The organism is Streptomyces sp. NPDC046985 (assembly GCF_040644415.1).
In the GTDB taxonomy this organism is placed as follows: Bacteria; Actinomycetota; Actinomycetes; order Streptomycetales; family Streptomycetaceae; genus Streptomyces.
In genome coordinates, this window is record NZ_JBEYWK010000003.1 from 1 (window position 1) to 228,991 (window position 228,991).

Consider the following 228,991-nt stretch of genomic DNA (forward strand, 5'->3'; position numbering starts at 1 on the left):
GTTGATAGGCCGGATCTGGAAGCACCGTGAGGTGTGGAGGTGACCGGTACTAATAGGCCGAGGGCTTGTCCTCAGTTGCTCGCGTCCACTGTGTCGGTTCTGAAACCACGAACGACCGCCGCACCCCCCAGGGGGGTGTGGTGCTGGTCGTCTGTTTCATCGTGTTTCGGTGGTCATAGCGTGAGGGAAACGCCCGGTCACATTCCGAACCCGGAAGCTAAGCCTCACAGCGCCGATGGTACTGCAGGGGGGACCCTGTGGGAGAGTAGGACACCGCCGAACAATTCTTGAGAGAACCCCGCACCCTTCGGTGCGGGGTTCTCTGCGTTTCACCGCCTTTTCAGCACTGTGCAATGCGCGGTACTGAGGGGGCAGAGGGCCGGCCTCTCGGGAGGGGATCCGGTCTCAAAGACGGCCGGCTGCTTTCAAGGCGAGGTATGCGTCCGCCAGCGCCGGAGGCAGCTCGTCCGGGGTCGCGTCCACCACGGTGACGCCTTGGCGGCGGAGATGTTCCGCCGTGCGGTGACGCTCGGCCTGGGACTGTGCCGCCGCCGCGGCCTCGTAGACCGCTTCGGCAGTGCCGCGTACCGACGCCATACGGGCGATCTGGGGATCGGCCACGGAGGCGACGAGGACTGTGTGGCGCTGGGTGAGCTGCGGAAGCACCGGTAGCAGTCCCTCCTCGACGGGAGCGGCGTCCAGGCTGGTGAGCAGCACGATCAGGGAGCGACGCGGCGCCGTGCGCAGAGCGGCGGCGGCGAGCCCTCGGGCATCGGTCTCGATGAGTTCGGGCTCCAGTGAGGCCATGGCGCTGACCAGGGACGGCAGCAGGTCGCGTGCCGCGCGTCCCTGTACGGAGGCCCGGGTCCGGCGGTCGTAGGCGAGCAGGTCGACGCGGTCGCCGGCGCGGGAGGCGAGGACCGCGAGGAGCAGGGCCGCGTCCATGGCGGCGTCCAGGCGTGGGGCGTCGCCCACCCGGCCGGCGGAGGTGCGGCCGGTGTCGAGGACGATCAGGATGTGGCGGTCGCGTTCGGGGCGCCAAGTGCGGACGGCGACCGTGGACTGGCGGGCGGTGGCGCGCCAGTCGATGGAGCGGGTGTCGTCGCCCGGTACGTACTCGCGCAGGCTGTCGAACTCGGTGCCCTGGCCGCGGGTGAGCACGCTGGTGCGGCCGTCGAGTTCCCGCAGCCGGGCGAGTTTGGAGGGCAGGTGCTTGCGGCTGGTGAACGGGGGCAGCACCCGCACGGTCCAGGGGACGTGGTGGGCGCCTTGGCGGGAGAACAGGCCGAGGGGGCCGTAGGAGCGGATCGTGACGCGGTCGGCGCTGCGGTCGCCGCGGCGGGTGGGGCGCAGCACGGTCGTGACGCGGCGGCGTTCGCCGGGCGGGACCGTCAGCCGGTGGCGGGAGGCCGTCGTCTCGGCGCCGGGCTGCCAACTGCTGGGCGGCCAGGCGTCGCGGAGCCCGGCGCGCAGGGTGCGCCGCGAGGGGTTGGCGACGGTGAGGGTGACGTCGGCGGTCTCGCCGAGGCGTGCGGAGGCGTCGCCGGAGCGGGACAGCCGGAGGCGGCGTACGGGGGCGGCGAGGGCGTAGTCGCAGGCGCAGGCGACGGCCAGCGGCGCGTTGACGGCGAGGAGGCCCGTCCAGCCGGCGTCCCAGAGGCCGACGGGCAGGGCGCCGAGGGCCGCGAGGAGCGCGGCGCGTCCGGTGAGAGCCATCAGCGGGGCACCGGGACGTGCTGGAGAACGGCGGTGATGACCGAGTCGGCGGTCACGCCCTCCATCTCGGCCTCGGGACGCAGTTGCACGCGGTGGCGCAGGGTGGGCAGCGCGAGCGCTTTGACGTCGTCGGGGATGACGTAGTCGCGGCCGGTCAGCCAGGCCCATGCACGGGAGGTGGACAGCAGGGCCGTGGCGCCGCGGGGGGAGGCGCCGAGGGAGAGGGACGGCGATTCGCGGGTGGCCCGGCAGACGTCGACGACGTAGGCGGCGATCTCGGGGGAGACGGTGGTCTTGGCGATCGCGGCGCGGGCGGCGTCGAGGTCGGCGGGGCCGGCGACGGGGCGTACGCCGGCGGCGCGCAGGTCGCGCGGGTCGAACCCGGCGGCGTGCCGGGTGAGGACGTCGATCTCGTCCTGGCGGGAGGGCAGCGGGACGGTCAGCTTGAGGAGGAAGCGGTCGAGCTGGGCCTCGGGCAGGGGGTAGGTGCCCTCGTACTCGACCGGGTTCTGGGTGGCGATGACGAGGAACGGGTCGGGCAGCGGGCGCGGGGCGCCGTCGACGGTGATCTGGCGTTCCTCCATGGCCTCCAGCAGCGAGGACTGGGTCTTCGGCGGGGTGCGGTTGATCTCGTCGGCGAGGAGGAGGTTGGTGAAGGCCGGGCCGGGCTGGAAGGAGAACTCGGCGGTGCGGGCGTCGTAGACCAGGGAGCCGGTGACGTCGCTGGGCATCAGGTCGGGGGTGAACTGGACGCGCTTGGTCTCGAGTGCGAGCGCGGCGGCGAGGGTGCGGACCAGCAGGGTCTTGGCGACGCCGGGGACGCCTTCGAGCAGGACGTGCCCGCGGCACAGCAGGGCTACGACGAGGCCGGTCACGGCGGGGTCCTGGCCGACCACGGCCTTGGCGATCTCGGCGCGCAGGGCTTCCAGGGAGGACCGTGCGGCGGTCGCGTCCCCGGTGTTCCCGGCGTTGTCAGTGGTCGGGTCCATCATGGACGGCGTACCTCACTTTCGAGGGCGTCGAGTCGGTCGGCGAGGGAGACGAGGGCCGCGTCGTCGCCGGGCGGCGGGCCGAAGAGGAGGTCGTGCAGGGCCTGTCCGTCGCGCTGGAGCCGGGCGGACAGGGCGGGGAGCAGCGTCTCGGGCGTGTGCGCCTGGGCGGCGGGGACGCCTACGAGGGGGGCGAGGCGGGTGCGTGCGGTGGAGCGGAGAGCGGCGGCGGCGCGGTCGCGGGCGTTGACCTTGCGGTAGAGGCGGGCGCGGCCTTCGGCGGTCTCGGAGGCGCGGATCACGACGGGCAGCCGCTCGTAGACGAGGGGGCCGAATCGGCGTGCCCGCCACAGGGCGGCCAGGACGGCGGCGAGGAAGAGTTGCAGGGTGGCTTGGAGCCAGGCGGAGGGGAGCAGGTCGAAGAAGTCGCGTTGGCCGCTGTCGGCGGCCGCCGAGTCGTCGGCGAGCGAGGGGAGGTACCAGACCAGATGGGGCCGGGAACCGAGGAGTTGCAGGGCGAGCGAGGCGTTGCCCTGCTGGTCGAGGCGGTCGTCGAAGAGGACGTCGGGTGCGCCGAGGACGACGGTGTCGCCGTTCTGGGCGGTGTGCGGGATGCGCAGCAGGGTGGGCAGGCCGTCGCTGGGGTAGCAGGCGTCTGCGGCTCGGCCGGTAGTGGAATAGCGGACGCCGTCGCCCAGTTCGGCGGCGCCCGCGCGGCGGGCGTCGGGCAGGGCGCAGTCGGGGGCGAGCACGGTGTCGAAGCCGGGCGCGGGGTCGGCGGTGACGCCGGGGGCGAGACGGCCGACGGACGGTGCGCCGGGGGCGACGAGGACGGTGCGTCCGCCGGAGGCGGCGGTCGCGGTGCGCAGTCGGGACTGCTGGTCGTCCGTCAGCAGGTCGGGGACGGCGACCAGGAGGGTGGTGTCGTCGCGGCCGGTCGCGGCGCGTGCCTGACCGAGGGTGGTGACCACGCGTGTGTCGACGCCGCGGTCGGCGAGCAGGGCGGCGACGGCGCGGCTGCCCTGGGGGTCGGCGGAGCGCGGGTCGAGGCGGCCGTGCTGGTCGCCGGAGCGGAGAGCGGCGAGGGCGACGGCCGCGGCGAGGATCAGCACGAGTGCGAGCAGGACGCCGCGCGAGCGGGTCCACCCCTGACGGGCGGTGGGCGCGGCGGCGGTGGGCGAGGGCGTGACCGGAGCGGGGGCCTCGGTGGTCATCCGGCGGCTCCCTGGCGGGCGCCGGGGGCTGGGCCGGGGGCGCCGTCGGCGAGTCGGGGCCGGGCAGTCACCAGGTCGCGGTCTAGGTCGGCGACGCGCCGGTACGTCTGCTCGGCGGCCTGGCGTCCGCCGTACGTCACGACGTCGAAGTCGCGGGCCGCGGCGCGCAGCCGGTCGGTGTGCGCGGGCAGGGTGAGACCGGCCTCCGCGGCGGCCTCGTCGGCGGTGCGGCCGGGCCTGCGGTCGAGCAGGGCGCGTTCCTCCAGGGAGCGGACCAGGGCACGCATGCGTTCCTGGACGGCCTGGTTCCAGTGGCCCTGGGCGGCGTGCGCCTCGGCGGCGGCGCGGTGTTCGGCGGCGCTGCGGGGGCGGTCGTCGAACAGGGCCGGAGCGGAGGCGGCTTCGCGGCGCGGTGCGCCGAGCCGCCACCACAGGGCGCCGAGCATCGCGAGGACGGCCGCGACGATGACGACGAGGCCGACGGCGCCGCCGGGCGTCGCGGTCGAGGCGGCGCCGAAGAGGCGGTCGATCCACTCCCAGAAGTGGTTCAGGACGCGTCGGAGCAGGCCGGGGTCGTTCTCGTGGTATATCCGCTTGGCCAGTTCACGCCGGGCGGCTTCCCGGGCGGGGCCGCGCGGGACGGTAACCGGCGGTTCGCCGCCGGGGCCAGGGGCCGCGGCGGCGAAGTGCGTTCCGCCGCGCGGCAGGGCCCGTGCGGCGGCGCGTGCCGTGCGCGCGAGCGCGGACGGCACGCTGAGAACTCCCCCCGGCAGGCTCACGGCCTCAGCTCCCCGCAGGGGGTGCGCTGGGGTCGTCCGCCCTGACGCCGGCGGCGCGGACCAGTTCGAGGTCGAGAGCCTCGCGGCGGATGCGCTGGTCGATGTAGAGGAGCACGGTGACACCGGCCGTGACCGGGAACTTGATCATCGAGCCGATCACCGCTCCGACCCCGTTGATGGCCAGGTAGGTCCAGCCGGGGTGGCCGCTGGCGTTGAGCAGCCCGGAGACGCCGTCGCCGGTGACCGCGTCGGCGACGATGCTGAACGGGATCACGATGAGCCCCGAGACGATGGCCATGACGATCGCGGCCAGCAACTGGACGCCGAAGATCCGCCACCAGGCGCCGCGCACGAGCTTGGCCGAGCGGCTCAGCGCCTTCTTCACGCCCTGTCTCTCCAGCATGAGCGCGGGCGAGGCGAGGGAGAAGCGGACGAGCAGCCACACGGCGACCACCGTGGCGGCCAGGAAGCCCAGCGCGGCGAGGCCGATGCCGCCGCCGGGGTGCCCGGAGACCGTGACGAGGACGGCGGGCACGGCGGCTGCGGTGAACACGCCGAGCACGATGAGCAGGAGCAAGAGGAACAGACCGGCCAGCTTCAGCATCCGGGGTCGTGCGTCGCCCCAGGCCTCGCGGAGGGTGACCGGTGTGCCGAGTACCGCGCGGCTGGTGATCATCGCGAGCAGTGCGGGGGCCGCGACGGTGCTGATCAAGGCGATCAGGAGGAGGGCCGCCCAGGAGCCGACCAGGGGGCCGCGCAGCGCGTGGAACACGTCGCGGGGGGTGGCGTTCGGGTTGCCGATCACGCTGCCGTCGGCCATGCCGTTGAGCGCCAGGCGCTGCATCAGGACCACGGCGATCTGGGTGAGGACCGCGAGGCCCAGGGAGATGCCGAGCGCGGAGCGCCAGCAGGCGCGCATCATGGACACCGCGCCGTCGAGGATCTCGCCCACGCCCAGCGGGCGCAGCGGGATCACCCCGGGCCTGGCCGCGGGCGGCGGACCGCCCCAGCTCGCTCCCCAGGCGCCGTATCCGCCGCCGGGGCCTCCGTACCCGCCGTACCCGCCGCCAGGGGCACTGTATCCGCCGTGTCCGGCGCCTGGGCCGCCGGAGGGCGGGGGGCCCCAGCCGGGGCCGGAGGGAGGCGGCGGGGTCTGCCCGGAGGGCGGGGCGTCGGGGGCGCCGGCGGGGGCGGACCACTGGCCGGGAGGCGGCTGGTCCTCGGACCACTTCGCGCCGGGGGCCTGCGGCCGCGAGTCCTGCGGCTGCGAGCCCTGCTGGTCCGCGGGCTGCTCGGGCTGCTCGGGCCGGGTCGGGCGCGCGGCGTCGGCAGGTCCGGACGCGCCGGATCCCTGTCCGTCGGACGGGGCGGATCCGGGCGATGCCCAGCCCGGAGTGTCGTTCATCGTCGCTCCTTCACGGTGCCCCTCCGCGGTCGCGGCGGCAGGTTGGCAGACATCGTGCCACGGGGCGGTGTTCGAATGACGGGCCGAGGTAGGGGCCTGCCTTCTTTCATTGTCGGCGGTATAAGGGGAACACTGACGGCATGGCTGATCAGTACGCGCAGACCCTTGGTGAGAACCGGCCGGCGGGGATCCCCGCCATCCGCTGGGAGGAGCCGCCCGAGGGCCCGGTCCTCGTCCTCCTCGACCAGACGCGGTTGCCCGCCGAAGAGGTCGAGTTGGTGTGTACGGACGCGCCCGCCCTGGTGGACGCGATCCGCTCGCTTGCCGTGCGCGGGGCGCCGCTGCTCGGCATCGCCGGCGCGTACGGCGTCGCGCTCGCCGCCGCGCGCGGCTTCGACGTGGACGACGCGGCGGACGCGCTCGCCGGCGCCCGGCCCACCGCGGTGAACCTCTCGGTCGGCGCGCATCGGGCCCGGTCCGCCTACCAGGCGGCGCTCGCCGAGACCGGCGACCCCGGGCAGGCGGCCGCGGCGGCGCTGACCGCCGCCCGGAAAGTTCACGAGGAGGACGCCGAAGCCAGCGGCCGGCTGGCCGAGCACGGGCTGTCGCTGCTGGACGAGCTGCTGCCCGGCGGCGGCCACCGTATCCTCACCCACTGCAACACTGGGGCGCTGGTGTCGGGCGCGGAGGGCACGGCGTTCGCCGTGGCGCTCGCAGCGCACCGGGTAGGGCGGCTGCGGCGGCTTTGGGTGGACGAGACGCGGCCGCTGCTCCAGGGCGCCCGGCTCACCGCCTACGAGGCCGCCCGCAACGACATGGCCTACACCCTGCTCACCGACAGCGCGGCGGGTTCGCTGTTCGCGGCCGGCGAGGTGGACGCGGTGCTGGTCGGCGCGGACCGGATCGCGGCCGACGGGTCGCTGGCGAACAAGGTGGGCACGTACCCGCTCGCGGTGCTCGCCCGCTACCACCACGTGCCGTTCATCGTGGTGGCCCCGTTGACGACGGTGGATCTGGAGACCGCAGACGCGTCCGCCATCGAGGTCGAGCAGCGCCCGAGCTACGAGGTGACCGAGCTGATCGCCCCCCAGATGCCGGTCACGGGCGCGGGCGGCGGGATCCCGGTCGCGCCCCTGGGCACCCAGGCGTACAACCCGGCGTTCGACGTGACCCCGCCCGAGCTGGTGACCGCGATCGTCACGGAGGAGGGCACCCTCTCGCCGGTCACCGGGGAGGGTCTCGCCGAGCTGTGCGGGCGCGGGCGTAAGGCGAAGGAGGGGTAGGGGCAGGGGGACGAGGAGGGACAGGCGCGGTCGCAGGGCTTCCGTGGGCCTGCGGAGGGCGACGGGTTTCTCCGGGCCCGGCGGAGACGAAAGGGTTCCGCTGGGCCCGGCGCACAACGCCGGTCGGCTCCGGGGTGCCCGGCCTGCCCCGGCCTGCGGAACCGGGCAGTCCGGGTGCCGTGTGGCCCCGCAGGGCTGGGAACCGTGCCTTGCCCCGCCTCGTCGCGCCTCTCCCCGCCACGTCTCATCGCGCCGCGCGTCGTCTCGTCGTGCCGCGCCGTGCCTCGCCCTGTCATGCCGCGCGTTGCCGCGCCGCGCTGGGCCGTGGGCGGAGCAAGTGCGGCGGGTGCGGGAGGGGAGTCGGCATCGGGGCTGGCATCGACTCCGGCGGACCCAGGCAGACAGTGACGCCCTCGTACGACTATCGTCACAGGCCGGTGAGCTGCCTCACCTGGATCTTCGCAGACGTTACGAGAATGGGATGATGTCGTTTATGAAGGGACGAGTCCTTGTCGTCGACGACGACACCGCACTGGCCGAGATGCTCGGGATCGTGCTGCGAGGCGAGGGTTTCGAGCCGTCTTTCGTAGCCGACGGCGACAAGGCGCTGGCCGCTTTCCGCGAGGCCAAGCCGGATCTGGTGCTGCTGGATCTGATGCTGCCCGGCCGGGACGGCATCGAGGTGTGCCGGCTGATCCGGGCGGAGTCCGGAGTGCCGATCGTGATGCTGACGGCCAAGAGCGACACCGTCGACGTCGTCGTGGGCCTGGAGTCGGGCGCGGACGACTACATCGTGAAGCCGTTCAAGCCAAAGGAGCTGGTGGCCCGGATACGGGCCCGGCTGCGCAGGTCGGAAGAGCCCGCGCCGGAGCAGCTCACCATCGGCGACCTGGTGATCGACGTGGCCGGGCACTCGGTGAAGCGGGACGGGCAGTCGATCGCGCTGACCCCGCTGGAGTTCGACCTGCTGGTCGCGCTCGCCCGCAAGCCGTGGCAGGTGTTCACCCGCGAGGTGCTGCTGGAGCAGGTGTGGGGCTACCGCCACGCCGCCGACACTCGCCTGGTGAACGTGCACGTCCAGCGACTGCGCTCGAAGGTGGAGAAGGACCCGGAGAGGCCCGAGATCGTGGTGACCGTCCGGGGCGTCGGGTACAAGGCCGGACCGAGCTGACGTGACTGGAGACAGTGCCGCTTCGGCGCCCGGCCGACCCGGGGCCCGCGCCCAGCGGCCTGTCGGCCGCGAGGACGCGGGCTCCCGCTGGGGACGCCTCCTGGAGGGCGGGCTGCTGCACGGCGGCGTGCAGGGCAGCCCCGTCCTGCGCCTGCTGCTGCGCTGGGTCCGCCGCCCGCTGCTGCCCGTGATGCGGCTGTGGCGGCGCAACATCCAGCTCAAGGTCGTCGCCACCACGCTGCTGATGTCGCTGGGCGTGGTGCTGCTGCTGGGCTTCGTCGTCATCGGCCAGGTCCGCAACGGCCTGCTGGAGGCGAAGGTCAAGGCGTCGCAGAGCCAGGCCACCGGCGGGTTCGCGGTCGCCAAGCAGAAGGCCGACGAGGCGGCGGCCGGCACGTCCGACGACGGGACCGCCGGAGACGGCCACTCGTCCCAGAACGTCATCTCCTGGATGAGCGAGCTGGTGCTGTCCCTCTCCAGCGGCGGCCAGGGCGCCTTCGACGTGGTCACCCTGCCCGCGGGCGACGACAGCGGCGGCGGACGCGGCCCGCGCGCCTCCGGCGGGGTCGATCCGACGGTGAGCGTCCCCGAGGACCTGCGCGCGCGGATCAACACGAGCATGACCGCCGCGCAGCGCTACACCCGGATCATCTACAAGGACACCGACAAGAAGCCCCAGCCCGCCCTCGTCATCGGCAAGCAGCTCAACGACCCCAACGGCGACCCGTACGAGCTGTACTACCTCTTCCCGCTCACCCAGGAGGAGAAGTCGCTGAGCCTGGTCAAGGGCACCCTGGCCACGGCGGGCCTGTTCGTCGTCGTCCTGCTCGGGGCCATCGCCTGGCTGGTGGTGCGCCAGGTGGTCACGCCGGTGCGGATGGCCGCCGGGATCGCCGAGCGGCTGTCCACCGGACGGCTCCAGGAGCGGATGAAGGTCACCGGCGAGGACGACATCGCGCGTCTGGGCCTGGCCTTCAACAAGATGGCGCAGAACCTCCAACTGAAGATCAACCAACTGGAGGACCTGTCGCGGATGCAGCGCCGGTTCGTCTCCGACGTCTCGCACGAGCTGCGCACGCCGCTGACGACCGTGCGCATGGCCGCCGACGTCATCCACGAGGCGCGCGAGGACTTCGACCCGGTCACCGCCCGCTCGGCGGAACTGCTCGCCGACCAGTTGGACCGTTTCGAGTCGCTGCTCGCGGACCTGCTGGAGATCAGCCGGTTCGACGCGGGGGCGGCCGCCTTGGAGGCCGAGCCGATCGACCTGCGCGAGGTCGTCCGCAGGGTGGTCAGCGGCGCCGAGCCGCTCGCGGAGCGCAAGGGCACGCGCATCCGCGTGGCCGGCGACCAGCAGCCGGTGGTCGCCGAGGCGGACGCGCGGCGGCTGGAGCGCGTGCTGCGCAACCTCGTCGTCAACGCCGTCGAGCACGGCGAGGGACGGGACGTCGTCGTCCGGCTCGCCGCGGCGGGCGGCGCGGTGGCGGTCGCGGTGCGGGACTACGGCGTCGGGCTCAAACCCGGCGAGGCCACCCGGGTCTTCAGCCGCTTCTGGCGGGCCGACCCGGCCCGCGCCCGGACCACCGGCGGCACGGGGCTCGGGCTGTCGATCGCGCTGGAGGACGCCCGGCTGCACGGCGGCTGGCTCCAGGCGTGGGGCGAACCGGGCGGCGGCTCGCAGTTCCGCCTGACCCTGCCCAGGACCGCGGACGAGCCGCTGCGGGGCTCGCCGATCCCCCTGGAGCCCAGGGACTCGCGCCGCAATCGCGAGTCCGCCGAGGCCGGGGCGCGGTGCGACGACGGCAAGAAGGCCACCGTGCCCGCGCAGGCGACGGCGGAGCGGACGGCGGCGCCGGGCCGGGACCCGATGGCGGGCCGGGCGCCCGGGGCGGCCACGGCGGCCGATCCGACGGCGCTGCCCGGCAGCGGGGCGCGCGTGGTGCCCCGGCCCGCCTCGGGCGCGCGCCGGGCGGACGCCGCGCCCAGGACCGGCGTACGGCCGGCGGACGAGGAGAGCACGGCGTCCGCGGACCTGGAGGGTGCCGGGGAGCGGGAGTCGACGCGGCAAGGGGAGGCATTTCGTGGACGTTGACCGCGAGAGGGGCGCGCGGTGGCGTTCGATGCGCGCGATGGCGTACGCCGTCTGCGGGGCGATCCTGCTCGCGGGGTGCGCGTCGATGCCCGACGCGGGCGACCTGCGGGACGTGGAGTCCACGCCCCGCCAGGACTCCGAGGTGCGGGTGTTCGCCATGCCGCCCAGGGAGAACGCTCCGCCCGCGGAGATCGTGCAGGGCTTCCTGGAGGCGCTGACCAGCGACGATCCCACGTATGCGACGGCCCGCCAGTATCTGACCGACGACGCCGCGCGGCGGTGGCGGCCGGAGCGGTCCACGACCGTGCTGGCCACCGGGCCGTACATCCAGGTCGACCGCACCACGGGGCACGCGGACTCCGACGACTTCGCGTTCACGCTGGGCGGCAGCAGGATGGCCCGGGTGGACGAGCGCCAGTCCTACGCGCCGACGAGCGGTGACTACAGCCAGCCGGTGCACCTGACGCGGCAGAAGAAGAGCGGGCAGTGGCGCATCGACGTGGCGCCCCAGGGCGTCGTCATGGGCCAGTCGGACTTCCAGCGCAACTACATGTCCGTCAACAAGTACTACTTCGCCTCCAACACGCGGACCGGGACGCCGGTGACGGCCGTCGCCGACCCGGTCTTCGTGCGCCGTCGGGTGGACGCGATGACGCAGATGGTGCGGTCCGTGCTGAGCGGGCCCACGAGCTGGCTGGACCGGGTGGTCCGGTCGAGCTTCCCGACCGGTACGGCGCTGCGGGCCGGCGTCTCGATGCTGGCCCCCGACGACCAGGGCAAGCTGACGCTGCCGCTGAACGAGAGGGCGGCGCGGGCCGGGCGGCGCCAGTGCTCCGAGATGGCGACGCAGATGCTGTTCACGCTGCGCAACCTCACGCCCACCGTGGACACGGTGGCGTTGCAGGGGCCCGACGGCAGGACGCTGTGCACGCTCGACGAGGGCCGCGCCGAGACCGTCGCCGCCCGCGGCTCGATGAAGCGGCCCGACTACCTGTACTTCCTCGACGACAAGCGCCGGCTGGTGCGCATGGCCGCGGGCGACGCGGGGACGCACGCGGACCCGGTCCCGGGCGCCCTGGGCGAGGGCGCCCAGAAGTTCGGCTCGGCGGCCGTGTCCTGGGACGAGCGGACCGCCGCGGGGGTCGGCTACGACAACCGGTCGCTGTTCGTCGGGTCGATGGCGCCCGGGGCACAGCTCGGCGCACCGGTGGCGCAGAGCCGGGGCGGAACCGAGGACGAGCGGCTGACGCCGCCGAGCTGGGACGGGCGCGGCGACCTGTGGGTGGCCGACCGGGACCCGGCCCGGCCCCGCCTGATGGTCCTGGAACGCGGTGCGGGCCGGCCGCTGGACGTCCAGGTGCCGGGTCTCGACGGCCGTGTCGAGGCGGTGCGGGTGGCCGCCGACGGGGTGCGGATCGCGCTGGTGGTGCGGCACAAGGACGCCAAGAGTTCGCTGCTCATCGGGCGGATCGAGCGAGACGGCAGCGGGGACCAGCCGGAGGTGTCGGTGCTCGAACTGCGCTCCGCGGCACCCGAGCTGGAGGACGTGACCGCCATGTCGTGGGCGGGCGACAGCCGGCTCGTGGTGGCCGGGCGCGAGCAGGGGGGCGTGCAGACGCTGCGGTACGTGCAGGTCGACGGCTCCACTCCGGAGGGGCCTGCGCCCGCCGCGCTGACGGGGGTGGAGTCGATCGCCGCCTCCGCGGACGACCGGTCGCCGCTGGTCGCGGACTCGGTGGACGGGATCGTCCGGATGCCGTCCGGGTCGCAGTGGCAGAAGGTGGTCAAGGACGGGGCGGCGCCGGTCTATCCGGGGTGAGGGTGTCTGGGCCGGGCGTCCGGGGCGAGCGTCCTGGGGCGGACGGGCTCGTGCGAGCGTTCCGGGCGGACTCCTGGGATGGACGGCCTGGGTGGCCGCGGAGCGATGACCGCGTGACGTGTCGCGGTGGCGCGTCCCGGGCGGGGCGTTCGGGTGGCGTGGCGCGGTGGGGCGTTTCGGGCGGTGGCGCGTCCGGGCAGCGCGTCATCGGCTACGCGTCTTCGGTGACGGGACTCCCGGCTCTCCTCGGCGCTTGTCGGCCCCCTCGCCTTCCCCTCCTCCCCCTTCCCTCTTCACTCGTGTGAGTGAGGCTTTGCGCGGTCTTCGGGGAGTTGTCCACAGGCTGCCGTGCCGCGTCGTCCACAGGGCTGGTCGGGGCGGCGCCGGATCGGCACAGTGGAGCCATGCGCGGATGGTGGCAGGACTTCACCGACCTGCTGCTGCCAGCCGAGTGCGCGGGCTGCGGCAGGTCCCGCACGGTGCTCTGCCCCCGGTGCCGTGCCGTCCTCGGGGGGAGCGCGCCGCTGCGGGTGCGGCCGCGGCCGGCGCCCGCCGGTCTGCCTCCGGTGCACGCGGCGGCGCCGTACGGGGACGAGGTGCGAGCGGCCCTCCTCGCCCACAAGGAACGGGGCGCGCTGGCGCTCGCGGGTCCGCTGGGCGCGGCGCTGGCGGGCGCGGTGCGGGCGGCGCTGCGCGCGGCTGGAGCCGACGGCCGCGCGGGGCCCGTGCTGCTCGTGCCCGTGCCCTCCGCGCGCCGCGCCGTGCGGGCACGAGGCCATGATCCGGCGCGGCGGATCGCGCTCGCGGCCGCGGGCGAGCTGCGCCGCACCGGGACGGGTGCCCGGGTGCTCGCCGTGCTGCGCCAGCGGCGCGCGGTGGCCGACCAGTCGGGACTGGACGCCCGGGAGCGGCTGGCGAACCTCGCCGGGGCCCTGGAGGTGGTCGCGGGCGGCGCGCGACTGCTGCGCGCCGGGCCGATCGTGCTGGTGGACGACCTGATGACCACGGGCGCCACGCTGGGCGAGGCGGCGCGGGCGGTGAGGTCGGCCGTGTACGCGGCGCGGGTCTGGGAAGAGACAGGTGGACAGGCTGCGGGACGGCAGGGAAGGGACGGGAACCCGGTGCACTGCACGGCGCGAGGCATGGGTGCGCGCGAAGCCGGAGACGTGCTCTGTGCGGCGGTCGTCGCTTCCTCGCCGGACTCTTTCGAAATAAACCGGAACTGACGTCCCACGTGCGTCGTCGCAGCAAAAGAGGGGAGTAATTCACCTGAACGGAGGTACGTCGCAGTAGAGGGTGACGTCATCCCACCGGGCGAGATATGTTCGGGATATGAGGGAAGGCGCAGGTTGTTCCCCCTCTACCCGATCTAGCAGATCCATCCGATTGCCGAGCCGATGGTCGGCGGGTCGTCAGCACTCGCAGCGCGCGTCTGCTATACCCGTGACCGCGCACACCGGCAGGGTGGAGATCTCGCCCGCGGGGGAGGAGGAGGTGGACGTCACCGAGTCCAAGGCTCCGGGGCCGACCGGAGCCTGGTGCAAAAGGAAATGCTCCGCCGTCGAAGCGGAGCGATCCGGGAACGGAGTTCTGCGTGGACATCGTCGTCAAGGGCCGCAAGACCGAGGTGCCCGATCGGTTCCGTAAGCACGTGGCCGAGAAGCTGAATCTGGAGAAGATCCAGAAGCTCGACGGCAAGGTGATCAGCCTCGACGTCGAGGTGTCCAAGGAGCCCAACCCCCGACAGGCCGACCGATGCGACCGAGTGGAGATCACGCTCCGCTCTCGCGGGCCGGTGATCCGGGCGGAGGCGGCGGCCAGCGATCCGTACGCGGCACTCGACCTGGCGGCCGACAAGCTGGGGGCCCGGCTGCGCAAGCAGCACGACAAGCGTTTCTCGCGCCGTGGCGCGCGGCGGATCTCGGCGGCCGAGGTTCCCGACCACGTCCCGGGCGTCGCCACGCTCGACGGAAACGGGCTGACCACTGCCCAGCAGGAAGAGGACCAGGCGTCCACCACGAAGGTCGGCTCGCTGGAGGTCCAGGGCGACGGACCCCTCATCGTCCGCGAGAAGACGCACGTCGCCGCGCCGATGACGCTCGACCAAGCTCTCTACGAGATGGAGCTGGTCGGACACGACTTCTATCTGTTCGTCGACTCCGAGACCAAGGAACCCAGCGTCGTCTACCGGCGGCACGCCTACGACTACGGCGTGATCCACCTCACGACGGACACGATGGTCACTGTGGAGAACCCTCCCGAGGCGGGCGGCCCGCTCGGCGGCTGACCCTCCCGGCCGACGGTTGAGCCGGTGCCCCTGGAGCGCGTGCGCGCCCCCAGGGGCACCGGCGTGCGCCCTCTTCGCACGCCGCTTGGTCACCGCAGTGGCGGCCGGACATGGAATCATGGCCGGCAACGGCCCAACCGCTGGGCCGTTGCCTTGGGTTGGCTCCCGCATGCAGGCCGGGCCACAGCCTCAGGGGGAGGAACAACGATGACGGACAGCTTCGGACCGATGCGGGACGAGGATGCCGACGACCGCGGCGCCGGCGACGACCAGGACACGGACGTGTCCGGCAGGGAGCCGATCAGAGTCCTGGTCGTGGACGACCACGCCCTCTTCCGGCGCGGCCTGGAGATCGTGCTCGCCGCCGAGGAGGACATCCAGGTCGTGGGCGAGGCGGGCGACGGCGCCGAGGCCGTCGACAAGGCCGCCGACCTGCTGCCCGACATCGTGCTGATGGACGTGCGGATGCCCCGGCGCGGCGGGATCGAGGCGTGCACCTCCATCAAGGAGGTGGCCCCCAGCGCGAAGATCATCATGCTGACCATCAGCGACGAGGAGGCCGACCTCTACGACGCCATCAAGGCGGGCGCGACCGGTTACCTGCTCAAGGAGATCTCCACGGACGAGGTGGCCACCGCCATCCGGGCGGTCGCGGACGGTCAGTCGCAGATCAGCCCGTCGATGGCCTCGAAGCTGCTCACCGAGTTCAAGTCGATGATCCAGCGCACCGACGAGCGCCGCCTCGTGCCCGTGCCCCGGCTCACCGATCGGGAGCTGGAGGTGCTCAAGCTCGTGGCCACCGGGATGAACAACCGGGACATCGCCAAAGAGCTGTTCATCTCCGAGAACACCGTGAAGAACCACGTGCGCAACATCCTGGAGAAGCTGCAACTGCACTCCAGGATGGAGGCGGTGGTGTACGCGATGCGGGAGAAGATCCTGGAGATCCGATAGGGGCGCCTCCCGGCGGGGCGCCCCGGAACAGACCGGATCAGAGCGCCGCGAGCGCGTGGACGAGGGGTGCGCGCAGTTCCGGAGCGTCCACCCGCTCCACCCGTATGTCCGTGCAGCCCACCCAGCTCGCCGCCTCCATGAGCGCCTGGGCGACGGCGGGCGCCGACCGGGCGCCGTCCAGGGTGACCTGCCGGGCCACGAGCGTACGGCCCTCGCGGGCGGGGTCCACGCGGCCGACGAGGCGGCCCCCGGCGAGCACCGGCATGGTGAAGTAGCCGTACACCCGCTTGGGCTTGGGGACGTACGCCTCCAGGCGGTGGGTGAAGCCGAAGATCCGCTCGGTGCGCGCCCGCTCCCAGACCAGGGAGTCGAACGGGGACAGCAGCGTGGTGCGGTGGCGGCCGCGCGGCGGCGCCGCCAGCGCCTCCGGGTCCGCCCAGGCCGGCTTGGACCAGCCCTCCACCGTGACCGGGACCAGGCCCGAGTCGGCGATCACCGCGTCGACCTGCTCGCCCTTGAGGCGGTGGTAGTCGGCGAGGTCCGCGCGGGTGCCCACGCCCAGGGACCGGCCGGCCAGCCGGACCAGGCGGCGCAGGCACTCCGCGTCGTCCAGCCGGTCGTGCAGCAGCTCGGGCGGGACGGCGCGCTCGGCGAGGTCGTACACCCGCTTCCAGCCGCGGCGCTCGACGCAGACCACCTCGCCGTACATCAGGGCGCGTTCTGCTGCGACCTTGGACCCGGACCAGTCCCACCACTCGGCGGTCTTCTTGGCGCCCCCCAACTCCGTGGCGGTCAGCGGGCCTTCGACGGTGAGCTGCTTGACGACCCGCTCGTAGGCGCCCTCGGGCAGCTCGTGGTTCCAGTGCGGCCGGCCGCGGTAGGCGCGGCGGCGGAAGGCGAAGTGGGGCCACTCCTCGATGGGGAGGATGCAGGCGGCGTGCGACCAGTACTCGAAGGCGTGCGTCTGCGTCCAGTAGGCGGCGTCGACGGTCGCGCGGCCGACGGCGCCCAGGCGGGCGTAGGGGATCAGCTCGTGGGAGCGGGCGAGGACGGAGATGGTGTCGAGCTGGACCGCGCCGAGGTCGCGCAGCACGCCGCGCACGCCGGCCCGCCGGTCGGGGGCGCCGAGGAACCCCTGGGCGCGCAGGACGATCCGGCGGGCTTCGTCCGCCGACAACTCGGTGCTGGGGCGCGGGAGGGACGTCATGGACCGCACGATAGAGGGTGGCGCCGACAACGCGGCCTGAGCTGCGCTTTCGCATCGCCCGGCGCCGCTCACGCCCTCACGGCGGCGCGGGCGTGAAGGGCGTCCAAGGAGCGGCCGGAAGCCGCTGGACGCTCACCCGCGCGCGGGCAGGTACGGCGCCGTCGACGGCAGCCCCAGGTCCGAGGGCAGCAGGGAGCCCACCCAGCAGTCCCGTCGCACCCCCTTGTTGTTGAGCCCGGAGCGCAGCACGCCCTCCACCGTGAAGCCCGCCCGTTCGGCCACCGCGCGGGAGGCCGCGTTGCCGACCTCGGCGCGCCACTCCAGCCGGTCCACGGCGACCTCGGTGAAGGCCCAGCGGGCGACGGCGCGGGCGGCCTCGCTGACATAGCCGTTGCCCCGGTGCTCCCGGGCGCCCCAGTAGCCGATCTCCGCCGAGCCCAGCGACCGCATCGTCAACCCCAGCATGCCCGCCAGCTCCCCGCCCGGACCGGGCAGGAAGAGGCCGAAGGTGAACATCGAGCCGTTCGCCCAGCCGTCGGGGACCATCTGCTCGGTGAAGGCCCGCGCGTGCTCGGGCAGGTAGGGGGAGGGGACCAGCGTCCAGCGCTGGATCTCGGAGTCCTGGGCGGCGGCGTGCACCGCGGCGGTGTCCTCGGGCCCGACAGTGCGCAGGACGAGGCGGTCGGTGGTGAGAATGACGGGTTCCACGAGCCGATTCTGCTCACCGGGCCCAGGATGCGCCACGCGTTTCGCCGCGTGAGGAACCGGTCACTTTTCGCGCAATTCGTCACCGGAACGCGGCACCATCCGCGCCCCCCGGCCGTTGTCACATGTGAGGGCGGCGACCAGGCGGCGAACAGTGGACCGCCGCCCTCACGGCAGGCCCTCCCGGCCTGGCGGGGTCCTCGCATACGATGGCCGTCGCTCAGTCATTCACTTGGAAACCGACCGTCCCAGGCCCGACCGGCAAGGAGACCAACCCCCGTGTCCGTCCTCTCGAAGATCATGCGTGCAGGCGAAGGCAAGATCCTGCGCAAGCTGCACCGCATCGCGGACCAGGTCAACTCCATCGAAGAGGACTTCGTCGACCTCTCCGACGCCGAGCTGCGGGCCCTTACCGATGAGTACAAGCAGCGCTACGCCGACGGCGAGTCCTTGGACGACCTGATGCCGGAGGCGTTCGCGACGGTGCGCGAGGCGGCCAAGCGCGTCCTCGGCCAGCGGCACTACGACGTCCAGATCATGGGCGGCGCCGCTCTGCACGCCGGGTTCGTCGCCGAGATGAAGACCGGCGAGGGCAAGACGCTGGTCGGCACCCTGCCGGCGTACCTGAACGCGCTGTCCGGCGACGGCGTGCACATCGTCACGGTCAACGACTACCTGGCCGAGCGCGACTCCGAGATGATGGGCCGCGTCCACAAGTTCCTGGGCCTGGACGTCGGCTGCATCCTGGCCAACATGACGCCGGCCCAGCGCCGCGAGCAGTACGGCTGCGACATCACCTACGGCACGAACAACGAGTTCGGCTTCGACTACCTCCGCGACAACATGGCCTGGGCGCAGGACGAACTGGTCCAGCGCGGCCACAACTTCGCCATCGTCGACGAGGTCGACTCCATCCTGGTCGACGAGGCCCGTACGCCGCTGATCATCTCCGGCCCCGCCGACCAGGCCACCAAGTGGTACGGCGACTTCGCCAAGCTGGTCGTCCGCCTGAAGAAGGGCGAGGCGGGCAACCCGCTCAAGGGCGTCGAGGAGACCGGCGACTACGACGTCGACGAGAAGAAGCGCACGGTCGCCATCCACGAGCCCGGCGTCGCCAAGGTCGAGGACTGGCTGGGCATCGACAACCTCTACGAGTCGGTGAACACCCCCCTCGTCGGCTACCTGAACAACGCCATCAAGGCGAAGGAACTGTTCAAGAAGGACAAGGACTACGTCGTCATCGACGGCGAGGTCATGATCGTCGACGAGCACACCGGCCGCATCCTCGCCGGCCGCCGCTACAACGAGGGCATGCACCAGGCGATCGAGGCGAAGGAAGGGGTGGACATCAAGGACGAGAACCAGACGCTCGCCACGATCACCCTGCAGAACTTCTTCCGCCTGTACGGCAAGCTCTCCGGCATGACCGGCACGGCGATGACCGAGGCCGCCGAGTTCCACCAGATCTACAAGCTCGGCGTGGTCCCGATCCCGACCAACAGGCCGATGGTCCGCAAGGACCAGTCGGACCTGATCTACCGCACCGAGGTCGCCAAGTTCGAGGCGGTCGTCGACGACATCGCGGAGAAGCACGAGAAGGGCCAGCCGATCCTGGTCGGCACCACGTCCGTCGAGAAGTCGGAGTACCTCTCGCAGCAGCTCAGCAAGCGCGGCGTCCAGCACGAGGTGCTCAACGCCAAGCAGCACGAGCGGGAGGCGTCGATCGTCGCCCAGGCCGGCCGCAAGGGCGCCGTGACGGTGGCGACGAACATGGCGGGCCGCGGCACCGACATCAAGCTCGGCGGCAACCCCGAGGACCTCGCGGAGGCGGAGCTGCGCCAGCGCGGCCTGGACCCCGAGGAGCACATCGAGGAGTGGGCCGCCGCCCTGCCCGCCGCCATGGAGAAGGCCGAGCAGGCCGTCAAGGCGGAGAAGGACGAGGTCGAGAGTCTCGGCGGCCTCTACGTCCTCGGCACCGAGCGGCACGAGTCGCGCCGGATCGACAACCAGCTCCGCGGCCGCTCCGGCCGCCAGGGCGACCCGGGCGAGTCCCGCTTCTACCTCTCCCTCGGCGACGACCTGATGCGCCTGTTCAAGGCCCAGATGGTCGAGCGCGTGATGTCGATGGCGAACGTCCCGGACGACGTGCCGATCGAGAACAAGATGGTCACCCGCGCCATCGCCTCCGCCCAGTCGCAGGTCGAGCAGCAGAACTTCGAGACCCGTAAGAACGTCCTGAAGTACGACGAGGTGCTCAACCGGCAGCGCGAGGTCATCTACGGCGAGCGCCGCCGCGTCCTGGAGGGCGAGGACCTGCACGAGCAGGTGCAGCACTTCACGGACGACACCATCGACGCGTACGTCCAGGCGGAGACCTCCGAGGGCTTCCCGGAGGACTGGGACCTCGACCGCCTGTGGGGCGCCTTCAAGCAGCTCTACCCGGTGAAGGTCACCGTGGACGAGCTGGAAGAGGCGGCGGGCGACCGGGCCGGGCTGACGGCCGAGTTCATCGGCGACTCCATCAAGGACGACGTCCACGAGCAGTACGAGGCGCGCGAGACGCAGCTCGGCTCCGAGATCATGCGCGAGCTGGAGCGCCGGGTCGTGCTGTCGGTCCTGGACCGCAAGTGGCGCGAGCACCTCTACGAGATGGACTACCTCCAGGAGGGCATCGGCCTGCGCGCGATGGCGCAGAAGGACCCGCTGGTCGAGTACCAGCGCGAGGGCTTCGACATGTTCTCGGCGATGATGGACGGCATCAAGGAGGAGTCCGTCGGCTACCTGTTCAACCTGGAGGTCCAGGTCGAGCAGCAGGTCGAGGAGGTTGAGGTCCAGGACGCCGAGCCGTCCCTGAACACCGCGCCGCAGGAGGCCGTCCCGGCCCAGGCGGGCGCGCGTCCGGAGATCCGGGCCAAGGGACTGGACGCGCCGCAGCGGCGTGACCTGCACTTCTCCGCGCCGACGGTGGACGGCGAGGGCGGTGTCGTGGAGGGCGAGTTCGCCAGCGACGACGAGCCCGTCCGCTCCGAGTCCGACGGGCTCACCCGCGCGGAGCGCCGCAAGCAGGCGAAGACGGGCCGGCGCCGCAAGAAGTGACGGAACGCGCTCCTTCGGGAGCGCGGCCGGGCAGGCAGGGAAGGGCCGGGGCCGACGAGGCGCCCGGCCCTTCGGGCTGCCGGGTCAGTCCGCGTGCGGGCGGCGGGGGCCGCCCAGTTCCACCGCGGTGCAGCGCCAGCGCAGGTCCCGGCCCCGTTCCAGCCGGAAGGCCAGGGCCCGCAGCCGGTCGCCGGCGCCGATGCGGGCGAATACCTCCACGGCGCCGGGGCGGGCCTCGTAGTAACCGACGTCGCGCACGACGGGGCGGGCCCCGCGGGTGCGCAGCGGGCCGCGTTCGGCGAGGTAGGCCAGTTCGTCGTAGGCGCGGCCCGCGGTGTGACGGAGCATCCAGTGGACCGGCCGCTGCCCGCTGAGCACGGCCAGCAGCCGCTCGGCGAAGACGTCGGTGGTCGAATGAGCGAAGGCGCCTCGGGCGGCGGCGAGGTCCGCGGTGTCCTCGGCGGTCGCGTGGCTCGATGCGCTTCCGGGGGTCGTGTGGCTCGGGGTGCTTCCGGCTGTCGTGCGGCTTGGGGTGCTCCCGGGGGCTGTGTGGCTCGGGGTGCTTCCGGCTGTCGTATGGCTTGGAGTGCCCCCAGAAGCCGTGCGGCTCGGAGTGCTCCCGGGGGCCGTCCGGCTTGGGATGCCCCCAGGGGCCGTGCGGCTCGCGCTTCCCGTAGCGGTGAGCCCCGTGACGGTTCCTGTACCCGTGAGCCCCGCGGCGCCCCTCGTGGTGCGGAGAGGCGTAGCCCCTCCGACGCCCGTGAGGCCCCCGGCGGCTCCGGCGGACGGGGTCGGCGCGGGGGCGGACGTGCGGACGTGGCCGGGGGAGGCCGGTGGGCGGTTGTCGGCCGGGCCGGCGCCGGACGCGGCGCCGCCGCGCGGGGTCCCCGGCGGCCGGGCGCCGCCCGCGGTGCGGGCGGGGCTTCCGCCCGGGGTGCGCGGCGGGGCGCCGCTGGGGCGGACCGCGTCGCGACGGTTCGGCGGGCGGCTGGCCGGACGGCGCTGTGCCCTGGTCATGACCTTGTTCATCAGTCCCCGTTCTGCGATGTCGTCGTGAGGGCGAGGGGATGCACTACCGAGCGGTAACCTCGCGCAGGGATCTTGTACGGGACCGGCTTCGGCGCGGGCAAGGAAGACGCCGTCCGGGTCGGGGCGGCCACGGGATTCACTTATCCGAGTGACGGCGGCCCGTGAAAGCCGTGCGGGAAATGGGGCGCACCGGGTGAGACGCGAGGCGCCGAGTGGACGCGGCGAGGGGCGGCGCCGGGGACACGAAAGGGGACCCCGCACGTATCCTGAAGGCCGCACGGACGGCCCCTCACCCCGCCTTCCGGCGCCCGCGAAGCCCTCCCGACCACGAAAGCGGCCAGCCATGCGCGTCTACGTCCCCCTCACCCTTCCCGGCCTGGCCGCCGCGCACCGGACGGGGACGCTGGGGGCGGAGCGGCTCGCCGTCTACGCGGTCACGCCCGCCCTGCGCGCCTGGTGCCTCACCGACGACCTCGAGGAACTGGAGTACGCCGCGCTGAACCGGGCCGCGCTGGCCTCGCTGCGGCTGCTGGCCGCCGACCCCGGCGCGCCGCGCCGCCGCGTGGTCGTCGCCGTGGACGTCCCCGACGACGCGGTGAGCGCCGACGCCGACCGCGAGGGCGATCCCGCTGCGCTAGGCGAGGTCTGGACGGCCGGACCGGTGGCCCTGGCCAAGGCGGCCGCGGTGCACGTAGACGCGGACGAGGCGGAGGCGGACGTGGCCGCGGCGGCGGGCGCGCTGGCGACGGCAGACGCCGAAGACGCTGCGGACCCGGGGGACTCACGGAACGCTGCGGACGCGGGGGAGGACGACGCGCAGGCCCTCGTGGACGCGACCGACGACCACGAGCTGCTGTGGTTCGCCACCCAGGAGGTGCCGAACCTGGTCGGCGACGGCGGCCGTAGCTGAGTGTCAGTGGCCGCGGGTACGGTCTCGGGCATGGGGAAGCAGTCGGGTGCGCACATCGTCTGGGACTGGAACGGCACGCTGTTCCACGACAACGACGCGATCGTCGGAGCGACGAACGCGGCCTTCGCCGAGCTGGGCCTGGCACCGATCACGCTGGAGAGCTACCGCGCGCTGTACTGCGTGCCGGTGCCGAAGTTCTACGAGCGGCTGATGGGGCGGCTGCCCACGCCGGACGAGTGGGAGCTGATGGACGGCGTCTTCCACCGGTACTACGCCGACCACCGGCTGCGCTGCGGGCTCGCCGAGGGCGCCGTGGACCTGCTCACGCAGTGGACGTCGGCCGGGCACAGCCAGTCGATCCTGAGCATGTACGGGCATGAGGATCTCGTGCCGCTGGTGCAGGGGTTCGGCATCGAGCCCTGGTTCCTGCGGATCGACGGGCGCACCGGACCGTCCGGCGGCAGCAAGGCGGAGCACATGGTGCGGCACCTCGGCGCGCTCGGCGAGCTGGTGAACCCGGCGCGCACGGTGGTGATCGGGGACGCCGCCGACGACGCGCTGGCCGCGCGGCACGCGGGGGCGCGGGCGGTGCTGTACACCGGCGGCTCGCACGGCCGGGCCAGCCTGGAGGGCGCGGGGGCCCCGGTGGTGGACACGCTCCAGGAGGCCGTCGAGGAGGCCCACCGCCTCGCGGTGTGAAACAGCCGGGCCCGCACCCGGCGTCCGACGGCACGTACCCCCAGGCCCCCAGGCGCACCCGCCGCGAAACCACCGGACCCCGGTGTGCGCCCGGCGCGCGGCGGCCGGGACTTGGGGCGCGCTCGCCGCGAAACCGCCGGGCCCCCAGATGCACCCAGCGTGAAGCGGCCGGACCCCTGTGCGCACCCGGCGTGAAGCGGCCGGCACCCGAGGCGCATCCGGCCTGAACCGCCGGGACCCGGGATCGCACCCCGGCCGACCCGCAAGAAGCGCGCCCGGCCGACCCGCAAGAAGCGCGCCCGGCCGCCCGCAAGAAGCGCGCCCGGTCGACCCGCAAGAGGCGCACCCCGCCGACCCACAGGAGGCGCGCCGCCGGATACGCGCCCCGCGGCGCCCGCATACGCCGCCCGCGCCGCCCCCGCTCCTGTGCGAAACGTCAAAGTTCCACCCCCGGATTTGTACGCATACGGCTCATGACGGGTTACCCGTGAAGGGCGATAGCCTGGTGGCGTGATCAGCGCGATAGCTCGCGGGGGCGCCGTCGCCTCTGCTCTGCGCCCGGAGCGCACGGGAGACACCCGTGACCGGGCGGCGGCCGCTGGTCCTCGCGGGCGGGGACGAGCCTTCCGGGCCCCCCGGGCCCCTGTGTCATCCCCGGGCGGCGGCGCGGCCGAGAGAAGTGTCACACCCCTCGGGCGCGTCCCAGATGGCCGATTTCCCCCCGCTCGTCACACCTCGGGGCATAGCGTCGGAATGGACCGGACACCCCGGGCCGACGCGTGTCGCCGAGAGGGACGAGACCGTACTTCCTTCAACGTCACGCAACGGCGCGCGACAGGAGCCAGAGGACAATGCAGACCAAGCTGGACGAAGCCAAGGCCGAGCTGCTCGAACGGGCCGCTCGGGTAGCTGAGAACAGTCCGTCCGGGGGCCAGCTTCCGGCCGGGACGACGGACGAGGGCGCCCCGGACCGGGACTCCGCGCACTCGTTCCTCCAGCGCTACTACCTGCACACGGCACCCGAGGACCTGGTCAACCGCGACCCGGTCGACGTCTTCGGCACTGCCTTCTCCCACCACCGGCTGGCCGAGAACCGCCCCCAGGGCACGGCCAACGTGCGCGTGCACACCCCGACCGTCGAGGAGAACGGCTGGACCTCCAGCCACTCCGTGGTCGAGGTCGTCACCGACGACATGCCCTTCCTCGTCGACTCGGTCACCAACGAGCTGACCCGGCAGGGACGCGGCATCCACGTCGTCGTCCACCCGCAGTTCGCGGTGCGCCGCGACCTCACCGGCAAGCTGCTGGAGGTTCTGCCGGGCGTCCCGGCAGACGAGCAGCTCCCGCACGACGCGCACGTCGAGTCCTGGATCCACGTCGAGATCGACCGCGAGACCGACCGCGCCGACCTCAAGCAGATCGCCGCCGACCTGCTGCGCGTGCTCTCCGACGTCCGCGAGGCCGTCGAGGACTGGGAGAAGATGCGCGACACGGCGGCGCGGGTCGCCGACGCCCTCGGCGACGAGCCCGTCCCCGCCGATCTGCCCGGCCCGCAGGTCGACGAGGCCCGCGAGCTGCTGCGCTGGCTGACCGACGACCACTTCACCTTCCTCGGCTACCGCGAGTACCGGCTGCTCGAGGACGACTCGCTGGCCGCGGTGCCCGGCACCGGGCTGGGCATACTGCGCGCGGACCCGCCGCACGGCGGCGAGGACGGCCACCCGGTCAGCCCGTCCTTCGAGCGGCTGCCCGCCGACGCCCGCGCCAAGGCCCGCGAGCACAAGCTGCTCGTCCTGACCAAGGCCAACAGCCGGGCCACCGTGCACCGGCCGTCGTACCTGGACTACATCGGCGTCAAGAAGTTCGGCGAGAACGGCGAGGTGGTCGGCGAGCGCCGCTTCCTCGGCCTGTTCTCCTCGGCCGCCTACACCGAGTCCGTGCGCCGGGTGCCGGTGGTCCGGCGCAAGGTCGAGGAGGTCCTGGAGCGCGCCGGGTTCTCGCCGCACAGCCACGACGGGCGCGACCTGCTCCAGATCATGGAGACCTACCCGCGCGACGAGCTGTTCCAGACCTCGGCCGCGGAGCTCCAGACGACCGTCACCTCCGTGATGTACCTCCAGGAGCGCCGCCGGCTGCGGCTGTACCTGCGTCAGGACGAGTACGGGCGCTACTACTCGGCGCTCGTCTACCTCCCGCGCGACCGCTACACCACGGGCGTGCGGCTGCGGATCATCGACATCCTGAAGGAGGAACTGGGCGGCACCAGCGTCGACTTCACGGCCTGGAACACCGAGTCGATTCTCTCCCGGCTGCACTTCGTGGTGCGCGTCCCGCAGGGCACCGAGCTGTCGGCGCTGTCGGACGGCGACCGGGAGCGCATCGAGGCCCGGCTGGCGGAGGCCGCCCGGTCCTGGACCGACGCCTTCTCCGAGGCGCTGACCGCCGAACTCGGCGAGGAGCGCGCCGCCGAGCTGCTGCGCCGCTACGGCAGCGCCTTCCCCGAGGGCTACAAGGCCGACCACACCCCCCGCGCGGCGGTCGCCGACCTGGTCAACCTGGAGCAGCTCGGCCGGCACAAGAAGTTCGCGCTGAGCCTGTACGAGCCGGTGGCCGCCGGTCCCGAGGAGCGCCGCTTCAAGATCTACCAGAAGGGTGGCTCGGTCTCCCTCTCGCAGGTCCTGCCGGTGCTCAGCCGGCTCGGCGTGGAGGTCACCGACGAGCGGCCCTACGAGCTGCGCTGCGCGGACCGCTCCACGGCGTGGATCTACGACTTCGGTCTGCGCGTGCCCGCCGCGACCACCGGCGGCGACTACCTCGGCGACGACGCCCGTGAGCGGTTCCAGGACGCCTTCGCCGCCGCCTGGACCGGCAAGGCGGAGAACGACGGGTTCAACGCGCTGGTGCTGAGCGCCGGGCTGGGCTGGCGCCAGGCGATGGTGCTGCGCGCCTACGCCAAGTACCTGCGTCAGGCGGGCTCCACCTTCAGCCAGGACTACATGGAGGACACCCTCCGCGACAACGTCCACACCACCCGCCTGCTCGTCTCCCTGTTCGAGGCGCGGATGTCGCCGGAGCGTCAGCGCGCCGGGCACGAACTGGTGGACGCCCTGCTCGAAGAGGTGGACGCGGCGCTGGACCAGGTGGCCTCGCTCGACGAGGACCGCATCCTGCGGTCCTTCCTCACCGTCATCAAGGCGACCCTGCGCACCAACTTCTTCCAGACCGCGCAGGACGACGCCCCGCACGACTACGTGTCCATGAAGTTCGACCCGCGGGCGATCCCGGACCTGCCGGCGCCGCGCCCGGCGTACGAGATCTGGGTGTACTCGCCGCGGGTGGAGGGCGTGCACCTGCGCTTCGGCAAGGTCGCCCGCGGCGGTCTGCGCTGGTCCGACCGGCGCGAGGACTTCCGCACCGAGATCCTGGGCCTGGTCAAGGCGCAGATGGTGAAGAACACCGTGATCGTGCCGGTGGGCGCCAAGGGCGGCTTCGTCGCCAAGCAGTTGCCCGACCCGGCGGCGGACCGCGACGCCTGGCTGGCGGAGGGCGTCGCCAGCTACCGCACCTTCATCTCGGCGCTGCTCGACATCACCGACAACATGATCGCCGGCGAGGTCGTGCCGCCGCGGGACGTGGTCCGCCACGACGGCGACGACACCTACCTGGTGGTCGCCGCCGACAAGGGCACGGCGACGTTCTCCGACATCGCCAACGAGGTCGCCGGGTCCTACGACTTCTGGCTGGGCGACGCCTTCGCCTCCGGCGGCTCCGCGGGATACGACCACAAGGGCATGGGCATCACCGCCCGCGGCGCCTGGGAGTCGGTCAAGCGGCACTTCCAGGAGCTGGGCGTGGACACCCAGTCGCAGGACTTCACGGTCGTCGGCATCGGCGACATGTCCGGCGACGTGTTCGGCAACGGCATGCTGCTGAGCGAGCACATCCGCCTGGTCGCCGCCTTCGACCACCGGCACATCTTCGTCGACCCCACGCCGGACGCGGCCGCCGGCTACGCCGAGCGCCGCCGCCTGTTCGACCTGCCGCGCTCGAGCTGGGCCGACTACGACACCGCGCTGCTGTCGCCGGGCGGCGGGGTCTTCCCGCGCAGCCTGAAGTCCATCCCGGTCAACGCGCACATCCGTCAGGCCCTGGGCATCGAGCCCGGCGTCGCCAAGATGACTCCGGCCGACCTGATGCGGGCGATCCTGAAGGCCCCGGTGGACCTGCTGTGGAACGGCGGCATCGGGACGTACGTCAAGGCGTCGACGGAGTCCCATGCGGACGTCGGCGACAAGGCCAACGACGCCATCCGGGTGGACGGCAGCGACCTGCGGGTCGCCGTGGTCGGCGAGGGCGGCAACCTGGGCAGCACCCAGCTCGGCCGGATCGAGTTCGCGCACAGCGGCGGCAAGGTCAACACCGACGCCATCGACAACAGCGCGGGCGTGGACACCTCCGACCACGAGGTGAACATCAAGATCCTGCTCAACGGCCTGGTGACGGACGGCGACATGACCGTCAAGCAGCGCAACAAGCTGCTCGCCGAGATGACCGACGAGGTCGGCTCGCTGGTGCTGCGCAACAACTACGCGCAGAACACGGCCATCGCCAACGCGCTCGCCCAGTCCAGCGACATGCTCAACGCCCAGCAGCGCTTCATGAAGCACCTGGTGCGCGAGGGCCACCTCGACCGGGCGCTGGAGTTCCTGCCCACCGACCGCCAGATCCGCGAGCGGCTCGCCGCCGGGCTCGGCCTGACCGGTCCGGAGACGGCAGTCCTGCTGGCGTACACGAAGATCACGGTCGCCGAGGAGCTGCTGCACACCTCCCTGCCGGACGACCCCTACCTGCGCACGCTGCTGCACGCCTACTTCCCCACCCAGTTGCGCGAGCGGTTCGGCACGGAGATCGACGGCCACCCGCTCCAGCGCGAGATCACCACGACCGTCCTGGTCAACGACACGGTGAACACCGGCGGGACGACCTATCTGCACCGGCTGCGCGAGGAGACCGGGGCGTCCCTGGAGGAGATCGTCCGGGCGCAGACCGCGGCCCGCGCGATCTTCCGCTCCGCGCCGGTGTGGGACGCGGTGGAGGAGCTGGACAACAGGGTCGAGGCAGACGTCCAGACCCGTATCCGGCTGCACTCGCGCCGCCTGGTCGAGCGCGGCACGCGCTGGCTGCTGAACAACCGGCCGCAGCCGCTGGAACTGGGCGAGACGGTGGAGTTCTTCGCCGAGCGGGTGGAGCAGGTGTGGGCCGAGCTGCCCAAGCTGCTGCGCGGCGCCGACCTGGACTGGTACCAGCGGGTCTACGACGAGCTGTCCGCGGCGGGCGTCCCGGACGAGGCGGCCACGCGGGTGGCCGGGTTCTCCTCCGCCTTCCCGGCGCTGGACATCGTCTCGGTGGCCGACCGCATGGGCAAGGACCCGATGGAGGTCGCCGAGGTGTACTACGACCTCGCCGACCGGCTGAGCATCACCCAGCTCATGGACCGCATCAGCGAGCTGCCGCGGGCCGACCGCTGGCAGTCCATGGCCCGTGCGGCGATCCGTGAGGACCTGTTCGCGGCGCACGCGGCGCTGACCGCGGACGTGCTGGCCGCGGGCGACGGCGGCGCCACGCCGCAGCAGCGGTTCGAGGTGTGGGAGCAGAAGATCGCGCCGATCCTGTCGCGGGCCCGCGCCACCCTGGAGGAGATCCGCGGGTCGGACGCGTTCGACCTGGCCAACCTGTCGGTGGCCATGCGGACGATGCGCACCCTGCTGCGTACGCACGCGTAAGGACGCGTCGACGCACGCGTGGCGACCGCGGGGAGCACCCGCGACGAGAGCGCCCCGGGCCGTACAGGCCCGGGGCGCTCTCGCACCGTTTTCCGCACCCCTCCTTACCCCCGCGGCTCCTCGCGCCCTCGTATGCTGCGGCTGCCCGCGGGCGTCCGCACCCGTGCCTCTCCGGTCGGGCCGGGTCGGGTCGGATCGGGGCGCCGCCGTCTCCGTCGTCGTCGACCGGATCCCACGGCATGCCGAATTTCCCTTTTTGCACCTAATTCAGATGATTTAGATACAGTGACACGCGTGACTTCCCACCCCTTGGTCCCGCTGCGCGATGCGCGTCGCGCCGTCTGAGGCGCGCCCCGCCGGCCGAGCCGCCCCGCGGCCGCCGGCCGCCGCGAAGCGCCGCGTCGTCCCCTGGGCCGCCGCCGCGCTCGTCCTGGTCCTGCTGCTCCTCGTCATCGTGCGGCTGCCCTGGGCCGGCGACCTCGGCATGCACGCCGCCACCCTCCAGCGCCTGCGCCGCGACCTGACGCACCCCGGCAACCCGCTCGTGGACGCCGACACCCCGAGCCCGTACTACTCGCCCTGGACGGTGCTGCTGGGCGCGGTCGCGCGGCTGAGCGGCTGGTCGGTGTTCGTGGTCCTGCGGCTGGCCGCGCTCGTCTCGCTGACGCTGCTGGCCACGGGCGTGCGGCGGTACGTGCGGACGCTGAGCGCGCACCGGGCGGCGCCCGCCCTGGCTGTCCTGAGCCTGGTCCTGCTGTGGGGGACCGTCCTGATCAACTGGAGCGGCTTCCCCTCCCTCAACTCCCTGGCGCTGACGGTGGCGTATCCGAGCGCGTTCGCCCTCGGCCTCGCCTTCCACTGCTGGGCGCGGCTCAGCCGGGCGCTGCGCGAGCCGTCGGGCTGGGGGGTGTGGGTCGGGCTAGGGCTGCTGTGGGCGCTGATCCTGCTCTGCCACCAGTTCACCGGCGTCGTCGCCACGCTCGGCGCGCTGGCCACCGTGATCGCGGCCCGGCCCGCCCCGCCGCTGCCGGCGAGGCTCGCGGCCGGGGCGGCGGCGGGGCTGCTGGTGCTGTGGCTGTGGCCGTACTACGACTTCTTCGCGCTGTTCTCGGCCGGCGGCGACCTGGAGAGCGTGCACCGGGCGCTCTACGAGCACTTCGCCGGCCGCTACTGGCTGGCGCTGCTCGGCGTGGCCGCGCTGGTCCCGCGGTGGCGGCGCGACCACCGGGACCCGCTGGCGGTCTTCTTCGCGCTGGGGGCGCTGGTGTGCGCGGCGGGCTTCGCCAGCGGTCACTACTCCTGGGGCCGCGCGCTGCCCGCCGCGCTGATCCCGGCCCAGCTCGCCGCCGCGCTGGCGCCGGTGGGGCCGGCCACGCGCGCGATGCGCGTCCGCTGGGCCTGGGCGCTGGCCGCGGCGCTCGCGGCAGGCGCCTGGGCCCAGTCGGGCGTGCTCGGCTACGTCGTGGGCCGGGCCGCGCTGCCCGCCCCGGTCGCCGCCCGCGCCACGCCCGCGTGGGCGGGCTACCAGTGGATCACCGCGCACGTGCGGTACGGGGACGTCGTGATGGCCCGGGACGAGCCGTCGCGGATGATCCCGGCGTACGGCCCGTACACCGTGGCCGCGGGCTATCCGCAGTTCTTCCTGCCGGACGAGTCCCGCCGCGAGCGCGCGGTGAAGCTCTACTACACGCGCCGCACCCCGCCGGGCGTCCGGCGGGACATCCTGCGCCGGTACGGCGTGCGCTGGGTGCTGGACGCCGCCGCCGGGCCGGAACAGGGCCCGCGCCTGCGCCCGGTGTCCCACGGGCCGGACCACCAGGTTCTGTACGCGGTGATGCCCTGACCGGGGCCTGCGGCGGCCCCGGTCAGGGCATCGGGTCCGGGACCCGGACTCCGGCTTCGGAGTCCGGGCTTCGGGTTCCAGAGTCCGGGCTTCGGGATCGAAGTCCGGGTCTCGGAGTCCGGAGTGTGGAGTCCGGGCTGTGGAGTCCGGGCTGTGGAGTCCGGGGCTAGGACTTGCCCCCGGTGAAGGACTCGTAGGCCTCCAGGACCTCTTCGGTGGGGCCGTCCATGCGCAGCACGCCGCGCTCCAGCCACAGCACGCGCTCGCAGGTGTCGCGGATGGAGTTGTTGTTGTGGCTGACCAGGAACACCGTGCCCGCGTGCTGGCGCAGCTCGCGGATGCGCTGCTCGGAGCGCTTCTGGAAGGCGCGGTCGCCGGTGGCCAGCGCCTCGTCGATGAGCAGCACGTCGTGGTCCTTGGCGGCGGCGATGGAGAACCGCAGCCGGGCCGCCATGCCGGAGGAGTAAGTGCGCATCGGCAGGGAGATGAAGTCGCCCTTGTCGTTGATGCCGGAGAAGTCGACGATGCCGTCGTAGCGCTCCCTGACCTGCTCCCGGGACATGCCCATGGCGAGGCCGCCGAGGTGCACGTTGCGCTCGCCGGTCAGGTCGTTCATCAGCGCCGCGTTGACGCCGAGCAGGGAGGGCTGGCCGTCGGTGTAGATCTTGCCGTTCTCCACCGGCAACAGGCCCGCCACCGCCTTGAGCAGCGTGGACTTGCCGGAGCCGTTGGTGCCGATCAGGCCGACGGCCTCGCCCTTGTAGGCGACGAACGACACGTTCTTCACCGCGTGCACCTTGCGCACGCCCGCGGCCTTCTCGGCCGTCTTGGGGCGCAGCATGCGGTTCAGGGCGGCGGTCGCGGAACCGCGTCCCGCGCCGGTGCCGTACACCCGGTAGACGATGTCGACGCCGTCGGCGACGACGGTGGGGATCTGCTCGGTGCTGTGCTCAGCCACGGCCGTACCTCTCCTCAGCCTTCCAGAAGTAGATGAAGCCGCCGACCCCGGCGAGCAGCGCCCAGCCCAGCGCGAAGGCCCACACGTGGTGCGGGAGCATCTTGGCGTGGAAGCTGTCGATCAGGGCGAAGCGCATCAGGTCGATGTAGACGGCGGCCGGGTTGGCCTCCAGCAGCACCTGCACCGTGTGCGGCAGCGTCGTGTTCTTGAGCGTCTTGTCGATGCTGAACATGACGCCCGAGACGTACATCCAGGTACGCAGGATGAACGGCATGAGCTGCGCGATGTCCGGCGTCTTGGCGCCCATCCGGGCCATGATCATGGAGACGCCGGCGTTGAAGACGGACTGGAGGAGCAGCACGGGGATCGTCAGCAGCCAGGACAGGCCGATCGGCACGCCGAAGCAGAACAGGATGACGATCAGGGCGGCCATCGAGAACAGGAGCTGCTGGAGCTGCTGGAGGGCGAAGGAGACCGGCAGCGCGGCGCGCGGGAAGTGCAGCGCCCGCACCAGGCCCAGGTTGCCGGAGATGGCCCGGGTGCCCGCCATGATCGAGTTCTGCGTGAACGTCCACACGAACACGCCGGTGACCAGGAACGGGATGTAGTCCGCCACGCCGTGCTTGGTGCCGAGCAGCACGCCGAAGATGAAGTAGTAGACCGCCGCGTTCAGCAGCGGTGTGGCCACCTGCCACACCTGGCCCAGCTTCGCCTGGCTGTACTGTGCGGTCAGCTTGGCGGTGGCGAAGGCGGTGATGAAGTGGCGCCGCGCCCAGAGCTGGCGGACGTAGTCCGGCAGGGACGGGCGGGCGCCGCTGACGGTCAGGCCGTGCCGGGCGGCGAGCGCCGAGAGGTCGTCTTCGGGCTGCGCCGGGGTGGGGGGCGGTGTGTGGAGGACCTGGCTCACATCCGCTGCTTTCGTCGGGGGTGGGGAGGTGCGGACATCCGCTTCCGCGTCCGTCACCCGTTTCCTGGCGATTCTCTTCACGATCTCTCACGTCGGGACGGGACCGTATCGTCGCCACGTGAGACTAGGCCCAAGTGACGTCGGGACGCAACCGTATCGTCGTCACGCCCTATGCTGGTCGGCATGACGACGAACGCCGGCGAGGCCCAGACGCGTCCGCGCCGCGCCCCAGCGGGCGCGGCGGTACTCCGCGAGGACGTGACGGAGGCCATCCAGGCCGCCGTCTTCGCGGAACTCGCGTCCGTCGGCTACGCGCGGATGTCCATCGAGGGCATCGCGCGGCGCGCGGGCGTCGGCAAGACGGCGGTGTACCGCCGCTGGCGCTCCAAGCTGCACCTGGTGCTCGATCTCGTCTCCGCGCTCGCGGTCCAAGGCCTGCCCGCGCCCGACAGCGGCTCCCTGGAGGGCGACCTGCGGCTGCTGTACGGGGTGACCTCCCGCGCGCTGCGCCACCCGGTGGCCTCGCAGGTCATCCCGGACCTCCAGGCCGAGGCGGCCCGCAACCCCGACATCGCCGAGGCCATGCACCGGGCGCTGCGCGACGGCCAGGAGAGCGTCGCCAGCAGCATCCTCGCCGCCGCCGAGAACCGCGGCGAGATCCGCCCCGGCCTCGACCGCGAACTGGCCCTGGACCTGATCTCGGGCCCGCTGTACTGGCGCGCGGTGGTCATCCGCGCCCCCAAGCTCCCCAAGGGCTACCTGGACGCCCTGGCCCGCGGCACGGCAGGCGCCCTCAAGGCGCTGTGACGGCGACCGGGGCGCGGGACGGCAGGCTACGGCCGCCCCGCTTTCGGAGGAGCGGCCCGGCGACGCCACGGCCGCCTCGCGCGGGGCGAGCGGGCTGAGGACGCTTCGGCCGCCGTGCCCCGGGACGAGCGGGCTGAAGCCGCTTCGGCGCGCACGCCCCGCGCCGGGCCTGCGCGCCAAGCCACTCGCGTGGGGCCCCGGCGGCCGGGCGTATGACCGGGTGCGGGTGCGGGCCCGGAGCGGTCCGGGTCCCGCGTCAGCGCAGCAGGCGGCGCATCCGGCCGCGCAGGACGGACACGGCGCCGCTCGCACCGGTCGCCAGGCGCAGCGCCAGGGCGCTGGAGTGCGTGGCGTAGGGCTGGGCGAGCAGGACTCCGGAGCGCAGGCTCGGCACGGCGGTGCGGCGCAGCGGACCCGCGCCCGGGTGCGCGCGGGCCGTCGTCTCGCGCACCGTGCCGTCGGCGAAGCGCACCCGCAGCCACAGGTCCCAGACGCCCGCGCCGAGCGCCGCCAGTTTCACGGGCGTGGTCGCCGACCAGCCGCCGTCCGCGTCCGGGGTGAGGGGCACGGTGATGCGCCGGGCGGGCCTGGCGCCCTCCCGGTGGCGCCACTCCGCCTCCAGCGTCCGCGGGCCCGCTTCGGCTACCCGGCCGTACATCTCGTGCAGGCGCAGCCGCAGCACGCTCGCCCCCGCGCGCGGGCGCAGCACCGCGTCCACGGCGAGGGGCAGCAGGTGCGCCGCCGAGGACGCGTACGGCTCCAGGGCGACCTCGGGCAGGTCCTCCGCCCAGACGGGGGCGCCGTCGCCGCCGCGTGCGTAGGGCGGGCACAGCCGGGCCGGGCGGGCGGCCAGCTCCCGCAGCCGGGACAGGTCGCGCGGGCGGGGCGAGGCGAGAATCACCCGCGCGAGAAGCGTTCCGGGCGCCGTCGGGTTGACGGCCCAGTCCGAGGCGTCGTACTCGCCGAGGAACTCGCGCGTGTGCGCCCACCACGCGCTGCGGTACTCCGCGTCCCGCAGCGCCAGCTCGCGCGCGTACATCCGCAGCTCGTGGTCGAGGAACTTGGCCCGCGCCGCCCGCGCCAGCTCCTTGCGCCCGGCGCCCAGCAGGATCTCGTACGCCTGCCGGTTCGCCGCGGTGCGCGCACGCCAGTTGTCGACGTGCGCGCGGTCCAGCGAGATCGACAGCCGCTCGGCGGAGCGCCGCACATGCCAGACGTAGACCCGGTCCGGGACGAGCGCCATGCGCGGCTCGGCGGCCAGCAGCCGCGCGCTGAACACGATGTCCTCGTACGGGAAGCGGCCCTCGGGGAACCGGATGGCGTGCTCGCGCAGGAAGTCGACGCGATAGAGCTTGTTGACGCAGAGGGTGTCGTGCACCAGCTCCCGCAGCCGGACGGACTGCCCGACCACGGCGGCGCGCGCGTACAGCTCCTCCTGCCAGGGCACGTCGTGCCCGGAGGGCAGCTCGCGGCGCACGCACAGGCCCGCCGCGACCTCGGCGCGCTCCCGCTCGGCGGCCCCCAGCAGCGCGTCCACAGCGCCGGGCGGCAGCACGTCGTCGCTGTCGAGGAACATCACGTACGGCGAGGTCACCGCGTCAATGCCGTCGTTGCGCGGGGTGCCGCAGCCGCCGCTGTTCGTCTCGCGCCGGATCATCCGCACGCGGGAGTCCGCCGCGGCGAGCCGGCCCAGCAGCTCGGGCGTGCCGTCCGCCGAGCAGTCGTCGACGGCGACGACCTCGCGGACGGCCGGCCCCTGCGCGAGCGCGGAGCGCACCGCGTCGGCGACGTGATCGGCGTCTTCGTAGCCGATCACCACGACGCTCACGGCGCCGGCGTGCGGACTGCGGGGGTGGTGGGGCTGGTGTGGGTGCATGGGGTCCACGGGCGGGAATCGTAGGTACGGGAATCGTGGGTACGGACGGCTTCTCCCGTCACGAGGGACTGAGCGTCCCTCGCTGAAGACGGTGCGGGTCCGGCTCGGGTTGCCTCGCGGACGCCGCTGATTTCGTAGAGCGCCACAGCCGGGCGAACGAGAGTACCGCGGCGGCGCCCAGCAGGCCGTTGCGCACCAGCATCAGCACGCAGCCGGTCCACGTGCAGCCCGCCACCTGACCGTAGAGCGTGGGGTAGGCGATCACGCTGACCGCGCTCGCCAGCGCGACCAGCCTGGCCACCGGGCCCTGCACGGTGTGCCGGGAGGTCAGGCACACCGCGCCCAGCCCGAGCAGCCAGATCATGTACTGCGGGCTGATCACCCTGCTGGTCACGGTGAACAGCAGCGCCGCGCACAGCGCCGCGTCGTACGGCGTCGCGGGCGTCCACCGCCGGGCCCGCACCCGCCACAGCAGAAGCAGGCCGAAGGCCGCGGCGGACAGGACCAGCGCGAGGCGCGCCACCGCGGTCACGTGCGGGCCGGTGAACTCAAGGGCCCCGTACTGGTAGCGCACCTTGCCGGGCCACCCCGCGTGCGTCGCCCAGGCCAGCGCCGTGCCGCCGAACGACTCGATCTGCACGCCCCGGCCGCCCTGCTGGCGGACGAAGGCCAGCGGGTTGCGGAACGCGCCCATGAGCACCGCCCCGGCCGCGGCGCCCGCGAGGGCCGCCCACGTCCACGCCGAGCGGGTGGGGCCGCCCCGGGGGACGCCGACGAGCACCAGGGCCGGCCACACCTTCGCCAGGGCGCCCAGCGCGGCCAGCGCCCCGCAGACGCGCGGGAAACGGGGCAGCGCCAGCAGGGCGAGCACGGCCAGGGCGGTGACCTGGACGTCGTAGCGGGCGAGCGGGACGTGCAGCAGCAGCGGCAGGCCCAGCGTCCAGTAGACGGCGCCGCGCAGACTGCGGCCGGGGCGGCCGCCCGCGCGGGCCAGCGCCAGCGTGATCAGCGCGTCCGACGCGAGGGTGAGCGCGACGAACGCCTGGAAGTACGTCAGCCCCGGCAGCAGCGCCGGCGACAGCAGCACCGGGCCGGCGCCGGGCGGGTACTGCCACAGCGTGTCGTGCGCCGGGAAGGCGCCGCGGGAGAGGACCAGGTACCAGTGCCCGTACAGCTTCCACACCTCGCGCGCCACGGCGCCGTGGCCCAGCAGGCGCAGCGTGTTGTGGGCGAGCAGCCACAGCATCAGCGCGCGGCTGAGCAGCCAGGCGGCCGTCAGGGCGAGCAGGCGGTGTCTCGTCGACGCACGCGTGAGGGCGCGCGGCACGCTCGGGAAGGCGCTCATCACATCGGATCGTAGGCCCGGCGAATGTCGTGTCTCTGTCGATACGCCGTCACTATGGTGAAAATGTGAAGAATGGCCGCAAACTGCACCCGTCTGGGGGGCGGGGGTCAGCGGCAGGCCGGGGGCTCCACGGACTTCATGGACCTCGCAGGCTCTATGGACCTCGCAGGCTCTACGGACCCCACAGGCTCTACGAACGCTACGGGCTCGTCGGGCTGATCGGACTCTTCTATGAGTGCCGTGTCGAGCGCCTCCGTGAGCCGGTCCAGGCGGGCGCGCAGTTCGCTCAGCTCGTCGAGGTCGAAGCCGGTCGCCGCCTTGATCCGGCGCGGCACCCGGGCGGCGCGCTCGCGCAGCGCGGCGCCCTCCGCGCTCACCCGCACCTCGACCGACCGCTCGTCGCGCGCACTGCGCTCCCGGCGCACCAGGCCGGCCGCCTCCAGGCGCTTGAGCAGCGGCGACAGCGTGCCGGAGTCCAGGCGCAGACGCTCGCCGAGCCGCTTCACGGGCGTCGGGCCGTCCTCCCACAGCACCAGCATCACCAGATACTGCGGATACGTCAGCCCCAGGTCCTTCAGCAGCGTGCGGTAGACGCCGGTGAAGGCGCGCGCGGCGGCGTGCAGCGAGAAGCAGATCTGGCGGTCCAGGAGCAGCCAGTCCTCGTCCGGCACGGCACTGGGCGGAACCTCGGTCGTCATGGGCTCAGCATAACTCGGGACGTGATTGAGTTGCGCACAATCTAATTGTGTGATCTATTTTTATCAGGACGCGCGACGCCCGAAGGGGCCCGCGAAGGTCCGCCGGACTTTCCGAGATCTGTGAGAGGGATGGTTTCCATGGACGCGCTCTACACCGCCGTCGCCACCGCCACCCACGGCCGTGACGGCCGCGCCTTCAGCTCCGACGGCAAGCTGGACGTGCGCCTCGCCCCGCCGGCGGAGCTGGGCGGCAGCGGGGAGGGCACCAACCCCGAGCAGCTTTTCGCCGCCGGTTACGCCGCCTGCTTCGCCAGCGCCCTCGCCCTCGTCGGCCGTCAGGCCAAGGTGGACCTCAGCGACGCCGCCGTCACCGGCGAGGTGGGCCTCGGCAAGCAGGGCGAGGGCTTCGCGCTCGCCGTCACGCTGCGCGTCGAGCTGCCCGAGACCGTGGACCAGGCCACCGGCGGCAAGCTGGTCGAGCAGGCCCACCAGGTGTGCCCGTACTCCAACGCCACCCGCGGCAACATCCCGGTCGAGCTGGTCGTCGAGTAGGTCCCGCGGGCCGCGTGCGCGCAGGCCGCGGCAGCGGCAGGCGCGGATTCGGCGCAGGAGCCAAGGGGGCACGTCCCGTACGAGGTGCGGGGGACGCACGGCCCACGCGAAGGGGCGGACCGCGACCGGTCCGCCCCTTCTAGTTCCTTCTGGTTCTTTCCGAGTGCGCCCCTCACAAGTCCGCGCCGAACGCGCCTGTCCGCGCGGGCTACTTGACCGCGCCCGCCATCACCCCGGACACGAACTGCCGCTGGAAGGCGAAGAACACCGCCAGCGGGATCACCATCGAGAGGAACGCGCCGGGCGCCAGCACGTCGACGTTGTTGCCGAACTGCCGTACCTGCGTCTGGAGCGCCACCGTGATCGGCTGGCTGCCGGACTTGGTGAACACCAGCGCGACCAGCATGTCGTTCCACACCCATAGGAACTGGAAGATGCCCAGGCTGGCGATGGCCGGACCGCCCAGCGGCAGCACGACCCGGGCGAACAGGCGCAGTTCGCCGGCGCCGTCGAGCCGGGCGGCCTCCAGCAGTTCGCGCGGGATCTCCGCGAAGAAGTTGCGCAGCAGGAACACCGCGAACGGCAGGCCGAAGCCGGTGTGGAACAGCACCACCCCGAAGATGGACCCGAACAGGCCGATCTTCCCGAAGAGTTCAGCGATCGGGATGAGCGCCACCTGCACCGGCACCACCAGCAGCCCGACCACGGCCAGGAACCACCAGTCGCGGCCCGGGAACTCCATCCACGCGAACGCGTAGCCCGCGAGCGAGCCGACCACGACCACCAGGAGCGTCGCCGGGACGGTGATCAGGACGGTGTTCAGCAGCGAGTCGGTGATCTCGCCGTGCTCCAGCAGCTTCTGGTAGCTGTCGAACGTGAGCTGCGAGGGCCTGGTGAACACGGTCCACCAGCCGCCCGCGCTCATGTCCTCCGGGGAGCGCAGCGACGCCAGCAGCAGACCGATCGTCGGGACCAGCCAGAACAGGCCCACGACGATCAGGAACACCCGGACCGCCCCACCGCTGACGGCCTCGGCGAGACGGGCGCCGGCCGACCGCCTGGCGCCCACGGCAGGGGCGGGGACGGCCTTCGTGACGGCCTCCGTGGTCATCGCCGCACCTCCCGCCGCAAGCGCCGCATGTTGAACAGCATCACCGGGATCACCAGGAGCAGCAGGAACACCGCGATGGCGCTGGCCACGCCCGGCCGGCCTTCGGAGAAGCCCTTGCGGTACAGCTCCAGGGCGAGCACGTTGGCGTCGTCCTGGGAGGAGCCGGGGGCGATGATGAAGACCAGGTCGAAGATCTTGAGCACATTGATCATCAGCGTGACGGCGACGACCGCCAGCACCGGCGCCAGCAGCGGGACGGTGACCCGGCGGAACACCTGCCACTCGTTGGCGCCGTCCACGCGGGCGGCCTCCAGCAGCTCCCGCGGCACGCCCGCGAGCCCCGCCGCGATCAGCACCATCGCGAACCCGGCCCACATCCACACGTACGCGCCGATGATGGACGGCGTCACGAGCGACGGGCCCAGCCAGTCCGCACCGTTGTACGGCTCCTTGAAGTTGTCCGCCGGGAGCCGCAGCCGTGCGCCGTCGGCCCGCGCGGGCAGGCTGAACGTGCCGTCGTCGGCGGCCTTCGCCGTCGCCACCACCGCGCCGTCCTTGACCGCCTCGATCCGCATGCCGGCGTAGCCCTGCTCGGAGGGGTCGACCGCGCCCAGCTTCCCGACGCCCTTGCCGCGGGTGAAGTCCTGCCAGGCGGTTCCGGTGATCCGGTCCGGCTTCGCCTCGGCCCGGCGGGCCTTCCCGGCGCCGTGGGGCATCTGGTCGGGGGCGACGCCGACGAGCGGCAGCGCCACCGACTGGCCGGTGTGGACCGGGCTGGTCGTGAGGAAGCCGCCGTGGTCGGGCCGCAGCGGCGAGTCGCGGCCCGGATGCGCCCGGGGGAACGCCGACGCCTGCGCGAAGGTGTCGTGCACCCCCACCCACACCGCGTTGGCGACGCCCTTGTCCGGGTCCTGGTCGTACACCAGCCGGAAGATGATCCCGGCGGCCAGCATGGAGATCGCCATCGGCATGAAGACGACCAGCTTGAACGCCGTTCCCCAGCGCACCCGTTCGGTCAGCACCGCGAAGACGAGCCCGAGCGCGGTGGCGACCGCCGGGGCGAACACGATCCAGATGACGTTGTTCTTCAGCGCCGTGCGGATGCCGTCGTCGGTGAACAGCGCCTTGTAGTTGTCGGCCCCGGCGAAGTGGTCGCCGGAGGAGTCGTAGAAGCTGCGGACGATCGAGTACCCGATCGGGTAGACCACGAGCGCGCCGAGCAGCACCAGGGCGGGCAGCAGGAACAGCGCCGCCGCGGTCCTGCGGGTGCCGGTGACGCTCCTGCGGCCGCGGGGCGCGGAGGGCGCCGCCGCCGGGGCGGCGCCCGGGGCGGCTGCCGACGTCATCGGCGCCCCCGTCGTCGGCGGGTGCGGGCGGCCATCGGCGCTCAGCTCCCGTTGCCGTACGCCGCCGCCGCGTCCTTCTCCAGCTTCGCCTGCGCGCCCGCGACGTCCGAGGGGTTCTTCAGGAAGTCCTGGAGGTCCTTCCACTCGCCCTTGCCCGGCGTGCCGCCGAAGGCCTGCGGGGCCTGGTCGGACATGTCGAAGCGGAAGTCGTCGCCGGAGGCGATCAGGGCCTTGGCGATGGTGCGCTGCACCTGGTTCGGATACGCCGAGTTCGGCACGTTCTTGTTCGGCGAGAGGTATCCGCCGAGCTTCGCCTGGATGGTCGCCGCGTCCGGCGAGGCCAGGAACGTCACCAGCGCCTGCGCCGCCTTGGAGTCCTTCAGGATCACCGCCGCGTCGCCGCCGGAGACCACCGGCGCGGCGGCGCCCACCGCCGGGAACGGGAACACCTTCGCGTCCGTGCCCACCTTGGCCTTGGTCTCGCCGATGTTGACCTGGGCGAAGTCGCCCTCGTAGACCATGGCGGCCTTCGGCTGGTCGCCGCCGGTGAAGGTCTGGGTGACCGAGGCGGGGAACTCCGTCTGGAGCGCGCCGTCCGGGCCGCCCGCCAGGTAGTCCTTCTTGGACCAGACCTGCGCGAGGGTGGTCAGGGCCTGCTTGACGGACGGATCCGTCCACTTGATCTTGTGCTGGGCGAGCTGGTCGTACTTCTCGGGGCCCGCCTGGGAGAGGTAGACGTTCTCGAACCAGTCGGTGAGCGTCCAGCCGTCGGCGCCGCCCACGGAGAACGGCGTGACGCCGGAGTCGTCCACCTTCTGCGCGGCGCCCAGCAGGTCCTTCCACGTCTTGGGCTCGCTCGCCCCCGCGTTCTCCAGGACCTTTGCGTTGTACCAGATCAGCGACTTGTTCGCGGCCTTGTAGTAGGCGCCGTACTGCTTGCCGTCGACCTTTCCGATGTCCTGCCAGCCCTGCGAGTAGTTCTTCGCGAGCTGCGCCAGCGCCTCGGGGCCGAGCGGCTTGGCCCACTTCTTCTCCGCGGCCTGCTTGATGGCGCCCGGCTGCGGCAGCATCGCCACGTCCGGGGGCTGGCCGCCCGCGATCTTGGATCCGAGGAAGTTGACGATCGGGTCCTGGGCCGGCACGAAGGTCACCTTGGCGCCCGTGCGTTTGCCGAACTCCGCGAGCACCTGCTTGAAGTTCGCCTGCTCGGCGCCGGTCCAGACGGCGGCGACCTCCAGGTTCGCGCCGTCCAGCTTGGGCAGGGCGAGGCCCGAGCCCCCGCTCGGCGCGCCGCTGCTCTGCTCGCCGCCGCTCTTCTTGTCGTCGTGGGAGCCGCAGGCGGTGAGGGAGAGGGCCAGCGCCCCCGCGGCGACGGCCGCGGCGGTCCGCGTCGCCCTCGCCGTCTTCGTCGGCCCCGCCGGCCGTGCGGCCCCGTGCGTCCCGATGGTGCTGCTCGTGCTGTGCATCCACTGCCCCGTTCTTCGACGTCGTCGAACGTCCCAGCGCTGTCCAGTGCGCTCTGGTCTACGCCGGGGCCCCGGACTCGGCAAGAGCGCCCACAGTGTCAAGCGGAAGATCGTGACCTTGTCGTGACGGTCAGTCAGGGAGGTTGGGGGCGAGGGAAAGAGGCGGAGCGGAGGGGGAGGCGGCAGAGGCGGGACGGGGACGGGGGCGGACGGGCGGGACGGGAGCGGAGTGGCGGTGCGGGAGCGGAGGGGCGGGGCGGTCTGGCGTGGCGCGCCGGGGCGGCGGTCACCACCGCGCCGGGCTGCGGTCACAGCAGGACCGGGGCTGCGGTCACAGCAGGGACGGCACCTCGGCGGCCGACACCTCCCGCGCGGCCCGCTGCAACGCGCTGGCCAGCAGGGCGAGATCGGTCGGCCCGTTGCCCAGCTCGCGGACCGAGCGGCGGGCGGGCGGATCGCCCATGCGCTGCCACTCCAGGGGCACGACCGTGGGGCGCTGGGTCGCCGTCCGCGGGATGCGGCCGGTGACGCGGCCGCCCTGGAACGGGGTGACCCCGCCGTCTGGCCCGGTCAACCGCCCGCGTCCCGGGGCCGGTTCGCCCCCCGGCTCGGCGGTCCCGGCCGCGGAGGCGCCCCCGCGGCCGGAGGCCGGCGCGTCCAGGACGACCCGGAGAGCGGCCCGGCGGCCCGGTTCCGTCTGCGCCGTACGGCCCCCGGGCGCGGCGGCCGCCACCAAGTGCACGCCGAGCCGCCCGCCGTCGCGGGCCACCGCCTCCAGGGCGCGCATCACCGAGCCGGCCGCGGGCCGCCCCGGGGAACCGAGCGCGGGGGAGACCAGGGCGTCCAGGTCGTCGACGACCACCACCAGCCGGGGCAGCGCAGGCGGCGTCTCGTCCTGCGCTCGCGCCGCCGGGAGCCGCAGCCGCAGCGTCGAACTGGGCGAGGCGTCGAGATCGGCCGCGCCCGCTCCAGCCGGAGCCTCCGCGCCCGCTCCGGCCGGCGCGTGGCCCTGACCGGGCGCCGGGGCGCGGCCGGAGGCGGTGCGCTGGGAGACGATACGGCCGGACAGCGCGCGCCGGGTGTGCCACGCGGCGAAGTCGTCCCGCCCCAGCAACTCGCCGCGCCGCTTCAGCTCGGCGCTCAGCGACTGGGCGAACTCCCGCATCCGCACCGGGTCGTTGGCGATCAGGTGGGTGGTGACGTGCGGCACGTCGGTGCAGACCCGCAGCCCCTCGCCGTGGCCGCCGCCCACGCTGTCGCGGCCGTCCAGCAGGACGATGCCGAGGCGGTCGGGCCGCTCGGCCGCGGCCAGCGAGGCGACCGCGGACCGCAGCAGCTCCGTCCGGCCGCTGCCCGCCGGGCCCTCGATCAGCAGATGCGGCCCGTCGGCGGCCAGGTCGGCGCAGACCGGACCGCGCGGACCGGCCCCGAGCACCGCCCAGGCCCGGCCGCCCAGCGCCGCGGCGTCGTCCGCCGCGTCCGCCCAGCGCGCCTGGAGCGACGCCGGGGTGGCACGGGCCAGTCCCAGCTCGTCCAGCAGTCGCGCCGACGGCGGCAGCGGCGCCGACACCCGCGCGGGTCGGCCGCCGCCGGACGGGTCGGCCGCCGACCGCAACGGCGCCATCGCCCGTGCGAACCGCTCGGCCCACTGCGCCGACACGGCGTCCACCACGGCCACGGCGCCGGGGCCCACCGGGTCCTGCGCCCGCGCGCCGGAGTGCACGACGCGCATCAGCCGCAGCGCCGTCGCCACGTCGCCGCTGAGCAGCGCGACGGCGCCGCAGCGCCGGAACACCGGCGAGGCCGCGCACGCCTCCTCGTACGTCTCCGCCACCGGCGACGCGGGGGAGGCGGGGGCCGTCTCGGCGAGGCACACCACGTGGATTCCGGCCCGCGGCCCTTCCTGCGCCAGCCGGGCCACGGCCTCGCGCACGGAGGCGTCTCCCGGGTCGCCGTCCACCACGAGCACGGTGTAGGGACCCGCGAAGTCGTGCCCCTCCGGCCCAGCCGGACTGTCCTGCCCGTCGCCGGGCTGGGCCCACGAGGGCCGCCGGGCGGCTCCGCGCACGGGCGCGGGGCGCTGGCCGCCCGGAGGGGCCGACGCGGACGCCGCCGGGGCGTCCGGGCCGGGGGAGGCGGGGGCGTCCGGCCTGGCGCCCCGGGCGCCGGCGGGGTCGCCATGCGGCGCCGCCTGTGCGCGGTCGTCGGCAGCGGCGGCGTCCGGGTGCGGCGCGGACTGGGGAGCGCCGACGGGGCGACCGTGGGCGTCGAATGCGTCGGGGGAAGGGGCGCGGTGAGCCTCGGCGGAGTTCCGGGCGGCCGCGCCGGATGCGTCACTAAAGGTTCGGGCGGCTGAGCCGGGTGCGTCGGTGGGGTTCCGGACGGGTGAGCCGGGTGCGTCGGCTGCGTCCCAGGAGAGGGAGCCGTGGGTGTCGGCGGCGTCTCGGAAGGGGGGCCTGTGCGCCGGGCCGACGTCGTGAGAGGGGGCGCCGTAAGCGTCGTCCGGGGCGGCTGCGCCGCGTGTGTCCCAGGAGGGGGCGCTGTGTGTCGCGTCGGCGTCTCGGGAGGGAGCGCCGTGTGCAGCGCTGGCGTCTCGGGAGGGAGCGTTATGCGCCTGGGAGGCGCCGGGGGAGGCGGAGCCGTGCCCGTCGGAGGGGGAACCGTAGGCGGAGGCGCCGTCCCGGGACGGGGCGCCGTACGGGTCGGCCGCGGCCTGGGCGTGCGCAGCGGACGCGGTCGCCTGGCGCGGTACGGACGCGCTTCGGCCGCCGTCCGGGGCGCCGGGGGCGCGGCGCGCGTCCGCCAGGCAGTCGTCCAGGCGGCGCAGGAGTTCGCCGGTGCGGGCCGCCGCCTGGTCGCGGTCGTAGGCCAGGAGCAGGCGGCAGTCCTGGCCGTGTCCCGGCCGCACGTGCGGGAGCCAGCCCAGCCAGGACCACTCGGCCGTGCGCTCCGGCAGCGGGCGCGTGCGGTCCGTGCAGAGCAGCACGATCTCCAGCGTGTCGGGGGAGTGCAGCGCGGCGAGCTGGGCCAGGACCGCGCGGGCCAGGCCGGTCAGCCGGGCGCGCGGCCCGGCCAGGCCCAGCGCGCCCGCCTCGCGCAGCCCGGCGGTCACCGGCACCGCGGGCAGCAGCCGCCCCGAGCCGTCGGGCGCGGGGCGGTCGGCCGTGCCGAGCCGTACCGCGAGCGTCTCCGGATGCCCCGGTCCGCGCTCCCACAGCAGCGGCCCCGGGCCGAGCGCCGTCAGCAGCAGCGCCGCCGGGTCCGGCCAGGTCTCCGGCGGCAGCTCCGCCGGGTACGCGGCGGGCAGCTCCCGCGCGGACGCGCCGGCCGCCGTCCCGTCGTACGCCCCGCCGGACGCTTCGGCCTCCGCCGCGGCCCCGCGGCCGCCGGCCAGGCGCCGCGCCCACGCACCGAGCCCCGCGCGCCTGCGCACGCCCGGCCCGTAGTCGCCCTCCAGGTCGCCGCCGAGAGCGCCGGGGCGGCTCTCGGCGCCCGGCGCCCGGCCCTGGGCGGGCACCTGGGGCTCGGCGGACCCGTGCGCCCCGCTTCCGCCGTGCGGCCCGTGCGCCCTGTCCTCGCTGTGCGCTCCGTGCCCGCCGTGCTCCTCGCGCTGCCAGTCGCCCGTCGCCGGGCGCGCGCCAGCCGCTCCCGCGCCGCCGACGCCTACGGCGCCAGCCGCTCCCGCGCCGTACGCGGTCGCGACGTCGTCCGCCGCACCCGCGCCGTGAGTCGACCTCCAGGCGTGCGCGGATCCCCCTCCTGAAGAGGTCTCCCCGCCGAATCCCGTCCCCGTCCCCGTGTCCCGCGCCGCTCCCGTGCCGTCCGCCGCATCCGCGTCGTAAGCCGACCCCCTGGCGTGCGCGGACCCTTCAGCGTGCGCGGATCCCCCTCCAGAAGAGGTCCCCTCGCCGAATCCCGTCCCCGTGCCTCGCACCGCTCCCGCGCCGCCCGCCGCAGTCGGCTCGACGGACGGCCTCGCGTCCGAGCCGCCCGCCGTGCGCGCAGGGGCCGGCGCGTGGGCGTTCGCCCCCGCGCTCCCTCCGGGCACCCGTACATGTCCCTCGCCGTCCGGCGCCGTCGCCACCCGCGCCGCCGGGCCCGCGGCCGGGGTCAGCCGTAGGGCCGACTCCCCGATGCGCAGCAGCGCGCCTGGGGGGAGCGGGACCGGGCGGGGGCCCACCGGGCGGCCGTCCAGCGCGGTGCCGTTGGTGGAGCCGGGGTCGGCGACCGAGACGCGGCCGTCGGCGGCGACCGTCACCGTGCAGTGCACGCGCGAGACGTCGGGGTCGTCGAGCGGCACGTCGGCGTCGGCGGAGCGGCCGACGGTGAGCTGACCGCCGTGCAGCAGGTGCACGCCGCCCGCGTCCGGCCCGGCGACCACGTGCAGCCGGGCGGGCGCCTCGTCCAGCTCGGGGTGCGCCTCGGGCTCGGCGGGGCCGCCCAGGCAGAGCACCGCGCCGTCCAGCAGCGGCGGCTCGCCGAGCGTGCAGCGCTGGGCGTCCAGGCGCTCCGCGCCCGCGTACAGCACGACGGGCCCGGCGCCGGGCTCCCGGCCGCCCCGCTCGGCGGCGCCGCGCTCGCGGCCGGTCCGATCCTGGGCCGCCGCGCCGTCCCCGGACACCGCCGCGGCGAGCGCCGGCGCCACCGCGGCCAGAGCGGTGCCCGAGGGCGCCGTGACCAGTACGTCGCAGCTCGCGGCGCGGCCCAGGTCGGCGGGCGGCGCCGAGGGGTCTACGACGGTCAGCCGGATCTGCATCGGCGTCAGCGGTCCCTTCTGCGCGAGCGCGGACTCCCCCACCCCGCACGCGCATCGGCCAGGCAACTGGAGGCATCCTTGCACCTGCCACTGACAGCGCGCCCGCCCCGCCGCCACAAGTGATCTTGATTGGTCGGCTCTGCCCCCAAAAGTGCCTGGCCCGTGGTCCGCCGCCGACCGCTTGAGATCGGTCACGCCCGGATCCGGAACCTAGGAGACCGGGTTCAGCGTCTTTCCTTCGCACAGGGGTGACGTCCGGGACGTACGCCCACCACGGGGACCGGCCACCAAGAGGACCGGCCCGCAGTCGCCCGCCGACGGACGGCGGCGGCCGGACCGCGACCGGCCGGTGCCCGGCGGGAGTCGGCACTACAGTTGGGTCGGAACGCCGGAAGGCGGCAGCCGAGCGGCGCGAGAGCAGCGGCCGGGCGCCGCCACGAGGAGCAGCAGGGAGCGCATGACGTGCGGCCGGTAGGCAGCAAGTACTTCCTGGAGCAGCCGCTCGGACGCGGCGCCACCGGGACGGTCTGGCGAGCCCGCCAGAGGGAGACGGCGGGAGCCGAGGCGGCCGTGCCCGGCCAGCCCGGCGAGACCGTCGCGATCAAGGTTCTCAAAGAGGAGCTGGCGAGCGACGCCGACGTCGTGATGCGGTTCCTGCGGGAGCGCTCCGTGCTGCTCCGGCTCACCCATCCGAACATCGTCCGGGTGCGCGACCTGGTCGTCGAGGGCGATCTGCTGGCGCTGGTCATGGACCTCGTCGACGGCCCCGACCTGCACCGCTACCTGCGCGAGAACGGCCCCTTCTCACCCGTCGCCGCGGCCCTGCTGACCGCCCAGATCGCGGACGCGCTGGCCGCCAGCCACGCCGACGGGGTGGTGCACCGCGACCTGAAGCCGGCGAACGTCCTGCTCAGCCAGTACGGCGGCGCGATGCACCCGCTGCTCACCGACTTCGGCATCGCCCGTCTGGCCGACTCGCCGGGCCTCACCCGCACCCACGAGTTCGTCGGCACGCCCGCGTACGTCGCGCCCGAGTCCGCCGAGGGCCTCCCGCAGACCTCCGCCGTCGACGTCTACGGCGCCGGCATCCTGCTGTACGAGCTGCTCACCGGCCGTCCGCCGTTCTCCGGCGGCAGCGCCCTGGAAGTGCTGCACCAGCACCTGAGCGCCGAGCCGCGCCGCCCCTCCACCGTGCCCGACCCGCTGTGGACGGTCATCGAGCGCTGCCTGCGCAAGAACCCCGCCGAGCGGCCGAGCGCCGAGAACCTGGCATACGCCCTGCGCGTGGTCGCCGAAGGCGTGGGCGTGCACGCGAACAGCGCGCAAATCGTGGCGGCCGAGGCGGTCGGCGCGCTGCTGGCGCCCGACCCGGCCCCCGCGCCCGTGCCCGCCCCGGACAGCGTGCCCGGCGCCGCGGACCCGACCCAGGTGCTGCCCCAGGGCGCGGGGTCGTACGACCCGAACGCCGCGACCAGCGTGCTCCCGCACACCGCGGGGCCGGGTGTCCCGGGCGCCGTGCCCGGAGCGGCCGACCCCACGCGCGCGATGCCGCAGGGCTGGCCCGGCGCGCAGCAGGGCGACGGCCAGCCGGGGCAGCCCGACCAGCCGCACCCCTGGCAGTCCCAGCTCCGCGCGGCCCGCGACCGCAACGAGCAGACGCAGGTCCAGTACCTCGACCCGGGCGAGGACCCACTGCGCCGCCGCCCCCAGCGGCAGGTCTCCCGGCCGCAGCATCAGCCCGGCCCCGAGCCCGGCTACGGCTACGGCAACGCGCAGCAGGGCCGCCAGGGACAGCAGCAGCCGCAGTACGCCCAGCCGCAGCCGCAGCAGCACGCCCCGGCGCCGCAGCGCAGGCAGACCCGTCAGCCCCAGCAGCCGCAGCAACGCCAGCAGCCACAGCGGTACGCGCCGCCCCAGGCTCCGGAGCCCCGGCGCCCGGCCCGCGAGCCGAGGCCGCCGCGGCAGCGCGGCGCAAACCCGATGAGGATCCCCGGCCTCGGCTGCCTGAAAGGCTGCCTGTTCACGCTCGTCATCCTGTTCGTCGCGGGCTGGCTGGTCTGGGAGCTGAGCCCCTTGCAGGGGTGGATCGGGACCGGCAAGAGCTACTGGGGGCAACTGAGCGACTGGTTCGGCACGGCGGCCCACTGGATGAAGCGCGGAGGCGGAGGCGGCCACCGCGGCTGACGGCACGGCACGGCTCGGCTCGGCCGCCGCTGACGGCTGACCCCGCTGACGCCCGGCCGCCGCTCACGGCACGGCTCGGCCGCCGCTGACGGCGCCGGGCCGGGGCGCCCCCGGACGGGGCAGGGCGGCCCAGCCCCGGATGGAACCGGGCATCCCGGGTGCTGTGCCCGAACGGGGCTGGACAGCCCTGGTGCCGTTCCCGGACGGGGCTGGACAGCCCTGGTGCCGTTCCCGGACGGAGCCGGATCGCTCTGGTGTCGTGCCCGGACAGAACCGGACAGCCCTAGTGCCGGGCCGGATGGAGGCGGCGGCCTTAGACGGGATCGGGCCGGACCGATTCTCCGCGCGGCCCCAAGACGGGGCGAAACGGATCTCCGGCACCCCATCCCCGGACCGAGTCTGGGGATATGTCGACACCTGGCGAGTGATTTCCGCCTCCACGGTGAAGGCCGGCTCGCCGGACGCGTAGTTTTATCGGCAACACGCGTCGGTAGGAGCAGTCTTGGCACGGAAGATCGGCAGCCGGTACACCGCGCACCAGATCCTGGGGCGGGGCAGCGCCGGCACGGTGTGGCTGGGCGAGGGGCCGGACGGGCCCGTGGCCGTCAAGCTGCTCCGCGAGGACCTGGCGTCCGACCAGGAACTCGTGGGCCGCTTCGTGCAGGAGCGGACGGCGCTGCTCGGCCTGGAGCACCCCCACGTCGTCTCCGTGCGGGACCTGGTGGTCGACGGCACCGACCTGGCCCTCGTCATGGACCTGGTGCGCGGCACCGACCTGCGCACGCGGCTGGAGCGGGAGCGCCGGATGGCGCCCGCGGCGGCGGCGGCGATCGTCGCCGACGTGGCCGACGGGCTGGCCGCCGCCCACGCGGCCGGCGTCGTGCACCGCGACGTCAAACCGGAGAACGTGCTGCTCGACATGCAGGGCCCGCTCGGACCGGGCGGCGCCCATCCGGCGCTGCTGACGGACTTCGGCGTCGCCAAGCTCATCGACTCCCCGAAGCGGACCCGCGCCACGAAGATCATCGGCACCCCGGACTACCTGGCGCCGGAGATCGTGGAGGGCCTGCCCCCGCGCGCGGCCGTGGACATCTACGCGCTCGCCACCGTGCTGTACGAGCTGCTGGCCGGCTTCACCCCGTTCGGCGGCGGGCACCCCGGCGCCGTGCTGCGGCGGCACGTCACCGAGACGGTGGTGCCGCTGCCCGGCATCCCGGACGAGCTGTGGCAGCTCCTGCTGCAGTGCCTGGCGAAGGCGCCGGCCTCCCGGCTGCGCGCGTCGGAGCTGGCCGCGCGCCTGCGCGAGCTGCTGCCGACGCTCGCGGGCATGCCGCCCCTGGAGGTGGACGAGCCGGAGCCCGACGAGACCGACGACGCGCCGCAGGAGCCGTCCGGCCAGGTCCCGGCGCCCGCGGGCGAGCGTGCGCGCCGCCGCGGAGCGGTCCCCCTGGTGCCCGGCGCCAAGCCGGACTCCAACCGGGACACGCACACGTCGATGCGCGTCCCCGCGCCGGACGAGCTGGCCGGCGGCGCCCACGGCACGGCGCGCGCCCCCCGGACCCCGGGCGCCCCGCGCCCCGGCTCGGCCCGTCACCGCACCGCCGCCCGCCGGCGCCGGATCACCCTGAGCGTGGCCGGGCTGGTGCTCGCGGCGGCCGTCGGCGCCGGCGCCTACTGGGCCGCCTCCGACGACTCCCCGGCGGCGCCGTCCCAGGACACCCGGCAGTCGGCCCCCTCCACGTCCACGCCCTGAACCGGACCGCCGCCCGGCGCACCACGCCCGGCGGAGCCGTTACGCTGGAGGGCGTGGCAGTCGTCGATGTATCCGAAGAGCTCAAGTCCCTCTCCTCGACCATGGAGTCGATCGAGGCCGTTCTGGACCTCGACAAGATGAGGGCAGACGTCGCCGTGCTCGAGGAGCAGGCGGCTGCGCCGTCCCTGTGGGACAACCCGGAAGAGGCGCAGAAGATCACCAGCCGCCTCTCCCACCTCCAGGCCGAGGTGCGCAAGACGGAGGCGCTGCGCGGACGGATCGACGATCTCGCCGTGCTCTTCGAGCTGGCCGAGGCCGAGGACGACCCGGACACCCGGGCCGAGGCCGAGACCGAGATGACCGCCGTCCGCAAGGCGCTGGACGAGATGGAGGTCCGCACCCTCCTGTCCGGCGAGTACGACGCCCGCGAGGCCCTGGTCAACATCCGCGCCGAGGCCGGCGGCGTCGACGCCGCCGACTTCGCCGAGCGGCTCCAGCGCATGTACCTGCGCTGGGCCGAGCAGCACGGCTACAAGACGGAGATCTACGAGACGTCGTACGCGGAAGAGGCCGGCATCAAGTCGACCACGTTCGCCGTGCAGGTGCCCTACGCCTACGGCACCCTCTCCGTCGAGCAGGGCACCCACCGCCTGGTGCGCATCTCCCCCTTCGACAACCAGGGGCGGCGCCAGACGTCCTTCGCCGGCGTCGAGGTGCTTCCCGTCGTCGAGCAGTCCGACCACGTCGACATCGACGAGACCGAGCTGCGCATCGACGTCTACCGGTCCTCCGGCCCCGGCGGCCAGGGCGTCAACACCACCGACTCCGCGGTCCGCATCACCCACCTGCCCACCGGGATCGTCGTCTCCTGCCAGAACGAGCGCTCGCAGATCCAGAACAAGGCCACGGCGATGAACGTCCTCCAGGCCAAGCTGCTGGAGCGGCGCCGCCAGGAGGAGCAGGCCAAGATGGACGCCCTCAAGGGCGACGGCGGCAACTCCTGGGGCAACCAGATGCGTTCGTACGTCCTGCACCCGTACCAGATGGTCAAGGACCTGCGCACCGAGTGCGAGGTCGGCAACCCCGAGGCCGTGTTCAACGGGGAGATCGACGGGTTCCTGGAGGCCGGCATCCGCTGGCGCAAGCAGCAGGAGCAGCAGAGCAAGTAGCGCGACGGACGCCCAGCCGACGACGGCGACGCAGCGAACAGGCAACTGCCGCCCGCGAGGCGGCAGTTGCCTTTTTCGTGCCGGGGTGTCCGGCTTTCGCGTCACGCTCACGTCGCGCTTCCCACGGCGAAGCAGCGCTTAACAGGACAACGTGTGCGCAACGGCCTTGACGCGCCTCTGAATTGTGGGAAAGGTGAAGCGCGGCATGCGTGTCTGCGGGGCGCATGTGAACCGGGGGGCTCCACTGATCAGCTACCCCCGTCGATCACAGCCCCGGGCGCGGCCTCATCGACGATCGGCTACTGGGGGTAGCAATCACATGACGAAGAAGACGCGGATCCGGGTCGCGCGCATGGCCGCGGGCGCCGTGATCGCCGCGGGCGCCTCGTTGACCGCCGCGGGCGCCGCGTCCGCACTGGACGCGAACGTGCAGGTCGGGCCGGTGAGCATCGGCGCGGGCGCGGCAGACGGTGACGACTCGGGCGCCTCGAACGGTTCCTCCGCGGGGGACTCGCAGGGCGGCTCCGAGGGCTCCACGCTCGGCGTGACGCAGGGCACGTCGGAGGGCAGCACGCTGGGTGTGACGCAGGGCACGTCGGAGGGCTCGACGCTCGGCGTGACCCAGGGCGCCTCCGAGGGCACGTCCCAGGGCACGTCCGAGGGGACCTCTCAGGGCACCTCGGAAGGCACGTCTCAGGGAACCTCGCAGGGGACGTCTGAGGGTCAGTCTCAGGGAACCTCCGAGGGGACCTCTCAGGGCACGTCCCAGGGGACCTCTCAGGGCACGTCCGAGGGCCAGTCCCAGGGGACCTCGCAGGGCACCTCCCAGGGGACGTCGCAAGGCACCTCCCAGGGGACGTCCGAGGGCGGCTCCGGCGGCAACGGAGGCAACGGCGGCTCCGGCGGCTCCGGCGGCAACGGGGGCTCCGGGGACAACGGCGGCTCGGGTGACAACGGGGGCTCCGGCGACAATGGAGGCTCCGGTAACACCGGCGGCTCCGGTAACACCGGCGGTTCCGGCGGCACTGGCGGCTCCACCACCGGCGGTCCCGCGCCCGACGGCAACAACTCCACCCCGCAGGACCAGGGCTCTTCCGCCCTCACGGACACCGGTGCGACCGCCCCGGCCCAGACCGCGCCCCAGGACGGCGGCGCGCAGCTCGCCGAGACCGGTGCCGGTCAGACCGCGTTCCTGCTAGCCGGCGCGGCGACGATGATCGCCGGCGGCATCGGCTTCCGCATCCTGCCGCGCCTGATGGGCGGCCGCGGCGGCGCCGCCGCCTGAGAGTGACCGGACCGTCGCGGGACGTACGCGCCCGCTGACGTCCAAGGGGCCCGGAGCGACACGCTCCGGGCCCCTCGCTCGTATGCGCCGGGCTGGCTACGCCGTCTGGTGCGCCAGCAGCGCCACCGCGGCGATCAGCACGGCCAGCAGCGCTATCAGCGCCGTCGGGTTCAGTCCCGCGAGGAAGTTCCCCTGCTGCAGCCGCTCGCGGTTCGCGCGGCACACCGGGCACCGGCCCTCGCTCACGGGCGCCGCGCAGTTCGCGCACACCAGCCGGTCGTACGTCATGCGCCTCGCCCTCCTAGCACCGGATACCTCTTACAACGTCCGCCGGCACGCGAACGTTCCCCTCTCCACCATGCCAGGTTCCCCGCTTTTCAGCGCGTGCTCCCCGCAGGTCCCCAGGGGAAGCGCACGCGTCGGCCGTGGGGCGCGCGGACAAAACGTATGACTATCCCGCAACCCAGACCGGTGACTGCGCTCGCGCACCCGACTCGCGTAAGGTCACGCTCATCTACCCCCGGCGATCCGTGGTGCATCCGTGATCCGATTCGACAATGTGTCCAAGGTCTACCCCAAGCAGACCCGCCCCGCTCTCAGGGACGTCTCCCTGGAGTTGGAGAAGGGCGAGTTCGTGTTCCTCGTGGGGTCCTCCGGCTCCGGAAAGTCCACCTTCCTGCGGCTGATCCTCCGCGAAGAGCGGTGCAGCCACGGCCAGGTGCACGTTCTGGGCAAGGATCTCGCGCGCCTGTCCAACTGGAAGGTGCCGCAGATGCGCCGCCAGTTGGGCACGGTGTTCCAGGACTTCCGCCTGCTGCCGAACAAGACGGTCGCCGAGAACGTCGCCTTCGCCCAGGAGGTCATCGGCAAGTCCCGGGGCGAGATCCGCAAGTCCGTGCCCCAGGTCCTCGACCTCGTCGGCCTCGGCGGCAAGGAGGACCGCATGCCGGGCGAGCTGTCCGGCGGTGAGCAGCAGCGCGTCGCCATCGCGCGGGCCTTCGTCAACCGGCCCAAGCTGCTGATCGCCGACGAGCCCACCGGCAACCTCGACCCGCAGACCTCCGTCGGCATCATGAAGCTGCTCGACCGCATCAACCGCACGGGCACCACCGTGGTGATGGCGACCCACGACCAGAACATCGTGGACCAGATGCGCAAGCGCGTCATCGAACTGGAGAAGGGGCGCCTCGTCCGCGACCAGGCGCGCGGCGTCTACGGCTACCAGCACTGAAGTCCACGTCGGAAAGGCTTGACCAGACGCCATGCGCGCCCAGTTCGTCCTGTCGGAGATCGGAGTCGGTCTCCGCCGCAACCTGACGATGACGTTCGCGGTCATCGTCTCCGTCGCCCTGTCGCTCGCCCTGTTCGGCGGGTCGCTCCTGATGAGCGACCAGGTCACGCAGATGAAGGGCTACTGGTACGACAAGGTCAACGTCTCGATCTTCCTCTGCAACAAGAGCGACGCCCAGAACGACCCCAACTGCGCCAAGGGCGCCGTCACCGAGGACCAGAAGAAGGCCATCCTCGCCGACCTGCACAAGATGCCGGTGGTCGAGAAGGTCGCCTACGAGTCCCAGGACGAGGCGTACAAGCACTACAAGGAGCAGTTCGGCGACTCGCCGCTGGCGGGCTCCCTCACGCCGGACCAGATGCAGGAGTCGTACCGGATCAAGCTGAAGAACCCGGAGCAGTACAAGGTCATCGCCAGCGCCTTCAACGGACGCGACGGCGTGCAGTCCGTGCAGGACCAGAAGGGCATCCTGGACAACCTCTTCGGGCTGCTGAACCTGATGAACCGGGCGGCGCTCGGCGTGATGCTGCTGATGCTGGTCGTGGCCCTGCTGCTGATCGTCAACACCGTGCGGGTCTCGGCCTTCAGCCGCCGCCGGGAGACCGGGATCATGCGGCTGGTGGGCGCCTCCGGCTTCTACATCCAGGCCCCCTTCATCATGGAGGCGGCCGTGGCCGGCCTGATCGGCGGCGGCCTCGCCTGCGTCTTCCTCGTCGTCGGGCGGTACTTCACGGTCGACCACGGCATGGCGCTGTCCGCCAAGCTCACCCTGATCAACTTCGTCGGCTGGGACGCCGTGATCACCAAGCTCCCGCTGATCCTCGCCGCGAGCGTGCTGATGCCCGCCCTCGCCGCGTTCTTCGCGCTGCGCAAGTATCTGAAGGTGTGACGCACGCCAACCGCGCCGCACGCCCAACCGGGCCTGCGGCGCGGGGGCGTTGTCCTAGACTCACCGCCATGTCAGATCCAGTTCCCCTCCGCCGCCCCCGCCGCGTCCGTGCCGGAGCCGGTCTGACACTCGTCTTCGCGGGCGTGCTCGCCGCCGGGGCGGCCACCGGCTCGCTGCCGGGATCGGCGCGGGCGCAGGACCGCGAGTCCGCCGCCCTGAAGGCTGGTTCGGCCGCTCCCGCCGCCCACCACGAGCAGGTCGCGAGGGCCGCCGCCGAGGCCATGGCCGCGGGCAAGTCCCCCGAGGAGGCCGCCGAACGCGCCGCCAGCCGCAGCGGCGACCGCTGGGCCGCCGTCTACTCCCCGGGCGACTATCAGGAGTTCGAGGAGTCCCTGGACGGCCGGTACACCGGCGTCGGCCTGCGGGCGCGGCGCGAGCGGGACGGCCGGATCGACATCGGCCGGGTGCAGTCCGGCTCGCCCGCCGCCGGCGCCGGGATCCGCGCGGGCGACCGGCTGCGCAGCGTGGACGGCGAGAAGGTGGACGGCCTGCCCGTCACCGAGGTCGTCTCCCTGCTGCGCGGCGACGCCGACGACGCCCCCGCCGGGACGGCCGTCACCCTGGGCCTCACGCGCGGCGCCCGCACCTGGACCAGGACCCTGCGCCGGGCGAGCCTGTCGACGGACTCGGTCACCGTGCGGCGCCTGTCCGACGGGACGACCGTCATCCGGATCACCGCCTTCACCAAGGGCGTGGGCGACGCGGTCGGCGCGGCGGTGCGCCAGAGCCCGCTGGACTCCGGGGTCGTCCTGGACCTGCGCGGCAACTCCGGCGGCCTGGTCACCGAGGCGGTCGCCACCGCCTCCTCCTTCCTCGACGGCGGCCTGGTCGCCACCTACGACGTCGACGGCGCCCAGCGCGCCCTGCACGCCGATCCCGGCGGCGACACCGCCAGGCCGCTGGTCGTGCTGGTGGACAGCGGCACCATGAGCGCGGCCGAGCTGCTCACCGGCGCCCTCCAGGACCGGGGCCGCGCCGTGGTCGTCGGATCGCGCACCTTCGGCAAGGGCTCGGTGCAGATGCCGACCCGGCTGGCCGACGGCTCCGTCGCCGAACTCACGGTCGGCCACTACCGCACCCCCGTCGGCCGGAGCGTGGACGGCCGCGGCATCACCCCCGACCTGGACGCGGGCGGCGACGCGCTGCGCCGGGCCCGCACGGTCCTGACCGGCTTGGGCGACCCGTCATGACCGGTCTGGGCGACCCGTCCTGACCGGTCTGGGCGTCCTGGGCGACCTGGCCTGGTCGTCCTGACCGGCCTGGGGACGCGTCCCTCCCGCCCTCGCGCGCCGCGCAAATGGACTTTCCCCGCGCCCCCTCCGTAGTGCGAAAATGGTCGGCACTATGGCTAAGGAAAAAGGGCGCAAGCTGATCGCGCAGAACAAGAAGGCGCGGCACGACTACCACATCCTCGACACCTACGAGGCCGGTCTGGTCCTCTCGGGCACCGAGGTGAAGTCACTGCGCCAGGGGCGCGCCTCGCTGGCCGACGGCTTCGTGCAGTTGGACGGTCACGAGGCGTGGCTGCACAACGTGCACGTCCCGGAGTACACCCAGGGCACCTGGACCAACCACAGCGCCCGCCGCAAGCGCAAGCTGCTGCTGCACCGGGTGGAGATCGACAAGCTGGAGTCGAAGTCCCAGGAGACGGGGCACACCATCGTGCCCCTCGCCCTGTACTTCAAGGACGGCCGCGCCAAGGTCGAGATCGCGCTGGCGAGGGGCAAGAAGGAGTACGACAAGCGGCAGACGCTGCGCGAGAAGCAGGACCGACGGGACACGGAGCGGGCGATCTCGGCGGTGCGGCGCAAGCAGCGGGCCTGAGACGCCTCGCGGCCCGAGACCCTCGCGGCCCGAGACCCCGCGGCCTGAGACGCCCCGCGGCCGGGAACGCCCCGGCCGCCGACGGCGTCGGACGGTGCGGGAAGCGGTGGCGCGACCGGGTGACCGTCGGAAACAGGCTGGCACGGACGTGCATGGGTCACGTACGATGGCATCTGCACCGCGAAGCCGGTGCGCACTCCCTTCCGCGGAGGGGCCCTCTATGGAGGGACGCTCTGCGAGGGGTTTGAAAAATCAACATGGGGATGATCGGTTTCGACAGCGGTTGTCGAAGCAGGGGAAGCGTGTCGAGGAAGCGGCCATGATCTCGTAAACCACAGGCCGAAAAAAATAATCGCCAATACCAAGCGCGATTCCTCCCAGCAGGCCTTCGCCCTCGCTGCCTGATAGGCAGCGCGAGCGAGCCTCCTACTAAGGGAGTGTCAGCCCGGGGCTGTTCCCGACCCGGATCCTGGCATCAACTAGGGGACTAAACCTTGATCCCGGTCACGGGGTGAAGAGGGAAGCCAAACAGTGACTGAGCCCGTCGGAGACTTGTCCGCGTGATCTCCGGGGCTGAGAAAAGCGCAGCGGACTGCACACGGAGAAGCCCTGATTCCGCACCGTTGGACGCGGGTTCGATTCCCGCCATCTCCACCATCCCGCCTTACTCCACCCCGCGCCACAGAGCGCGGAGCGGAGTGGGGACATGTGCGTCACGGCGCCACCCGACTGGGTGGCGCCGTTGTCGTTTCCGGTCCGGGCCGGGACGGCGCGCCACCTCGCTAGCGGTTCAGTGCCGGTTGGCGCTGTCCTCACCGAGAGTGCGGCCGGAACGCGGTACGTCATCACTACATGACTGGACGTGTGCGAGACGTCCCGCCTATTGTGGAGCCGTCTCGTGACGTCTTGAGGTCGATGAATGCCTAATGAGCGCCTCCGTGCCGCGTTGCTCGAACGCGGGCTCACGCTCGACGCGTTGGCTGGCTCGATCGATGTAGACCCGAAGACCGTCGAGCGCTGGGTGACGACGGGGCGTACCCCGTACCGGCGCCACCGATACGCGGTCGCGGCACGACTCGGCGTCGACGAGACCTACCTGTGGCCCGATGCGTTGACCCCGGACCAGGTCGCGGGCGCGTCCGAGAGCGAGATCATCACGATCTACCCGCACCGCTGGTCAGTGCCGTCCGACTTGTGGCGGCGCATGTTCGAGACCGCGGAAGAGGAGATCGGGGTCCTCGTCTACAGCGGCCTGTTCCTCTCCGAGGACGCAGGCACGCATCGGGTGTTCCGCGCCAAGGCCGAAGCCGGGGTGCGGGTACGGATACTGCTCGGCGACCCCGAAAGTCCCGCGGTCGCCCAACGCGGGGCGGACGAGGGCGTGGACGATGCCATGGCCGCGAAGATCCGCAACGCCCTGGTCATGTACCGGCCGTTGCGTGGCGTGGACGGCATCGACTTCCGGCTCCACGACACGATCCTCTACAACTCGATCTACCGAGCCGACGATCAGGTCCTCGTGAATACCCACATCTACGGGTTCACCGCGGCGCAGGCTCCCGTGATCCATCTGCGCAAGGTCGCCGGGGGAGGCATGGTGAACAACTACCTGGAGAGCTTCGAACGTGTCTGGGACCGCGCCCGCGAACTGGAGTGACGACCGCATGCCGACCCGCATCGACTACTTCGACGACCCGCGCGCGCCCAAAGCCAACAGCATCGTCCCCTCAGCCAACGTCATCGTCACCGACGACGAGGGCCGACTCCTGTTGATCCGCCGCAGTGACAACGGCAACTGGGCCGTACCCGGCGGAGCGATGGACATGGGCGAGTCGATGGCCCAGACCGGCGTCCGCGAGACTCTGGAGGAGACCGGGATCAACTGCGAGATCACCGGGCTCGTCGGCATCTACACGGACCCGCGCCACGTCATCCACTACACGAGCAACGACGAGGTCCGGCAGGAGTTCTCGATCGTGTTCACCGGGCGGTACGTCAGCGGTGAGCCGACGCCCGGCGACGAATCCCGCGAGGTGGTGTGGGTACCTCGGGACGATGTCGGCGGGCTGCAGATGGACCGCTCCATGCGGCAGCGCATCGACGCCTACCTCGAGGGCGAAGGGCTGCCCCAGCTTGGATAACGGCTGGGTCGACACCGCGGCGAACGTCTTCAACGCGGTGGGGACGGTCGGCGCGTTCGGCACCGGATTCGTTCTCCTCCGCCGTGAGCACCGCCGGGAAGCCGACCGCGAGGAGGAAGCCCATCGGGCCCAGGCGGCACGCGTCAGCGCATGGGTCGAGGCGTACCGCCGCCCTGACGGCGCCCGAGAACTCGACCTCCACGTCCACAACGCGAGCGACATGCCCATATACGAGGTGGAACTCCCCTTGCCCGCCCCCGCCGGCGAGGAGTCCCGTACCGAGTTCATCGGCCTCGTCCCACCCAGCCAGACCGTCCGCCGCCCCGCCCCGCGCGAATGGCTGCGCTCCTACGTCGAGCCGGAACCGGTCGAGATCGAGTTCCTCGACAGCGCAGGCCGCCACTGGAACCGCGACGAGCAGGGCAAGCTCGTCCGATCGAGGCGCTCGGCTACCTGACGAGCAGGTTGTCGATACGCTGAACGGCGTCGACGATGTGAGACGACGCCTCAGTGATGGACTCTGTGACGACATCCCCGGGGCCATAGCGCGAGTGGATCTCGGAGAGCCGCTGTTCGACGCTGACGGGTTCGCCGGTGGGGGTCGTCGTCATGTCGCAGTAGATCAACGCATCGGCAAGCAGGCCGCCCACCGGTTCGAACTCTGCCGTGAGCTTGTCGCCGAGGTCGCGGTTGCGCGCTTCGATGTGGGCGCAGGAGTGGTAGGCGACCAGCGCGCACAGACGCGGGTCGGCGTGCTCGACATCGCGGAGGTACCGAGCGCCGTCGAGAGCGTGGAGCCCCGTGTCGACCAGCTTCGGGGCGTACCCGATGTCGTGAAGCCACGCGGCACAGACCAGCAGGTCGGCGTCGTCCCCGACGAGATGTGCGAGGGACTCTGCCTTGCGGCCGACACCCCCGCTGTGCGCCCAGCGACGCGGGAGCGCCTCGGCCAGTAGGTCTCCGGCAAGCTCCTGGGCCCGCGTTACGGAAATCACGTGTCGAGGCTATCTCGGTCGGTCGTCACCTGACGAAGCGGCCTTTACCGTGTCGCGTCTCGATGAGTCCCGCGCTCTCCAACTCGGTGAGCGCCCGTCGCGCGGTCCAGCGGGAGACGCCGTACTGCTCTGTCAGCATGGCCTCACTGGGAAGCGCGTCGCCCTTGTGCAGCTCGCCGCCCTCGATCGCCTTGCGAAGCGCCACAGAGATGCGGAGAAAGGCGGGCGCCAGAGCGCGGGCTTCCCCGGGCGCGGAGGTGATGCGGCCCCGCCCCGGCGTGGTGGCGAGCAGACCCTCGTGCTCCAGGTCGGCAAGTGCCCGTCGAACCGTGTTCCGCGCGACGCCGAACTCGGCCCGCAACTCGGCCTCGCTGGGGAGATGCGTCCCGGGCGGGAACTCGCCCTCGGCGATGCGGTGGCGCAGCACATCGGTGATCGTCTTGTACGCGCCCCACGGCGTCGCGCGCGATTCCACTCGTCGTCCTTTCCTCGCTGAGCATCGGCCCAACGGCGCTTGCCTGAAAAGACACCCATCGTCTCGCATCTTCGCGGTGCTGCGACCAGGCCGAGGAGTTCATCACGGGGGAGATTCCCCCCGGCACCGGCGGGCGAGTGGCGGCGCTTGGTCGGTACGGGGGAGAGTTCGTGCACTGCCTTTCCCAGATATGGCAGCCGTCGGGGTGAGATCAGGCGGGCGCTCGGTTGATCAGGAAGGGTCCACCGGTCCATCGCCCTTAGTGCACACTGCCCAGACCATCTTGCCCAGACCTTCGCGAACGCTCACGCCCCATTGACCGCTGGTGAGTGCCTCTACGAGGACCAATCCCCTGCCGAACTCAGCCTCCTCGGAGGCTTCGCGTTGTTCCGGTTTGCGCTCGCTTGCGTCGTGGACTTCGATGCGTACTCCACTCTCAAGGCGTTCGAAACGCGTTCCGATCAGGTGCCCGCGCGGAACGCGTGCGTGATTCACCGCGTTCGTGACCAGCTCCGAGACCACCACTTCGGCGGCCTCCACGAGGTGGCGAAGTCCCCATGCTTCCAGGTGGTGCGCCAAAAGACGGCGTGCGCTCCCCACCGAACGGACGCTGTGCGGCCATGTCTTCACGACGACGGCGGGGTGTTCGCCGCTCAGCATCACGGAGGCGCCCTTGGTCATCGCTGGGGCTCCTTGCGTCCGGACAGGCAGTGGTTACGCTCTTGCACGTCATCGCTCCTCACGCGGTGGCCATGCCCCCGGACCGGTCGCACGGTCGCGGGGGTCTCTCGCATGAGATTCGGTGCGGGACGGCGGCACGGACACCACGTCTTGAGGGACGTCTAGGGATTTCTTGGCTAGTCTGAAGTCGTCCACACCCCGAACAAGGGGGAAGCGTGAACGACGAGCTCCGTCGTGCCCTCATGTCCGCCGGCCTCGATGCCGCCGATGTCGCGGCCCGGCTCGACGTCGATCCCAAGACCGTCGAGCAGTGGTGCGCCGGCCGCGTTCCCTACGCGCGCAACCGCGCGGCGCTCGCGGCCCTCGTCGGCCGTGACGAACATGAACTGTGGCCCGCCACCGGACACTTGCGCCCACGCGTCCCACCCGGCGGTGAGATCCTGGCGATTTACCCACACCGGTGGGCTGTGCCCCGGGAAACGTGGCTCCGCCACTTCGCCGGCGCCGAGCGGGAGATCGGCATCCTCGCGTACGGCGCCCTGTTCCTCGTCGAGGACCCCGGCATCCTGCACGCCCTCGGGGACAGGGCCCGTGCGGGCGTCACGCTTCGCCTGCTGCTGGGCGACCCGGACAGCCCCGAAGTAGCCGAGCGCGGCGAGTCCGAGGGTATCGGCCATGTGATGGCGGCCCGCATCCGTAACGCCCTCGCTCTGCTCAGGCCGTTGATAAGCCTGCCCGCTGTCGAGGTCCGCCTCCACCGCACGGCGCTGTACAACTCTATCTACCGCGCCGACGACGACCTCCTGATCAACCCGCACATCTACGGCCAGCCCGCCGCAACCGCCCCCGTCCTCTATGCCCGCCTTACCGCAGGCGGCATGCTCGCGGGGAACTACGTGGAGAGCTTCGAGCGAGTCTGGGGTAGAGCGCGAGTGGTCGAGTCTGATTGATGACTGAACAGCTCGATGGGACCGCCCCGGGCCTCTGGGCGACGGTCCTTCAGCGATCGTAGATGGACACAGTGACAGTCAGGTCTGGATTGCTGCATTCCCGCTTCGAATCCTCTTCCAATGCTCGGGGATTACGAATGTTTCCGTTGTGATCGAGAGCAAGGCAGATTAGGTGGCTTACTGAAGGATGTCCTTTATATCTGTCCCGGTCGATGATAAGTTGCTCGCCTAGCTCAGCATCCTTTAGCCCCTCTCAGGAAAGGTCCCAGCATGGATGAGGTGGGCACGATGGCTGGGCGCTCTAGGAGCAATTGACCTCGTAGGCTCACTGTGTGGGCCCTCTCCTGAACTCCGGTTGTCTGTCGGCGCGCCCGGTACAGGTATGCGCGCCAGGGCTGTGCGCAGGTCGGTGACCAGGGGGGAAAGTTCGAGTAAGAGGTGAGGATCTCCACTGCCTCATGTAAGTCTCTGCCGTGCTCACGTTCGCCACCGCACTGACGCCGGCGCTCGGCTCCCTTCGTGTCATGAACCAACTCGACCGCCTCCACGCCTCGTTGGGAAGAGCTGGGGCTGACGGTGTGGTTGCGGTCCGTTCTCGTCGTGGACTGGGTTCCCCCGCACGGGCCGTGGGACGACCAGCTCTCGTTCGTCTTCGACGCCGGGATCCTGGACTCGGAAGCCGCGGCAGCGCTCAGGCCGCATGACGAGGAGCTGTCGGAACTCGCCTTCGTCGCCCCCGACAAGGCCGCGAAGATGTTCGAGGAACGCCTGCGCCGCAGGTTCCAAGCCGCCCTGCGGGCGCTCGCGGACGGGGCGACGGCGTACCTGTACGACGGCCGCCCACTGGGGAAGCAGTCGTCGTGAGGCTGTCGCCTCCCCGGCGAGGGCGTGGGGCTCGAACAGGGCTTCTCCCAAAGGGTTGTACGGCTCTGGTTGCACTTGCGTCCCACTTCTGTACCGCTTCTGTGCCACGGGCCGGACCGGGTGTCGGCATGGCAAAGACATGTGCAAGGATCATGCGGTATCCCTGGATCCCGCTGGGCCGAACCGGGGCCCCTCGGCGGGCCGCACCGGGGCCCGCGATCCATTCCCATGACTCACTGGAGGACCCACGTGGTCGAAACCTCCGGCCTGAACACGCGCCGCGCGCTGGCGCGTGGCACGGCTGCGGCGCTCACCGCCGCGCTGCTGGCGACCGGCGCGAGCGCCGCCTTCGCCGCCGACGCGCACGGCCGTACCGCGTCGCAGGCCACCGCCCACGCCACGGCGTCGGGCGCCACGAAGCACACCGCCGTCGCCGGCCTGCGCGACGCTCAGATCAACGCGCTGTACGGCGATGACGGCAACGGCGACCTCTGGGGCTACGCGCCCCAGGGCGACGGCACCCTCGGCTCCCGGACCTCGTCCGGCGCCGGGTGGAAGGACGCCCGCTTCATCACGCAGGTGGACCAGAACGCCGACGGCGCGTCGGACGGCATCTGGGACGTCACCGGCAGCGATCTCACCTACACGGGCTGGGACGACTCCGCCGACGTGTACGTCGGCACCGGCTGGAACATCTACAACAAGGTGCTCTCCGCGGGCAACCTCGGCGGCGCCGCGGCCGACGACCTGATCGCCCGGGACGGCTCCGGCGTGCTGTGGATCTACCTCGGCTACGGCAACGGCAAGCTGGCCGCGCGTTCCAAGGTCGGCAGCGGCTGGAACATCTACACCGAGATCGCGGGCAAGGGCGACCTGACCGGCGACGGCAAGGACGACATCGTCGCCCGGGACAGCTCGGGCGTGCTGTGGCTCTACAAGGGCACCGGCGACTACAAGGCCCCGTTCGCGCCGCGCACCCGCATCGGCAGCGGCTGGAACGCCTACAACTCGCTGGTCTCGGTCGGCACCGTCAACTACAACCAGGACCGGATCACCGACCTGGTCGCCCGCGACACCAGCGGCGCCCTGTGGCTGTACAAGGGCACCGGCAACGCCGCCGCTCCGTTCGCCTCGCGCGTTCAGATCGGCACCGGCGGCTGGAACACGTACCGCCTGCTGTTCTGATCCGCCGCACCGCCTCCTCGTGAGGCGCCGCTACGGGCCGCTCCCCTAGGGGGCGGCCCGTTCCGCTGCGGTGCGGCCCGTTCCGCAGCGGCGCCCCCGCGGTCCGGCTTGCGGTCGCGGGGGAGACCTCCGGAGGCTGGAAGCGGCCCGCCCTCACCGGCGTGGTCGTCCTCGCTTTCACCGCCTGGCGGATCCGCACCGTGTCCAAGCTGCTGCGCGCGCGCCGGGCCGCCCGCCGGACCGTCGCCGCGGTGACCGCCTGACCTCTCCGGCCTGCGCCAGCGAGACCAGCAGCGCCAGGGCCGCCGCCGCGACCGGCGTCCCGTAGGCGGCCGTGGGCGAGACGTGCTCGACCGCCCAGCCGCCGGCCGCGCTGCCGCAGCCGATGCCGCCGAGCAGGCCGGTCACCGCGAGGGTCATCCCCTCGTTCAGGCGGCCCTCGGGCGTGAGCTGCTGGACCAGGGTCATGGCGGTGACCATGGTGGGCGCCGTCGCCGTCCCCGCGACCAGCAGGGCCCCGCAGAGCAGCGGCAGCGAGCCGGTCAGCGCGGCGGCCAGCAGGGGCAGGATCATGAGCACGGTCATCGCCGCCACGCACCGCGGCAGCCGTCGCCGCGCCGGTCCCGTCGGCCGCAGCGCCCCGAAGACCAGCCCCGCCGCGCACGAACCGGCCGCCTGGAGCCCGAGCGCCAGGCCCGCCGCCGAACGGTCTCCCTGAGCGTCCGCGAAGGCCACCGTGACGACCTCCATCGACCCGAACACCGCCCCGAGGGCGAGGCAGACCGCGAGCCGTCCGGGCATGCCCGGGGCGCGCAGCGGCGCCTTCGCGGCCGTCGTGCGCGGGCGGGGCGGCGGCTCCGTGCCGCGCTGCGCGGCGAAGGCCAGTACGCCGGTGAGCAGCAGCGCCGCGCCCGCCAGCGTCCCGGCCTCGGGGAAGAACGCCCCGCACAGGAAGGCGGCGAGGACCGGGCCGAGCATGAAGCACAGCTCGTCGGCCGCCTGCTCGAAGGAGTTCGCGGTGTGCAGGGCGCCGGGATCGCCCCGGAGCAGATGGGCCCAGCGGGCACGGGACATGCCGCCGGTGTTCGGGGTGGTCGCGGTGGCGGCGTAGGCCGCGAACAGGGTCCAGTCGGGGGCGCCGAAGCGCACGCACAGCACGAGCGCCAGGCTGCCGAGCGCCGCGCAGACGGCGGCGGGCACGGCGGCGCGGGCCTGACCGCGGCGGTCCACCAGCCGCGCCACCCACGGCGCGGTCACGGCGGTCGCGGCCAGACCGGTGGCGGTGACGGCGCCGGCGAGCGCGTAGGAGCCGCGCACCCCGGCGATCATGACGACCGCACTCACGCCGAACATCCCCGAAGGCAGCCGGGCGACGAGGTTCCCGGCGGTGAAGGCGCGCGTTCCGGGGAGGGCGAAGAGCCGCCGGTAGGGCTGGAGGGCCGTCCCGCGGGGAGCGCGGTACGCGTCGGAGGCGGCGCCTGGAGGAGTTCCGGGGGCGGGGGGCTGTGCCGGGGCCGGGTTCGGGGCTGTTCTCCGGGGCGCCTCGGACTCCGGGGCGGTTCTGGGCCCTGTGGCGACCTCGGACTCCGGGGCGGGTCTGGGCCCTGTGGCGCTCCTGGACTCCGGGTCGGGTTCGAGCCCTGTAGCGGGCGGCGTGATCTGGCCGGGCGGGGCGCCGGGGGTGGCTTGGCCCGGTTCGGTGCGGGGATCGGCGGCCGCGGTGGGCGTAGTGGGCGTAGTGGGCGTAGTGGGTGTAGGGGGCGTAGTGGGTGTAGGGGGCGCGGCGGCCGCGGGGGGCGCGGCGGTGGTCGCCGGTGGGGGCGTGGGCGTCGCCCTGGACAAGGGGGTGGGCGTGGGTGTCGGGGGCATGCCACCACCGTCGGCCCGGGTGAATCACGCGGTCCAACACCTTCTCGCGGCCGATTCACGCACCCGCGTTGTGAGAAGCGGGCTCTTGTAGGTTCGGCGCATGTCCGCCCGCCACGTGGAACCCCGTCTGCTCCGCGCTTTCGTCGCCGTGGCCGAGGAGCTGCACTTCACCCGCGCGGCGCTTCGGCTGTACGTCGCTCAGCAGGCCCTCAGCCGTGATGTGCGCCGACTGGAGCGCGAGTTGGGCGCCGAGTTGTTCGTCCGCACCACCCGGCAGGTGGCCCTGAGCGCTGACGGCGAGCGGCTGCTGCCGTACGCACGGCGGGTGTTGGCGGCCCAGGAGGACCTGCTGTCCGCTTTCGGGCAGGCCCGGCCACTGCTGGTCGACCTCAACTCGCCCGGCCTGGACACCGGCCGCCGCGTGCTGCACCGCGCCCGCGAACTCGCCCCGGATCACGAGATCATGGCCCGTTTCGAGAGCGGGCTCACGGGTGCGGCTACGGAGTTGCTGGCGGGTCGGCTGGACGCCTCCTTCGGCCGGTTCGCGGGCCTGGACGCGGCGCTGCGGGCCAGACTGGACCACCAGTTCGTCCGATACGAGCCGATGGCGGTGGTGCTGCCCGAGAAGCATCCGCTGGCGCCGCTGCCCGCGGTGCCGCTGTCCGCTCTGGCGGGCGAGACCGTATACGCCGGCGCCGGGAACCCGTGCACCCCGGAGTGGACCGACCTCGCGCGTCGCCTCTTCGAAGGGCGGGGGATCGCGCTCGCGCCGCCCGCGCCGCTGGCCGTCGGCGTGGAGGAGTTCGAGCGGCTGATGGCCAAGACCGGGCATCCCGTCCTCGCGGTCGTCGGCTTCCCGGCCCTGCCGCGGACCGTGGTGCGCCCGCTCGTCGAACCGGTTCCGCTGTCGCCGGTGTCCCTGGTGTGGCGTAGGGGACTGGTGCACCCCGCGTTCGACGCGGTGCGCCGCGCGGCGGGGGAGACGGCGGTGGAGGAAGGATGGTGGCGGCGACCCGAAAGCGGATGGATTCCTGCCGTCGACGAGACTTCCGCGAACCGGTCGATTCCGTTCACCGTTGATCTTTGCGGTCGCTGAGCGCTCCCGTCGGCATACGTTCGTGATCGCCGAGCACGGTGGCAGTAGGGGGCGTTCGGGCAGGTGGGGACCTGTTCCGGTGACACGGCTCGGGATCGTACGCACACCCGTGGCACTTCCGTGGGGGAAGCGCGTGCGCGTGCTCAAGGGACTGGAGCAGGCCCGAACCGAATCGCCTGCCGCGGCGCCCGTGACGGGGACGCCGACCGCGGCCGGAAGCGGCGCGGGTACGGCGGCCGCCGCCCGAGACGGCGGTCGGCGGCCGGCGGCTGCGACGGTCCGGTCTTCGTCGAAGTGTCGGGCGGCCGCCGCCGACGGCCTCCCGGCGGCCCGCGCGCCCGGCGGAACCCTGAGGGCGGCTTCGGCGCGATCCAGTACGCACCCCGGCGGGCCGCGTGCCCGGCGGAACCGCTCGGCGCGCTGACCCGACGGCGGCGGCCCGGTCGCGACGGCGGATTCCCGCCCCGGCCAGGCGGGGCGTCACACTGGTGGCATCGAGCCGCACCGGTTCCGTCATGCGCCGAGGACGGTCCCGTTCGGCCCGCCGGTCGGCTAGGAGGGCCATGGACGACGAACAGCAGCACCCCGGACGCTCGGAGCCCGGCCCGCTGGCCGGGTTCACCGTGGGGGTCACGGCGGCGCGCCGGGCCGACGACCTCGGCGCCCTGCTCCGGCGCCGCGGCGCCGAGGTGCTGCACGCGCCCGCGCTGCGCATCGTGCCGCTCGCCGACGACGCCGAACTGCTCGCCGCCACCAAGGAGGTCGTCGACGGGCCGCCCGACGCGGTGGTCGCCACGACCGCCGTCGGGTTCCGCGGCTGGATCGAGGCCGCCGAAGGATGGGGACTCGGCGGGCCGTTGCTGGACCGGCTGCGGAACGCGGAGCTGATGGCGCGCGGGCCCAAGGTCACGGGGGCGATCCGGGCCGCCGGGTTGACCGAGCGGTGGTCGCCGCCGGGCGAGTCGTCGGCGGAGGTGCTCGACCGGCTCCTGGAGCAGGGCGTCGGCGGCCGCCGGATCGCCGTACAGCTCCACGGGGACCCGCTGACGGACTTCGTCGCGTCGCTTCGGGCGCAGGGAGCGGAGGTCGTCCCGGTCCCGGTGTACCGGTGGCTGCCGCCGGAGGACATCGGCCCCGTGGACCGGTTGCTCGACGCGGCCGTCTCGCGCGGTCTGGACGCGGTGACCTTCACCAGCGCGCCCGCCGTCGTCTCCCTGCTGTCCCGGGCCGAAGAGCGCGGGATGCTCGACGAGTTGCTGGCCGCGTTCGGCCGCGAGGTGCTGCCCGCCTGCGTCGGGCCGGTGACCGCGCAGCCGCTGCGGGACCGCGGGGTCGGCGCCGTCCAGCCCGAACGGTTCCGGCTCGGCCCGCTGGTGCAGTCGCTGTGCCGCGAACTGCCGGGCCGGGCGACGGCGTTGGACGTCGCCGGGCGCAGGCTGGAGATCCGCGGCCACGCGGTGCTGGTGGACGGCGACCTCCGGCCGGTCCCCCCGGCGGGGATGGCGCTGCTGCGGGCGCTGGCCCGGCGCCCCGGCTGGGTGGTCGGCCGCGCCGACCTGCTGCGCGCCCTGCCGGGCGGCGGCCGCGACGAACACGCCGTGGAGAGCGCGGTGGCCCGCCTGCGCACGGCCCTCGGCGCCCCGGAGCTGATCCAGACGGTCGTCAAACGCGGCTACCGCCTGGCCCAGGCCCCAGCCCAGCGCCTGAGCTAGACCCAGGCCCAGAGCTAGGCCCAGGCCCAGAGCTAGGCCAGGCCCAGGCCACGGCGTCGGACGCCCCACCGACGGACGCCTGGTTGGTGGCGGCGCCGGACGCCCCGCCCCATACGCCCCGCCCGTAGAAGCCGACACCGCCGCCCACCGGGCTCCTGGCGGCGGACGCCCGGCCGCCCCACCGGCGGAGCCCGGTCGGCGGCGGCCCCGGACTCCCCGCCTGCGGACGCCCCGTCGGCGGCGGCGCCCGACTCCCCGTCCCAGACGCCCCGCCCGTAAAAGCCGGCACCGCCGCCCACCCAACTCCCTGGCGGCGGAGACCAGTACGCCCCGGGCGGGACGCTCCGCCCGTAGGCGCCAGGTCCGTGACGACACGGGAACTCCGCGCCCCCGGACGCCCGCCCGCCTCCGGACGCCCGCCCGCTCCCGGACGCCCGCCTGCCCCCGGACGCCCGCCTGCCCCCGGACACCCGCCCGCCCCCGCGCGCCCGGCAGGCCCCGGCGCCCCGCCGCGTCCAGGCGCCCCGCGCACCGACTCCCCACGTGCTCGAACAGCCGGAGGGCACAGGCGCCGTGGCCCGGCAGCGGCCCAGGGCGGCTGCGCCGTATCCGTGGCGCCAAGGCGCGGGGGTCTTCCGGCCGGGGGAGCGGGCGGGCACTGTGAAGGGGAGCGGAACGCTTCTCTGCACGGCTCCTGCCTAGGCGGTGACAGGCACATGGCACTGGATTCGGCCACGGTCCCTTACGAGCTGCGGTTCGACGCCGGGCGGATCTGCCTGGATCTCCTCTCGACCAGCCATCCCGAGGAACGGCTCGACGCGCTCGCGCCGCTGTGCGCATGGATCACCGGCTCGGGGCTGGTCCCGCCGGGTACCTCGCTCGCCCACGCCGACCCCTCCTGGCCGGACGCCTTCCGGGAACTGCGCGGAAGCATAGAGAAGTTGGTGCGCGCGTGCCTGGACGCGGCGGAGCGCCGGCCGGGCGAGCCGGTCCAGCCGGGCGCCGCCGCGGCGACCGCCCTCGCCCGCGTCAACGCCCTCGCCCGCCCTGCCCCGCCCGCGCCCCGGGCCGTCCGCGCCGAGGACGGCGCCCTGGTGCGCGCACTGGCCGGTCCGCCGGAGTGCGCCGCGCTGGTGGCGGCCGTCGCGCGAGACGCCGTGGAACTGCTCACCGACCCCGTGGCGCGCTCCGGCCTGTGCCGGTGCGCGGGCGACAACTGCCCGATCGTGTACCTGGACACCTCCCGCGGCCGCCGGCGCCGCTGGTGCTCCAGCGAGGTCTGCGGCAACCGCGAGCGCGTCGCCCGGCACCGCCGCCGCGCCGCCCTGGCCAGGCCCTGAACGATGTGACACCCGTAACACCGCCCAAAGGTCCCGGACTTCGGGCGGCGCGGTCCGCCGTGCCGGGGCGCCGCGCGATGTGGGGGAAAAGCGAGGGAAAGCCGGGGGGAATGTGCGTGCATGTCCGCCCTCGTCGCCCCGCCCCCCGAAAAACTCCCGTCTCCCCTTGAACGCGCAGCCCACCGGACGCGTACCCGTGCACGAGCGACCGACTGGGGGAACCCCCGGACACCGGAGGTGGGCGTGCGCAAGGATGCGGCCGTGGCCAATGAACGTGGGTCGAAGGCCCGACATCGCATGTCCCCCCAGCCCTCGGAACCCGACGAGGAGCTGATGCGCGCGTTGTACCGCGAGCACGCCGGACCGCTGCTCGCGTACGTTCTCCGGCTGGTCGCCGGAGACCGGCAGCGAGCCGAGGACGTGGTGCAGGAGACGCTCATCCGTGCCTGGAAGAACGCCGGCCAGCTCAATCGAGCGACCGGTTCGGTACGCCCCTGGCTGGTGACGGTCGCCCGGCGCATCGTCATCGACGGCCACCGCAGCCGGCAGGCCCGGCCGCAGGAGGTCGATCCGTCGCCGCTGGAGGTCATCCCCGCGGAGGACGAGATCGACAAGGCGCTGTGGCTGATGACGCTGTCGGACGCGCTCGACGACCTGACCCCGGCCCACCGGGAGGTCCTCGTCGAGACCTACTTCAAGGGGCGTACCGTCAACGAGGCCGCCGAGACGCTCGGCATACCGAGCGGCACCGTCCGCTCCCGGGTGTTCTACGCCCTGCGTTCGATGAAGCTGGCGCTGGAGGAGCGGGGGGTGACGGCGTGATGGGCGGGTACGGGGGACATCAGGGATTCGGCACGGGTGGTACGGGTATGTCTGGCTCCATGACGGGATCACCGGCCCCTAGCGAGCACGAGACCGTCGGCGCCTACGCCCTCGGCATCCTCGACGACGCCGAGGCGAGCGCCTTCGAGGCGCACCTCGCCACCTGCGAATGGTGCGCCCGCCAGCTCGACGAGCTGGCCGGAATGGAACCGATGCTGGCGGCCCTCGCGGACCTGCCGGGCGGCGGCGGCATGCCCGCGATCGGCGAGTCGCTGTCCGCCAAGCCCAGCCCGCGGCTGGTGGAGAAGCTGGTCGACGAGGTCTCCGAGCGCCGCGCCGGCAAGCGGCGGCGCGGCTTCTACCTGGTCGCGGCGGCGGCCGCGCTGGTCGTCGGCGGCCCGCTCGCGGTGTTCGCGGCCGGCGGCTCGGACGGCGGCGGCGCCCCGGTGGCCGCGCCGCCCGCGCAGACCGCCTTCGAGTCGATCCCCGACAAGACCACGGCCACCGACCCCGCCACCCACGTCACCGCGACCGTCGCCCTGGAGAAGAAGAACTGGGGCACGAACGCCGTCCTGCGCCTGACCAACGTGGGCGGCCCGGAGCGCTGCTCGCTGATCGCCGTCGGCAAGAACGGCGAGCGCGAGACGCTGACCTCCTGGTCCGTCCCCGACTGGGGCTACGGCCAGCCGGGCGCCAAGACCGACGAGGCCAAGAACCCGCTCTACGTCCGCGGCGGCGCGGCCTTCCAGCCCAACCAGATCGACCACTTCGAGGTGATGACCTTCGAAGGGAGGAAACTGGTCCAGATCCGAGCCTGACCGGCGGCGTCCGGCTTCCGCGAACCGCCCCTCTTCGCGTACGGTTGACGGCTGCCCAGCACGTCAGAAGGGGGCCCGGTGGCCGCTCAGGCTCAACAGGATTCCGCGGTCGGATCGGCTCACGGCGCGGCCCGCCGCGCCGCGGCGCACGACTCGGTGCGCGAGCGGGAGGTCCACGGCGAACAGGAGCACCTGGACAGGGTGTACCGGCGCCTGGAGGAGAAGATCCACGAGGCCGAGTTCCTGATGGCGGACGCGGCCCGGCGCGGGCAGGTCGGCACGCCCGGCGCGCTGGCCGAGCGGGACGCCCAGGTCTTCCGGGCCGGCGTCCACCTCAACCGGCTGAACAACGAGTTCGAGGACTTCCTCTTCGGCCGGATCGACCTGCTGGCCGGCAAGGACGGCAAGAAGGGCTCCGACGGCGCCTACACCGCCGTGGAGCCGGCCGAGGGGGCGGTGCGCGAGGACGGCGCCGCCGACATCGCCGAGACCCTGCACATCGGCCGGATCGGCGTCCTCGACCAGGACTACGCCCCGCTGGTCATCGACTGGCGGGCGCCGGCCGCCGCCCCGTTCTACCGCTCCACCCCGGTCGACCCCGGCCGGGTCGTCCGGCGGCGGGTGATCCGCTCCAAGGGGCGGCGGGTGCTCGGCGTCGAGGACGACCTGATGCGCCCGGAGCTGACCGCCCGCCTGGACGGCGAGGAGCTGGCCGCCGTCGGCGACGGCGCGCTGATGGCCGCGCTCGGCCGGGCCCGCGGCCACACCATGCGGGACATCGTCGCCTCCATCCAGGCCGAGCAGGACGAGGTCATCCGGGCGCCCGCCGCCTCGGTGACGTACGTCGAGGGCGGTCCGGGCACGGGCAAGACGGCGGTCGCGCTGCACCGCGCCGCCTACCTGCTCTACCAGGACCGGCGCCGGTACGCGGGCGGCATCCTGGTCGTCTCCCCGACCCCGCTGCTGGTGGCCTACACCGAGGGCGTGCTGCCCTCCCTGGGCGAGGAGGGGCAGGTCGCCGTCCGCGCCATCGGCGCCCTGGTCGACGGCGCCGAGGCGACCCTCTACGACACGCCGTCCACGGCCCGCGCCAAGGGCTCGCACCGGATGCTGAGGGTGCTGCGCAAGGCGGCCCGGGGCGCGCTGGAGCTGGGCGCGGCCGCCGGGACCGGGCGGCCCGCCCCGCGCGGCGACGAGGACGGCGCGGCCGCCGCCGCGCCCGCCGGACCCCCGGACCGGCTGCGGGTGGTCGCCTTCGGCCGCCGCCTGGAGCTGGAGGCCCGGGACCTGGAACGCGTCCGGGGCGCCGCTCTGGGCGGCGCCGCCCCGGTCAACCTGCTGCGCCCGCGCGCCCGCAAGCTGCTGCTCGACGCGCTGTGGGAGCGGTCCGGAGCGGCCGGCCGGCACGCCGACCGGGAGCTGGCCGCCGAACTGCGCTCCTCTTTCGACGAGGACGTGTCCGACGAGGACTCCTTCACCGCGTTCCTGGACGCCTGGTGGCCCGAGCTGACTCCGCGCGCCGTGCTCGCCGCGATGGCCGACGAGCGGCGGCTGGGCCGCTGGGCGCGCCGGATCCTCAACCCCGGCGAGGTGCGCAAGGTCGCCCGCTCGCTGCGGCGGGACGGGTACTCGGTGCACGACGTCGCCCTGCTCGACGAGCTCCAGGCGATCCTCGGCGCCCCGGCCCGCCCGAAGAAGAGACGCGAGCTGGACCCGCTGGACCAGCTCACCGGCCTGGACGAACTCATGCCGGTGCGCGAGGAGTCGCAGCGCGAGCGCGCCGAGCGGCTGGCCCAGGAGCGCACCGAGTACGCGCACGTCATCGTGGACGAGGCGCAGGACCTCACGCCGATGCAGTGGCGCATGGTCGGCCGCCGCGGCCGGCACGCCACCTGGACGGTGGTGGGCGATCCGGCCCAGTCCTCCTGGTCCGACCCGGACGAGGCGGCCGCGGCCCGCGACGAGGCCCTGGGCGCCCGTCCGCGCCGCCGCTTCGAGCTGACGGTGAACTACCGCAACCCGGCCGAGATCGCCGAGCTGGCCGCGAAGGTGCTCGCGCTGGCCATGCCCGGCGCGCAGGCCCCGTCGGCGGTGCGCTCCACCGGCGTCAAGCCGCGCTTCGCGGTCGCCGGGGGCGCGCTGGGCGCCGCCGTGCGCGCGGAGACCGAACGGCTGCTGGAGCGGGTGGAGGGCACGGTCGGCGTAGTGGTCGCGATGAACCGGCGCGAGGAGGCCCGGCGCTGGCTGGCCGGACTCGGCGACCGGGCGGTGGCGCTGGGCAGCCTGGAGGCGAAGGGCCTGGAGTACGACGCGACCCTCGTCGTGTCGCCCGCGGAGATCGCCGACGAGTCCCCGGCCGGCCTGCGGGTGCTGTACGTGGCGCTGACCCGCGCCACCCAGCAGCTCACCGTGGTGTCGGGGGAGCGGGACGAGCCGGACGGGGCCGCGGTCCCCGACCTGCTGCGGGACTGACCCGACTGCCGCGGTCCCGGCCTGCCGCGGGACTGACCCGACTGCGGCGGTCCCGGCCTGCCGCGGGACTGACCCGACGGCGGCGGAAGCGGCCTTTCGGGGGGCGCCGGCGAAAGAACCCGGCCGAGGGGAATGGCCTCGCGGCGTCTGTTTGTTAGCCTGGTGATGGCACCGGCCCGATCCAAGCCCCCGGGCCCAACCTTCGTCGCCACGAGCGACCACTTGCCGCGAGGCGAGCATGGCGGGTCGGTGCCTCATTCTTCCGCATTAGCCGGAGAGGGCCGCGTCACGATGTGACGTGGCCCTCTTTCTCTGTGCCGCCGAGGTCGGGCCGTGCGGGCCGTCCAGCGAGCGACCGGCTGAGCCGTCGTGAACTCTCGTATGCTGAAAGCCGTTTTCCGCTCCTCGGCGTACCGCGGCAGGCGGCGACGGGGGCGCGGGCCGCGCTTCCGGGCGGCTACCGCGTACTCGGCGGTAGGTGCGACGATCGGACGGCACAAACTTAGCGACACGGTGAAAGCAGAGGAAGTCGGCCATGGCAACGGCGCCCAGCGTCTCCTACTCGATGACCATCCGGCTGGAGGTGCCCGCGAGCGGAACGGCCGTCTCGCAGCTCACCACCGCCGTGGAGTCCTCCGGAGGCTCGGTGACCGGCCTCGACGTCACCGCGTCCGGCCACGAGAAGCTCCGGATCGACGTCACCATCGCCGCCGCCTCCACCGCGCACGCCGACGAGATCGTCCAGGAACTGCGCGACATCGAGGGCGTCACGCTCGGCAAGGTCTCCGACCGCACGTTCCTGATGCACCTCGGCGGCAAGATCGAGATGGCGTCCAAGCACCCCATCCGCAACCGCGACGACCTGTCCATGGTCTACACGCCCGGCGTGGCGCGGGTCTGCATGGCGATCGCCGAGAACCCCGAGGACGCCCGGCGGCTCACCATCAAGCGCAACTCCGTTGCGGTCGTGACCGACGGCTCGGCGGTGCTGGGCCTGGGCAACATCGGCCCCAAGGCCGCGCTGCCCGTCATGGAGGGCAAGGCGGCCCTGTTCAAGCGGTTCGCCGGGATCGACGCCTGGCCGATCTGCCTGGACACCCAGGACACGGACGCGATCGTCCAGATCGTCAAGGCCATCGCCCCGGGCTTCGCCGGGATCAACCTGGAGGACATCTCCGCGCCGCGCTGCTTCGAGATCGAGGCCCGGCTGCGCGAGGCGCTGGACATCCCCGTCTTCCACGACGACCAGCACGGCACCGCGATCGTCGTGCTGGCCGCGCTCACCAACGCGCTGCGCGTGGTGGACAAGCCGATCGAGAACGTGCGCGTGGTGATGTCGGGGGCGGGCGCCGCGGGCACCGCCATCCTCAAGCTGCTGCTCGCCGCGGGCGTGAAGAACGCCGTCGTGGCGGACATCCACGGCGTGGTGCACGGCGGACGCGAGGACCTGGTCTCCGCGGCCCCCGAGTCGGCGCTGCGCTGGATCGCCGACAACACCAACCCCGAGAACCTCACCGGCACGCTGAAGCAGGCCGTGCGCGGCGCCGACGTCTTCATCGGCGTCTCCGCCCCCAACGTCCTCGACGGCGACGACGTGGCCGCGATGGCCGACGGCGCGATCGTCTTCGCGCTCGCGAACCCCGACCCGGAGGTCGAGCCGGCGATCGCCCGGCAGACGGCGGCGGTCGTGGCCACCGGACGCTCCGACTTCCCCAACCAGATCAACAACGTGCTGGTCTTCCCGGGCGTCTTCCGCGGTCTGCTCGACGCGCAGTCCCGGACCGTCAACACCGAGATGATGCTGGCCGCCGCGCACGCCCTGGCCGACGTGGTGACCGAGGGCGAGCTGAACCCGAACTACATCGTCCCCAGCGTCTTCAACGACAAGGTGGCCGGGGCGGTCGCCGGCGCCGTGCGCGAGGCGGCCAAGGCGGCCGGCGTGGCGCCGGCGGACCCCGCCGCCGTCTGAGGCGCAGGCGTACCCCGCCCGCGCCGGGGAAGGCGACGGGACGGACAATCGAAAACGGAATGTACGGGGCGAACAGGTCGCCCGGGGGCGCAGGCCCCCCGGGCGTGGCGATGGCCACGGCGGGACCGCGACCGGCGCGTCGGCTCGGCGCCGTCGGCGCCGCGCCTTTAGGGTGGCCGCCAGGCGGCACACCCGGCAGACCCGCTCTCCGTGTGACCCCCACGGGTGTTCTCACGGCTCCAGCGGGTGCCGGATTGGCTTTCCCGCCGCAGGTGGGGGCAGGATGCCTCCCTAGGCGCGAGGGTCTGACGTAGGACCCGGGTCCGGGGACCCTCGGGGCCCCGGCGGCATCGGCTTCGCCGGCCCATCACGCGGCTTCGCCGCGTGGCCCGCCTCAACGGCAAGAAGAACACGGGAGTAACGACATGAACCGCAGTGAGCTGGTGGCCGCGCTGGCCGACCGCGCCGAGGTGACCCGCAAGGACGCCGACGCCGTGCTGGCCGCGTTCGCCGACGTCGTCGGCGACATCGTCTCCAAGGGAGACGAGAAGGTCACCATCCCTGGCTTCCTCACCTTCGAGCGCACCCACCGTGCCGCTCGCACCGCCCGCAACCCGCAGACCGGCGAGCCGATCCAGATCCCGGCCGGCTACAGCGTGAAGGTCTCCGCGGGCAGCAAGCTCAAGGAAGCCGCCAAGGGCAAGTGACCCAGCCCTCCGTACGCCGGGGGACGGCGTACGGGGCCCGCTAGGCGCTCCGACGCTTATGGGGCGGACTCCCGTCGGGAGTCCGCCCCATCGTCGTACGCGCTCCCGCGCCAGTCCTTCCGGGTGCCCCCGCGCCGGTCCGTCCGGGCGCCTCCGCGCCCCCGTGCCGGTCCGGTCCGTCCGGGCGTCCGCACGGACGCCCCTCCCGACCCCGCGCGGACGCCCGCGGGCGGCCCCGGGGCCGCCCGCAGCCCCTTCGAAGGTTGCCGGGGAGCCCGGTCGGCGCGGGCCGGTCAGCCGAGCGCCTGGCCCGGCAGCTCGACCTTCGCGCCCAGCTCCACCAGCTTCTCCATGAAGTTCTCGTAGCCGCGGTTGATCAGGTCGATGCCGTGGACGCGGGAGGTGCCCTGGGCCGCGAGGGCGGCGATCAGGTACGAGAACCCGCCGCGCAGGTCCGGGATCACCAGGTCGGCGCCCTGGAGCCGGGTCGGTCCCGAGACCACCGCGGAGTGCAGGAAGTTGCGCTGCCCGAAGCGGCAGTCGGAGCCGCCCAGGCACTCGCGGTAGAGCTGGATGTGCGCGCCCATCTGGTTCAGCGCGGAGGTGAAGCCCAGCCGGGACTCGTAGACCGTCTCGTGCACGATCGACAGGCCGGTCGCCTGGGTGAGGGCCACCACCAGCGGCTGCTGCCAGTCGGTCTGGAAGCCGGGGTGCACGTCCGTCTCCAGCGCGATCGACTTCAAGTGGCCGCCCGGGTGCCAGAACCGGATGCCCTCGTCGTCGATCCGGAACGCGCCGCCCACCTTGCGGTAGGTGTTCAGGAACGTCATCATCGAGCGCTGCTGGGCGCCGCGGACGTAGATGTCGCCCTCGGTCGCCAGCGCCGCCGAGGCCCACGAGGCGGCCTCCAGACGGTCCGCGAGGGCGCGGTGGTCGTAGCCGCCGAGCTGGTCCACACCCGTGACGCGGATCGTCCGGTCGGTGTCCATCGCGATGATGGCGCCCATCTTCTGCAGGACGCAGATCAGGTCCTCGATCTCGGGCTCGACCGCCGCGTTGGACAGCACCGTGACGCCCTCGGCGAGCACGGCCGTCAGCAGCACCTGCTCGGTCGCGCCCACCGACGGGTAGGGCAGCCGGATCTTGGTGCCGCGCAGCCGCTGGGGCGCCTCCAGGTACTGGCCGTCCGCCCGCTTCTCGATCGTCGCGCCGAACTGCCGCAGCACGTCGAAGTGGAAGTCGATGGGACGGCCGCCGATGTCGCAGCCGCCGAGGCCGGGGATGAAGGCGTGGCCGAGCCGGTGCAGCAGCGGGCCGCAGAACAGGATCGGGATGCGGCTGGAGCCCGCGTGGGCGTCGATGTCGGCCACGTTCGCGCTCTCCACGCGGGTGGGGTCGAGCACCAGCTCGCCCGGCTCCTCACCCGGGCGGACCGTCACGCCGTGCAGTTGCAGCAGCCCGCGGACGACCCGCACGTCACGGATGTCCGGCACGTTGCGCAGCCGGCTCGGCTCACTGCCCAGCAGAGCGGCGACCATCGCCTTCGGCACGAGGTTCTTCGCACCGCGGACACGGATCTCGCCCTCCAGCGGGGTTCCGCCGTGGACAAGCAGGACATCGTCGTTGACGCTCATGTATCTCGCGTTCCGATGAGGTGGTCAGGGGCGGCGGCCGATCACTTCTCAGGGCCGAAGGGACAGAGTAATCGCCGGGCGCCCCTTGGAAGTAAGCCCGCGTACCGCGCAACCGCGTCACGGATGGGTCATAACACGAACGGTTCCGTCCCGGCCACGCGCGGTCACCGGCGGCGCGGCGCGGGCGCGGGTCCGGCCGTCCCGCGAGCCGCCCTCACTCCGGCAGCCGGATCAGCCCCCCACTCCGCGGCAAGATGCGGGATCATGTCTGGCATGACCGAGGTGTCCTCGCTCACAGGGCGGCTGCTCGTGGCCACGCCCGCCCTGGCGGACCCGAACTTCGACCGCGCGGTGGTGCTGCTCCTCGACCACGACGAGGAGGGCTCCCTCGGCGTCGTCCTCAACCGCCCCACGCCCGTGGACGTGGGCGACGTCCTGGAGGGCTGGGCGGACCTCGCCGGGGACCCCGGCGTCGTCTTCCAGGGCGGCCCGGTCTCGCTGGACTCCGCGCTCGGCGTCGCCGTGATCCCGGGCGGCGGCTCGGCCGACGGGGTGCCGCTGGGCTGGCGCCGGGTGCACGGCGCGATCGGCCTCGTCGACCTGGAGGCCCCGCCCGAGCTGCTGGCCTCGGCGCTCGGCTCGCTGCGGATCTTCGCCGGATACGCGGGCTGGGGGCCCGGCCAGCTCGAGGACGAGCTGGCGGAGGGCGCCTGGTACGTGGTCGAGTCCGAGCCCGGGGACGTCTCCTCGCCGGCCCCTGAGCGGCTCTGGCGCGAAGTGCTGCGCCGCCAGCGCAACGAGCTGGCGATGGTCGCCACATATCCGGACGACCCGTCGCTCAACTGAAGCCCGTGCGCTTCAGTACCCTTGCCGTATGAGCACTCTCGAGCCCGAGCGCGGGACTGGTACGGGGACCCTCGTCGAGCCGGCGCCGCAGGTGTCCCACGGCGACGGCGACCACGAGCGCTTCGCCCACTACGTCCAGAAGGACAAGATCATGGCGAGCGCCATGGACGGGACTCCCGTCGTGGCGCTGTGCGGCAAGGTGTGGGTGCCCGGCCGCGACCCGAAGAAGTACCCCGTGTGCCCGCTGTGCAAGGAGATCTACGAGTCCATGAACGGCGGCGGGGACGACAAGGGCAAGGGCGGCGACAAGTAGCTCCTGCGCGGCCTCGGTCTCTCCAAGCTCGGAGTCAGGTGGTCCAGACCTCTTGTGGGCTGTCCGGGACGGTCCCTAGGCTCCCCGTGTGGCCCACGAGGAGACGGATCGGGACGAGCGTGCCGGGAGCGGCGGGAGCATCGGGAGCGCGGCGCCTGACGGGCGCTCCGGGCGCCCCGAGTCCTCTGGGAGCGGCGAGTCCTCCGGGAGCGCCGAGTCCTCTGGGAGCGGCGAGTCCTCTGGGAGCGGCGAGTCCTCCGGGAGCGTCGAGCCTTTCGGAAACGGCGAGTCCTTCGGGGGCGACGGGCGGCAGGTGATCCCGGCGGTGCGCGCCGTCACGGCCCCGGCGCCCGGCGTCTTCCGGTTCGACCGGGACACCGCCCTGTGGGCCGGTCCCGGCACGGGCGCCGCCGAGCGCCTGCTGCGCACCGTGCTCGGCGCGGCCCTCGGCCTGCCGCTGCCGCCCGCTCCCGCGCCGGACGCCCCCAACGCCGTACGGCTGTGCTTGGACGGCGCCCTGGGGCCCGAGGCGTACCGGCTCACCGTCACCGCGGGCGACGGCGTCGAGATCCGGGGCGGCGGTCCGGCCGGGGTCTTCTGGGGCGCGCAGACGCTGCGTCAACTCCTCGGCCCGGACGCCTGTCGCCGGGCGCCCGTCCGCCCGGACGCCGTGCGCGCCCTGCCGGTTCAGGCGATCGAGGACGCCCCCCGCTTCCGCTGGCGCGGACTCATGCTGGACGTCGCCCGGCACTTCATGCCCAAGGACGGCGTGCTGCGCTACCTGGACCTGATGGCCGCGCACAAACTCAACGTGCTCCACCTGCACCTGACGGACGATCAGGGCTGGCGGGTGGAGATCAGGCGCCGTCCGGAGCTGACCGCGACCGGCGCCTGGCGGGCGCGCACCAGGTTCGGTCACCGGGCCTCCCCGCTGTGGGACGACAGGCCGCACGGCGGCTACTACACCCAGGACGACATCCGGGAGATCGTCGCCTACGCCGCCGAACGGCACATCAGCGTCGTGCCCGAGGTGGACGTGCCCGGCCACTCGCAGGCCGCGATAGCCGCCTGCCCCGAACTCGGCAACACCGACGTGGTCGACACCGCGTCCCTCGCCGTCTGGGACGACTGGGGCGTCTCGCCGAACGTCCTCGCCCCCGCCGAGGCGACCCTGCGCTTCTACGAAGGCGTCTTCGAGGAACTGCTCGACCTCTTCCCGGCGGACGCGGTGGGGGCGGCGGGCGGTGCGGGGGGCACGGGTCTGTCCGGCGCGGCGGGGTCGCGTGACTTCTCCGGGTCCTCGGGGTCCTCGGGGTCCTCGGGGTCCTCGGGGTTCTTTCACATCGGCGGCGACGAGTGTCCCAAGGACCAGTGGCGCGCCTCGCCCGCCGCGCAGGCCCGCATCGCGGAACTCGGGCTGGACGGGGAGGACGCGCTTCAGGCGTGGTTCATCGGCCACTTCGCCGCGTGGCTCGCCGCGCGCGGGCGCCGGCTCATCGGCTGGGACGAGATCCTGGAGGGCGGCGACCTGCCGCCCGGCGCCGCCGTCTCGTCCTGGCGCGGGTACGCCGGCGGGACCGCCGCCGCACGGGCCGGCCACGACGTCGTCATGTGCCCCGAGCAGCACGTGTACTTGGACCACCGGCAGGACGCGGGCGCGGACGAGCCCGTGCCGATCGGCTACGTGCGCACCCTGGAGGACGTCTACCGGTTCGAGCCGGTTCCCCCCGGGCTCGACGCCGCGGCCGCCCGCCACGTGCTGGGCGCCCAAGCCAACGTGTGGACCGAGGCGCTGGAGGACTCGGCGCGCGTGGACTACCAGGTCTTCCCCCGCCTCGCCGCCTTCGCCGAGACCGTCTGGAGCGCCCTGCCCGCCCCCGGCGAGCGGGACTTCGCCGGATTCGAGCGGCGGATGTCCGCGCACTACGCGCGCCTGGACGCGCTCGGCGTCGGCTACCGGCCGCCCGCCGGACCGCGCCCCTGGCAGCGCCGCCCCGGCGTCCTCGGCCGCCCGCTGGAGGGGCCCCCGCCGGTGCGCTGACCTGGGCGTCGCGGCCCCCGGCGGCCGCGCCCCGGCGACCTGCCGCCGCGGCGGAGGAAATCCACAAGAGCCAGCGAAAAGTAGGAAATTAACCTCCCCCGGCGATGCCGCCCCAAACCCGGCCAAGCCCCTCATGAGGCGGGCGAATGCCGCCTCCCGGACCCGTGTCCGCGACCCCTGTGAAGATGTGCCAGAGTTGCCACGTCCACCCCGTCAGGCCGTACCGTACGGCGCACGGGCGGGACCAGTGGGGCAGTGGGAAGGGGCAGCCGGTTTGACCACGCACGCACCGCAGGCGGCGCAGGCCGTCACGCTGCCCACGACGCTGGACGAAGCCGTGGCGGCGCTCACCGCCGTGCCCGCAGCCGTGCCGGTGGCCGGCGGCACCGACCTCATGGCCGCCGTCAACTCCGGGCAGCTCAGGCCCGCCGCGCTGGTCGGCCTCGGGCGGATCAGCGAGATCCGCGGCTGGCAGTACCAGGACGGCCACGCGCTGCTCGGCGCCGGGCTCACGCACGCGCGCATGGGCCGCCCCGACTTCGCGGCCCTGATCCCCGCGCTCGCCGCCTCGGCCCGCGCCGCGGGCCCCCCGCACATCCGCAACGCGGGCACGCTGGGCGGCAACATCGCCTCCGCCGCGCCCACCGGGGACACGCTGCCGGTGCTGGCGGCCCTGGAGGCGACGCTGATCATCGCCGGTCCGGAGGGCGCCCGCCGGGAGGTCCCGGTGTCGCACCTGCTGGCCGGGGTGGAGATGCTGGGCGCGGGCGAGTTGATCGGCTACGTGCGGGTGCCGCTGCTGCACGCGCCGCAGGTCTTCGTGAAGGCCACCGGCCGCACCGGACCGGGACGCGCCATCGCCTCGGTGGCGCTGGTCCTGGAACCGGCCCGGCGCGGGGTGCGCTGCGCGGTGGGCGCCATAGCGCCGATGCCGCTCAGGCCCCTGGACGCCGAGCAGTGGGTGGCCCGCCTCATCGACTGGGACAACGGCCGGGCGATCGTCCCCGAGGCGCTGAGCGCGTTCGGCGAGTACGTCGCCGCGGCCTGCATCCCCGACCCGGTCCCGGACGAGGACGGCTCCGTGCAGCAGCTTCCCCCCGCCGTACTGCACCTGCGGCGCACCGTCGCCGCGCTGGCCCGACGAGCACTCGGGAGGGCGCTGTCGTGACCGACGACCAGCACGCGGAGGGCGCGTCCGGCAGCGGCGGGCGCTGGGACCCGCTGCCCCAGGGCGACTACGACGACGGCGCCACCGCGTTCGTGAAGCTCCCCGAGGGCGGCATCGAAGCCCTCCTCGCGGCCGACAGCCCGCTCGCCGCGCCGGGCCACGGCTACGTGCCGCCGCAGATCACGGCGGCCTCCGCCGCGCCCGAGGCCGCCGGGCCGCCCCCCGCGGACGGCTGGGCCGACCACCCCGCCGCGCCGACCGGGGGCGCGCACTGGCCGGAGCCGGCCGCCGCGCCACGGGAGGGCGGCGAGGGCGCCGATCCCGGCCCGGACGACCGGTTCGCGTACCGCCCCGGCCACTCCGGGGTCACTCAGCAGTGGCACGTCCAGGACGCCCCGCCCGCCCACCCGGAGGCACCGGGGCGCCCGCAGCGGCGGCAGGACGGCCCGGCGCCCGGTCACGACGTGACCGGGCAGTGGTCGATCCCGGTCGCCGGAGGCGATCTCCCGGACGAGTCCGGCGAGTTCACCACCTCGTCCCTGATCCAGCAGTGGGGCGGCACCCCCCCGGCCACGCTTCCCGGCGGCGCCTCCGCCCCGTGGGCGGCCGAGCCCGCCGATGAGCCGTGGGGGCGCCCGGAGCAGCACGACCCGGCCGCCGGCGGCTACGGCGCCCCGGCCCCGTACGAGCGCGAGCACGACGGCGCGTACGGGCACGAGTACGGGTACGGCCACGAGCACGTCCATGAGGACGGGCCCGGCCCGAGGGACCGGCACGAGGACGACCGCGACCGCGCGCCCGACGGCGAGGACGCTCCCGGCCGCGGGCACGCCCCCGGCGAGGACGCCGAGCACACCGCCTCCGGTGCGGGGCGGGCCGCCGAGGGCGCCGAAGTCCCCGTAGAGCCCGCCGAGGAGGCCGCTGAGCCCGCCGCGGGCCCCGCCCCGGACGAGGACGCCGCCGCCCGTTCCCAGGCCGCTGACGAGGCCGTCGCGCCGCTCGCTCCGGCGGACGGCGAGGCCGCCGCTGCCGAGCGTCCGGACGCGCGGGCCGCCGGGTCCTCCGGCGCCGCGCAGGCGTCCCCGGGCGCGGGCGCCGAGGCCGCCCGCGAGGAGACGGCGCCCCAGGACCCGCCGCCCGCGGCGCCCCAGGACGAACACCCGCTCGCCTCCTACGTGCTGCGGGTGAACGGCGTCGACCGCCCCGTCACCGACGCGTGGATCGGCGAGTCGCTGCTGTACGTGCTGCGCGAGCGGCTGGGCCTCGCGGGCGCCAAGGACGGCTGCTCGCAGGGCGAGTGCGGCGCGTGCAACGTACAGGTGGACGGCCGCCTCGTCGCCTCCTGCCTGGCGCCCGCCGTCACCGCGGCCGGCAGCGAGGTCCGCACGGTGGAGGGGCTGGCCGCCGACGGGCGCCCCTCGGACGTGCAGCGCGCGCTCGCCCGGTGCGGCGCGGTGCAGTGCGGCTTCTGCGTGCCCGGCATGGCGATGACGGTGCACGACCTCCTGGAGGGCAATCCGGCCCCGACCGAGCTGGAGACCCGGCAGGCCCTGTGCGGCAACCTGTGCCGCTGCTCGGGCTACCGGGGGGTGCTGCGCGCGGTCGACGAGGTGGTCGCCGAGCGCGCGGCGCACGCGGCCGCCGAGCACGCGGCCGCCGAGCACGCGGCCGCCGAGCACGCGGCCGCCGACCACAGTGCGGCGGCGGAGCACTCCGCGGCCCAGGAGCCGGGCCCGGACGCGGGCGGCGAGCCGCGGATCCCGCACCAGGCGGGCCCGGGGGCCGGCGGCGTCCACCCCTCGGCGTTCGACGCCCCGGAACAGCACGCGCCGCACGCGCCCCACGATGCGTACGACCAGCGGGACGGGTACGCCCCGCACGACGCGTACGACCCGCAGGACTCGCACGACCCCTACGGCCAGGACGGAGGCCAGGCGTGAGCAACGAAGCCGCCATCGCTGCCGCCACGGAGAGCGTCGCCGCGCCCGAGCCGCTGCCGCACGGGATCGGCTCCTCGCTGCCGCCTGCCGACGCCCGCGCCAAGACGGAGGGCACCTTCCCCTACGCGGCCGACCTGTGGGCCGAGGGGCTGCTCTGGGCCGCCGTCCTGCGCTCGCCGCACCCGCACGCGCGCATCGTGTCCATCGACGCCTCGCACGCGCGCGAGATGCCCGGCGTGCGCGCCGTCGTCACCCATGAGGACGTCCCCGGCCGCCCGGTGCACGGGCGCGGCGTGGCCGACCGCCCGGTCTTCGCCTCCGACGTCGTACGCCACCACGGCGAGCCCATCGCGGCCGTGGCCGCCGACCACCCGGACACCGCGCGGATGGCCGCCGCCGCCGTGATCGTCGAGTACGAGGTGCTCGACCCGGTGACCGACCCCGAACACGCCTTCGAGGCCGAGCCGCTGCACCCCGACGGCAACCTCATCCGGCACATCCCGCTGCGGCACGGCGACCCCGACGCGGTCGGCGAGGTCGTCGTCGAGGGCCAGTACCGCATCGGCCGCCAGGACCCTGCCCCCGTCGGCGCCGAGGCCGGCCTCGCGGTGCCCCGCCCCGACGGCGGCGTCGAGCTGTACCTGGGCTCCACCGACCCGCACGCCGACCGCGACGCGCTCGCCGCCTGCTACGGCCTGGAGCCCGAGCGCGTCAAGATCGTCGTCACCGGCGTCCCCGGCGCCACCGCCGACCGCGAAGACCTCAGCTTCCAGCTCCCGCTGGGCCTGCTGGCGCTGCGCACCGGCTGCCCGGTCAAGCTCACGGCGACCCGCGAGGAGTCCTTCCTGGGCCACGCGCACCGCCACCCGACCCTGCTGCGCTACCGCCACCACGCCGACGCCGAGGGCCGGCTGGTGAAGGTCGAGGCGCAGATCCTGCTGGACGCGGGCGCCTACGCCGACACCTCCGCCGAGGCGCTGGCCGCCGCCGTGTCCTTCGCCTGCGGACCGTACGTCGTCCCCCACGCCTTCATCGAGGGCTGGGCCGTGCGCACCAACAACCCGCCCTCCGGGCATGTGCGCGGCGAGGGCGCCATGCAGGTCTGCGCCGCCCACGAGGCGCAGATGGACAAGCTGGCCAAGAAGCTCGGCCTCGACCCGGCGGAGCTGCGGCTGCGCAACGTGCTGGCGACCGGCGACGTCCTGCCCACCGGACAGACGGTCACCTGCCCGGCCCCGGTCGCCGAACTGCTCCAGGCGGTGCGGGACCACGCGCTGCCCGCGCTGCCCAAGGACACCCCCGAGGACGAGTGGCTGCTGCCCGGCGGCCTGGAGGGCGCCGGCGAACCGGGCGCGGTGCGCCGGGGCGTGGGCTACGGCCTGGGCATGGTGCACATGCTAGGCGCGGAGGGCGCCGACGAGGTGTCCACGGCCACGGTGAAGGTCCACGACGGCGTGGCGACCGTGCTGTGCGCCGCCGTCGAGACCGGGCAGGGCTTCAGCACCCTGGCCCGCCAGATCGTCCAGGAGACGCTGGGCGTCGACGAGGTCCACGTGGCGCCCGCCGACACCGACCAGCCGCCGGCCGGCCCCGGCTGCCGGGGCCGGCATACCTGGGTCTCCGGCGGCGCGGTGGAGCGCGCGGCGAAGATGGTCCGCACCCAGCTCCTCCAGCCGCTGGCCCACAAGTTCGGCATGTCCACGGAGCTGCTGCAGATCGCCGACGGCAAGATCACGTCGTACGACGGCGTGCTGTCGACCACGGTCGCCGAGGCGCTGGAGGGCAAGGAGCTGTGGGCCACGGCCCAGTGCCGCCCGCACCCCACGGAACCGCTGGACGGCGCGGGCCAGGGGGACGCCTTCGTGGGCCTCGCCTTCTGCGCGGTCCGCGCGGTGGTGGACGTGGACGTCGAACTGGGCTCGGTGCGCGTGGTGGAGCTGGCGGTGGCCCAGGACGTGGGCCGCGTCCTCAACCCGGCGCAGCTCGTCGCCCGGATCGAGGCGGGCGTCACCCAGGGCGTGGGCATCGCCCTCACCGAGAACCTGCGCGCCCCGCGCGGTCTGGTCCGCCACCCCGACCTCACCGGCTACGCCCTGCCCACCGCGCTGGACGTGCCCGACATCCGGATCGTGAGGCTGGTCGAAGAGCGGGACGTGGTGGCCCCGTTCGGCGCCAAGGCGGTCAGCGCGGTCCCGGTGGTCACCTCCCCGGCGGCGATCGCCTCCGCGGTGCGGTCCGCCACCGGCCGCCCGGTCAACCGCCTCCCGATCCGCCCGCAGGCCGCGGTCGTCACCGGCCACTGACCCCGCGGGGCGGGCCGGGGGTCGGGTCGGGGCCGGTTCATCGTGGGCGGCTCCGTTGGAGCCGGGTCCGTTTGTGACCGGTTCCGTCGTGGGCGGGGCTGTTGTGGCCGGGTCCGTCGTGTGCGGGACCGTTGTCAGTGGCGCCGCGTAGTGTTCCTGGCGGTGGGGACGACGGCTTCGGCGGCATCGACGCGAGCTGGGGCGGACGGTCGCGCCCCCGGACGGACGACGGCGCGCGGGGCTGCCGCCGACGGGCTGGTTCGGCGCCGGATCGGTGCCGGAACGGCTGGGAGCGGCGGGACTACGGGGATCACGGGGACCACGGGGGAACGATGAACATGACGGGCACGACGGGCGAGACAAGGCCGGTGGGCGCGAGTGGCACGACTCGGCTAGTCGACGTGGTGGGATCGACGCGGCCGGTCGGCATGACGACGGGCACGACTCGGCTGGTGGGCACTACTGGCACGCCCCGGTCGGTCGGCGCGACGGGCACGCACCGGCCGGTGGGCGCGACGGGCACGCTCCGGTCGGTGGGCGCGACCGCCGCGACTCGGCTGGTCGACGTTGCTGAACCGACGTGGCCGGTCGGTGCGGCCGTCGCTCCTGGCACGGCAACCGGCGGGGTTACCGCGCTGATCGCCCTGGCCGAGGCCGACCTCGGCCGTCATGTCGCGTATGTCGCGCACAGACCGACGCGTCGCCGGCTCACCGGTCGCGGGTTGTCGGCGGACGGCGCCCTGACGACGTGCGCGGCGCTCGACCGGGACGGCCTGCGCACGGTCACGGACCCCACGGTCGGGGCCGACCCCATCCCGGCGAAGCTGCGTGAGCGACTGATGGCAGGCCGACTGCGCGGCTCCGGCGGCCCGGAGACGGAGTCGCTGCTGCTCGGGGGCGCCCGCCCGGTGACCACGGCGTCCTCCCTGCCAAGCGGCCCCGGCGTGACGACGGCGGACCGCCCCTGCGTGACGACGGCGGACCGCCCCTGCGGCCCCGGCCGAACTAACGGGACGACGGCGAACCGCCCCGACCTCCTCGGATCGACGGCGGCCCGCCGTCGCGCGCCCTCCCTGGACGCCCTGGTCCGGTTCGCGGCGGTCACCGAGGAACTGGCGGCTCTGCGCGGGCGGTTCGTCGCCTGCGCGAGCCGCCGCGGCCCGGGAGCGGTGGCCGAGGCGGCCCGACGGCTCCTGGCGGTGTTCGAGGAGGGCGCGGACGGCGAGGTCCCGCGGTACGGCAGGGCGGCCGCCCTGCTCCGCCCCCTCGCGCTCACCGCCGGGCCGGGAGCGGGCCTGGCCCTCGACCTCCCCGCCCGCACCCTGGAAAACGAGTTCGGGGCGGGCCGAGTCGCCCGCTTCGAGGACGTCGACTTCCCCGCAGCGCTGGCCCACGAGCCGACCCGCCGTTTCCTGCGCGAGACGGGCCTGCCCGAGGACAGGGCGCTGTTCCAACTCGACACCGACGTCCCGCTGCCGACCCTCGCCGAGTACTACGCCGAAGAGGACGCCGACCGCCCCGGCGACTGCGCCTCACGCGAACTTCCCGCCCGCGCCGACCGCTTGATACGCCTGGGCTGTCTCGTCGAGGACGGCGCGCTGGTGGTCGACGGCACGACCGGCGAGGTGTGGCACTGGAGCGAGGCCGACACCGCCCTGGACCCGCTCAACAAGGACGTCTCCACCCTCGCCTTCACCCTGTGGCTGCTGCACCGCGAGAAGCGGATCACCACCGCCCTGGGCGCCGAGCCGACCACCGAGGCATACGACCGGCTGGCGGCGACGATGACCCAGACCCTCGCCACGCTGAGGCGATAGAACGCGTCCAAGCCGCTGGCGCGCTGGGAAGAGGACTGAGAAGAGCGCCCGAAAGGGCGGCGCCCCCGTGAGTGCCGCCCCCGAGCCTGCCCTGCTCAATACGTCAGAGGCCGTGGCGGGATTCGAACCCGCGTTACTCGCTTTGCAGGCGAGTCCCTGAACCTCTCGGGCACACGGCCGTGTCGGGGGGCCGCTCGGCGGTCCGGTCCGAACCCGGTGGGATGACCGTAGGCGCGGGGGAGCGGGTGCTCAAGGAGGCGGCGGGCGCCGCAACGGGACTGCCATGCGCCGTTCATGAAGGACGCCGTATGTGAAGGGAGGGCGGTGGGTGGAGGGACGGAGAGGGGGACCTAGGACTGAGGTCGCGGTGGGGGGCCGACTTAAGACAGGAGCGAAAACCGTATGCGGCCCTTACCCTGTCGAGCATGACCGTCCTCGAACCGCGCGACTCCGGCGTGGCCGCCGCACCCGCTCACGCCCCCGGCGAACTCGTCGAACAGGAGGCGGCGACCGCCACCGTGCTCGGCAAGGAGCACCGGTCGCTGAGCATCGGGATCGTCTCGGTCGTGCTGCTGATCGCCTTCGAGGCGACTGCCGTGAGCACGGCGATGCCGGTGGCGGCCCGGGAGTTGCACGGGGTGTCCCTCTACGCGTTCGCCTTCTCCGGCTACTTCACCACGAGCCTGTTCGGGATGGTGCTCGCCGGGCAGTGGGCGGACCGGCGCGGGCCGCTGGGCGCGCTGACCGCGGGGATCGGCGCCTTCGCGGCGGGACTGCTGCTGGCCGGGACGGCCGGGACGATGTGGGTGTTCATCCTCGGGCGGGCCGTACAGGGGCTCGGCGGCGGCCTGGTGATCGTCGCCCTGTATGTCGTCGTGGGCCGCGCCTATCCCGAGCGGCTGCGTCCGGCGATCATGGCGGCGTTCGCGGCGTCCTGGGTGGTTCCCTCGGTGGTCGGCCCGCTCGCGTCCGGGACGGTGACCGAGCACCTGGGCTGGCGCTGGGTGTTCGTCGGCATCCCGGTGCTGGTGGTGCTCCCGCTGGCGCTCGCCCTGCCGCAGATCCGGCGGCGGGCGTCCGGCCCGGTGGGGGAAGGCGGCGCCGCGTCCGGCGGAGCGAGCCGCCCCTCCTTCGACCTGCGCCGCATCCGGCTCGCCCTCGGCATCTCGCTCGGCGCCGGGCTGCTCCAGTACGCCGCGCAGGATCTGCGGTGGCTCTCGCTGCTGCCGGGAGCGGCCGGGGCCGCGCTGCTGACGCCCGCCGTGCGGGGGCTGCTCCCGCGGGGCACGTACCGGGCGGCGCGCGGGCTGCCGTCGGTGGTGCTGCTGCGCGGCGTCGCGGCGGGCTCCTTCATCGCCGCCGAGTCCTTCGTGCCCCTGATGCTGGTCACCCAGCGCGGGCTGTCGCCGACGCTGGCCGGGTTCTCCCTCGCGGCGGGCGGAGGCACCTGGGCGCTGGGCTCCTGGGTGCAGTCCCGCCCGCGGACGGAGCCGTACCGCGAGCGGCTGGTGACGTTCGGGATGGTGCTGGTGGCCGCGGCCATCGCCGCCGCGCCCAGTGTGCTGATCCCCGCGGCGCCGGTGTGGACGGTCGCCGTCGCCTGGGCCTTCGGCTGCTTCGGCATGGGCCTGGTCCTCTCCTCCACCAGCGTGCTGCTGCTGCGGCTGTCCGCCCCCGAGGAGGCCGGCGCCAACTCGGCGGCTCTCCAGATCTCCGACGCGCTGTCCAACGTGCTGCTCCTGGCGGCGGGCGGCGCGGCCTTCGCCGCCCTGGGCGGCGGCACGGTGACCCGTACGACCGCCGGCGCCGCGACGACCGCCCACCCGGCCGCCTTCGCCGCGGTGTTCCTGCCCATGGCGGGCGTGGCGCTGGTGGGGGTATGGGTGACACGGCGACTGCACGCTCCCGCGTGACGCGGGCGGCGCCCAGCCGTCCTACGCGTAGGCGTCCCCTGCGTGACGCGAGCAGTGCCGAGCCGCCCTTCGCGTAGGCGTCCCCTGCGTGACGTGGGCGGTCCCGAGCCGTCCTGGGCCTGGGCGTCCCCGCGTGACGTGAGCGGCGCCGAGCCGCCCTTCGCGTGGGCGTCCCCCGCGTGACGCGAGCGGCGCCGGACTGTCCTCCGCGCGTGGGCCCCGCGTGACGCGAGCGGTCCCGAGCTGTCCTCCGCGTGGGGCGTCCCCCACGTACCGCAAGCGCCTGCCGCACCGACCTGCGCGTGAGCGCCGCCCCCCCCGTGAGCCCGCGCGGCCCCCGCGTGAGCGCCGCCGCACCTCGCGCCGCGGCCCCGTCGCGGGGCACCGTGCCGCCCCCCGTCTCGCCGCGCGCGGCGCCGCGCCGCACCCCCCGTCTCGCCTGGCGCGGCGCCGACCGCACCCCGCCCGGCGGGGATGTGACGTGAGTCCCATCCCCGCCCGGGGGCGTGCCGACGGGGCCTCGGGGCGTGCGGGCCGCCGGTAGGGTGTCCCGGTCGTCATCCGTAGCCGAGCCCCCAGCGAACCGGAGACCGTGACTACCGCCCGCTCCACGCCCGCCACCGCCCTCGACGCAGGGCTCTCCGGGCCCACCCCCCTGTCCACCTCCCACCACCTCTCGCCCGCCTTCCCCGGCCGCGCCCCCTGGGGCACGGCCGGCAAGCTGCGCGCCTGGCAGCAGGGGGCGATGGAGAGGTACGTCCAGGAGCAGCCGCGCGACTTCCTCGCCGTCGCCACCCCCGGCGCCGGGAAGACGACCTTCGCGCTGACGCTGGCCTCCTGGATGCTGCACCACCACGTCGTGCAGCAGGTGACCGTGGTCGCCCCGACCGAGCACCTGAAGAAGCAGTGGGCGGAGGCCGCCGCGCGGATAGGGATCAAGCTGGACCCCGAGTACAGCGCGGGCCCGCTCGGCAAGGAGTACCACGGGGTCGCCGTGACGTACGCCGGCGTAGGCGTGCGGCCCATGCTGCACCGCAACCGCGTCGAGCAGCGCAAGACCCTGGTCATCCTCGACGAGATCCACCACGCCGGGGACTCCAAGTCGTGGGGCGAGGCGTGCCTGGAGGCGTTCGAGCCCGCCACGCGCCGGCTCGCGCTGACCGGCACGCCGTTCCGCTCCGACACCAACCCCATCCCGTTCGTGTCGTACGAGGAGGGCCGGGACGGCATCCGGCGCTCGGCGGCGGACTACACCTACGGCTACGGCTCCGCCCTCGCCGACGGCGTCGTCCGCCCGGTGATCTTCCTGTCCTACAGCGGCAGCATGCGCTGGCGCACCAAGGCCGGGGACGAGATCGAGGCCAGGCTGGGCGAGCCGATGACCAAGGACGCGGTCAGCCAGGCGTGGCGCACCGCGCTCGACCCGCGCGGCGAGTGGATGCCCGCCGTGCTGCGCGCCGCCGACCGGCGGCTGACCGAGGTCCGCAAGGCCATCCCGGACGCCGGCGCCCTGGTCATCGCCTCCGACCAGGAGTCCGCCCGCGCCTACGCCAAGCTGATCCGGGAGATCACCGGCAGCGGCGCGACCGTCGTCCTGTCCGACGACGCGGGCGCCTCGCAGCGGATCGACGACTTCAGCCACGGCGACGACCGCTGGATGGTGGCCGTCCGCATGGTGTCCGAGGGCGTCGACGTGCCCCGGCTCGCGGTCGGGGTGTACGCCACCACCATCTCCACCCCGCTGTTCTTCGCGCAGGCGGTCGGCCGTTTCGTACGGTCCCGGCGGCGCGGCGAGACCGCCTCCGTCTTCCTGCCGACCGTGCCGGACCTGCTCACCTTCGCCAACGAGATGGAGGTCGAGCGCGACCACGCCCTCGACCGGCCGAAGAAGGAGGGCGAGGAGGACCCGTACGCCGAGTCCGAGAAGGAGATGGAGGAGGCGAACCGCGAGCAGGACGAGGACACCGGCGAGCAGGAGCAGTTCTCCTTCGAGGCGCTGGAGTCGGAGGCCGTCTTCGACCGGGTCCTCTACGACGGCGCCGAGTTCGGCATGCAGGCCCACCCGGGCAGCGAGGAGGAGCAGGACTACCTCGGCATTCCCGGGCTGTTGGAGCCCGACCAAGTGCAACTGCTGCTCCAGAAGCGGCAGGCACGGCAGATCGCGCACAGCCGCAAGAAGCCGGACGACGAGGCCGACCTGCTCGAACTGCCCGCCGAACGGCGGCCGGTGGTGACCCACAAGGAGCTGATGGAGCTGCGCCGCCAGCTCAACACCCTGGTCGGCGCCTACGTCCACCAGAGCGGCAAGCCGCACGGCGTGATCCACACCGAGCTGCGCCGGGTCTGCGGCGGCCCGCCGAGCGCCGAGGCGACCGTGGGGCAGTTGCGCCAGCGCATCGCCAAGGTGCAGGAGTGGGCGACCCGCATGCGCTGAGGTCGCCCGCAACCGCAACCGCAACCGCAACCGCAACCGCAACCGCAACCGCAACCGCCGCCGCCCAGGGGCGTATCGGGGCAAACGCCGGGAGTCCGCACCGGACGCTGACCGGATTCTGGACGGAGGCTTCCGCTCAGCGAACCGGCTTCGCTACTGTCCCGCTACGCACACGCCCCGTGGCAGAGCCGCCGCGGAGCGCAGCCGTGAAGCGACTCGAGTCCGGGACGGCCGGACCGCCGGCCGATCGGCGGCCTCTGTCGCGCGTCACCGACGGGACTCGGTGACGCGATACCGCCGAGCGGAGCGCCGCCGACCTCACCACTGAAGGAGTGGGCGTCGTGACCGCGGAGACCTCCCAGACGTTCGACCGGGGACTGAAGGTCCTCAAGCTGCTGGCCGACACCGATCACGGTCTGACCGTCACCGAGCTGTCCCAGCGGCTGGGGGTGAACCGGACCGTGGTGTACCGGCTGCTGGCCACCCTGGAGCAGCACGCGCTGGTCCGCCGCGACCTCGGCGGGCGGGCCCGGGTCGGGCTCGGTGTGCTGCGCCTGGGCCGGCAGGTGCATCCGCTGGTCCGCGAGGCGGCGCTGCCCGCGCTGCGGTCGCTGGCCGAGGACATCGGGGCGACGGCCCATCTGACCTTGGTGGACGGGGCGGAGGCGCTGGCAGTCGCCGTGGTCGAGCCCACCTGGACGGACTACCACGTGGCCTACCGTGCGGGGTTCCGGCACTCCCTGGACCGGGGCGCCGCGGGCAAGGCGATCCTCTCCGCCCGCCGTCGGCCGGCCGCGGACCCCGGCTACACCCTCACGCACGGCGAGCTGGAGGCGGGCGCCTGCGGGGCGGCGGCGCCGCTGCTCGGGGTGACCGGCGTCGAGGGCAGCGTGGGCGTGGTGATGCTGGCGGACGCCGTGCCCGAGCGGGTGGGGCCGAGGGTGGTGGACGCGGCCCGCGAGGTGGCGGAGGCGCTGCGGTGAGGGGGCGCTGTGGTGAGGGGTGCGCTGTGATGAGGGGGCGCCGCGGTGAGGGGCGCGCTGCGGTGAGGGGGCACTGCGGTGAGGGGGCACTGCGGTGGCGGGGGCATCGCGATGAGTGGGGTGCTGCGGTGAGGGGACCCTGCCATGAGTGGGGCGCTGCGATGACGGGCCGCCGCGATGAAGGGGACGTCGCGATGAAGGGGACGTCGCGATGAAGGAGACGCCGCGATGAACGGGCGGGCCGCCGACAGGTTGCCGCACAGGCGCGTCGCGTAGATTGATGCTGTGCCCTCACGCCTCACACGCCCCCAGGTCCTCGCCGTCTGCGCGCTGCCGGTGGTGGCGCTGATCGCCGTCGCCGCGCTCGCGCCGCTGCCGTTCTCGGTGGCGCAGCCCGGGATCACGGCGAACGTGCTCGGCGAGAACAAGGGCGCCCAGGTGATCACGGTGTCCGGCGCGCCCGTACGCAGCACGAACGGCCAGTTGCGCATGACGACCATCGAGGCGACCGGCCCGGACGCGCGGGTCTCGCTCGGCGACGTGATCGACGGCTGGTTCGCCGCCGACCGGGCGGTCATGCCGCGCGACGCGGTCTACCCGGGCGGCGGCAGCGTCCAGCAGATCGAGCGGCACAACGCCGAGGAGATGCGGCAGTCGCAGGACGCCGCTGCGCAGGCGGCGCTCAAGTACCTCGGCCGGGCGGGCGACAAGAACGTGAAGGTCTCGCTGAAGCTCGCCGACGTCGGCGGCCCCAGCGCCGGACTGCTGTTCTCCCTCGGCATCATCGACAAGATCGCCGGGAACGGCGGCGGCGGCGACCTCACGGCCGGCCGCACGATCGCCGGCACCGGCACGATCAGCGCCGACGGCACGGTGGGCGCCGTGGGCGGGGTGTCCCTCAAGACGCGGGCCGCCCGCCGGGACGGCGCCACCGTCTTCCTGGTCCCCCGGGCCGAGTGCGGCGACGCGAAGGCGGAACTGCCGCGGGGCCTGCGCCTGGTGCCGGTGACCACCCTGAAGGGCGCGGTCGCCTCCCTGACCGCCCTGGCGAAGGGCGACGGCCCGGTCCCGAGCTGCTAGCAAGCGGCGCCCCCACGAACCGCCCTCGGCGCCGGCGCCCCGACGCCGGCGCCCCAAGTCCCGCCCCCCGGCGCCGCTCCCCAGACCCCGGCGCGCCCGGCGCCGCTCCCCAGACTCCGGCCCCCGGCGCCACTCCCCAGACGCGGGCCCCCCACATCGGCGCCGCGCGCTCGACGGGTGACCGCCCCCGGATTCAGCCCCGTTCGCGGTCGTCGTCGTGGTCCTGGGCCGCTTGCTCCACCAGCGGGATGACCCGCAGCGGCACCGGGTTCTCCATCACGATGGCCGTGGAGGCGCGGACGATGCCCTCGATGGCGACCACCCGGTCGATCACGCGCTGGAGGTCGGCGTTCGAACGGGCCACCAGCCTGCACAGCATGTCGCCGGTGCCGGTGGTGGTGTGCAGCTCCAGCACCTCCGGCACGGAGGCCAGGTGCTCCCGCACGTCCGGGCCCTGGCCCTGCCGGATCTGGAGCGTGGCGAAGGCCGTCACCGGATAGCCGAGCGCCGCGGGGTCCACCTGCGGGCCGAAGCCGCGTATCACGCCGTGGGACTGGAGGCGGTCCAGCCGCGCCTGCACGGTGCCCCGGGCGACGCCGAGCCGCCGGGACATCTCCAGCACGCCGACGCGCGGCTCGCGCGCCAGCAGCACGATGATGCGGCCGTCCAGTCGATCGATCGCCACGGCTCCGCCCTCCGGGATGGTCATCCTGTACACGAGGTCCGCCCTTGCGGGGTGTTCACTGGTCACCTTGCCCAGTGAAAGCGCGGACTATTGCGCACCTTGCGGGTCCGGGCGACCCTTCCGCCATGACGCAGACCACAGAGCACGCAACCGAGGCCACCGCCCGCCAGGCCGACCCCTTCCCGGTCAAGGGAATGGACGCGATCGTCTTCGCCGTGGGCAACGCCAAGCAGGCGGCGCACTACTACTCCACCGCCTTCGGCATGCGGCTGGTCGCCTACCGGGGACCGGAGAACGGCGCCCGCGAGACCGCGAGCTACGTCCTCGAAAGCGGCTCCGCCCGGTTCGTGTTCACCTCGGTCGTCAAGCCCGCCACCGACTGGGGCCGCTTCCTCGCCCAGCACGTGGCCGAGCACGGCGACGGCGTCGTCGACCTCGCCATCGAGGTCCCCGACGCCCGCGCCGCGTTCGCCTACGCCGTCGAGCACGGCGCCCGCCCGCTGGCCGAGCCGCACGAGACGAAGGACGCGCACGGCACGGTCGTCCTCGCCGCCGTCGCCACCTATGGCGAGACCCGCCACACCCTCGTCGAGCGCTCCGGCTACGACGGCCCCTACCTGCCGGGCTACGAGGCCGCCGCGCCCCTCGTCGCGCCGCCCGCCCAGCGCACCTTCCAGGCCGTCGACCACTGCGTCGGCAACGTCGAACTCGGCCGGATGAACGAGTGGGTGGAGTTCTACAACAAGGTCATGGGCTTCACGAACATGAAGGAGTTCGTGGGCGACGACATCGCCACCGAGTACAGCGCGCTGATGTCGAAGGTGGTCGCCGACGGCACCCTCAAGGTCAAGTTCCCGATCAACGAGCCCGCCGTCGCCAAGAAGAAGTCCCAGATCGACGAGTACCTGGAGTTCTACGGCGGCGCCGGCGTCCAGCACATCGCGCTGAACACCAACGACATCGTGCAGACCGTGCGCACCATGAGCGAGGCCGGCGTCGAGTTCCTCGACACCCCCGACACGTACTACGACACCCTCGGCGAGTGGGTCGGCGACACCCGGGTGCCCCTGGACACCCTGCGCGAGCTGAAGATCCTGGCCGACCGCGACGAGGACGGCTACCTGTTGCAGATCTTCACCAAGCCGGTCCAGGACCGCCCGACCGTGTTCTTCGAACTCATCGAGCGGCACGGCTCCATGGGCTTCGGCAAGGGCAACTTCCGGGCCCTGTTCGAGGCGATCGAGCGCGAGCAGGAGCGCCGCGGCAACCTGTAGGCGTCCTGTCCGAGCCGAGCCGAGCTGAGCCGAGCCGCGTCGGCCTAGGTCGGCCCAAGGACGTGCACCCTAGGACGTGCACTCTCAAGGACGCGCGTGATCCGCGCCAGTGCAGGAGCCGCGCCGACGGCCCGTCCTACGACGGCCGCGGCGCGGCCCCGGCGGCCAGCTTGACGCCCGCCGGGGCGTCGGCCGGCGACGGCTCGCCCAGCGCGGCCAGCGCCGCCCGCGCCCGCGGCGCCCACAGCGGGGAGAAGGCCGGGTCGGTGCGCAGCGCCTCCTGAAGATGCCGCCTGGCCGCCCCCGGCGCGCCCAGGGCGGCCTCGATCGCCCCCCGGTGGTACGTGTACAGCGCGACGGGTGCCCCGCCCCCCTTGGTCTCCTCGGTCGCCGTCGTGGCGAACGTCAGCGCCTCCTCGTCGTTCCCAGTCCGGTGCAGCGCCCACCCCAGCGCGTCGGCCACCGCGGTCCCCGGCTGCCGCTTCCACTCCGCGCGCAGCCGCCGCACCGCCGACCCGGCGTCGCCGTGGTCCGCCTCCAGCCGGCCGAGCACCAGCTCGCCGTCGACCCCGGCCACGGCGTCCTGGCTCACCCGCGTACGCAGCAGGCCGTACTGCGTCCTCGCCTGTGCCGCCCGGCCCAGCGACTCCAGCAGCTCGCCCAGTTCCAGCAGCGTCTCGGGGGCGGGCCGGGCGGCGAGCGCGCGCCGGTAGGCGTCCAGCGCCTGCCCGGTCCGTCCGAGCGAGGCCAGCGTCCGGGCGCGCCCGGCGAGCGCGTCGGGCTGGTCGCGGTCGAGGCGCAGCGCCTCGTCGAAGGACCGCAGCGACGCGGGGAAGTCGCCGCGCTCCCACGCCATCCGCCCGTACCGCGCCAGATAGGCGGCCCGTTCCGCGGGCGCGGTAGCGGCGGCCGCCGCGTCCGACAGCTCGACCGCCGCGTCCTCGCGCCAGCCCCGGTCCCAGTAGACGGCCGCCGTCCGCGCCCGCACGGCGGGGGAGTGGGGCAGCCGCAGCAGCTTCTCCAGGGTGCTCTGGGCCGCCTTCTGGTCGCCTAGCCCGGCGCAGGCGTCGATCAGCGCCCCGTACGCCGCCGGCCGGCCCGGCGCCAGCTTCAGCGCCTCCTCGCCCCGCGCCCGCCCCTCGGGGAAGTCCCGCCGCTGGTCCGCCAGCTCGGCCAGCCCGGTCAGCGCGTCCGCGTTGTCCCGCGGCCGCAGCCGCAGCGAGGTCCGCAGCGCCTCCTCGGCGGCCGGGAAGTCCGCCGCGTCCACGCGCCGCCCCCGCTCGACGTAGGCCGCCCCGAGCTGCGCCCACGCCAGCGCGTCGCCCGGATGCGCCCGCGTGAACCGCCGCCGGTCGCCGATCACCGCCGTCAGCTCCGGCAGCGCGGCCGGCGCCCCGGACGTCAGCGCGCTCAGCGCGACCGCCGCCCGGGGCGGGCCGGGCGCCGGGCGGACCGGCACGGCCGGGGCACGCCGCGCCGACAGCGTCAGCCACACCGCGCCGAGCGCGCCCGCCGCCACGGTCAGCGCGAGCAGCAGGAGCAGCGGACGCGACCGCCGTCGCCGCGGCGCGGTCATCGGGGCGGCGGCCGGACTGGGCTGGGGCTTCTCCATGGCGCACACTGTGCGACAGCGGGTCCCGCGCGAGCCGCCGCCACCCGGTGGGCCCAGCGCGGCGGTCCATGGGGTTCACACCGATGGCCCCGAGTGCGAGGCTGTGATCATGAGCCGAATCGAAGCACCGCCCGAAGAGGGCGCGGCCCCCCGGGGCGACCTCGTCGGCCGGCTCCTGGCGGGCCTGCCGGCCGAGGCGGTGCACACCGACGCCGACGTCACGGCCTCCTACGCCCACGACATGGCGAGCTTCTGCCCGTCCGGCGCCCCGGCCGTCGTCGTCCTGCCGCGCACGGTGGAGCAGGTCCAGCACGTCCTGCGGGTCGCCTCCGAACTGCGCGTGCCGGTCGTCCCGCAGGGCGCCCGCACCGGCCTGTCCGGCGCGGCCAACGCCGTCGACGGCTGCGTCGTGCTGTCCCTGACGAAGATGGACGCGATCCTGGAGATCAGCCCGGTCGACCGGATCGCGGTCGTCGAGCCGGGCGTCGTCAACGCCGCGCTCTCCCGCGCGGTCGGCGAGCACGGCCTGTACTACCCGCCGGACCCCTCTAGCTGGGAGACGTGCACCATCGGCGGCAACATCGGCACCGCCTCCGGCGGCCTGTGCTGCGTGAAGTACGGGGTGACCGCCGAGTACGTGCTCGGCCTGGACGTGGTGCTCGCCGACGGGCGCCTGATGTCCACCGGCCGCCGCACCGCCAAGGGCGTCGCCGGATACGACCTCACCCGCCTCTTCGTCGGCTCCGAGGGGTCGCTCGGCGTCATCGTCCGGGCGGTCCTGGCGCTCAGGCCGCGGCCGCCGCAGCAACTGGTCCTCGCCGCCGAGTTCGCCTCCGCGGCCGCCGCCTGCGACGCCGTCTGCCGGATCATGGCGGGCGGCCATGTGCCGTCCCTGCTCGAACTCATGGACCGCACCACCGTCAAGGCCGTCAACTCCCTCGCCCGCATGGGCCTGCCGGAGACCACCGAGGCGCTGCTGCTCGCCGCCTTCGACACCCCGGCGCCGGCCGACGACCTCGCCGCCGTGGCCGCGCTGTGCGAGGCGGCCGGCGCCACGCAGGTCGTGCCCGCCGACGACGCCGCCGAGTCCGAACTGCTGCTCCAGGCGCGGCGGTTGTCGCTGACCGCGCTGGAGGCGGTCAAGGGCACGACGATGGTCGACGACGTGTGCGTCCCGCGCTCCCGGCTCGGCGACATGCTGGAGGGGACCGAGCGGATCGCCGAGAAGCACCGGCTCACCATCGGGGTCTGCGCGCACGCCGGCGACGGCAACACGCACCCCGTCGTCTGCTTCGACGCGCAGGACCCCGACGAGTCCCGGCGCGCCCGGGAGTCCTTCGACGAGATCATGGACCTCGGTCTGCGGCTCGGCGGGACCATCACCGGCGAGCACGGCGTGGGCGTGCTGAAGAAGGAGTGGCTGGCCCGCGAGCTGGGACCGGTCGGCGTCGAGATGCAGCGGGCGGTCAAGCAGGTCTTCGACCCCCTGGGCATCCTCAACCCGGGCAAGCTGTTCTGACTCCAGGGCGCGGTGTCCCGGCTTCCGGGCAAGCTGTTCCGACCCCACGGCGCGGTGTCCCGGCCTCCGGGCAAGTTGTTCTGACCCCAGGGCACGGTGTCCCGGCCTCCGGGCGAGCCGCTCTGACTCCCGGGCGCGGTGTCCCGCCTCCCGGCGGGCGGTCCCGGCGCCGCGTCCGGCCGTCAGGCGAGGGCCGCTGGGCGAGGGCGGCCGGGCGGGGACCGCACCGCGCCCCGCCCGGACGCGTCCCCCGACGCGGCCGTCACCGGGCGAGCAGCCCGGCCAGGCCCGCGTCCATGCCGAGCCGGTCGGCCTCACTGCCCGGCGGCACCGCGCGCAGGGTGCGCTCCAGCCACGCCGAGACCTGAGCGGCCGGCGCCTCCAGCAGCGCCTCGCCGCCGGGCGAGGTCAGCGCCATCAGCACGACGCCGCTGCCGTTCGCCCGCGACGGCCACACGCGCACGTCCCCGTGCCCGCAGGGCCGGAAGACCCCCTCCACCAGCAGCTCCCGGGCGAAGGTCCAGTGCACCGGGCTCGCGGAGTCGACGTGGAAGCCGACGTGCACGGCGTACGGGTCGTCGGCGCGGTAGGAGAGCCGGGCCGCCACCGGCACCGCCCGCTCCGGCGAAAGGATCAGTCTCAGCTCCAGCTCGCATTCCACCACGATGTGCTCCATGTCCCCTGCGTCCCTCTCGCTCGCGCTCGTGCGTTCTCGGTCGTGCTCGCTCGCGCCGCCTCCCCGTGCGGGGCGGCCGGCGTCCTTCAGTACGGATCCCGGAGCGGATCCGCACGAGAGGAGAGGCGGGACGCCCCCGGGCATTACGCGGGTCGGCGGAACTTTCTTCGCGCGCCCGCGGGAGACGCCCCGTGGCGCCGTCCGCCCTTTTGCGGATGAGCGGTTAGTACGGGTACCTGCACGAGGTTGCCCGGAAAGGATTGGGTCCGGCCGGACCGCCGGTGTCGGGGGCGCCGGTCTGATAGATGTGGAGGCCCTCAAGACGACCTCCGAGCAGATACGGGACGACGGACATGAGCGCCCCAACCCCGACACCAGGTGACGACAGGCCCCGCGAGGGGTACTACCCGGACCCGTCCATCCCCGGATACGTCCGGTACTGGAACGGCGCCGCCTGGGCGCCGGGCACCAGCCGCCCGGCGCCGGTCGACGGCGAGCCGCTCAGTCCGCCGCCCGGCGTGCGTCCCGCCGCCGCGGCGCCCGCGGTCGAGGAGACGGGTCCGCACTTCTTCGACGAGGACCCGCTCGACCGACCGGTCCCGGCGGGCGAGGGGGACCCCCGCGCCCGCGCGGAACCGGCGTCGGCCTGGGGCGCCGACGCCGGGCGCCAGTCCGGCTTCGGCGGCGACCACGACCGCCGCGCCTCCTGGGGCGCACCCGGCTCGGCGGCCGCCGACCCGCGCCTGGGCCGCGGCGCCGAGCCGCCCGCCGCCCGGTCCGCGGGCGACGACGGCGCCACGGGCCGTCCCGCCGAGGGCGCGGGCCCGGCCGCCGGGTCCGGTGACAGCTTCATGTTCCGGCGTCCCACCCCGGGCGGTGCCGACAGGCCCGGCGGCGCGCCGCAGCGCCCGCCCGCGCCCGGCGTCCCGGGCCCCGGCGGCCCCTGGCCCGACGGCGGCGCCGCCCCGGCGTTCGGGCCGGTGCACGCGGGGGACCCGCGGCCCGGCCGCGCGGACGGTCCGCCCCCGGCGCCCGCCCCGGGGGCGCCGTCACCAGCGGCCGCCGCACGCGGCGCGGCCGAGGCCTCGGCGGGAACCGGCCGCGCCGGCGCTCCCGCCAGCGGCCCCGGCTTCGCCGCCGGTCAGGCGGCGGCCCGCGCGTCGGCCGCCCCGCCGTACCACCCGGCGGGACCCCCGCACGGGTACGGGCCAGGCCAAGGCCAGGGGCAGCCACCGGCCCAAAGACAGGGCCCCGCTTCAGCGCACGACCCGGCGGACGCTCAGGGCGCCCCGGCACAGGGCCAAGCCCCGGCATACGGTCAGGTGCCAGCACGCGGCCAAGCTCCGGAACACGGTCAGGTCTCGGCGCACGGCCAGGCTCCGGCGCACGGTCAGGCGCCAGCGCACGGTCAGGCCCCGCCACGCGGCCAAGCTCCGGCACACGGTCAGGTCTCAGCGCACGGTCAGGCTCCGGCACTTGACCCCGCCCCGGCTTTCGGCTCCGGCGCCGCCCCGGCGCACGGCTCTCCCCACGGTTCCGCCCCGTCCGCCGCCGCCCCTGCCCAGGCTTCCGCCGCCGCGCCGGCCGCCCCCTCCCTGCCCCGGCAATCCGGCGCCCCTCAGCCGCCTTCCGCCGACCTCGCCCCCGGATCCGCCCCCGGTTCCGTTCCCGCTCCGCTGACCGGCGGACCCGGCGGCGGCCAGTCCTCCTGGGCGCAGCAGGTGCACCGGCTCGCGGGCGCAGGAGAGGAGCAGCAGCCCGTCGCGCCCTGGAAGCCGCCGGTCGAGGACCCGTTCCAGGCCGCCGCGCGCCGACAGGCCGCGGCCCGGCCCGCGCGGCTCGGCAGGCGGCTCGCCGCCCGCCTCGTCGACACGGCCGTCCTCGCGGGCGTCACCGCCGTCGCGGCCGTACCGCTGGGCGCGAAGGCCGTCGACCACGTCGACGAGAAGATCGACGCGGCCCGGCTCTCCGGTCACACGGTCACCGTCTGGCTGCTGGACGGCACGACGGGGACGTACCTCGGCGCCGTCCTCGCCGTCCTCCTGCTCTTCGGGGTGGTCTACGAGGCGCTGCCCACCGCGAAGTGGGGCCGCACCCTGGGCAAGCGGCTGTGCGGGGTGCAGGTGCGCGACATCGAGGCCCACGAGCCGCCGTCCTTCGGCCCGGCGCTGCGCCGCTGGCTGGTCTACAGCGTGCCCGGCCTGCTCGGCGTCGGCCTCGTCGGCGTCCTGTGGTGCCTGTTCGACCGCCCGTGGCGCCAGTGCTGGCACGACAAGGCGGCGCGCACCTTCGTGGCGGGGTGAGGCAAGGCGGCGCGCGCCGTCGTGGCCGGGTGACCGGCATGGCGGAGGAGACGCGCTCGGCGTCCACCGTACGGCTGCGCGCCGGATGCGGGCCGTGCGCGTTCGGGTTCGACTCGGCGCATGAGCACCGAACCGCCCCACGGCGCCGCCCCGCCCCCGGGCGCCCCACCGCCCCCGGGCGCCGGATCCCCGCCTCCCGGCGGCGACCCGTACGGCGAGGGCCCTCAAGGCGGTGGCGGCTACGGCGACGGCCCCCACGACGGAGGCGGCCACGACGCGGGCGGCCACGGCGCGGGCGGCTACGGCGCCGGGCCGCCCGGCGGCGGTCCCTACGGCGGCGGCCCTTACGGCGGCGGTCCCTACGGCGGCGGCCCTTACGGCGGCGGCCCGCACCCCGGGGACCCGCTCGCCGGCATGCCCCCGCTCGCGGACAGCGGCAAGCGGGTCCTGGCGCGGATCGTCGACCTGATCCTGGTGGGGATCGTGGTGTGGCTGGTCACCTGGGCGCTGCGGGTCAACGAGTACACGATGAACGCCGATCAGGTCGAGGTCGGCAAGTCCCTCGGCCAGTCGGCGGTCGGCCTGGTGCTCTACCTCGCCTACGACACCGTCCTGACCGCCCGCAACGGCCAGACCCTCGGCAAGAAGTGGCTGCACCTGCGCGTGGCCGACCTCAGCGACGGCGCCACGCCCTCCTTCGCGACCTCCCTGGTGCGCGCGGCGGTGCTGTGGATCCCGTTCTGGTTCTGCTGCGCCTGCCTCTGGCTGGCGGTCTGCGGCGGGTGGAGCTTCTTCGACCGTCCCTACCGGCAGGGCCTGGACGACAAGGCGGCCAAGACGGTGGTGGTGAGCACCCGGGGCTGAGGGACTGAGGGACTGAGGGGCTGCGAGGGCCTGAGCCGAGGGGCTGCGAGGGCCGAGAGCGCTGACCGCGGCCGGGCGACGGAGACCGTGCCCGGCGGCGCGGTCCGCGCCTCCGTCAGGTGGTCCGCGCCGAGCGGCCGCGGCCGTCGCGCACGCCCGCGGAGACCGGCTCCCTCGCCTCGGGCGCCGTCGCCCGGCCGGCCGGACCGGTCTCGGGAGCGCGCTGCCCGGTCCGGCCGGGCGGACCGGCCTGCGCGGGCTCGGCAGCGGTCGCGCGGGCGGCTGACGCGCGGGTCCCCGGCAGCGGCACAGTGGTGGCGACCAGGAGTCCCAGCGCGAGCGCCGCGAGGGCGACGATGGCGACGCCGACGCCCGAACTCGTCTGCGACAGCAGCAGCATGGCGAGCGTCGAGAGGACGACGGTGCAGGAACCATAGGCGAGCTGTGCGGCGGTCGGACGAGGCATGGCAATCGTGTCCTCGGAAGATTCGGGGGCGAGACGGGGTGACGGCCTGGTTCTCCGCCGGCTTCCGGACGTTCCGCCCAGCGACTTTAATCCCCTCCATGCCCCAGGGGAACGATTGGTAAGCGTGACCTAACCCACGGTGCAGGGGCATGAGGGGCGCACGGAGTCACGCCGCCCGCCCCGTGGACGGCCGCACGCGCCGTCGCCCCCGGGCCCGGCGGCCTGCCGACCGCGCCGAATCCGCCTACGGCGCCGACTCCAACGACCGCGCCGACCACGCGGATCACGTCACCCTCGGCGACTTGGTCGACTGTTCGTAAAGCGAACACCCGCTTCACATAACGCACTTGACCTGTCCAAGTCAAGATCTGTCTTTTTTCGTAAACCTCCAGTCAAATGTCGTCACTTGACAACACGCGTTCCTCGCGCGCGGACCCTCTCGTGGCCTCAGCTCCTCGCCTCCGTGCGCACGACGCGTCAGGGGAGGAATCAAGTGCATACGAGACCCTGGACGTTCAGAGCCGTCGCGATCACCGCGGCGCTCACGGCGGCCACCGCCGCGTTCTCGACGTTCGCCGTCGCGGAGGCGGCCGCCGAGGGCGGCGCCGCCGCTGCCGTGCACCGGCACGATCCGCAGCCGGTCGGGCAGCAACCGCACGACCTCGACGGTCCGTTGAGCCGGACCCAGCAGGCCCAGCGGCAGGAGGCCCTGAAGCAGGTCATCGCGGGCAAGGCCCACGTGCAGGAGCGCGACGGCTCCAAGGTCGTCCCGCTCACCGGCCGCAGGGGCGACACCAAGTACGTGGAACTGGGCCGGGAGAAGACCGACAAGATCTTCACCATCCTGGTCGAGTTCGGCGATGAGGCGGACCCGAAGTACGGCGGGACCGCCGGCCCCCTGCACAACCAGATAGCCGCGCCGGACCGTGCGAAGGACAACTCCACGGCCTGGCAGAAGGACTACGACCAGAAGCACTACCAAGACCTGTACTTCGGCACCGCCAAGAAAACCGAGTCGGTCAAGAAGTACTACGAGAAGCAGTCCTCGGGCCGCTACTCGGTCGACGGCGAGGTCTCCAACTGGGTCAAGGTGCCCTACAACGAGGCCCGTTACGGCAACGACGCGTGCGGCTCCACCAACTGCCCGAGCGTGTGGAACGTCGTCAGCGACGGCGTCAACGCCTGGGTCGCCCAGCGGAAGGCGGCCGGCGAGTCCGACGCGGCCGTCAAGGCGGACCTGGCGCAGTACGACCAGTGGGACCGCTACGACTACGACGGCGACGGCGACTTCAACGAGCCCGACGGCTACATCGACCACTTCCAGATCGTGCACGCCGGCGAGGACGAGTCCGCGGGCGGCGGCGTCCAGGGCAAGGACGCGATCTGGGCACACCGCTGGTACGCCTTCGGCACCGACGCCGGGTCCACCGGCCCGGCGCAGAACAAGCTCGGCGGCGCGCAGATCGGGGACACCGGCGTCTGGGTCGGCGACTACACCATCCAGCCGGAGAACGGCGGACTCGGCGTCTACGCCCACGAGTACGGCCACGACCTCGGCCTGCCCGACGAGTACGACACCGCCGGCGGCGAGAACTCCACCGGCTTCTGGACGCTGATGTCCTCCGGCTCCTGGCTCGGCCGCGGCGAGAACGCCATCGGTGACCTGCCCGGCGACATGAACGCCTGGGACAAGCTCCAACTGGGCTGGCTGGACTTCGACGCGGCCAAGGCGGGCGTGCGGTCCTGGCACAAGCTGGGCCTGGCCGAGTACAACACCAAGTACCGTCAGGCCGTGGTGGTCTCGCTGCCCGACAAGGCGGTCACCACCGCCGTCGTCACCCCGGCGCAGGGCAGCGCCCAGTGGTGGAGCGGCAGCGGCAATGACCTGAAGAACACGCTGACCCGGTCCGTGGACCTCACCGGCAAGAAGTCGGCCGCCCTCACCCTGGACGGCTGGTACGACATCGAGTCCGGCTACGACTTCCTCTACACCGAGGCGTCCGCCGACGGCGGCGCCCACTGGACCGCCCTGGACGGCACGGCGGACGGGCAGCCGATCCCGCGCGACTCCAGCGGCACGCCGGTCCTGACCGGCACGGCCGACGGCTACCAGAAGCTGGCGTACCCGCTGGACGCCTACGCCGGGCAGAAGATCCAGCTCCGCTTCCGCTACCAGACGGACGGCGGCGTGGCGCAGAAGGGCTTCGCGGCCGACGAGATCACGGTGACCGCCGACGGCGCGGCCGTGTTCGCCGACGACGCCGAGAGCGCCGACCCGGCCTGGACCGCCGACGGCTTCTCCCGCATCGGCGCGTCCTTCACCAAGGACTACGCGCAGTACTACCTCGCCGAGAACCGCCAGTACGCCTCGTACGACAGCACGCTCAAGACCGGCCCGTACAACTTCGGTTCGGCCGCGCGCCCCGACTGGGTGGAGCACTACCCGTACCAGAACGGCCTGCTGATCTGGAAGTGGGACACCTCCCAGGCGGACGACAACACCAGCGCGCACGCGGGCGCCGGTCTGATCCTCCCGGTCGACTCGCACCCGAACGTGCTCAAGTGGTCCGACGGCACGCCGATGCGCAACCGCATCCAGTCCTACGACTCGCCGTTCAGCACCTTCCGCACCGACGGCATCACCCTGCACAAGGCGGACGCGGCGACCGTGATCAAGTCGTCGCCCGGGACGCCGGTCTTCAACGACCACACCAGCTCCTACTGGGACGCCTCGAACCCGGCGGCCGGGGTCAAGGTCACTGACACCAACACCAAGATCAAGATCACCAAGGAGGCCCGCGACGGCTCCACGATCGAGCTGGAAGTCGGACCCGCGGTGAAGTAGCGGCAAAAAGCGCAGGTCAGAAGCATTTCGGCGGCGACCCCCTGGCGGGTCGCCGCCGATCGTGTTTAGGTGCCTGCTGTGGCTCTCTTATTGACACCCGCAGAGCCCTCGACCGGAACGGGGAAGTGACCGCATGGCCACAGGAGGTTTCAGCAAGCTGCCGAACGGCACCGTCGTGGTGGCCTTGAACCTGCCCAGCCCGGCCCCCGACGGCCGCGGCGGCGTCCGCGTGCTCGTCCACGCGGTCAACCGGTCCCGCGCCCTGACCCGGCTGCGCAACCTGGGCCTGCGCGCGGTCTACCTGCGGGGCAACGACGCACCGCCCACCCCGGACGAGATCACCGCGGTGCTGCACCACCCCGACGGCCTGATATGGCGCACCGCGCCCGAGGCCGCCGACCGCGCCGCCGGGGCGCCGCTCGGGCCGCCCGAGCTGTGGCAGCCGATCAGAACCCTGCTCCGCCCGCCTGCCCCGGCCCCTGCCTAGCCGCCGGTCAGGCGACCACGGGCTCGCCGGTCAGCCGACTGCGGGCTCGCCGGTCAGCGCGACGCCCGCCCGGCGCAGCTCCTCCAGCGCCCGCTCGGTGGTCTGCGCGGCCACTCCGGCGGTCAGGTCCAGCAGGACCTGGGTGCGAAAGCCCTCCCGCGCGGCGTCCAGGGCGGTGGCGCGCACACAGTGGTCGGTGGCGATGCCGACCACGTCCACCTCCTCGACGTGCCGGGCGCGCAGCCACTCGGCCAGCGACACGCCGTTCTCGTCGGCGCCCTCGAAGCCGCTGTACGCCGCCGCGTAGGCGCCCTTGTCGAACACCGCGTCGACCGCGCCGGAGGCGACGGCGGGCGCGAAGTTCGGGTGGAAGCCCACCCCCTCGGTGCCCGCCACGCAGTGCGCGGGCCAGGAGTGGACGTAGTCGGGCTGGTCGGCGAAGTGCCCGCCGGGCGCGACGTGGCAGTCGCGGGTGGCCGCCACGTGCCGGTACCCGGCGGGAGCCTGCCCGATCAGCTCGGTGATCGCGGCGGCGACGTCCGCGCCGCCGGCCACCGCGAGGCTGCCCCCCTCGCAGAAGTCGTTCTGCACATCGACGACGATCAAGGCGCGACGCATGACGGTGTCCTTCGGCTCTGGCGATCAGGGGGAGGGGGGCGTCGTGGGCGGGACGGGCTGGCGGGAAGCGGGCACCCGCTTTAGCTACCCGAAGGCCCGTGGACGTACTCCGTCGGAAGGACGGGTTCCCCTCGGGAGAGCTGCGTCGCCGACAACGGCAGATTGGCGCGGGCGGCGGCGTGCCGGTCCCGGACTGCGTCCAGCGGCTCCCGGCCGACCGCCTTGCCGTCCCTGACCAGCTCGACCAGCAGTTGCCGGCCGGCCAGATCGGGGGGCACCGGGCCGGTGCCGACCACCTCGGTCCGCGCGGCGCCGTCCGCGTCCAGCCGGCGCGCGGCCCACTTGCGGCCGCCGACCGAGGTCTTGCCGCCGCTGGCCTTCTTCGCCACCGGCGTCAGCGGGGCCGCCAGGTCGGCGGACTCGGCGCGGGCGACCAGCTTGTAGACCATCGAGCAGGTGGGGTGCCCGGAGCCGGTGACGAGCTGGGTGCCGACGCCGTAGGCGTCCACCGGCGCCGCCGCCAGCGAGGCGATGGCGTACTCGTCGAGGTCCGAGGTCACCACGATCCGCGTGTCGCGGGCGCCCAGCTCGTCGAGCTGCTGGCGCACCCGGTGCGCGACCAGCAGCAGGTCCCCGGAGTCGATGCGCACCGCGCCCAGCTCCGGTCCGGCGACCTCCACGGCGGCGCGGACGGCCTCGGCGACGTCGTAGGTGTCCACCAGCAGCGTGGTGCCCCGGCCGAGGGACTCCACCTGCGCCTGGAAGGCGTCCCGCTCGCGGTCGTGCAGCAGGGTGAAGGCGTGGGCGGAGGTGCCGACGGTGGGGATGCCGTAGCGGAAGCCGGCAGCCAGGTCGGAGGTGGAGGCGAAGCCGCCGACGTAGGCGGCGCGCGAGGCGGCGACGGCGGCCAGCTCGTGGGTGCGCCGTGCGCCCATCTCGATCAGCGGCCGGTCCCCGGCGGCCGAGGACATCCGGGAGGCGGCGGCCGCGATGGCGGAGTCGTGGTTGAGGATCGACAGGATCACGGTCTCCAGCAGCACGCACTCGCCGAAGGACCCCTCCACCCGCATGACCGGCGAGCCGGGGAAGTACACCTCGCCCTCGGGGTAGCCCCAGACGTCCCCGCGGAACCGGTAGCCGGCCAGCCACTGGAGGGTCGCCTCGTCCACCACCCGGTGCTCGCGCAGATAGCCGAGGACGGCCGGCTCGAAGCGGAAGTTCTCCACCGCGTCCAGCACCCGGCCGGTCCCGGCCAGCACCCCGTACCGGCGGCCTTCGGGCAGCCGCCGGGTGAACACCTCGAAGACGCAGCGCCGCTCCGCCGTGCCCGCCTTCAGCGCGGCCTGGAGCATGGTCAGCTCGTAGTGATCGGTGAAGAGCGCCGTCGAGGGAACGTCCACCGGCAGGCCAAAGTCCGCCACGTCCACCACACCTCTCCTAGCTTCGAACAGCTTGGAACCGCTTCGAATCCGCGACGCCCCGGTCCCCCGGCGCCCCGGACACGCCGGGGGACCGGGGCAGCCCCCGGTCGCCTTGCGGCACGGCCAGGAATCGTACTCCCATTTCGTCAGTCTGACGAATAAAGGTTCCGCGGGGGGCGCCGACGGTTCCGTCGTGGGCCGCCGAGGGCGCCGTCGGGGGCGCCGCCGGGGCCGCCACGCGGCCCGCACCACGCCTGTTTGTGTTCCCGCCCCCAGGTAGTGGCAGCATGGGCCCTGTGACGGCAGCCGCACCCATCGAGATCGAGAAGACCGAGTCGGCGCAAGAGGTCTTCGCCGTACCCGAGCCCGACGTCCCCTGGGTGACGATCGTCCACAACGATCCCGTCAATCTCATGAGCTATGTGACGTACGTCTTCCAGAGCTACTTCGGCTACTCCAAGGACAAGGCCACCAAGCTCATGATGGACGTCCACCACAAGGGCCGGGCGGTCGTCTCCAGCGGATCGCGCGAGGAGATGGAACGGGACGTGCAGGCCATGCACGGCTACGGGCTGTGGGCCACCCTCCAGCAGGACCGCAAGTAGCAGCCGCGGGCAGCGGCAGCCGCCAGCAGGAACAGCCCGGACCGACCGGAAGCAGCGAACCCCCTCCATGCCAGGAACCTTCGAACCGCTCCCCGGCGGCGGCGCGGCCGTCGCCCTCGACGACGTCGAGATCTCCATCATCCGCTCGCTGGCCGTGCAGCTCCTGGAGCTGATCGGGCCGGGACCGGCCGAGGACGCCGCCGCCGACCCGCTGGCCGAGCTGTTCGCCGAGGGGCCGAGCGAGCCGCCCTCCGACCCGGTGCTCCGGCGGCTCTTCCCGGACGCCTACGGCGGCCCCGACCAGCCGCAGGGCGACGGGCGGGAGGCCGCCGAGCGGCGCTCCCACTCCGCCGAGTTCCGCCGCTACACCGAGAACGACCTGCGCGCCGGAAAGCGGGAGAACGCGCTGGCGGTGGTGCACTCGCTCAACGAGCTGTCGCCGCAGGGCGAGGGCGGGGCCGTGCTGAAGCTGTCGCCGCAGGAGTCCCGGCGCTGGCTGGGCGCCCTGAACGATCTGCGCCTGGCCATCGGGTCCCGGCTGGAGATCGACGCCGAGGACGAAGCCGACGAGCTGTACACGCTGCCGGACGAGGACCCGCGCAAGCCCATGGTGATGGCGTACCTGTGGCTGGGCGGCCTCCAGGAGACCCTGATCTCCACGCTCCTGCCCTGAATTCCGCGCTCCCGCCCGGTCCTCACGCTTCTGCCCGGTTATTCTCCTTTTTGCACTGATCGCAGCGGTGTGCCCTGGTCGCGCGTTCGCCCAGCGGGCGCTCAGGTCCGGGAAGCGATCGTGTCACCGCAGCGGCGGCCTGCCGCCCGGCACACACTCCCTTTCTTTCTGTCCGGGGGGACCGAGATCCGGTCCGAGGCCGCCAGCGGCCCGGACCGGCGTGGAGAAAGGCGCACACGACATGACCTCTCCGAAGGTCACCGAGACCCCTCCCCAGGGCGCCGACGCCCCCGAGGAGGGGTACGAGCGAGGACTCGGCAGCCGTCAGGTCCAGATGATCGCCATCGGCGGCGCCGTCGGCGTCGGCCTGTTCCTGGGCGCCGGGGCGAACATCGCCAAGGCGGGCCCCAGCCTCATCGTCATGTACGCCCTGGCCGGCGTCGTCATCTTCTTCATCATGCGGGCGCTCGGCGAGCTGCTCCTGTACCGCCCGGTCTCGGGCTCCTTCGCGGAGTACTCCCGCGAGTTCCTCGGCCCGTTCTTCGGCTACTTCACCGGCTGGACGTACTGGCTGATGTGGGTGGTGACCGGCATGGCCGAGCTGACGGCCGCCGCGATCTACGTCCACTACTGGTTCCCGTCCGTCCCGCAGTGGGCGACGGCGCTGGTCTTCCTGGTCGTCCTGTTCACGGCCAACCTGATCTCGGTGAAGCTGTTCGGCGAGATCGAGTTCTGGTTCTCGATGGTGAAGGTCACCGCGCTCATCGGCATGATCGTCATCGGTCTGGGCGTGCTCACCTTCGGCTTCAGCCAGGCCGGCGACACCGCCTCGGTCGCCAACCTGTGGCGGTTCGACGGCTTCTTCCCCCAGGGCGTCGGCTCCTCGCTGATGACCCTCCAGGGCGTCATGTTCGCCTACCTGGCCGTGGAGCTGGTCGGCGTCACCGCGGGCGAGTCCGAGGACCCGGAGAAGACCCTGCCCAAGGCGATCAACACGCTGCCCTGGCGCATCGCCCTCTTCTACGTCGGCGCCCTCACCGTGATCCTCTGCGTGGTGAAGTGGACCCAGTTCGCGGCCGGGGTGAGCCCCTTCGTGAAGGCGTTCGCGGTCATCGGCATCCCGGCAGGCGCGGGCATCGTCAACTTCGTGGTGCTCACCGCGGCGCTGTCCTCCTGCAACTCCGGCATGTACTCTACCGGCCGCATGCTGCGCACCCTCGCCGACAACAGGGAGGCGCCCCGGGCGTTCGGCAGGCTGTCCGCCAGCAAGACGCCGGCGCTCGGCATCACCGTGTCGGTCGCCTTCACGGCCATCGGCGTGGTGCTGAACTACGTCGTCCCGGAGAAGGCGTTCGGCTACGTCACCTCGGTCGCCACCGCGGCCGGCATCTGGACCTGGCTGATGATCCTGGTCAGCCACGTGCGGTACCGCAGGGCGGTGGACGCGGGCCGGCTGCCCGCCTCCTCCTTCCCGGCGCCGGGCGGCGCGGTGTGCTCGTACGTCGCCATCGCGTTCCTGCTCTTCGTCACCGGACTGATCGCCTACGACGCCGACTCCCGGATCTGCCTGTACGTGATGGCGGTGTGGGCCGCCGCCCTCGCCGTCGGCTGGGCGGTCCTCAAGGCCCGCGACCCCGAGGTCGCCGAGCGCCGCGCGCCGCAGCCGGAGAAGGTCGGCTGACCCCGGCGGCCTCCCGGCCCGGACGCCCGGCGAGAGCGGGGCGTCCGGCATGTGGGCCGTTCCGTACCATCCCTCGGTACGGAACGGCCCCTCTGTCTATTCTGAGCCCCATGCTGACCCTCACCCAGTCGCTCTACGACCAGATCGTCGCGCACGCCCGCGCGGACCACCCCGACGAGGCGTGCGGCGTGGTCGCCGGACCGACGGGCGCCGACCGCCCCGAGCGGTTCATCCCCATGCTGAACGCGGCCCGCTCGCCCACCTTCTACGAGTTCGACTCCCAGGACCTGCTCCGGCTCTACCGCGAGATGGACGACCGCGACGAGGAGCCGGCGATCGTCTACCACTCGCACACGGCCACCGAGGCCTACCCCTCGCGCACGGACGTCTCCTACGCCAACGAGCCCGGCGCGCACTACGTGCTGGTCTCCACCGCGGACGCCGACGGCGCCGGGCCGTTCCAGTTCCGCTCGTTCCGCATCGTGGAGGGCCAGGTCACGGAGGAGGACGTCAAGGTGGTGGAGGCGTACTGACGCCGCCGGGGCGCCGCCGTCCCGGCGTGCGGTCACCAGCCGTCCGAGGCGTGAGATCACATACGGGAGGCCGGAGGGGGAATCGATACGATGAGCCCATGGTTCTCCACGACGTGAGCGACGAGACGCCGGGCACGCTGCTCGTGGCGCGGCTGCACGTCGACCTGTGCAGGCTCGACAGCGCCCTCTGTTGACGACCCCTGCCGCCGCACGGCCGTGAGCCGCGGGGCGCCGCCGCGTGCCCCACCTTCGACGAACCTTCCTGACAGGAGCCCGCACCCATGGCCATCGAGGTCCGCATCCCGACCATCCTCCGTACCTACACCGACGGCCAGAAGACGGTGGAGGGCGCCGGGGAGACCCTCGCCGAGCTGTTCGCCGACCTGGAGACCCGCCACCCGGGCGTCCAGGCCCGCATCGTGGACGGCGACCAGCTCCGCCGGTTCGTCAACGTCTACCTCAACGACGAGGACGTCCGCTTCCTGGACGGCATCTCCACCAAGCTCGCCGACGGCGACAACGTGACGATCCTGCCGGCCGTGGCCGGCGGCATGCGCTGATCGGCCGCTGAGCAGCGATGCGCTACGACTCCCCGCTCGCCGCGGTGGGCAACACCCCGCTGGTGCGCCTGCCGCGGCTCTCGCCGTCCGAGGACGTCCGGATCTGGGCGAAGCTGGAGGACCGCAATCCGACCGGCTCCGTCAAGGACCGCCCCGCCCTGCACATGGTCGAGCAGGCGGAGAAGGACGGCCGGCTGACTCCCGGCTGCACGATCCTGGAGCCCACCTCCGGCAACACCGGCATCTCGCTCGCCATGGCGGCCAAGCTCAAGGGCTACCGCATGGTGTGCGTGATGCCCGAGAACACCTCGCAGGAGCGCCGGGACCTGCTCGCCATGTGGGGAGCGGAGATCATCTCCTCCCCGGCCGCGGGCGGCTCCAACACGGCCGTGCGCGTGGCCAAGGAGCACGCCGCCGCGCACCCCGACTGGGTGATGCTCTACCAGTACGGCAACCCGGACAACGCCGGCGCGCACTACGCCACCACCGGCCCGGAGATCCTCGCGGACCTGCCCTCCGTCACCCACTTCGTGGCGGGGCTCGGCACCACCGGCACCCTGATGGGCGTCGGCCGCTACCTGCGCGAGCACAAGCCGGACGTCAGGATCGTCGCGGCCGAGCCGCGCTACGACGACCTGGTCTACGGCCTGCGCAACCTCGACGAGGGCTTCGTCCCCGAGCTGTACGACGCCTCCGTGCTCACCTCCCGCTTCTCGGTCGGCTCCGCCGACGCGGTCGCCCGCACGCGGGAACTGCTCCAGCAGGAGGGCGTCTTCGCGGGCGTCTCGACGGGCGCGGTCCTGCACGCCGCGCTCGGCGTCGGCGCCAAGGCGGTCACGGCGGGCGAGAGCGCCGACATCGTGTTCGTCGTCGCCGACGGCGGCTGGAAGTACCTCTCCACCGGCGTCTACACCGCGGCCACCACCGAGGAGGCCGTCGAGGCCCTCCACGGCCAACTCTGGGCCTGAGCCCCCTCAGCCGAGCGCCCCGCCCTCCCGGGGCGCCCCGCCCTCCCGGCCGCCGCGCGGACTCCCGGCCGACGCCGGGACCCGGCCGGCCGCGCCGCCCCCGGCTGCCCCGGCCCCGGCTCCCCGCCGCCCGGCCCGCGCACCCGGGCTCAGCGTCCGCGTCGGGCCGCCCGGCCCGTAGCCGGGTGCTCGGCCCCGGGCTCGCGTCCGCGTGCGGGCGCGGCGCGCGGTGCGCCCGCGACGACGGGCGGCTCTCGCGGGCCCGCGCCCGCGCTCCGGCGCGACTCACGCCGCTCGTACGTCGGCCGGTCCGCGGGCCCGTGCCGTCCGGTCCGCGGGCCCGTGCCGCCCGTGTGCCGGCCGATCCGCGAGCCCCCGCCGCTCGCACTCCGTCCGGTTCGCGCGCCCGCGCCGCTCGCCGTGACCCGATCGGGGGCGCCGCTCCCCGTTTTCTTTCCGCGCGCATCGGCCCCCTCTTTCACGAGGGGGCCAATCTCGTTCAATGGCGTGGCAAAGAAGCGCGTGTGCTACTGCCGGTCCGCCGAGGCCGGGGCTAAGTTCCTCCCGCGCCCTGTGATGTCTGGCCCCACAGCATCAGAGGAGCACAAGTGTCATGCTCATGACTGCGCGGTCTCGCCGCCGCAACGCGCGTCACGGGCCTGCCCACCCAGGACGAAACCCCACTTCCCGACGGAGGCAGTACCCCATGCGTGAGTCACGCCCGAGCGAGCGCAGACGGAGCCTGCGAAGACTCCTCGCCGTCGCCCTTCCCTCTCTCGCCCTCACCGTCGCCGGTCTCACGGCGGCCCCGGCGGCCGGAGCCGCGGCGTCCGCCGTCGCGGACGGACCCTCCCCGTCCGCGCAGAACGCGCAGGCCCTGACCGCCCCCGAGCGCCAGACCTTCCACTCCACCGGCACGGCCGGCCAGAAGGTCCCCACCCAGCGCCTGTGCGCCACCGCCCCCCGCGGAAAGGCGTCTTGCTTCGCCGAGCGCCGCACCGACATCAAGCAGCAGCTCGCCGCGGCCCTCGCCGCCGCCACGCCCTCCGGCCTGTCCCCGGCCAACCTGCACAGCGCCTACAAGCTGCCCAGCACGGGCGGTTCCGGCCTGACGGTCGCCGTGGTCGACGCCTTCAACGACCCCAACGCCGAAGCGGACCTGGGCACCTACCGCTCCCAGTACGGCCTGTCCGCCTGCACCAAGGCCAACGGCTGCTTCAAGCAGGTCAGCCAGACCGGCTCGACCACCTCGCTGCCGACCAACGACACCGGCTGGGCCGGTGAAGAGGCGCTGGACCTCGACATGGTCAGCGCGGTCTGCCCGAACTGCTCCATCGTCCTGGTCGAGGCCAACTCCGCCAACGACACCGACCTCGGCATCGCCGAGAACGAGGCCGTCTCGCTCGGCGCCAAGGTCGTCTCCAACAGTTGGGGCGGCGGCGAGTCCTCCGGCCAGACCAGCGAGGACACCCAGTACTTCAAGCACCCGGGCGTCGCCATCACCGTCTCCGCGGGCGACTCCGGCTACGGCGCCGAGTACCCGGCGACCTCTCAGTACGTCACCGCCGTCGGCGGCACCGCGCTGAACACCTCCTCCAACTCCCGCGGCTGGACCGAGTCGGTGTGGAGCACCAGCTCGACCGAGGGCACCGGCTCCGGCTGCTCCGCGTACGACCCCAAGCCGAGCTGGCAGACCGACACCGGCTGCGGCAAGCGCATGGAGGCCGACGTCTCCGCGGTCGCCGACCCGGCCACCGGCGTGGCGGTCTACGACACCTACGGCGGCTCCGGCTGGGCGGTCTACGGCGGCACCAGCGCCGCCGCGCCGATCATCGCCGGCGTCTACGCCCTCGCGGGCGCCCCGGGCGCCTCCGACTACCCGGCGAAGTACCCCTACAGCCACACCGGCAACCTGTACGACGTGACCAGCGGCTCCAACGGCTCCTGCTCCACCGCCTACTTCTGCAAGGCGGGCGCCGGCTACGACGGCCCGACCGGCTGGGGCACCCCGAACGGGACCACCGCCTTCACCGCGGGCGGCGGCTCGGGCAACACCGTCAGCGTCACCAACCCCGGCAACCAGTCCACCGCTGCCGGCGGCTCGGTCAGCCTCCAGATCCGCGCCACGGACAGCGCGGGCGCTGCTCTCACCTACAGCGCCTCCGGTCTTCCGGCCGGACTGTCCGTCAACGCCTCGAGCGGCCTGATCTCCGGCACGGCGTCCACCGCGGGGACCTACCAGGTCACGGTCACCGCCAAGGACTCCACCGGCGCCTCCGGCGCGACCTCGTTCACGTGGACGGTCGGCGGCGGCGGCACCTGCACCGCCGCCCAGCTTCTCGCCAACCCCGGCTTCGAGTCCGGCAACACCGCCTGGACCGCCTCCGGCGGCGTCATCACCAACGACACCGGCGAGGCCGCACACGGCGGAACCTACAAGGCGTGGCTCGACGGCTACGGCAGCGCGCACACCGACACGGTGACCCAGTCGGTGACCGTCCCCTCCGGCTGCAAGGCCACGCTCACCTTCTACCTGCACGTCGACACGGCCGAGACCTCCACCACCAGCCAATACGACAAGCTGACGGTGAGCGCCAACTCGACGACCCTGGCCACCTACTCCAACCTGAACGCGGCCGCGGGCTACAGCCAGAAGACCTTCGACCTGTCCTCCTTCGCGGGCTCGACGGTCACCCTGAAGTTCAGCGGAGTCGAGGACTCCTCCCTTCAGAGCAGCTTCGTCGTGGACGACACCGCCCTGACGACCCGCTGATCGGCCCGGCTCACCCGCACCGGAACCCCGGTCGGCGCACAGGCGCCGGCCGGGGTTCCGGCGTGCGCGGGGGAGGGGATCCTGATGTGCTGGAGAAACGTCTCATCGGCGTCAGGGCACTGAGCGCCCGGACCCGGGACGCCCAGCACGGCAGTCAGGCGATCGACAGATCAGCAGAGAGGCAGACGCCCCATGCGCCGTACGACGCTCCACCCCACCGCCGTCGCCACCGCCGCCGCGGCGGCGGTCCTGCTCGCCGCCGGATGCGGCGCGCAGAGCGACGGCAAGTCCGGTTCCGGAGCCGGGTCCTCCTCGGCGTCAGCTCCGGCGGCCACCCCCGCGCCCGCCTCGCCCACGCCGACCCGCCCCGCGTCCCCGTCGTCGCCCCCCTCTTCCGCATCGGGCTCGGCGTCCGCCTCCGCGTCGGCCGCGAAGCCCTCCCGCTGCACCGGCCACATCCAGCTCGGCGTCGCCGACTCCGGCCGCACCGTGTGCCTGACCGTCGGCGGTTCGCTGCGCGTGGACCTCGGCGGCGCCAAGGACCGCCCGTGGGCCCCGGTCAGGACCAGCGGCCACGTGCTCAAGGGCGCCGACGCGGGCATCGTGATCCTGCCGGGCGACGCGCTCGCCGCCTACACCGCCGTCTCGCCCGGCGCGGCCGTGCTGACCTCGTCCCGTCCGCTGTGCGCCTCCAAGCCCGGCCGGGTCTCCTGCATGGCCCTCCAGGCGTGGACGGTCTCGGTGCGGGTGGCAGCCCGGCCGTGATCCGCGCGGCGCCGGGCGGCTCAACCGGCCAGGTAGCGCACCTGGTCCCAGAGCACCGGGTCCACGACCCCCACCCGGCGCCGGAAGTCCCACACCGGCACCTCCCGCACCTCGTCGGTCTCCAGGAAGCTGGTCCGCCCCTGCGCGTCCCCCACCGAGCCGGGCGGCAGCGGGATCACCCCGGCCCGCTCGTCGTGGTACCTGCTGGTGATCTTCGCGACCCGGGCGCGCCGGCCGCGCACGGAGAGCACCAGGCAGGGCCGGTCCTTCGACCCGTCGCCCTCCTCGTAGGGGACGTTGGCCCACCAGATCTCCGCGGGCCGCGGACGGGCGGCGGCCCGGCCCCCCGGACGGCCCGGCGGACGGCCCGGCGGCCGCGTCCTGCGCCTCGCCGGGCGGCGGCCCCGGCCCCACCCGTCCACCAGCGTGGCGACGAGGGCGAGCAGCACCACCGCGGCGAGCGCCAGCCACCAGGAGGTATCCATAGGGATGACGTTACCGGCGCGCGACCGTCCATGCGCGCCCTCTCGCGTACCTCGTGCGCCCCACGTCCAGCCGAACCGGTGACGCCACAGGTGAGTTCGCCCACAACGGCCCGTGCGGGAGGAGCGACCGGTCGCCGTGCGCCGTACGCTCGACGGACCGCACGACCCCCGTCACCATCCGTATCCATCACGCCAACGGAGGTTTCTGCTCCATGAAGCTCACCGTCGTCGGCTGCTCGGGGTCGTTCCCGTCCGCGGAATCGGCCTGTTCGAGCTACCTCGTAGAGGCCGACGGCTTCCGGCTGCTCCTCGACATGGGCAACGGCGCCCTGGGCGAGTTGCAGCGCCACTGCGGTCTCTACGACCTCGACGCGATCTTCCTGAGCCATCTGCACGCCGACCACTGCATCGACATGTGCGCCTACTTCGTCGCCCGTTACTACCGGCACGACGGAGGCCGCTGCCCGGCCCTGCCGGTCTACGGACCCGAGGGCGCCGAGCACCGGCTCACCACCGCCTACGCCGACACCCCCACCGCCTCGTCGATGAGCGAGGTCTTCGACTTCCACACGGTCAAGCCGGGCGTCTTCGAGATCGGCCCGTTCACCGTGCACACCGAGCGGGTGGCCCACCCGGTGGAGGCGTACGCGATCCGCGTCGAGCACGGCGGCGCCGTCCTGACGTACTCGGGCGACACCGGCGTCAGCGAGGCCCTGGACGAACTGGCCCGCGACGCCGACCTGTTCCTGTGCGAGGCCGCCTTCACGGACGGCAAGGAGAACATCCCCGACCTGCACCTCAACGGCCGCGAGGCCGGGGAGTCCGCCGCCCGCTCCGGGGCCCGCCGCCTGGTCCTCACCCACATCCCGCCGTGGACCGACCCGCAGATCAACCTCGCCGACGCCCGCGCGGCGTACACCGGCCCGGTGGAACTGGCGGCGCCGGGAGCGACGTACGAGATCTGAGGACGCCGCGGCCGCCGCGGCGCCGCTGCGGCCGGGCCGCGCGGCGGCACGAGGAGGCCCCCGAGCCAGGTGCTCGGGGGCCTCGCCGGATCACGGGGGAGGGCTCACGCCTTGGTGAGGTCCTCGACCTCCTCCTCGGGTTCGCGGCCCGGGGTCGGGAGGTCGAACCTGGCGATGGCGAACCGGAAGACGCCGTAGTAGACGGCCGCGAAGACCAGCCCGATCGGGATGATCAGCCACGGCTTGGTCGCCAGGTCCCAGTTCAGGGCGTAGTCGATGAAGCCGGCCGAGAAGGTGAAGCCGGCGTGCACGCCCAGCGCCCAGGTGACCGCCATGGAGACGGCGGTCAGCACCGCGTGGATCGCGTACAGCAGCGGCGCGATGAACATGAAGGAGAACTCGATCGGCTCGGTCACCCCGGTCACGAAGGAGGTCAGCGCGAGCGAGATCATCATGCCGAGGACCGCCTTGCGGCGCTCCGGGCGAGCCGAGTGCGCGATGGCGAGCGCGGCGGCCGGCAGGCCGAACATCATGATCGGGAAGAAGCCGGACATGAACTGCCCGGCGGTCGGGTCGCCGGCGAAGAAGCGGTTGAGGTCGCCGTGCACGACCTGCCCGGCCGAATTCGTGTAGTCGCCGATCTGGAACCAGGAGACGGTGTTGACGAACTGGTGCATGCCGACCGGGATCAGCGCGCGGTTGATCAGGCCGAACAGACCGGCGCCGAGGGCGCCCAGGCCGGTGATCCACTCGCCGAAGTCGGAGATGCCCTCGCCGATCGGCTTCCACACCAGGCCGAAGAACACGCCCATCGCGGTGCCGACGAAGGCCATGATGATCGGCACCAGACGGCGGCCGTTGAAGAAGCCGAGCCAGTCCACCAGCCTCTTGCGGTGGTAGCGCTGCCACAGCACCGCGGAGAGCAGGCCCATGAGGATGCCGCCGAGGACGCCGGGGTTGTTGTAGGTCGCGGCCACGTCGGCGCCGGCCTGGACCTTCGCCTCGGTCACCGGGAACGCCTTGAGCACGTTGCTGTAGACCAGGAAGCCGACCAGACCGGCCAGCGCCGTGGAGCCGTCGGACTTCTTGGCGAAGCCGATGGCGACGCCTATGCAGAACAGCATCGGCAGGTTGTCGAAGATGGCGCCGCCGGCCGTGGCGAACACCGCGGTCACCTTGTCCGGCAGGTGCAGCTTGTCGTGCACGTCCGGCTGGCCCAGGCGCAGCAGGATGCCCGCCGCGGGGAGGACGGCGATGGGAAGCTGGAGGCTCCGGCCGATCTTCTGCAAACCTTGGAACAGGCCCGAACCCCGCTTCTTCTTCGCGGGTGCCGCCGTCGGTGACTCGGTGGCGGTGCTCATCACGTCCTCCATCGGGTGGTGGTCTACACCACTCAGTGGTGTAGACCTGTTGTACACGATGAAGGCGGCACACGGAACCCGCGATTCCCGCTACGGAACCGCTACCGTCCGTGCCTGGTCCCCCGGGCGTCCTCCCGGAGTCCTCTCCGGCCCGCTCTCAGGGCCGCGCGCTGTCCTCCACCTCGTCCTCCGGCTCCCGGCCGGGAGTCTTGAGGTCGAACCGCCGGATCGCGAAACGGAAGACCGCGTAGTACACCGCCGCGAAGCACACCCCGATCACGGCGATCCCCCACGGCCTGGTCGCCAGGCTCCAGTTGATCACGTAGTCGATCAGCCCCGCCGAGAAGCTGAACCCGTCGTGCACCCCCAGCGCCCACGTCACCGCCATCGACGCCCCGGTCAGCACGGCGTGCACCGCGTACAGCGCCGGCGCGACGAAGAGGAAGGAGTACTCCAGCGGCTCGGTGATCCCGGTGACGAACGACGTCAGCGCCACCGACAGCATCAGACCGCCCACCTCCTTGCGCCGCTCCGGGCGCGCGGTGTGCGTGATCGCCAGCGCCGCCGCCGGCAGCGCGAACATCATGATCGGGAAGAAACCCGAGGTGAACTGCCCCGCGTGCGGATCCCCGGCCAGGAACATGTTGACGTCGCCGTGCACCACGGTCCCGTCCGGCTTCACATACGTGCCGAACTGGAACCAGATCGGCACGTTCAGGAACTGGTGCAGCCCCACCACCAGGAGCGCCCGGTTCGCCACCCCGAAGATCCCCGCGCCCCACGCGCCCCGACCGCGCAGCCAGTCGCCGAAGCCCTCCAGACCGGCCCCGATCGGCGGCCACACCCACAGGCACAGCGCCGCGAAGACGATCGCCGTGAACGCCATCACGATCGGCACCAGACGGCGCCCGTTGAAGAAGCCCAGCCAGTCCACCAGCCGCGTCCGGTGCAGCCGCTGCCAGAAGAAGGCGGACAGCAGCCCCAGCACGATCCCCCCGAACACCCCCGGATTCTGGTACGCGAACGGCGCCACCGACCCGTCGACCGCCCGGCACCCCGTCGCGCTCACCGCCGTCCCGCCGGGACACGCCACCGGGAACTGGTGCAGCACGTTGTAGTAGACGAGGAAGCCCGCCACCGCGGCCAGCGCCGTCGAGCCGTCCGCCTTCCTCGCCATCCCGATCGCCACGCCCACGCAGAACAGCATCGGCAGCCCGAGCTGCCCGTCCAGCAGCGCCCCGCCCGCCCCCGACACCACCTTGGACACGTTCGTCCAGCCCAGCCCGTCGGCGCCGAACACGTCCGGCTGGCCCAGCCGGTTCAGGATCCCCGCGGCCGGCAGCACCGCGATCGGCAACTGAAGGCTCCGGCCCATCTTCTGCAAGCCCTGGAACAGCGTGTTCCAGGGCCGCCGGGCACGGGGCGCGGCGGCGCCCGCGTCACCGGCGGTGTCGGCGCTCATGCCCGGCGGTGACGGCGCTGATGCCCGGCGGTGTCGGCGCTCATGCCCGTCCTCTCCGGCGCGGCGACTGGGCGCGGCGCCGCGTTTGGCCACCGCACGGGCGGTGGTGTAGACCAGTCGACTGACGGTTTCCGCTGTCGTGATCGCCATCCTCGGGCGCCCGCGACACGACCGCTCGCAAAGATGGGCCAACTGTGGGTTACTGCGACAAAGCGGTTCGGATCAGGGAGAAGGAACATGGCCACCAAGGCTGAGAAGATCGTCGCCGGGCTCGGCGGCATCGGCAACATCGAAGAGGTCGAAGGCTGCATCACCCGGCTCCGCACCGAAGTGAGCGACCCCTCGCTGATCGACGAAGCCGCGCTCAAGGCCGCCGGCGCCCACGGCGTCGTCAAGATGGGCACCGCGATCCAGGTCGTCATCGGCACCGACGCCGACCCCATCGCGGCGGAGATCGAAGACATGATGTGAACCCCCGGTTCACCGGCGAAGGGGGCCGCCCCGCCCGCGGAGCGGCCCCCTTCCCCCATGCCCGGGACGCGGTACGGCGGCCCCCGCGCGGGCACTAGGCTCGACCCCATGTCTCGCATCGACGGCCGCACCCCCGAACGACTCCGCCCGGTCACCATCGAGCGCGGGTGGAGCAAGCACGCCGAAGGCTCCGTCCTCGTCTCCTTCGGCGACACCCGCGTGCTGTGCACCGCCTCCGTCACCGAAGGCGTCCCGCGCTGGCGCAAGGGCAGCGGCGAAGGCTGGGTCACCGCCGAATACGCCATGCTGCCCCGCGCCACCAACAGCCGCGGCGACCGCGAATCCGTCAAGGGCCGCATCGGCGGCCGCACCCACGAGATCAGCCGCCTCATCGGCCGCTCCCTGCGCGCCGTCGTCGACTACAAGGCCCTCGGCGAGAACACCGTCGTCCTGGACTGCGACGTCCTCCAAGCCGACGGCGGCACCCGCACCGCGGCCATCACCGGCGCCTACGTCGCCCTCGCCGACGCCCTGACCTGGGCCCGCGGCCGCAAGCTCGTCAAGCCCGGCCGCCAGCCGCTCACCGGAACCGTCAGCGCCGTCTCCGTCGGCATCGTCGGCGGCGTCCCCCTCCTCGACCTCTGCTACGAGGAGGACGTGCGCGCCGACACCGACATGAACGTCGTCTGCACCGGCGACGGCCGCTTCGTCGAGGTCCAGGGCACCGCCGAGGCCCAGCCCTTCGACCGCGACGAACTGAACGCACTGCTCGACCTCGCCTCGGCCGGCTGCGCGGACCTCGCCACGATCCAGCGGCAGGCGCTCGAGGCGCAGTAGCCCGACGGGCGGTCGCCCAGTCGCCCGGTCGCCCGGTCGCTCAGTCCCCAGCGCCCAGTCGCCCGGTAAGGACGGCCGGACTCCGGGTGCGCGCCCGGCCCCGGCGCCCCCGCACCCGGCCCGGGTCCGGCCCCCCGATACTGGTGGGCATGACCCGCTTGATCCTCGCCACCCGCAACGCCGGAAAGATCACCGAACTCAGGGCGATCCTGGCCGACGCGGGACTGCCGCACGAACTCGTCGGCGCCGACGCCTACCCGGAGATCCCCGACGTCAAGGAGACCGGCGTCACCTTCGCCGAGAACGCCCTGCTCAAGGCGCACGCCCTGGCCCAGGCGACCGGCCTGCCCGCCGTCGCCGACGACTCCGGCCTCTGCGTCGACGTGCTCGGCGGCGCCCCCGGCATCCTCTCGGCCCGCTGGTCCGGCCGCCACGGCGACGACCGCGCCAACCTCGACCTGCTCCTGGCCCAGCTCTCCGACATCGCCGACGAGCACCGCGCGGCCCACTTCGCCTGCGCGGCGGCCCTCGCCCTGCCCGACGGGACCGAGCGGGTGGTGGAGGGCCGACTGACCGGCACACTGCGGCACGCGCCCGCCGGCACGGGCGGCTTCGGCTACGACCCGATCCTCCAGCCCGACGGCGAGACGAGGACCTGCGCGGAGCTGACCCCCGCCGAGAAGAACGCGATCAGCCACCGCGGCAAGGCGTTCCGCGCGCTGACGCCGGTGGTACGGGAGCTGTTGGGCTGAGATGACGAACCGCCCCGCACCTACGATTCGTAGGGGCAGGGCGGTGTTCGCTTGTGGGCCCGGTGGGACTCGAACCCACGACACACCGGACCTAAACCGGCGCCCTCTAGCCTGCTGGGGTACGGGCCCGCAGCGATGCCTACTCTACTGGGCGCCGTGGACTGTCCCGCGAGCCTCCCCGGCACCAGGTGCTCGTGACGGCGTGGCAGTTGGGGCACAGCAGCCGCAGGTTCTCCCGCCGGTCGTCGCGCCAGTCCCCGTTGACGTGATCGATCTCCAGTGTCATGGGTCTGCCGAGCCACTCGGGTCCGATCCCGCACTCCGCGCATCTCTCCGGCACTCCGACGTCCCGGAGGGCACGCCGCAGCCGCGCTGTGGCCGTCCGGCGTCCGCCTTCGCGGCGGACCAGAAGCTCCTCGGGCGCTCTGGCGTTGTGGCTGCGCCGACCGCGCCGGTGCCCCTTCCCCAGGAAGTGCGCTGTGGAGACGGCCTCTTGGGCGATCCAGCGGCGCAGCAGCGTCCGCTGCTGGTGGTTCTCGGGGCGCCCAAGGCGTCGCAGCAGCCCGGCCAGGGAGGTCGACTCGGCGACCGCTGCGCACAGTTCGTCGCGCGTGGGCCGCGGGTGCCTGCTGCGGGGGGTCATCGGACTCCCTCGCGGCGGCCTTTGCCGCGCCCCCGGTAGGTGTCGGTGGTGGAATGGCAGTTGGGGCACAGAAGCCGCAGATTGCCGACGCGGTTGTCGCGCCAGTCGCCGTCGATGTGGTCGACTTCCAGCGGCAACGGGCGCCCCCGCCACACGGCCCCTGCGCCGCAGAGGGCGCACCGCTCCTCCCGCCCCTCGGCCAGCAGGGCTCGCTTCAGGCGGTCGCCGGGGACGCGTCGGGCGCCGGCGTCCGGCAGCTCGACCAGCAGGGCGTCAGGCGTCCGGCGAGGGCTCGCGCGACCAGCTCGCGGCGGCTCCCGGAAGTGCGAGGTGTCGATCCCACAGGCCCTGATCCGGCGGCTGATGTGCGTGTGGTGGCCGCCGACCACTTCCAGTCCGAGCCGCCGCAGCACGTCGCACATGTTCGTCGACGCCGAGACCGCCGCCTGCAGAACCTCCCGCGTCCACTTCACCCCGTCCCGCTGGAGGTGCGAGACGTCCACTCCCAGCTTCCGCATCCGCGCGCACACGTACCGCTGAGTCGGGCTGCGCGGCTCCACCCCCAGTCTCCGCAGCGCCTCCGGCATCGTCCGTGCCCCACGCACGGCCTCTTCCAGCCGCTCCCTCGGATACGCACTGGCCCCCATCGGACCCCCTCCGACCCTGGTCGCACGTTCGCGACCTCGCACGGACTAACGAACCGACTGCCGAACAGTCACGCGAGAAGGCGAGGTGTGTGCGAGAGCGGGCCGCCCCGGAGGAGACAGGGGCGGACCGGTGTCGGGGGAGCCGGGGGCGGGCGGGTCAGACGCCCAGGTCTTTGATGATCTTGGCGACGTGGCCCGTGGCCTTCACGTTGTACAGGGCCCGCTCGACCGTGCCGTTCTCGTCGACGACGACCGTGGAGCGGATCACCCCGGTGACCGTCTTGCCGTAGAGCTTCTTCTCGCCGAAGGCGCCGTAGGACTCCAGCACCTTCTTGTCCGGGTCGGACAGGAGGGTGACCTTCAGGGACTCCGTCTCGCGGAACTTCGCGAGCTTCTCCGGCTTGTCGGGGGAGACGCCGATCACGTCGTACCCCGCCCCGGCCAGCAGCTCCAGGTTGTCGGTGAAGTCGCACGCCTGCTTGGTGCAGCCGGGGGTGAGGGCGGCCGGGTAGAAGTAGACGATGACCTTGCGGCCCTTGTGGTCGGCGAGGGACACCTCGTTGCCGTCGGCGTCGGGGAGGGTGAAGGCGGGGGCCGCGTCCCCGGGCTGGAGTCGCTCGGTCATCGAAGCTCGTCTCCTCATGCGTGTCTGTGCGAAATCGGCGTTCCTGTCATTACCGTGCCGGTCCGAGGGTAACCGGGGGTGCCGACAGCGCGGTCGCGGCGGGAGCTGACAGACTGTGCGGACCAGGCAGCAGTTGACATCGGAGGCGTTACGGTGGCGGACACGGCGGACACCAGGACCCCGGCTGAGATCGAGGCGGACATCCGGCGCCGCCGCGACGTGTTGGCCGAGACGCTGGACGAGCTAGGCGTGCGGGTGCATCCCAAGACCCTCGTCGGGGACGCCAAGGCCAAGGCCGTCGCCCAGGTCGACCACACCCTCGGCCGGGCCTACGTCCAGGTCAACCGGGTCGTGAGCGACGTGCGCGGCCAGTTCGTGGACGAGGAGGGCGCGCCCCGGCCGGAGCGGATCGTGCCGGTCGCGCTGGTCGTCGTCGGCGTGGTGGGGCTCCTCGCCCTGAGCGCCCGCCGCCGCCGGGGCTGACCCGGTGCCGCAGGGACACCATGAAGGCAGGTAAGTTCGAGGCGTGAGCGCCAACAGAGACCAGCACAGCACCCCGCACGACAAGCTCCCCATCCGGATGCTGCACGACCGCGTGCTCGTCCGGCAGGACACGACCGAGGGCGAGCGGCGTTCGGGCGGCGGCATCCTGATCCCCGCGACCGCCGCGGTGGGCCGTCGGCTGGCCTGGGCGGAGGTGGTCGCGGTCGGGCAGAACGTCCGGACCGTGGAGCCGGGCGACCGCGTGCTGTTCGACCCGGAGGACCGGGCCGAGGTGGAGGTGCGGGGCACCGCGTACGCGCTGATGCGCGAGCGCGACCTGCACGCCGTGGCCGCGGACCGGTTCGAGGGGTCGGAGGACTCCACCGGCCTGTACCTGTAGACGCGCGGGACGAAGACGGCGGAGGGGCCGGTGACGTCAGTCACCGGCCCCTCAGCCGTTCCCCACGGGCTGTCCCGTGAGGGCTGCCCCCCGTGTGGGCCGCGTCGCTAGTGAGTGTCTCTCCCCTCCGGCCCCTACGGGCCTTCCGGCCCCTACGGGCCTTCCGGCCCCTACGGGCCTTACGGCCTCACCAGCCCCACCGCCATGACTGCCCTCTCACTCCCCGTCGAGCGGGGACACCCCCTCGCGCTGGGCTTGGTCCGGGGCGCCGCCCGCGCCTCCCGCGGCCCTGCCTCCGCCAGTGCCGCCAGCCCGACCGCCGCCGCCGCCACCGCCGCCGGATCGACCGCCGCCAGCACCACCGGCCCGGCCGCCTCCATTTCCGCCGCCGCCCGCCGCGCCGCCGCTCGGGCTGGCGCCGCCGTTTCCGCCGGGCGTGCCTCCGTCCGCGCCGCCCGTGGTCGGGTCGCCGCCCTGGCCGCCGCCCGCTGCGGCGCCGCCGTCCGCCGTGCCGCCGGCGGTCTGACCCGGCGGGCCGCCTGCGGCGCCGCCCTGGCCGCCGCCGGTCTGGCCCTGGTCCTGGCCTTGGTCGCCGCCGGTCTGTCCCTGGGTCTGGCCCGGGTCCTGACTCTGACCCTGGGTGTCCTGGCCGCCGTCCGCCGTGCCGGTCGTGCCGCCGTTGTCCTGGGCGCCGGTGCCGGGCGTGGCGGGGGCGTCGCTGGACGGCGGCGGCTGGGTCTCGTCGGCGCCGGGCTGAAGCTGGAGGTCGAAGTCGCTGACCGGGGTGTTCTTCAGCGCGTCGCCCATGAACTGCGCCCAGATGCTGCCGGGCGGCCCGCTGCCGTTGACGCGGGGCAGGCCCAGCGCGCCGTAGAGCGACATGTGGCGGGCGGTGACCGGGTCCTGGCCCATGACGGAGACGACGGTGGCGAGGTCCGGGGTGTAGCCGGCGAACCACGCGGCCTGGTCGTTCTCCGCGGTGCCGGTCTTGGCGGCGGCCGGGCGGCCGATCGCCTTGGCCGGGGCGCCGGTGCCGTTCTCGACGACCGACTGCAGGACCGACGTCGTGGTGTCGGCGGCCTCGCGGCTGACGGCCTGCGACATCGCCGACCCGGGCAGCTTCACGACGTCGGCGCCGTCCTTGGTGATCTTCTTGATCATCGTGTACGCGCCGTGCTCGCCGTGGTGGGCGAGGGTCGCGTAGACCTGGGCCATGTCCAGGACGCTCGCGGTGGAGGTGCCGAGCGCGACGGACGGGCTGCCGACCAGCTCCGGGGTGGAGGAGGGCAGGCCGAGGGCGATCGCGGTGTCCTTGACCTTCTCCGGCCCGACGTCCACGGCCATCTGCGCGTAGACGGCGTTGACGGACTTGTCGGTGGCGTCGCGCACGGTGATGTCGCCGTAGGAGCGCTGGTCCTCGTTCTCGGGCGCGTACGAGCCGCCGTTCCAGCCCTGCACGGGACGCTTGTTGGTGCCGTCGTAGACCGTGTTCGGGGTGATGGGGCGGCCGTCCAGGGTCGCGGAGCGGTTCTGGACGGCGGCGGTGAACACCAGCGGCTTGAAGGTGGAGCCGACCTGGAAGTCGCGCCGGGTGGCGTTGTTCGTGAACTGCTGGACGTAGTCGATGCCGCCGTACAGCGCCACCACCGCGCCGGTCTTCGGGTCGACGGCGGCGCCGCCCGCGCGGACGTAGCCGTCGACCTTGTTGTGCTTCTTGTCCAGCTTGTTCATGAGCTGGTCGTCGACCGCCTTCACGAACGCGTCCTGGCGGCTCTTCTGCAGGGTGGTCGTGATGCGGTAGCCGCCCCCGGCCAGCTCGTCCTCGTTCAGGATCTTGTTCTGGGCCATGTAGTCCTTCACCGCGCGCACCAGGTAGCCGCGCTGTCCGGACATGCCGGTGGGCACGGTGGAGTCGCGCGGCGCCGGGAACTTCATCCCGGCCCGCTCGGACGCGGACAGCCAGCGCTGCGTGACCATGCCGTCCAGCACGTAGTTCCAGCGGGCGAGGGCGGCGCTCCGGTTCTCCGGGTGGGCGACGACGTCGTACTCGCTGGGCGCGTTGACCAGCGCGGCCAGGTAGGCGGCGCGGGCCGGGTCGAGGTCCTTGGCCTTGACGCCGTAGTACGCCTGGGCGGCGGCCTGGATGCCGTAGGCGTTGCGGCCGAAGTAGCTGGTGTTCAGGTAGCCGTCGAGGATGGTGTCCTTGGGGGCGGTGCGGTCCAGCTTGATCGAGATGAAGAACTCCTTCACCTTGCGGGTGACGGTCTGCTCCTGCCCGAGGTAGTAGTTCTTCACGTACTGCTGGGTGATCGTGGAGCCGGACTGCTTGCCCTTGCCGGTGGCGGTGTTCCAGCCGGCGCGGAGCATGGCCGCCGGGTCGACGGCGGACTCGGTGTAGAAGTCCCGGTCCTCGGCGGCCAGCACGGCGTGCTGGGCGGCCTGGGAGACTCCGGAGAGGTCGACGTTCTCGCGGTTGACGTCGCCGTCGCGGGCGATCTCGCTGCCGTCGGCGTAGAGGTAGACGTTGGCCTGCTTCATGGCCAGGGCGTTCGCGGACGGGATCTTGACCAGGGAGTACCCGAGGAAGAACGCGCCGATCACCAGCAGGACGACGGTGAGGAGTCCGCCCAGCAGCATGCGCCAGGAGGGGAACAGCCGCCGCCATCCGGTGCGGCGCGGCCGCTTCTTCCCGTTCTTCCCGCTGCCGCTGCCGCTGCCGCTGCCGCTGCCGCCTGCGCCGCCGGGGATGTCGCCCCGGCCGCCTCCGCCCGGCGGGGCGGGCTCGGCGCCGTGTCCGGCCGCGACCGCGCCGACGGCGGCCTCCGGACGGTGCGCGGCCGCGGCGCCCTCGACGCGCCGAAGGCGGGTGGTGGCGGGGTCGCCGCCGGTGGACGGGGAACCGGCGGCCGCCGGTCCGGTGACGCGGGCGAGGCGCGTGGTGGCGGGGTCGGTGGGGTTGACGGTGTCGGTGGGCGGGGGACTGGCGGCCGCCGGTCCGGTGACGCGGGTGAGGCGTGTGGTGGCCGGGTCGGTGGGGTTGGCAGGGTCGCTGGCGCCTGTGGACGGGGAACCGGATGCCCCCGGTCCGGTGACGCGGGCGAGGCGGGTAGTGGCGGGGTCGGTGGGGTTGGCGGGCTCGGCGGCGCCGGTGGGCGGGCGGCCCTCGGGGGCGGCGCCAGGGCGTGTGCTTCCGGCCAGCGTGCTGCCGGGGTGATCGCCGCCGGGCTGTGTGTCGCCGGGCTGTGCGCCGTTCGAGCGCGGGCGGTCTCCGGTCGTGCTCCAGGTGGGACCGGCGGGCTGGTCCTTGGGCGCGGCGGCCCCGGCCGCCTCAGCGCGGAGAGCGGCCGAGGCCGCCGCCTCAGCGCCCTCGGCCGGGGTCCCGGCGGCCGCCGGGGGCTTGGCGGGTGCGCCCGCACGCGTTTGCGACCCGAAGCCCGAGGGCGCGCTCGCCCCCGAGCGCGAACCCGAGTCCGAGGCCGCCGGGTCCGTCCTCGAACCTGAGTCCGAGGCCGCCCAGTCCGTCCTCGAACCTGAGTCCGGGACCGCCGAGTCCGTCTTCGGGGGCGACTGCGGGGCCGACTCGGGAGCCGACCGGGAAGGGGACTGCGCGGCCGTCGCGGACGTCGCCGCCGCGGCCCCCTGGGAGGACGTCTCACCCGTCTCGGCGGCCGCCTGCTCGGCCGCCGCAGCGGAATGGGGCGCCGCGGAAGCGGAAGCGGGCGCCGCGGACGGCTTCGGCGCCTGCTTCGGCGCGGGCCCCGACTCGGGCGCCGGCTTCGACTCCGGCGTCAGCTTCGGCGCCTGCCTCGCCGCCGGGGCCGCCGGGGCCGTAGACCCGGACGGATCGGGGTCCGAGGTCCCCTCCAGCCGCTCGGGCGCCTCCGCCCCCTCGGCGGCCGGCCGCCGCTCGGGCTGCTGCTGCTCGGACTGCGGCTGATGCTGCTGCTGCGGTCGCGGCTGCGGCTCCGCCTCGGCCTCTGGCTGCGGCTCGTCGCTCATGTCGTGCACGGACTCCTGTTTTCGCGTCGTACGGTCGCGTACGCCCTATGCGCGTGCTGCGCCCCCAGATGAAGACTCTCGCACCAACGGTTCCGTTCCCTGTCACGGGCACTTGTCCGGGCCGAAAACGCGTGGCGTGCCGCACCACGGGCGCACTAGGCTCCTGCGCTTCGGTGTCGGCTGACCTGGGAGGGCGTGACGTGGGCGCTGGGCGGTTGTACGCGGCCGTCGCGGCGGGGGTGTTCCGACGGTACGCGACGTACCGGGCGGCGACGGCGGCCGGGGTGTTCACGAACACGGCGTTCGGGCTGATCGTCGTGTCCACGTACCTGGCGCTGTGGGACGTGAAGCCGCATCTGGGCGGCTACGACCAGGCGGAGGCGGTCACGTACGTGTGGCTCGGGCAGGCGTTCCTGTCGACGCTGGCGATCGGCGGGGGCGGCGTCGAGGACGAGCTGATGGAGCGCATCCGTACGGGTGACATCGCGATCGACCTGTACCGGCCGGCCGATCTGCAACTGTGGTGGCTGGCCGCGGACCTGGGGCGGGCGCTGTTCCAGTTGCTGGGCCGCGGGGTCGTGCCGTTCGCGGTCGGCGCGCTGTTCTTCCCGGTCGCGCTGCCCGCCGACCCGCTGACCTGGCTGGCTTTCCTCGGCACGCTGCCGGGGGCGATGACGGTGAGCTTCAGCATCCGGTACCTGGCGGCGCTGAGCGCGTTCTGGCTGCTGGACGGGGCCGGGGTGACGCAGATGGCGTGGCTGGCCGGGTACTTCTGCTCGGGAATGCTGCTGCCGCTGAACGTCTTCCCTGGCGCGTTCGGCGAGGCGGTGCGGGCGCTGCCCTGGTCGTCGCTGCTCCAGGGGCCGGCCGACGTGCTGCTGGGCCACGCGAGCCCGCTGGGCACGTACGCGTTCCAGGGGGCGTGGGCGGCGGCGCTGCTGGCGCTGGGGCGGCTGGTGCAGGCGGCGGCGACCCGGCGGGTGGTGGTGCAGGGTGGCTGAGACCGCACGGCACGGCGGGGGCGCCGGGTCCGCCGACTCCTCCCGTTCCTCTGGTTCTTCCGGCTCCTCCCGTTCCCCCGGTTCTTCCGGCTCCCTCGGTTCTTCCGGTTCCCCCGGTGCTTCCGGCCTGGGCGCGTACGGCGGCTGGGCCGAACCGCCGCCGCGCGCCCGGCTGGTGGAGGGGCTGCGGACGTACCGCATGATCGCCGGAATGTGGCTGCGCTCCACGATGGCCTACCGGGCCTCGTTCGCGATGACGACGATCGGCAACTTCGTGGCGTCCACACTGGACTTCGCGGCGATCCTGCTGATGTTCTCCCGGGTGGACGCGCTCGGCGGCTACACGCTGCCGGAGATCGCCTTCCTCTACGGGCTGAGCAACGCCTCGTTCGGGCTGGCCGACCTCGCGATCGGCTCGATGGAACGGCTGGGCCGCCGGGTGCGCGACGGCACCCTGGACACGCTGCTGGTCCGCCCGGCCCCGGTGCTCGCCCAGGTCGCCGCGGACCGGTTCGCGCTGCGCCGCCTCGGCCGGGTCACCCAGAGCGCGCTGGTGCTGGGCTACGCCGTGCTCGCGCTCGACCACCTGCACTGGACGGCGGTCAAGGCGCTGCTGGTGCCGGTGACGGTGGTGAGCGGCTGCGCGATCTTCTGCGCGGTGTTCGTGGCGGGCGCGGCCTTCCAGTTCGCGGCGCAGGACGCCTCCGAGGTGCAGAACGCCTTCACCTACGGCGGCACCACGCTGCTCCAGTACCCGCCGACGCTGTTCGCCAAGGAACTGGTGCGCGGGGTGACCTTCGTGCTGCCGCTGGCCTTCGTCAACTGGCTGCCCGCGTGCTACGTGCTCGGGCGCCCCTATCCGCTGGGGCTGCCGGAGTGGACGACGTTCGTCTCGCCGCTGGTCGCGCTGGGCTGCTGCGCGCTGGCGGGCCTGGCCTGGCGGACGGGACTGCGGTCCTACCGCAGCACGGGAAGCTGAACGTCGACCCCATGGGACGGCACGGCACATGAGGCCGCTGGACGGCGCCGAAGGGCGCCCAACAGCACTGAACGGCACTGAACGGCACTGAACTGCACGGAAGGGAAAGGGAAGGGAATCGTGGCGCTGGACGACGGCGATGCGGGAGGCGGCGGCGGGACGGGTGAGGGCCCAGCGGGCGGGACGGGGGACGGCCGCGTGGGCGGGACGGGGGACGGCCCGGCGGGCGGCGGCCGCGGCGCAGGGAAGAGCGGCGGCGAGGCCCCGGAAGGCGACTTCATCGTTCTCGACCGGGTCGAGAAGGTCTTCGAGGTGCGCAAGCGGACCGGGTTCCTGAAGAGCGAGCGGCGGCCGGTGCGCGCGGTCGACGCGATCTCCTTCACCGTGGCGCGCGGCGAGATGGTCGGCTACATCGGCCCGAACGGCGCGGGCAAGTCGACGACGATCAAGATGCTCACGGGCATCCTCACGCCGACCGGCGGGAGTCTGCGCGTCGCCGGCATCGACCCCTCGCGGGAGCGGGCTCGCCTCGCGCGGCGTATCGGCGTGGTGTTCGGGCAGCGTACGACCTTGTGGTGGGACCTGCCGCTGATCGACTCCTACCGGCTGATGCACCGCATGTACCGGATCCCCGACGCCCGTTACCGCCAGAACCTGGACCGTTGCGTCGAACTGCTGGAACTGGGCGACCTGTTGCACGTCCCGGTGCGCCAGCTCTCGCTGGGCCAGCGGATGCGCGGCGACATCGCGGCGGCCCTGCTGCACGACCCGGAGGTCCTCTACCTCGACGAGCCGACCATCGGCCTCGACGTGATCAGCAAGGCCAAGGTCCGTGGCTTCCTGCGCGAGTTGAACGCCGAGCGCGGCACCACAGTGCTGCTGACCACGCACGACCTCCAGGACATCGAGCAGTTGTGCTCGCGGGTGATGGTCATCGACCACGGCCGCCTGATGTACGACGGCCCGCTCGCCGGGCTGCACGAGGCGGGCGAGAGCGAGCGCATCCTGGTGGTCGACCTGGAGCGCGAGCTGCCGCCGATCGAGGCGCCGCCCGCGCGGGTGGTCCGCGTGGAGGGACCGCGGCAGTGGCTGGCGTTCCCCGCGGGCCGGTCGGCGGCCCCCCTGGTGGCCCGGATCGCGGACCGCTACCCGCTGATGGACCTGTCGGTGCGCGAGCCGGACATCGAGGCGGTGATCGCGAAGATGTACGCGGCGCCGCCGACGCGGGGAGGGGAGTCCTTGGACGGGGCTGACGGGATTCAGGTGACTGCCGGGACTGAGGTGACCGAAGTGGCTCAGGAGGCTGCCGCGGCTGGGCGTGCTGAGGGGGCTGCTAGGGCCGAGGGGGCTGGGGGAGCCGAGGGGGCTGCTAGGGCTGAGGGGGCTGGGGGAGCCGAGGGGGCGACCGAGGGCGCCGCTCCGTAGCCCTCCTAGGTCTCGCGGGGCTCCGGGATTCCCTGGTCTCGCGGGGCTCAGGGGATTCCCCGGCCTCCCCGGCGCTCCCGGCGCTCCCGGTGCTCCCGCCGCTCCCGCCGCTCCTGACGGGGCTAAGGGCCCGGGAACGCGTAGCCTCCGGCGCGGGGAACTCGTAGGCTGCTCGGCATGACCGACGCCGTGCCCCCGGGCGGGAACCCCGCCCGGCCCTCCGCCTCCGACCTGCGCGCCTCCGACGCCGACCGCGAGCGGACCGCCGAGATCCTGCGCGACGCCCTCGCCGAAGGCCGCCTGGACATGGCGGAGTTCGAGGAGCGGCTGGAGACGACCTACCAGGCGCGCACCTACGGCGAGTTGGAGCCAGTCACGCGCGACCTGCCGGCCGGGCGGGGCGTCGACGCCCCCGCGGTCTCCCTGCGCAAGGAGCCGGTGGAGCGCGGCGGTTGGGCGGGCCGGATCGTCGGCGGCGGGGTCGGCCCCGAGTCGCAGGCGTGGGCCGTCGCGGTCATGTCCGGGTTCGAGCGCAAGGGGACCTGGACCGTGCCGAAGCGGTTCAACTGCTTGGCGTTCTGGGGCGGCGGCGAGATCGACCTGCGGGAGGCGAACTTCGCCGACGACGAGGTGCAGATCAACTGCGTGGCGATCATGGGCGGCGTGCAGGTGACCGTGCCGCCCGGCGTCGAGGTGGTGGTGCGCGGCATCGGCGTCATGGGCGGCTTCGACCACCGCGAGCAGGGCGTCCCGGGCGAGCCGGGCGCACCGCGCGTGATCGTCACGGGCTTCGCCTTCTGGGGCGGGGTAGGAGTGGAGCGCAAGGTCACCCGGGCGGAGCGCAAGCGCCTGAAGGAGGAGCGTCGCCAGGAGCGGCTGGACCGCAGGGCGGAGCGCCACGAACTGGGCACGGCCCGCCGCGAGCGGCGCCGGGAGGACCGCTAGTACCGGCAGGACCTCTAGCTAGTGCGGTGACCGGAAAAGCTCACCGGCTCGCGGCGGGCGCTAGTGCGAGCGCAGGGGCGAGTGCGGGCGTGGGGGCGAGCGCGGGCGTGGGGGCGAGCGCGGGCACGGGGACGGGGGCGCTCCCGAGGCGAGTGCGCCCGGTCCGCGCCGCCCGGCCGCTCAGGCGCCCGTCTGCCCGGCGCCCCTGAGCGCCGCCAAGTCGAGCGCCTCGCCCCTCGCCCGGTAGCCGAGGTCGCTGGGATGCAGGTGGTCCCCGCAGTCGTAGGCGGCGCGGAGCTGCCGGGGCGCCTGGGGGTCCCGCAGCGCGCCGTCGAAGTCCACCACGGCGTCGTACACCGTGCCCGACCGGATCGCGGCGTTCACCTGCTCCCGTACGCCCTCACGGGCCATCGTCCACCCGCGGCGGTCGCCGAACGGCGTCAGGGTGGCGCCGAAGACCTTCAGGCCGTGCGCCTGGGCCTGGCGCACCAGGCTGCGCAGACCGGCCGCGATCCGAGCGGGGTCGGCCGGCCCCGGGTCGCGCGGGATGTCGTTGATCCCCAGTTCGCCGACGACGGCCCTGGCGTGCGTCCGCCCCAGCACGTCGCGCCCGAACCGGTGCGGTCCGCTGGGGTCGTCCGCGGGCAGGCCGGGTCCGTCGGCGAGCGCCCTGTTGCCGCTGACGCCCTCGTTGACGACGCTGTAGCGGGGCGCGTCCCGGCCCCTCGCGCGGGCGGCGCGCAGCCGCTGGGCGAGGACGTCGGTCCAGCGGCGGTCGGCGCCGAGCGTGGAGCTGACGCCGTCGGTGATCGAGTCGCCGAACGCGAGACCGTCCCGTCGGCCCGGTCGCTGAACAGGTCCAGCGCGCTCAGGCAGCGCCAGTGCACCGTGCGCTCGGTGTACGGCGCGCCCGTCGTGTCCTCGGTGCGGTCGCCCTGGACGGCGTAGGAGACCTGGCGGGCGCACGGGTGGTAGGTGACCGGTCCCGAGGCGGTGGGGGAGTAGGAGGTGACCAAGACGTCGGCGCCCCGCGGCACGGCGATGCGCACGGCGTCGCTCATCGCCTGCCCGCCCACGGGCACGACGACCTCGGGCGCGCCGGAGAAGGTGAGCCGCCGCATGCTGTCCTCGACGGCGGCGGGGCCGCCGACGCCGAGACCGCGACCGTGGCGTGCGTGATCGTCAGCGGCGACCGGCCGTAGAGATGGGACAGCGTGACGCGGGCACTCGTACCCGAGACGGCGGCGTGCACGACGTCGCGCACCGAGCGGCCCGCCATGCCGCGGGTCCCGGTGCCCGGCTCGGCGGCGGCCGGGGCGGCGGCCCACGCGCCGACCCAGGCGCCGGCGGAGGCGGGCGCGGCCGACGTACGGGGCCGGCGCCCGCCTCCCGCGGAGCCGGCGGGCGCGCCCGCACCGGAGGTCATGCCCCAGACGGCGGCAGAGGCGGCCACGATCAGCGCGGTGATCGCGGCGCGCAGGCAGAAGACGTGACGCCTGGTCAGGCGGATGACGGTCCCCTCCGACGACTGGAGCCCGTCGCTCCGGTCCTCTTGCTCGCAGACGCCGGGAACTTCTGTTCCGTTCCGGGAGTCGGTCAGGCAGGGACAATTGTGTACGGGACATGTGCGCGATCATCGAACGGGTCGCGTGACGAACAAGTCGAGTGGACGAACAAGTCGAGTGGACGAACGGGCCGAGTGGAGGGGACGCCGGATGAAACCAACGACGCAGCCCGCCGGGCGTACGGCGGACGGCGCCGAGCCTGCGGCGGACACGTCCGCCGCGGGTACGGCGGACACCGCTGCCGCGCGTGCGGCCGGCGCCGCCGCCGGGCGTGCGGGTGACGCCGTGGGGGGCCATGCGGCTGATGCGGCGGGCGGCCGGGCGGCTGACGCCGCGACGCAGCGCGCCATGAGCGTGTTCAGCCCCGCCGACGAGGAGCGCCAGCGCGGGGTGCGCCGGATGAAGCTGACCGCGACCGGTCTGCTGCTGGCGGTGGCCCTCGTCTACGTCCTCGGCACCGTGGCCGGACACGCGGGCGCGGGCGCCTGGGCGGGCTACATCGCGGCCGCCGCCGAGGCCGGCATGGTCGGCGCCCTGGCCGACTGGTTCGCGGTCACCGCCCTCTTCCGCCATCCGCTGGGCCTGCCCATCCCGCACACCGCGATCATCCCCACCAAGAAGGACCAGCTCGGCGTCTCCCTGGGCGAGTTCGTCGGCGAGAACTTCCTCTCCGAGCACGTCGTACGGCAGCGGCTGCGCGCCGTCGGCATCGGCAGCCGCCTGGGCGCCTGGCTCGCCCGCCCGGAGAACGCCGACCGGGTGACCGCCGAGCTGGCCACGGCGCTGCGCGGCGCCCTGACGGTGCTGCGCGACTCGGACGTGCAGGCCGTGGTCGGCGAGGCGATCACTCGCCGGGCGAGCGCCCAGGAGATCGCCCCCGGCATCGGCAAGATGCTGGAGAAGGTCGTCGCCGACGGCGGCCACCGGCGGGTCGTCGACCTGATCGTGGGCCGGGCGCACGACTGGCTGGTGCTGCACGGCGACTCCGTGATGGACGCCGTGCAGGGCGGGGCGCCCGGCTGGACGCCGAAGTTCGTCGACCGGAAGGTCGGTGAGCGCGTCTACCGGGAGCTGCTGCGCTTCGTCACCGAGACACGCGACATGCCCGGCCATCCCGCCCGCGGCGCCCTGGACCGGTTCCTCACCGACTTCGCCCGCGACCTCCAGTCCGACGGCGCGACCCGGACGCGGGTCGAACGGCTCAAGGGCGAGGTGCTGGGCCGCGGCGAGGTGCAGGACCTGATCGCCTCCGCCTGGACCGCCGTACGGTCCATGATCGTCGCCGCGGCGGAGGACGAGCGCAGCGAGCTGCGCCTGCGGGTCCGCGCCTCGCTGCTCTCCCTGGGCGCCCGGATGGCCGTGGACCCCAAGGCGCAGGGCAAGGTCGACCGCTGGGTGGAGAGCGCGGCGGTGTACGTGGTGTCCACGTACCGCACGGAGATCACCTCCCTGATCACCGACACGGTGGCGGGCTGGGACGCCGAGCACACCACCCGCAAGATCGAGGCCCACATCGGCCGCGACCTCCAGTTCATCCGCATCAACGGCACGGTGGTCGGCTCGCTGGCGGGCCTGCTGATCTACGCGGTGTCACGGGCGCTGGGGGCGTAGGGGGCGCGTGCGCTCGGTGCGCGCCGGGGATCGGGGCGCGCCCTGGGCGTACGCGGCGGGCGTTGTGGACACGGTGGCGCGGTGTGGGCGCTGTGCGCATGTTGGCGTGTTGCTGACGTGCTAGGCGTGGTGGGCACGGTGGCGCGGTGCGGACGCGCTAGGCGGTATGGGCGCGGTGGGCGCGGTGGGCGTCCAGCGCTCGGCAGCAGTGCTCGGCGCCGCCGCGTACCGGCCGTCCGGCGGCGCCTCTGGTGTGCCTCTGGCGTGATCCCGTCACGGCGGGGGAACCCGCATGGAGTTCCGCTCGGCGAGGAGGGAGCCCATGACCACCCCAGAAGGCGCCACCGGCCATACCTTGACCACCGACATCCCCGCGAGGCTCGACCGGCTGCCCTGGTCGCGCTGGCACTGGACGATCGTCGTCGGCCTGGGCACCGTATGGATCCTCGACGGCCTGGAAGTCACCGTGGTCGGCAACATCGCCGGCCGCCTCTCCGAGCCCGGCAGCGGCCTGTCGATCAGCTCCGGCCAGGTCACCGGCGTCGCCGCCGCCCTCTACGTGGCCGGTGCGTGCGTCGGCGCCCTGTTCTGGGGTCGGCTGACCGACCGGTACGGCCGCAAGAAACTGTTTATGATCACCCTGGCGGTGTACCTCGCGGCCACGGCGCTCACCGCCGTGTCCTTCGACGCGTGGTGGTTCTTCCTCTTCCGCTTTCTCACCGGTTTCGGCATCGGCGGCGAGTACGCGGCCATCAACTCCGCGATCGACGAGCTGATCCCCTCCGAGCACCGGGGACGCGTCGACCTGATCATCAACGGCAGCTTCTGGGTGGGCGCGGTCGGCGGCTCACTGCTGTCCATCCTCGCCCTGAACACCGACTTCCTCGCCGCGAACGTCGGCTGGCGGCTGACGTTCGCGCTGGGCGCCGTGCTCGCCCTGGTGATCCTGCTGGTCCGCCGGCACGTCCCGGAGAGCCCGCGCTGGCTGCTGATCCACGGCAGGGACCGCGAGGCCGAGGAGGTGGTCGCCGGCATCGAACGCGACATCGAGGCCGAGACGGGGAAGCCGCTCCCGCCGCCGCACGGCGAGATCACCATCCATCAGCGCCGCACCGTCTCCTTCCTGGAGATCGGCCGTACGGTCTTCGCCGACTACCGCAAGCGCGCGATCCTCGGCTTCTCCCTGTTCATCGGCCAGGCGTTCCTCTACAACGCGATCACCTTCGGCTTCGGCGCGATCCTGACCAAATTCTTCGACGTCCCCACGGACCGCACCGGCTACTACTTCGCGGTCATCGCGGTCGGCAACTTCCTCGGCCCGCTGCTGCTGGGCAAGCTGTTCGACACGGTCGGCCGCCGGGTGATGATCTCCGGCACCTACCTGCTGTCCGGGCTGCTGCTGTTCGGCACCGCCTGGCTGTTCGACCGCGGCTCGCTGAGCGCGGTGACGCTGACGGCGTGCTGGTGCGCGGTGCTGTTCTTCGCCTCGGCCGGCGCCTCCAGCGCCTACCTGACCGTCTCCGAGATCTTCCCGATGGAGACCAGGGCGATGTCCATCGCCTTCTTCTACGCCCTGGGCACCGCCGCGGGCGGAATCAGCGGCCCGGTGCTGTTCGCGGACCTCACCGGCACCGGCAAGGTCGGCGACACGGTCCTCGCCTTCTCGATCGGCGCGGCCCTGATGTGCGCGGCGGGCCTGGTCGCGGTCTTCCTGGCGGTCGACGCGGAACGCCGCTCCCTGGAGGACATCGCCAAGCCGCTGACCGCGGTGACGCGCGGGGCGACGGCGGACGCCCGGGGCGACGGCGGCAAGGACGTCACGCCCCCGTCGTCGAGCCCGGCCTGACGATCATCAGCACGGTCACCGCGGCCCACAGGAGGTTGAACACCCCGGTGACCATGGCGAGGCGCGCGGTGGCGCGGGAGGAGACGGACACGGGACGCTCCCCGTCCTCCCCGGGGAGACCGTCGGCTATGGCGGTCTGCCGGGGGAGCACGAACACGATCAGGACCAGCGCGGCGAGCGCGGTCAGCGCGATCGACACGATCAGCCAGGCGTCCCCGAGCACCCCCATGTTCTGCGCCGTGGCGAACCCGAACACGGGCACGACCACACCGACGACGGCGTACACCCGGCAGATCCGCAGCAGCAGCCGCACGGTCTCGGCCCCTCCCGGCTCACCGGGCGACTGAAGCGCCCGGCGGGCAGCAGGCGGAAACATGCTGGCGGCGACGGTCACAGGCCCGATCGCGACGATCGCGGCGAGAACATGCACGGCGAGAAGAAACTTGGTCACGACCAGACGTTAGGGGCGCCGCCGGTGGGGGAGGTAGGCGGGGGCGCCGGTGGCGGGGCGCGGGGCGAACGGGGTCCTTCGCGCCAGTGAAACGGCGAGGCGAACCGCCCCCGAGCGCTGGTGACCACCCCACGCCTACCCCTCTGACAGGGAGTCCACAAGGGACCCGCCCCCCGGGGTGTCTACCGGCTGCGGGCCTCGGACGTCCTGATCAGTTGCCGCAGTTCCTCCGGGGTGCGCCAGGACTCGCCCGGACGGCTTCGGTGGCACATCCGGTGGCAGTTGGCGCACAGACAGGCGAGGTCGTCGAGCCGGGTCTTCCGGGGACCGGAGACGTGGAGGGGCGTGGTGTGGTGCACCTCGATGTAGTCCTCGCCCAGGCTGCCGTACACCAGGGCGAAATCGAAGCCGCACACTTCGCAGGCCAGGGCCTGCCGACGCGACCGCACCTGCCTGATCTTCCGCATGCGCAGCTTCGGGTCCCGTTCCCGTACGAGTGCCTGGCGTGTCAGGAGCCGCCCCTCGACCGCGGAGTGCCCCGCCTCGTCCGTCTCGTCGGGCTGCGGAGGAATGCGGTGCAACTCGCCCGAGCCGATGCCCTCTTCGATGGCCTGGGCGGCCAGCAGCATCTCGGACTCCCGACTCGTGAAGGCCGCGATCATCTGGCGCGTCGGCTCGCCGCACCGGGTGGGTTTGCCTGCGTACCCCGGACGGTTGGTGGCGAAGTCCGCGGTCTTGCGGCTGACGCTGTCCGGGGACCGGAAGCCCGGCGCCGCCTGTACCTCGGGGTCGTGAATCGGGAGGGACTTGAGCAGATCGGACAGCTCCTGAACGGCGTGATCCCCCGTCCGCAGCTCCCGCCATCCATTCTTGACGACCAGTGCTCCGGCCAGCACGAGTTCGTCTTCTGTCCATGCAGGTATGCGCACGGAGAATATCGTAAGCGCGTTCGGGCGATCGGGGGTGTGTTCAGCGACCGGTGGGGCGTGCTGCACACTTGGTCTGGTCTCGTTGTCAGTGGGGTCTGTCACCCTCAGTGAAGGCGGATTGCAAGATGTGTCTGCCGCTGCACGGCTGCAAGGAGGGGACATGACCCGCACCAACGAACTCAAGTACACCTCGGTCGAGATCTGCGCCGGGGCTGGCGGACAGGCCGTGGGCCTGCATCTGGCAGGTTTCCGGCATGCTGCGCTCATCGAGATCGACAAGGACGCATGCGAGACGCTCAGAGCTAATACAGAGCGAAGCCCTGAATGGGGCGGCTGCAAGGTGATCCAGGCTGATCTCAGGAACTTTGACTCCGCTGGGCTGGGCATCACACCGGGCACTCTGGACCTCCTTGCCGGAGGCGTGCCATGCCCGCCGTTCTCGGCAGCCGGCAAGCAACTGGGCCGGGAGGACGAGCGGGACCTCTTCCCGACGATGCTGCGGCTTGTCGACGAGCTGGAGCCCAAGGCCGTGATGATCGAGAATGTACGCGGTCTCCTGGACCCCAAGTTCGCCGAGTACCGGGAGGAGATCGTCAAGGACCTGGAGGGGCTGGGCTATGAGGCCTGTTACTGGGACATTCTGGAGGCAAGGAACTACGCAGTCCCGCAGCTACGCCCGCGAGCCATTCTGGTGGCAATGAGACCCGAGTACGCCCGCTACTTCGAGCACCACAAGCCGGCTGAGACCCGGGTCGTCACCGTGGGGGAGGTCCTCCATGACTCGATGCGTACGCGCTACGACGCGGTGGTGGACGACCCCAGGACGGAGGGCGCCTTCAAGAGGTGGTACGAAAAGGCGCTTGAGGGCGTTGCCCCCACAGTCGTGGGCGGCTCCAAGAAGCATGGAGGCGCTGATCTTGGCCCGACACGGGCGAAACGGGCATGGGCGGAGCTTGGTGTGTGCGCGCTGGGCGTGGCGAACGAGCCGAGCGACATGAAAGATGCCGAACGTGACCTCTTCTCGTCCGCAGGTCCCAAGCTCACTGTGACGCAAGCGGCACTGATTCAGGGATTCCCCCCTGAGTGGAGGTTCTCGGGCCGCAAGACTGCTGCTTACCGGCAGGTCGGGAACGCCTTTCCGCCTCCGGTCGCTCAGGCGGTCGGCAACCAGATTTATGCTGCGCTCGAAGCCGCGGCCAAAGCAAGTGAGCGCTGAACAGAGGCGCTCGCCATCACTCATTGTGTCGAAGGCGGCTGACCGTAGCTGCGATCTTCACGGCGCACTCCTCGGCTGAGTCGTGCTCCCAGAAGCGCAGCACGGTCCACCCTGCCGCTTGAAGCTGCTGGTCAGTGTCCCGGTCACGAGTCACGTTTCTTGCGACCTTGTCGGACCAATAACCGGGATTCGTCTTCGGAGCTACGTAGTGCTGCGGGCAGCCGTGCCAATAGCAACCGTCAATAAAGACAGCTACCTTGGTGGGACGGAACACGATGTCCGCGGTCCTTCGGAGGTTTGGCAGCGGCTTTGCCGCTACTCGGTAGCGCAATCCGCGAGCATGAAGCAGGCTTCGGATCAGCCGCTCCGGCTTGGTATCCCGGCTTCGAATGGCCTGCATGTTCCGGCGGCGGGCTGCCGACGATGCCCAGGATCCCTTCGGAGGGAGCCAGGTGTCTTCGGAGGCGCTGGTCGTTTCGCCTTGCTCAGGAGTTCGCGTCACGATCGGATCAAAGTCTCCGCACGTTGCTCGTGCATCCCAGCCCTCAACTGGCTGTGTGCTTGGGCAGGAAGGGGGCTGGCTCTACAGGGTCTGCAGCGGTAGCCAAAACCCATTGTCGGCCATCCAGTTCCACCCTGGGCTTGTCTCCGTGGTGCGACTTGGCTTCGGCAACGCGGAAGCTGACGAGTTCGCCGCCCTGCGGTACGGGCATGCCAAGCGTATGGGCAATGGCCTGGTGATTGCGATAGTGGCCAGGGATGAGGATGCCCCGCTCCCGCAGTACGGTGCGGGCTCGGCCCGGCGCTTCGCGCACTCGCGCCATGTAGTCGTGCTGCTGGGCTACCGTGCGGACCACGCCACGGCCGATCAGTCTCTCCTGTGCGCGCTCGAACAGCTCGTTGACCCGACGCTGCCCTGAGCTGTGAGACAGGATCGCTGCCCGGGTGCCGGGATCAAGGTGGAGCAGCACGTTCTCCGGGAGTTGTGCGTTACGCCACAGCCAAAAAATCTTGTCGCGGTGCTCAGCCTTTATGGTCAGCTTGAGGTCACGATTGCCGCCGCCATTGAGCAAGTCCCGGCTGACGCGGATGAGGCCGGCGCTCCAGCGTGTCTTGTAGTCATCGGCCCAGACCAGCAAACACAAATGGCCGATGGCCTCTGGCGGTATCATCCAGCCACCGAACTGCTGTGAATATTTGCAGTCAACGTCGACTCCGGCGATCCGGTAGTCCATTTTAGCGCCGTCGTCGAACTTGAACTCTCGCTGAAGGTTGATCTCTACCAGTGTGCCGGCATGGGTTTTCTCTGTCTTGAACAGAGTTTTCCAGTCGTAGCGGCCGGTGACTTCCCCGTTCAGCAACTGATCGATGGTCGCTCGAAGAACGGATGCGAAGCGGGTCATGGCGGAGGGCATAGTGCTGATGTGCTCGGCGACCATTGCCAGGTCAGAATCTTCCAGCGCCAGAGATTGCCGGGAGATCTGCATGGCTGCTCTGAAATCATCTTCTTCAAAAGGAAGCAAGATTCGTTCCCCCCTCTAGAATGATTCGCATAGACGGCCGTTGATTCGTTCACGGCATCGGCGATCAATGCATCACGCGATGGAAATCGCTTATGTGCGACCCTCATTGGCGGATGACTTATGGAATTTTTGATGCGCGCGACGCGCGGAGACCGGTCGCGGCCTCGGAGAAACTAGCGGTCCGCCGTGCTCAGTTTCCGTGGCACTCCCCGTACGCCGCTCCCGATCCGCACCAGCATTCGGTTGCTCGCTGTGGGGGCCAGGGGGTGGCTCGGCCGCGGGCTGCCAGGGTGGTGGCGTACTGGGGGAGGAGGGCGGCGTCGGACGGGGACGCGCTCTCCGAGGCGGCGAACGCCTCGTAGGAGGGGACCGTGCCGGAGACGATGCCCAGGTTGGGGGTGCCGGAGGAGGCCAGTTCCCGCAGCGACGCCTCTATGGTCGCCAAGTGGGCCTCGTGGGAGGGGTACTCCGCGGCGAGGTCCTCGTACGCCGTCACCAGTTCGCCCAGTTCCTCGGCCGGCCAGTGCAGGACCGCCACCGGGAACGGGCGGGACAGGGCTTCGCGGTAGGCGCCTAGTTCCGCGCGCAGCCGCTCCAGTTCGGCGCGCAGCTCCGCCGGGTTCTCCGAGCCGAGAGACCATACGCGCTTCGGGTCGTGCAGCTCGTCCAGGGCGACCGGGGCGCTGTGCAGCGTGTCGGCCAGCGCGTCCCACTCGTCGTGGGACGCGCCGAGCATGCGGCGGACCCGGTGCCGGCCGAAGAGCAGCGGGTACGTGGCGTACGGCGGCTCCGCCGCGTCCGCCAGCAGGAGCGCGACCGCCTCCGTGAACGTCTTGTGCGCCGCGTCCAACTCGTCGTGCGCCTCCAGCGACTCCGCGACGATCACCCACGGCGCCGGTTCCCTCGGGGCCGTCGTGCGGATGCCGTCGATGATCGCCCGCGCCTCGGCCTCGTGGCCGTACTCCCAGAGGTTCGCGGCCTTGAGGGCGCGCACCAGGTGCGGTTCGTCCAGTTCCTGCGCGGACGACAGCAGGCGGTCGTAGAGCGCGGTCGCGGCGGGGCGGTCGCCGGACAGTTCCCGATGGGCCGCGGCCTGGAGCAGCAGGGCCTCGGCGTCCTCGGGGTACAGGCCGGCGGTCCGCTCCAGGCGGTCCGCTTCGGCGGCGTGGTCGACGTTCTCGGCGGGCGTGTCGGGGCGCATGGGGGACACCGTACTGCCGGGCGGTGACAAACGTGAGGGAGCGAAGGAGCAGACGCCCCTGGTCCCGCCTCCCCTTCCCTCCCTCTCCCTTACTGTTCGGCTTCGGCCTGTCCGGTCAGCTTCCCCTTCCCTCCCCAGCCGTTCCCGTCTGCGGCCCCCGGCCGTTCCCGTCTGCCCCCCCGGCCGTTTCCGTCTGCGCGCCCGACGCCGAACGTCGACCGCCGCGCGTCGCCCTCCCCGCCGTCCCTGCGCCGACGCCAGGGTCTGCGGCGAACGCCCGCCCCCGGGAACCGTCGTCCCCGTGCCGGACGTCCTCACCGTGCTGGAGCGGTCCAGACGTCCAGACGTCCTCGGTGCGTCCGGGGTGTGTCAGAGGGGTCGGGTAGCTTGGCCCCGACGGGACTCGTAGGAGCGGAAGTTGAGGGGAGGGGGCGTGGACGTCACCGTGCGTGTGACCGCGGCGCCGGCGCGTGAACGGGTCGGCGCCCGTCTCGCCCCCGTGCTGCTGTTCCTGCTCCTCGCCCTCCAGCCCGCGCTGCTCGACGTCGCCGGTCTGTCCGCCGCCGTCGCGCTCGCCGCGACCGCCGCGGCCGGGGCCGCGTTCGTCGCCTGCGTGCTGCTCGCCGCGCGGTCCGCGCCCGCCGTGCCGCCCACCCGGGTCCGCACGGCCCTGCGCGACCGGAACCGGCGCACGGCCTTCCTGCCGCAACGCGACCCCGACGCCGCCGGCCGACAGCGCCCCCGAGCGCCCGGACGCGCCCTCCCGGCGACCGCCGTCGCCTAGGGCGCGCACCCACCACCGCACTACCGCCTCTCTCGCGCGCCCTGCGCGGGCGGTTCGTCATGCCGTCACCTCAAGCACCTTCACACCTCCACACCTCCGCACTCCCGGCACGACGAGACCCCCGAAGGGCTCACCCATGTCCGTGTTCACCGTCTCCGCCCGCCTGGTCGAGCAATGCGCCGACCTGCTCCAGCCGCTGTTCCATGCGTCGGCGGCGGCCGCCGCGATCGTCCTGTGCACCGCGCTCGTACGACTGCTCGTCCATCCCCTCTCCCGTGCCGCCGCCCGCGGACAGCGGGCCCGTGCCGCGTTGCGGCCGCGCGTCGCCGAACTGCGCCGACGGCACCGGAAGGACCCCGAGCGGCTGCGGAAGGCGCTGCTGGCCCTGCACGCCGAGGAGCACGTGTCGCCGCTGTCGGGCTGCCTGCCCGGCCTGTTGCAGGCGCCCGCCCTCTTCCTGCTCTACCGCCTGTTCTCCAGCGCCACGATCGACGGCGGCCCCAACCGGCTGCTCGACCATCGCCTGTTGACCGCCCCGCTCGGCGGGCGGTGGACCGACGCCCTCGCCCACGGCGGCCTCCTCGGCGCCTCGGGACTGGTGTACGCGGCCCTGTTCGCGGTCGTGACCGCCGTCGCGGTCGTCAACTTCCGGCGTACGCGGCGGGAGACGGCCGACGGCGCCGCGCTCGCCGTGGACGGCGGCGAGGGAGGCGCCGGGGCCGTCGCTGTCGCCGCCGTGAACAAGCTCGCGCCGTTCCTGTCCTTCTTCACGCTCGTCAGCGTGGCCGTGGTGCCGCTCGCCGCCGCCCTGTACGTGGTGACCAGCTCGGCGTGGAGCGCGGTCGAGCGGGCGGTGCTGTACCGCTGACCCCGACCCCGACCCCGACCCCGACCCCGAGACGGGCGGCCGCAGCCGGGAGCACGGCCGCGACCGTGCGGCCGCGCTTCTGGCCGTCTGTCCACTACGTGAGCCGGGTGTTGCGGCGCAGGCCCCGGCCTCGGAGGATCAGAGGAGCCCTCTGACGGCCGCGCCCGCCGCGCCCGCTGCGACTACCGCGACCGCCGCGCCTGCCGTGATCGCTACGACCGCCGCGCCCGGTCGCGTTCTCGGCCGGGCTGCCCGCGGGCGAGGGAGTTCGACGGAGTGGGGAGAAGGAGAACATGAAGCTGCTGCGCGTCGGTGCGGCGGGCGCCGAGCGGCCCGCGCTGCTGGACGCCGAGGGCGTCCTGCGCGACCTGTCCGGGATCGTCGAGGACGTCGACGGGACGCTGCTCGCGGACGACGCGGCGCTCGGCCGGATCCGGGCCGCCGCAGGCGCCGGCGAGCTGCCGGCGCTCGATCCGGCCGGGCTGCGGATCGGGCCGCCGCTCGCCCGGATCGGCAAGATCGTGTGCATCGGGCTGAACTACCACGACCACGCCCGCGAGATCGGCGCCGAGCCGCCCGCCGAGCCCGTCGTCTTCCTCAAGGCGCCGGACACCGTGGTCGGTCCGCACGACACCGTGCTGGTGCCGCGCGGCTCGGTGAAGACCGACTGGGAAGTGGAGTTGGCGGTCGTCATCGGGCGCACCGCCCGCTGCCTGGAGTCGCCCGCGCAGGCGCTGGCGCACGTCGCCGGGTACGCGGTGGCCCACGACGTCTCCGAGCGCGAGTTCCAGATCGAGCGGGGCGGCACCTGGGACAAGGGGAAGAACTGCGAGACGTTCAACCCGCTCGGACCGTGGCTCGTCACGGCCGACGAGGTGCCCGACCCGCAGGACCTCTCCCTGAGACTGTGGGTCAACGGCGAGCTGAAGCAGGACGGCAGCACCGCCGAGCAGATCTTCCCCGTCGCCGAAGTGCTCTGCTACGTCAGCCAGTTCATGACCCTCTACCCCGGCGACGTCGTCAACACCGGGACTCCGGCGGGCGTGGCCATGGGGCGGCCGGAGCCCCAGCCGTATCTGCGCTCCGGCGACGTGGTCGAGCTGGAGGTCGAGGGGCTGGGGCGCCAGCGCCAGAAGCTGAAGGACGCCTGACCGCGCGGACGGCGCCCGGACCGCGTCGGAGACGACGAGACGGGCCGTGTCGGGACGGCGAGGCGGACCGCGTCGGGACGGTGCCCGGACCCCGCGTCGGGACGGCGAGGCGGAGAGCCCAGGGCTCTCCGCCTCCCCGTCCCATACCGGAGTTCACGTCAGGACGGCGGCGGCCAGGCGGCGCCAGTCCTCCCGGGGCAGCACGTCGACCTCTCTGTCGTCCACCACCTGGATCACCACGTGGTCGGCGCCCGCGGCCCTGAACTCCTCGACACGGTCGCGGATACGGGAGTCCTCGCCCCACGCGACCACCGCGTCGACCAACCGGTCGCTGCCGCCGCCGCGGACGTCGTCCTCGCTGAAGCCCAGACGCAGGAAGTTGTCGGTGTAGTTGGGCAGTTCCAGGTACCTCGCGAGGTAGGCGCGGGCGGTCGTGCGGGCGCGGTCGGCGTCCCGTTCCATGACGACCTTGAACTCCGGTGCCAGCAGCGGGCCTTCGCCCAGGATCTCGCGGGCCCGCGCGGTGTGCTCCGGCGTGACCAGGTACGGGATCGCGCCGGCCGCGCGGTCCCCGGACAGCCGGAGCATCTTCGGGCCGAGCGCGGCCAGCACCCGGCGGTTCGGGGGCACTTGGGCCGCGTCCAGCGCGTCGAGGTAGTCCACCATCGCCGAGTAGGGGCGGTGGTACTGGTCGACGCGCTTGGCGTGGCTGACTCCGAGGCCCAGCACGAAGCGGCCCGGGTGGGCGGCCTCCACCTCGGCGTAGCCGGCGGCGCACGCCTCGGCGTCGAGCTGCCACACGCTCTGGATGCTGGTGCCCACGGTCAGCTTCGACGTCGACTCCAGCAGCGGGACCGCGTGGTGCGCGGTGCTGTTGCCGCCGAGCCAGGCCGCGCCGAAGCCCAGCTCCTCCAGCTCGGCGGCGGCCTCGCCGATCTCACCGCGCCGGGCCGGGTCCTCCGAACGGAGGCCCACGCTCCAGACGCCGTACCGTCCGACCCTCTCCTTCAGCGGGGCTGCCGTGTCGCTCATGGGTTCGATCCCTCCGGGCGGGTGCCGTGGTCAGGACTGATCCTCCTGCTCTCGGCAGCCTCAACCGGCGGGACCGGGCCGATCATTCCCCCGTCGGGCCCATGAAGCGTCGGGCCCATGAAGCGTCGGGCCCATGAAGACCGGGAGACCCGCGACGGGGCAGCCCCCGGCGCCGGTCCCAGCACTGGCGATACTGGAGAGACTCGCCGCACTAGCGGCCGAGGAACCGCTCCAGCGCCTCAGCCACCAGCGCGTGGTCCTGCACTTGGGGCAGTCCCGACACCGTGACCGCGCCGATCACGCCGACCCCCTTCACGGTGATCGGGAAGGCGCCGCCGTGCGCCGCGTAGACGTCGGGGTCCAGACGTGAGGAGTCCTCGAACGTCGTGCCCTTGGCGCGGAAGCGGGCGCCGACCAGGTAGGAGGCGGCGCCGTAGCGTTCCACCACCCGGCGTTTGCGGGCGATCCAGGCGTCGTTGTCCGGGGTGGCGCCGGGCAGGGCCGCGTGGAAGAGCTGCTGGCCCGCGCGGTGGATGTCCACGGCCACGGGCGCCTGCCGCTCCCGCGCCATCCGCACCAGCAGCGAGCCCAGCTCCCAGGCGTCGTCGTGGGTGAAACGGCCGAAGACCAGGCGGCGTTCCTGCTCCTCCAGCTCCTCGACAGTGACGTCCGTGGCGTCCGTGACCTTCGTCGGGTCCGGGCGGTGCGCGGTCACAGCGTCACCGTCACACCGTCGCGGGCCGAGCGGCGGGCCGCCTCCAGGACGTCGAGCGCGGCGGCGGCCTCGCGGGCGGTCACCGGGTTCGGGGCGCCCTCGCGCAGGGCGGCGGCGACGGCGGCGTAGTACGCCGGGTAGTCGCCGGGCAGGGTCGGCACGATCCGGCCGCCGCCGGTCACCGGGGACTCTCCGGCGCCCAGGCGGCCCCACAGGGACTCGCCCTCCTGGCCCCAGCCGCCGCCGGGCGCCGGACGCAGACCGTCGCGCAGCGCGCCCTCCTGCGGGTCCAGCCCGTACTTGACGTAGCCGGCCCGCGAGCCCAGCACCCGGAAACGGGGGCCGAGCTGGGCGGCGGTGGCGGAGACGTACAGGTGGGAGCGGACGCCGCCGGCGTGCGTGAGCGCCAGGAACGTGTCGTCGTCGGCCTCGGCGCCCGCGCGGCGTACGACCGCCTCGGCGTACACCTGCGTGACCGGGCCGAAGAGGGTCAGGGCCTGGTCGACGACGTGGCTGCCGAGGTCGTAGAGCAGGCCGCCGATCTCCGCCGGGTCGCCGGACTCGCGCCAGCCGCCCTTCGGCTGCGGCCGCCACCGCTCGAAGCGGGACTCGAACCGCCACACGTCGCCCAGCTCGCCCTCGGCGATCAGGCGGCGCAGGGTGAGGAAGTCGTTGTCCCAGCGGCGGTTCTGGAAGACGGAGAGCAGCAGCCCGCGCTCCTCCGCGAGGTCGGCGAGTGCGCGGGCCTCGGCGGCCGTCCCGGCGAGCGGCTTGTCCACGACCACCGGCAGCCCGGCCTCCAGCGCGGCCGTGGCGAGCGGGACGTGCGTCTTGTTGGGGGAGGCGACGACGACCAGGTCGAGGTCGGCCGCCCGGGAGAGCAGTTCGTCGGGCCCGGCGGCCAGGCGGACGTCCGGGAACTCCGCACGGGCCTGCGCCTGCCGCTCCGGGTTCGAGGTCACGACCGTGTCGAGGACCATGCCGTCGGTCGCAGCGATCAACGGGGCGTGGAAGACCGAGCCGGCCAGGCCGTAGCCGACGAGGCCCACGCGGAGGGGGGTGCCAGTCATGGTCCTACTTTCGCAACGCTGTTGCCTAAGTGCAAGCGCGGGGGACAATGAAGGGGTGAGCAGCGGGAAGAACGGACAGAGCGAGCAGGACGTGCGCGGCGCACAGGGCGTGTACGGCGGGCATGACGTGCGCGGTGGGCAGGGCGTGCGGGGCGGGCAGGGCGTGCGCGGCGGGCAGGGCGTGCGCGGCGGGGAGGAAGTGGGCGGCGGACAGGGCGTGTACGAGGGGCAGGACGTGCGCGGCGAGCAAGGCGTGCACGACGGGCAGCACGTGCGTGGCGGACAGGGCGACGGGAGCGGGACGGGTTCCGTGTCGGCGGAGTCCGGGCGGGCGGAGTCCGCGAGGGCCGAGTCCGGACGGGTCGGGGTCGGCCGGGCGGGGAGCGGCGGCGCCGGGGCGAACCTGCTCGCCCTGCGCAGTCACAACACCGCGCTGGCGCTCGATCTGCTGCGCGCGGCGGGTCCGGAGGGGATCAGCCGGCTGGAGCTGGCCGAGCGGACCGGCCTGACCCCGCAGGCGGTCAGCAAGATCACCGCCAGGCTGCGCGAACGCGGACTCGCCGCCGAGGCGGGACGCCGGGCGTCCACCGGCGGCAAGCCGCGCACGGTGCTGCGCCTGGTCCCGGAGGCCGGGCACGCGGTGGGCGTGCACATCGACCGGGACGAGGTGCGGGCGGTGCTGGTCGACCTGAACGGAACCGTGACCGGGGAGCGGCGCGCCCCGCTGGACCTTGGGTCGGGCGCGGAGGCCGTCGTGGCGGCCACGGCGGCGGAGGTCGAGCGGCTGGTGGCGGAAGTGCTCCTGGGGAGCGGGCGGCAGAGGGCGGCCGCGCTCCCCGAGAGGGGGCGGCCGGGGGCGGCGGCGCTCCCCGAGGGCGGGCGGCCGGGGACGGCGTCCGAAAGCGGGCGGATGACGGCGGGGGCGCTTTCTGGGAGCGTACTTAGGGAGCCTTCCGGGAGCGGGCGGCTGGGGGCGGGCGCGTCCCCCGAGGCCGATCGCGAGGCGGCGGACCGGGACCGCGCCGCCCTGTCCCGCGTCGCGTCGCTGGTCGGGGTCGGCGTCGCGCTGCCCGGACCGCTCGATCACGGGCGGGGCGTGCTGCACCGGGTCACCGGGTTCCCGGAGTGGGACGGGTTCCCGCTGCGGGACGCGCTCGCGCGGCGCCTCGGCGTGCCCGTCGCGGTCGACAAGGACACCAACGCCGCGGCCTTGGGTCTCGCCGTCGCCGGTGCGGGGGCGCCCTCGGGCTCCTTCGCCTACCTGCACCTCGGTACGGGGCTCGGGGCCGGACTGGTGATCGGCGGCCGGGTGCACCGGGGGGCGCGCACCGGGGCGGGGGAGTTCGGGCACCAGGTGATCCTGCTGGACGGGCCGCGCTGCGAGTGCGGCGACCGCGGATGCCTGGAGGCCCTGTGCCTGGCGGCTGTGCGGCGGGGGCGCGTCGAGGAGGCGGCCCGCGTGCTGGGCGCGGGCGCCGCGAACCTCGTCGGCCTGCTGGACATCGACCTGGTGCTGCTGGGCGGCCGTACGGTGGCGGCGGCGCCGGAGGAGTTCACCGCCGGAGTCGGGGCGATGGTCGCCGAACGCGCCGCCCGCAACGGCGTCGCGGCGGACCGGGTACCGGTCCGCGTGGCGCCCGGCGGTGCCCGCGGAGTCGCGGAGGGCGCCGCCCAACTCCTGCTGGCGCCGCTGTTCGGACGCGGGGAGGGGTGAAGCCGCGCCGCGGTGACGGGTGAGCCAGGGGGCGGGCTGCTGCTCCGACCGGGCGGGCTCCCCCCTTGGGCGTCTTCGCCGGGCAGGGCTGTCACCCTGGCGTCTTCGTCGGGCAAGCCCGCCACCCTGGCGTCTTCGTCGAGCCGGGCCGCCACCTGGGCGCCCTCGCCGGGCAGGCCCGCCACCCCGGCGTCCTGGGCGTGCAAGCCCGCCACCTTGGCGTCTTCGCCGGGTAGGGCCGTCACCCTTGCGTCTTCGTCGGGCAGGCCCGCCACCCCGGCGTCCTCGGCGTGCAAGGCGCTCCCACCCTGGCGCTCTCGCCGCCCAGCACCGCGAGCACGCTCGCATCCGCAGCGCGAGGGAGTACCCGCAGTGCTCACCGGCTCACGAGGAAGACCGGTCGGCGCCCCCTGTGATCGCCTCTGGGCGCGGCCCCCGTCGGGAGGCGATCGAGGAGCTGCGGGCCGACGACCGCACCGTCGTGCTGAGCACGGGATTTCGCCCAGGTCACCCAGGACGCGGTCCTGGACGCGCTCGGCTGGCGCGACCTGGCGCCGCTCATCCTGTGCCCGACCGAAGCGGGCGGCGCGGGCGGCCGTACTCGGACATGGTGCTGATGGCGTTCCTGCGCACGGGGGCCGCCGCGGACGTACGCGAACAGCCGTCGTGGGCGACACGTCGTACGACATGCTCAGCAGCGTGCGGGCCGGCACCTCGTACGCGAGACGGCCGTCGTGGCCGACACGTCGTACGACATCCTCAGCGGCGTGCGGGCCGGCGCCGGCGTCGTCGCGGGCGTGCTCACCGGGGCGCACGGCGAACGGGATCTGCGCGCGGCCGGCGCCACCCATGCGCGCGCCTCCATCGCGGAGGTCCCCGCCCTGCTCAGGGCGGTGGAGGGGGCCGGAGGCGGCTGAGGCGAACGGTCCCTGCCGAACCGTTCCGGCAAGATCCGGCCACTGGTTAGGCTGGGCTCCGCAGGGGCCCGCGCACGGCAGGAGACCGAAGCACATGGCAGAACGCAAGCCCATCGAGTCGTGGCTCACCGACATGGACGGGGTCCTGATCCACGAGGGCGTGCCGATTCCCGGCGCCGACGCCTTCCTGAAGAAGCTGCGGGAGTCCGGGCGGCCGTTCCTGGTGCTGACCAACAACTCCATCTACACCCAGCGCGACCTGCACGCCCGGCTGCGCAGGATGGGCCTGGAGGTGCCGGAGGAGAACATCTGGACCTCCGCGCTGGCCACCGCCCAGTTCCTGGACGACCAGCGGCCGCACGGCAGCGCCTACGTCATCGGCGAGGCGGGCCTGACCACCGCGCTGCACGACGTCGGGTACGTGCTCACCGACCACGATCCGGACTTCGTGGTGCTCGGCGAGACGCGCACGTACTCCTTCGAGGCGCTGACGAAGGCCGTGCGCCTGATCAACGGCGGCGCCCGGTTCATCGCCACCAACCCCGACAACGTCGGCCCCTCCGCGGAGGGCGACCTGCCCGCCACCGGCTCGGTCGCCGCCCTGATCACCGCGGCGACCGGCCGCAAGCCGTACTTCGTCGGCAAGCCGAACCCGCTGATGATGCGCGCGGGGCTGAACGCGATCGGCGCCCACTCCGAGACCTCCGCCATGATCGGCGACCGTATGGACACCGACGTGCTCGCCGGTCTGGAGGCCGGGATGCGCACCTTCCTGGTGCTGACTGGGGTCACGCAGCCCGAGGACGTCGACCGCTACCCGTACCGGCCGTCCGAGGCCGTCGACTCCATCGCCGACCTGGTCGACCGGGTCTGAACGGGAGGCGGCGGCCGCCCGCGCGTGCGGGCACGCGTCCCCGGGCTCGCCCTCCCGCTTCCCCGCCGCACCAATGGGCCGTTTCTCACCCGTTCGGCGCAAGCACGGCCTGCGGCGGATGCGGGTCCGGGGCGTCCGGGGTCTGCTGGAGCCCGGAGGTGTCCCGATGGGTGCACTGCGCCTGACTGTGTGTGCGGGGCTGCTGGCGGCCGCCGCCTTCGCCTCGGTCCAGGACGCGTCCGGCGCCGCCGGTCCCGCGGACGGCGCGGAGGGCACCGGTCAGGGCCGCGTCGCCGCCGCCCCCTCCTACTCCGCCGTGCGGGACCGCGTCTCAGCCGCCCTTTCGCACTCCGCCGACTGGTACCGCGTCGCAGCCGCCCCCTCCTACTCCGCCGTGCGGGACCGCGTCACAGCCGCCCTCCCGCACTCCGCCGACTGGTACCGCGTCGCAGCCGCCCCCTCCTGCTCCGCCGTCCGGGACCGCGTTACAGCCGCCCTCCCGCACCCCGCCGACTGGGACCGCGTCGCCGCCGCCCCCTCGCACCTCGCTAGCAAGGCCCTCGTCCCAGCCGCCCCCATGCATTCCGCCGTCCGGGCCCCCCTCACAGCCGCCCCCACGCGCTCGGCCAACCGTGAGGCCACCGTCGCTCCGGCGCGCACGCATCCCGCCTCGCCGTCCTCCTCGGCGCCGCGCTCTCCCTCGCCGTCCCGCTCCGTGCACTCCGTCCCGACGACGCCCGGCATCGCGCATGAGGTGACCGGGCTGGTTCTCGCGGGAGCGGCCGCGCTCGCCGTCGTCCTCCTGCCCCGGGCCCTGGGCGCGGACCGCGGCGCGGGCGGATCCCACCGGTCCGACCGCCGAGCCGCCGAGACGGCCCCGGAAGCCTCCCGTGACGGCTCGTCACCCGAGGACGAGAGCTGACGGGCCATCGGAGACGCTGCCCTCTGGGCCTCCGTCCTCGCTCCTAGTGCCCCAGGGCTATCGCTGACACCAGAACCCTGCCCCCGGCTTCCGTCCTCGCTCGGCCGACCGCGGCGCCCCTCCGCCTGCCCGGCGAGCTACAGCGCCCCCGTCCCCTCGGCGGGCTCGGGCAATGCGAAAGCCCCCCGCAGTCGCGAGGGGCTTTGCTGTCGGTGCGCCGCCAGGGACTCGAACCCCGGACCCGCTGATTAAGAGTCAGCTGCTCTAACCAACTGAGCTAGCGGCGCCTGCTGACAGAGAGAACTTTACAGGACGCCGGGCGGTGATCCCGACCGGCGCGGGCGGTCGCGGGCGGCCTCGGGGCTCCCTTTGGGCGACTTCCTCAGATATTCGGAATGTCATACATGCTTATTTTCGGGATGGTTGGGACACTCATCACCGTGCACAGATCCGGACAAGTCCGTATGGAGTGTGACGTGGATCGCATCGAGCCCCTGGTCGTCCGGGCGAATCGTTCCGCCTCGCGGCTCATCCACAACGAGGCGACGACCGAGATCCCCGTTCACCTCCTGTTCCGCGACGATCCGCCGCCCGAGGGCCGCCGGGACGCGGTCCCCGGACCCGTCCCGGCGGTCGCCGGGCCCGCGGTGGTGAGCAGCCGGCGGGGCACGGGCGAGCAGCCGCGCTTCCGGCGCCGGGTGCCCGCGCCGGCCTCGGCCCGTCCGGCGGCCCGGACCGCGGACCGCGGGCTGCGGGAGCGCCCGGCGCGGGTGCTGCCGGCGGCGGCCGGGGTGCTGGCCGGGGCCTGCGGGGCGGCGGGCTGCGCGCTGACCTCGTGGTGGGCGGGCGCGCTGCCGCCGCTGGCCGTGCGAGCCCTGGGGCTGCCGGTCGTCGTGGACGCCGGGCTCGGGCTGCCGCAGTGGACCGCGTACGCCGGGGCCGGGGCGCTCGGCCTGCTGGGCTTCGGCGGGCTGGCCCGGGGGCGGACCGGGCGGGCCCTGGTGCTCGGGTCGCACGGCCGCTACCGGGGGACCGTCCGGGGCGCCGGCCTGATGTGGCTCAACCCGCTGGCGCCGCGCCGCCGGATCGACGTACGGCTGCGGCACTGGCGCAGCGAGCCGATGCCGGCCGCCGACGCCGACGGGATCGCGCTGCGGGCGGCGGTGCTCGTGGTGTGGCGAGTGCGCGACACCGCGCGGGCCGCGCTCGGGATCGACGACCACGAGGCGTACCTACGGGAGTGCGTGGAGGCCGCGCTCGCGCGGGTGCCGGTGGGGGCGCCCGGCGGCGGGCGCGGCTCGGCGGAGGAGACCGGCGAGCGGCTGACCCGCCTGGTGGCGCGCGAGGTGGGTCCGGTGGGGCTGGAGGTGTTCTCGGTGCGGCCCGCCCGCGTCGAGTACGTCCCGGAGGTCGCCGACGCCATGCACCGGCGCGGCATCGAGGCGCTGGACGCCCGGCGCCGGGTGGGCGCGCTGACCTCGGTGTTCGACTCGGTCGAGGACACGGTGACCCGGCTGACCACGCGGGGCCTCGTCGACCTCGACGCCTCCGCGCGCGAGGTGCTGGTGCGGGACCTGGCGGCGGCCTTCTGCGCCGGGCGCCGGGAGACCGCCCAGTGAAGCGCCGGGAAACCGCCCAGTGAGGCGCCGGGAGACCACCCAGTGAGGGGTGTGGACACGTTCAACGGGCCGCAATGCCCTGCTTCTTGGTCTAGACCAGCATCGCACGGCACGGCTCACCGAACTTCCCTACGTCACCAAGCAGGGCTGGAACGAGGGGCGCGCGCTGACCCGGGCGGACCTGAACACCACCCCGTTCCTCACGGCCCCCTACGGCGGCAAGCAGCCCCCAGCCGCCCTCAGCCGCAGCGGCGTCCTGCCCACCGGTCTGAAGGGCCACCACGTGATCCTCGCGGTGTGGACGATCGCCGGCGCCGGCAACGCCTTCCACGCCTGCTCGGACGTCGCGTTCTGACGGCGGCGCGCCGCGCTCGCGGGCGCGCGCCCCGCTCTTTCTCCGGAGACGCCGAAGGGCCCTCGTGATCGACGATCACGAGGGCCCTTCTTCTGTGCGCCGCCAGGGACTCGAACCCCGGACCCGCTGATTAAGAGTCAGCTGCTCTAACCAACTGAGCTAGCGGCGCATGACTCCCGCCGTCCGCTTCGCGGCCGACGACGAAGAAAATACTACCTGGTCCCCGGGGGTGCTCATGACCGCCGCCCGGGGGTGATCCACTCCTTGCTCGGGGGCGCCGAAGATCCGCGCTCGGGGTACCCGAAGATCCGCTCCGGCGCCTCCTGCGTGCGCGTGCCGAAGCCATGAGCGCGGGGCCGCCCGGACGCGTACGGCCCAAGTGCGGGACATTCCGGGTCCCACCGGGGTACCAGGAACCCGTAGAACCGGAAGAACCGCCGTGCAGACAGCAGGAAGGCTGGTCATGACCGCACTGGGAATCCTCTACCCGGGCCACTTCGCCGAGGACGACTATCCGCGCATCGAGCAGCTCCTCGGCAGCGACATCCGGGTGGAGCTGATCCACACCGGCATCGACGACGACGCCTACCGCCTGCCCGCGCCGCACTCGACGAACCGGGAGGAGCGGCTGGCGCGCAGCGTCGAGGGGCTGCGGCTGTCCGGCGCCGAGGCGGTGGTGTGGGCGAGCACCGGCGGCAGCTTCACGCTCGGCTGGGAGGGCGCCCACGAGCAGGTGCGCGCCCTTGCCCTGGCGTCCGGCATGCCCGCCTCCTCCACCTCCTTCGGCTTCGTGCACGCGCTGGGCGAGGTCGGGGCGCGGCGGGTGGCGGTCGGGGCGACGTACCCGGAGGACGTGGCGGCCCTGTTCGCGGACTTCCTGCGCGCCGGGGGCGTGGAGGTGACCGGCGTGCACAGCGCCGGGGTGACCGCGGCGGCGCAGGCGGCCGCCTGGGGCGAGGCGGAACTGCTGGCGCTGGCGCGGGAGGCGGACCGCGCCGAGGCGGACGCGGTGGTCCTGCCGGACACCGCCCTGCACACCGCCTCCCACGTCACGACGCTGGAGGAGAAGCTGGGCAAGCCCGTCCTCACCGCGAACCAGGTCACCGTGTGGGAGGCGCTGCGGCTCACCGACCGCCGGGTCAACGCCCCCGGTCTGGGCGCGCTGTTCACCCGGGAGCCGGTCGTCCAGGCGTGACGGCCGGGGGCGGACCCGGCGCCCGCGGGAGCCGCCCCGGGCCGCCCCCGCGGGCGGGTTGCGGGGGCGGCCCGGGGGGCGTTACCTGGAAAGGTCCGGCGGTGCGGCGGCGAACGCCCCCAGGGTCCGAGGCCCGCACCGGCGGCCCGGACTGCCCGTGCGCCCTCCGCCCCGGCCGTGGCCCGCCGTCGTCGCCGCCGTCCAGTGATCGACGCGGAGGTGACCGAGGTGAAAGCCGTCGTCTACGAGAATCCCTTCGACGTGGAGGTGCGGGATGTCGACGATCCACGGATCGAGCATCCCAACGACGTGATCGTGCGGGTCACCTCATCCGCGATCTGCGGCTCCGACCTGCACATGTACGAGGGCCGCACGGCCGCCGAGGCGGGAATCGTCTTCGGCCACGAGAACCTCGGCATCATCGAGGAGGTCGGCAGCGGCGTGACCTCCCTGGAGGTCGGCGACCGGGTCGTGATGCCGTTCAACGTCGCCTGCGGGTTCTGCAAGAACTGCCTGGCCGGGAATACCGGCTTCTGTCTCACGGTCAACCCGGGATTCGCCGGCGGGGCCTACGGATACGTGGCGATGGGCCCGTACATGGGCGGCCAGGCGGAGCGGCTGCGGGTGCCGTTCGCCGACTTCAACTGCCTGAAGCTGCCGCCGGGCGAGGAGTTCGAGACGGACTTCGTGCTGCTCGCCGACATCTTCCCGACCGGCTACCACGGCTGCGAGCTGGCCGAGGTCTCGCCCGGCGAGTCCGTGGCCGTCTTCGGCGCCGGACCGGTCGGCCTGATGGCCGCCTACTCGGCGCTGCTGCGCGGCGCCTCGAAGGTGTTCGTGGTGGACCGGGTGCCCGAGCGGCTCGCCAAGGCGGCGGAGATCGGGGCCATCCCCATCGACTTCACCCAAAGCGACCCGGCCGAGCAGATCAAGGCGCAGACGAGGGGCGAGGGCACCGACAAGGGCGTGGACGCCGTCGGCTACCAGGCGCACTCGCACCACGACGCCGACCACGAGGAACCCGCCGTGGTCCTCAACACGCTCGTCGAGACGGTACGGCCCACCGGCATGCTCGGCGTGCCCGGACTGTACGTCCCCTCCGACCCGGGCGGCCCCGACGAGCACGCCAAGCACGGCCAGCTCCTCCTCTCCATCGGCAAGATGTTCGAGAAGGGGCAGCGGATGGGCACCGGTCAGTGCAACGTCAAGCGGTACAACCGCCAGTTGCGCGACATGATCATCTCCGGGCGGGCCAAGCCCAGTTTCGTGGTCTCGCACGAGCTGCCGCTGGACCAGGCCCCGCAGGCGTACGAGAAGTTCGACCAGCGGATCGAGGGCTACACCAAGGTGATTCTGCACCCGGGGCACGGGCTGGCCGCGTGAGCGCCGGGCCGCCGGCCGTGGCGGAGGCCAGGCCGCCGGCCGTCGCGGAGGCCGGCGGATGCCGGCCCACCGGCTGAGGCGGATGCCGGCCCACCGGCCGAGGCGGCAGCCGATCCACCGGCCGCGGCGGAGGCCGGGCGGCCGGGCCGGGAGGAATAAGCGGGGACGGTCTCCTGTTGGCGCCGGAGAACTGTGCACGGCGACGACAGGAGGCACCCCGTGACCGCAGACGAGATCCGAGGCCGCGCGCAGGGGGCCGCGTCCGTCCCGCTGTCCGTCCTGGACCTGGTGACCGTGGGCGCGGGGCACACCGCCTCCGACGCGCTGCGCACCAGCGTCGCCCTGGCCCGCCTCGCCGAGCGCCGCGGCTACCACCGGCACTGGATCGCCGAGCACCACTCGATGCCCGGAGTCGCCTCGTCCTCTCCGGCCGTGATCCTCGCCCATCTCGCCGCCCACACCGAGCGCATCCGCCTCGGCTCCGGCGGCGTCATGCTGCCCAACCACGCGCCCCTGGTCATCGCCGAGCAGTTCGGCACCCTGGAGGCCCTCGCCCCCGGCCGGATCGACCTGGGCCTGGGCCGCGCCCCCGGCACGGACGGCGCCACCGCCGCCGCCCTGCGCCGCACCGACCACCTCTCCGAGGGCGCCGACGACTTCCCGCAGCAGCTCGCCGAGCTGACCCGGTTCCTCGACGACGACTTCCCCGACGGCCACCCCTACCGCCGTATCCACGCCGTCCCCGGGCCCGTCCAGGCGACCGCGCCCGGCGGCGTGCAGTCACCGCACCGGCCGCCGATCTGGCTGCTGGGCTCTTCCGGCTTCAGCGCCCGCCTGGCCGGCGTGCTCGGCCTGCCGTTCGCCTTCGCCCACCACTTCTCGGCGCGCAACACCGTCCCGGCCCTGGACCTGTACCGCGAGTCGTTCCGGCCCAGCGAGGTGCTCGACGCCCCCTACGCCCTGATCGGCGTCGCCGCCCTCGCCGCCGACGACGAGCGCGAGGCCCGCCGCCACGTGCTGGCCGGCGCGCTGAACATGGTCCGGCTGCGCACCGGCCGCCCCGGCCTGGTGCCCACCCCGGAAGAGGCCGAAGCGCACGTGTTCAGCCCGATGGAACAGGAGTTCGTCGCCTCCTGGACCGCCGACGTCATCTACGGCGCCCCGGACGAAGTCCGCTCCGGCCTCGACGACCTGCGCAAGCGCACCGGCGCCGACGAGCTGATGATCACGAGCAACGCGCACAGCGGCGACGTGCGGCTGCGCTCCTACGAACTCATCGCCGACGCCTACGGGCTGCCCGGCGACTGAGCCGCCCGCGCCCACCTGACCTGCACGGGTCAGCGGCGGCCGCAGGCGTGTCCGTCGAGCAGTTCGGAGATGCGGTCCGGCGGCACCGGCCGGGAGTACAGCCAGCCCTGCCCGGTGTCGCAGCCGATCCGCCGCAGCCGGCTGGCCTGGTCGGAGGTCTCCACGCACTCGGCGGTCACCGTCAGCCCCAGCCGGTGGGCGAGCTGCACCATCGCCTCGACGATCACCTCGTCGGCCGGGCTCGCCTCCCGCGCCGCCGCCCCCTGCCCCGCCGCCGCCTGCGCCGCCGCGTCCCGCGCCTGCTGCTCCCCGTACTGGAACCCGCGCACGAAGGAGCCGTCCAGCTTCAGCGCCGAGACCGGCAGGCGGCTGAGGTAGGCGAGGTTGGAGTAGCCGGTGCCGAAGTCGTCGATGGCGATGCGCACCCCCATGTCGCTGAGGGCCTGAAGCGCCTCCAGCGGCCGCCCCGCCGAGCCCATCACCGCCGACTCGGTCAGCTCCAGTTGCAGCAGGTGCGGCGCCAGCCCCGTCTGCGCCAGTACCTCCGCCACGTCCGCGACCAGGTCGGAGTCCCACACCTGACGCACCGCCACGTTGACGCTGACGAAGATCGGCGGCTCGTCCGGACGGGCCGCCTGCCAACGGCGGGCCTGACGGCAGGCGGTGGCCAGGATCCAGCGGCCCAGCGGCACGATCGAGCCGTCCTCCTCCGCCAGCGCGATGAAGCGGTTCGGCGTCAGCAGGCCGAACTGCGGGTGCCGCCAGCGCACCAGCGCCTCCACCCCCCGCAGCCGCCCGTCCTCCATGCCGACCAGCGGCTGGTAGTCCAGCGTGAACTCGTCCCGCTCCACGGCCGCGCGCAGGGTGGAGACCAGGGCCTGACGGGTCATGCGGTGCGCGTTGCGCTCGGAGTCGAACAGGGTCCAGCGCGCCCTGCCGTCCGCCTTCGCCCAGTACAGGGTCGTATCGGCCGCCTGCATCAGGGCGGTGGCCGACGTCCCCTCGGTGCGCCGTTCGACCACGCCGATCGACGCCGACACCGACAGCCGGCGCCCGCAGACCTCGAACGGCGCCTGAAGGGCCGTCAGCACCGACTCGGCCAGGTCCGCCACCTGCTCGGTGCCGGTGGAGTCCTCCACGAGCAGCGCGAACTCGTCGCCGCCGAGCCGGGCCACCAGCGGGGCGCCCGCACGTCCGTGGCCGGCCGCGTCCGCGCAGCCCGTCAGCCGCTGCGCCACGGCCGCGAGCAGCCGGTCGCCTGCGCGATGGCCGAGGGTGTCGTTGATCGCCTTGAAGCCGTCGAGGTCCAGGTAGCACAGGCCGACCCGGCCCGTTCCGCCGTCCTCGCGCCGGTCGGGCCCGAGCGGCGGGACATCCGGCCACGCGGCGGCTTGCGCCGCCTTCTCCGGGTTCGCTGCCCGTGCCGAGTGCGTCGCCTCCGCCGTGTTCGCTGCCTGTACCGCGTGCGCCGCCTCCGCCGCGTGCGCCGCCTCCGCCGCGTGTGCCGCCTGTCCCGCGTGCGCCGCCTCCGCCGCCTGTGTTTCCTGATCCGCCCGCTCCGCGGGTTCCGGTCGCGCCGCGTTCGCGGGATCCCTTTCCAGTGCGCTCGACAGGCGCTCGAAGAACAGCGTGCGGTTGGGCAGCCGGGTCACCGGGTCGTGCATCCGCAGGTGCCGCAGCCGGGCCTGGAGTTCGCGGCGGGCGCTGACGTCGGCCACCGACAGCAGCGCGCCCGGGGAGCCTGCACCCCCGGACGCCGCCGCGACGTCCCCCGGGGGCAGCGCGGTGACCGTCGCCTGGGCCCACAGCGAGCGGCCGTCGGCGTGCTTGAGGCGGCGGGTGCAGCGCAGCCGGGTCTTCCCGCCGCGCAGGATCTCCCGGTACGCGTGCCAAGTACGGGAGTCGGAGGCCAGGTCCACCAGATCGGCGGCCGACTGTCCGTCCAACTCGCCGGGCCGCGCGCCGAACAGCGCGCCGAAGGCGTCGTTGGCGCTGACCACCAGACCGGCGCCGTCGAGGACGGCCATGGCCAGGGGGGCGGCGTCGAAGGCCGAGCGGAACGGCCCGGCGCCGGGGACGCCGTGGGCGCCGGGCTCCGCGGGTTGCGCCAAGCCGGTGAACGCGGTCCCGGCGGGCGTCTGTTCCGCCGAACGAGTGAATGACGGCGGCCCGAGGGGCTTGCGCACGTGTGCCGGAGGCGACGGCGGGAAGGCATTGGTGCAGACGCTCAGCCGGGGCGGTGCGGGGTCCGACGGGGCGCCCGGGGCGGGTCTCGCCCCGCTGGCCTGTCCGCTGCCAGCACCCCTCACTGCTTCACTCTGGGTGACCTTAGATGGCATGAGGTCAGCCGTGGGCGCCGGGCCTTCGGACGTTCCACTCACCGCTCGCTCCCGCAGTGCACTCGGTCTTCGTATCGGTTTCGTCGGGTGGCCGGCCGGATGACGACGGCCGCCGGGCCCGGTTCCGCGCGGCGAAGTGCCAGGAAAGTGTGCCGATCATAGAGGCTCGCGGCCGACGCCTTCCAGCCGCTTGCCGTTCTCGCCGGTGGGCTGGCACGTTCGACAGATCGTTTCTGCTCGCGCCTGGCCGGGTCGTTCACTCGTCCGACCGCTTGTGACGTTGCGTGAGCGGTCCGGGGGTGTCGCCCGTCCCGGCCGCCGCGGCCCCGCGTTCCGCGTGCCCGAGCCCCGATCACCCCTGCGCTCATCGCCCGCTCACCTCCTGGTCACTCTTCCGGTGCAGACAAACAGGGCATACCTCCCAAAGCTCCCACAGGCTGGATGCGGTGTCCCCGCGAACCGCACCCGGAGGTCCCTGTGCCGCGTCAGCTCCCCCCGAAGGCGCCCCATCGCGACGCGCTCAACGGGACGGGGTCGCGCTGGACGGCGGCGCGGCGGACGGGGGCGCGCTGGACCTGGGCGCGGCCCCGACTGCGCTGCACCGCCGCGGTGTTCACCACGCTGTCGGCGGTCGCCGCCACCTCGATCCTCAGCGGCCCGTCGCTCGCCGAGCCGTTCTCCACCGCGCCCTGCGCGCTGCGGCGGACCCAGGCCCACCACTCCGAGGGCGTGGACACCTGGAACCCCGACTACACCCGGCCGACCAGGCCGCTGGACGCCGTGATGGTCTTCCTGTCCTTCCCGGACTCCGCCCCGCTCACCACCCCCAAGGAACTGGCCGCCGACCACTTCCCGGCCACCAGCACTTTCTACGCACAGGCGTCCTACGGCCAGTTCACCCTGCGCCCGCATCCGCTCTCCCACTGGATCAAGATGCCGCGCCCGTCCACGGCGTACGCCATGCACCGCGACTGGGACACCGCCGACCGGGGCGCCTACCTGCGCGACGCGGTCGCCGCCGCTGACCCGCAGGTCGACTTCTCCCGCTACGACGTCGTGTACTTCGTGGCCGACCCGGACGCGCCCGGCGTCGACTCGGACGCCACGAAAGTGGTCAACCTGGACGTCCCGCTGCGCGCCGACCACACCGACATCCGCCGGGTGGTGACGGTGTTCGAACGGCACCCACCGGACCGCCTCGTGCTCGCCCACGAGACCGGGCACGCCTTCGACCTGCCGGACCTGTACCACCGGCCGGAGGACGACAAGGGCGACTGGGACACCTACGTCGGCGACTGGGACCTGATGGGCAGCCAGTTCGCGCTCTCACCGGACTTCTTCGCCTGGCACAAGTGGAAGCTGGGCTGGCTGGGCCCCCGTCAGGTGACCTGCGTGATGGGCACGCGGCCGACCCGGCTGACCCTGGAGCCGGTGGAGGTGGGCCCGTCGGGGACGCCGGGCGCCTCGGGCGCCCCGGACGCGGCGGGGGCCGCCGGAGCGCCGGGCGGCGTCCCGGGTGCGGCGCCGTCGCGGTCCGGCGCGGCGGGGACGCCGATGTTCGGCCTGGGCGACGGGACCAAGCTGGCGGTGGTGCGGACCGGGAGCGACACCGCGCTCGCCGTCGAGGCGCGCAACTCGCTCGGCAACGACGTCACCGGTTGCCGGGAGGGCGTACTGGTGTACCGGGTGCGCGACGACGCCGAGTCCGGCGCCGGATCCATCCAGGTGATCGACGCCCATCCGCACACCCAGGCGTGCCCGGAGAACTCCGTCTACCCGCCCCTCGCGGACGCGCCCCTCGGCGTGGGGGAGAGCTTCACGGTGCCGGGCGACGGCGTCCGCGTCGCGGTGGCCGACCGTACGGCGTCCGGGGCGTACACGGTGGAGATCACACCAGGATGAGCGGGTCGCACGCGGTGGCGGTCCTTGGAGACGGACCCCGGACGCGGTGATCCGAGAACGAGGGAATGCTGGGAACAGCGGGAACAGCGGGAACAGCGGGAACAGCGGGAACAGCGGGAGCGGTGGAAACGACGAGGGCGAGACCGTTTCGCGGTGTTCCGCGAAGCTGCCTCGCCCTCGTCACAGTGCGCCGCCAGGGACTCGAACCCCGGACCCGCTGATTAAGAGTCAGCTGCTCTAACCAACTGAGCTAGCGGCGCCTGCTGACGTCGTAGACCTTAGCACCCTGGTCGGCGGGAGGAAAAATCGGAATCCGCAGGGCCGCGCGGGCCGCCCGCACGGCCGCCCAGAGCAGGATCTCGGGGCCCGGAAGCCATGGATGGCGGCCGTCCGGGGCGACCAGCCAGCGGGAGCCGGACCGCTCCGCGCCGGGGCCGCCGACCGGCGCGGGGACGGTCACGGCGTCGCCGGCGCCGTGGCACAGCAGCGGCGGCACGCCCCCGGCGCGCCCGGCGCCGGACCGCCGGTCCCGGGCGCCCCACTCCTCCCATTCGAGCAGCGACGGCAGCCGTTGCGCGGCGCCCGGCGCGGCGAACAGCAGCATCCGCCCCCGGTGCCCGGCGACCGGGCCCGAACCGGGGCCCTCCTCCCGCAGCCGGTCCAGCATCCCGCGACCGAAGACCACGGGAGCGCTCACCACGTCGAACGCCGTGCCGCAGGGCAGGACGACCGGAGCCCCCGGCCGCTCCCGCCAGAGCGCCAGCGCGCCGTGCGGGCACGGTTCGGCCGAGGCGAGCCAGGCGGCGCCGTCGGCGGTGACTCGGGAGGCGTCGCGGCGGCGTCCGGCCAGACGGTCGAGACGGTCCAGGGGGAGGTTCTCCGTGCGGCTCATGACACAGAGGTCTACCGAACGTGAGGAGTCGCCTGCGCTGGGTTGCCGAAAGCCGGGACAGAGACGCGCCGCAGGGAGTATCTTGCCCGCCTGGCATATGCCAGGCGGCTGACGTCCGGAGGGTTCCGGCGTGCCGGGCGCGGCCTCACATCGGGTCGGCCGGGTTGGCGTGCACACTGCCCTCGGCGCCGCGCAACAGGTCGCGCCCGAACTCGACCATCTTCTGCGCGTAGTCCTCCGTCCACTCCGCCCGCTCGGCGATGTCCGCGGGGCTCAGCCGGTCGAAGCGCCGAGGGTCCGCGAGCTGGGCCGCCGCGACGGCCTGGAACTCCACGGCGCGGTCGGCCGCCGCCCGGAAGGCGAGCGTCAGCTCCGTCGCCCGCGCGAGCAGCGCCCGCGGGTCGTCGATCGACTCCAGGTCGAAGAAGTGCTCCGGATCGGCGGCGGCTTCGGCGGGCTCGAACAGCAGGGGCGCGGGGCGTAGCCGCGGATCGTTCCGACGCGGCGTGGGCTCCGCCATGTCTTCTCCTCCTCGTACGGTGCGGGCGGCGCCGCCGTGCGCGGGCCGCCTTCCATTGTCCCGCGCGCCCGCAAGGCCGCGTCGGACCTCGCGACCCGGAGCATCGGGACAAGGGCAGGACATACCCGCCCGGCGGCCTTCCCAGGCCTCCGGACGCCCCGGCGTCCGCCCCGAACCGAGCGGGCGGCCCGGGTGCCGCCGGCGTCCGCTCCAGCGTGCACGACCCGCCGTCCGCGAACGCCCCGGCGTGAGCCGACCGTCCGCACCCAGATCAGGGCCGCCACGCCACCGCGTGGTTCCGCAGGCGGTCCAGGATCGCGTGGTTGGCGTCCCAAAGGGGCGGGCAGCGAATCTCTGCCTGTCGGTGCCCGCTGTGCTGCTGGACGACGAGGAGAGCTACTCCGCGTTAGGGAGTGTTTCGAAAATAGCGTCGTCCGCCCGCCGGGCAGACAAGACTTTTGATATGTGCCCTAGCCGTCTCTATCAGAAGATGAGGGAAAAGCGGCCGACCGGCCACCGTTTTCACACTCCGCGGTGCCTTTGTGGCCGGGGCTTCTTTGTTGCTTCGACTATGCGACTGGGCAGGCCAGTTCGGCGTTCGCCCGATTCGGGGAACACGTCACCACTGCCAAGGAAAGATACGAGGGACGTTCCAGGTAGAAGCCGTACGACACATCAGCACCTGAGTGCAGTCGTTCGGCAGCGGCGTTCACCAGTCGGGCCAGTCGCGTAGTGTCACGGTCCCTCTCTGACGCGAACCGAGGTGCGTACTCGGCCAGCCGCTCGCCAAGCCATGACGCGGCCTCCTTCGCCTCATCCCACGTGCCACGAACTAAGGAAGGCGGCTTGATCAGCCAGTACGCCGTTTCGATGGGCGGTAGGTCAGATGTCGGGAACTCTGCCACCACTTCCCGATAGCGCTTGAGCAGATGCTCTGCCTTCACGTCCTCATCGGACACTGGAGCCGGTGGAGGCTCGGGATGTGGGGGCCGCCGTAGCGCTTCCTGGTCCAAGCGCTCTTTCGGGCCAGTCCACAGATAGCCGTGGTGGTGCACGAGTCGTTCCCGTCCGAGAGGCGCCGGCCGGACCGGATCCAGGGACGAGGGATGGACCCGGGCCGGCCGGCGTGGGGGGAGGAGGATCAGACGTTCAGGCCGAAGCGCGCCGGGTCGATCCCGGCCGAGCCCAGTTCCTCCGTGGTGAACCGCAGCGGCTGAGCGTCGGGCCGCTTGCTGTCACCGAGGGCCCAGGCGTCGTCGCCGATCCGGGCCAGGGTCACGCACCCCTCCGTGCAGGGGCCGCCGCACGCTCGCACGAACGAGGCCCCCTTGATGTCGAGCGCGTAAAGGTCGGTTCCGTTCTGCATCACTGCACCTTCCTGCTCAACTAATCGCGGCCATGACTGACCGCCGCCGCCCGGTGCAGGCGGAAGTCCAGGTCCCCCACAACTGCGGCAGGGGCTCTACGCGCGTGAACGATCACGGCGAACGAGGTGCTGATGTTTCGGAGACCGGTGCGACTGGCACGGCCCGGGTGCCTCGTGCACTCCACGTCCTGCGCTCTGTTCTCGCCCGTCGCACCGCGCCCTCCCGATCGATTCCGCGTCGATGTGCCGACGGTAGGAAGCGGTGAGTGTCGGACTCCACAAACTTGCATAAGCTTGCACATCAATTGACTTGGCTAGTAGTGCTATTGACGTTGTCTTCGCAGTTCAAGGAACCTGATGCAAGCCTGAGCAAGCGCCTAGACCAGGGAGTCAGCCATGGCCGTGAAGTTCATCGGAATCGACCCCGACACGGATCGGGACCACTGCCCCACCGTGTGGGCGGACGCAGACGCTCAGGAGATCTTGTTGCAGGGATGGAAGCCGAACGTCGACACTCAAGCGGAGTGCGAGGCGAGCAGCCCCGCGAACGGCTCGGTACCCGATAGTGAGGCCGTCGTCAGGATTCCGGCCCGGATGATCCCGATGATCAGGGAGGCGTGTGATGCCGTCGAGCGTGCCCAGCTTCGCTGAGCTGCTTGGCCAGTGCGAGCGGTCCGCCGTTCACCTTGAACTGCGTGACTCCTACGCCCCGACGGACCGGTTCGAGGCATGGAAGCGGGGTGAGCGGATCGATTGGGAGGACCGCGCATCCTGGTGGCACTCCTACGACCAGTTGATCACGGACGCCGTGGCCCGGGGCGTGGCGATCCGCCGGGCCCGGGTGGTCTCCGAACCTGTAGCGGACTACATCCGCTGGGAGCACTACGTCACCCGCGCCAACGTCACGGCGGGCGAGGAAGTGCGGTGGCTGCCACGACGACGGGCTACGAGCATCGCCCTGCCGGGCAATGACTTCTGGCTCTTCGACGGCGCTCTGCTCCGGGTGCACCACTTCTCCGGTGATGGAGTGGTGGTGGAAGACGAGATCACGGCGGACCCGGAAGCCGTGAAGCTGTGCTCCGCCGCCTTCGAAGCGGTCTGGGAGCGAGCGATCCCGCACTGCCTGTACGAGATCTGACGAAAGCCAGCTCGATGCCCCCACACCCCTCCTCACGCGTTCAGAAGGCCCGTGAAGAACTGGCCGGCCGTCTGCGTGAGATCCGGAAGGACGCGGGGATCAGCGGGCGGGAGCTGGCCGTCCGGTGCGGCTGGTCGGAGTCGAAGTCATCCCGCATCGACAACGCCAAAACCCCTCCCTCCGACGCGGACATCCAAGCCTGGTGCCGAGCCTGCGCCGCTGGTGACCAGGCCGCCGACCTGATCGCCGCCAACAGACAGTCCGCAGATGCTCATGTGCAGTGGAGGCAGCTCCAGCGAAGCGGTCTCCGTCGTTTGCAGGAGTCCACAGGGGATCTGTACCGACAAACAAAGATGTTCAGGGTCTACGTCTCCGATGTGATCCCCGGATTCCTCCAGACGCCCGGATACGCCGCCGCTCTGCTGCCCTCCATCGCGCACTTCCGGGGCACTCCGGACGACGTGAGCGATGCCGTGGCGGCCCGTATGAGGCGTAACGAGGTGCTCGGCAACGGTGCACGCCGGTTCTCTTTCGTGCTGGAGGAGTCGGTGTTGCGGTACCGGCTGTGCAGCGCGGAGACGATGGCGGCACAGCTTGGTCACCTGCTCGGGGTCATGGATCTCCAGAACGTCGCCGTGGGGCTCATCCCGTTCTCAGCTCAACGAGCCGTGTGGCCCATGCCCACCTTCACGATCTTCGACGACGCCAGGGTGCACGCGGACACCCTGGACGCTGCCGCCACCCTCACGCAGCCCAGCCAGGTGGAGCTGTACAGCCGAGCCTTTGAACGGCTGTCACAGGAAGCCGTGAGTGGAGCGGCTGCACGTGCTCTCATAACGGCTGCGTTGGCATCCCTGGACTGACTGCTTGTGCGTCATCGCAGTTCAGGGACGCCACGCCACCGCGTGGTTCCGCAGGCGGTCCAGGATCGCGTGGTTGGCGTCCCAGCCGTCGGGGAACTTCACCGTGACGCCCAGTTGGACCGGCTCCGTGGACGGGTGGTCGTCCAGCAGCTCGCTCACTCCCTCGCGGCAGATCACGATGCAGGCGTGCCGGTGGCGCGAGGTCAGCACGCACAGGCGGCCGGTCTCCAGGTGGAACGCGGTGGCGTCGGGGCGCCCGGAGAGCGGGTGCAGCACCACCGTGACGTCGAACTCCCGGCCCTGGAGCCGGTTCGCCGTGTCGACCGTGACGGCCGCGGCGCCGCTGATCCCCAGCTCGGCGAGCGCTGCCCGTACCGCCGCCGCCTGGTCGCGGTGCGCCGTGCCCACCGCGATCCGGTCCGCGGTCAGCGGGGCCGCCTGCTCCGACGCCTCCGACACGGTGGACCCGCCCCGGGCCAGCAGCCGCGCCACGACCGCGGCGACCGCCCGGACCGCCTCCGGGTCGGTGCGCGGAGTGCGCCGGGCGGGCAGCTCCAGCAGGCCCCAGCCCGACGCGGCCGCCTCGTCGATCACCCGGTCGGGGCCGGAGCCGTCGGAGGGGACGGCGAAGCCGAGGCGTCGGTCGCCCGGCCCGGTGCCGCTGCGGAACGGCGTGTACGGGTAGAACGCGGCGGAGACCAGCGGCGCCGCCGACGCCGGGAGCCGCCAGGACACCGGCAGCCGGTGCTGGGGCAGCTCCGGGTTGTGCGCCAGCAGGGTCGTCACCGCCGAGGCCGACGGGTCGTAGGACAGCCCGGCCCACTGCTCGCCACCCACGATCGAGAACGGGTCGAGCTGGCCGGGATCGCCCACGAACAGCGCCCGTTCGAACAGCCCGGCCACGGCGAGCAGCGCGTCGGAGCGCATCTGGTAGGCCTCGTCGACGATCGCGTGCCGCCACGGCTCGTCGACCTTCACATGCGCCCACTTCGCCGCCGTGGACAGCACGACGTCGAGCCCGGCGAGGTCGCCGGCCTTGGCGGACTTCCGCACGTTCGGCAGGGCGTCCAGCGCCGGGTCGTAGGGGGCGGCGTCGCTGCTGTGCAGCCGGCCCACGGGCAGCTCCGGGTTCTTCCGCGCCAGCCGCGCCACCAGGTCGTCGACCTGCGCGTTGGTCTGCGCGACCACCATCAGCGGGCGCCCGGCGGCGGCCAGCTCCAGGGCCGCCCGGACGACCAGCGTGGACTTGCCTGCCCCCGGCGGCGAGTCGACGACGACCCCGCGGTGGGCGCCGTGCAGGGTGTCGCGCAGGATCGCCTCGGTGGCGCGCGCAGCCGCCGCGCCGGGGTCGAAGGCGGCGCGCGGGGCGGGATCGGGCGCGGCGTTCTGCCCGGCCGCGTGCTGCCCGGGGCGCTCGGGGGCGGGTCTCTGCCTGGGGGGCGCGGGAGCGGCGGGTTCCGGCCTGGGGTGCGCGCGGGCGGGTTCCGGCCTGGGGCGTCCGGGAGCCGCCTCCAGCCCGGGTCGCCCGGGGGCGGCCTCCTGTCTCGGGTGCGCGAGGGCCGCCTCCTGCCCGGAGTGCCCGGGGGTGGGCTCCTGCCCGGAGTGGGCGGGGGCAGGCTCCAGCCCGGGTCGCCCGGTCGCGGCCTCCTGCCGGGGGTGCGCGAGGGCCGCCGCCTGCGCGGAGTGCGCGGGGGCGGCCTCCTCCCCGGAGTGGGCGGGGGGCGGCTCCTGCGCGGGGGCGGTCACAGTACGTCCTCCTCGGTCACCGGGTCCTCCGCCTCGGCGGCGGTCTGCTCGTCCGGCGGGCCGCCGTGCGTCCACGGGGTCTGCTCGCGGTCGGGCAGCTTCGCGCCGCCGCGCTGCTCGTGCTCGAACAGCGTGAAGCACAGCCGGTCGCCCTTGTCCGGCACCGAACCGGCCTCGGGCTCCTTGCCGCGACCCATCTTGTCGAGGATGCGCAGGACGACCAGCGCGCCGTCCTCCTCGCGGCCGACGCACTCCGCCGACTGCGGCTTGCCGCCCAGCGAGCGGTACACCCGGCCGCGCTCGCCCAGGTGGGGCCGGTCGTCGGTGCGCACCGTCACCAGCGGGCGCGGGCTGGGGCGCTTGCCCTCGCTGTACGCCATGACCACGTCGACGACCTCTCCCGCGAACGCCTCTCCGGCCAGCCGCCGCCCGGCCATCACCATCGGGTCGTCCAGCGCCTCCTGGGCGTCCAGGCGGGCCTGCTCGCGCTCCCGCGCGGCCAGCTTGGTCGCCGCGGTGACCGCGTCGTCGCGGCGCGGCTGCGGCGGCTCCCCGGCCGCGATCCGGTCGCGGTGCGCGGTGAACGACCAGCGGTCGCGCGTCCAGCGCTCCTGCGCGTGCGCGCCCTCGGGCAGCGTCCGCAGCAGGTCCAGGCCGTCCCAGACCTTCTCCCAGGTGGGCAGGGCGGCCCGCGCGACGAGGGCGCGCACGTCGTGCTCGGCTCGGGCGAGGTCGGCGAACCGGTCGTCCGCGGCGAGGCCGTCCTCGGCGGCGGCCAGCGCGGTGCGCGCACGGTCGTAGCGCTCGACGGCGGGGGCGAGCAGCCGGTTGTCGAAGGCGGGGTCGGTGGCCGGACCGGCCGGCGGCCACGTCAACTGGCCGTCCGCGTCCCGGGCCAGTTCGGCGCGCAGCGCGGCCTCGGCGCCCGAGACGCCGGGCGGCGGGGCGATCCACGCCAGCAGCGCTCCCAGATGCTGGTCCTCCAGGGCGGACTGGCCGGTGGTCCAGTGCCGGGCCAGCACGTCGCTCATCGCCAGCAGCAGCGAGGCGCCCGGCACCCGGGCCCGCTCGGCGAAGTGGGTCAGCCACCGTCCGAGCAGCGGCACCCGGGGCGGCGCCGGGTGCGGGGCCTCGGGGTCCTGTTCGGCGGTGCGCCGAAAGCGCATGGACCGCCCGAGCAGCCGTACGAAGTCGACGCCCGCGCGGCTCGGCACGATGAGCTGGGGCGCGTCCACGCACAGCTCGGTCTCGACCTTGACGCGCTTGCCGGTCTGCGGGTCGCTCTCGCTGCGCTCGGCGGCCTCCACGCCGCCGGTGTAGGAGTCGACGTAGGGAAGCACGACGTCGGCCAGCTCGGCCAGGAACGCGAACCGCAGGTCGCGGTCGCGCGGCTGCGGCACGGCCAGCAGCCGCGGCGCCTCCCGGTCGGCGCCGACCAGCGCGCCGAGCGGGGCGCCGGTCTCGCCCGCGGTGGTGAGCGGCACGAGGACGAGCGGCCGGTCCGACAGATGCCGGTGCCGGACGGTCGCGGCGGGCTGGGCCCGTCCGGACCGCACGGCCTCCATCCGGGTCAGGGCGGCGATCAGCGACACGCGGCCTCCCGCGAGCGGTCGTCGCGACGCCCCGGACCGGCGCCGAGCGCCTCCGCGCGCAGCGCCGCCGCCCGGCGCAGCGCGGCCACCGCCGGATCGTCCGGGTCGCCCGCCTCGCCGTGGGCCGCCGCCAGCACCTCGTCCACCGTGCTCAGGCCGCCCAGCTCGGCGCGGACCGAGCGGCCCAGCGCGGTCACCGCGCCCTGCGCGCGGGAGCGCGCCCGGCAGTGGAAGGCCAGCTCGCAGGCGGCCAGGCACTCGGGCGCGTAGGTCGCGGGCACCGCCTCGACGGCGGCCGTCAGCTCCTCGGGGGGCAGCTCGGGGGCGAAGCACACGCCCGGGGGAAGCGCGTCGGCGATGTCCTGAAGGCGGGTCAGGCGCATGAGCTGCCGGGCGGTGACCGCGTGCTGCTTGCGCACGTCTACGGCGCGGGCGGCGGGCAGGTTGGAGAAGTCCTTGGGGCACACCAGAAGCACCTCGCGCCGCACGCGCAGGGCGCCGTCCGGGCGGGAGGCGAAGGCCGCGACCTTCTCCAGGGCCAGCACGTACACCGCGGCCTGCCGGGCGGCCGCGCCGACCTTGGCCGGGTCGGCGGCGCCGTCCAGCATCGGGAACGACTTGATCTCGATGACCGTCCAGGCGCCGTCCGGGTGGACCACCACCGCGTCGGGCTCCAGGAAGACGGGCGATCCGGCCACCTCCAGGGCGAGCATCGGATGGTCCAGCAGGGTCCAGGCGCCCGCCTCGGTCGCCTCGCGCAGCGCAAGCGACGTCCGCGCCACCCGCCCCTCGGGCCCGACGGCCGTCAGGTCCGGGACGTCGGCCCGGTGCGGCGGCTCGGCGCCGGGGTCCAGCGTCCGGTGGACGAGGCACAGCAGCTCCGCTCCGCCGTCGGCCTTGACCCGCGCCTCGAAGGCGTTGCCCCGCATGAAGGCGAACTGCGACTGCCCGAACGCCGACGGCGCCCCCAGCGCGCCCGCGAGCGCCGCCTTGTCCACCCCGGCGCCGTCCAGCAGCGCGCGCCGGCTGCACCCGGGGTTGGCGGCCAGTGCCGCCAGGGCGCGGGCGTCCAGCGCCCTGGCCGGGACGCCGTCCCCGCGCAGCTCAGCGAGCTGCCGCCGGAGCCCCGTCCCCGCTGTCCCGGGAGGAGGCGCCGGGCTCGGCCGCGGTACCGAGGCGTGCTTCGCGCTGCCGTGGAATTCGCTCACCCGCCGAAGTCTGGCACCCGGCGCCGACAATCGGGGATGCCGAGCGGCCTCCGAGGGCCGGGAAGCGGGCCGCCAGAGCCGTCCGGATCCGGGTCGCGGCCCTGGTCACGGAGGGTGTGAGCAGGAATCCGGCGCCCATCACGGCCACGCCCGCGACCGCGTCCAGGAAGTAGTGGTTGGCGGTGCCCATCACGACGAGCGCGGTGAGCAGCGGGTAGGCGACCGCGGCGGCCTTCGCCCAGCGCGAGCGGCCGTGCCGCCACAGCGTCACCCCGCACCACAGCGCCCAGCCCACGTGCAGGCTCGGCATGGCCGCGTACTGATTGGTCAGGCCGCCCAGGCCCCGGGGCGCGCTCGCCTCGCCGCCCCACCAGCCGTAGGAGCTGTACTGGGCCATCGTGTCCACGAAGCCGTGGTCCGGGGAGAGCAGCCGGGGCGGGCAGGTCGGCAGCAGGGTGAAGCCGATCAGTCCTATGAACGTGCACGTCATCAACCAGGTGCGGGCCGCGCGGTAATGCTCGGTGCGCGCCCGGAACAGCCACGCCAGGATCGCGGGCGTCACCAGGTAGTGCAGCGAGGCGTACCAGAAGTCGGCCGGGACGCCCAGCCAGGGCGCACTGGTGAACAGGCGGTTGAGGGGATGCTCCGCGTTCAGGTGCAGCAGCTTCTCCCAGCGCAGCAGCGCCAGGCCGTGGCCGACGGCGCTGGAGACGTCGCCGCGGGCGAGCAGCCGGCCCGCCGAGTAGCAGCCGTACACCATCAGGATCAGCGGCAGTTCGGTCCACCAGCGCAGTCGGATCCGAGGGGGCGCTTCGGTGTGCGGTGCCGGCGCCTCGGTCTGCGGCATCCGATGCCCCTCCCCGTTTCGTTGTGTCCGTCGCTGGTGTCGCTGGTGTCGGCTTGTTGTCGCTGTCTGCTGCTGTCGGGCGCCGCAGGCGGCCGGGCGGCGGGCGTCGGCCGCCGCGCGCCGCCCCCGTCCCCCCTGCGGTCCGCGGCGCGCTCGGCGGATCGTGCCACTTTACGGGGGCGGCGGCCGCCGTGGTGGAGCGCCCCCGGCCGAGGAAGACGCAGGGTCCGGCGCCCGGGTTGCCCCGGCACGGGGTGCGCGATGATGGAAGACCCCGGGGAGGACGGCGAGGTTCCGTCCTAAGATCCGACTTTTCCGGAAAGGCTCCTCATGGCTCCGCGCATCCTGCTGGCCCGGCACGGACAGACCGAGTGGTCGCTGTCCGGCAAGCACACCGGCAGGACCGACGTTCCCCTCCTGGAGGAGGGGCGGCGCGGCGCCAAACTGCTCGGCGAGCGGCTGCACCGGGCGCCCTTGGACGGCCTGCCCGGCGCCGAGGTCCGCACCAGCCCGCTCGCTCGCGCGCGGGAGACGTGCGAGCTGGCCGGCTTCGGCGAGCGCGCGACGACCTGGGACGCGCTCATGGAGTGGGACTACGGCGCCTACGAGGGCTTGAGGCCGCAGGAGATCCAGGACGCGCGGCCCGGCTGGCTCATCTGGCGCGACGGCGTCCCGCGCGGGGAGACGACCACCGAGGTGACGGCCCGCGCGGACGAGGCGGTGGCCTGGGCCCGCGCCGAGGACCGCGACGTGCTGGTCTTCGCGCACGGGCACATCCTGCGGTCCATCGGCGCGCGCTGGCTCGGCCTGCCGCTCGCCTTCGCGGCGCGGATACGGCTCAACCCGACGTCGCTGTCCGTCCTGGGCTGGGCCTACGGCGAACCGGCGATCGAGAGCTGGAACGACCTGGGGCACCTGGCCGGGTGACCCGCGCCGGTCGGCGGGTCCGTCGTACCCGTTCGGTTCCGCCCCGCCCGTTCGCGCCCTGCGCGTCGACGTCCCGCGCAGTCACGTCCCGCCCGTTCGCGCCCGGCCCGTTCACGTCCCGCGCGGTGTCGAGGCGTGCCGTTCGAGGAACGCCGACACGTCGCCGGAGCGCCGGTGCGGCGTCAGCACCCGCGCGGTGCCCGCCAGCATCGACTCGATGCGCGAGGACTGGACCTGGTCCAGCAGGTCCAGCACGCGCATCCCGGCCGCCGCCGCCTCGTCGGGGCGCCCCTCGCGCGCGAGGTCGTCCGCCAGCTCGGCGGTGTACAGCGCGATATTCCGCGTGAAGTGGGGATTCTGGAGCCGCGCGGCCCGCCGCGCGTGCCGGGCGGCGCGCTCCCAGTCGCCGAGCGCGGACCAGCACTGGGCCTCCAGACCCTCCAGTTCGGCCTCGCCGTAGAAGCTCATCCACTCCGGGTCGGCGTCGCAGGAACCCCGCCGGAACAACGCCTGCGCGCGGATGAGCGCCTGTGCGCAGGCGGAGCGGTCGGCCAGCCCCGCCCAGCCGCCCGCCTCGCGCAGCGCGAGCAGCGACAGCAGCCGCGCCGAGCCGAGGCCCCGGGCGGCGCGCTGGGCCGCCTGCGCGGCGCGCACCGCCTCGCGCGGGCGGCCCGCGTCCCGGGCCAGGAACGCCGTGTTGCAGAACGCGTGCGCCTCCAGCGCCTCGTCCCCGTTCATGCGCGCGGTGGCCAGGGCCTCCGCGTAGTGCGAACGGGCGTCGTCGAAGCGCCCCGAGTCGTGCGCCAGCCAGCCCACCGAGATGGCCAGCTCGCCCGCGCTCGAGTGCAGCCGGTCGGCGGTGGCCCGCCGGGTCGTGCCCGCGTCGAGCAGCGCGTACGCGGCGCGCAGCGGGGCCGCCGCACGGCGGTAGAGCCCGTCGGCGCCGTGCCGGTCGTCGAGCAGGCGGATCCGGCGGACGGCTTCTTCGAGGGCGCCCGCCTCGCTCGCCCCGGCGCGGCGGACGGGACGCTCCGCTGCCGAGGCGTCGACGGCGAGCCCCAGGGGGCCCAGCGAGGCGGCGGCCACGGTGGCGCCGCGGGTCATGAATGCGCGACGCAGCACGTCGCTCTCCTCGTGGTCTTCGTGCGGGCGGTACAGGTCGTGCGGGGGAAACGGGTGATGCGGCTCCCGCGGGCGGTACGGGTCGTGCCGGTGGTTCAGGTCGTGCGCGTCCGGCTCCTGGTGCGAGTCCGGCGTGCGGTGCGGGTCTGGCGCGTGGTGCGCCTGGTACCCGTCATACGGATGCGACGCCTCCGGCGTTTCATGCGGGGCGTGTTCGGGTTGCGTGGTGCACGCCGGGGGCGCGTCGGCTGGGACGCGCGCCCCGCGCCCACGGACGGACGAGCGGGGGGCGAAGCCCAGATCGGCGAGGGTCTGCCCGGGGAACATGTGCAGGAAGACCCGCTCGTAGGCGTAGTTGGGGCAGCGGATCTCACCGGCCTCGACCCGCCCGACGTAGCGCGCGTCACAGCTCACCTGTTCGCCGATCTCGCGGGCGGCACGGCGCACCGCCGCGGCGAACTCGGCCGGGGAGCGCTGGCCGCGCAGCCGCCGGAAAGCGAGATTCGGCCGCGGCGGCCGGGGGGACTGGGACGAGGTCACCGTCGACGACGTCATGGCCGGGCCCTCTCGTGCGAACCGTCGAACCGTGCCGGACGCACGGTGAGTTGTCCGGCTTACCCGAGTGACACCCTGTTCCGGCGGCCAAGAACGTACCCGCTGTGCCCGCTCCGCCACGCGGTGTTTGACCGCAAACCGGATATCTCACCCGTGATCTGCCATGAACTGCCATCCTTTGCGGCTGACTTCCTCCGTGGCCGTTGACGCGCCGCCGCGTTGAACCGGATGGACCGGGAGACGTTCGGCTCCCGACCCGCTCGTGCACGAGGAGGGGTTTTCGTGGTGGAGACCAACCGCGGCGTCGGCGCCTGTGCTCCGTCGGAGGCCGGACCCGGGTGCGACCTGGTGACGGTGCCCGCGCGGCAGGGCCTGGAGGCCGTCGACATCCTGCGCCGCGCGCCGGAGGACGCCGTGGGCCCCGTGCTGCACGACGGCGGCGGCGACACGCTGGGCTTCGTCGTCCCGGCGGGCACGGCGGCGGGCTGGGACGTGCCGGGAAGCACGTGCACCGAGACGGACGGCCGCGGCCTGCGCTTGGCGCCCGCGCCGCCGGTGGAGGGCTCGGACTGGCTGCTGCCGCCCGAGGAGGCCGACCCCGCCACCGACCCCGCCGTGCTGCGCCGCGCCCTGGACGAGGCGGCCCGCATGATCGAGGCGGCGGATAGCTGCTGCTGACGGGGCGCGGCGCGGCGCCGCGACGGCGCGGTCTGTCTACGGGCTGCTTCGGACCGCTTCTGCATTCGCCGGCCCGGCGGTCCCGCTTCTCCCCGCCCGGCGGTCCCGCGTCCGCCCGCCCGGTGCTCCCGCGTCCGCCCGTCGGAGGCCGGGGCTCCCATCTGGTGCTCCCGCGTCCGCCCGTCAGCGGCCGCGTCTCCCCGCCCGGCGCCCGCTCCGGGCAGGTCAGCCGCTGTCGCTTGCGACAATGGGGGCATGGGAAGGTCCAGGAACACCCGCCGCGAGCGCGGGTCCGTCGCAGCCGTCGTCGAGCAGGTCGACGGCGGGCTGGCCGAGCTGATACCCGACTGGGAGCGGGACCGGGCCTGGACCCTGCTGATCGACGGCGCCCCGCAGTCCCACGTCGACCTCGACGACCCCGCCTTCCTCTCCTTCGAGTACCAGCGGCGCCTGGGCCACGTCATCGACCTCGCCGCTCCCGCTGGCCGACCGGTGCACGCCCTCCACCTCGGCGGCGGCGCGTTCACCCTCGCCCGCTACGTCGCCGCCACCCGCCCCCGCTCCACCCAGCAGGTCGTCGAACGCGACGCGGCCCTCGTCCACTTGGTGCGCCGCGAGCTGCCGTTGGATCCGGGCGCCCGGATCCGGGTGCGTTCCGCCGACGCGCGCGCCGGACTCGCCAAGGCGCCGGACGGCTGGGCCGATTTGGTCATCGCGGACGTGTTCAGCGGCGCCCGCACGCCCGCCCACCTCACCTCGGCGGAGTTCCTCGACGACGTCCGCAGGGCCCTCAAGCCGGGCGGGGTCTACGCCGCCAACCTCGCCGACGGCCCGCCGCTGGCCCATCTGCGCGGTCAGATCGCCACCGTCGCCGCCCGGTTCGCGGAACTCGCGCTCGTCGCCGACCCAGCCGTGCTGCGCGGCAGACGCTTCGGCAACGCGGTGCTCGTCGCCTCCGACCGGCCGCTGCCGCTCGCCGAGCTGACCCGCCGCGCCGCCTGCGACCCGCACCCCGGCCGCGTCGAACACGGCCGCGCGCTCACCGACTTCGCGGGCGGCGCCGCGCCGGTCACCGACGCCGCCGCGGTCGCCTCGCCGGCCCCGCCGCCGTCGACGTTCCGCTGACGCCGAGCCCCGGCGGCTGAGCGCCGACCCTCGCCGAGCGCCGCCGACAGCCGAGCGCCGAACTCCATGAAACTGCGGCCGCCTCGGCGACACGACGGCCCTAGTACGTGCCCACGTCCACATGCGGCGGACCGTCGTGCCAGGCGCAGATCACCGACACGCGGTCCGCGCCGCTGGTGAACTCCACCCGGATCCAGGTCTCCGTCTTCCACACCTGCATCGACCAGCCGGCCCCCGGTGTCGCCGAGACCAGCGTCGCGGTCGAGGGCTCCAGGTCGAAGACCGCCCGGCCGCCCGCGGTGTCGTACGCCTTCACCTGGCCGGACCCGGACGGCGCCCCGGACGCCGGCCCCGAGGGGGCGGTGGAGGGGGGCGGCGGCGGGCTCGCCGGGCGGGTGCGGGCGGGCGTCGGATCGGCGGAGGGCGTGGGCTTCCGGACCGGCGCGGGGGAGGTCTCCGGGCGCCGGGTCGGCGGCGGCGGCGGCGGGTCCGTGCGCTGGGCATCCGCCCGCGCCGCCGTGATCGGCAGGGCGCGCGGCGGGTCGTAGGCCGTCCCGGCCATCACCGTGTGGACGCCCCACCACGACAACGTGGCCGCCGCGCCCGTGGCGAGCGACCAGGCCAGTACGTGTAGCAGTGCTCTGCGCATCGCGGCCCATACTGCCGTACGGAGCGCGCCGACGGCAGCCGGTCGGAGTCCTCCGCCCGCGGCGGACGCCGGCTCGCACCGCCCCCACGGGCGGCGCACCGCGGTGGTCTTGGGGCGTCCACAGGCCGGGGGGCCGCGGTCGTACTGAGTTGTCCACAGGCGACGGGCCGCGCTCGATCCGAGTTGTCCACAGGCGGCGGACCGCGGTCGTGCCGATGGCGTACGGTGCGGCGCATGGCAAGTGTGCTCGTGGTCGAGGACGACCAGTTCGTCCGCTCGGCGCTCATCCGGCATCTGACCGATGCCTCGCACACCGTGCGCAGTGTCGGCACGGCGCTCGAAGCGCTGCGCGAGGTCGCCCACGTCCGCTTCGACGTGGTCGTCCTGGACCTCGGACTGCCCGATCTCGACGGGTCCGAGGCCCTAAAGATGCTGCGCGGCATCACCGACGTCCCCGTCATCGTCGCCACCGCGCGCGACGACGAGAGCGAGGTCGTCCGACTGCTGAACGCCGGGGCGGACGATTATCTGACCAAGCCGTTCTCTGTCGAGCACCTGTCCGCGCGGATGGCCGCCGTGCTGCGCCGGGCCCGCGCCGGGACCGCCGGGGCCGCACCGCCCGCGGTGCTGCGGGTGGGCGGCCTGACCGTCGATCCGATGCGCCGCCAGGCCGAGTTGGACGGCGTCCGGCTGGACCTGACCCGGCGTGAGTTCGACCTGCTCGCCTTCCTGGCCGGGCGGCCGGGCGTGGTCGTGGCCCGCAAGGAGCTGCTGGCCGAGGTGTGGCAGCAGTCCTACGGCGACGACCAGACCATCGACGTCCACCTGTCCTGGCTGCGCAGGAAGCTGGGCGAGACGGCCGCCCGGCCCCGCTATCTGCACACCCTGCGCGGTGTGGGCGTGAAGCTGGAGCCGCCCGGGGCGGAGCCCGCGCGATGAGATGGGCCCTGGTCAAGGTCTGCCTGGCGGTCACCGCGATGGTGGCGGTCGCCTTCGCCGTCCCGCTCGGGCTGGTCGTCAGGGAGATGGCCCGCGACCGGGCCTTCTCCCACGCCGAGCGCCAGGCCGCGGCCGTGGCCCCCGCGCTGTCCATCACCACCGACCGCGAGCAGTTGGAGCGGGTCGTCGCCTCGGCCGGCTCCGACGCGCAGATCGCCGTGCACCTCCCGGCGGCCGACGGCAGAGCCGCCGCGGACATCGGCCGCAGCCGTGCCGACGGCGCGGACATCGCCGCCGTGCGCCGGATGGGCCGCGCCTCCACCACCGGGGCGCCCGGCGGGTTCACCCTGCTCCAGCCGGTCGCGCTCAGCTCGGGCGCCATCGCCGTCGTCGAGGTCTACGTCCCCGAGGCCGACGTCAGCAACGGGGTCGTCGCCGCGTGGGCGGTGCTCGCCGGGGTCGGCGCCGCGCTGGTGGTCGGCTCGGTCGCCGTCGCCGACCGGCTCGGCGTGCGGATGGTGCGGCCCGCGCAGCGGCTCGTCGAGGGCGCCCGCGAACTGGGGGAGGGGCGGCTCGGCGCCCGGGTGCCCGAGGAGGGGCCGAGCGAACTGCGGCTCGCGGCCGCCGCGTTCAACGCCATGGCCGACCAAGTCGTCCAACTGCTCGCCAACGAGCGGGAGCTGGCGGCCGACCTGTCCCACCGGCTGCGCACCCCGCTGACCGTGCTGCGGCTGAACGCCGCCTCCCTCGGCGACGGCCCGGCCGCCGAGCAGACCCGGTCGGCGGTGGCCCAGTTGGAGCGCGAGGTCGACGCCATCATCCGCACGGCACGCCAGGCCAAGCCGCAGACGGCGGCGCCCGGACCGGGCGCGGGCTGCGACGCGGCAGAGGTGGTCCGCGAGCGGATGGCGTTCTGGTCCGCGCTGGCCGAGGACGAGGGCCGCACCTGGCGGGTCGCCGGGGCGGAGCGGCCGACGCGCGTCCCGGTGGCCCGCGCCGACCTCGCCGCCGCGCTGGACGCCCTGCTCGGCAACGTCTTCCGGCACACCGCCGAGGGCACCGCGTTCGCGGTCGACGTGCACAACGCCGACGACGCCGTCATCGTGCTCGTCTCCGACGCCGGGCCCGGCATATCCGACCCCGAGGCGGCGATGGCGCGCGGCCGGGGCTCCGGCGCCGACGGCTCCACCGGGCTGGGCCTCGACATCGTGCGCCGCCTGGCCGAGTCCACCGGCGGCGACGTCCGGATCGGCTCCTCGGTGCTGGGCGGCACGGAGGTGCGCCTGTGGATCCAGCTCGCGCGGCGCCCGGTGCGCGGCGGCCGCCGGGGCACCGTGGGAAGACGCCGGCCCGGCACGCTGGTCTCGACCTTTAACCACTCCCGATCCCTTCCTTAAGCCCGCCCTAAGATCCTCGACGCCCGCCCGGATCGGCCTAGTTGCCCGGTTCCGGATCGCTAGCGTGCTGCCGAACCCACCCCCCACCGGGCAGTCCCCGGCCCCGTGAACAGCGAAGGCAGACACGATGAGCACGCACCGGCGCAGGATCAGCAGCAGGAACAAGGCGATAGGCGGCCTGGTGACCGCGGCCGTGGTCGGCGGCGGCGCCATCGCGTTCACCGCGGCCGCGCACGCGGCCGGACCCGGCGCCGTCTACACCAAGACCAGCGACTGGTCGACCGGCTACACCGCCCAGTACGTCGTCACCAACGACACCGGGCAGGCGAAGAAGGACTGGACGCTGGAGTTCGACCTGCCCGCGGGCGCCAAGCTCAGCTCGCTGTGGAACGCGCAGTCGTCCGTCAGCGGGCAGCACGTCACGGTGAAGCCGGCCAAGTGGGACACCGACGGGCTCGCCGCCGGGAAGTCGGTGACCGTCGGGTTCGTCGTCAACGGCAGCGGCGACCCCACCGGTTGCCGCGTCGACGGCGCCCAGTGCTCCGCCGACGACGGCGCCACCCCCGAGCCCAGCGGCCGTCCCACCGAGTCCACCGCCCCCGCCCCCGCGCCCGCCCCGTCCACGACCCGGCCCGCGACGCCGCCGCCCGCCTCCGCGCCGACCCGGACCGACTCGGCGGGCGGCGGCGCGGCCGGGTTCGCGCCCTACGTGGACACCTCCCTCTTCCCGGCCTTCAACCTGACCGCCGCCGCCGACGCCACCGGCGTGAAGGACTTCAACCTCGCCTTCGTCACCGACGGCGGCGGCTGCGTCCCCAAGTTCGGCGGCGTCAGCGACCTCGGCAGCGACGCCGTGGCCTCCCAGATCGGCGCGCTGCGCGCCAAGGGCGGCGACGTGCGAGTCTCCTTCGGCGGCGCCTCCGGCTCGGAGCTGGCGACCACCTGCTCCACGGCGGACGCGCTGGCGGCGGCGTACGGCAAGGCCGTGGACCAGTTCAAGCTCGCCAAGGTCGACTTCGACGTCGAGGGAGGCGCGCTGCCCAACACGGCGGCCAACACCCGCCGCGCCCAGGCCATCGCCCAGCTCCAGAAGCAGCATCCGGACCTGGACGTGTCCTTCACCCTCCCGGTCATGCCCGAGGGCCTCACCCAGGACGGCGTGAACCTGCTGGCCGACGCCAAGAGCAACGGCGTGAAGATCTCCGCCGTCAACGTCATGGCGATGGACTACGGCGCCTCCTACAACGGCGACATGGGCGACTACGCCGTCCAGGCGGCCACCGCCACGCAGGCGCAGATCAAGAGCGTGCTGGGGCTGTCGGACAGCGACGCCTGGAAGACCGTCGCGGTCACCCCGATGATCGGCGTCAACGACGTCTCCTCGGAGGTCTTCACCACTGCCGACGCCGCTCACCTGGTGGACTTCGCCCAGTCCAAGGGCCTGGGCTGGCTGTCCATGTGGTCCGCCGCCCGGGACAAGCAGTGCCCCGGCGGCCCGAAGCCGTCCGCGGACGCGACGTGCAGCTCGGTCGCCCAGGACGACTTCGCCTTCTCCAAGGCGTTCGCCGCCTTCCACTGACCCCGCGGGCCGCGCGGCCCGCACGGGATGCACGATCCGCACGAACCGCAAGACCCGCAAGACCCGCACGGGCACGGCGATCCCCCCGGAACGCCGTGCCCGTGCGGCCCTGTTCCCGCGCCCGGCTCAGACCGCGCCCGGCTCAGACCGCACCCGGCTCAGACCGCACCCGGCTCAGGCCGCGCCCAGCTCAGACCGCGCCCGGCTCAAGCCGCGCCCAGCTCAGGGTCAGGGCGTGCCCGGCTCAAGCCGTGCCCGGCTCAGGCCGCGGGCGGCTCGGGCAGAGCGCCGGTGCGCGCCGCCTCCCCGTACCAGCGCCCGCTCGACTTGGGCGTCCGCTCCAGCGTGGCGTAGTCGACGTAGACGGCGCCGAACCGCTTGGCGTAGCCGTACGCCCACTCGAAGTTGTCCATCAGCGACCAGAGGTAGTACCCGCGCACGTCCGCCCCGTCCGCGATGGCCCGGCGCACCGCCGTCAGATGCCCGTGCAGGTAGGCGATGCGCTCCGGGTCGTGCACCCGGCCGTCGCCGTCCACCTTGTCGGGGTAGGCGGCGCCGTTCTCGGTGATGTACAGCGGCAGTCGCGGCGCCTCCCGGCGGTAGCGCGCGATCAGGTCGTACAGGCCGTCCGCGTCGATCGTCCAGCCCATCTCGGTGCGGTCGCCCGGCGTCTGATGGAACGCCACGTCGTCCGCCCCTGGCCACGGCGAGTGCGCGCTCGTCCCGTGGCCGTCGGCCCGAGGGCCGCGCGGCGCGCCGTCGGCCGCCGACACCAGCGTCGGCGTGTAGTAGTTCAGGCCGAGCGCGTCCAACGGCTGGTGGACGGCCCGCAGGTCGCCGTCCTGGACGCAGGACCAGTCGGTGACCGACGAGGTCGCCTCCAGCAGCGTGGCCGGGTACGCGCCGTGCAGGATCGGGCCGTGGAAGACGCCGTTGGCCAGGTCGTCGATCTTCCGGGCCGCCGCCAGGTCCGCCGGGTCCTGCGAAAGCGGGCGGACCACCTGGGAGTTGAGGCTGACGGCGACCGTGTTGCGGGCGGGCATCACGGACCGCAGCGCCTGGACGCCCAGCCCGTGCGCCAGGTTCAGGTGATGGGCGGCGCGCAGCGCGGACGCCGGCTCGGTGCGGCCCGGCGCGTGCACCCCGGAGCCGTAGCCGAGGAAGGCGCTGCACCACGGCTCGTTGAGGGTGATCCACTGCTCCACCCGGTCGCCGAGCGCCTCGCCCACGATCCGGGCGTACTCGGCGAAGCGCAGCGCGGTGTCCCGCTCCGGCCAGCCGCCCGCGTCCTCCAGCTCCTGCGGCAGGTCCCAGTGATACAGGGTGACGGCCGGCTTGACGCCGTGCTCCAGCAGCTCGTCCACCAGCCGGCGGTAGAAGTCCAGGCCCACCTGGATGGCGGGGCCGCGGCCGGTCGGCTGCACCCGCGGCCAGGAGACCGAGAAGCGGTAGCCGGTCAGGCCCAGCTCCGCCATCAGGGCCACGTCCTCGCGGTAGCGGTGGTAGTGGTCGACGGCGATGTCACCGGTGTCGCCGTCGGCCGTCTTGCCGACGGTATGGCTGAAGGTGTCCCAGATCGAGGGGGTGCGGCCGTCCTCGCGCACCGCGCCCTCGATCTGATAGGCGGAGGTCGCCGCGCCCCAGACGAAGGCGGGGGGAAAGGTCACCGGGTTCCCCGGCTGTACGGACTCGGGCATGGAAGCGCTCCCATAGTGAGGTCGACGAGGCCGACGGAAAGGAGGAGAGGGGAGGGTGCTGGCCGTGAAGGCGGGTCTGGCGGAGGGGCGGGACGGGACGCACGACGGGGCGACGGGCGCGGGAAAGAGCGCGGGAAGGGGCCGCGGCGGCGGTGATCCGGTCCTCGTGGATCACCCCGGCGCGGCCCGGCGGACCGGGTTCGGTCGCCCGGCTCAGCCCTTGACCGCGCCCTGCATGATGCCGCCCACGATCTGCTTGCCGAAGAGGGTGAAGACCAGCAGCAGCGGCAGCGTGCCCAGGAGCGCGCCCGCCATGATCAGGGACTGGTCGGGGGTGTAGCCGCGGCCCAGACCGGCGACGGCGACCTGCACCGTCGGATTGCCGCTCTGGGTCAGCACCAGGAACGGCCACAGGAAGTCGTTCCACGCCTGCACGAACATCAGCATGCCGAGCACCGCCATCGCCGGACGCGCCGCGGGGAACACCACGTGCCACACCACGCGCCAACTGCTCGCCCCGTCCACCCGGGCGGCCTCGATCACCTCGTCCGGCAGCGCCTGGATCAGGTATTGCCGCATGAAGAACACGCCGAACGCGCTGACCAGCGACGGCAGGATCACCGCCTGCAACTGGTCGGTCCAGTCCAGCTTGGCCACCAGCATGTAGAGCGGGATGATGCTGAGCTGCGGCGGCACCATCATCGTGCCGATCACCACCAGCATCAGCGCGCCGCGGCCCCGGAAGCGCAGCTTGGCGAAGGCGAATCCGGCGATCGTCGACAGGACCACGATCGCCCCCGCCGACACGCCCGCCACGATGGTGGTGTTGAGGAACGCCTTGCCCAGGTTCGCGTCCGTCCAGGCCACTTGGAGATGGCGCATCAGGTTGGAGCCGAACCAGAACGGCGGGGGCGTCTGCGCCAGCCGCGCGTTGTCGCGCGAGGCGGCCACCGCGCTCCACACCAGCGGGAACAGCGAGCCGAGGGTGAACAGCACCAGGATCGCGTACGCCACCGGACCGGCGTGCAACTGCCCGCCGGCGCGCGCCGATCGGGGGCGCCGCACCCGCGCTGCCGGGGGCGGCTGCGGATCGGCGGGGGACTTCGCCAGGGTCGTCGTCACGGCTGGTTCTCCTAACTGCTGGCGCGCAGCCGGCGCGAGAGGACGTAGTTGACGACCCCGATCAGGATGAGGATCAGGAACATCGTCCAGGCGATGGCGGAGGCCCGCCCCAGGTGCTGGTTCACCCAGCCCTGCTCGTACAGGTAGAGGCCGAGCGTCTGGAACTGGTGCTCGGCGCCGCCGGAGGCGCCCTTGGTGGCGTCGAACAGCAGCGGTTCGCCGAACAACTGGCTCGCGCCGATCGTCGACACCACCGAGGTGAACAGGATCGTCGGCCGCAATTGAGGCAGCGTCACATGGAAGAACTGCTGCCAGCGGTTGGCGCCGTCCAGCGCCGCCGACTCGTACAGGTCCTCCGGGATCGCCTGCATCGCGGCCAGGTAGATCAGCGCGTTGTAGCCGGTCCACCGCCAGATGACGATGGTCGACACCGCGATCTGCGAGGGCCACTTGTCGTTCTGCCAGTCGACGGGGCCGACGCCGACGTGGTGCAGCGCCCAGTTGATCACACCGTAGTCGCGCCCGAACAGCAGCACGAAGACCAGGGAGGCGGCGGCGATCGAAGTGGCGTACGGCGCGAGCATCACGACCCGGTAGAAGGTCGAGGCCCGCAGCCTGTAGTTGAGGATGTGGGCGAGGCCCATGGCCATCAGCAGTTGCGGCACGGTGGAGATGACGCCGATGGTCAGGGTGTTCTTCGCCGCGTTCCAGAAGAAGTCGTCGTCGAAGATCCGGGTGTAGTTGCGCAGGCCCGCCCACTGCATGTCGGTGGGCGCGGTCAGCTCCACCGTGTGCAGCGAGGCCCACCCGGTGTAGATCAGCGGGAACAGCCCGAACGCGACGAAGAGCAGGAAGAACGGCGAGACGAAGGCGTACGGGCTCCAGCGCATGTCGCGCTGCCAGCGGCGGGACAGCCGGGCCCGGCGCCTGGCCTCTTCGGAGGAGGGGAGCGCCGCGCGGCCGGCCGGGGCCGCGCCCCCCTCCTTCTCGGGGGGCGCGGCGGTGGCGTGCCGGGAGGACATACCGGTCACTTCTCCAGGTTGTTGTCGATCGTCTTGGTGGCCGTCTTCCAGGCGTCCTCGGGCGACTTGCCCTTCGTCACGAGGATGACGCCGTTGTCGCCGAGGCCCGCCGCGATGATCTGGTCCTTCGGGCCGATCTGCTGGACCGGGATGGTCTTGGCCGCTTCGGCGAAGATCTTCCCGATTGGCGCGTCACCGGTCATCGCGTTCTTCGCGCCCGTCACCGCGGGCATCGAGTACGCGGGCGGGGCGCTGGGGAAGCTGCCCTGCACCGAGAACAGCTTGGCCTGCTGCTGGGGCGCGGTCAGCCAGGCGACCAGGGCCTGGGCCTCCTTCACGTGCTTGCCGTTCTTGGGCACGCCCAGGAAGGAGCCGCCCCAGTTGCCGGAGCTGGGCGGGGTGGCCACGTCCCACTTGCCGGCCGCGCCCGGAGACGACTTGGCCTTGAGGTAGCCGAGCATCCACGGCGGGCAGGCGATGGAGGCGAACTTGCTGTTGGCGATCGTCTGGTCCCAGGTCGGCTGGAACTGGGTCTGCGCCGGCACCACGCCGTCCTGAGCGGCCTTGGCGGCCAGGTCGAAGTCCCTGCGCACCGCCGGGTTCGTCTTGTAGACGACCTGGCCGGAGGTGTCGTAGAACTTCTCCTTCTCGCTGCTGAGCGCCGCGTTGAGCAGGCCGCCGGGGCTGTCCATGAAGTACGTGCCCTTGGGCGCCTTCTTCTTGTACTGCTCGCCGGCGTCGAGGAGCTTGTTCCAGTCGCCGGCCCACAGCTTGCCGACCGCGTCGCGGTCGACGGGCAGCCCGGCCTGCTGGAACAGGTCCTTGCGGTAGCAGATCGCCATCGGGCCGATGTCGGTGCCCAGACCGATGGTCTGGCCGTCCTTGGTGGTGGCCTGCTGCCACTTCCAGTCCAGCCAGTTGCTCTTGTTCACGCCCGAAACCTTGGAGAAGTCCGTGAACTTGGCCGCCTGGGTGCCGACCACCTCGGCGATGTTGCCGACCTCGACCGCCTGGACGTCCATCAGGCCGCTGTTCGTGGTCAGGTGGTTGACGAGCGCCGGGTAGTAGTTCTCGTTGCGCTCGGTGGAGTTCTCCTTGATCTGGATGTCTGGGTGCAGCTTCTCGTACTCGGCGTAGAGTCCGGCTTCCTTGAAGCCCATGGTGCCGAAGGTGCCCAGCGTGATCGTGGTCTTCCCGCCGCTGCCGCCGCCGTCCGACGAGTCGGACTTGTCGCTGTCGTCGCTGGCGCAGCCGGCCAGCAGACCGGCGCCCAGCGACACGGCCGCCGCCAGGACCACCGCCTTGCGGGCGGTGCGAAAACGTGCTCGCATTGCGTCCTCCTGTTGCCCTGACGTGCCGACCCCCCGGCCAACGGCTTGGTTGGGCCCCGTTGTTGACGCTGCGGCTCGGGCGGGGAACGTGCGGGTTGTGTAGGTGTCAGGTACCATGGGAGCGCTCCCACCGGTGATGTGTTGAAAGATTCGCGGCTTCCGGCGGGGGTGTCAAGGGAACGGGCGCGGCGGAGACAGTTCGGTTATCGGGCTGTTAACTAACCATCCTCGCAGGCGTCTTGGGGCTCCGGGGAGTCCAGCGCGGCCCTCGACGGCCCGGGACTGTTAGATTCCAGGCCAGCGAGTCGACGAGGGCGGAAGGCGGGACCCATGGCAGGCCACCGAGCGCGCGGCCGGGGCGGCCTGCGGCCGACCCTGGAGGAGGTCGCCGCACGGGCGGGCGTGGGCCGCGGCACCGTGTCCCGGGTGATCAACGGCTCGCCCCGGGTCAGCGCCGCCACCCGCGCGGCCGTGGAGGCGGCGGTCGCCGAACTCGGCTACGTCCCCAACACCGCCGCCCGCGCCCTGGCCGCCAACCGCTCGGACGCCGTCGCGCTGGTCGTGCCCGAACCGGAGACGCGGTTCTTCGCGGAACCGTACTTCTCCGACATGCTGCGCGGCGTCGGCGCCGAACTCTTCGACACCGACATGCAGTTGCTGCTGATCTTCGCGGGCGGCGACCGGGAGCGCCGCCGGCTGTCCCAGTACCTGGCCGCGCACCGGGTGGACGGCGTGCTGCTGGTGTCCGCGCACGCCGACGATCCGCTGCCCGACCTGGTGGCCCAGTTGGAGATCCCGGCGGTGATCAGCGGCCCGCGCTCGGCCGCGGAGGCCCTGACCTCGGTGGACTCCGACAACTACGGCGGCGCCCGGTCGGCCGTGGAGCACCTGCTCTCCCGCGGCCGGCGCCGCATCGCCCACATCACCGGCCGCACGGACGTCTACGGCGCCCAGCGGCGCGCGGACGGCTACCGCGACGCGCTGCGCGAGGCGGGCCTGGAGGTGGACGAACTCCTCGTCGAGTCCGGCGACTTCACCGAGACCGGCGGCCGGCGCGCGATGACGCGGCTGCTGGAGCACGCCCCGGACGTGGACGCGGTCTTCGCCGGTTCGGACGTCACCGCCGCCGGCGCCCGCCAGGTGCTGCGCGAGGCGGGCCGCCGCATCCCCGACGACGTGGCCCTGGTCGGCTACGACGACTCGGCCGTCGCCCGCCACATGGACCCGCCGCTGACCAGCGTCCGCCAGCCCATAGAGGAGATGGGCCGCGCGATGATCGACCTCCTCCTGACAGAGATCGCGGACAGCCGCCCCACCGCGTCCCGTTCCCCCGGCCACCATCACTTGGTCCTCCCCACGGAACTGGTGGTGCGGGCGTCGTCCTGAGTTCGGCGGGGCGCTGACCTGGGCGGACGCCGACGCGGCCGGACGCTGCCGGGTGGGCGGACCGGTCGCCGCCGGGTGACCGCGTGACCGCGGGCGGGCGAGCCCGAGGACGGGCGCCGGCAGCCCTGGACCGATGCGGCGGCCCGCCGAGGGCGAGAGACCGGTGACCTTGAGTCGACCGGAGGCGCCGGCCTCCCGGTAAGGGTGAGAGTCAAGCTCAGAGGAGGCTGTTGTACACGCCCCATCCGGCGTCGGCTGAGCCCGGCACCACCAGAGCTCGCATCGTGGACCGTGCCTCTGTCAGGCGATGAGATGCATGGTGCTCCAGGTGTTGTCGGGCCACATGGCGGGGCCTGCGGAGAGGTAGCCCTTGCCGTCGCCGGGGTAGAGGTGGACGGTTCCGTCGCCCCAGACGGCGACGAGGTCGAAGAGCCCGTCGCCGTTGAAGTCGCCGGGGATGATGCCCTGCACGGTCGTCCAGGTGTTTCCGCCGTACATCTGGACTCCCTGGGTGAGGTGGCTGTTGCCGTCGCCTGTGTAGAGGTGAAGGCTGCCGTCGGACCATTCGGCGAGCAGGTCGGCATGGCCGTCGTCGTTGTAGTCGCCGGCGCCGAGGAGCTTCATCGTGCTCCACGATTTGTCGGGCCAGATGTTGCCGGTGGCGCTGCCGATGTGGCCGTTGCCGTCGCCGGGGTAGAGGTGGACGGACCCGTCGTTCCAGATGGCGAGCAGGTCGGTATGGCCGTCACCGGTGAAGTCGGCCGCGGCGATCTGGACGATCGGGCCCCAGGTGGCTCCGCCGTAGAGCTGTCCGGCGTTGCTGAGGTGGCCGTTGCCGTCGCTGGTGTAGAGGTGCGCGGTTCCGTCGCCCCATATGGCGACGACGTCGGCGTTGTGGTCCTGGGCGTCGGTGAAGTCGCCGGCTGTCATCAGGCGGACGGCGCCCCAGGAGCTGTCCCAGATCTGGCCGTCGGGCACGAGCTGGGAGCCGGGGGCGCCGGTGTACAGGTGCAGGGTGCCGTCGGCCCATTGGGCGATGACGTCGGGGTCGGCGTCGCCGTTGAAGTCGTGGCCGTCGTTGATGTGGGCGTAGCTGGTGGGGCCCGGGTTGCCGGCCAGGACTGCCACCTGCTGTGCGGTGAGGGCTTGGGAGTAGGTCTCGACATCGGAGACGGTGCCCCAGAAGTGGCCGGTGAGCGCGTCGTTGTAGAGGTAGGCGCCCGTGGTGAGGGCGCCGGTCGCGCGCCACTTGGCGATGTGGGCGGCCTGGGCCGCGGCGACGTCGTCGACGTAGAGGGTCATACGGCCGGTGGATGCCTGGTAGGTGGCGGTCAGCCGGACCCAGGAACTCACCTGGGCCGGGACGGTGATGGCGGCGGCTGTGTCCTCGGTTGGATTGTCGGCGTCCGAGGTGGGCATTTCGAAACGCCATGACTTGGTGGCCGCGTCGCTGAAGAGGGCGAACCCGCTGGTGTGCGTTCCCTCCTGGCCCAGGACGTAGCCGCCGAGCGACAGGGGCTTGACCCAGGCGGAGACGGTGAAGTCGCTGTCGGTGGAGACGGCCTGGCTACGGGTGGCGAGGTTGCCGCTGCCGTTGAAGTGCGCGGCCGGGGAGAAGAGATCACCACTCGCCCAGGTGGCGCCGCCGGAGCCGGTGGCGTTCAGCGTGCCTGCAGAGTCGACGGCAGCGGAGATGGAGCCGCTCTGCGCGTCGTTGAGGGCCCAGGCGTGGCTCGGCGCGCTGAGGGTGTCGGTGTTCTTGGTGAGGGTTGCCGTGCTCGTCGTGGACAGGTTGGCGAACAGGTCGGCGGTCACCGTTTCGTTGGCTCCCGCTGTCCACAGGTCGGGGGTGCCGTCGGCGTTGATGTCGGCGGCCTGCAGGGTGATGTTCGCTGCCGTGTTCCAGTTGGCGGCGACCGGATAGGCGGTGTGGGCGAGGTTGCCCGTGTCGGGGTCGGCGCCGAGGTTCTCCCACAGGTCGAGCTCACCGGTGGACTTCTTCCACAGGAACATGGCGGTGCTGCTGGCGCCCCCGCTGCGGGGCAGTTGCATGGTGGCAAGAGTCCAGTTGTTCCAGTCAGCCGTACCGTCGGGCGTGTTGACGTTCAGGGCCACGGGGAACGCGTAAGCGCCGGTGATGCCCTGTGCGGGGTAGAGGGTGAGCGAGTAGCCGCTGCTGCTGTCGCCGGAGACGCCGATGAGGTCGGGATAGTCGCCGGGATTGCCGCTGGAGGTGAATCCGGCGTTGGCGACCTGAAGGGGGTCGTCGTTGTTGATGTCCCGGAGGCTCTCCGTCCCCAGTGTGGGGAGGTTGTCGGTGACGAGGGCAGAGCCGTCACCGCTGCCGTCGAGGATGGCGCCTGTGCCTGCGCGGGCGCCGGTCGGATAGTAGACGAGGACGTCCTGGAAGCCGCTGTCGGTGAAGCGACCGGAGACGGCGAGGGCCTTGTCGAAGTCCGTGGGTGAGTCGTCGGTGGTGCCGTTGGCTCCGATGTCTCTCGCGGAGGTGACGACGTGCCCGTTGCCAGAGGTCTGCCCCGCGTTGCTCTGGCCGTTGGCGAGCCACAGGCCGGAGGGCAGCCCGTTCTGGGCGCCGACGGTGAGAAGGTCGGGTATTCCGTCGCCGGTCAGATCGCCGTCGGGTTGGGCGGTCGTGGGTGCGGCCGAGTTGAAGGTGATGCTGGCGCTGTCACCGTAGTTCGCCCCGGCGGACAGGCTGCTGATGGACAGGACGTTGGTGCGCCTGGTGGGCTTGATGCTGATCGTGGCGTTGCCGCCCGAGTCGGCGGCGACGTTGAGGGGTGAGCCGCCGTTGACCTGGTACTCGTAGCTGCTGGGGATCGTGCCGCTCGGCGGGGGTGCGATGCTTACGGTCAGTGGCTGGCCGACGGTGTTGCTGCCCGGTTGCGCGACGACCGGGGCCCCGGGTCGGGTGGGGTCGAAGGAGAAGTGGCAGGTCGCCGACCAGTTGCCGGTGTACTTGAAATCGGTGACCTGCGCGTTCCAGGAGAATTCGGTGACCCTGCCGCTCGCCGCGCCCTCCAGCCATGACTTGGGGATGATGTAGACGGCGGTGCTCCCGGACTTGTTGGTCACATCGGAGGCGATGTTGCCGCTCGTGCCCGTAGGCCAGATCTGGAAGTGGGTGCCGACAGTCCCTCCGTCCGAGTCGGAGACACCTGCATAGAGGGTGACGCTTCCGTCGCCGACCACGGTGTCGTCCGCGCAGGAGGTCGTGGGAGAAGTGGTCAGGCTGGACGGTGTGTTCGGCGCGTGGTCGTAGGTGGTCGAGACGGTGACGGTGTCGGCGAACTCCTTCCACCCGTACTTGTCGGTCTCGTCCCCGGCCCGCAGCCCGAAGGTGAGGCTGGCGTACTTGTTCTTCGGGTCCGCCGCGGTCTGCATGACGCTGCTGATGTCGAAGCCGACTCCGGCGGCGGGGCAGGAGGAGTTCCAGCCGTGCGCGACGGACTGGGGGGAACCGACCTCACTGATCATGCTGGGTGGCTTGTCCCAGGTCGTGGACGAGGAGATGGCGCCCGAACGCCACAACTGCACCGGGGTGGCGGTACAGGAGGGGGATCATTCCTCGGTGAAGTTGAGCTGTGAGGAGAGCACCGTGGAGCCGTAGATCTGGGAGGGCACACCGATCTGGACGAAGGATCGCGCGGTGAAGACAGGTGAGTCCCAGTCCTGGTAGCCGACGCGCAGCAGGTCGGAAGACTTCCAGTAACTCGACGCGTGGTAATAGGAGTTGGTCTGAGTCCACGCCTGCCGGAAGCTGGGAGCGGATGGGGCGATGAAGGGATCGATGTAGACGGGGTACACCGTCTTCGCGCCGGTCAGCAGCGGAGCCGACGGCGTCAGAGTGATCGCCTTGCTCGTGGCCTCGGCGGCGATGGCGGCGTGGTGCGCGCCTTTGCCCGGACCCTGGGCCGAGGACGCGACGGGCAGGCCGCTGGCGCGGTCTGTCCTGCGGCCGGTGATCGGGTCCCTGACCGCCGCGTTGGCCGTGATGTGGGTCGGCGTGGAGTCCCACATCTGGGGCGCTGGGGCGCTGAAGACCGGGTGGCCGGCCCGGTCGGCCGCGGTGATGTTCCCGGCGTGGTCCGAGGAGACGGTCACCCCGCGAGTGTGGGTGGCCAGCGTGAGTCTTTTGAGAGCGGGGTTGGCCGCAGCCGAGGCGTTCTTGACGACCAGGACCTCGGAGAAGCCGCCCTGGGCGTCGACGGTGACGGTCAGGTCGACGCCGTGCAGGACATCGGGGTAGGTGGCGGTCGCGCCGGACAGGGTCGGGGCCGGCAGCCGCATGGGCAGGCTGACCGCAAGGGTGTGGCCTTGGCTGTTCATGGTGGCCAGCGGTCCGCTGCCGCCGCCGGAGAGAGCCAGCTCGCTGCTGGTGACGGCGGTCGTGATGCCGCCGTCCGGATTCTTGTGCAGCGTGGGATCCAGCGTCTTCTATGCGCCCTTGACCCACTTGCGTTCCGGAGCCAGGGACTCGTCGACAGTGAAGGTGCCGTTGGGGTGCGCTGTGAGCGTGCTGATAGGCGTTGTCGCGCCCGTGGCCTTCACGTCTTCGCCGGTCTTGTGTGACTGGGTCAGCGCCTGCTCGGCGGTCAGTCCGTGCGCGGGTGCGTTTCCGCCCGTGGGTGCTTTGGGGTAGCCCGAGGCGTGCGTAGAGGCGACGGCCGGAGCGGTGGCGAGAAGGCTCACGGCTGCGGCGAGCATGCTCGTCACCGATGTGACGCTGACGGCTCGCCATATGGCCCGTCTGTGAGGAAGAGATGGAGACACGAAGGAAAGCCCTTTTGTGTGATGGCCGGGCGACTCCCGGACGTAGGTCAACGTAGAGGGGCCGTCACATGTGCTACTCATGGTGTGATCCATGCCATATGCCCCTTAGTTGCGCTTGCCCGGGTTCTCACCCCCCTCTTTGCGATCTTCTTGCGGATTCTTTCTTCGTGCATATGGGCGTCTCGTGGGAATCTCGGCATCGCTTGTGAAGAACGTGAGCGAACTGGGCCGGTAGTGCGCGGCCTGCGGCGCTTTTCTGATAGAGGGGCAGACAGATGTCGACGCGGGGTGGGAAACGGCGCAACAGCGGCCTGAGCAGACCCAGATGGGCTGCTCTCCTCGCGGTCGGAGCGCTTCTCGCATCCGCGGGCACGGCCAGTGCCGATGCGGTGAGTTCCCAGCCGAAGCGTGCTTCCGCTCCTCACGTGCCCGCCACGCCGTCGGTGAAGGACGTCAAGCCTGCGGCGATGCACTTCTCCAAGCCGCGTAACCAGGCCACCCGGACCTACAAGCCCACCGCGACCTCGCTGCCGAAGGCCGTATCCGCCATCGTCGCGGTCACCGGCGCGAAGACGCGGCCGTCAGCCAAGACGGCGTCGGCTTCGAGCGGCATGCCCATATCCGTGAATGCGGTCGCGCCCAAGCGCGGCTCCTACGCTGGGCCCTCGTCCGTGGACGTCACGGTCAAGTCCCCTGCGGCAGCCGCGAAAACAGGCGTGCGCGGTGTCCTCTTCACGGTCGTGCCCTCCAACGCCGGCCAGGGGAGAGCACTGCTCAGCTTGGACTACTCCCGCTTCGCACAGGCATATGGCGGCGACTTCGGTTCTCGGCTCCGTCTGGTGCGGCTTCCGGCCTGCGCCCTGACCACGCCGCAGAAGGCCGCGTGCCGGCAGCAGACTCTGCTGGGATCGAGAAACGACCCGACGCGCAAGTCGCTGACGGCCGCCCTGGACCTCGGCACTTCATCGGTCGCCCAGCAAGCACCCCTCACCGGTAAGGCCTCCTCCGGAGGCCCGGGTTCGGGCGCATCTGCCGGAAAGCGTCCCATGACGGCCTCGGCCAACGCCGCCGGCTCCTCGAAGATGGTGATCGCTGCCGTGTCCGGATCGGGCGGTGGGGACGGCGGGGCCCCGTCCGGTTCCTATGCGGCCACGACACTGAAGCCGTCCGGCTCCTGGTCCGCGGGTGGCTCGACCGGGTCGTTCACCTACTCCTATCCGATGTCCGCGCCGTCGTCGGCGTCTTCCCTGACCCCTCACCTCTCGCTCGACTACGACTCGGGATCGCTGGACGGGCAGACCGCCGCGACCGAGGCCCAGTCCTCCTGGGTGGGAGACGGCTGGAGCACGCCGCAGTCGTTCGTCGAGCAGTCCTTCGTCTCCTGCAGTGACAGTCCCGAAGGGAGCGCATCGCCGGTCTCGACTTCGGACGAGTGTTACGACGGTCCGGTGCTGACACTGGCGCTCAACGGGTCGACGACCGCTCTGGTGTGGGACTCCTCGAAGAGCGTGTGGAAACCGCAGCAAGACGATGGCACGGTCGTCAAGCACGTCACCGGCTCCAACAACGGCACCGGCACCTACAACACCGACTACTGGAAGGTGACCTACCGCAACGGCACCGTCTATTCCTTCGGCCGCAACGAGCTGCCGGGCTGGACCTCGGGCAAGCCCACGACGAACTCGGTGGACTCCGAGCCGGTGTACTCGGCGCACTCCGGCGACCCCTGCTACAACGCGTCCGGGTTCACCTCCTCGGTGTGCACGATGGCCTACCGGTGGAACCTGGACTACGTCACCGATGTGCACGGCGACGCGATGTCCTACTACTACAAGCAGGACGCCAACTACTACGGCGAGGACAACGGCGCCCACAACGTCTCCTACGTCCGCGACTCGCACCTCGACCACGTCGACTACGGCTTCACCGACGGAGGCGCCTACGGCACGGTGCCGGCCAAGGTGCTGTTCGCGACCGGGGACCGGTGCGTGTCGGGCACCTGTGACCCGCTGAACTCCACCACCAAGGCGAACTGGCCTGACGTTCCCTACGACCTGGTGTGCAACTCGGGCGCCACGTGCGGTTCCCACAGCCCGTCCTTCTTCTCCACCGTGCGGCTGACCTCAGTCACCACCGAGCAGTACGCGCCCGCCTCCTCGGCGTACGCGAAGGTGGACACCTGGGCGCTGACCCAGACGACGCCCACGTCGGGTGACGGCAATGCGACGCTCTGGCTGTCCAGCATCGCCCGCACCGGTCAGGACACCGCGGGCGGCGGCAGCACCTCACCCGTCAAGCTGCCGAATGCGTCGTTCGCGGCGGTGGATCTGCAGAACCGGGTGGACACCGCCACTGACGGTCTGCCGCCGCTGTACCGGTTCCGCATCTCGTCCATCACCACCGAGACCGGTTCCGTGATCGGCGTCGAGTACGGGCGGACGAACCCCTGCTCCGCCCCGGTCACCGCCACCCCCTCGGCGAACACGTCCTCTTGCTACCCGGTGTACTGGACGCCGCAGGGCTACAGCGCGCCGATCCTGGACTGGTTCAACAAATACGTCGCCGACAAGGTCACCCAGACCGACCCCACCGGCGGCGCGCCCACGACGGCCACCTCCTACCAATTCTCCAAGCCTGCCTGGCACTTCGACGACAACGCAGTCGTCCAGAAGAAGTACCGCACGTATGGGCAGTGGCGCGGCTACGGGGACGTCAAGACGCTGAACGGCGACGGCGTCAACGACAAGCAGACGCTGGACGAGACCACGTACTACCAGGGCATGTCGGATGACGACGACACCACCACCGTGACGTTGACCGATTCCCAGAGCGGCGCCCACGAGGATCTCGACCAACTGGCGGGCCAGACCCTTGAGTCCACCTCCTATCTCGGCAACGGCGGATCGGTGGACCACTCCTCGATCACCTCGTACTGGGTTTCTCCCGCCACCGCGACACGCACCCGACCGGGGCTGCCGGACCTCACGGCCAACGCGGTGCAGCCGGTCGAGACGTGGACACGGCAGGCGCTGACCGACGGCGGCGCCACGAGCTGGCGCATCACCGAGACCGACACCGCCTATGACGCCACCGCCGCGGACGCCGGCTTCGGCCTGCAGACGGCGCAGTACACCCACACGGTGCCGGCGAACGCGGCGTACAACCGGTGCACCACGACCGCCTACGCCGCCCCCAACACCACCGAGAACCTGGTCGGCCTGACAGCGAGCACGGAGACGGACTCGGTGGCCTGCGGCGGGTTCACCGAGGGCAGCACGAGCAGCGTGCCCGGTTCCGTCAACACCCTGACCGCCCCGCTGAGCGTGAACCGCCCTGCTCAGGTCGTCTTCGCCACTCGCACGTTCTACGACGACAAGACCTTGGCGACCACGTGGCCGCAGCCCGGCTCCCCGACGTTCCCGCAGACCACCGCGCCGACCAAGGGCGACGCATCGGTCACGCAGACCGCATCCGACTACAGCGGCGGCGCGTTCGCCTGGCAGACCGGCAAGGCCCAGGTGTTCGACTCCCGCGGCCGCATCATCGCCGCGTACGACGCGAACGGGAACAAGACGGCGACCGCCTACACCGACGACGCTTACGGCTCGACGACCGGCACCACCGTCACCAACCCGCTGAACCAGGCCACCTCCACCACCCTGGACCCGGCCCGCGGCCTGCCCCGTACCACGACAGACGCCAACGGCGTGGTGACCACCGTCCAATACGACACCGTGGGACGGACCACGAGTGCGTGGCTGAACTCCCGGGCCACCACCAGCCAGGCGGACTACACCTACGACTACACCGTGTCCAACAGCGGCATCACCGCTGTGACCACGAACAAGCTGAACGAGTCGCTGACCTACACGACCACCACGACGCTCTACGACGCCCTGCTGCGGGTACGCCAGACGCAGACTCGCACCCCGCTCAGCGCCGGTCGGATGGTCACCGACGCCTTCTACGACACCCGTGGCTGGAAAACGGCCGCTTACAACGGGTGGTACGACTCCACCAGCCTCCCCAACACCGTTCTGGTCTCCGCAGCCAACCTCAAGGACGAGGTCCCCAGCCAGGACTACTTCACCTACGACGGCCTCGGCCGCACCGTGATCGACCAGTCCGAGAAGGACAACGTGGAGGTCTCCCGGACCACCACCGTCTACAACGGCGACCGCACCACCGTCATCCCCCCGGCAGGCGGCGTCACCAAGGCCACCGTCACCGACCCCCTCGGCCGCACCTCGGAACTCGACGAATACACCAGCGCCCCCGCCCTGACGACCCCGGCCAGCACCTTCACCGGCATCTGGTACGTCACCGGCGGCGCCACCCAGGCCACCGCCTACGGCTTCGACGGCCACGGCAACCAGAGCACGGTCACCGCGGGCGGCAGCACCTGGACGAACACCTACGACCTGCTCGGCCGCGTCACCGCCAAAAACGACCCCGATGCCGGCTACAGCACCCTGCAATACGACAACGCCGGCGACGTCACCCAGACCACGGACTCCCGCGGCAAGACGATCAGTTCTGCCTACGACGCGTTGGGCCGCAGAACCGGCGAGTACGACGCCCCGAGCACCGGCCAGTCGTCGTCGAACGAGATCGCCTCCTGGGTGTACGACAACGCCAACAACGCCGTCACCGGCATGAAGTACCCCATTGGCCATGTGACCACGGAGACCGCGTACTCAGGTGGCGCGGCCTATGTCACCCAGTCCAAGGGATTCAACGTCTTCGGCGAATCCGTCGGCGAGACCGTCACGATCCCCTCCTCCACCGAGGGGACCACGCTCGGCACCAGCTATACCTTCCAGCACACCTACACCGCGATCAAGGGACTGCCCTACCGCGACGTCTTCCCGGCGGCCGGAGGCTTGCCCTCCGAGACCGTCTCGCACACCTACGTAAGCGTCCTGGACCTCCCGTCCGGCCTGGGCAGCACCTCCGGCTATGCGAACGCCACGGCCTACGACGCCTTCAGCCGGGTCCAGCAGGAGACCATCGGCGCAGGTTCCAACGAGGCGTGGATCACCGACGCCTACGACCCGCACACCAGCGACCTCACGGACCAACTGGTCACACGATCCACGGCCACACCCACGAACGTCGACGAGCAGGCCTACACATACGACCCGGCCGGCGACATCACCAAGCAGACCGCCACCCGGCTGGGCTCTGCCTCGTCCACCGAAACCCAGTGCTACCAGTACGACACACTGGACCGGCTCACCCAGGCATGGACCGCCACCGACTCCTGCGCCGCCACCCCCACCACGAGCAACTTCTCCATGGTCGGCGACGCCCTGGACGCGAAGGGCGCTTACTGGACTAGCTGGAGCCTGGACGCCCTGGGCAACCGCACCGGCCAGGTCCAGCACTCCACCACCGGCGGCCCCGACACCACGAGCGGCTACGCCTACGACGGCAACAACGCCAACCAGCCCCACACCCTCACCTCCACCAGCACCACCGGCGGAACGACCTCCTCCACCAGCGCCGTCTACGACAGCGCAGGCAACACCACAACCCGCACCACCCCCGCCGACGGCGCCCAGACCTTCGTCTGGGACGACGCCGGCCGCCTCACCGGCATCACAGGCGGCACCGCGGGCGACAGCCACTACCTCTACGACGCCGAGGGCAACCTCCTGCTCCAGAAGGGTCCCTCCAGCACCACCCTGTATCTGCCCGGCGAGCAGCTCACCCTCAACACCGGCAGCGGCGTCGTCAACAGCGTCCGCCACTACGCCCTGCCCGGTGGCGGCTCCGCCGTCCGTACCGGATCCACCGCCACCGGCAGCACCAGCACCTACACCTTCGAGATACTGGACCAGCACGGCACCGCTGGCCTCGCCCTCGACTCAACCGCGCAGACCCCCACATGGCGCGAGTTCACCCCCTACGGAGCATCCCGAGGCGCCACGGTCACCTGGAGCGACAACCGCGGCTTCCTCAACGCCGTCACCGACACCACTTCCAGCCTGACCATCCTCGGCGCCCGCCAGTACGACCCCACCCTCGGTCGCTTCATCAGCCTCGACCCCCTCATCGAGGCCACCAGCCCTCAGCAGCTCAACGGCTACAGCTACGCAGCCGACAACCCGGTGAACGAGGCCGACCCCAGCGGCCTGTGCCCCGCTGACCTGTGCGGCGTCGGCTACCCCATAGGCGGCACCGGCACCAGCCCCAGCAACCCCACCCGCTACGTGGAGACCGGACCCGTCGACCCCGGCAACGACAGCGCCGGCTACTGCCACAACGGCTCCTGCGGCCACACCCACTACTACAACGACAGCGGCAGCGGCTACAGCAGCAGCGGCCACAGCGGCAGCGGCTACAGCGGCAACGGCCACAGCTCCACACCCCAGGGGCCCCACAGCAAGGGCACTGCGTGGTGGAAGAGCGGCCTGGACTTCCTCGGCGACGCGGGCAAGTTCGTCTATCAGGCGTCAGGAGCCGCCGACGCCGTCGGCTGCATCGAGAACCCGAGCTGGGGCGGCTGCACCAAGGCCGCCACCATGCTCGCCCTGACCATAGGCACCGGCGGCGAGGACGAAGTCGCCCTCCTCGGCGCTCGCGCACTCGAAGACGGAGCCGAGGCAGGCGCCACCGACCTCGCGGCCGGAGGAGAAGACCTCCTCGGCGTCGGCTGCAAGCTCAGCTTCAGCCCCGGAACCCGTGTGCTGATGGCCCATGGCAAGACGAAACCCATCGCCGCCGTCAAACCCGGCGACCGAGTCGAAGCCGGCAACCCCGACACCGGCAGACATCAGGGCGCGCATACCGTCCTCGCACGCTTCATCAACCACGACGACGACCTCGTCGACGTCGCCGTCCGAACCAGCCCCCACCACACCGCCGTCCTTCACACCACCTCCAAGCACCCCTTCTGGGACGACACCCTCCGTACCTGGATCCCCGCCGGCCGCCTCAAGCCGGGCCACGACCTGGAAACCGCTGCCAACGCCCAGGTCCGCATCCTCACCGTCCGCCCCCGCCCCGGCGCCGCGGACATGTACAACCTCACTGTCCAGAAGCTTCACACGTACTATGTACTCGCCGGAACCACCCCGGTCCTCGTTCACAACTGCGGAAACGCAGCAACTGGAGAAGGGATCACCGGCGCTGAGGCCAAGGCCCAGGCATTGAGTGATGCCGGTGTCCCTGAAGGTGCAGAGCCGCTAGACGTTCGCCAGGTTCCCTCGACGACGCCCCGCGGTAAGCAGATCATGGATGCGAATCACCAGCCTGTATTCTTCACCGAAGAGGACCATCTGACAGAGTCCGGTGACTTGGTCACTTACCAGGACCACTACACCGGTCATAGCTTCGGCGATGCAGACGGCGTCGGCGACCAGGCACCGCATGTTCACGTCCGTCCGTTCGATGATCCTCGGCATGGGCTCATCCCAGGCGTCGAGCCCCACTACTATTACGATCCAAGTTTGGCAGGGCGCGCAGGCTAGTCAATGGAGTTCGGGGGGTGCGGGCTACGGCGCGAGCACACTTCAGCGGAAGTGCGCGGTTGGCAGCGTGATTTCCCGCGCCCCTGGTCTGCTTCATCTGTCACTCTTGCTACCGGCGCCGTCTCGACGGAAGCTGAGGTGCTGCTACATCTATTTAGCAGGCAGCCAAGAAAGGAATCTTATCATTTTCGTTCCCGTATGGTCGGATCTTCTGGTCGATGCCGAACGATTGACTTCCCTGTATACCAATCTTCCACCCTTGGAAGGATTGTTGCTCAGGTCTGTCCATTTGAGTCCTTATGGTCCTGGCCTCAAATTGCGGGTAGAGCTTTCTCGTTTCCCGGACCGAGCTCCCACTACCTGGACTGAGGCGGGTTGCGATCGGCTTGAGGCTCAGATCCACTTCCTGGCCGTAGGCGAAGACCTGCAGCTGAGGGGAGTACCAGATCAGACCGTGACTGATATCCGGCTCGGGTCGATCGCGCAACGCCGGCTCCGGGTTTCAGTACAAGGAGCTGGCTTTGCGCTCGAATTCACGGCCGCGGACGCGCTCCAGGTTAGCCACCTTAACGCCTACCGTTCTGGAGGGGAGAGTCCATATGCTGCGCGGCGTTTCTTCGAGAATCGCGTAGACCAGCGCCTGTATCAACTCCTGCCTCCCATGACCAAAAGGCCATTCTATGACCATCCGTGACTGGTCGTTCAGTATTTCCGACCCGCGCTCGCTTCGCGAGGTTCTTGGCACACCGCCTCCACCATTGACCGAATATGAACTGGTTTCCTTTCATATTGACGAGAGGGAGGCATCGGTCGCCCTTGGGTTTTTCTCTATTGGCCAGCCGGCGGGTGCTGCGATCACGTGGCAAGAAAAAGGACACAATGCAGTCGAGTTTTTCTTGGTCTGCACCGGGGTGGAACGTCTCTCAGTAGAGGGCTGGAGTACCGAGCCGTTCACCTCTGTTTCGCTCACTAGGTCGCATGTGGAGTTGAGCGGCGAGGGAAAAAGGATCTCCTTCGACGTTGCCGAGATCAGAGCTGATGCTCCGATTGGGCGTTTGGCCAGCCGGGCTCCGTAGGCGGAAGACCCGGTGGCACTTTACTGCCCCGAGAAACTCGGCTGGAATCCTTGCGGTGCGCGGAGAGGTTTGATGAATTGCTCGATGCGTACTCCTGGCGAGAGCAGTACATGCAACCCAATAGACCCCACCGGATATTCTCCGGCGGGGCCTATTAGCCGTCTGACGGCAGTAGTTGACGGCAACGTCAGCGGACGGGGGCTGCACAAACGGGTGGTTCGTCGCCGTCGTCGGGTCGGGCGATGGGCTGGGCGGGGTTGCGGAGGGCGTTGCCGAGGAGGTCGATGGCGTCGCGTTGGAGGCGGAGCCGGACGTGGGCGTACACCGTCGCGGTCACGCCGATGTGGGCATGGCCCAACAGCTCTTTGATGACGACGAGTTCGACGCCCTGTTCCAGGAGCAGCGTCGCCGCCGAGTGCCGGAGGTCGTGGAAGCGGATGCGGCGGAGGGTGGCGCGGCGGAGCAGGGTGTTGAAGTGCCGGGTGAGGGTGGCTCCTTCGATGGGGGAGCCGTCGGGCCGGGTGAAGACGTAGCCGCTCGCCTTCCAGCCCGCCCCTGCCGCCTCGCGTTCCTCGGCTTGCCGTTCGCGGTGCTGTTCGAGTGAGCGCAGGCACTCGGTAGGCAGCGCAATGCGCCGCTCCGAGCTCTGCGTCTTGGTGGGCAGGGCCGTCAGGCCGCCGCTGTTGGTGCGTTGGAGGGTGCGGCGGATGCTGGCGGTTCCGCCGGCCAGGTCGAGGTCTTCCCAGCGCAGGCCGAGGAGTTCGCCCTTGCGCAGGCCGGTGCGCAGGGCGAGTTCGAACAGCGCGCTCAGCCGGTGCCCGTCCGTGGCGGCGAGGAAGTCGCGCGCTTCCTCGGCGGTGAGGGGTTCGAATCGGCGGGGGCGTGGTGTGCCCATGCGGACGTTGCGGGCGACGTTGCGGGGGATCTCCTCCTCTCGGACGGCGTGCTCCAGGGCAGACTTGAGGACGGAGTGTACGTAGGCCAGGGTCAGCGGGGAGAGCCGCTTGCGGCAGCACTTCTCGAGCGTGCAGCACTGGGGCTGGTCGCGGGCGGTGTCGAGGCCACGTGTGCAGCATTGGCAGGTGGTGCGGAGTTGGTCGAGCCAGGTGCGGACGTCCTTGGCGGTGAGTTCGGCGAGCTTCTTCCGTCCCAGGCCGGGGAGCAGGTAGAGGCGAACGCAGGCGGTGTAGCGGGTGTGGGTGGTCTCGCGGAGCCGGTGGACGGCGACGGTCTCCAGCCAGTAGGTGAGGAACGCTGCGACGCTGCCCTGCGCGGACGGTGCCGGGACGCCCTTGTTGCTGGCGGCGATCTTCTCGGTGAGTTTGGCCAGGGCCTCTTTGCGGGTGGTGCCGTAGACGCGAATGCGGCGGTGGGCGTTGCCGGGGGCGAGGACGCATCCGGCGGCTTCCCAGCGGCCGTCTTTTCGCTGGTAGACGGTTCCGTCGCCGTTGGCGCGGGTCCGGCGGGAGGCGGGGGTGTCCCGGGGTGTGGTCATCAGGCGGCTTCTTGTTCTAGTCGGGTGCGGATGAAGTCGGTGAGGGCGTGGGTGGGGATGCGGCGGGCCCGGCCGAGGGTGATCGAGGCGAGCTGGCCGGAGCGGAGCAGGTCGTAGACGGCGGAGCGGCCGAGCTGGAGACGAGCCATGACCTGGGGGACCGTGAGCAGATCCAGCACCGGCGCCCCCTCTGTGCGGAGGACGGCGAGCGGAGGTGAGGCCATCAACAGCCCCCTTCGGCCGAGAACTGCCGTTCCAGTTCTTCGCGGTGCCAGACGTTGGCGGCGAGGCGTGCGGCGCCGGGGCTGTAGCCCGAGCCGAGGTAGGCCCAGTGGCCGATGACGAGCGTGGTCGTTGGGTCGGGTTCGGGTAGGCCGGCGCGGGCGCGGGCCTGTTCGGTGCGCCAGGTGCGGCGGGCGTCGCGCAGGGCGCTGAGGGTGGTGGAGTAGCGGCGGGATTTGGTGGAGAAGTGGCCGCGGAAGCCGAGCATGTGCGCCCACTTCCAGAGCTTGAGGGCGGCGAACTCCGGGCGTTTGCCGAGCTCCCAGCAGGTGCGGATCATCTGCCGGACGTGGCGTGCGACGGCGAGCCGGGGTAGCGGGCGGGCCTGGCCGGTGCCGCCGCAGGCGGTGCATGGGAGCGGGGTTCCGTGGGGTAGGAGGGTGGCGCCGTGGCCTTGGCAGGGGCGGCAGAACAGGGCGTGGTCGAGGGTGCCGGAGGCGTCGGCGGATTTGGTGGCGTACTTGGCCACGTAGGCGGCGACGGCCTGGTCGGTGAGTTCGGTGTCGGTGCCGAAGGAGGCGATCTCGCGGACGTCGAGCTGTTCGCCCCAGGCGAGTTCGCGTTCCCCGACAGCGTCCGACTCGACCGTGACGCGGGCGCGGGGGACAGCGGCCCGGATGGCGTCGGTGAGTACAGCGACAGTGGCGTACGGAGGTGGCGGCTGGGTGCTGCCCTCGGGGCCGTCGAGCCGGATGACGGCGTGGAAGTGGACCAGTCCGCGCTTCTGGTACTCGGCGACCTTCGCGAAGGAGACCCGCAGCACGGCCCGGGCGGCCTTCTGCGTCATGCCGAGCCGGGCGGCGATCTCCCGGCGCAGGTAGGTGGTGAAGCGGGCCCACAAGGCTCCGGCGTGGGCATTGAACAGCACTGCGCCCGCGTAGTCGTACGTCGCGGGGTTCAGCGGCGTGCCGAGCAGCGGGTCCGTGGGTTCGTGGAGCTTGCGGCAGCGGCAGGGCCGGGTGTCGCCGCCGGGGGCGGTTGTGGACGGGGCCGAAGGAGGGTGCGGTGAGGGTGGCGAAGACGCGGGGGTGGGTGCGGACGGTGTCGGGGACGGTCTTGCCGCCGGAGAGGCCGGCGCGGATGAGGTGGTAGGTGTCGGCGGCGTAGAGGCGGGAGCAGGGCGGGCAGCGGGAGGCGCGGCGGTTGCCGCACGTGGTGAGCAGGCTGCCCGTGGGTTCGTCGGACGTGGTGTAGGAGCGCAGAACTTCGCCGGTCGTGGTGTCGACGGTGGCGGTGCGGCCGGTCAGGCGGACGGGTTCGGTGCAGCCGCCGAGGCGTTCGATCTGCTGCTGTGCGCGGCCGAAGTCGGGGTGGTTGACCAGGTGAAGCAGGTCCCGTACGGCGGGGCTTGCCACCTGGCGCGGGTCCAGGGTGACCATTCGGGGCGTGTCCCTTCAGTTCGGGTGGGTGGCCCCGAGCAGCGACCAGCCGGTCAGGGAGGCGTGTTGGCGCTGCTCGGGGCATGACGAATCAGGCCCATGGGCGGGCGTGGTTTCAGCGAGGGGGATTCGGCCGGTGAGGGCCGGGGCTCAGAGGCGAGCGAGCGCGGCGGTGGCGACCGGCAGGGCGATGCCCATGCGGGTCCCCAGTTGTGCGGCGGTGATGGGCTGGCCGTGCTCGGCGTGGTGGGTGTCCGCGATGCGCCGGGCGGCGTTGAGCAGGGCGGCGGGCAGGGCCGGGCGGCAGGCGGTCGCGTTTGTCTTGGCGATGGCGACCGGGGCGGTGGCCTGGGACGGAGCGGGGTTGGGCGGCGGTGCTTCGATGGTCGGGGTGACCGGAGCTGGATCAGGGGCCGGGGTGGGGTCGGTGACCGGTGCATGGGTTGGTGATGGTGCGGCAGGGGCGATGACCCCAGCGGGCACCGTCTCAGCGGCGGGGATGTGGACAGGTTCAGTGGCGACTTTCAGGGGTCGCTGGGTGAGGGTGTGGAACTGGGCCAGGAACGAGGGGCCGACGCGGCCCCAGCCCAGCAGCAGGAGCGGTGCGACGGTATCCAGACAGGCACGTCCGTAGCGGCCGGTCAGCAGCGGCTCGACGGTGTTCAGTGCGAGGGTGAGCAGCCCGCACAGATGCAGCAGGCGCGTACCGGCTTTCACCTCGTTCTCGGGGACGCTGTGCAGGGCGAGGAATCGCAGCGCGACCAGCAGCCCGACGACCGACAGGTCCACCATGGGAGCGACCAGCGGCGCGATCAGGTGCGGAACACCGAGGCGCAGGGCGAGCGCCCAGACGTTGCCGAAGGAGAAGACGAAGGCCAGGGCCGCGATGACCGCCATGACCACGGTCACGGTGCGCCGGGTGAACCGTTCCTCGGTCATGTGTGGGGCCTCCTTCCGGGGTGGGGTTCGGGGGTGATCACGGCCGTTTGGCCAGGGGCACGACGGTGCCGTCCGCCGTCGCGGCGTCGGCCCAGCCGCGCGGGCCGGGGACGGATTCCAGGTACAGGCCTGGGTCGATGGCCAGGTGGGCGGTCGCTTCCGCGATGCGGGCCGCGTCGGCGTCCGGGACGTACGGGGTGCGGATGCGGGTGAAGCCGGGGCGACCCTGCATGGCCATGACGGCGACGCCGACGTAGGCGGGGTCCTGCAAGGTGACCGGGCTGGCGTCGGGCCAGTTGCGGATGTCGTCCCCGAGTGCGGCCACGGCGGCTTCCGCCGTCTTCTGGGCGAAGGAAAGCCCGACCGGGCACACGTCGCGGATGAAGGTGGGGATCGCGTCGCCGGTCACTTTCTGGCTGACCAGGATGACCAGGAAGCCGACACTGCGGCCCTTCTTGACCAGGTCTTCGACCAGACGCGCGTTGTCCGCCGTCAGCGCTGCCAGGCGCTTGGTCTGCGGGTCGTTGCCCTTGTAGTCGCGGGAGTAGGTGTGGGCCTCGTCGATGATCAGCACGGTCAGCGGCCAGACCTCCGAGGGACCGACGTGCCACATGTTCTTCACACCGAGCACGTCACGGATCGCCGAGGACCGGGTACGCCGCAGCGCGACCATGCGCTTGAACAGTGTGTTCGCCTCGTCCAGGTCGTCGCCGACGAAGGCGAACAGACGGCTCCGCAGGTCGGCGTAGTCACCCTCACGGGCGGCCGACACCTTCCCGTCGGCCACCGCGAGCTGCACCGCGCGCGATGGTGCGAGGTCGCAGACGAGCCGGTTGATCAGCGAGGTCTTGCCCGCGCCGGGGGTACCGGCCACGGTCACGCCGGGCACGTTGGCCAGCGAGACGGACACGGCGGCGGCGTACTCGTCCACGCCCAGCTCCCACCGCGACAGGTCGGCCGGCGGGCGGCCGGTGGGACGATGCTCGATCTGCATGACCAGCGGATCCAGGCGAACACCCCGATCACCACCCGGCCGGAGCCGTCCGGCAGCACGGACACCCGCGTACACCGCCACGAGTCGGCCAGGAACCGGGCCGCGCGCTGGAACTCCTCCAGCCCGACCTTCGGCAGGCACGTTGCCCGCACGACCACCCCGAACTGATTGGCCGTCACCTTATCCTGCACACAGTTTCGCCCTCATGTCTCAGCACATGCTCGCGCTGGAGCGAGCCCGCGAGCAGGAAGACCGCGAAGCCGTCGCCCGGAGCGGCAAGACGGACGACGAGACGGATGCCGAGATCCAGCAGACACGGACGGAGCTGGAAGCAGCACTGGCCAACGTCGAAGCGATCAAGGCCAGGCTCAACCTCATGGTCGCAGACCAGAACCGTCGGAAGCGACTGCGCGGCGAACGCACGCCAGAGGACGATGCCAGGCTGGAGAGGCTCAAAGACAAGCTCCGCCGCGAATAGACTCCCGCGACCACGAGCGGTTCCCGACAGCCGAAGCAGCCCAGAGCGAGCCAGCCACGACAGCGCGTTGGAGCTGTTCAGAGTTTCTTTACTTGATCAAGGGCGGCCCGCTGACGCGGGCCGCCGCGCGCCGGCGGTCGGTGACCGCCGCCCGCTCCTGTCTGCCGCCCCGCTGGCGACGGCCGCCGAACCCTCGGCGCGCAGAGCCCGGGAGCGTAGGCCCGATCCCAGCCGGAAGCCCCTCGGCCGATCGCTCAGCAGGTCGGGCGCGTACCTGAGAAGTGCCCGGCGGGATCGCGTCGTCCCGGACGCCCATGCTTCTTGCCTGGCTGGGGGCCGTGACGATGGAGATAACTGGGCTGATGCCGGTACGGTGTTGAGCGAGACACACATGGCGGGTGGCCGGTCGTCGCACCCGCCGTCGTGGCTGACTTTCTGTGGCAGAGGCCAAAACCCTAACCCTCACAGTCATGGGCGCGGCACGCATATGAGGGCCCGTCCCTGCCGGGGCTGACGAGGACGGGGGAGCCTCGATCGGCTGCGCCCGGCAGGGACGGGAGTCGGGTGGGCAGCGCGGTGCGGGTCACGTCTGGCGCCAGGTCCGCCAGGGGCGGGTGATGATCTCCCGGTAGGTGTGGTGGGACGGGTTCTGGCCGCAGTGCCGCAGTACCCAGTCCTGCGGTTCGGCGAGGTCCTCGCTCGTCGGTGAGGTCTCTTCGTCCACGGCGCACTGCATCGCGTACAGGACCGGCTCCGCATCGGGCTCGCGGTCGGGCTGGAGCGTCCAGGTCTCGTAGCGCAGGACCGAGCGCGGGTTCACCGCCCCCACCCCCGGTTGGCCACGGCCACCTTCGCGCCCAACTCCTCGGCCCGGGTCGGCGGACGCACATCCCCGGGTGGCACGTCCCACTCCAGGCCACCGTGCGGTGGCCGAAGCTGCACGTACGGCCCCACGCGCCCCATCACCACGCCCACCTTGCCGTTCCGCCGGTCGACCACCAGGGCGCCGGCATCGGGCGAGACGGTGTGCCCGTCGGCATCATGGGTGGGGGCCGTCATCGTGACCACCTCGGCGAGGCGGCCCGCGACCAGGCGTCCAGTCGCAGGGGGGAACACATAAGGTGGCGCTCATTCGCACGGTGCCGCTCCTCGGCGGCGTTGATGCGTGCCCCTGGGCCTGATGGTGCCGCAGGGTCGGCACCGATCCTCACGCCGGTCACCGGGACGAAGGAACCTCCACCAAACCCCACTTCGGGACGTCCTGCACCGTGCAGAACGTCCCTGGTGCCGTCCTGAGACGAAGGGGGAGACTCGTGCCGAACGAGAGACTACGAGCCGTCATGGCGGCGGGAGGCTGGACGTACGCCGCACTCGCTCAGCAGGTCGAGGTCGACCCCAAGTCGGTCGAGCGCTGGGTGAACCTCGGGCGTATCCCACGTCGTGCCACCGCCCTCCAGGCGGCCAAGGCCCTGGGAGAAGACGTGCACGCACTCTGGCCGGCGCTCCGCCAGGCCCGCCCCGCCCGCGCCATCAGCCCCGAACTGGTGGCGCTCTACGAGCAGCGGGCCGACATCCCTGTCTCGGCGTTCACCGACCTGATGGCCCAGGCCCGGGAACGGATCGACATCCTCGTCTACGCGGCCGTCTTCCTCCACGAGGCATACCCGCGGCTGAACGAACTCCTCACCGAACGCGCCGCCGAAGGCTGCACCGTCCGCATCGCGATCGGGGACCCCGACAGCGACACCGTCCAGGCCCGCGGCCAGGAGGAGCGGTTCGGCCACGGCATCGAATCCCGCTGCCGCCTCGCACTCATGCACTACAAGCCGCTCGCAGACACCCCCGGCATCGAAGTCCGCACCCACGCCACCACGCTCTACAACTCCCTCTACCGCGCCGACGACCAGCAACTCGTCAACGCCCACGTCTGGGGCGTCAACGCCTACGCCGCCCCCGTATGGCACCTTCGCCGACACCAGGAGAGCGGCATGTTCGACACCTACGCCGACAGCTTCGACGCCGTGTGGGCGACCGCCACCCCCGTAAGAGAGGAAGGCTGACCGTGGCCCGCACCGAGTACTACGACGACCCGAACGCGCCCAAGCCGAACAGCATGGTCGTCGCCGCCTCCGCCGTCGTCACCGACGACCACGAGCGCATCCTCCTCCAGCGCCGACGCGACAACGACCTCTGGGCACTGCCCGGAGGCGGCATGGACCTCACCGACTCCCTGCCAGGCACGGCCGTCCGCGAGGTCAAGGAAGAAACCGGCCTCGACGTCGAGGTCACCGGCCTGGTCGGCACCTACACCGACCCGAAACACATCATCGCCTACACCAACGGCGAGGTCCGCCGCCAGTTCAACGTCTGCTTCACCGCCCGCATCACTGGCGGCCAACTGGAGATCTCCGACGAGTCCACCGAACTCCGGTTCGTACCGCCCGAAGAGATCGGGCAGTTGCCGATGCACCACACCCAACACCTCAGGCTCCAGCACTTCCTGGAACAGCGTGAGAAGCCGTACCTGGGCTGAACCCACTGACGGCAGTAGCGACGGCAACAACCCCGCACAACCACGGACACCCACGCACTTCACCGGACCAGCAAACTGCGCTTGACCTGCGAAAAAGCAGGTAGAGGGGTCCGCGTAGCACACGTACTATGTGCTGGCTGGTGCCACTCCGGTCCTCGTTCACAATTCAGGACCGAACTGCGGGGTACCGCTTGGGGGTAAGAATGGTGACCACCTTGGCGGGGAAGACTTCCACGGTAGTGAATACTCCTTGGACGAGATCACTGAGTTCGTGAATGGGCATACGGGTGATGGAAATCCGGCGATGGGTAGACCTTCGGCGGCTGAGGTGGAAACCACGTTGAGGCAAGCTGGGCCCCGTCAGCTCGAAGGGCAGAATTCATCACAATTTGACCATGATGGAGTTCGCGTCATCGTGAACTGGGATATGCCATGGAAATCGACGGCCTACTACCCCGGAAGGTGATGTCATGTCGGAAGTTCAAGCCCGTGAGTGGCTTAATCGCCACCTGGGAGTCGCTGAAGCCGATCAACTCGATCGGACTGTGGTCAGTGTGGCCCCTGGTCGATCGTTGGGCCTGGTCGCGCTGCTACTTGGTTGGTACGAGCACGTGACGCGGATGGAGAAGGAGCTCGACCTCCCCGATTCCGACAGGTCCGTCTGGGGTGCGCATGACTTGATTGCGGCCGATTCCCTGCGAGATTTCATCGCCAGAGGGTTGGAGAGCATCCCGGAGGGAGGGTCGAGAAATTACCTCGTCGCCCTCGATGAGGCGGATTCGAGATTCCTCTCCTATGCGGAATTCGACGAACTGGGCGCCCTCCTTCGGCTTGATGGTGGTGAGTCTAAAGTGCGTGGATGGTGGTGGACGCGTATTCCGTGCTCTGGGCCGATCCGTAGAGATCTAGATCGGTTCTCCGCGTCGTTCTAGAAATTAAGTACGCCCCCCCTTGGGTGGCCGGGAAACGCCAGAGTGCCCCACCAGCGACTGTTGCTGGTGGGGCACTTGGGGCTCTTGACGGCAGTAGTTGACCGCAACGTCAGCGGACGGTGGCTCCGACGAGGGGAGGTTCGTCGCCGTCGTCGGGCTTCCTGGTGGTCTCGGTGGGGTTACGGAGGGCGTGGCCGAGGAGATCGATAGCGTCGCGCTGGAGGCGGAGTCGGACGTGGGCGTACACGGTGGCGGTGACGCCGATGTGGGCGTGGCCCAACAGCTTCTTGATCACAATGAGTTCCACCCCCTGCTCCAGGAGGAGCGTGGCCGCCGAGTGACGAAGGTCGTGGAAGCGAATGCGGCGGAGTGTGGCGCGGTGGAGCAGGGTGTTGAAGTGCCGGGTGAGGGTGGCGCCCTCGATCGGGGAGCCGTCGGGCCGGGTGAAGACGTAGCCGCTCGCCTTCCAGCCCGTCCCCGCCGCCTCGCGTTCCCGGACCTGCCGTTCGCGGTGCTGTTCGAGAGAGTGCAGACACTCGGTGGGCAGGGCAATTCGCCGTTCCGAACTCTGAGTCTTGGTCGGGAGGGCGGTCAGACCGCTGGAGTTGGTGCGCTGGAGGGTGCGGCGGATGCTGGCAGTTCCGCCGGCCAGGTCGAGGTCTTCCCAGCGCAAGCCGAGAAGTTCGCCCTTGCGGAGCCAGGTACGCAGAGCGAGTTCGAACAGCGGCTGCAACCGGTGACCGCTGACGGCGGTTAGGAAATGGCGGGCTTCGTCGGCGGTGAGGGGTTCGAAGCGGCGGGGTCTGGGTGTGCCGGTGCGGACGTTGCGGGCGACGTTGCGCGGGATTTCCTCCTCGCGCACGGCGTGCTCCGGTGCGGACTTGAGGAAGGAGTGTACGTAGGCCAGGGTCAGCGGGGAGAGTCGCTTGTGGCAGCACTTCCCAGCCGCGTAACACTGGGGCTGGTCGCGGTTGGTGTCGATGCCGCGTGCGCAGCACCAGCAGACGGTCCGCAGCTCGTTGAGCCAGGTGCGGACGTCCTTGGCAGTGAGCTTCGAGAGCTTCTTCGAGCCCAGCCCCGGTATGAGGTGCTGATGGACGACGGCTGTGTAACGGGTGTGGGTGGTCTCACGGAGGTGGTGGACGGCGACGGCCTCCAGCCAATAGGTCAGGTACGCGGCCACGCTGCCCTGCGCGGACGGGATGGGAAGGCCGCGGTTGCTGGCGGCGATCTTCTCGGTGAGCTTGGCCAGAGCTTCCTTGCGGGTAGTGCCGTAGACACGGACACGCCGGCGGGTGTTGCCGGGGGCGAGGACGTATCCGGCAGCCTCCCACCGGCTGTCCTTGCGCTGATAGACGGTCCCGTCGCCGTTGGCACGCACGCGGCGGGAGGGGCTGCTGTCTCGGGGCGTGGTCATTACGCGGCTTCCTGGTCGAGGCGGGTGCGGATGAAGTCGGTGAGCGCGTGGGTGGGAATGCGGTGGGCGCAGCCGAGGGTGATCGAGGCGAGTTGGCCGGTGCGGAGGAGGTCGTAGACGGCGGAGCGGCCGAGCTGGAGGCGGGCCATCACCTGGGGCACTGTCAGCAGATCCAGCACTGCTGCCGCCTCCGTGCGGTGGGTGGTGGGCGGGGGAGAGATCATCAGCAGCCGCCTTCGGCCATGGACGGCATCGCCGCCACCGCACGACTGCGCGCCCTGCCCCACCCGCCGAAGATCATCATCCTGACCACGTTCGACCTCGACGAATACGTCTACGACGCACTGGCCGCAGGCGCCGACGGCTTCCTCCTCAAAGACACCGACCCCGCCGAGATCCTGCGCGCCGTCCACCTCGTCGCCGCCGGTTCCGCCATGCTCCACCCCGCCGCCGCACGCCGCCTCATCGACCGCTACCACCGCACCACACGCCCCCACGCCGCCGACGCTCAAAGCCGCATCGCCTCCCTCACCCCCCGCGAGCAGGACGTCTTGGCCCTGCTCGCTCAGGGCGACACCAACGCCGACGTCGCGCAACGGCTCGGCATGCGGGAGAGCACCGTCAAATCCCACGTCAGCCGCATCCTGACCACCCTTGAGGTCACCAACCGAGTGCAGGCCGCCCTCCTGGCCCGCGACGCCGGCCTCACCCCGTGAGACGGAGACAACTCAGAAGACGGAGAAAACTCAAAAGACGGAAAGGAGTCAGACGACGGAGGGGCTCAGAGGGCGGAAAAGGCTCCATGCGAACCGGTGTGCCTATTGAGCCGGTCGGCTAGCCGTCGCCGTGTCGGATCGGGGAACGGCCCCGGGCGACGGCGCCGACCCGCAGAGTGCCAGTGATCATGAAGCGAGGCGCTGCCGCGTCTCCCTCCGAGAGGAAGAAGAGAATGCGTCGTGGCATTCCCTTGTCGGTGATGCTGTGCACCCTGGCGGTTCTGGCCTCCCCCACGTCGGCCTCCGCCGAGGACACCCCGGTGACCCTGGAAGTGACGGGTGGCGGACTCGGCATCACCGTGCCGGCGGGACCGGTCGACCTGGGTTCGACCACCGTCAGCTCCAGCCCGCAGACGGTCACCCACCAACTGGGCAACGTGACCGTGACCGACCAGCGCGGCGGCACCGCCGGCTGGACCGCCACGGCGCAGGCGGTGGACTTCATCGGGCCGAACAACACGACCATCTCGGTCTCCGCGCCGAACTCCAGCAGGTACTACACCCCTCAGGCGAGCGTGATCGGCGTCGCCACGGTGACCCCGAGCGACCTGAACCCCATGTACCCGCCCGGCCCCGTGCAGGTCGCCACCCAGGTCTCCGGCTCGAACTCGGCCACCTGGAACCCGACGATCTCCATCACGGTCCCCGCCAACTCGCTCGCGGGCACCTACACCTCGACCATCACGCATTCCGTGGCGTGACGTAGCACGATCCGAGGATTCTTCTGGTGCACAAGTACATTCCGGCCGGAGCGCTGTGCCTGCTGGCGCTGGCCGGGACCATCAGCGCCCCTCCCTCCGCGATCGCGGCGCCCCGCGTCGCGGCGGCGGGGGGCGCCAACGGCTACGGCAGCTTCTCCGTACGGCTTCTCGACGTTCCCGCGGACTTGGCCGACGACACGCGCGCACGGCAGTACGTCATCGACAATGTGCGCCCCGGCGTCACCGTCCGCCGCCGCGTGGAAGTGGCGAACACCTCCGGCGAACCGGCACGCGTGACGCTGTATCCCAGCTCCGCGACGATCAAGCACGGGTCGTTCATCGGAGCGTTCGGAAGACACGGAGACGAACTGACCTCTTGGACTTCTCTGGACGAGCCGCGGCTCACCGTTCCGCCCCACTCCGCGGCCCGTACGGCCGTGATCATCCACGTGCCCAGGGACGCGGCCCCCGGCGAGCGGTACGGCGTCGTCTGGGCGCAGATGTCCGGAGGAAACGGCCCCGGTGTCACCCTGGTCAACCGCGCCGGCATCCGGCTGTATCTCTCCGTCGGCGGTCATAACCCGCCGCCGACCAGATTCACCGTCGACACGATGACCGCCGAACGCGACCAGGCGGGCCGCGCCGTGGTGAAGGCGCAGGTCCACAACACCGGCGGCCGCGCCCTGGACCTGAGCGGGACTCTGAACCTCGCCAAGGTGCGGGGGAGCGTCAGTGCCGGCCCCTACTCCGTCCAGCTCGGCACCACCCTCGCCCCCGGCCAGTCAGAGCCGGTGACGGTCCCGGTGACCGACCAGGTGGCCGACGGCCCCTGGCAGGCGACCATCCACCTCAAGAGCGGCCTGTACGAGGAGACCTACCGCGCCGCCGTCACCTTCCCTCGCCACCCGGGCCAAGGCCGCCCGGCCAGGGCGAGCGCCGTCACCAGCAGCTCCCTTGCCCCGTACGCGGGCGCGGCCGGACTCCTCCTGGCGGCCGCCGTCCTGCCGGTCACCATGATCCTGCGCCGGCTGAGGGCGTCGTCACAGCGCCCGTGAGCCGCGGCCGCCGTGCGGCGGCCAAGCCGGACGAACGAGAAGCCCCTGACCGGTGTTTTCCCAGGTCAGGGGCCTCTTGTGCGAGGGTGAGTGACGGGACGGGTCGCTTCGGCCAGGCCCATCCCGTGACCGGAGGTTCCGCCAACGTCTACGACTACGTGAGCTAGAACCCCGTCAGCGAAATGGACTTGGACGGCACTTAGCGCTGCCCTGAAATGATCTCCGCATGTCGTCGGGCATGGCGGGCTCAGGTCGCCCGGTTCTCCGCCTCGTCTCCGGATCCCGCTGGTCGGCCTTCTGTAATTGCGGATGCATGGACGAGCTGAGACGTTCGGGTTTAACCAGACAATTAAAGTGACTCCGCACCCGTCGGTAGTGGCCGACCATTGTTTTAGCGAAGTCTTTATTTTTCCTGCGTTTCAGCAGCAGCGGCACAGTCGCCGTATCCCTAACAGTGCCAACCAGGGGTACCTCAACCTGAACGCGGCGACCAACTTGCTCACCACGCACATCGACCTGAATGACGGGCACGTGAGAGGGGCAGAAGGGTCGGTACGGGAAGACCGACGTCATACGGGTTGTCGAATTCAAGGGCATCCTTTCCGTGCAGCCTGAGTGACTTATCGTCCGGTCGAACTCACCATCACGATCGCTCTTCGGTCTGTGTGAGAAACTCTGCGAGGTGCATGTGCCAAACCTCGGCTGCATGCAGCGTCTGGTGTCCCCGCGTCTCAGGGCCGGCCGGGATTGTGTGGGCACGCCCATGAGGAAGCTCTGCGACGGCACGCTCAAGTCCGCCGAGTGCAACGGGGTTCAGTTCATCGTCTGCGAAGTTGACACCGAGAAGTGGCGCCCGGATCTCACGCAGGCCTGGTGCCGGGTTGTAGTCCCTGGAGGCATCAAACTCCCAGATCACGTCATTGGCGTCTTCGTTTTCTCGTGCATGCAAGTCGATTTGCTTTATCTGGGTGTCGACTGCATTTATTGAGCGCAATGTGGAGTGCATGTGCTCCGCGCCGCCAGTCATGAGCTGAAAAAGTGCCATTGCTTTCCCGAGCCCAGCCGGTTGTTTCCCGTAGTGGCCGTCCGCATACTCGGGATCGGAGCGTATGAGCTCAATGAGCATCCGCCGCCACAGCAAATTCCTACCGGTAATTTGCTCTGGAAGACTAGCAATGGCCATCAGTGCTTGCTGATCAGGGTACTTTTGGCCCCACATCCACGTCTGCATCCCACCCATGGACGTTCCTAGTACCAGCCTGAGCCGGTTGATGCCAAGGTGCTCCGCGACCAACCGATGCTGCCCCTCCACCATGTCGGTGTAGTCGTAACGAGGGAAGTCCGGGCCAAGTCCGTCGCTGGGTCGACTAGACCTGCCGTGGCCAATGGCATCCGGCATGATGACGAAGTACTTGGTCACGTCGAGGGGCTGGCCGCGACCGTAAAGGTAGTCCGCTATGGACGGTTGCAGGAATTGGCTGCCGGATCCGGTTGTGCCGTGCAAAGCCAGTACAGCGTTGTCTGCGCGTGAGTTCAGGGCTCCCAGCGTATGGTAGGCCAGGGTGATGTCGAGCTTGCGCCCGTCATCAAAATGGAAGTTGCTGAGACTTTTGAATTTCGTCTCTGATCTTGATTCCCAGTCCTTCATCACGGACCTCTAGTAGAAAGAGAGTCTTTCGATTCCGACGCCTGCTTGGACGGTGCGCAGAACTTCACCACGCGCGAGGTTACACACTGCCAAGGATCCTTCATCATGGTTCGCCATTATCACTCCCTCCCCATCAGGAGACATACCTATACCAGCAGAACCGTTCGGCAGATGCCGCCATGAGGACCGGCTCCTTTTGCCGCGCGTGCTACTGACTAGATTTCCTCGCCGCAATCAGTTTCTACTTCGATGCCAAACTGCTCGCCGGTTGTGCGTACTGCCGCTTCTCCCATATCGTTGCCGTCCAGCGCGCGGAATGGGCTGCATGTGGTTCGGTAGTATTCTTCAATCCCGCCGGGGACAGTGAGGTTGAACAGCCGCACCACTTTGTCACTACTATTTTGGATTCGGTGGCGGACACCCCAGGGCACGAGCACCAACGCCCCAGTGGGGGCTTCGAAAGTCTCCCCGTCGAGCATCACCATTACAGTTCCTTCCAAGACGTAAAAAGCCTCCTCGTAGCGCGCATGGCGATGCGTCGGCAAGTTGCTACCTGGAGTCAAAGAGATTTCAATGACTGTGTAGGCGTTGGCGGCTGCGAGACCTGCCGCTTTTATGTTGTAAACGACGCCATCCGCGTAGCGATAGTCACCCTCACCTGACAGCACCAGGGTCGGTCCCCGTCCCGTACTGATCGGAAGTGGCGTGTCACTTCCGTTCTCGAAATACGTGACTCCGTAACGCGGAGTTCGTGCATTGATTTCTTGCAACGGCATTGTCTTTCGCTCTCCCGGAGGCTCATTTCCTGGCTTGCCGAGTTCGAGGAAGAAACCTTCGTTACCTCCCGGAGAAGTGAAGGTCAAAAGCGCCGCAGTATCCTCCCCGACGTTTCGCCACTCGTGAGGGATCCCGCGCGGCGCTGCGAAAAACGCTCCGTCACTCACTGTGGCTTCCACAGCGCCCGCCTTGAGCGCGATCTTTCCGTGTATCAGATAGAACCCCTCTTCCTCACGTGAGTGGACATGCTTAGGTGGGCCAGTTCCTGCCGGTGGGCAATCGAGCTAGAAAGCATACTCGCCGCCTGTGTCCTCACTGACAGCCGAGAAGGTGATTCGGTCATCACCCATCCACCAGATGGAGATGCCTTCACCGGGCTGCACGACTCCTCCCCTCCTGAGTAGCGGCGAGTCATGCTGAATCGACTCGTTCAGGATCTGGTCCTCAGCTTTTCTCATTGCCCGACCTTCTTGACTGAGCTGCTCCCTGGACGAAGCGCTACCGTCCGTCTGCGTTGCTCAACGTGATGGGTCCAGAGGGGGTATTGTGTCGTTCCTCTCCATGTTCGTACTTCAGCGGCAGTTGTCAAAACGTAGAGGGCAACCCGTCCGTCGATCGCTGTGGCGGCGGATTAAATCTGCCGCTTGCGGCTGAGTGCGTGGCATCAATTCCCCTTGGTGCGAGGTGAGTTACATGGATTATGGGGAGCGTCTTGCCGGATGTTCTGGCCCCCCATGATCTGAGAGACGATCTCGATGGTGGCGTCTTACCGCAAGAATTTGATCATGATAAGTCGCGAGGCGTTTGTGGAGGTATTCGGCAGTCTCGAAAAAGGTGAGCGGGCGGGCCGGCGTTCCAGATCCTGGATCTACGTCGGGGCGCCCTTCTCCATGACCCGGCTTGGTCAAACGGCGGCCGAACGCGGCCGGATTTTCAATCTACTGTGCCGTCCCATGGCGACCATCAGGAATCGGATCCGAAGGACGGCAAGGCGAGTTTCCAGGTTCGCTGGCTCCAGAGAGGGCGCGGCGGATCGTGGGAGTCTGAGAGGTTCGGAGAACTGGCCGAGGCGGAAGCCTTCAGGGAATTCGTTGACGTCCGCGGTCAGCAGTGGCCCTTCGGCTGGGTCCCCGGCCAAGGCTTCGTCGAACCCGAGCAGGACACTGACGACGCACCATTCGTCGAATGGTCCCGCCGCTGTGTAGAGCGCCTCACCGGCGTCGACAAACGGACTCGCGACGACTGCCTCCGCGAGGTGGGCCGCCATTTCTCCATCTTCGTGCGCACAACGCGGGCGGGACAGGCCATGGCCGCCGCCATCGGCCACATCACGTCGGACGACGTGCGGGACTGGATCCGCCTCCAGGAGGCCGGCCAGCAGGATCCGGTGACGGGGCGGTGGATCCGGCGACCTGTCGCTCCCAAGTCCATAGCAGTGACAGCGGCTGGAGGCGGAGCTGACGCGTGGGCCGCTGGTGCACAGCTTGGACGAGGAAGACCAGCGGTGGACGCTGAAGCGGATCAAGACGCTGATCGGCTGGGTGTTCTCGGGAACCCAAAAGCCCCTGACCTGCGTTTCCGCAGGTCAGGGGCTTCTCATGTGAGGGTGAGTGACGGGACTCGAACCCGCGGCATCCTGGACCACAACCAGGTGCTCTACCGACTGAGCTACACCCACCATGACCGGCGATCGTTTTCGCGGTGTCTCCGACCGGCCGAGGAAAAGTGTACAGGGTCCGAAGGGGTGCTCGCGCACGCGTTTCGCGGCGCCCCTTCGCGAGACCCCGCTATGCCTGCTGAGCAGGCAGGACGTGCTTCGCCGCGAGCGTCTTGGCCGTGTCGGAGTCGGGGCCGGGCTGGGGGACGAAGACGGCCTCGCGGTAGTAGCGCAACTCCGCGATGGACTCCCGGATGTCGGCGAGCGCGCGATGGTTGCCGTTCTTCTCGGGGCTGTTGAAATAAGCCCTCGGGTACCACCGCCGGGCCAGCTCCTTGACGGAGGAGACGTCGACGATCCGGTAGTGCAGGTGGCCTTCCAGCGTCGGCATGTCGCGCAACAGGAAACCGCGGTCGGTGCCCACCGAGTTTCCGCACAGGGGCGCCTTGCCGGGCTCCTTCACATGCTCCCGCACGTAGGCGAGGACCTGCTCCTCGGCGTCCTGAAGCGTCGTGCCGCCGGGCAGCTCGGCGAGCAGGCCGGACGCGGTGTGCATCTGACGCACCACTTCCGGCATCGTCTCCAGCGCTGCGTCCGGCGGGCGGATGACGATGTCGACTCCCTCGCCGAGCACGTTCAGCTCGGAGTCGGTGACGAGGGCGGCCACCTCGATGAGCGCGTCGTCGGACAGCGAGAGGCCGGTCATCTCGCAGTCGATCCACACCATGCGATCGTTCATGCGTCTCACCTTACGGCGCGTGGCCGCGAGCCGAGCCGACCGTGCGCCCCCGGGGAGCGGACGCGGGAGCGGGCGGGACGGCCCTCGCCGTCCCACCCGCCCCCTGGGTGCGCGCTCAGCCCCCGCCTGGTGCGCGCTCAGCCGCCGCGCTGGCCCGGCAGCCCGGCCGACAGCGCGGCCGGAGGGCGGCGGGGCGACTGGTGCGGCACCGTGCCCTCCGGGTGCAGCGCCGGCGGCAGCGGGCCCGAGGGCTGCGGCATGCCCAGCGGACCGGCCTGGGCCGCCGCCGGGACCGCCGCGAAGCCGGATCCGTTCGCCTGCGCCGGCACGCCCGGCTCGCCGTCGCCGAGCCGCTCGCCCTGCGGCCTGCGGGCCCTGTACGCCGCCCGGTAGGCCGCCGGGGACGACCCGAGCTGGCGCCGGAAGTGGCCGCGCAGCGCCACGGGGGAGCGGAAGCCGCACCGGCCCGCCACCTCGTCCACCGAGTAGTCCGACGTCTCCAGCAGGCGCTGTGCCTGGAGCACGCGCTGCGTGATCAGCCACTGGAGCGGCGCGCTCCCGGTGAGCGAGCGGAACCGCCGGTCGAACGTGCGGCGGCTCATGTACGCGCGGGCCGCCAGCGTCTCCACGTCGAACTGCTCGTGAAGGTGCTCCAGCGCCCAGGCGACGACCTCGGCCAGCGGGTCGGCGCCGATCTCCTCGGGTAAAGATCTGTCCAGGTAGCGCTCCTGGCCGCCGCTCCGGCGCGGCGGCACCACCAGGCGGCGGGCCAGCGCGCCGGCCGCCTCGTTGCCGTGGTCCGAGCGCACGATGTGCAGGCACAGGTCTATCCCGGCCGCCGTGCCCGCCGACGTCAGGACGTCGCCGTCGTCGACGAACAGCTCCCTGGGGTCGACGTGCACCGACGGGTAGCGCTTGGCCAGCGTCGGCGCGTACATCCAGTGCGTGGTCGCCGGGCGGCCGTCCAGCAGCCCGGCCGCGGCCAGCACGAAGGCCCCGGTGCACAGGCCCACGATGCGGGCGCCCTCCTCGTGCGCCCGGCGCAGCGCGTCGAGCGCGTCCTCCGGCGGCGGCGAGGTGATCGAGCGCCAGGCGGGCACGACGACCGTGCCCGCCCGGGAGATCGCCTCCAGGCCGTGCGGCGCCGTCAGCTCCAGGCCCCCTGTGGTACGCAGCGGGCCGTCCTCACCGCCTGCCACCAACAGGCGGTACCGCGGCACTCCGGCGTCCTGGCGGTCAATCCCGAACACCGACAGCGGTATGGAACTCTCGAAGATGGGGCCGCCGCTGAACAGCAGCACCGCGACGATCTCCTTGCGGCGTCGCCCGGACAGCTTCCGGGCCGCGGCTTCCGGCGCGGCGGCGGAGTCGTGGCTCATACTGCTAAGCCCCCCTCGGTGGTCGCGGCTCCTCGGTTGTGTCGCTCCTGCACGTTTCCCCTTGGTCCTGCACGAGTCCCCCGCCGTAAAGACAGTCAAGATCGAATCTACTGCGTCCTGCCGCGCCGCGGTGACTGGTTCTGCACCCAGTGCATTGTCGACATGGCAACTTGGCGTGAAGCATTCGATCACGAAGCGTCGCACTCGCCGGGCGCGCAGGGAAGTGCGCCTCGTGGCAGTGGCCAAACCCCGTAGGGTGCCGGGGGCTCCCCAACGCCTTTTCTCGCAGGTCATACCGGGGGTGGGGGGTACTTCGGGACGACGATGCGCGCGGCCGGGAAGTTGGCTGAAAAGATACGGACGCGTGCGCGGAAACCGGTCAGTCGACCGGAGTCGTGCCCCGGGCGGCGTTCGTTCGCCCCGGCGGGTATCGCAGCCCGTCTGCCGTCTGCCGTCTGCCGTCTGCCGTCTGCCGTCTGCCGTCCGCGGTCCGCGGTCCGCCGTCAGCGGTGGCGGGGGCGGCCGCGGTGCGGGACGCGTCGCTCGGCGCGGCTGGCCCTCCGCTCGCACGGGGGCGGCAGCGCCCGGCAGTCCCGGAGACCGCCGCCGGGCCCGGCGCCGCGACGACCGCGCCGGAACGGCGCCGCACCGCACCCGAGGAGCACCCCTGGCGCCGGGACGCGACGGAGGGTCGCCCCCGGACCGCCTCGCCCGCGCTGTCCCCCACCGTGCCACACACCGGGTCCCGTCCGCCGCCGCCCCCGCGGCGCGGCGGCGAGGCGTCCCCCGAGGACGTCCCGGGGAGGCGTGGGGACGGCACGAGGACGGCACGAGTACGGCGCGGGGACGGCGCCGGGTCCGGACGCGCCCTGCTCCCGGCGGCGCCGGGTGTGCTCCCGCCGATGCAGGCTCGGTGAGCGCGCCGAGCGGCCCCCCGGCCGGTCGCCGCAGGCTGTCCGCGCCGACCGGCCGCGCGATCTAACCAGAGACCGCCCCGCCTCGGGCCGGTCTCCGGGCGAATCACCTGTACAGGGCAGCGACCATTGCATTCCGGTGGGCCGTCGTGCATGCTCCGGGGAACCGCGGCGAGGGGGCTCCGCTTTCCGAAGGCGCGGGGAGCGCGTGACCCGGGCCGCGGAGGAGTGCCGCCGTACCCTTGGGGTAACCGCCCGGGAAGACGATTCCCGGACACAGCTTCGCCGCAGACTGTCGTTCCCGACAAAGGATCACACAGCCGAGACAGCCATGGCCGGTCACGAATTCTCCGAACCCGCGGACCGCAAGCGGCCGGTCGCCGATCCCACGGCGGCCGACCTTCAGGCGGCGCCCGCGTCACGCCCGTGCGACCCGGCGTTCCAGCACGGCGTCGTCGTCGGCTTCGACGGTTCCACCTCCAGCGAGCGCGCCCTCGCCTACGCCATCGGGATGGCGTGCCGCACCCGGTCCGGGCTGATCATCGTGCACGTGGCCAACCGGCTGCCCACCACCGTGTGGGCGGGCTGCGAGCCCCCTGTCTTCGTGGACGTCCCCGACCACCGCACCGAGGTGCTCGGTCTCGAACTCGCCTGCGCGGAGTACCTCTCCGAGGTGCCGTGGATCCTGGTCGAGCGCGGCGGCGACATCTGCCACGAACTCGAGGAGGTCGGCAAGGAGTACGCGGCGGACGCCATCGTCGTCGGCTCCTCGCACGGCATCGTGGGCCGCCTGTTCGGCTCGGTCGCGGGCCGCCTCGCCAAGCGCGCGCGGCGGCCGGTCGTCGTCATCCCCTGACGCGAGCACGCCGTCCGCTGACGCAAGCACGCCGTCCCCTGACGCGAGCACGCCGTCCGCTGACGCAAGCACGCCGTCCCCTGACGCGAGCACGCCGTCCGCTGACGCAAGCAGGCCGTCCGCTGACGCGAGCACGCCGTCCGCGAAACGGCGCGAGCCCGCCGTCCGCGCGCCGCGCCGCCCGCCAAGTCGCCCCCGCGGCAAGCGTCTACGCAGCACACGCCCCCATGACGAAGACCCCCCGTGCGGACCGCGCACAGAGGGTCGTTCAGGTCGTCAGACAGGGGGCGGCTACTCCACCGTCACCGACTTCGCCAGGTTGCGCGGCTTGTCGATGTCCCGGCCCAGCGCCAACGCCGTGTGGTAGGCGAGCAGTTGCAGCGGGATGCCCAGGAGGATCGGGTCCAGCTCGTCCTCGTTCTTGGGCACCACGATGGTCTGGTCGGCCTTCTCCTGCTCCCGGTGGGCGACGGCGAGGATCTTGCCGCTGCGCGCCTTGATCTCCTCCATGGCCGCGCGGTTCTTCTCCAGCAGGTCGTCGTCCGGGACGATCGCCACCGTGGGCAGCGCCGGCTCGATCAGCGCCAGCGGACCGTGCTTCAGCTCGGAGGCCGGGTACGCCTCGGCGTGGATGTAGGAGACCTCCTTGAGCTTGAGGGAGGCCTCGCGGGCCACCGGGTAGCCCCGCACCCGGCCGATGAAGAGCATCGAGCGGGCGTCCGCGTAGCTCTCCGCGAGCTTCTTGATCTGCTCTTCCTGCTCCATGATCGCGGAGATCTGCTCCGGCAGCCTGCGCAGCCCCTCGATGATCCGCTTGCCGTCGCGCACCGACAGGTCGCGGATGCGGCCCAGGTGCAGCGCGAGCAGCGCGAAGGCCACGGTGGTGTTGGTGAAGCACTTGGTGGACACCACGCACACCTCGGGACCGGCGTGCACGTAGACGCCGCCGTCCGCCTCGCGGGCGATGGCCGAGCCGACCACGTTCACCACGCCCAGGACGCGCGCGCCCTTGCGCTTCAGCTCCTGCACGGCCGCGAGCACGTCGTAGGTCTCACCGGACTGGGAGACGGCGATGTAGAGGGTGTCGGGGTCCACTACGGCGTTGCGGTAGCGGAACTCGGAGGCGGGCTCGGCGTCGGCGGGGATCCGGGCCAGCTCCTCGATCATCTGGGCGCCGATCATGCCCGCGTGGTAGGAGGTGCCGCAGCCGAGGATCTTCACCCGGCGCACCGCGCGGGCCTCACGGGCGTCGAGGTTGATGCCGCCGAGGTGCACGGTGGCGAACCGGTCGTCGATCCGGCCGCGCAGCACCCGGTCCACGGCCTCGGCCTGCTCGTGGATCTCCTTGTGCATGTACGTGTCGTGGCCGCCCATGTCGTACGACTCCGCCTCCCACTCCACGGTGGTCGGCTCGGCCGTCGTCCGGGCGCCCTCCGTGGTGTACGTGCGGAAGTCGTCGGCCTTGAGGGTGGCCATCTCGCCGTCGTCGAGGGTGACTATCTGCCGGGTGTGGGTCACCAGCGCGGCCACGTCGGAGGCGACGAACATCTCCTTCTCGCCGATGCCGAGCACGACGGGCGAGCCGTTGCGGGCCACCACGATCCGGTCGGGGAAGTCGGCGTGCAGCACGGCGACGCCGTAGGTGCCCTCGACCAGGCGCAGCGCGGCGCGCACCTTCTCCTCCAGCGTGGCCGCGTCGGAGCGGGCGACGAGGTGGGTGAGCACCTCGGTGTCGGTCTCGGAGAGGAACTCGACCCCGTCCGCCTCCAGTTTGCGGCGCAGGTCGCCGGCGTTGTCGATGATGCCGTTGTGCACGACGGCGACCTTGTCGTCGGCCGACATGTGCGGGTGGGCGTTCTCGTCGGACGGG

General features: G+C 72.5%; 182 protein-coding genes, 6 tRNA genes, 1 rRNA gene, 1 other RNA gene and 9 pseudogenes (1 of these 199 cut by a window edge). 113 read left to right on the plus strand and 86 right to left on the minus strand.

Annotated elements, in window-relative coordinates:
- Positions 1-165: 165 nt before the first annotated feature.
- Positions 166-282 (plus strand): 5S ribosomal RNA (rrf, locus tag ABZ861_RS04605).
- 123 nt (positions 283-405) lie between these two features.
- On the opposite strand, the gene ABZ861_RS04610 is transcribed toward rrf, so the two are convergent.
- The 5 genes from ABZ861_RS04610 to ABZ861_RS04630 all read right to left on the minus strand — a co-directional run bounded on the left by ABZ861_RS04610 (position 406) and on the right by ABZ861_RS04630 (position 6,103).
- Positions 406-1,716, minus strand: a complete 1,311-nt coding sequence (locus ABZ861_RS04610) for a DUF58 domain-containing protein (RefSeq protein ID WP_361623645.1) — start codon at positions 1,714-1,716, stop codon at positions 406-408.
- A complete protein-coding gene (locus ABZ861_RS04615) occupies positions 1,716-2,705 on the minus strand; it encodes a MoxR family ATPase (protein WP_361624418.1) in 990 nt (329 codons plus the stop codon). Before ABZ861_RS04615 ends, ABZ861_RS04610 begins: the two co-directional genes overlap by 1 nt.
- A complete protein-coding gene (locus tag ABZ861_RS04620) occupies positions 2,705-3,919 on the minus strand; it encodes a DUF4350 domain-containing protein (RefSeq protein ID WP_361623648.1) in 1,215 nt (404 codons plus the stop codon). Before ABZ861_RS04620 ends, ABZ861_RS04615 begins: the two co-directional genes overlap by 1 nt.
- Complete coding sequence (locus tag ABZ861_RS04625; RefSeq protein WP_361624421.1) at positions 3,916-4,626, minus strand: DUF4129 domain-containing protein; 711 nt, start codon at positions 4,624-4,626, stop codon at positions 3,916-3,918. The genes ABZ861_RS04620 and ABZ861_RS04625 overlap by 4 nt, the downstream gene beginning before the upstream one ends.
- A 76-nt stretch (positions 4,627-4,702) precedes the next feature.
- Entirely contained in the window at positions 4,703-6,103 is a 1,401-nt protein-coding gene (locus tag ABZ861_RS04630) for a glycerophosphoryl diester phosphodiesterase membrane domain-containing protein (protein WP_361623651.1), read from the minus strand.
- A 140-nt stretch (positions 6,104-6,243) separates the two neighbouring features.
- On the opposite strand from ABZ861_RS04630, the gene mtnA reads away from it, so the two are divergent.
- The 7 genes from mtnA to ABZ861_RS04665 all read left to right on the plus strand — a co-directional run bounded on the left by mtnA (position 6,244) and on the right by ABZ861_RS04665 (position 15,709).
- On the plus strand, positions 6,244-7,386 hold the full coding sequence (mtnA, locus tag ABZ861_RS04635) for an S-methyl-5-thioribose-1-phosphate isomerase (RefSeq protein WP_361623654.1): 1,143 nt from the start codon (positions 6,244-6,246) through the stop codon (positions 7,384-7,386).
- Between the two features lie 481 nt (positions 7,387-7,867).
- On the plus strand, positions 7,868-8,557 hold the full coding sequence (gene mtrA / locus ABZ861_RS04640; protein WP_005316841.1) for a two-component system response regulator MtrA: 690 nt from the start codon (positions 7,868-7,870) through the stop codon (positions 8,555-8,557).
- 1 nt (position 8,558) lies between these two features.
- Positions 8,559-10,649: an MtrAB system histidine kinase MtrB gene (gene mtrB / locus ABZ861_RS04645; RefSeq protein ID WP_361623658.1), complete on the plus strand. Its 2,091-nt coding sequence runs from the start codon at positions 8,559-8,561 to the stop codon at positions 10,647-10,649.
- A gap of 28 nt (positions 10,650-10,677) precedes the next feature.
- Positions 10,678-12,468 (plus strand): LpqB family beta-propeller domain-containing protein, encoded by a 1,791-nt coding sequence (locus tag ABZ861_RS04650; RefSeq protein ID WP_361624424.1) that lies wholly within the window; start codon positions 10,678-10,680, stop codon positions 12,466-12,468.
- A gap of 404 nt (positions 12,469-12,872) precedes the next feature.
- Positions 12,873-13,694, plus strand: a complete 822-nt coding sequence (locus ABZ861_RS04655) for a ComF family protein (protein ID WP_361623661.1) — start codon at positions 12,873-12,875, stop codon at positions 13,692-13,694.
- A 368-nt stretch (positions 13,695-14,062) separates the two neighbouring features.
- The gene (raiA, locus tag ABZ861_RS04660) at positions 14,063-14,755 is read left to right on the plus strand and encodes a ribosome-associated translation inhibitor RaiA (RefSeq protein WP_361623664.1); all 693 of its coding nucleotides are present in this window, start codon (positions 14,063-14,065) and stop codon (positions 14,753-14,755) included.
- 207 nt (positions 14,756-14,962) lie between these two features.
- On the plus strand, positions 14,963-15,709 hold the full coding sequence (locus ABZ861_RS04665) for a response regulator transcription factor (protein ID WP_361623667.1): 747 nt from the start codon (positions 14,963-14,965) through the stop codon (positions 15,707-15,709).
- Between the two features lie 37 nt (positions 15,710-15,746).
- Here the strand turns inward: ABZ861_RS04665 and ABZ861_RS04670 are convergent, their stop codons facing one another.
- Together ABZ861_RS04670 and ABZ861_RS04675 are read right to left on the minus strand one after the other, a co-directional pair.
- Positions 15,747-16,916: a crosslink repair DNA glycosylase YcaQ family protein gene (locus ABZ861_RS04670; protein ID WP_361623670.1), complete on the minus strand. Its 1,170-nt coding sequence runs from the start codon at positions 16,914-16,916 to the stop codon at positions 15,747-15,749.
- A gap of 132 nt (positions 16,917-17,048) precedes the next feature.
- The gene (locus ABZ861_RS04675) at positions 17,049-17,624 is read right to left on the minus strand and encodes a GNAT family protein (RefSeq protein WP_361623673.1); all 576 of its coding nucleotides are present in this window, start codon (positions 17,622-17,624) and stop codon (positions 17,049-17,051) included.
- A gap of 276 nt (positions 17,625-17,900) precedes the next feature.
- On the opposite strand from ABZ861_RS04675, the gene secA reads away from it, so the two are divergent.
- The gene (secA, locus tag ABZ861_RS04680) at positions 17,901-20,717 is read left to right on the plus strand and encodes a preprotein translocase subunit SecA (protein WP_361623676.1); all 2,817 of its coding nucleotides are present in this window, start codon (positions 17,901-17,903) and stop codon (positions 20,715-20,717) included.
- Positions 20,718-20,801: 84 nt separating this feature from the next.
- Here the strand turns inward: secA and ABZ861_RS04685 are convergent, their stop codons facing one another.
- Entirely contained in the window at positions 20,802-22,091 is a 1,290-nt protein-coding gene (locus ABZ861_RS04685) for an Rv3235 family protein (protein WP_361623679.1), read from the minus strand.
- On the opposite strand from ABZ861_RS04685, the gene ABZ861_RS04690 reads away from it, so the two are divergent.
- From ABZ861_RS04690 to ABZ861_RS04705, 4 genes are all read left to right on the plus strand, one after another.
- Positions 22,090-22,656: a hypothetical protein gene (locus ABZ861_RS04690; RefSeq protein WP_361623682.1), complete on the plus strand. Its 567-nt coding sequence runs from the start codon at positions 22,090-22,092 to the stop codon at positions 22,654-22,656. The two genes, ABZ861_RS04685 and ABZ861_RS04690, sit on opposite strands and share 2 nt — an antisense overlap.
- A gap of 30 nt (positions 22,657-22,686) precedes the next feature.
- Positions 22,687-23,355 carry an HAD family hydrolase gene (locus ABZ861_RS04695; RefSeq protein ID WP_361623685.1) on the plus strand — a complete coding sequence of 223 codons (669 nt, stop codon included), beginning with the start codon at positions 22,687-22,689 and terminating at the stop codon, positions 23,353-23,355.
- An 851-nt stretch (positions 23,356-24,206) separates the two neighbouring features.
- Positions 24,207-29,138, plus strand: a complete 4,932-nt coding sequence (locus tag ABZ861_RS04700) for an NAD-glutamate dehydrogenase (protein WP_361623688.1) — start codon at positions 24,207-24,209, stop codon at positions 29,136-29,138.
- Positions 29,139-29,463: 325 nt separating this feature from the next.
- The gene (locus ABZ861_RS04705) at positions 29,464-30,981 is read left to right on the plus strand and encodes a hypothetical protein (RefSeq protein WP_361623691.1); all 1,518 of its coding nucleotides are present in this window, start codon (positions 29,464-29,466) and stop codon (positions 30,979-30,981) included.
- Positions 30,982-31,147: 166 nt separating this feature from the next.
- Here ABZ861_RS04705 and ABZ861_RS04710 read toward each other — a convergent pair whose 3' ends face one another.
- Both ABZ861_RS04710 and ABZ861_RS04715 read right to left on the minus strand, forming a co-directional pair.
- Positions 31,148-31,939 (minus strand): ABC transporter ATP-binding protein, encoded by a 792-nt coding sequence (locus tag ABZ861_RS04710; RefSeq protein ID WP_361623694.1) that lies wholly within the window; start codon positions 31,937-31,939, stop codon positions 31,148-31,150.
- On the minus strand, positions 31,932-32,846 hold the full coding sequence (locus ABZ861_RS04715) for an ABC transporter permease (protein ID WP_361623697.1): 915 nt from the start codon (positions 32,844-32,846) through the stop codon (positions 31,932-31,934). Before ABZ861_RS04715 ends, ABZ861_RS04710 begins: the two co-directional genes overlap by 8 nt.
- 171 nt (positions 32,847-33,017) lie before the next feature.
- On the opposite strand from ABZ861_RS04715, the gene ABZ861_RS04720 reads away from it, so the two are divergent.
- Entirely contained in the window at positions 33,018-33,653 is a 636-nt protein-coding gene (locus ABZ861_RS04720) for a TetR/AcrR family transcriptional regulator (protein ID WP_361623700.1), read from the plus strand.
- Between the two features lie 256 nt (positions 33,654-33,909).
- Here the strand turns inward: ABZ861_RS04720 and ABZ861_RS04725 are convergent, their stop codons facing one another.
- The 3 genes from ABZ861_RS04725 to ABZ861_RS04735 all read right to left on the minus strand — a co-directional run bounded on the left by ABZ861_RS04725 (position 33,910) and on the right by ABZ861_RS04735 (position 37,572).
- A complete protein-coding gene (locus tag ABZ861_RS04725) occupies positions 33,910-35,529 on the minus strand; it encodes a glycosyltransferase family 2 protein (protein ID WP_361624427.1) in 1,620 nt (539 codons plus the stop codon).
- Between the two features lie 58 nt (positions 35,530-35,587).
- Positions 35,588-36,874, minus strand: a complete 1,287-nt coding sequence (locus ABZ861_RS04730; protein ID WP_361623703.1) for a glycosyltransferase 87 family protein — start codon at positions 36,872-36,874, stop codon at positions 35,588-35,590.
- Positions 36,875-36,981: 107 nt separating this feature from the next.
- A complete protein-coding gene (locus tag ABZ861_RS04735) occupies positions 36,982-37,572 on the minus strand; it encodes a MarR family transcriptional regulator (protein WP_361623706.1) in 591 nt (196 codons plus the stop codon).
- 138 nt (positions 37,573-37,710) lie between these two features.
- On the opposite strand from ABZ861_RS04735, the gene ABZ861_RS04740 reads away from it, so the two are divergent.
- The gene (locus ABZ861_RS04740; protein ID WP_361623709.1) at positions 37,711-38,124 is read left to right on the plus strand and encodes an organic hydroperoxide resistance protein; all 414 of its coding nucleotides are present in this window, start codon (positions 37,711-37,713) and stop codon (positions 38,122-38,124) included.
- 208 nt (positions 38,125-38,332) lie between these two features.
- Here the strand turns inward: ABZ861_RS04740 and ABZ861_RS04745 are convergent, their stop codons facing one another.
- From ABZ861_RS04745 to ABZ861_RS04760, 4 genes are all read right to left on the minus strand, one after another.
- Complete coding sequence (locus tag ABZ861_RS04745) at positions 38,333-39,235, minus strand: carbohydrate ABC transporter permease (protein ID WP_361623712.1); 903 nt, start codon at positions 39,233-39,235, stop codon at positions 38,333-38,335.
- On the minus strand, positions 39,232-40,581 hold the full coding sequence (locus ABZ861_RS04750; RefSeq protein ID WP_361623715.1) for a sugar ABC transporter permease: 1,350 nt from the start codon (positions 40,579-40,581) through the stop codon (positions 39,232-39,234). The genes ABZ861_RS04745 and ABZ861_RS04750 overlap by 4 nt, the downstream gene beginning before the upstream one ends.
- A 41-nt stretch (positions 40,582-40,622) precedes the next feature.
- A complete protein-coding gene (locus ABZ861_RS04755) occupies positions 40,623-42,047 on the minus strand; it encodes an ABC transporter substrate-binding protein (protein WP_361623718.1) in 1,425 nt (474 codons plus the stop codon).
- A gap of 331 nt (positions 42,048-42,378) precedes the next feature.
- Positions 42,379-46,803, minus strand: a complete 4,425-nt coding sequence (locus ABZ861_RS04760; protein ID WP_361624430.1) for an FHA domain-containing protein — start codon at positions 46,801-46,803, stop codon at positions 42,379-42,381.
- A 462-nt stretch (positions 46,804-47,265) separates the two neighbouring features.
- Between ABZ861_RS04760 and ABZ861_RS04765 the strand changes: the two genes are divergently transcribed.
- From ABZ861_RS04765 to ABZ861_RS04780, 4 genes are all read left to right on the plus strand, one after another.
- Positions 47,266-48,987: a serine/threonine-protein kinase gene (locus ABZ861_RS04765; RefSeq protein WP_361623721.1), complete on the plus strand. Its 1,722-nt coding sequence runs from the start codon at positions 47,266-47,268 to the stop codon at positions 48,985-48,987.
- A gap of 502 nt (positions 48,988-49,489) precedes the next feature.
- Positions 49,490-50,740, plus strand: a complete 1,251-nt coding sequence (locus ABZ861_RS04770; protein WP_361623724.1) for a serine/threonine-protein kinase — start codon at positions 49,490-49,492, stop codon at positions 50,738-50,740.
- 53 nt (positions 50,741-50,793) lie between these two features.
- Positions 50,794-51,909 (plus strand): peptide chain release factor 2, encoded by a 1,116-nt coding sequence (gene prfB, locus ABZ861_RS04775; protein ID WP_361623727.1) that lies wholly within the window; start codon positions 50,794-50,796, stop codon positions 51,907-51,909.
- Between the two features lie 319 nt (positions 51,910-52,228).
- The gene (locus ABZ861_RS04780) at positions 52,229-53,194 is read left to right on the plus strand and encodes a hypothetical protein (protein WP_361623730.1); all 966 of its coding nucleotides are present in this window, start codon (positions 52,229-52,231) and stop codon (positions 53,192-53,194) included.
- 96 nt (positions 53,195-53,290) lie between these two features.
- On the opposite strand, the gene ABZ861_RS04785 is transcribed toward ABZ861_RS04780, so the two are convergent.
- Positions 53,291-53,482, minus strand: coding sequence for a hypothetical protein (locus ABZ861_RS04785; RefSeq protein WP_361623733.1), 192 nt, complete (start codon positions 53,480-53,482; stop codon positions 53,291-53,293).
- Between the two features lie 253 nt (positions 53,483-53,735).
- On the opposite strand from ABZ861_RS04785, the gene ftsE reads away from it, so the two are divergent.
- From ftsE to ABZ861_RS04825, 8 genes are all read left to right on the plus strand, one after another.
- Entirely contained in the window at positions 53,736-54,425 is a 690-nt protein-coding gene (ftsE, locus tag ABZ861_RS04790) for a cell division ATP-binding protein FtsE (protein WP_361623735.1), read from the plus strand.
- A gap of 31 nt (positions 54,426-54,456) precedes the next feature.
- Positions 54,457-55,374 (plus strand): permease-like cell division protein FtsX, encoded by a 918-nt coding sequence (gene ftsX / locus ABZ861_RS04795; protein ID WP_361623738.1) that lies wholly within the window; start codon positions 54,457-54,459, stop codon positions 55,372-55,374.
- A 68-nt stretch (positions 55,375-55,442) separates the two neighbouring features.
- Positions 55,443-56,624 (plus strand): S41 family peptidase, encoded by a 1,182-nt coding sequence (locus tag ABZ861_RS04800; RefSeq protein ID WP_361623741.1) that lies wholly within the window; start codon positions 55,443-55,445, stop codon positions 56,622-56,624.
- 154 nt (positions 56,625-56,778) lie between these two features.
- Positions 56,779-57,258: an SsrA-binding protein SmpB gene (gene smpB, locus ABZ861_RS04805; protein WP_361623744.1), complete on the plus strand. Its 480-nt coding sequence runs from the start codon at positions 56,779-56,781 to the stop codon at positions 57,256-57,258.
- A 259-nt stretch (positions 57,259-57,517) separates the two neighbouring features.
- Positions 57,518-57,915: a transfer-messenger RNA gene (gene ssrA / locus ABZ861_RS04810) on the plus strand.
- Between the two features lie 319 nt (positions 57,916-58,234).
- Positions 58,235-58,915, plus strand: a complete 681-nt coding sequence (locus tag ABZ861_RS04815; protein ID WP_361623747.1) for an XRE family transcriptional regulator — start codon at positions 58,235-58,237, stop codon at positions 58,913-58,915.
- Between the two features lie 7 nt (positions 58,916-58,922).
- Complete coding sequence (locus ABZ861_RS04820; RefSeq protein ID WP_361623750.1) at positions 58,923-59,399, plus strand: NUDIX domain-containing protein; 477 nt, start codon at positions 58,923-58,925, stop codon at positions 59,397-59,399.
- On the plus strand, positions 59,392-59,856 hold the full coding sequence (locus tag ABZ861_RS04825; protein WP_361623753.1) for a hypothetical protein: 465 nt from the start codon (positions 59,392-59,394) through the stop codon (positions 59,854-59,856). The genes ABZ861_RS04820 and ABZ861_RS04825 overlap by 8 nt, the downstream gene beginning before the upstream one ends.
- On the opposite strand, the gene ABZ861_RS04830 is transcribed toward ABZ861_RS04825, so the two are convergent.
- The 3 genes from ABZ861_RS04830 to ABZ861_RS04840 all read right to left on the minus strand — a co-directional run bounded on the left by ABZ861_RS04830 (position 59,849) and on the right by ABZ861_RS04840 (position 61,550).
- Positions 59,849-60,394 (minus strand): HD domain-containing protein, encoded by a 546-nt coding sequence (locus tag ABZ861_RS04830; protein WP_361623756.1) that lies wholly within the window; start codon positions 60,392-60,394, stop codon positions 59,849-59,851. The two genes, ABZ861_RS04825 and ABZ861_RS04830, sit on opposite strands and share 8 nt — an antisense overlap.
- A gap of 25 nt (positions 60,395-60,419) precedes the next feature.
- Positions 60,420-60,869, minus strand: coding sequence for a winged helix-turn-helix domain-containing protein (locus ABZ861_RS04835; RefSeq protein WP_361623759.1), 450 nt, complete (start codon positions 60,867-60,869; stop codon positions 60,420-60,422).
- A 231-nt stretch (positions 60,870-61,100) separates the two neighbouring features.
- On the minus strand, positions 61,101-61,550 hold the full coding sequence (locus ABZ861_RS04840; RefSeq protein WP_361623762.1) for an ATP-binding protein: 450 nt from the start codon (positions 61,548-61,550) through the stop codon (positions 61,101-61,103).
- Between the two features lie 215 nt (positions 61,551-61,765).
- Here ABZ861_RS04840 and ABZ861_RS04845 point away from each other — a divergent pair, with 215 nt between their 5' ends.
- Positions 61,766-62,500: an XRE family transcriptional regulator gene (locus tag ABZ861_RS04845; protein ID WP_361623765.1), complete on the plus strand. Its 735-nt coding sequence runs from the start codon at positions 61,766-61,768 to the stop codon at positions 62,498-62,500.
- Between the two features lie 49 nt (positions 62,501-62,549).
- Here ABZ861_RS04845 and ABZ861_RS04850 read toward each other — a convergent pair.
- Positions 62,550-62,738: pseudogene (locus ABZ861_RS04850) on the minus strand (hypothetical protein); the annotation flags it as partial.
- Positions 62,739-63,100: 362 nt separating this feature from the next.
- Between ABZ861_RS04850 and ABZ861_RS04855 the strand changes: the two are divergent.
- Together ABZ861_RS04855 and ABZ861_RS04860 are read left to right on the plus strand one after the other, a co-directional pair.
- Positions 63,101-63,364 (plus strand): hypothetical protein, encoded by a 264-nt coding sequence (locus ABZ861_RS04855; protein ID WP_361623768.1) that lies wholly within the window; start codon positions 63,101-63,103, stop codon positions 63,362-63,364.
- Positions 63,365-63,613: 249 nt separating this feature from the next.
- On the plus strand, positions 63,614-64,549 hold the full coding sequence (locus ABZ861_RS04860; protein WP_361623771.1) for a VCBS repeat-containing protein: 936 nt from the start codon (positions 63,614-63,616) through the stop codon (positions 64,547-64,549).
- A gap of 177 nt (positions 64,550-64,726) precedes the next feature.
- Here ABZ861_RS04860 and ABZ861_RS04865 read toward each other — a convergent pair whose 3' ends face one another.
- Positions 64,727-65,902: an MFS transporter gene (locus ABZ861_RS04865; RefSeq protein WP_361623774.1), complete on the minus strand. Its 1,176-nt coding sequence runs from the start codon at positions 65,900-65,902 to the stop codon at positions 64,727-64,729.
- Positions 65,903-66,518: 616 nt separating this feature from the next.
- Here ABZ861_RS04865 and ABZ861_RS04870 point away from each other — a divergent pair.
- From ABZ861_RS04870 to ABZ861_RS04905, 8 genes are all read left to right on the plus strand, one after another.
- Positions 66,519-67,514, plus strand: a complete 996-nt coding sequence (locus ABZ861_RS04870; protein WP_361623777.1) for a LysR family transcriptional regulator — start codon at positions 66,519-66,521, stop codon at positions 67,512-67,514.
- A 563-nt stretch (positions 67,515-68,077) separates the two neighbouring features.
- Positions 68,078-69,226: a uroporphyrinogen-III synthase gene (locus ABZ861_RS04875; RefSeq protein ID WP_361623780.1), complete on the plus strand. Its 1,149-nt coding sequence runs from the start codon at positions 68,078-68,080 to the stop codon at positions 69,224-69,226.
- A 716-nt stretch (positions 69,227-69,942) separates the two neighbouring features.
- Positions 69,943-70,566, plus strand: coding sequence for a CGNR zinc finger domain-containing protein (locus tag ABZ861_RS04880; RefSeq protein ID WP_361623782.1), 624 nt, complete (start codon positions 69,943-69,945; stop codon positions 70,564-70,566).
- A gap of 237 nt (positions 70,567-70,803) precedes the next feature.
- Positions 70,804-71,388 (plus strand): sigma-70 family RNA polymerase sigma factor, encoded by a 585-nt coding sequence (locus tag ABZ861_RS04885; protein ID WP_361623785.1) that lies wholly within the window; start codon positions 70,804-70,806, stop codon positions 71,386-71,388.
- Positions 71,388-72,206: a zf-HC2 domain-containing protein gene (locus ABZ861_RS04890; protein ID WP_361623788.1), complete on the plus strand. Its 819-nt coding sequence runs from the start codon at positions 71,388-71,390 to the stop codon at positions 72,204-72,206. The genes ABZ861_RS04885 and ABZ861_RS04890 overlap by 1 nt, the downstream gene beginning before the upstream one ends.
- 78 nt (positions 72,207-72,284) lie before the next feature.
- Entirely contained in the window at positions 72,285-74,678 is a 2,394-nt protein-coding gene (locus ABZ861_RS04895) for a UvrD-helicase domain-containing protein (protein ID WP_361623791.1), read from the plus strand.
- Positions 74,679-75,213: 535 nt separating this feature from the next.
- On the plus strand, positions 75,214-76,647 hold the full coding sequence (locus ABZ861_RS04900; protein WP_361623794.1) for an NAD-dependent malic enzyme: 1,434 nt from the start codon (positions 75,214-75,216) through the stop codon (positions 76,645-76,647).
- 425 nt (positions 76,648-77,072) lie between these two features.
- Complete coding sequence (locus ABZ861_RS04905) at positions 77,073-77,354, plus strand: HU family DNA-binding protein (RefSeq protein ID WP_003990598.1); 282 nt, start codon at positions 77,073-77,075, stop codon at positions 77,352-77,354.
- A gap of 293 nt (positions 77,355-77,647) precedes the next feature.
- Here the strand turns inward: ABZ861_RS04905 and murA are convergent, their stop codons facing one another.
- Positions 77,648-78,988, minus strand: a complete 1,341-nt coding sequence (murA, locus tag ABZ861_RS04910) for a UDP-N-acetylglucosamine 1-carboxyvinyltransferase (RefSeq protein WP_361623797.1) — start codon at positions 78,986-78,988, stop codon at positions 77,648-77,650.
- A 273-nt stretch (positions 78,989-79,261) separates the two neighbouring features.
- Between murA and ABZ861_RS04915 the strand changes: the two genes are divergently transcribed.
- The 7 genes from ABZ861_RS04915 to ABZ861_RS04945 all read left to right on the plus strand — a co-directional run bounded on the left by ABZ861_RS04915 (position 79,262) and on the right by ABZ861_RS04945 (position 89,416).
- Complete coding sequence (locus ABZ861_RS04915; RefSeq protein ID WP_361623800.1) at positions 79,262-79,834, plus strand: YqgE/AlgH family protein; 573 nt, start codon at positions 79,262-79,264, stop codon at positions 79,832-79,834.
- Positions 79,835-79,862: 28 nt separating this feature from the next.
- On the plus strand, positions 79,863-80,147 hold the full coding sequence (locus tag ABZ861_RS04920; protein WP_361623803.1) for a DUF3039 domain-containing protein: 285 nt from the start codon (positions 79,863-79,865) through the stop codon (positions 80,145-80,147).
- Between the two features lie 313 nt (positions 80,148-80,460).
- Positions 80,461-82,188 carry a beta-N-acetylhexosaminidase gene (locus ABZ861_RS04925; RefSeq protein ID WP_361624433.1) on the plus strand — a complete coding sequence of 576 codons (1,728 nt, stop codon included), beginning with the start codon at positions 80,461-80,463 and terminating at the stop codon, positions 82,186-82,188.
- A gap of 274 nt (positions 82,189-82,462) precedes the next feature.
- Positions 82,463-83,356, plus strand: coding sequence for an FAD binding domain-containing protein (locus tag ABZ861_RS04930; RefSeq protein ID WP_361623806.1), 894 nt, complete (start codon positions 82,463-82,465; stop codon positions 83,354-83,356).
- Positions 83,353-85,296: a 2Fe-2S iron-sulfur cluster-binding protein gene (locus ABZ861_RS04935; RefSeq protein ID WP_361623809.1), complete on the plus strand. Its 1,944-nt coding sequence runs from the start codon at positions 83,353-83,355 to the stop codon at positions 85,294-85,296. Before ABZ861_RS04930 ends, ABZ861_RS04935 begins: the two co-directional genes overlap by 4 nt.
- On the plus strand, positions 85,293-87,599 hold the full coding sequence (locus ABZ861_RS04940) for a molybdopterin cofactor-binding domain-containing protein (RefSeq protein WP_361623812.1): 2,307 nt from the start codon (positions 85,293-85,295) through the stop codon (positions 87,597-87,599). Before ABZ861_RS04935 ends, ABZ861_RS04940 begins: the two co-directional genes overlap by 4 nt.
- Before the next feature lie 401 nt (positions 87,600-88,000).
- Positions 88,001-89,416, plus strand: a complete 1,416-nt coding sequence (locus ABZ861_RS04945) for an SUKH-4 family immunity protein (RefSeq protein WP_361623815.1) — start codon at positions 88,001-88,003, stop codon at positions 89,414-89,416.
- A gap of 107 nt (positions 89,417-89,523) precedes the next feature.
- Here the strand turns inward: ABZ861_RS04945 and ABZ861_RS04950 are convergent.
- A tRNA-Cys gene (locus ABZ861_RS04950) sits at positions 89,524-89,595 on the minus strand.
- Positions 89,596-89,841: 246 nt separating this feature from the next.
- Between ABZ861_RS04950 and ABZ861_RS04955 the strand changes: the two genes are divergently transcribed.
- From ABZ861_RS04955 to ABZ861_RS04970, 4 genes are all read left to right on the plus strand, one after another.
- Entirely contained in the window at positions 89,842-91,329 is a 1,488-nt protein-coding gene (locus tag ABZ861_RS04955) for an MFS transporter (protein ID WP_361623818.1), read from the plus strand.
- A gap of 655 nt (positions 91,330-91,984) precedes the next feature.
- On the plus strand, positions 91,985-93,763 hold the full coding sequence (locus ABZ861_RS04960) for a DEAD/DEAH box helicase (protein ID WP_361624436.1): 1,779 nt from the start codon (positions 91,985-91,987) through the stop codon (positions 93,761-93,763).
- Positions 93,764-94,104: 341 nt separating this feature from the next.
- Entirely contained in the window at positions 94,105-94,746 is a 642-nt protein-coding gene (locus tag ABZ861_RS04965) for a helix-turn-helix domain-containing protein (protein ID WP_361623821.1), read from the plus strand.
- 285 nt (positions 94,747-95,031) lie between these two features.
- Entirely contained in the window at positions 95,032-95,826 is a 795-nt protein-coding gene (locus tag ABZ861_RS04970; RefSeq protein ID WP_361623824.1) for a S16 family serine protease, read from the plus strand.
- A gap of 193 nt (positions 95,827-96,019) precedes the next feature.
- Here ABZ861_RS04970 and ABZ861_RS04975 read toward each other — a convergent pair whose 3' ends face one another.
- The gene (locus ABZ861_RS04975) at positions 96,020-96,511 is read right to left on the minus strand and encodes an Lrp/AsnC family transcriptional regulator (RefSeq protein ID WP_361623827.1); all 492 of its coding nucleotides are present in this window, start codon (positions 96,509-96,511) and stop codon (positions 96,020-96,022) included.
- A gap of 125 nt (positions 96,512-96,636) precedes the next feature.
- Here ABZ861_RS04975 and hppD point away from each other — a divergent pair, with 125 nt between their 5' ends.
- Complete coding sequence (hppD, locus tag ABZ861_RS04980; protein WP_361623830.1) at positions 96,637-97,785, plus strand: 4-hydroxyphenylpyruvate dioxygenase; 1,149 nt, start codon at positions 96,637-96,639, stop codon at positions 97,783-97,785.
- 136 nt (positions 97,786-97,921) lie between these two features.
- Here hppD and ABZ861_RS04985 read toward each other — a convergent pair whose 3' ends face one another.
- Positions 97,922-99,397, minus strand: a complete 1,476-nt coding sequence (locus ABZ861_RS04985) for a tetratricopeptide repeat protein (protein ID WP_361623833.1) — start codon at positions 99,395-99,397, stop codon at positions 97,922-97,924.
- Between the two features lie 103 nt (positions 99,398-99,500).
- On the opposite strand from ABZ861_RS04985, the gene ABZ861_RS04990 reads away from it, so the two are divergent.
- On the plus strand, positions 99,501-100,916 hold the full coding sequence (locus ABZ861_RS04990) for an FAD-linked oxidase C-terminal domain-containing protein (protein WP_361623836.1): 1,416 nt from the start codon (positions 99,501-99,503) through the stop codon (positions 100,914-100,916).
- Positions 100,917-101,178: 262 nt separating this feature from the next.
- On the opposite strand, the gene ABZ861_RS04995 is transcribed toward ABZ861_RS04990, so the two are convergent.
- Positions 101,179-101,592, minus strand: a complete 414-nt coding sequence (locus ABZ861_RS04995; protein WP_361623839.1) for an SsgA family sporulation/cell division regulator — start codon at positions 101,590-101,592, stop codon at positions 101,179-101,181.
- 353 nt (positions 101,593-101,945) lie between these two features.
- On the opposite strand from ABZ861_RS04995, the gene ABZ861_RS05000 reads away from it, so the two are divergent.
- Both ABZ861_RS05000 and ABZ861_RS05005 read left to right on the plus strand, forming a co-directional pair.
- Positions 101,946-103,895, plus strand: coding sequence for an RDD family protein (locus ABZ861_RS05000; RefSeq protein WP_361623842.1), 1,950 nt, complete (start codon positions 101,946-101,948; stop codon positions 103,893-103,895).
- Positions 103,896-104,015: 120 nt separating this feature from the next.
- Entirely contained in the window at positions 104,016-104,759 is a 744-nt protein-coding gene (locus ABZ861_RS05005; protein ID WP_361623845.1) for an RDD family protein, read from the plus strand.
- A gap of 115 nt (positions 104,760-104,874) precedes the next feature.
- Here ABZ861_RS05005 and ABZ861_RS05010 read toward each other — a convergent pair whose 3' ends face one another.
- Positions 104,875-105,225, minus strand: coding sequence for a hypothetical protein (locus ABZ861_RS05010; protein ID WP_361623847.1), 351 nt, complete (start codon positions 105,223-105,225; stop codon positions 104,875-104,877).
- A gap of 149 nt (positions 105,226-105,374) precedes the next feature.
- Here ABZ861_RS05010 and ABZ861_RS05015 point away from each other — a divergent pair, with 149 nt between their 5' ends.
- The 3 genes from ABZ861_RS05015 to ABZ861_RS05025 all read left to right on the plus strand — a co-directional run bounded on the left by ABZ861_RS05015 (position 105,375) and on the right by ABZ861_RS05025 (position 108,557).
- Complete coding sequence (locus ABZ861_RS05015) at positions 105,375-105,545, plus strand: hypothetical protein (protein ID WP_361623849.1); 171 nt, start codon at positions 105,375-105,377, stop codon at positions 105,543-105,545.
- Between the two features lie 173 nt (positions 105,546-105,718).
- On the plus strand, positions 105,719-108,070 hold the full coding sequence (locus ABZ861_RS05020; protein WP_361623852.1) for an immune inhibitor A domain-containing protein: 2,352 nt from the start codon (positions 105,719-105,721) through the stop codon (positions 108,068-108,070).
- A gap of 133 nt (positions 108,071-108,203) precedes the next feature.
- A complete protein-coding gene (locus ABZ861_RS05025; protein WP_361623855.1) occupies positions 108,204-108,557 on the plus strand; it encodes a hypothetical protein in 354 nt (117 codons plus the stop codon).
- Positions 108,558-108,587: 30 nt separating this feature from the next.
- Here ABZ861_RS05025 and ABZ861_RS05030 read toward each other — a convergent pair whose 3' ends face one another.
- The gene (locus tag ABZ861_RS05030) at positions 108,588-109,175 is read right to left on the minus strand and encodes an isochorismatase family protein (protein WP_361623858.1); all 588 of its coding nucleotides are present in this window, start codon (positions 109,173-109,175) and stop codon (positions 108,588-108,590) included.
- 80 nt (positions 109,176-109,255) lie between these two features.
- Positions 109,256-110,602, minus strand: coding sequence for a nicotinate phosphoribosyltransferase (locus ABZ861_RS05035; protein ID WP_361623861.1), 1,347 nt, complete (start codon positions 110,600-110,602; stop codon positions 109,256-109,258).
- 281 nt (positions 110,603-110,883) lie between these two features.
- Here ABZ861_RS05035 and clpS point away from each other — a divergent pair, with 281 nt between their 5' ends.
- The 9 genes from clpS to ABZ861_RS05080 all read left to right on the plus strand — a co-directional run bounded on the left by clpS (position 110,884) and on the right by ABZ861_RS05080 (position 119,154).
- Complete coding sequence (gene clpS / locus ABZ861_RS05040; RefSeq protein ID WP_361623864.1) at positions 110,884-111,201, plus strand: ATP-dependent Clp protease adapter ClpS; 318 nt, start codon at positions 110,884-110,886, stop codon at positions 111,199-111,201.
- A 67-nt stretch (positions 111,202-111,268) separates the two neighbouring features.
- Positions 111,269-111,874 (plus strand): DUF2017 domain-containing protein, encoded by a 606-nt coding sequence (locus ABZ861_RS05045; protein WP_361623867.1) that lies wholly within the window; start codon positions 111,269-111,271, stop codon positions 111,872-111,874.
- Positions 111,875-112,115: 241 nt separating this feature from the next.
- A complete protein-coding gene (locus tag ABZ861_RS05050) occupies positions 112,116-113,555 on the plus strand; it encodes an amino acid permease (protein WP_361623870.1) in 1,440 nt (479 codons plus the stop codon).
- Between the two features lie 110 nt (positions 113,556-113,665).
- Positions 113,666-114,088 carry a M67 family metallopeptidase gene (locus tag ABZ861_RS05055; protein ID WP_361623873.1) on the plus strand — a complete coding sequence of 141 codons (423 nt, stop codon included), beginning with the start codon at positions 113,666-113,668 and terminating at the stop codon, positions 114,086-114,088.
- 98 nt (positions 114,089-114,186) lie between these two features.
- Positions 114,187-114,282 (plus strand): putative leader peptide, encoded by a 96-nt coding sequence (locus tag ABZ861_RS05060; protein WP_361623876.1) that lies wholly within the window; start codon positions 114,187-114,189, stop codon positions 114,280-114,282.
- 87 nt (positions 114,283-114,369) lie between these two features.
- A complete protein-coding gene (locus ABZ861_RS05065; protein WP_361623879.1) occupies positions 114,370-114,648 on the plus strand; it encodes a MoaD/ThiS family protein in 279 nt (92 codons plus the stop codon).
- 17 nt (positions 114,649-114,665) lie between these two features.
- Positions 114,666-115,616, plus strand: a complete 951-nt coding sequence (locus ABZ861_RS05070; RefSeq protein WP_361623882.1) for a cysteine synthase — start codon at positions 114,666-114,668, stop codon at positions 115,614-115,616.
- Between the two features lie 706 nt (positions 115,617-116,322).
- Positions 116,323-118,389 carry a putative Ig domain-containing protein gene (locus tag ABZ861_RS05075; protein WP_361623885.1) on the plus strand — a complete coding sequence of 689 codons (2,067 nt, stop codon included), beginning with the start codon at positions 116,323-116,325 and terminating at the stop codon, positions 118,387-118,389.
- A 192-nt stretch (positions 118,390-118,581) separates the two neighbouring features.
- Positions 118,582-119,154, plus strand: coding sequence for a hypothetical protein (locus tag ABZ861_RS05080; protein ID WP_361623888.1), 573 nt, complete (start codon positions 118,582-118,584; stop codon positions 119,152-119,154).
- A gap of 20 nt (positions 119,155-119,174) precedes the next feature.
- On the opposite strand, the gene ABZ861_RS05085 is transcribed toward ABZ861_RS05080, so the two are convergent.
- The gene (locus ABZ861_RS05085; RefSeq protein ID WP_361623891.1) at positions 119,175-119,639 is read right to left on the minus strand and encodes a type II toxin-antitoxin system PemK/MazF family toxin; all 465 of its coding nucleotides are present in this window, start codon (positions 119,637-119,639) and stop codon (positions 119,175-119,177) included.
- A 212-nt stretch (positions 119,640-119,851) separates the two neighbouring features.
- Between ABZ861_RS05085 and ABZ861_RS05090 the strand changes: the two genes are divergently transcribed.
- On the plus strand, positions 119,852-120,604 hold the full coding sequence (locus ABZ861_RS05090) for an MBL fold metallo-hydrolase (RefSeq protein ID WP_361623894.1): 753 nt from the start codon (positions 119,852-119,854) through the stop codon (positions 120,602-120,604).
- 104 nt (positions 120,605-120,708) lie between these two features.
- On the opposite strand, the gene ABZ861_RS05095 is transcribed toward ABZ861_RS05090, so the two are convergent.
- Positions 120,709-121,965, minus strand: coding sequence for a PTS transporter subunit EIIC (locus ABZ861_RS05095; RefSeq protein ID WP_361623897.1), 1,257 nt, complete (start codon positions 121,963-121,965; stop codon positions 120,709-120,711).
- A gap of 157 nt (positions 121,966-122,122) precedes the next feature.
- Positions 122,123-123,427 carry a PTS transporter subunit EIIC gene (locus ABZ861_RS05100; RefSeq protein ID WP_361623900.1) on the minus strand — a complete coding sequence of 435 codons (1,305 nt, stop codon included), beginning with the start codon at positions 123,425-123,427 and terminating at the stop codon, positions 122,123-122,125.
- Between the two features lie 237 nt (positions 123,428-123,664).
- Here ABZ861_RS05100 and ABZ861_RS05105 point away from each other — a divergent pair, with 237 nt between their 5' ends.
- The 3 genes from ABZ861_RS05105 to rdgB all read left to right on the plus strand — a co-directional run bounded on the left by ABZ861_RS05105 (position 123,665) and on the right by rdgB (position 125,487).
- On the plus strand, positions 123,665-123,898 hold the full coding sequence (locus ABZ861_RS05105) for a PTS glucose/sucrose transporter subunit IIB (RefSeq protein ID WP_361623903.1): 234 nt from the start codon (positions 123,665-123,667) through the stop codon (positions 123,896-123,898).
- Between the two features lie 108 nt (positions 123,899-124,006).
- Complete coding sequence (gene rph, locus ABZ861_RS05110) at positions 124,007-124,735, plus strand: ribonuclease PH (protein WP_361623906.1); 729 nt, start codon at positions 124,007-124,009, stop codon at positions 124,733-124,735.
- Between the two features lie 149 nt (positions 124,736-124,884).
- The gene (gene rdgB, locus ABZ861_RS05115; RefSeq protein WP_361623909.1) at positions 124,885-125,487 is read left to right on the plus strand and encodes an RdgB/HAM1 family non-canonical purine NTP pyrophosphatase; all 603 of its coding nucleotides are present in this window, start codon (positions 124,885-124,887) and stop codon (positions 125,485-125,487) included.
- A 54-nt stretch (positions 125,488-125,541) separates the two neighbouring features.
- On the opposite strand, the gene ABZ861_RS05120 is transcribed toward rdgB, so the two are convergent.
- The 4 genes from ABZ861_RS05120 to bcp form a co-directional block, all read right to left on the minus strand.
- A tRNA-Leu gene (locus ABZ861_RS05120) sits at positions 125,542-125,616 on the minus strand.
- Positions 125,617-125,626: 10 nt separating this feature from the next.
- The gene (locus ABZ861_RS05125; RefSeq protein WP_361623912.1) at positions 125,627-126,130 is read right to left on the minus strand and encodes an HNH endonuclease signature motif containing protein; all 504 of its coding nucleotides are present in this window, start codon (positions 126,128-126,130) and stop codon (positions 125,627-125,629) included.
- Complete coding sequence (locus tag ABZ861_RS05130) at positions 126,127-126,777, minus strand: HNH endonuclease signature motif containing protein (protein WP_361623915.1); 651 nt, start codon at positions 126,775-126,777, stop codon at positions 126,127-126,129. Before ABZ861_RS05130 ends, ABZ861_RS05125 begins: the two co-directional genes overlap by 4 nt.
- Before the next feature lie 157 nt (positions 126,778-126,934).
- Positions 126,935-127,402 carry a thioredoxin-dependent thiol peroxidase gene (gene bcp / locus ABZ861_RS05135; protein WP_361623918.1) on the minus strand — a complete coding sequence of 156 codons (468 nt, stop codon included), beginning with the start codon at positions 127,400-127,402 and terminating at the stop codon, positions 126,935-126,937.
- A 153-nt stretch (positions 127,403-127,555) separates the two neighbouring features.
- Between bcp and ABZ861_RS05140 the strand changes: the two genes are divergently transcribed.
- Both ABZ861_RS05140 and ABZ861_RS05145 read left to right on the plus strand, forming a co-directional pair.
- Positions 127,556-127,885, plus strand: a complete 330-nt coding sequence (locus tag ABZ861_RS05140; protein WP_361623921.1) for a DUF3618 domain-containing protein — start codon at positions 127,556-127,558, stop codon at positions 127,883-127,885.
- Positions 127,886-127,928: 43 nt separating this feature from the next.
- On the plus strand, positions 127,929-128,285 hold the full coding sequence (locus ABZ861_RS05145) for a co-chaperone GroES (RefSeq protein WP_361623924.1): 357 nt from the start codon (positions 127,929-127,931) through the stop codon (positions 128,283-128,285).
- 216 nt (positions 128,286-128,501) lie between these two features.
- Here the strand turns inward: ABZ861_RS05145 and ABZ861_RS05150 are convergent, their stop codons facing one another.
- Positions 128,502-131,033 (minus strand): transglycosylase domain-containing protein, encoded by a 2,532-nt coding sequence (locus ABZ861_RS05150; protein ID WP_361624439.1) that lies wholly within the window; start codon positions 131,031-131,033, stop codon positions 128,502-128,504.
- A gap of 1,451 nt (positions 131,034-132,484) precedes the next feature.
- Here ABZ861_RS05150 and ABZ861_RS05155 point away from each other — a divergent pair.
- The 4 genes and pseudogenes from ABZ861_RS05155 to ABZ861_RS05170 all read left to right on the plus strand — a co-directional run bounded on the left by ABZ861_RS05155 (position 132,485) and on the right by ABZ861_RS05170 (position 136,634).
- Positions 132,485-133,285, plus strand: a complete 801-nt coding sequence (locus ABZ861_RS05155) for an ABC-2 family transporter protein (protein WP_361623927.1) — start codon at positions 132,485-132,487, stop codon at positions 133,283-133,285.
- 127 nt (positions 133,286-133,412) lie between these two features.
- The gene (locus ABZ861_RS05160) at positions 133,413-134,264 is read left to right on the plus strand and encodes an ABC transporter permease (protein ID WP_361624442.1); all 852 of its coding nucleotides are present in this window, start codon (positions 133,413-133,415) and stop codon (positions 134,262-134,264) included.
- 279 nt (positions 134,265-134,543) lie between these two features.
- Positions 134,544-135,476, plus strand: a pseudogene (locus ABZ861_RS05165) (ATP-binding cassette domain-containing protein); the annotation flags it as partial.
- A gap of 390 nt (positions 135,477-135,866) precedes the next feature.
- Positions 135,867-136,634 (plus strand): DUF1707 domain-containing protein, encoded by a 768-nt coding sequence (locus ABZ861_RS05170; RefSeq protein ID WP_361623930.1) that lies wholly within the window; start codon positions 135,867-135,869, stop codon positions 136,632-136,634.
- Positions 136,635-136,814: 180 nt separating this feature from the next.
- Here the strand turns inward: ABZ861_RS05170 and ABZ861_RS05175 are convergent.
- Positions 136,815-138,138, minus strand: a pseudogene (locus tag ABZ861_RS05175) (GDSL-type esterase/lipase family protein).
- 409 nt (positions 138,139-138,547) lie between these two features.
- Between ABZ861_RS05175 and ABZ861_RS05180 the strand changes: the two are divergent.
- Together ABZ861_RS05180 and ABZ861_RS05185 are read left to right on the plus strand one after the other, a co-directional pair.
- Entirely contained in the window at positions 138,548-139,810 is a 1,263-nt protein-coding gene (locus ABZ861_RS05180) for a DUF445 domain-containing protein (protein ID WP_361623933.1), read from the plus strand.
- 322 nt (positions 139,811-140,132) lie between these two features.
- Positions 140,133-141,656 (plus strand): MFS transporter, encoded by a 1,524-nt coding sequence (locus tag ABZ861_RS05185; protein WP_361623936.1) that lies wholly within the window; start codon positions 140,133-140,135, stop codon positions 141,654-141,656.
- Here ABZ861_RS05185 and ABZ861_RS05190 read toward each other — a convergent pair.
- The gene (locus tag ABZ861_RS05190) at positions 141,628-142,107 is read right to left on the minus strand and encodes a DUF2269 family protein (protein WP_361623939.1); all 480 of its coding nucleotides are present in this window, start codon (positions 142,105-142,107) and stop codon (positions 141,628-141,630) included. The genes ABZ861_RS05185 and ABZ861_RS05190 overlap by 29 nt on opposite strands.
- 182 nt (positions 142,108-142,289) lie before the next feature.
- Complete coding sequence (locus ABZ861_RS05195) at positions 142,290-143,036, minus strand: HNH endonuclease (protein WP_361623942.1); 747 nt, start codon at positions 143,034-143,036, stop codon at positions 142,290-142,292.
- A gap of 160 nt (positions 143,037-143,196) precedes the next feature.
- On the opposite strand from ABZ861_RS05195, the gene dcm reads away from it, so the two are divergent.
- Complete coding sequence (gene dcm, locus ABZ861_RS05200) at positions 143,197-144,252, plus strand: DNA (cytosine-5-)-methyltransferase (protein WP_361623945.1); 1,056 nt, start codon at positions 143,197-143,199, stop codon at positions 144,250-144,252.
- 16 nt (positions 144,253-144,268) lie between these two features.
- Here dcm and ABZ861_RS05205 read toward each other — a convergent pair whose 3' ends face one another.
- The 3 genes from ABZ861_RS05205 to ABZ861_RS05215 all read right to left on the minus strand — a co-directional run bounded on the left by ABZ861_RS05205 (position 144,269) and on the right by ABZ861_RS05215 (position 146,976).
- Complete coding sequence (locus ABZ861_RS05205) at positions 144,269-144,754, minus strand: very short patch repair endonuclease (protein WP_361623948.1); 486 nt, start codon at positions 144,752-144,754, stop codon at positions 144,269-144,271.
- A gap of 43 nt (positions 144,755-144,797) precedes the next feature.
- The gene (locus tag ABZ861_RS05210) at positions 144,798-145,775 is read right to left on the minus strand and encodes a NaeI family type II restriction endonuclease (protein WP_361623951.1); all 978 of its coding nucleotides are present in this window, start codon (positions 145,773-145,775) and stop codon (positions 144,798-144,800) included.
- Positions 145,776-145,965: 190 nt separating this feature from the next.
- The gene (locus ABZ861_RS05215; protein ID WP_361623954.1) at positions 145,966-146,976 is read right to left on the minus strand and encodes an SEC-C domain-containing protein; all 1,011 of its coding nucleotides are present in this window, start codon (positions 146,974-146,976) and stop codon (positions 145,966-145,968) included.
- A gap of 499 nt (positions 146,977-147,475) precedes the next feature.
- Between ABZ861_RS05215 and ABZ861_RS05220 the strand changes: the two genes are divergently transcribed.
- The 3 genes from ABZ861_RS05220 (at position 147,476) to ABZ861_RS05230 (ending at position 149,779) form a co-directional block, all read left to right on the plus strand.
- On the plus strand, positions 147,476-147,760 hold the full coding sequence (locus ABZ861_RS05220) for a DUF6412 domain-containing protein (protein WP_361624445.1): 285 nt from the start codon (positions 147,476-147,478) through the stop codon (positions 147,758-147,760).
- A gap of 136 nt (positions 147,761-147,896) precedes the next feature.
- On the plus strand, positions 147,897-148,628 hold the full coding sequence (yidC, locus tag ABZ861_RS05225) for a membrane protein insertase YidC (protein ID WP_361623956.1): 732 nt from the start codon (positions 147,897-147,899) through the stop codon (positions 148,626-148,628).
- A 293-nt stretch (positions 148,629-148,921) separates the two neighbouring features.
- Complete coding sequence (locus ABZ861_RS05230) at positions 148,922-149,779, plus strand: fumarylacetoacetate hydrolase family protein (RefSeq protein WP_361623959.1); 858 nt, start codon at positions 148,922-148,924, stop codon at positions 149,777-149,779.
- A 153-nt stretch (positions 149,780-149,932) separates the two neighbouring features.
- Here the strand turns inward: ABZ861_RS05230 and ABZ861_RS05235 are convergent, their stop codons facing one another.
- The 3 genes from ABZ861_RS05235 to ABZ861_RS05245 form a co-directional block, all read right to left on the minus strand.
- The gene (locus ABZ861_RS05235; protein WP_361623962.1) at positions 149,933-150,811 is read right to left on the minus strand and encodes an LLM class F420-dependent oxidoreductase; all 879 of its coding nucleotides are present in this window, start codon (positions 150,809-150,811) and stop codon (positions 149,933-149,935) included.
- Between the two features lie 211 nt (positions 150,812-151,022).
- Positions 151,023-151,526 (minus strand): heme-degrading domain-containing protein, encoded by a 504-nt coding sequence (locus ABZ861_RS05240; protein WP_361623965.1) that lies wholly within the window; start codon positions 151,524-151,526, stop codon positions 151,023-151,025.
- Positions 151,523-152,596, minus strand: coding sequence for a Gfo/Idh/MocA family oxidoreductase (locus ABZ861_RS05245; protein WP_361623968.1), 1,074 nt, complete (start codon positions 152,594-152,596; stop codon positions 151,523-151,525). The genes ABZ861_RS05240 and ABZ861_RS05245 overlap by 4 nt, the downstream gene beginning before the upstream one ends.
- Before the next feature lie 412 nt (positions 152,597-153,008).
- On the opposite strand from ABZ861_RS05245, the gene ABZ861_RS05250 reads away from it, so the two are divergent.
- From ABZ861_RS05250 to ABZ861_RS05270, 5 genes and pseudogenes are all read left to right on the plus strand, one after another.
- Entirely contained in the window at positions 153,009-154,310 is a 1,302-nt protein-coding gene (locus ABZ861_RS05250; protein WP_361624448.1) for an ROK family transcriptional regulator, read from the plus strand.
- A gap of 65 nt (positions 154,311-154,375) precedes the next feature.
- A complete protein-coding gene (locus ABZ861_RS05255; RefSeq protein WP_361623971.1) occupies positions 154,376-154,546 on the plus strand; it encodes a hypothetical protein in 171 nt (56 codons plus the stop codon).
- Positions 154,547-154,749: 203 nt separating this feature from the next.
- Positions 154,750-155,227 (plus strand): annotated as a pseudogene (locus tag ABZ861_RS05260) (hypothetical protein); the annotation flags it as partial.
- 94 nt (positions 155,228-155,321) lie between these two features.
- A complete protein-coding gene (locus ABZ861_RS05265) occupies positions 155,322-156,101 on the plus strand; it encodes an HAD-IIA family hydrolase (RefSeq protein WP_361623974.1) in 780 nt (259 codons plus the stop codon).
- A gap of 166 nt (positions 156,102-156,267) precedes the next feature.
- Entirely contained in the window at positions 156,268-157,023 is a 756-nt protein-coding gene (locus ABZ861_RS05270; RefSeq protein ID WP_361623977.1) for a hypothetical protein, read from the plus strand.
- Between the two features lie 213 nt (positions 157,024-157,236).
- Here ABZ861_RS05270 and ABZ861_RS05275 read toward each other — a convergent pair.
- Positions 157,237-157,310, minus strand: a tRNA-Lys gene (locus ABZ861_RS05275).
- Between the two features lie 177 nt (positions 157,311-157,487).
- Here ABZ861_RS05275 and ABZ861_RS05280 point away from each other — a divergent pair.
- Both ABZ861_RS05280 and ABZ861_RS05285 read left to right on the plus strand, forming a co-directional pair.
- Positions 157,488-158,642 (plus strand): SPFH domain-containing protein, encoded by a 1,155-nt coding sequence (locus tag ABZ861_RS05280; protein ID WP_361623980.1) that lies wholly within the window; start codon positions 157,488-157,490, stop codon positions 158,640-158,642.
- A gap of 130 nt (positions 158,643-158,772) precedes the next feature.
- Positions 158,773-158,997 (plus strand): annotated as a pseudogene (locus ABZ861_RS05285) (lytic polysaccharide monooxygenase); the annotation flags it as partial.
- A gap of 95 nt (positions 158,998-159,092) precedes the next feature.
- Here the strand turns inward: ABZ861_RS05285 and ABZ861_RS05290 are convergent.
- Positions 159,093-159,166 (minus strand) — tRNA-Lys (locus ABZ861_RS05290).
- Between the two features lie 294 nt (positions 159,167-159,460).
- On the opposite strand from ABZ861_RS05290, the gene ABZ861_RS05295 reads away from it, so the two are divergent.
- From ABZ861_RS05295 to ABZ861_RS05305, 3 genes are all read left to right on the plus strand, one after another.
- The gene (locus ABZ861_RS05295; RefSeq protein ID WP_361623983.1) at positions 159,461-160,192 is read left to right on the plus strand and encodes a decarboxylase; all 732 of its coding nucleotides are present in this window, start codon (positions 159,461-159,463) and stop codon (positions 160,190-160,192) included.
- A gap of 228 nt (positions 160,193-160,420) precedes the next feature.
- Complete coding sequence (locus tag ABZ861_RS05300) at positions 160,421-161,575, plus strand: glutathione-independent formaldehyde dehydrogenase (RefSeq protein ID WP_361624451.1); 1,155 nt, start codon at positions 160,421-160,423, stop codon at positions 161,573-161,575.
- A gap of 219 nt (positions 161,576-161,794) precedes the next feature.
- Complete coding sequence (locus tag ABZ861_RS05305; protein ID WP_361623986.1) at positions 161,795-162,883, plus strand: LLM class flavin-dependent oxidoreductase; 1,089 nt, start codon at positions 161,795-161,797, stop codon at positions 162,881-162,883.
- Between the two features lie 29 nt (positions 162,884-162,912).
- Here the strand turns inward: ABZ861_RS05305 and ABZ861_RS05310 are convergent, their stop codons facing one another.
- Positions 162,913-164,910 carry a bifunctional diguanylate cyclase/phosphodiesterase gene (locus ABZ861_RS05310; protein WP_361624454.1) on the minus strand — a complete coding sequence of 666 codons (1,998 nt, stop codon included), beginning with the start codon at positions 164,908-164,910 and terminating at the stop codon, positions 162,913-162,915.
- A 789-nt stretch (positions 164,911-165,699) separates the two neighbouring features.
- On the opposite strand from ABZ861_RS05310, the gene ABZ861_RS05315 reads away from it, so the two are divergent.
- On the plus strand, positions 165,700-167,124 hold the full coding sequence (locus ABZ861_RS05315; RefSeq protein WP_361623989.1) for a M6 family metalloprotease domain-containing protein: 1,425 nt from the start codon (positions 165,700-165,702) through the stop codon (positions 167,122-167,124).
- 186 nt (positions 167,125-167,310) lie between these two features.
- On the opposite strand, the gene ABZ861_RS05320 is transcribed toward ABZ861_RS05315, so the two are convergent.
- The 5 genes from ABZ861_RS05320 to ABZ861_RS05340 form a co-directional block, all read right to left on the minus strand.
- Positions 167,311-167,384 (minus strand) — tRNA-Lys (locus ABZ861_RS05320).
- The gene (locus ABZ861_RS05325) at positions 167,375-168,016 is read right to left on the minus strand and encodes a bifunctional DNA primase/polymerase (protein WP_361623992.1); all 642 of its coding nucleotides are present in this window, start codon (positions 168,014-168,016) and stop codon (positions 167,375-167,377) included. Before ABZ861_RS05325 ends, ABZ861_RS05320 begins: the two co-directional genes overlap by 10 nt.
- 145 nt (positions 168,017-168,161) lie before the next feature.
- Positions 168,162-168,536: a hypothetical protein gene (locus tag ABZ861_RS05330; RefSeq protein ID WP_361623995.1), complete on the minus strand. Its 375-nt coding sequence runs from the start codon at positions 168,534-168,536 to the stop codon at positions 168,162-168,164.
- Between the two features lie 569 nt (positions 168,537-169,105).
- Positions 169,106-169,591, minus strand: coding sequence for a hypothetical protein (locus ABZ861_RS05335; RefSeq protein WP_361623998.1), 486 nt, complete (start codon positions 169,589-169,591; stop codon positions 169,106-169,108).
- Positions 169,592-169,677: 86 nt separating this feature from the next.
- Positions 169,678-169,902, minus strand: a complete 225-nt coding sequence (locus ABZ861_RS05340; protein WP_361624001.1) for a DUF397 domain-containing protein — start codon at positions 169,900-169,902, stop codon at positions 169,678-169,680.
- 396 nt (positions 169,903-170,298) lie between these two features.
- On the opposite strand from ABZ861_RS05340, the gene ABZ861_RS05345 reads away from it, so the two are divergent.
- The 3 genes from ABZ861_RS05345 to ABZ861_RS05355 are packed head-to-tail and all read left to right on the plus strand — an operon-like array spanning position 170,299 to position 171,903.
- A complete protein-coding gene (locus ABZ861_RS05345; protein WP_361624004.1) occupies positions 170,299-170,553 on the plus strand; it encodes a hypothetical protein in 255 nt (84 codons plus the stop codon).
- Positions 170,525-171,040: a DUF6879 family protein gene (locus ABZ861_RS05350; protein WP_361624007.1), complete on the plus strand. Its 516-nt coding sequence runs from the start codon at positions 170,525-170,527 to the stop codon at positions 171,038-171,040. Before ABZ861_RS05345 ends, ABZ861_RS05350 begins: the two co-directional genes overlap by 29 nt.
- A 14-nt stretch (positions 171,041-171,054) precedes the next feature.
- A complete protein-coding gene (locus ABZ861_RS05355) occupies positions 171,055-171,903 on the plus strand; it encodes a helix-turn-helix transcriptional regulator (RefSeq protein WP_361624010.1) in 849 nt (282 codons plus the stop codon).
- A gap of 21 nt (positions 171,904-171,924) precedes the next feature.
- Here the strand turns inward: ABZ861_RS05355 and ABZ861_RS05360 are convergent, their stop codons facing one another.
- The 4 genes from ABZ861_RS05360 to ABZ861_RS05375 form a co-directional block, all read right to left on the minus strand.
- Positions 171,925-173,217 carry an AAA domain-containing protein gene (locus ABZ861_RS05360; RefSeq protein ID WP_361624457.1) on the minus strand — a complete coding sequence of 431 codons (1,293 nt, stop codon included), beginning with the start codon at positions 173,215-173,217 and terminating at the stop codon, positions 171,925-171,927.
- A 428-nt stretch (positions 173,218-173,645) separates the two neighbouring features.
- Complete coding sequence (locus tag ABZ861_RS05365) at positions 173,646-175,241, minus strand: hypothetical protein (RefSeq protein ID WP_361624013.1); 1,596 nt, start codon at positions 175,239-175,241, stop codon at positions 173,646-173,648.
- Complete coding sequence (locus ABZ861_RS05370) at positions 175,232-176,344, minus strand: hypothetical protein (RefSeq protein WP_361624460.1); 1,113 nt, start codon at positions 176,342-176,344, stop codon at positions 175,232-175,234. Before ABZ861_RS05370 ends, ABZ861_RS05365 begins: the two co-directional genes overlap by 10 nt.
- A 1-nt stretch (position 176,345) precedes the next feature.
- The gene (locus ABZ861_RS05375) at positions 176,346-177,296 is read right to left on the minus strand and encodes a phosphatase PAP2 family protein (protein WP_361624016.1); all 951 of its coding nucleotides are present in this window, start codon (positions 177,294-177,296) and stop codon (positions 176,346-176,348) included.
- 330 nt (positions 177,297-177,626) lie between these two features.
- Here ABZ861_RS05375 and ABZ861_RS05380 point away from each other — a divergent pair, with 330 nt between their 5' ends.
- On the plus strand, positions 177,627-178,223 hold the full coding sequence (locus ABZ861_RS05380; RefSeq protein WP_361624019.1) for a histidine phosphatase family protein: 597 nt from the start codon (positions 177,627-177,629) through the stop codon (positions 178,221-178,223).
- Between the two features lie 111 nt (positions 178,224-178,334).
- On the opposite strand, the gene ABZ861_RS05385 is transcribed toward ABZ861_RS05380, so the two are convergent.
- On the minus strand, positions 178,335-179,900 hold the full coding sequence (locus ABZ861_RS05385; protein WP_361624022.1) for a hypothetical protein: 1,566 nt from the start codon (positions 179,898-179,900) through the stop codon (positions 178,335-178,337).
- A gap of 282 nt (positions 179,901-180,182) precedes the next feature.
- Between ABZ861_RS05385 and ABZ861_RS05390 the strand changes: the two genes are divergently transcribed.
- Positions 180,183-180,578, plus strand: coding sequence for a hypothetical protein (locus ABZ861_RS05390; protein WP_361624025.1), 396 nt, complete (start codon positions 180,183-180,185; stop codon positions 180,576-180,578).
- Between the two features lie 255 nt (positions 180,579-180,833).
- On the plus strand, positions 180,834-181,703 hold the full coding sequence (locus tag ABZ861_RS05395) for a fused MFS/spermidine synthase (RefSeq protein WP_361624028.1): 870 nt from the start codon (positions 180,834-180,836) through the stop codon (positions 181,701-181,703).
- A 100-nt stretch (positions 181,704-181,803) separates the two neighbouring features.
- Here ABZ861_RS05395 and ABZ861_RS05400 read toward each other — a convergent pair whose 3' ends face one another.
- The gene (locus ABZ861_RS05400) at positions 181,804-182,352 is read right to left on the minus strand and encodes a hypothetical protein (RefSeq protein ID WP_361624031.1); all 549 of its coding nucleotides are present in this window, start codon (positions 182,350-182,352) and stop codon (positions 181,804-181,806) included.
- 234 nt (positions 182,353-182,586) lie between these two features.
- On the opposite strand from ABZ861_RS05400, the gene ABZ861_RS05405 reads away from it, so the two are divergent.
- The 3 genes from ABZ861_RS05405 to ABZ861_RS05415 all read left to right on the plus strand — a co-directional run bounded on the left by ABZ861_RS05405 (position 182,587) and on the right by ABZ861_RS05415 (position 186,267).
- The gene (locus tag ABZ861_RS05405) at positions 182,587-183,291 is read left to right on the plus strand and encodes a response regulator transcription factor (RefSeq protein WP_361624034.1); all 705 of its coding nucleotides are present in this window, start codon (positions 182,587-182,589) and stop codon (positions 183,289-183,291) included.
- A complete protein-coding gene (locus tag ABZ861_RS05410; RefSeq protein WP_361624037.1) occupies positions 183,288-184,688 on the plus strand; it encodes a HAMP domain-containing sensor histidine kinase in 1,401 nt (466 codons plus the stop codon). The genes ABZ861_RS05405 and ABZ861_RS05410 overlap by 4 nt, the downstream gene beginning before the upstream one ends.
- 127 nt (positions 184,689-184,815) lie before the next feature.
- Positions 184,816-186,267 (plus strand): cellulose binding domain-containing protein, encoded by a 1,452-nt coding sequence (locus tag ABZ861_RS05415; RefSeq protein WP_361624040.1) that lies wholly within the window; start codon positions 184,816-184,818, stop codon positions 186,265-186,267.
- A gap of 260 nt (positions 186,268-186,527) precedes the next feature.
- Here the strand turns inward: ABZ861_RS05415 and ABZ861_RS05420 are convergent, their stop codons facing one another.
- From ABZ861_RS05420 to ABZ861_RS05435, 4 genes are all read right to left on the minus strand, one after another.
- On the minus strand, positions 186,528-187,964 hold the full coding sequence (locus tag ABZ861_RS05420) for a GH1 family beta-glucosidase (RefSeq protein ID WP_361624043.1): 1,437 nt from the start codon (positions 187,962-187,964) through the stop codon (positions 186,528-186,530).
- A gap of 213 nt (positions 187,965-188,177) precedes the next feature.
- Positions 188,178-189,086 carry a carbohydrate ABC transporter permease gene (locus ABZ861_RS05425; RefSeq protein ID WP_361624046.1) on the minus strand — a complete coding sequence of 303 codons (909 nt, stop codon included), beginning with the start codon at positions 189,084-189,086 and terminating at the stop codon, positions 188,178-188,180.
- Positions 189,087-189,097: 11 nt separating this feature from the next.
- Positions 189,098-190,108 carry a sugar ABC transporter permease gene (locus tag ABZ861_RS05430; RefSeq protein ID WP_361624463.1) on the minus strand — a complete coding sequence of 337 codons (1,011 nt, stop codon included), beginning with the start codon at positions 190,106-190,108 and terminating at the stop codon, positions 189,098-189,100.
- Between the two features lie 5 nt (positions 190,109-190,113).
- Positions 190,114-191,439, minus strand: coding sequence for an extracellular solute-binding protein (locus tag ABZ861_RS05435; protein WP_361624049.1), 1,326 nt, complete (start codon positions 191,437-191,439; stop codon positions 190,114-190,116).
- 330 nt (positions 191,440-191,769) lie between these two features.
- On the opposite strand from ABZ861_RS05435, the gene ABZ861_RS05440 reads away from it, so the two are divergent.
- Positions 191,770-192,825, plus strand: a complete 1,056-nt coding sequence (locus ABZ861_RS05440) for a LacI family DNA-binding transcriptional regulator (RefSeq protein ID WP_361624052.1) — start codon at positions 191,770-191,772, stop codon at positions 192,823-192,825.
- Positions 192,826-193,125: 300 nt separating this feature from the next.
- Here the strand turns inward: ABZ861_RS05440 and ABZ861_RS05445 are convergent, their stop codons facing one another.
- The 3 genes from ABZ861_RS05445 to ABZ861_RS05455 all read right to left on the minus strand — a co-directional run bounded on the left by ABZ861_RS05445 (position 193,126) and on the right by ABZ861_RS05455 (position 197,562).
- Positions 193,126-196,323, minus strand: a complete 3,198-nt coding sequence (locus ABZ861_RS05445; protein WP_361624055.1) for an FG-GAP-like repeat-containing protein — start codon at positions 196,321-196,323, stop codon at positions 193,126-193,128.
- Positions 196,324-196,407: 84 nt separating this feature from the next.
- On the minus strand, positions 196,408-197,175 hold the full coding sequence (locus ABZ861_RS05450) for a hypothetical protein (RefSeq protein ID WP_361624058.1): 768 nt from the start codon (positions 197,173-197,175) through the stop codon (positions 196,408-196,410).
- 108 nt (positions 197,176-197,283) lie between these two features.
- Positions 197,284-197,562, minus strand: a complete 279-nt coding sequence (locus ABZ861_RS05455; protein WP_361624061.1) for a hypothetical protein — start codon at positions 197,560-197,562, stop codon at positions 197,284-197,286.
- 482 nt (positions 197,563-198,044) lie between these two features.
- Between ABZ861_RS05455 and ABZ861_RS05460 the strand changes: the two genes are divergently transcribed.
- The 3 genes from ABZ861_RS05460 to ABZ861_RS05470 are packed head-to-tail and all read left to right on the plus strand — an operon-like array spanning position 198,045 to position 206,170.
- Positions 198,045-205,094 carry a polymorphic toxin-type HINT domain-containing protein gene (locus tag ABZ861_RS05460; RefSeq protein WP_361624064.1) on the plus strand — a complete coding sequence of 2,350 codons (7,050 nt, stop codon included), beginning with the start codon at positions 198,045-198,047 and terminating at the stop codon, positions 205,092-205,094.
- A complete protein-coding gene (locus ABZ861_RS05465; RefSeq protein WP_361624067.1) occupies positions 205,027-205,788 on the plus strand; it encodes an Imm50 family immunity protein in 762 nt (253 codons plus the stop codon). Before ABZ861_RS05460 ends, ABZ861_RS05465 begins: the two co-directional genes overlap by 68 nt.
- A complete protein-coding gene (locus ABZ861_RS05470; protein WP_361624070.1) occupies positions 205,775-206,170 on the plus strand; it encodes an Imm50 family immunity protein in 396 nt (131 codons plus the stop codon). Before ABZ861_RS05465 ends, ABZ861_RS05470 begins: the two co-directional genes overlap by 14 nt.
- A 187-nt stretch (positions 206,171-206,357) precedes the next feature.
- On the opposite strand, the gene ABZ861_RS05475 is transcribed toward ABZ861_RS05470, so the two are convergent.
- The 5 genes and pseudogenes from ABZ861_RS05475 to ABZ861_RS05495 form a co-directional block, all read right to left on the minus strand.
- Entirely contained in the window at positions 206,358-207,665 is a 1,308-nt protein-coding gene (locus ABZ861_RS05475) for a tyrosine-type recombinase/integrase (protein WP_361624073.1), read from the minus strand.
- Complete coding sequence (locus ABZ861_RS05480; RefSeq protein ID WP_361624076.1) at positions 207,665-207,889, minus strand: helix-turn-helix domain-containing protein; 225 nt, start codon at positions 207,887-207,889, stop codon at positions 207,665-207,667. The genes ABZ861_RS05475 and ABZ861_RS05480 overlap by 1 nt, the downstream gene beginning before the upstream one ends.
- Positions 207,889-209,326, minus strand: a pseudogene (locus tag ABZ861_RS05485) (replication initiator). The gene ABZ861_RS05480 and the pseudogene ABZ861_RS05485 overlap by 1 nt, the downstream one beginning before the upstream one ends.
- A 150-nt stretch (positions 209,327-209,476) precedes the next feature.
- The gene (locus tag ABZ861_RS05490) at positions 209,477-210,265 is read right to left on the minus strand and encodes a DUF2637 domain-containing protein (RefSeq protein WP_361624079.1); all 789 of its coding nucleotides are present in this window, start codon (positions 210,263-210,265) and stop codon (positions 209,477-209,479) included.
- Positions 210,266-210,302: 37 nt separating this feature from the next.
- A pseudogene (locus ABZ861_RS05495) lies at positions 210,303-211,441 on the minus strand (AAA family ATPase); the annotation flags it as partial.
- Between the two features lie 23 nt (positions 211,442-211,464).
- Here ABZ861_RS05495 and ABZ861_RS05500 point away from each other — a divergent pair.
- Positions 211,465-211,737 (plus strand): hypothetical protein, encoded by a 273-nt coding sequence (locus tag ABZ861_RS05500; protein ID WP_361624082.1) that lies wholly within the window; start codon positions 211,465-211,467, stop codon positions 211,735-211,737.
- 583 nt (positions 211,738-212,320) lie between these two features.
- On the opposite strand, the gene ABZ861_RS05505 is transcribed toward ABZ861_RS05500, so the two are convergent.
- Positions 212,321-212,566 (minus strand): hypothetical protein, encoded by a 246-nt coding sequence (locus ABZ861_RS05505; RefSeq protein ID WP_361624085.1) that lies wholly within the window; start codon positions 212,564-212,566, stop codon positions 212,321-212,323.
- Entirely contained in the window at positions 212,554-212,805 is a 252-nt protein-coding gene (locus tag ABZ861_RS05510) for a hypothetical protein (protein WP_361624466.1), read from the minus strand. The genes ABZ861_RS05505 and ABZ861_RS05510 overlap by 13 nt, the downstream gene beginning before the upstream one ends.
- Before the next feature lie 272 nt (positions 212,806-213,077).
- Between ABZ861_RS05510 and ABZ861_RS05515 the strand changes: the two genes are divergently transcribed.
- The 3 genes from ABZ861_RS05515 (at position 213,078) to ABZ861_RS05525 (ending at position 215,202) form a co-directional block, all read left to right on the plus strand.
- Complete coding sequence (locus ABZ861_RS05515) at positions 213,078-213,797, plus strand: XRE family transcriptional regulator (RefSeq protein WP_361624469.1); 720 nt, start codon at positions 213,078-213,080, stop codon at positions 213,795-213,797.
- 2 nt (positions 213,798-213,799) lie between these two features.
- Positions 213,800-214,270 (plus strand): NUDIX domain-containing protein, encoded by a 471-nt coding sequence (locus ABZ861_RS05520; RefSeq protein WP_361624088.1) that lies wholly within the window; start codon positions 213,800-213,802, stop codon positions 214,268-214,270.
- Between the two features lie 470 nt (positions 214,271-214,740).
- Complete coding sequence (locus ABZ861_RS05525; protein ID WP_361624091.1) at positions 214,741-215,202, plus strand: hypothetical protein; 462 nt, start codon at positions 214,741-214,743, stop codon at positions 215,200-215,202.
- 109 nt (positions 215,203-215,311) lie between these two features.
- On the opposite strand, the gene ABZ861_RS05530 is transcribed toward ABZ861_RS05525, so the two are convergent.
- Both ABZ861_RS05530 and ABZ861_RS05535 read right to left on the minus strand, forming a co-directional pair.
- The gene (locus ABZ861_RS05530) at positions 215,312-216,619 is read right to left on the minus strand and encodes a site-specific integrase (protein WP_361624094.1); all 1,308 of its coding nucleotides are present in this window, start codon (positions 216,617-216,619) and stop codon (positions 215,312-215,314) included.
- On the minus strand, positions 216,619-216,843 hold the full coding sequence (locus ABZ861_RS05535; RefSeq protein WP_361624097.1) for a helix-turn-helix domain-containing protein: 225 nt from the start codon (positions 216,841-216,843) through the stop codon (positions 216,619-216,621). Before ABZ861_RS05535 ends, ABZ861_RS05530 begins: the two co-directional genes overlap by 1 nt.
- Before the next feature lie 18 nt (positions 216,844-216,861).
- Between ABZ861_RS05535 and ABZ861_RS05540 the strand changes: the two are divergent.
- The 3 genes and pseudogenes from ABZ861_RS05540 to ABZ861_RS05550 form a co-directional block, all read left to right on the plus strand.
- Positions 216,862-217,335 (plus strand): annotated as a pseudogene (locus ABZ861_RS05540) (response regulator transcription factor); the annotation flags it as partial.
- A 233-nt stretch (positions 217,336-217,568) separates the two neighbouring features.
- A complete protein-coding gene (locus ABZ861_RS05545) occupies positions 217,569-218,096 on the plus strand; it encodes a hypothetical protein (protein WP_361624100.1) in 528 nt (175 codons plus the stop codon).
- Positions 218,097-218,122: 26 nt separating this feature from the next.
- A complete protein-coding gene (locus tag ABZ861_RS05550; RefSeq protein WP_361624103.1) occupies positions 218,123-219,151 on the plus strand; it encodes a hypothetical protein in 1,029 nt (342 codons plus the stop codon).
- Between the two features lie 643 nt (positions 219,152-219,794).
- Here the strand turns inward: ABZ861_RS05550 and ABZ861_RS05555 are convergent.
- The 7 genes and pseudogenes from ABZ861_RS05555 to ABZ861_RS05585 all read right to left on the minus strand — a co-directional run bounded on the left by ABZ861_RS05555 (position 219,795) and on the right by ABZ861_RS05585 (position 225,351).
- On the minus strand, positions 219,795-220,799 hold the full coding sequence (locus ABZ861_RS05555; protein ID WP_361624472.1) for an alpha/beta fold hydrolase: 1,005 nt from the start codon (positions 220,797-220,799) through the stop codon (positions 219,795-219,797).
- A 215-nt stretch (positions 220,800-221,014) separates the two neighbouring features.
- On the minus strand, positions 221,015-221,575 hold the full coding sequence (locus ABZ861_RS05560; RefSeq protein ID WP_361624475.1) for a cupin domain-containing protein: 561 nt from the start codon (positions 221,573-221,575) through the stop codon (positions 221,015-221,017).
- Between the two features lie 93 nt (positions 221,576-221,668).
- Positions 221,669-221,836, minus strand: a pseudogene (locus tag ABZ861_RS05565) (cupin domain-containing protein); the annotation flags it as partial.
- A 644-nt stretch (positions 221,837-222,480) separates the two neighbouring features.
- A complete protein-coding gene (locus ABZ861_RS05570) occupies positions 222,481-222,843 on the minus strand; it encodes a hypothetical protein (protein WP_361624106.1) in 363 nt (120 codons plus the stop codon).
- A gap of 338 nt (positions 222,844-223,181) precedes the next feature.
- A tRNA-His gene (locus ABZ861_RS05575) sits at positions 223,182-223,254 on the minus strand.
- Between the two features lie 109 nt (positions 223,255-223,363).
- Entirely contained in the window at positions 223,364-223,972 is a 609-nt protein-coding gene (gene orn / locus ABZ861_RS05580; protein WP_361624109.1) for an oligoribonuclease, read from the minus strand.
- A gap of 137 nt (positions 223,973-224,109) precedes the next feature.
- Entirely contained in the window at positions 224,110-225,351 is a 1,242-nt protein-coding gene (locus ABZ861_RS05585; RefSeq protein WP_361624112.1) for a helix-turn-helix domain-containing protein, read from the minus strand.
- 1,245 nt (positions 225,352-226,596) lie between these two features.
- Here ABZ861_RS05585 and ABZ861_RS05590 point away from each other — a divergent pair.
- Entirely contained in the window at positions 226,597-227,121 is a 525-nt protein-coding gene (locus ABZ861_RS05590) for a universal stress protein (protein WP_361624115.1), read from the plus strand.
- A gap of 291 nt (positions 227,122-227,412) precedes the next feature.
- Here ABZ861_RS05590 and glmS read toward each other — a convergent pair whose 3' ends face one another.
- Positions 227,413-228,991 carry the 3' portion of a glutamine--fructose-6-phosphate transaminase (isomerizing) gene (gene glmS / locus ABZ861_RS05595; protein ID WP_361624118.1) on the minus strand. It continues 239 nt past the right edge of the window, so the window shows 1,579 of its 1,818 coding nt (coding positions 240-1,818); its start codon lies beyond the right edge, outside the window — the gene reads right to left on this strand; it ends in the stop codon at positions 227,413-227,415.

Excerpts from the sequence above, each read along its gene's own strand:
- ABZ861_RS04610 (WP_361623645.1), bottom strand. The coding sequence starts at position 1,716 with ATGGCTCTCACCGGACGCGCCGCGCTCCTCGCGGCCCTCGGCGCCCTG.
- ABZ861_RS04615 (WP_361624418.1), bottom strand. The coding sequence starts at position 2,705 with ATGGACCCGACCACTGACAACGCCGGGAACACCGGGGACGCGACCGCC.
- ABZ861_RS04620 (WP_361623648.1), bottom strand. The coding sequence starts at position 3,919 with ATGACCACCGAGGCCCCCGCTCCGGTCACGCCCTCGCCCACCGCCGCC.
- ABZ861_RS04630 (WP_361623651.1), bottom strand. The coding sequence starts at position 6,103 with ATGAACGACACTCCGGGCTGGGCATCGCCCGGATCCGCCCCGTCCGAC.
- mtnA (WP_361623654.1), top strand. The coding sequence starts at position 6,244 with ATGGCTGATCAGTACGCGCAGACCCTTGGTGAGAACCGGCCGGCGGGG.
- mtrA (WP_005316841.1), top strand. The coding sequence starts at position 7,868 with ATGATGTCGTTTATGAAGGGACGAGTCCTTGTCGTCGACGACGACACC.
- ABZ861_RS04650 (WP_361624424.1), top strand. The coding sequence starts at position 10,678 with ATGCGCGCGATGGCGTACGCCGTCTGCGGGGCGATCCTGCTCGCGGGG.
- ABZ861_RS04655 (WP_361623661.1), top strand. The coding sequence starts at position 12,873 with ATGCGCGGATGGTGGCAGGACTTCACCGACCTGCTGCTGCCAGCCGAG.
- ABZ861_RS04665 (WP_361623667.1), top strand. The coding sequence starts at position 14,963 with ATGACGGACAGCTTCGGACCGATGCGGGACGAGGATGCCGACGACCGC.
- ABZ861_RS04670 (WP_361623670.1), bottom strand. The coding sequence starts at position 16,916 with ATGACGTCCCTCCCGCGCCCCAGCACCGAGTTGTCGGCGGACGAAGCC.
- ABZ861_RS04690 (WP_361623682.1), top strand. The coding sequence starts at position 22,090 with ATGCGCGTCTACGTCCCCCTCACCCTTCCCGGCCTGGCCGCCGCGCAC.
- ABZ861_RS04685 (WP_361623679.1), bottom strand. The coding sequence starts at position 22,091 with ATGGCTGGCCGCTTTCGTGGTCGGGAGGGCTTCGCGGGCGCCGGAAGG.
- ABZ861_RS04695 (WP_361623685.1), top strand. The coding sequence starts at position 22,687 with ATGGGGAAGCAGTCGGGTGCGCACATCGTCTGGGACTGGAACGGCACG.
- ABZ861_RS04700 (WP_361623688.1), top strand. The coding sequence starts at position 24,207 with ATGCAGACCAAGCTGGACGAAGCCAAGGCCGAGCTGCTCGAACGGGCC.
- ABZ861_RS04705 (WP_361623691.1), top strand. The coding sequence starts at position 29,464 with ATGCGCGTCGCGCCGTCTGAGGCGCGCCCCGCCGGCCGAGCCGCCCCG.
- ABZ861_RS04720 (WP_361623700.1), top strand. The coding sequence starts at position 33,018 with ATGCTGGTCGGCATGACGACGAACGCCGGCGAGGCCCAGACGCGTCCG.
- ABZ861_RS04725 (WP_361624427.1), bottom strand. The coding sequence starts at position 35,529 with ATGCACCCACACCAGCCCCACCACCCCCGCAGTCCGCACGCCGGCGCC.
- ABZ861_RS04730 (WP_361623703.1), bottom strand. The coding sequence starts at position 36,874 with ATGAGCGCCTTCCCGAGCGTGCCGCGCGCCCTCACGCGTGCGTCGACG.
- ABZ861_RS04735 (WP_361623706.1), bottom strand. The coding sequence starts at position 37,572 with ATGACGACCGAGGTTCCGCCCAGTGCCGTGCCGGACGAGGACTGGCTG.
- ABZ861_RS04740 (WP_361623709.1), top strand. The coding sequence starts at position 37,711 with ATGGACGCGCTCTACACCGCCGTCGCCACCGCCACCCACGGCCGTGAC.
- ABZ861_RS04745 (WP_361623712.1), bottom strand. The coding sequence starts at position 39,235 with ATGACCACGGAGGCCGTCACGAAGGCCGTCCCCGCCCCTGCCGTGGGC.
- ABZ861_RS04750 (WP_361623715.1), bottom strand. The coding sequence starts at position 40,581 with ATGACGTCGGCAGCCGCCCCGGGCGCCGCCCCGGCGGCGGCGCCCTCC.
- ABZ861_RS04755 (WP_361623718.1), bottom strand. The coding sequence starts at position 42,047 with ATGCACAGCACGAGCAGCACCATCGGGACGCACGGGGCCGCACGGCCG.
- ABZ861_RS04760 (WP_361624430.1), bottom strand. The coding sequence starts at position 46,803 with ATGCAGATCCGGCTGACCGTCGTAGACCCCTCGGCGCCGCCCGCCGAC.
- ABZ861_RS04780 (WP_361623730.1), top strand. The coding sequence starts at position 52,229 with ATGACGAAGAAGACGCGGATCCGGGTCGCGCGCATGGCCGCGGGCGCC.
- ABZ861_RS04785 (WP_361623733.1), bottom strand. The coding sequence starts at position 53,482 with ATGACGTACGACCGGCTGGTGTGCGCGAACTGCGCGGCGCCCGTGAGC.
- ftsX (WP_361623738.1), top strand. The coding sequence starts at position 54,457 with ATGCGCGCCCAGTTCGTCCTGTCGGAGATCGGAGTCGGTCTCCGCCGC.
- ABZ861_RS04800 (WP_361623741.1), top strand. The coding sequence starts at position 55,443 with ATGTCAGATCCAGTTCCCCTCCGCCGCCCCCGCCGCGTCCGTGCCGGA.
- smpB (WP_361623744.1), top strand. The coding sequence starts at position 56,779 with ATGGCTAAGGAAAAAGGGCGCAAGCTGATCGCGCAGAACAAGAAGGCG.
- ABZ861_RS04820 (WP_361623750.1), top strand. The coding sequence starts at position 58,923 with ATGCCGACCCGCATCGACTACTTCGACGACCCGCGCGCGCCCAAAGCC.
- ABZ861_RS04840 (WP_361623762.1), bottom strand. The coding sequence starts at position 61,550 with ATGACCAAGGGCGCCTCCGTGATGCTGAGCGGCGAACACCCCGCCGTC.
- ABZ861_RS04865 (WP_361623774.1), bottom strand. The coding sequence starts at position 65,902 with ATGTTCGGCGTGAGTGCGGTCGTCATGATCGCCGGGGTGCGCGGCTCC.
- ABZ861_RS04870 (WP_361623777.1), top strand. The coding sequence starts at position 66,519 with ATGTCCGCCCGCCACGTGGAACCCCGTCTGCTCCGCGCTTTCGTCGCC.
- ABZ861_RS04875 (WP_361623780.1), top strand. The coding sequence starts at position 68,078 with ATGGACGACGAACAGCAGCACCCCGGACGCTCGGAGCCCGGCCCGCTG.
- ABZ861_RS04880 (WP_361623782.1), top strand. The coding sequence starts at position 69,943 with ATGGCACTGGATTCGGCCACGGTCCCTTACGAGCTGCGGTTCGACGCC.
- ABZ861_RS04890 (WP_361623788.1), top strand. The coding sequence starts at position 71,388 with ATGGGCGGGTACGGGGGACATCAGGGATTCGGCACGGGTGGTACGGGT.
- ABZ861_RS04900 (WP_361623794.1), top strand. The coding sequence starts at position 75,214 with ATGGCAACGGCGCCCAGCGTCTCCTACTCGATGACCATCCGGCTGGAG.
- ABZ861_RS04905 (WP_003990598.1), top strand. The coding sequence starts at position 77,073 with ATGAACCGCAGTGAGCTGGTGGCCGCGCTGGCCGACCGCGCCGAGGTG.
- murA (WP_361623797.1), bottom strand. The coding sequence starts at position 78,988 with ATGAGCGTCAACGACGATGTCCTGCTTGTCCACGGCGGAACCCCGCTG.
- ABZ861_RS04915 (WP_361623800.1), top strand. The coding sequence starts at position 79,262 with ATGACCGAGGTGTCCTCGCTCACAGGGCGGCTGCTCGTGGCCACGCCC.
- ABZ861_RS04920 (WP_361623803.1), top strand. The coding sequence starts at position 79,863 with ATGAGCACTCTCGAGCCCGAGCGCGGGACTGGTACGGGGACCCTCGTC.
- ABZ861_RS04955 (WP_361623818.1), top strand. The coding sequence starts at position 89,842 with ATGACCGTCCTCGAACCGCGCGACTCCGGCGTGGCCGCCGCACCCGCT.
- hppD (WP_361623830.1), top strand. The coding sequence starts at position 96,637 with ATGACGCAGACCACAGAGCACGCAACCGAGGCCACCGCCCGCCAGGCC.
- ABZ861_RS04985 (WP_361623833.1), bottom strand. The coding sequence starts at position 99,397 with ATGGAGAAGCCCCAGCCCAGTCCGGCCGCCGCCCCGATGACCGCGCCG.
- ABZ861_RS04995 (WP_361623839.1), bottom strand. The coding sequence starts at position 101,592 with ATGGAGCACATCGTGGTGGAATGCGAGCTGGAGCTGAGACTGATCCTT.
- ABZ861_RS05000 (WP_361623842.1), top strand. The coding sequence starts at position 101,946 with ATGAGCGCCCCAACCCCGACACCAGGTGACGACAGGCCCCGCGAGGGG.
- ABZ861_RS05005 (WP_361623845.1), top strand. The coding sequence starts at position 104,016 with ATGAGCACCGAACCGCCCCACGGCGCCGCCCCGCCCCCGGGCGCCCCA.
- ABZ861_RS05010 (WP_361623847.1), bottom strand. The coding sequence starts at position 105,225 with ATGCCTCGTCCGACCGCCGCACAGCTCGCCTATGGTTCCTGCACCGTC.
- ABZ861_RS05015 (WP_361623849.1), top strand. The coding sequence starts at position 105,375 with ATGAGGGGCGCACGGAGTCACGCCGCCCGCCCCGTGGACGGCCGCACG.
- ABZ861_RS05025 (WP_361623855.1), top strand. The coding sequence starts at position 108,204 with ATGGCCACAGGAGGTTTCAGCAAGCTGCCGAACGGCACCGTCGTGGTG.
- ABZ861_RS05030 (WP_361623858.1), bottom strand. The coding sequence starts at position 109,175 with ATGCGTCGCGCCTTGATCGTCGTCGATGTGCAGAACGACTTCTGCGAG.
- clpS (WP_361623864.1), top strand. The coding sequence starts at position 110,884 with ATGGGCCCTGTGACGGCAGCCGCACCCATCGAGATCGAGAAGACCGAG.
- ABZ861_RS05045 (WP_361623867.1), top strand. The coding sequence starts at position 111,269 with ATGCCAGGAACCTTCGAACCGCTCCCCGGCGGCGGCGCGGCCGTCGCC.
- ABZ861_RS05050 (WP_361623870.1), top strand. The coding sequence starts at position 112,116 with ATGACCTCTCCGAAGGTCACCGAGACCCCTCCCCAGGGCGCCGACGCC.
- ABZ861_RS05055 (WP_361623873.1), top strand. The coding sequence starts at position 113,666 with ATGCTGACCCTCACCCAGTCGCTCTACGACCAGATCGTCGCGCACGCC.
- ABZ861_RS05060 (WP_361623876.1), top strand. The coding sequence starts at position 114,187 with ATGGTTCTCCACGACGTGAGCGACGAGACGCCGGGCACGCTGCTCGTG.
- ABZ861_RS05065 (WP_361623879.1), top strand. The coding sequence starts at position 114,370 with ATGGCCATCGAGGTCCGCATCCCGACCATCCTCCGTACCTACACCGAC.
- ABZ861_RS05070 (WP_361623882.1), top strand. The coding sequence starts at position 114,666 with ATGCGCTACGACTCCCCGCTCGCCGCGGTGGGCAACACCCCGCTGGTG.
- ABZ861_RS05075 (WP_361623885.1), top strand. The coding sequence starts at position 116,323 with ATGCGTGAGTCACGCCCGAGCGAGCGCAGACGGAGCCTGCGAAGACTC.
- ABZ861_RS05080 (WP_361623888.1), top strand. The coding sequence starts at position 118,582 with ATGCGCCGTACGACGCTCCACCCCACCGCCGTCGCCACCGCCGCCGCG.
- ABZ861_RS05085 (WP_361623891.1), bottom strand. The coding sequence starts at position 119,639 with ATGGATACCTCCTGGTGGCTGGCGCTCGCCGCGGTGGTGCTGCTCGCC.
- ABZ861_RS05090 (WP_361623894.1), top strand. The coding sequence starts at position 119,852 with ATGAAGCTCACCGTCGTCGGCTGCTCGGGGTCGTTCCCGTCCGCGGAA.
- ABZ861_RS05095 (WP_361623897.1), bottom strand. The coding sequence starts at position 121,965 with ATGAGCACCGCCACCGAGTCACCGACGGCGGCACCCGCGAAGAAGAAG.
- ABZ861_RS05100 (WP_361623900.1), bottom strand. The coding sequence starts at position 123,427 with ATGAGCGCCGACACCGCCGGTGACGCGGGCGCCGCCGCGCCCCGTGCC.
- ABZ861_RS05105 (WP_361623903.1), top strand. The coding sequence starts at position 123,665 with ATGGCCACCAAGGCTGAGAAGATCGTCGCCGGGCTCGGCGGCATCGGC.
- rph (WP_361623906.1), top strand. The coding sequence starts at position 124,007 with ATGTCTCGCATCGACGGCCGCACCCCCGAACGACTCCGCCCGGTCACC.
- rdgB (WP_361623909.1), top strand. The coding sequence starts at position 124,885 with ATGACCCGCTTGATCCTCGCCACCCGCAACGCCGGAAAGATCACCGAA.
- ABZ861_RS05125 (WP_361623912.1), bottom strand. The coding sequence starts at position 126,130 with ATGACCCCCCGCAGCAGGCACCCGCGGCCCACGCGCGACGAACTGTGC.
- ABZ861_RS05130 (WP_361623915.1), bottom strand. The coding sequence starts at position 126,777 with ATGGGGGCCAGTGCGTATCCGAGGGAGCGGCTGGAAGAGGCCGTGCGT.
- bcp (WP_361623918.1), bottom strand. The coding sequence starts at position 127,402 with ATGACCGAGCGACTCCAGCCCGGGGACGCGGCCCCCGCCTTCACCCTC.
- ABZ861_RS05170 (WP_361623930.1), top strand. The coding sequence starts at position 135,867 with ATGACCGACGCCGTGCCCCCGGGCGGGAACCCCGCCCGGCCCTCCGCC.
- ABZ861_RS05180 (WP_361623933.1), top strand. The coding sequence starts at position 138,548 with ATGAGCGTGTTCAGCCCCGCCGACGAGGAGCGCCAGCGCGGGGTGCGC.
- ABZ861_RS05185 (WP_361623936.1), top strand. The coding sequence starts at position 140,133 with ATGACCACCCCAGAAGGCGCCACCGGCCATACCTTGACCACCGACATC.
- dcm (WP_361623945.1), top strand. The coding sequence starts at position 143,197 with ATGACCCGCACCAACGAACTCAAGTACACCTCGGTCGAGATCTGCGCC.
- ABZ861_RS05215 (WP_361623954.1), bottom strand. The coding sequence starts at position 146,976 with ATGCGCCCCGACACGCCCGCCGAGAACGTCGACCACGCCGCCGAAGCG.
- yidC (WP_361623956.1), top strand. The coding sequence starts at position 147,897 with ATGTCCGTGTTCACCGTCTCCGCCCGCCTGGTCGAGCAATGCGCCGAC.
- ABZ861_RS05230 (WP_361623959.1), top strand. The coding sequence starts at position 148,922 with ATGAAGCTGCTGCGCGTCGGTGCGGCGGGCGCCGAGCGGCCCGCGCTG.
- ABZ861_RS05235 (WP_361623962.1), bottom strand. The coding sequence starts at position 150,811 with ATGAGCGACACGGCAGCCCCGCTGAAGGAGAGGGTCGGACGGTACGGC.
- ABZ861_RS05245 (WP_361623968.1), bottom strand. The coding sequence starts at position 152,596 with ATGACTGGCACCCCCCTCCGCGTGGGCCTCGTCGGCTACGGCCTGGCC.
- ABZ861_RS05265 (WP_361623974.1), top strand. The coding sequence starts at position 155,322 with ATGGCAGAACGCAAGCCCATCGAGTCGTGGCTCACCGACATGGACGGG.
- ABZ861_RS05270 (WP_361623977.1), top strand. The coding sequence starts at position 156,268 with ATGGGTGCACTGCGCCTGACTGTGTGTGCGGGGCTGCTGGCGGCCGCC.
- ABZ861_RS05280 (WP_361623980.1), top strand. The coding sequence starts at position 157,488 with ATGGAGTGTGACGTGGATCGCATCGAGCCCCTGGTCGTCCGGGCGAAT.
- ABZ861_RS05295 (WP_361623983.1), top strand. The coding sequence starts at position 159,461 with ATGACCGCACTGGGAATCCTCTACCCGGGCCACTTCGCCGAGGACGAC.
- ABZ861_RS05310 (WP_361624454.1), bottom strand. The coding sequence starts at position 164,910 with ATGGCCGTCCTCGACGGCGCCGGTCTGGTGGTCAGCGCCAACGACGCC.
- ABZ861_RS05325 (WP_361623992.1), bottom strand. The coding sequence starts at position 168,016 with ATGAGCCGCACGGAGAACCTCCCCCTGGACCGTCTCGACCGTCTGGCC.
- ABZ861_RS05330 (WP_361623995.1), bottom strand. The coding sequence starts at position 168,536 with ATGGCGGAGCCCACGCCGCGTCGGAACGATCCGCGGCTACGCCCCGCG.
- ABZ861_RS05340 (WP_361624001.1), bottom strand. The coding sequence starts at position 169,902 with ATGCAGAACGGAACCGACCTTTACGCGCTCGACATCAAGGGGGCCTCG.
- ABZ861_RS05345 (WP_361624004.1), top strand. The coding sequence starts at position 170,299 with ATGGCCGTGAAGTTCATCGGAATCGACCCCGACACGGATCGGGACCAC.
- ABZ861_RS05350 (WP_361624007.1), top strand. The coding sequence starts at position 170,525 with ATGCCGTCGAGCGTGCCCAGCTTCGCTGAGCTGCTTGGCCAGTGCGAG.
- ABZ861_RS05355 (WP_361624010.1), top strand. The coding sequence starts at position 171,055 with ATGCCCCCACACCCCTCCTCACGCGTTCAGAAGGCCCGTGAAGAACTG.
- ABZ861_RS05375 (WP_361624016.1), bottom strand. The coding sequence starts at position 177,296 with ATGCCGCAGACCGAGGCGCCGGCACCGCACACCGAAGCGCCCCCTCGG.
- ABZ861_RS05380 (WP_361624019.1), top strand. The coding sequence starts at position 177,627 with ATGGCTCCGCGCATCCTGCTGGCCCGGCACGGACAGACCGAGTGGTCG.
- ABZ861_RS05385 (WP_361624022.1), bottom strand. The coding sequence starts at position 179,900 with ATGACGTCGTCGACGGTGACCTCGTCCCAGTCCCCCCGGCCGCCGCGG.
- ABZ861_RS05395 (WP_361624028.1), top strand. The coding sequence starts at position 180,834 with ATGGGAAGGTCCAGGAACACCCGCCGCGAGCGCGGGTCCGTCGCAGCC.
- ABZ861_RS05400 (WP_361624031.1), bottom strand. The coding sequence starts at position 182,352 with ATGCGCAGAGCACTGCTACACGTACTGGCCTGGTCGCTCGCCACGGGC.
- ABZ861_RS05405 (WP_361624034.1), top strand. The coding sequence starts at position 182,587 with ATGGCAAGTGTGCTCGTGGTCGAGGACGACCAGTTCGTCCGCTCGGCG.
- ABZ861_RS05410 (WP_361624037.1), top strand. The coding sequence starts at position 183,288 with ATGAGATGGGCCCTGGTCAAGGTCTGCCTGGCGGTCACCGCGATGGTG.
- ABZ861_RS05415 (WP_361624040.1), top strand. The coding sequence starts at position 184,816 with ATGAGCACGCACCGGCGCAGGATCAGCAGCAGGAACAAGGCGATAGGC.
- ABZ861_RS05420 (WP_361624043.1), bottom strand. The coding sequence starts at position 187,964 with ATGCCCGAGTCCGTACAGCCGGGGAACCCGGTGACCTTTCCCCCCGCC.
- ABZ861_RS05430 (WP_361624463.1), bottom strand. The coding sequence starts at position 190,108 with ATGTCCTCCCGGCACGCCACCGCCGCGCCCCCCGAGAAGGAGGGGGGC.
- ABZ861_RS05435 (WP_361624049.1), bottom strand. The coding sequence starts at position 191,439 with ATGCGAGCACGTTTTCGCACCGCCCGCAAGGCGGTGGTCCTGGCGGCG.
- ABZ861_RS05440 (WP_361624052.1), top strand. The coding sequence starts at position 191,770 with ATGGCAGGCCACCGAGCGCGCGGCCGGGGCGGCCTGCGGCCGACCCTG.
- ABZ861_RS05445 (WP_361624055.1), bottom strand. The coding sequence starts at position 196,323 with ATGATCAGTGAGGTCGGTTCCCCCCAGTCCGTCGCGCACGGCTGGAAC.
- ABZ861_RS05450 (WP_361624058.1), bottom strand. The coding sequence starts at position 197,175 with ATGAACAGCCAAGGCCACACCCTTGCGGTCAGCCTGCCCATGCGGCTG.
- ABZ861_RS05465 (WP_361624067.1), top strand. The coding sequence starts at position 205,027 with ATGGGCTCATCCCAGGCGTCGAGCCCCACTACTATTACGATCCAAGTT.
- ABZ861_RS05470 (WP_361624070.1), top strand. The coding sequence starts at position 205,775 with ATGACCATCCGTGACTGGTCGTTCAGTATTTCCGACCCGCGCTCGCTT.
- ABZ861_RS05475 (WP_361624073.1), bottom strand. The coding sequence starts at position 207,665 with ATGACCACACCCCGGGACACCCCCGCCTCCCGCCGGACCCGCGCCAAC.
- ABZ861_RS05480 (WP_361624076.1), bottom strand. The coding sequence starts at position 207,889 with ATGGCCTCACCTCCGCTCGCCGTCCTCCGCACAGAGGGGGCGCCGGTG.
- ABZ861_RS05490 (WP_361624079.1), bottom strand. The coding sequence starts at position 210,265 with ATGACCGAGGAACGGTTCACCCGGCGCACCGTGACCGTGGTCATGGCG.
- ABZ861_RS05500 (WP_361624082.1), top strand. The coding sequence starts at position 211,465 with ATGTCTCAGCACATGCTCGCGCTGGAGCGAGCCCGCGAGCAGGAAGAC.
- ABZ861_RS05515 (WP_361624469.1), top strand. The coding sequence starts at position 213,078 with ATGGCGGCGGGAGGCTGGACGTACGCCGCACTCGCTCAGCAGGTCGAG.
- ABZ861_RS05525 (WP_361624091.1), top strand. The coding sequence starts at position 214,741 with ATGTCGGAAGTTCAAGCCCGTGAGTGGCTTAATCGCCACCTGGGAGTC.
- ABZ861_RS05530 (WP_361624094.1), bottom strand. The coding sequence starts at position 216,619 with ATGACCACGCCCCGAGACAGCAGCCCCTCCCGCCGCGTGCGTGCCAAC.
- ABZ861_RS05535 (WP_361624097.1), bottom strand. The coding sequence starts at position 216,843 with ATGATCTCTCCCCCGCCCACCACCCACCGCACGGAGGCGGCAGCAGTG.
- ABZ861_RS05545 (WP_361624100.1), top strand. The coding sequence starts at position 217,569 with ATGCGTCGTGGCATTCCCTTGTCGGTGATGCTGTGCACCCTGGCGGTT.
- ABZ861_RS05555 (WP_361624472.1), bottom strand. The coding sequence starts at position 220,799 with ATGAAGGACTGGGAATCAAGATCAGAGACGAAATTCAAAAGTCTCAGC.
- ABZ861_RS05560 (WP_361624475.1), bottom strand. The coding sequence starts at position 221,575 with ATGCCGTTGCAAGAAATCAATGCACGAACTCCGCGTTACGGAGTCACG.
- ABZ861_RS05570 (WP_361624106.1), bottom strand. The coding sequence starts at position 222,843 with ATGGCGGCCCACCTCGCGGAGGCAGTCGTCGCGAGTCCGTTTGTCGAC.
- orn (WP_361624109.1), bottom strand. The coding sequence starts at position 223,972 with ATGAACGATCGCATGGTGTGGATCGACTGCGAGATGACCGGCCTCTCG.
- ABZ861_RS05585 (WP_361624112.1), bottom strand. The coding sequence starts at position 225,351 with ATGAGCCACGACTCCGCCGCCGCGCCGGAAGCCGCGGCCCGGAAGCTG.
- ABZ861_RS05590 (WP_361624115.1), top strand. The coding sequence starts at position 226,597 with ATGGCCGGTCACGAATTCTCCGAACCCGCGGACCGCAAGCGGCCGGTC.